This window comes from Allobosea sp. LjRoot9 (genome assembly GCF_964252745.1).
Lineage (GTDB): Bacteria > Pseudomonadota > Alphaproteobacteria > Rhizobiales > Beijerinckiaceae > Allobosea.
In genome coordinates this window covers 1-193,086 of sequence record NZ_CAXUPC020000013.1, presented here as the reverse complement: position 1 = coordinate 193,086, position 193,086 = coordinate 1, and the positions used below count along the sequence as shown (strand labels likewise).

Sequence of the window (193,086 nt, the reverse complement as noted above, 5' to 3'; positions counted from 1 at the left end):
TTCGATCTTGCCGGAAAGCCAGAATTTCCAAGGGTTTGCCAGAAACTAAAAGGCGATTCCAGCGTCAACAGCGGACGTTGCGCCGCTATTGATTTGCCGGCTCCAGAATATACGGTTCTCTGCTTGGAGAGAGCCCGCGATTCTATGAAAAAGATGAAGCGTGCATCGAGCAAGCCGCGTCCCCAGATCGCCGCCCTGCCGGTGCGCCGCTCGCCCTCCGGAGAGCCGGAGATTCTGCTCGTCACGACACGCACGACCCGCAGATGGACCGTTCCCAAAGGCTGGCGGATCAAAGGCAAGAAGGGGCATGAGGCGGCCGCCATCGAAGCGCGCGAGGAAGCCGGGATAATCGGCAAGGTCCGCAAGAAACCCTTGGATCGCTACATCTACTGGAAACGGATGGAGGATCATTTCATGCTGTGCAAAGTGACGCTCTACCTCCTCAAGGCCGAACGGCGCCTTGAAAACTGGGCAGAAAGCGACCAGCGCCAGTCGCATTGGTTCTCACAGAAAGACGCCGCCGACATTGTCGAAGAGCCGGGGTTGAAGGCGGCGATCCGCTCGCTCAAATTGGGCTGACCGTCAGGCGTAGCCGATCAGCGCCCCGTCAGGAACAGGCCCGATGCAGCATAGGCGATCGCCGAGACCAGTCCGGCCATCGGCATCGTCACGATCCAGGCGAACACGATGCCGCGCGCCACACCCCAACGCACCGCAGTCACCCGTCTTGCGGCGCCGACGCCAATGATGGCGCCGGTGATGGTGTGCGTCGTCGAGACCGGGATGCCGAGATAGGTCGCCATGAACAGCGTGATCGCTCCGCCGGTCTCGGCGCAGAAGCCCTGCTGCGGTGACAGTCGGGTGATCTTCGAGCCCATCGTATGGACGATGCGCCAGCCGCCGCAGAGCGTTCCCAGCGCCATCGCCGTCTGGCAGGAGATCACCACCCAGAACGGCACGGAAAAGGCCTCACCCATCATGCCATGCGAGAACAGCAGCACCGCGATGATGCCCATGGTCTTCTGCGCGTCATTGGCGCCGTGCCCGAGCGAATAGAGCGAGGCCGAAACGAACTGCAGGAGACGAAAGGTGCTGTCGACCTTCATCGGCGCGACGCGCAGAAAAGCCCAGGAGACGATCAGGACCAAAAGTAGCGCCAGCGCGAAGCCGATGGCCGGCGACATGAAGATTGCAACGAGGGTCTTGCCGAGGCCCCACCAGACTATCGATGAGAACCCGGCCTTGGCTAGCCCAGCGCCGACCAGTCCGCCGATCAGCGCATGCGACGAACTCGAGGGGATGCCGGCGATCCAGGTGACCACGTTCCAGACAATTGCGCCCGTCAGCGCGCCGAAGATGACGCGGTCGTCGACGATCGCCGCCTGGATGATGCCGGAGCCGACCGTCTGGGCCACGTGCAGGCCGAAGAACAGGAAGGCGATGAAGTTGAAGAAAGCCGCCCACAACACGGCCCAGCGCGGCGCCAGCACGCGGGTGGAGACGATCGTCGCGATGGAATTGGCGGCGTCGTGCAGACCGTTCAGGAAATCGAACAGCAGCGCGACGGCGATCAGGAAGATCAGGGCGGGGGTGACGCTGACGATGTCCACGAGCGCGCCGCTCAGAGATGCTCGAGGACGATGCGGCTGACGCGCTTGGCGACGTCCTCGAAGCGATCCACCACTTTCTCGAGATGATCGTAGATCTCCGCTCCGACGATGAAGGACATCGTGTCCGACGTCTGGTGCGCCTTGAAGAGCGCCTTCAGCCCCTCGTCGTAGAGTTCGTCGGACCGTTCCTCGATCGCCCCGATCTCCTTCGCGAGCGCGCCGATCGAGATTGCGTGCTTCTTGATGTCACGCAGCATCGGCAGCAGCACCGCGACGCGCTCGGACGCCTGGAGGATCACCATGCCGAGATCCTTCATGCAGGGCGCGAAGCTCCCGACCTCGAACAGCGTGATCGCCTTCACGGTCTTCTGCATCTGGTCGATGGCATCGTCCATCGTGCCGATCAGTTCCTCGATGTCGCCGCGATCGAACGGCGTGATGAAGGTTCGTCCGACCTCCAGCATCACCTGGCCGGCAATCTCGTCGGCGCGGTTCTCCTGGGCGATGACCTCGGCGCATCCTTCCGGGACAGACACCGCGCCGGCAAGCAGTCCGTTCAAGGCCTTGGCGCCGGCGACGAGCGCTACGGAGTGGCTCTCGAACAGGTCGAAGAATTTGTTCTCCCTGGGAAGGAGCTTCTGAAACCAGCCGAGCATCAGAGCCTCGTCTTCCATCGGTGAACTGTCACAAATGGCGATAGGCGCTTGCGATTTGGCTGTAAAGCGACCTTCGCGCCAATCGGGATCTCTCCGGCCGGACAGGTCGAGGCAAGTACAAACGATCAGGAATCGTCGGAAAGGATGGACGCGGCATCAAACGCTGACGATCCAGCCGCTTTTCATCACAAGGAGCGGGATGACATCGGGTCAGGTTTTGTGACAGCTTTATGACTTGCCGCCGCATGGACATGCGGTCCGGGCTATCTCGACCGACCTCGACGTCGGCGATGTTCAATAATTGGGAGGACGACATGATCACACGCAGGATCGCGCTCGCGACCGCGCTCGGCTTCAGTCTTGCGACCTCCGCCGCTTTCGCTCAGGCGCCGGCGGGCAAGGTCACGGTCGTGACATCCTTCTCGAAAGATGTCACCGACCCGATCAAGAAGGCCTTCGAGAAGGCGATGCCCGGCGTCACGCTGGAGGTCCAGAACCGCAACACCAATGCAGGCGTGAAATATCTGGAGGAGACCAGGGCCAACAACCAGGTCGACCTGTTCTGGGCCTCGGCGCCTGACGCTTTCGAGGTGCTGAAGGGCAAGCAGCTGCTCACCGCCTACAAGCCCAGGGCGACCGGCATCCCCGAGAAGATCGGCTCCTACCCGATCAATGATCCGCAGGGCTTCTATTCAGGCTTTGCGGCGTCGGGTTACGGCATCATGTGGAATGAGCGTTACGCCAAGGCCAACAAGCTGCCCGAACCCAAGGATTGGCAGGACCTCGCCAAGCCGGTTTTCTACGACCATGTCTCGATCGCATCGCCTGCTCGCTCGGGCACGACGCATCTGACGATCGAGACTATTCTGCAGGGCGAAGGTTGGGACAAGGGCTGGCGCACCATCAAGGAGATGTCGGGCAATTTCCGCACGATCACTGACCGTTCCTTCGGCGTGCCCGAGGCGGTGAATTCCGGTCAGGTCGGCGTCGGCATCGTCATCGACTTCTTCGCCTTCTCGGCGCAGGCCTCGGGCTTCCCGGTCAAATTCGTCTACCCGAGCGTGACCACGGTTGTGCCCGCCAATGTCGGCATCGTCACGAACGCGCCCAACAAGGCAGCCGCCGAGGCCTTCATCGAATTCCTGCTCTCGCCCAGCGGGCAGGAGGTGCTGCTGGAGCCCGGCATCCGCCGCCTGCCGGTCAACCCGGCTGTCTACGCCAAGGCCGGTGCGGACTATCCCAACCCCTTCACCGATCCGCGCTTCCAGAAGATGATTGGCTTCGATGTCGACAAGTCGGAGACGCGCACGGCGGTCGTCGACACGCTCTTCGACCAGTTGATTTCGTTCCAGCTCGACGCGCTCAAGGGAGTCACCAAGACCCTGCATGAGATCGATGCGGCGCTCGCCAGGAAGCCCAACCCGCAGGCCAAGGCGCTGGCCGACGAGGCCCGCAGCCTGATCGCGGCGCTTCCCGTCACCGAGGCGCAGGCCGCCAGTGCCGAATTGCGTGGCGCCTTCACCGGCGCCAAGGAGAAGGGCTCGCGCCAGGCCGAAGTCGAAAGTCAGTGGGCGAGTTTTGCCCGAGACAACTACGGCAAGGCGAAGGTGAAGGCGGAAGAGGCGCTAAAGGCGGCGCGGTGATGAGGCGTGTCATCCCGTGTGCGCAGCAGGGTGGAACGCTGCTGCGCAGAAACGGGACCGCGCGACGAGACGCTGCCTCTTTCAGATGACGGTCCCGCATCTGCGCCGCTGCACTGCGTGCGGGATGACACGTAACGACAGGCCCTCATGACCGCCATCCTCGCCACAGTCAGCGCTAAACGCTTCATGGCCACGCCCGGCCAGATCGCGCTGGCGCTCGCCATCGCGGCGTTCCTGGGGCTGTTCCTGGTGCTGCCGGTCGCCACGGTGCTCTATGTCGCCTTCACCGAGAAGGGCACGAGCACGTTCACGCTCGTCAATTTCTACGATTTCGTCCGGACCGAGCTGTTCATGCGCTCGCTGTGGAACTCGTTCTATGTTTCGGCGATGTCGGTGGTTTGGGCCTCGGTCTTCGCCTTGCCGCTGGCCTATCTGACGACGCGCTTCGCCTTTCGCGGCGCAGCCCTCGTGCAGACGCTCGGCTTCTTGCCGCTGATCATGCCGCCCTTCGTCGGCGCGGTCGCAATGCAGCTCTTCTTCGGCCGCAACGGCTCGGTCAATCTGCTGCTCGACGACTGGTTCGACTTCAAGATCGGCTTTATGGAGGGGCTGAACGGGGTCATCTTCGTTCAGTCGGTCCACTACTTCCCCTTCATCCTGATCAATCTCTCGGCCGCGCTGCGCAACATCGACCGGGCGATGGAGGAGGCGGCGCAGAATCTCGGCTCGTCCGGTTTTCGGCTGTTCCGCCGCATCGTCTTCCCTCTCGCCATGCCGGGCTATCTCGCCGGCGCCTCGCTCGTCTTCGTCAAGGTCTTCGACGATCTGGCGACGCCGCTGCTGCTCAACGTCAAGGACATGCTCGCGCCGCAGGCCTATCTGCGCGTCACCTCGATCGGAATCGCCGATCCGATGGGTTATGTCATCTCGGTCGTGCTGATCGTCGCCTCGGTCATGGCGATGTGGCTCTCGGCGCTGGCGCTGAAGGGCCGCGACTACTCTACGACGCAGCGCGGCGGCGGCGGCCTCGCCCGGCGGGTGATGACGCCCTTCGAGGCGGTGTTCGGCTACGGTGTCGTCATCCTGATCCTGGCGCTGGTGCTGGCGCCGCATCTGGGCCTGCTGCTTTTGTCCTTCGCGACGATCTGGTCGTTTTCGCCTCTGCCGGACGCATACACGGCGGCGCATTACGCCCGCGTCTTCGGTGAGAGCTCGCTCTACATCAAGAACACGCTGATCTATGCCTCGATCGCCGGCGGCATCGACGTCGTGCTCGGCGTCGCCATCGCCTATCTCGTGCTGCGTACGAAGCTCGTCGGGCGCGAATGGCTCGACTGGGCCGCGTCGGCGGCGCTCGCCATTCCCGGCGTCGTGCTCGGCATCGGCTATCTGCGGACGTTCTACGGCGTCACCTTGCCCGACGGCACGCCGCTCGCCTCGCTCTGGATCATGATCGTGCTGGCGCTCGCCATCCGGCGCCTGCCCTATGCCCTGCGGGCTTGTCATGCCGCGCTTCAGCAGATTTCCGTCTCGCTGGAGGAGGCGGCCGAGAACCTCGGCGCGACCAAGGCCCGCACGGTGCGCCGCGTCGTCGTGCCACTGATGGCGGGCGGCATCCTCGCCGGCTTCGTCACCTCGTTCTCGACGGCCGCCGTCGAGCTCTCGGCGACGCTGATGCTGGTCCAGTCGAACTCAGACGCGCCGCTCGCCTATGGCCTCTACGTCTTCATGCAATCGGCGGCAGGCCGGGGGCCGGGTGCGGCGCTCGGCGTCGTCGCGGTCCTGCTCGTGGCACTCTGCACTTTCCTCTCCCATCTCATCATCGAACGCAGCCAGAAGGCCAAGGGAATGGGCCACTGACCATGGACGCCATCGCATCGATTTCCACACCGGCGCTCGCCGTCGACATCGAAGGCATAAACCTCTCCTACGGCGCAAACCACGTCCTGAAGGACGTCAATCTCACCATTCAGCCCGGCGAATTCTTCGCCTTCCTCGGTCCCTCCGGTTGCGGGAAAACCACGCTTCTGAGGCTTATCGCCGGATTCAACCAGGCCGATACCGGCCGCATCATGATCGGCGGCAAGGACATCTCGAATCTGCCTCCCTGGAAACGCGATGTCGGCATGGTCTTCCAATCCTACGCGCTCTGGCCGCATATGACCGTTCGAAGGAACGTCGCTTTCGGTCTGGAGGAACGCGGCGTGGCGCGCGCCGAAATCGAGCGCCGCGTCGATATCGCGCTCGATCTTGTCGGCCTGGGCCATCTCGGCGAGCGGCGCCCGTCGCAGCTTTCCGGCGGCCAGCAGCAACGCGTTGCGGTGGCGCGCACGGTTGCGGTCGAGCCGAAAGTGCTCCTGCTGGACGAGCCGCTCTCGAACCTCGACGCCAAGATGCGCGTGCAGGTTCGCCGCGAATTGCGCGACCTGCAGCGAAGGCTCGGCCTGACCACGATCTTTGTCACGCATGACCAGGAGGAGGCGAACACGATCTGCGACCGCATCGCGGTCATGAATGACGGTGTCATCCAGCAGGTCGGAACGCCGATGGAACTCTACGAGCGACCGGCCAATCTCTTCGTCGCAAATTTCTTGGGCACGGCCAACATCCTCGCTGGCGGCATCGTCGACTCCGGCCCCGAACGCCATTTCGCGATCGACGGCGGGATCAGGGTGCCAATAGCGAGCGACGCGATAGTTCCCAAGGGCGCAAAGCTGGTGTTTCGGCCGCAGCATGCCGGGCTAACTGGTCCCGAGACACCCTCAGGCAATGCCTTGGCATTGCCCTGCGTGATCGCACATCGCGAATTCCTCGGAGCGAGCGTCCGCTATGGAGTCAGCATTGGCGCCACCGAGGTCTTCGTCGACGTGCCGTTCCAATCCGGTGAGGACCTTTTGGAGATCGGGGAAGCCGCAACGCTTACCTTGCCTCAACGCTTGCTGCTCTGGCTTGCTGCGTAGTTTTTTCACCGTTCCAGAACATTGCGACCCATCGGCCGCTTGGGCAGAGGTTTCAAGGCGCGCGCAGGGCTGAGGTGTCATCGCGGGCGGCGCGTCGATGCTTATCGATCCTGTTCGTCGACCGCTGCCCGCAGAGACGCTGCCGCTATCGGCATCTTCGCATGCTTGGCGGAGGGCGGCGCCAAGCCCAAAGCTCGACAATGCGCCCAAAAAGGGCTCTCTTATCCGCAGCGCTTCTAGCGGTTCACTTTTGGAGTGTTGAGGGCAGCCTATTTCGCGCTCATCCAGCCTTCGAAGCCAGTCAAATTCAAGCGCGTTGGCGCAGGGCATCCACCACGAGCGAGAATGCAGGCGAGGGTTGGCGGCGGCTCGGATAGTACAGGTGATAGCCCGGTCGTGGTGGGCACCAATCGGTGAGAACGCGCAGCAGCCGGCCCTCCTGAATGGCCGTGTCCACCAGGTCTTCCGGCAGATAGGCTAGGCCCAGCCCCTCAAGCGCGGCATGCCGGATCATCGCCACGGCGTTGAAGACGAGCCGCCCCTGGACGCGGACCCTGAGCTCTCGGTCGTCCTTCCTGAAATCCCAAAGGTAGAACCCGCCATGGGTCGGCAGGCGTAGATTGATGCAGGAATGCTCGGTCAGATCCTGGGGTGCAAGGGGCTGTGGCCGAGTCTCGAAGTAGGACGGCGCTGCCACGACCGCCACGCGGAAATCAGGCGCTATGCGCACCGCGATCATATTCTTGTCGACATCGCCGCCGAGCCGCACGCCGGCATCATAACGCTCGGCGGCGATGTCGATCAGGCTGTAGTCGTTGATGATCTCGACGTTGATGTCGGGATATTCCGGCAGGAGCCTCGCCATTGCGGGCCAGAGAATCGTCTCTGCCGCATGCTCTACGGTCGTGATGCGGACGGTTCCCGCCGGCTTGTCGCGCAATGCGTTGAGCGCTGAAATCTCGCTTTCGATCTCGTCGAAGTGCGGCCCGATGCTGTGGAGAAGGCGCTCTCCGGCCTCGGTCAAGGAGACGCTGCGGGTCGTTCGGGTCAACAGCCGAAGGCCAAGCCGCGCCTCCAGAATGCGGATGGTATAGCTCAGCGCGGACTGGGACACGCCAAGCTTGGCGGCTGCCTTGGTGAAGCTCCGCTCGCGCGCCACCGCGATGAAGCCGAGGAGGTCGTTCACGTTCTCCCGGCGCATTCAGAAAATCCACTTCTAAGCCTATGCGGATTATCCCATCTAATCCGGTGCGGCCGGAAGAGCTAGTTTCGTCCTCATCGAGGCAGGCGTCACGCAAACGCCAAGCCCGGCAGCTGCGGCGTGGAAACCGCCAATCAGGCGCCGGGGGCGAGCAGATCATCCGACCGCCCGCCGTTTCGACACGGCCCGCCATGCCTGGGCGATATCGCGGCACAACCTACGGAGAACCGGCCAGCCATGATTGCGCTCACCATCAACGGCCGTGAGCACGCGGTCGACGCCGACCCGGCCACGCCTATCCTTTGGGCCCTGCGCGATACGCTCGGCATGACCGGCACCAAATTCGGCTGCGGCGCGGCGCTATGCGGGGCCTGCACCGTGCATCTGGACGGCGAGGCCATCCGCTCCTGCAGCACGCCGATTTCTGAGGCCGCGGGCAAGGCGATCACCACGATCGAGGCCGTGACCGCTGGTGCCGACCGTGTCGGCGCGGCCGTGCACGCGGCCTGGGTCAAGCATGACGTCGCCCAGTGCGGCTACTGCCAGAGCGGCCAGATCATGAGCGCGACCGCGTTTCTCAAATCGCTGCCGCGCGGCAAGCAGCCGAGCCCCGCCGAGATCGATGAGGCCATGACGGGCAATATCTGCCGTTGCGGCACTTATGCCCGGATTCGCTCCGCTGTGGCGGATGCCTCCCGCGCCCTCGTCTGAAGGAGCCGTCATGTTGCACAACATCGACTACAGCGAATTGCCGCGCGTCCTGCAGCGCCTGATCGAGCGGGACCAGCCGGCGCCTGCGACGCTGCCGCGCCGCAGCTTCCTGAAATTGGCCGGAGCCGGCGGGTTTGCGCTCGGCGCTTTTCCCCATATCGCGATGGGCCAGGCGGCTGGTGGCGGAGCGGCCGCGAGCGCCCTCAAGCCGACGCAGCTGCCCTCGGCCTTCGTGCAGATTGCCGGGAATGGCGAGGTCACGGTCACCATCAACCGGCTGGAATTCGGTCAGGGCGTCAATACCGGCCTGCCGATGATCCTGGCCGAGGAGCTCGATGCCGACTGGAGCTTGGTGCGCAGCCGGCACGGCACCAACGACATGGCCTATGCCGACCCGCTCTTCGGCATCCACCTCACCGGCGGCTCGCACACGATCAAGAACAGCTTCACGCAGTATCGCGAGCTCGGCGCCCGGGCTCGCGCCATGCTGCTGAACGCGGCAGCAATGCGCTGGAAGGTCGACGTCGCAACCTTGCGCACCCAATCCGGCACGGTGCTCGGGCCGGGCGGCCGCAAGGCCGGCTATGGCGAACTGGCGGAGGCCGCCATGGCGCTGCCGGTGCCCGAAAAGGTCACGCTGAAGAACCCCAAGGATTTCCGCATCATTGGCCGACCGACGCAGCGCCTGGATGCGCAGGCCAAGACCAGCGGACGGCAGGATTTCGGCATCGACATGCGGCTGCCCGGTCAATTGACCGCCGTGGTGGCGCGCCCGCCGGTGTTCGGCGGCCGGCTGGCGTCGGTGGACGATAGCGCTGCGCGCGCCGTCAAGGGCGTCAAGGCCGTGCTGCGCGTAGCCTTGGACGGCGGCGCTGAGGGCGTGGCCGTGGTGGCCGACGGCTACTGGCAGGCAACCCAGGGCCGCGACGCCCTGAAGCTGGAATGGGACACCTCCAAAGTCGAGAAAGTCGACAGCGAAAGGCAGCTCGCCCAGTACCGCGAGCTCGCCGGCCAATCCGGCCCGCGCAAGATGGAGGCCGACATGGCCCCGCTGGCGACCGCGCCCCATCGGATCGAGGCCGAGTTCGTCTTTCCCTATCTCGCTCATGCCGCGATGGAGCCGCTCAACTGCACCGTCCGGCTTGCAGATGATCGCGCCGAGATCTGGATGGGCAGCCAATGCGCCGGGCTCGATGCCGGCGCGGCGGCCAAGGCGCTCGGCCTCAAGCCGGAGCAGGTCGTGGTCAATGTGCTGATGTCGGGCGGCGGCTTCGGCCGGCGCTTCTCCAGCACCAGCGATGTCGCGGTCGAGGCCTGCGTGATCGCCAGGGCGGCGCGCGCGGCGGGGCTGGATGCGCCGATACGCACGGTCTGGAGCCGCGAGGACGACATGAAGGGCGGCTACTACCGCCCCATGCATCTACATCGTGCCCGCATCGGCTTCGATGACAAGGGCAAGGTGCTGGCCTGGGACCATGTCATCGTCGGCCAGTCGATCACGACGGGGACCGTGTTCGGCGCCTTCCAGGTCAAGGACGGCATCGACGCCACGGCGACGGAAGGCATGCGCGATCCCTATCCGCTGCCGATGCGCCTGACCGTGCACCACCCCAAGCTCAATGTGCCGGTGCTGTGGTGGCGCAGCGTGGGCTCGACCCACACCGCCTTCGTGATGGAGACGCTGCTCGACGAGATCGCCCGCGCCACCAGGCAGGACCCGGTCGCCTATCGCATGCAGCTCTTTGGCGACACGCATCCGCGCCACCGCGCGGCTTTGCAACTCGCGGTCGATAGGAGCGGCTATGGCAAGACGAAGCTCGCGCCCGGGCGGGCCTGGGGCGTCGCCGTGCATGAATCCTTCGATTCTGTCGTCGCCTATGTGGTCGAGGCCTCGGTCAAGGACGGCCAGCCGGTGCTGCACAAAGTCACCTCCGGCGTGCACTGCAATCTCGCGGTGAATCCGCGCAGCGTCGAGGCGCAGGTCCAGGGCGCGGCCGTCATGGGGCTGTCGATGTGCTTGGCCGGCTCCGCCATCACGCTCAAGGACGGTGTCGTCGAGCAGAGCAATTTTGGCGACTATACGGTGGCGCGCATCACCGACGCGCCCGAATTTGCGGTCCACATCGTGCCCAGCGCCGACCCGCCGACCGGCATGGGCGAGCCCGGCCTGCCGCCCTTGGCTCCCGCCTTCGCCAATGCGATCGCACAGCTGACCGGCAAGCCGCTGCGCCAGCTGCCCTTCAACCTCGCCTGAGACGGCACAAAGACAAAGGCAGGTCGGGCGCCCCCGACCTGCGACAGGAGTTCGACATGAGCAAAACCTGGTTCATCACCGGGGCGGGCAGCGGCATCGGCGCCGCAACCGCAAGAGCGGCGGTCAAGGCCGGCGACCGCGTGGTCGCGACGGGGCGCAATCTCGACAAGGTGCGCAAGGCGCTCAGCGATATCGGGAGCGAGAGCATCGCCTTCGTCGCGCTGGACGTGACCAATGAGGCGCAGGCGCAGGCCGCAGTCGAAGACGCGATCAAGGCGTTCGGGCGCATCGACGTGCTCGTCAACAATGCCGGCTACAGCCTGCTCGGCAATTTCGAGGAGTTGAGCACGCCCGAGATCGAGAGCCTGATGGCGACGAATCTCTACGGCGTGATGTTTGTTCTGCGCGCGGTCCTGCCGGTCATGCGCAGGCAGCGCTCGGGCCGCATCATCAACATCAGCTCGCTCGCCGGTGTCATCGGCTTCAAGCATTGCAGCGCCTATAGCGCGACCAAATTCGCGGTCGAGGGCCTGTCGCTGGCGGTGGCGCAGGAGGTCGAGCCCTTCGGCATCAAGATCACGACGATCGCGCCGGGCTTCTTCCGCACGGATCTTCTCGATGCCGGCAATGCGAAATACGCGACGAGTTCGATCGCCGACTACGCCACTGAGGGCAGCGCCGAGGCGATGTGGTCAGGCTATGACGGCCAGCAGCAGGGCGACCCCGCCAAGCTCAGCGATGTCCTCGTGACGATCGCCGGGATGGAGAACCCGCCCAAGCAGTTCCTTGCCGGCAGCGATGCCCTTGCGGCGGCGATGCCTGCCCTCGAAGGGCGGATCGCGGAGGTGCACACCCATGAGGCGCTGTCCACATCCACGGATGGTTCTTTCTGAGCGCAGTGGCCAGGCCGCTGGCTCGCCGGAAGGGGCAGGACCGCGCAAACGAAGCCAATTCGACCCTGCCCAGCAGCCCCGGCTCATCGAGCCGAGGCTGCTTTGCTGCGGGAGATCAGCCCTTGATGAAGGCGAGCAGATCCGGATTGATGATGTCCGGATGGGTCGTGCACATGCCGTGCGGCAGGCCTTCATAGATCTTGAGCGTGCCGTTCTTCACCAGCTTGGCGGCGAGCAGGGCCGAATCCGCGATCGGGACGATCTGGTCGTCGTCGCCGTGCATGATCAGGACCGGCACGTCGATCGCCTTCAGATCCTCGGTGAAATCGGTCTCCGAGAAGGCCTTGATGCAATCGTAATGGGCCTTGGCGCCGCCCATCATGCCCTGCCGCCACCAATTGTCGATGGCGCCCTGGGAAACCGTCGCGCCTGCCCGGTTGAAGCCGTAGAACGGGCCGGCGGGGACATCGATGTAGAACTGTGCGCGGTTGGCCACGAGCGCGGCGCGGAAGCCGTCGAAGACCTCGATCGGCAGGCCGCCGGGGTTCGTCTCTGACTTCACCATCACGGGCGGCACGGCGCCAATCAGCACCGCCTTGGCGACGCGGCCGGGCTCGGCGCGGGCGACATAATGGGCGACCTCGCCGCCGCCGGTGGAGTGGCCGATATGGACGGCGTTCCTGAGGTCGAGCGCAGCGGCAAGCTCGGCGACGTCGGCGGCATAGGTGTCCATCTCGTTGCCGGTCGCGGTCTGGGTCGAGCGACCATGGCCGCGGCGATCATGCGCGATCACCCGGTAGCCCTGTTCGAGGAAGAACAGCATCTGGTTGTCCCAGTCATCGGCGCTGAGCGGCCAGCCATGGTGGAAGACGATAGGCTGCGCGGCCTTGGGACCCCAATCCTTGTAGTAGATCTCGGTGCCGTCACGGGTGGTGATCGTGCTCATCGTCTGGTCCTTTCAGTTGCCGGGCAGTGGGATCGCCGCCCGCGATGTAGACGGTATAGCCGCGCCGTTGCATGCTGCCGCTTGGCGGAACCGACATTATGCGAGGTGAAACTGACAGCATGACGACTGCTCAGAGGATCAAAGCCGAAATCGGGCTGCTGCTCTATCCCGATGTGCAATTGGCGGCCGTCCATGGCCTGACCGATCTGTTCCGCATCGCCAGCGACATGAGCGCGGCGCATGGCGATCCGCAGGCGCCCGCGATCCGCGTCAGCCATTGGCGGCAGATGGTGCAAGAGAACGCGGCTCAGGAGCATGCGACGCAGGGGGATACGGCAGTCGAATGCGTCTTCGACAGCCATCCGAGCCCGGCGCACAAGCTCGGCCATCTGATCGCCCCGCCGAGCCTGGTGATGCCGGCCAGGATGCAGCCCATGGCGGGCTTCGCGGCCTGGCTGACCGAGCGCCATGGCGAGGGGGCGACGCTGTGCTCGGTCTGCGCGGGCGCCTTCCTGCTCGGCGAGACCGGATTGCTCGCGGGCCGCGAGGCGACGACGCATTGGGCCTTCGCGGAGGCGCTGGCGGCGCGCTTCCCGGCGATCCGTGTCGATAGCGATCGCATGGTGATCGACGAGGGCGACATCATCACCGCCGGCGGCATCCTGGCCTGGACCGATCTCGGCCTGACCCTGGTCGCGCGCCTGCTGGGGCCAAGCGTGATGCTGGAGACCGCGCGCTTCCTGCTGATCGACCCGCCGGGACGGGCGCAGCAGCCCTATGGCCGCTTCGTGCCGCGCCTCGACCATGGCGATGCGGCGGTGCTGAAGGTGCAGCACTGGCTCCAGGCGACGGGCGCCAAGGACCATGCCGTGCCGACGCTGGCGGCGCGCGCCGGGCTCGAGGAGCGCACCTTCCTGCGCCGCTTCCGCAAGGCGACCGGCCTGCGCCCGACGGAATATGCCCAGCATGTCAGGATCGCCAGGGCGCGCGAGGCGCTCGAGCAGAGCCGCCGCCCCGTCGCGCAGATCGCCTGGGAGGTGGGCTATGGCGATGCCTCGGCCTTCCGCAAGCTGTTCCAGCGCGTCACCGGCCTCGCGCCGGCGGATTATCGCCGCCGCTTCGGCGTCGCGGCCTGAACCGGGGGGATCAGGGTCGCCCCCGGCCAGGCCTCGGTTCCGCAGAGACCTGCCAGCAGACCCTCGATTTCCGCGCCGAGCTGGCGAGCCAGCGGCTCGGCGAGCGTGCTCTGCCGCATGATCAGCGCCAGCGTCGCGAGGATCGGCGGGTTGTCGATGGCGCGGCGGCTGAGCTCGCCGCGCGCGACCTCGGCCTGGACGGAGGCATGGGTCAGGATCGTATAGCCTTGCCCGACGCGGACCATGGCCTTGGTCAACGCGACGCTGTCGACCTCTGAGCGGATGGCGAGCCGGACCTCATGGCGCGCCGCCGCCTGTTCGAGCACCCGGCGGTTGTTGTGCGGCAGGCTCGGCATGATCAAGGGCAGCCCGGCGATGTCCTTGATGCGGATCTCCGGCGTCTCCCCGATCTTGCGCGTGTCGCCGGGCGGGCCGACGAGCACCATGCGCTCGCGCAGCAGCGGCACGATTCGGAAGCCGTCGACCGGCATCGCATTGTAGACCAGGCCGACATCGATGCGCTTTTCCGCCAGCCATTCATGGATCAGGGAGCTGACGCCCTCGCGCAGATTGAGGACGATCTCGGGATAGGCCTGCGCCATATGCGCGGCCAAGGGCGGGCCGAGTAAAAGTCCCGCCGCCGGTGGCAGGCCGAGCGAGACCGTGCCGCGCAGGGCAGGGCGGTCCTGGCGGGCATCGGTCTTGATCTGGGCCAGCAGATGCTCGATCTCCTCGGCCCGTTGCAGCACGCTCGCGCCCAGTGCCGTCAGGCGGACGCCGCGGCCATGGCGGACGAGGAGCGGCTGGCCGAGTTCGTCCTCGAGTTCGCGGATGCGCCGGCTGAGCGCGGGCTGCGCGATCCGCAATTCCTCGGCGGCGCGGCTGAAGCTGCCGGCGCGCGCGACGCTGGCGAAATATCCGAGCTTGCGGGAATCCAAGCGCCCTCTCCGAATTGCCGTGGGAGCATAAGAGATCAAAACCATGCCGTCACGGCATGGCTGGCCATTCCAACATGGTTTTGGCGTCGCTGCGCCTCTCCTGCCAGAGTCGGCAGATCGATCGGACCGCCGGAAGAGCGGCAAAGACGATTCCCAGGGGAGGGATGATGATGCAGGCGAGATTTTGCGGCTGGCTCGTGATGGCCGCCATGCTGCTGGCCCAGGCGGCCAGCGCCCAGACCTTTCCGAGCAAGCCGATCCGGCTCGTGGTGCCCTTCGCCGCGGGCGGGCCGGCCGATACGATCGCGCGGGCCGTCGCCGAGAGGATGCAGGCGATCGTCAAGCAGTCGGTCGTCATCGACAATCGCGCCGGGGCAGGCGGGGCCGTTGGCACCAAGGCGGTCGCGCTGGCGGAGCCCGACGGCTACACGATCGGGATCAGCACGGCCGGCGCACTCGCGATCAGCGTCAGCATGCAGGAGGCGATCGGCTACGACCCGCGCAAGGACTTGCGGGCGCTGACCTTGGCGGCAAGCGTCCCGGAACTGCTGGTCGTCGGCTCCAAGGTGCCCGTCACGACCCTGCCCGAATTGCTGGCCCTGGCGAAGGCCAAGCCCGGCACGCTGAATTTCGCCTCGTCCGGCGCCGGCAGCATGCCGCATCTCGCCGGTGAACTGCTCAAGCAATATGGCCAGGTCGACATGGCGCATGTGCCTTATCGCGGTGCGGCGCCAGCGGTGACCGATCTGATCGCCGGGCAGGTCGAACTGATGTTCATGGATATCGCGGTGCTGCTGCCGCATGTCCAGGCCGGCACGATCAAGGCGATCGCGATCGGCAGCGCCACGCGCTCGCCGAGCCTGCCCGATTTGCCGACAACAGCCGAGCTGGGCCTGCCCAAGGTCGTCGCCGACAACTGGTACGGCATCGTGGCGCCGCGCGCGACGCCGCAGCCGATCGTCGACAAGCTCCATGCCGCTTTGGTCGGGGCGCTGCGCTCGCCCGAGGTCAAGGACAAGCTTGCCTTGCAGGGCGCGATCGTCGTCGCCAACAAGCCCGAGGAATTCGCCGCCTATATCGCCGGCGAGATCGACAAATGGGCAGCCGTCGTCAAGGCGGCGAACATCAAGACGAATTGAGGCGTGAGTTTCATGCCTGTCGCATCGCTTGGCTCCTGCGAGCTTCGCTACGAGATCAGCGGAGAGGGGCCGGATCTTGTGCTGATCCACGAGCTCGGCGGCGCTCTGGAGAGCTTCGATGCGCTGCTCCCTTTGCTGACGCCGCATTTCCGGGTGCTGCGCTACGACCAGCGCGGCGCCGGCGGATCGAGCCGCAGGCCTGCGGCACTCTCGATCGAGGATCATGCGGCCGACCTCGCGGGGCTTGTCACGGTGACCGGCTTCGGCCCGCGCTGCGTGCTTGCCGGCGCCGCAGCCGGGGCTGCGATCGCGGTGGCTTACGCGGCGCGCGACGAGGCCGTCGTCGCAGCGCTGGCCCTGTGTGCGCCGGCGCTTTCGGTTCCACCGGAGCGCAAGGCCTATCTCGACCGGCGCGCCAGGCGCGCGCGCCGCGATGGCATGGCTGCGATCGTCGAGGCGAGCCTGGCCCGCTCCTATCCGGAGGCATTGCGCAGCGACAGGACGACTTTCGAGGCCTATCGCGAGCGCTTCCTCGCCAATGATCCCGAGAGCTATGCGATGGCCAATGCCGCCTTGGCCGGGACGCGGGTGGCGGAACGTCTGCCATCCCTGACGATGCCCTGCCTCGTCCTTGCCGGCCGGCACGATCTCTTGCGCCCGCCCGCCGAGGTCGAGGCGACGGCGAACGCGATCCCGCATGCTCACTTCGCGACGATCGAGAGCGGGCATCTGATGCCGGTGCAGGCCGCGCAGGCGATGGCGGCGCAGCTCGTGCCGTTCCTGGCGAGGCATGCCGGCAGCCTCAAGCCGGTCGCGGAGAGCACGCATGTCTAAGGGCCTGCTGCTCGTCGCCATGGAGCCTCCCGCCGCGTTCGAGGAGGAGTTCAACGACTGGTATGACAGCGAGCATTTTCCGCAGCGGCGCGGCCTGCCCGGTTTCGAGAGCGCCTCGCGCTGGGTCTGCCTGTCGGGCTGGCCGCGCTGGCTCGCGATCTACGATCTGAATTCCGTCGGGGCGCTGGCGACGCCCGAATACGCCGCCGTCTCCGGAGGAAATTCCACGCCCTGGAGCAAGCGCCTGCTGCCGCGCATGATCGGGCGGCGACGGGTCGTCGCCGAGCAGCTTCACCCCGGAGGCGCTTTGGCTCTGCCCGTGGGCGAGATCGCGCGCCTCTGCGTGGCGCAATATCCCGGGGCGGATGATGCGGCCATCGAGGCGCTGCTCCAGGCCGGCACAGGGCTCGACGGCTTGAGCCAGCTACGCCTGTTCCGCGATACGACTGGGGCTTTGTGGCTGCTGGCCGCCTTCTCGCGTCCTGTTGGTCTCGAGCGGGTCGAGGCCGCATTCGCCATCGCAGGCGGGCACGGCGCAAAACTGCTCAACCTCTATGCTCCCTATCGGCGTGATTGAGGCAAACGCATGCGTATCAAGGATTTCACTCCCGGGGAGATGAATGAGGCGCAGCGTCGCGTCGCTGAGGAGGCGGCCTCGGGCAAGCGTGGGCGCGTTCCGGCGCCGCTGCGGGCCTGGCTGCACAGCCCGGAATTTGGCGCTCGGGCCCAGCGGCTCGGCGAATTCCTGCGCTACGATACGAGCCTCGGGCCGCTGCTTTCGGAGCTTGCCATCCTGGTGACAGCGCGGCGCTGGACCTCGCATTACGAATGGTTCGTCCATAAGCGCGAGGGCTTGAAGGCGGGTCTCGACCCGGCGGTCGTGGCGGCGATCGCCAGGCGGGAGACACCGGATTTCGCGGTGCCAGCTCAGCGGGCCGTCTATGATTACGCGATGGCGCTGCACGAGACGCACGTGGTTCCCGCTGCCGTGCATGCCGCGGCGGTGCGCGAGCTCGGCGAGGCCGGCGTGGTCGAGCTCGTCGGCGTGCTCGGCTACTACACGCTGGTCTCGATGACGCTGAACGCCTTCGAGATCGGCCTGCCCGCGGGTGAAGCGCCGGAGCTGGAACCATGACGGCGAGGGCGGGGCGTCTTGCCGGCAAGGTCGCGCTGATCACCGGCGCAGGCTGTGTCGGGCCGGGCTGGGGTAATGGCCGCGCGGCGGCGGTGCTGTTTGCGCGCGAAGGGGCGAAGGTTTTTGCGCTCGACCTCGCAGCCGAGACCATGGCCGAGACGGTCACGCGCGCCGAGGAGGCTGGCGGCACGATCGCGACCCATCTCTGCGACGCGACAGACAGCGCGCAGCTCGAAAAGGCGGTGCAGGCCTGCCGCGAGGCCTTCGGGACGGTCGACATCCTCGTCAACAATGTCGGGGGCTCGGCGCCGGGCGGGGCGGTGGCGCTGTCGGAGGAGGGCTGGCGTCGCCAGCTCGACTTCAACCTGTCGAGCGTCTTCCTCGCCTGCAAGCATGTCATCCCGGTGATGGAGGCGAATGGCGGCGGCGCGATCGTCAACACCGCCTCGACCTCGGGCCTGCGCTGGACCGGCGCGGCGCAGGTTGGCTACGCCGCGGCCAAGGCAGCGATCATCCAGTTCTCGCGGGTCACGGCGGTCGAATACGCGCCCAAGCGCATCCGCGTGAACACGGTCGTGCCGGGCCAGATGCACACGCCGATGGTCGAGGCGCGCCTGGCCGGGCAACGCGCCGACGGCGATGTCGCGGCGCTGCTTGCAGCCCGCGTCGCCCGCATTCCGCTCGGCTTCATGGGGGACGGGCGCGACACCGCCCATGCGGCGCTGTTCCTGGCCTCCGACGAGGCCCGTTTCATCACCGGCACCGAGATTATCGTCGATGGCGGCATGACCGCGCGCTGCGATTGAGGATTTTACAATGACCCCGAAGCCGGACGGCCCGCCGCCGAACCCCAACCCGCGCAAGCCGACCCTCGCCCTGCCGCCCGGCGCCTGCGACGCGCATTGCCATATCTACGGTCCCTTCGACCGCTTTCCGCTGCCGCCCGAGCGCAGCTTCACCCCCAATGCCGCGCCCGAGACGGCGCTGCGCCAATTGCACGACCATCTCGGCATCGCCCGGGCCGTGATCGTCCAGAGCCAGGGGCATGGCCTCGATCATCGCCCGCTGCTCGCCGCGCTGACCGAGGGCGCGGGGCGCTATCGAGGAGTCGCGCTGCTGAAGCCGGATTGCACGGAGAGCGAGATCGCGGCCTTCGACGCCGCCGGTATTTGCGGCGTCCGCTTCAACTTCCTGACGCATCTCGGGGGCCAGCCCGATCTTGCGGCGATGCGAGAGATCATCGCCAAGGTCGCGCCATTCGGCTGGCATGTCGCGATCCATGTCGCCGGCCATGACATCGTCACGCAGGAGGGTTTCATCGGCTCGATCGCGGCGCCTGTCGTGGTCGACCATATGGCGCGGCCGCCCCTGGCGGAGGGGCCGGACGGCCCGAGCATCGCAGCGCTGAAGCGTCTTATCGACACGGGCCGCGTCTGGCTCAAGCTCAGCGGCGCCGACCGGCTCTCAGTTGCGGGGCCGCCTTTTCGCGACGCCTTGCCGATCGCGACGAGCCTTGCCCGGCATGCGCCCGAGCGCATGCTCTGGGGCAGCGACTGGCCGCATGTGAACCTGCACGGGCCGATGCCGGATGATGGCGACCTCGTCGACCTCCTGACGGAGATCGCGCCCGGCTCGCGCGAGCGCCAGTTGATGCTGGTCGATAACCCCCAGGCGCTGTTCAACTTCGATTGAACTGCGCGCTAAAGCAGGATGCAAAAAACCGGTTCCCGCTTTTTCGTATCCTGCTCTAGACCTTTGTTTTAACGCGTTCTCTTCACGCGAACCGGTATCCACTTCGCTCGAAAACGCTCTCGGCGCGGCCGCGTTCAGGCCAGCCCCTTGGCGATCAGCCGGGTCAGGCGATCGGAGAAGGCCTTGGCGTCGCTCGGCCGCTCGCCATCGAGGATGCGCGCCTCGTCGAGCAGCAGATGGGCGATGTCGCTGCGCAGCGGCTCGTCCTGCGATCCGGCGAGGCGGATGATCAGCTCATGCTGCGGATTGACCTCGAGGACCGGCTTGGCGGCGCCGTCGAGGCGGCCGGCGGCGGAGAGCAGGCGCTCGAACTGGCGGTCTGGCCCCTTATCGGTCGCGACGAGGCAGACCGCGCTGTCGGTCAAACGGTCGGAGGCGCGCACATCCTCGACCTCGGCCGCCAGCGTCTGCTTCATCGCGTCGAGCAACGCCGCGACCTCGACGCTGGTTTCGAGCTGCGGCTTCGCCTCGCCGTCGAGCGGCGGGATCAGGCCGAGATCGGCCGCGCCCTGGGTCACGGATTTGAACGGCTTGCCGTCATGGTCGGGCGCGTTCGAGACCCAGAAGCTGTCGACCGGGTCGCTCAGCAGCAGAACCTCGATGCCGCGGGCGCGGAAGCCCTCGAGCTGGGGCGAGGCGGCGATGCGCGCGGGATCGTCGCCGGCGATGTAGTAGATCGCCGTCTGGTTCTCCTTCAGCGCGGCGACGTAGTCCTTGAGGCCGCGCCACGTGTCGCCGGAGGTCGTCGTCTTGAAGCGCGCGAGGCCGAGCAACTGTTCGCGCCGCTCGAAATCCTCATAGAGGCCTTCCTTGATGACAGGGCCGAAATTCTCCCAGATCTTGGTGAAGGCCTCGCCATCCTGCTCCGCGAGCTTGCCGAGATCGGTAAGGATGCGGTTGGTCACGCCCTTCTTGATCGCGCCCAGCAGCGGGCTGTCCTGGATCATCTCGCGGGAGACGTTGAGCGGCAGGTCGGCGGTGTCGACGAGGCCGCGCACGAAGCGCAGATAGCGCGGCAGGAGCTCGGCCTCATCAGTGATGAAGACACGCTTCACATAGAGTTTCATCCGGCCCTTGCGGTCGGCGTCGAAGAGATCGAACGGCTTGCCGCCCGGCACGAAGGCGAGCGCGGTATATTCGTGACGCCCCTCGGCGCGGAAATGGATCGTCGCGGCGGGCTCATCGTATTGGCCGGCCACGCTGCGGTAGAAGTCGGCATAGTCCTCGGGCTTGATCTCGCTTTTCGGCCGGGTCCACAGCGCGGCTCCGTCGGCGAGCGAGGTCGGTTCAGTGCCGGGCTTCTCGACGAGGGAGATCGGCACTGGGACATGGCCGGACTGCGCCTTGACGATGCGCTCCAGCGTCCAGCGCTCGGCATAGCTCTTGGCGTCGTCGAGCAGCGAGAGGGTGACGCGCGTGCCACGGGCGGGAGCCTCCTCCAGCGCGGCCGGCGCGACGGAGAACTCGCCCTTGCCATCGGAAGACCAGCGCCAGGCCTCCTCGCTGCCGGCACGGCGGCTGACGACCTCGACCTGGCCCGCCACCATGAAGGCGGAATAGAAGCCGACGCCGAACTGGCCGATGAGCTGCGCGCCCTCCTTGCCCTGGGCCGCCTCGACGCGGTCCATGAAGGCGCGGGTGCCGGAGCGGGCGATGGTGCCGAGCGCCTCGATCATCTCGTCGCGGGTCATGCCGATGCCGTTATCGGCGATGGCGAGCGTGCCGGCCTCGGTATCGGCGGCAATCGTGATCGCGAGCCTGGGATCGTCGCCGATTAAGTCGGGCCTGGCGATCGCCTCGTAGCGCAGCTTCTCGCAGGCGTCGGCGGCGTTGGAGATCAATTCGCGCAGGAAGACGTCCCGGTCCGAATAGACCGAATGCACCATCATATGGAGCAGGCGCGAGACGTCGGCTTCGAAACTGCGATTCTCGGTGGTCGTGGCGGTCATGCTGAAAAGCTCTTTGAACGGATCATCGTCGCGGCCAGCGATTTGGCCGCAAAGCGGCGCATTTTCAAGGTGCCTGAACTAGCCTTGGCCATATGCAGCAATCTGGGCTCGAAGCGCTGACAGTTGATTTGACCAAACAGCCCTCATCCTTCGAGACGCGGGCTATGCCCTCATCCTGAGAGCCTGGCCTGAAATGAACCCAATGATGTCAGCGGCTCAGCCTTGATCGCCTACACGCCGTCATTCCGGACGCAGCGAAGCGGAGATCCGGAATCCATCGTAAAGTTCCGGAGCCCTCCGATGGATTCCGGATCAGCGCCGCTGACGCGGCTTGTCCGGAATGACGGCGCGGATGATGGAAAGCGAACGGAAGCCGTTGATAACGCTCACCTTATGCCAAGTCAGGCTCTTCAGGATGAGGGCTTGTAGTGAGACGGGGAACAGATTGCCCCTAAGCACCCACCTTGGCGCGCCGGGCGGCGTCGAGCTGAGTGACCGGGGCGCCCTTGAACGCCGTATTGTCTGTGCTGATCGAGAAGATCGCGACGAGGCGGTCGAGTTCCTGGATCTGCTCGGCCAGCATCGCCGCCGAGGCGACGCTCCGGTCGGCGAGCGCGGCGTTTTGCTGGGTCATGCCGTCCATATGCGTCACGGCCTGGTTCATTTCCTCGATGCCATGCGCCTGCTCGCTCGACGCGGCCGATATCTCCGAGACATGGCCCGCGACCTGCCTGGAGGCGGCGACGATCTGCTCGAGCACCGTGCCGGCCGAACGCACGAGCGTGGCGCCCTGGACGACCTCCTGGGTCGAGGATGCGATCAGCGCCGTGATATCGCGCGAGGCTGCGCTCGACCGCTGCGCCAGGGTGCGGACCTCGCCCGCGACGACCGCAAAGCCCTTGCCGGCATCGCCGGCGCGCGCTGCCTCGACCGCCGCGTTCAGCGCCAGCAGATTGGTCTGGAAAGCGATATCGTCGATCACCCGGATGATGTCGGAGATCTTGCGGCTTGCGGCTTCGATCCGCTCCATGGCGAGCACGGCGTCGCGCACGACGCCGCCGCCTTGCTCGGCGACCTCCGCTGCGCTGCCGGCGGCAAGCGCCGCTGTCGCCGCGAATTGGGCGCTGATCTTCACCGAGGCCGCGAGCTCCTCGGTCGTCGCGGCGGTCTCCTCCAGCGAGGAGGCCTGTTCCTCGGCGCGTTGCGACAGGTCCTCGGCGCCGGATTTGATCTGGCGTGCCGCCATCGAGACCTGCGAGGTCGTCTGCTGGATGCCGGAGACGATGCCGGACAGGCGCAGGACCGTCTCGTTGATGGCGGCGTTGAGCTCGGCCAAACGCCCGCGATAGGGCGTCGAGACCGAGCGGGTCAGGTCGCCGCGCGCGATTGCGCCCAGCACCTGCGAGAACTCGGTCAATGCCATGTCGACCACGGTGTTGATCTCGTTGATGCCGCCGACCAGACGCTGCATCTCGGCGTCGTCATGGTCGATCTTGAGCCGGGCGCTGAAATCGCCGGCGGCGGCCGCCGCCACGACGGCTCCGACATCGTTGACGACGGCGATCATCGATTCCGTGCGGGCGGCGCGCTCGGCGGCAGCACGGCGCTCCTGCACCTCCAGGGTCCGGATCGTCTGGAGATTGTCGCGGAAGACCTCGAGCGCGGCGGCCATCCCACCGATCTCGTCGGAACGATCGCGGGCGGGAATCGGCGTTTCGAGCTCGCCTTCCGATATCTTGCCCATGGCCCGGGTGATCAGGCGTACCGGCACTGAGATCGAGCGGCCGACGACGAAGGAGACGAGGCAGCCGACCAGGACGACGAACACGACCAGGATCAGGGCAGAGCGCGACGAGGCGGCCATGATCTCCTCGATCTCCGGGCCCGTAGTGCTGCTCTTGGTTTCCAGCGCGGCGGTCGCCTGCTTCAATTGCGCGGCGTTGTCCTCGCCTGTCTTGATCAGGGCCTGCGAGGCGTCGGCCTGAAGGCCCGCGCCCTTTAACGCCGCCACAAGCTTGAGATAGGTCGCGACCTGTTCGTCGAGCGAGCCGAGGACCGAGCCGATCCCGCTCGTTCCTGCCGCCGCCTTGGCGGCGACGAGATTGTCGAGGCTCGCCTTGCCGGCGCTCTCCGCCTCGTCGAGCTTGCCGGGATCGAGCGAGAGCGTGAAGGCCTCGCCGGCGAGCCGGGCGTCGGCGAAGCTCGACTGCGCCTTGGCGATGCTGGCGGTGACCGCGGTCACGCTCCGGTATTGCTGGAAGAGCGCGAGCGAGGCGCGCGAGGACGAGATTGCGAGCCATCCCAGAAGCCCCGCCATGGCCAGGATGAACAGGAACCCAGTGGCGATCCTGGTCTGGATCGTCAGTGTCTTGAAGAACTCGCGCATCTCATCCTGCTCCGCGAGCGCGTCATGCTCGCTTGTGCGGTTTCGCCCGGTTGTTGAAGGTGCAGTCAGCCCTGCTTCGAGGCTTCGTAGCGCGCCTTGTTCTCGGCGTTGGGCGGATAAAGGCCCGGCAACGCGGCGCCGGCCTCGACCTCCTGCATGATCCAGGCTTCCAGACGCTCCTGTTCGGGGGCGGCTTCGAGCACGGCGTCGATCAGAGCGGCGGGGATCAGGACGGCGCCGTCGTCATCGACGACGATGATGTCGTCCGGGTAGACGGCGACGCCGCCGCAGGCGATCGGCTCCTGCCAGTTGACGAAGGTCAGGCCCGCGACGGAGGGGGGAGCCGCTGCGCCCTGGCACCAGACCGGCAGGCCGGTGCCGAGCACGCCGGCGACATCGCGCACGACGCCGTCGGTGATCAGTGCGGCGACGCCCCTCTTGGCCATGCGCGCGCAGAGGATGTCGCCGAAGATGCCGGCATCGGTGACGCCCATGGCGTCGACCACGGCGATGCAGCCATCCGGCATCGCCTCGATCGCGGCGCGGGTCGACTTCGGCGACGACCAGGATTCCGGCGTGGCGAGATCCTCGCGGGCCGGCACGAAGCGCAAGGTGAAGGCGCGTCCGACGAGGCGCGGCTGGCCGGGTCGCAGCGGCTTGGTGCCACGGATCCAGACGTTGCGGAGCCCTTTCTTGAGCAGGATCGTGGTGAGGGTGGCGGTCGTCACCTTCGACAGGATTTCGATGATCTGGGCATTGGTTGCCATGGCAAAAGTCGCTTTCATGAGTGGTGGTTGGAAAGAGTGGTCAGCCCGGCGCGCAAGCGTCGACGCAGCCGTCGATCAGATTGAGCCCGAGCAGGAATTCCGAGCTGAAGCGCGTGCGGATCAGCGGTTCGATGAGAGGGCGCGCCTCGAGGAAGGCCGCTTCCTGCGCGCGCGCCGCCACCGCCTCGGCATGGTCGACGGCGCGGAAGCGCAGCGCCGTTCCGGGGCGCGCCTGCGCGAGCCGGCCGAGATCGGGCCCGATGATCGTCGCGATCTTGGGATAGCCGCCCGTCGGTTGACGGTCGGCCATCAGCACGATCGGCTGGCCTTCGCCCGGCACCTGGATCGCGCCCATGGCGATGCCGTCGGAGACGATGTTGAAGCCTTGCGCATGAGTGAGCGTCGGGCCTTCGAGGAAGCAGGCCATGCGGTCGCCCCGCGCCGAAATCCGCCAGGGGCCGGCGAGGAAGGCGGCGATCTGGTCCTGCGCGAAATAATCGTCCTGCGGCCCCAGGATGACGCGGATCGTCTCCGCCGGCCGGTCGAGCATCGGCGCGACGATCAAGCCGGTCTCGACGCCGTCATCGGCGTTCGCCGCGATAGCGACCCTGTCGCCGGCTGTGAGCGCCCGACCGTCCAGGCCGCCGAGGCTGGAGCGCGTATGGGTCGAGGCGGAGCCGAGGGCCTTCGGCACGTCGAGGCCGCCCGTCACGGCGAGATAGCACCAGCTGCCGGCCTGCCCGGCGCGCAGCTTGAGCTTGGCCCCGGGCTCGACGAGTGCGACGGTCGCGGGCGGCAGCGCCTGCCCGTCCAGTGCGATCGCGAACTCTCCGCCCGCGACGGCGACCGCCACGGGAGCGCCCTCGGCGGTGACCTCGATGCCGCCGAGCGAGACCTCGATCGCGGCGGCATTGGCGGGGTTACCAAGCGCGCGGTTCGCGACCGCATGGGCGAAGGGGTCCATCGGCCCCGCGCCGGTGACGCCATAGCGCAGAAAGCCGTGGCGGCCGCCATCCTGGATGGTGGCGCCGGGGCCGGCCGAGAGCAGGCGCAGCGCCGCCGTCATGGCGTGGTCCTCCGGGCCACGACCTCGCCCACCTGGACCCGCGCCTCAAGTGCCGCGAAGGTCGCGGCATCGATCGGCTCGAAACGCAGGTTGTCGCCGGGCTCCATCAGGAAGGCCTCGGGCCGCTCCGGTGCATAAAGCCGCTCGGGCGTGCGCCCGACGACATACCAGCCGGTCGGCATGGCGAAGGTCGCGATGGCGCTGAGGCCGCCGCCGACGAGCACGGCGCCGGCCGCATGCGGCGGGCGCGGCTTGCTGCGCCGCGACACCGCAATGTCCTCGCTGAGGCCGCCGAGATAGGTGAAGCCAGGGGCGAAGCCGTACATGTAGACGCGGTAGGTCGCCGCCACATGGCTGCTCACGATTTGGGTCGGCGAAAGACCCATGACGCCGGCCATCTCCGCGAGATCCTCGCCATGGGGCGGCTCGTAGCAGCAGGGGATGGTCCAGAGGCTGGCGATGCGTGTCGTCGCGGCGGGGGCGGAGAGCCGCGCCGTCACCACCTCGACCAGTGCCTGGCGTGCGATCCGCAGCGGGTCGTAATGGATCATGAGCGAGCGATAGGTCGGCACGAGCTCGCGGATGCCGGCGGGCAGGTCGGCGCTCAAGACGGCGTCGAGCGCGAGCACGCGGTCGTTGATCGCGGGATCGACCGTCCGGCCGAACTCGACGACCAGCGCCGCCTCGCCAGCGTCGAGGAAGCGTGGCTGCGCCTGGCCGGGACCGTCTTCCTGGTCGGGACCGTCGTGGCTCATCGGAAGGCGGCCAGGCGCAGGTCGGCCTGCTCCAGGGCCTGGCGCACGCGCCTTGCCGTGGCGACCGCATGGTCGGAATCGCCATGGACGCAGATCGAGTGGATCTGCGTCGGCAGGCGCTTGCCGGAGGCGGTGATGATCACGCCCTCGGTGACCATCTCGACCATCCGGCCGGCGGCCTCGTCGGCATCCGTGATCAATGCGCCGGGCTTGTCGCGGGCGATGAGCTGGCCTTCGTCGGTGTAGCCGCGATCGGCGAAGATCTCCTGATGGACGGCAAGCCCGGCAGCCTCGCCGGCCGCGACCTGCTCGGTCAGGGCGATGGCGAGCATGGCGAGACCGGGATCCACCGCCTTGACCGCGCGGGCGATCGCATCCGCCACGCCGCGATCCTCGGCGGCGATGTTGCCGAGCGCGCCATGGGGTTTGACATAGCCGATGCGGTGACCGGCATAGGCGGCGAGCGCCGCTGCCGCGCCCACCTGATAGGCGACGAGGCGCTCGATCTCGCCCGTCGAGAACGGAATGCGGCGGCGGCCGAAGCCCCAGAGATCGGGGAAGCCGGGATGGGCGCCGACCGCGACGCCGCGCTCGCGGGCGACGGCGAAGGCGCGCGCCATGATTTCCGGGTCGCCGGCATGCAGGCCGCAGGCGACATTGGCGGAGGTGACGACAGCCAGCATCGCCTCGTCATCGCCGCAGCGATAAGCGCCAAAGCCTTCGCCGAGATCGGAATTCAGATCGATCGAGAGCATCACATCTCCTCGCTCTTTCCGGCAGTTTGGCCGCGCGCTGGTTCGGGGGAACACGAGCGCGCGGCCAAGCGCCTAAAGCAGTTTCCGATCCGATTGGATCGTTCAACCGCTCTAGCTCTTTGTTTTAACGCGTTTTCTCCGCGCAAACGCTTCGCGTTTGTCGCGGGGGAACCGGTGTCCATTTCGCTCAACAACGCTCTAGATGCCGAGATAGGCCTTGCGGATGTCGGGGTTGTCGCGCACCTCGGCCGCCGTGCCTGAGAGGATGACCCGCCCGGTCTGCAAGACATAGGCGCGATCGGCGATCTCCAGGCTCTCGGCCAGGCGCTGCTCGACGAGCAGGACGGTGACGCCGGCCTTGCGGATGGCCAGCACCGCCTCGAAGATCTCGTCGACGAGTTTGGGCATGATGCCCTGCGAGGGCTCGTCGAGCATCAGGATGCGCGGCCGCGTCATCAAGGCCCGCCCGATGGCGAGCATCTGCTGCTCGCCGCCCGAGAGGGTGGAGGCCCGCTGCGGCAGGCGCTCCTTCAGGCGCGGGAAGAGCGTGAAGACCTGTTCGAGCGGCTGTTCGCGATCGGCCTTGGCGCGATGCAGATAGCTGCCGAGCCGGAGATTATCGGACACCGACAGGCGCGGAAACAGGCGCCGATTCTCGGGCACATAGGCGACGCCGCGCGCGGTGATCTCGTGCCCGGGGAGACCGCTGATGCGCTCGCCGTCGAAGCTGACCTCGCCGGAGCGTGGCCGTTCCATGCCCGAGATGCTCTTGAGCAGCGTCGATTTGCCGGCCCCGTTGGCGCCAGCGACGACCACGATCTCGCCTTCGGCCACGGAGAGCGAGATATCCGAGATTGCGATCAGGCCGTCATAGGCCGTGGTCAGGGAGGAGACTTCAAGCAGCACGGTGTCTCTCCCCCAGATAGGCGGTGATGACGGCGTCGTTGCGGACGACGTCATGCGGTTTGCCCTCGGCGAGGACCGTGCCGAGATTGAGCACCACGGCCCTGTCGACCAGCGGCATGACGATCTCCATGACATGCTCGACCATGACCACGGTGACGCCCTGGTCGCGGACCTTGCGGACGAGCTCGACGCCGAGCCGCGCCTCGCTCGGCGTCAGGCCGGTCATGACCTCGTCGAGCAGCAGGAGTTTGGGCTTGGTCGCGAGCGCTCGCGCGACTTCGAGGCGGCGTTTTTCGGGTGGCGTCAGGTCGCCCGCCGAGGCCCCGGCGCGATGGGCGAGGGCGGCGAATTCCAGCGTCTCATAGGCGATGGCGCGGGCCGCGGCGGCACTCCGCGCCCGGACGAAGCCGCCGACCATGACATTGTCCAGCACGCTCATCGAGTCGAAGGAGCGCGGGACCTGGAAGGTGCGGGCGATGCCGCGCTGGCAGCGGAGCGGGGCGGAGAGGGTGGTGATGTCCTCGCCCTCGAACAGGATGCGCCCCTCATTCGGCGGGAAGGTCCCGGCAACGAGGTTGAACAGGGTCGACTTGCCGGCGCCGTTGGGGCCGATCAATCCGAGGATCTCGCCGCGCTGGACGGTGATCGAGACATTCGCATTGGCGACGAGGCCGCCGAAGCGCCGCGTGACGTTGTCGACGCTGAGCAGGGTGTCAGTGTTCATGACCGTGCCTCCCGCTTCGCCTTGCGCTGGAACAGACTGAGGATGCCCTCGGGCTTGGCCAGTGAGACGACCATGATCAAGCCGCCATAGATGATGAGGTCGATGCCGGAGCCGGAGCCGCCGAGATAGGAGCGCGTGATCTCGGTGAGTGGGATCAGGATCGCGGCGCCCACGAAGGGCCCCCACAGCGTGCCGATGCCGCCGAGCACGGCGGGCAAGGCGAAGAGCAGCGAGAAGCGGAAGCTCATCACGCTTTCCGGATCGATATAGGCCAGGAAGCTGGCATAGAAGCTGCCGCCGACTGCGGTGAAGAAGGCGGAGACGGCAGCCGCCGCCATCTTGGAGTGGAAGATCTCGACGCCGAGGCTCTCGGCGGCCTCGGGATTGTCCTTGACGGCGCGCCACCAATAGCCCCAGCGCGAGCCTTCGATCAGGAAGGTGACGAACCAGGTGACGGCCAGCAGGCCGAGCGCGAGATGGACGTAAGGCACCTTGTCGCGGGCGAATTGCAGCGTCCACCAGCTGTCGGAGCCGAACGGCCACTGGATGCCGAGCGCGCCGCCGACGAAGTCCCAGTTATGGATGAGCAGCAAACCGATCTCGGCGATGACGATGGTCGCGATCGAGAAATAATGGCCCTTGAGCCGGAAGCAGGGATAGCCGAGCAGGAGCGCGACCGCCGCCGAGAGCACGCCGCCGACCAGCATGCCGCCCCAGGGCACGACGCCATAGGTGACGAACAGGACCGAGGTGGCGTAGGCGCCGATGCCGAAATAGAGCGCGTGGCCGAGCGAGATCTGGCCGCAATAGCCGCCCAGGATGTTCCAGCTCTGCGACACGGCGGCGTAGAGCAGGGTCAGGATCAGGACGTTCTGGAGATAGACGTCGCGGACGAGGAAGGGCGAGGCCGCGACGGCCGCGAAGACGAGGGCAGCTGTGAGGAGCTGCTTGCGCCGCTGCGGCAGCATGCCGGCCGTGCGGGGAGGGGAAAGCGCGTCTGCTGTCATGGTCAGAGCTTTCCGAAAAGGCCGCTCGGCCGCACGAAGACGACGCCGAGATACAGCATGTAGATGCCCAGCGACTTCATCGCCGGCGGCAGGATGGCGGCGGTCAGCGCCTCGACGAAGCCGACGATGATGCCGGCGACCAGCGCGCCGAAGACGCTGCCGAAGCCACCGAGCGCCACCGTGACATAGGCGATCAGGCCGAAGGTCGCGCCGACCTGCGGGTGGATGTAGTAGAAGATCGCAAGCACCGCGCCGGCCAGGCCGACGAGCGCGGCCCCTAACCCCCAGCCCAGCGTGAAGACGCGGTTGCGGTCGATGCCGACCAGCGCGACCGCGCCCTGGTCCTCGCGGGTCGCCTCGAGCGCCTTGCCGAAATCGGTACGCGACATCAAGAGATAGAGGCCGCCGAAGGCCGCGATCGAGACCAGCCCGCCGAAGATCTGCGGCAAGGGCAGGAAGACGCCGCCGAGTTCGAGCGTCTTGCCGCCGAGCCAGGAGTTGCCGATGCTGCGGTAGTCGGGCGTCAGGAAATACTGGGCGGCGCCCTGCAGCAGGGTGGCGAGACCGAAGGTCGCGAAGATCTGCACCATGCCCTGATTGGCCTTGGCCCGCATCGCGAAGCGCACGACCCCGAGATAGACCACCGCGCCGACGCCGAAGAGCACGGCGACGACGATGGGCATGAGCAGGACGGGATCGAGGGAGGTCAGGAACACCAGCCCGAAGGCCACGTACATCGCCGTCATCAGGAACTCGCCATGGGCGAAGTTCACGACATCCATCAGGCCAAAAATGAGCGAGAGGCCCACTGCGATCAGGGCGTAGATGAGCCCCATCAGCAGGCCGCTCGCAAGCACTTGAGCCAGTGCTTGCGCCGTCATGTGAATTTCCTTCCGCCTGTGGAGCGTCAGCCGTTCATCGGCCAGATCGCACCGGCGATCGCGACATCGGTCGGGAAGATCGTGACGAACTTGCCATCGACATATTGCAGGAGGACGGGGCTCGCATCGGGGTTCTGGCCGTCGGCGCCGTAGCGCACGCGCGCCCAGGGCATGATCGTGCTGGTGCCGGGGATATCGGTCGCGGCCAGCGCGTCGCGCACCTTGGCGCCGTCGGTCGTGCCGGCGCGGTTGATCGCTTCCGCCAGCAGCAGCAGGCCCATGAACTGGCGCGAGCTGTTGTCGTTGAAGTCGCGGGTCGAGCGCGCCTTGAACATGTCGTTCACCGTGGCGATGAACGGGCGCTTGGCCGCCAGATCGAGCGAGAAGCTGGCGCGGGTGATCGCGCCGCGCAGCTTGTCGCCGACCGCGTCATAGGTGACCTGCTCCGAGAAGCCGCTCGCCTGGGCGACCAGGTTCTTGGGCTTGTAGCCGAGCTCGGCCGTCGTCTTGACGAGCAGCATCGCGTCCGTGGTGTAGGAGGACGGCATCAGCACGTCGGGATCGGCGGATTTGAGCTGCTGGACCTCGGCGGTCAGCGAGGGCGAATTGGTGCGGTATTTGACGTCGGCCGCGATCTTGTAGCCGCGCTCGGTGGCAAGCTTGCGCTGGACGTTGGAGGAATCGACGCCGAAGATCGTGTCCTCGAAGAAGAGCGCGACAGTGTCGATCTTCTTGCCCTTGGCCTTCTGCGCATCGAAGAAATCAAACATCGCGGCCGAGAACATCTCGTCCTGTGCGGCTGGACGGAAGAAGAACTTCATGCCGCGGCGCTGCAGGCTGGGCGAGGAGGAATCGGCGCACAGGAACGGCACGCCGTAACGCTCGGTGACGGCGCTCACCGTGGCGGAAACAGAAGACTGGTAGCAGCCGATGATGGCGGAGACCTTCTCCTGGGTGATCAGGCGCTCGGCCTCGGCGCGGCCCTTCTGCGGGTCGGCCTGGTGGTCGGCGAAGACCAGCCGCAGCTTGGCGCCGCCGAGCGCCGCGAGCCCTGCGCCCTTGGCGCCGATCAGGTCGAGCGCATGGTCGTTGTTGACGATGTCGAGCGCGGTCTCGAAGGCGTGCCGGGCGTCGATGCCGACCTGGGCGCTGGCGCCCGACATCGGATAGATCACACCGATGACGACCTCGCGGGTGGCCTGGGCCTGGACTGCCCCGGCGAAGCCGGCAGCAGCGGCGAAGGACATGGCGGAGGCTCCGCCGAGCAGCAGTTCTCTACGATTCATGATGTAACCCCTCTTCGTGATGGATGGGCTCTTCGGCCCCTTGTTTGGATCTCTCGCAGTCGGCTCTTCAGATGATCGCGAACTCCGTGTTGCGGCGGTCGGTCACCAGCATGCAGCCGGGCGCATGGGTGATGGCGAAGGACGGCTTGACCTCGGCGATGACCGATTGCGGTGTGACGCCGCAGGCCCAGAACACCGGGATCTCATCAGGCAGGACCTCGACCGGGTCGCCATAATCCGGCTTCGACAGGTCGCGGATGCCGATTTGCTCGGGATGCCCGATATGGACGGGCGCGCCGTGGACGGCAGGGAAACGGGAGGTGATCTGGATGGCGCGGATGGCCTGGGCTGGCTTCAGCGGGCGCATCGAGACGACCATCGGCCCGGAGAAGCGGCCCGCCGGCGCGCAGGGAATGCTGGTGCGAAACATCGGCACGCGGATGCTGCGCTCGACATGGCGCAGCGGAATGCCCTCGTCGAGCAGCGCCTCCTCGAAGGAGAGCGAGCAGCCGATGACGAAGGAGACGAGATCGTCGCGCCACCATTCGCTGACATCGCCGGTCTCGGTGACGAGTTCGCCATCCTTCCAGACGCGGTAGCCGGGCAGGTCGGTGCGGATATCGAGGTCACGGCCGAGCACCGGAACCTTGGGGCTGCCGACATCGGAGACGCCGATGATCGGGCAGGGGCGCGGATTGGCCTGGCAGAAGCGCAGGAAGTCGGCGGCGAGATCGGCGGGCAGGACGGCGAGGTTGCCCTGGACGAAGCCTGGGGCCAGGCCGGAGGTGGTGCCGGTCAGGGAGCCGTTGCGGCAGGCCAGCCGGATCGCCTGCGCGGCTGCGATGTCGCTGGAGCCCTGGGTTGTCGCGGCGGGAGTGATCTGATTCATCGTGCTCATGGTCCCTTCCTGCCGGTTGCGGTTCGATTGGCACATCGTTGCGTGAGCCCGTCCAATCTTGAATCGGGATCGACCGCGATAAGCTCCAATTATAGAAGCCCCGGCGAGCTGGGCGGCGCCCGCAAGGGTTTGAGAAACATCGCATAAAGGCCGATGCGCCCTGGCGGGCGCTGCGGTCTGAACGGCAGGTGAGGCAAGCCTAGTTTGACGGCCCCGCACCAAAATGAAAGACGTGTTTCTTCGCTTTCGGTTTTAAGAGAATCTGCAAATGGAGACGCGTTTCCTCCAGACTTTGCTGACGGTGGTGGAGACCGGCTCGCTGACGCGGACCGCGCGCCTGCTGAACGTGACGCCATCGGCTGTGGTGCAGCGGATCAAGGCGCTGGAGGACGAGATCGGCTCGCCGCTGATCCAGCGCTCCGGCAATGCGATGGGCCCGACGGCGGCCTGCGCTGCGATCCTCACTGATGCGCGCCTGATCGTGAGTGCGGCCGGCGACATCAAGGCGGCGGCGTCCGGCCCGCTGGATGTCGGCCTGCTCAGGATCGGGGTGATCCATACGGTGCTAAGCGGTCTGCTGCCCGACATCTTGCTGGCGCTGAAGCGCAACCGGCCCGGGATCGAACTCTACATCCTGCCCGGCACCTCGACGGATCTCTATCCGAAGCTGCTCGACGGTACGCTCGATGCCGTGATCGCCATCAAGCCGAACTTCACCCTTCCGAAAACGTTGGACTGGCTGCCATTGCGGCAGGAGCCGCTCCTGGTCATCGCGCCGAGATGGACCACGGAGAACGATCCGGTCGTCATCCTGAAGAACGAGCCCTTCATCCGCTACGACCGGAACCATTGGGGCGGGCGCACGGTCGATCAGTTCCTGCGGGCGCAGCGCATCCGCCCGCGCGAGCAGTACGAGCTGGATTCGATCGAGGCGATCACGGTGCTGGTCGACCGGGGGCTCGGGGTGTCCCTGATCCCCGACTGGCTGCCGCCCTGGCCCCAGGGTGTTTCGGTCCGCAAGATCGCGATCATGGACGCGCCCTTCCGCTCCATCGGATTGCTCTGGCCGAAGGTGTCGCGGCGCCTGCCATTGATCCGGGCCTTTGCCGAGGAGGCGGCGATCGCTGCAGCAGTGAAGAACGAAGCGATGCTCCATGCTCCCGCGGCAAAGGGCCGGGCAGCGCGGGCAGGCTGAGCCGGCGGGCGAGCCCGGTCAGGCGCCGGGCGCGACCTCGAACTGGCGCGCGACCTCCTGGGCGAGCTCGGCCATGGGCTGGGCAAGGCCTCCCATCAGCGCCAGAGGGAAGGCGGCGGTGAAGACGAGGTCGGGCACGGTGAGCGAGGTCTGGACGATGCGCAGGCGTCCTTCCGACAGCTCCTTCTGGACGACGATGGGCGGAATCACGCTGAGCCCGATCCGGTCGAGTGTCATCCGGACGATGGTGGTGAGCGAGGAGTTCCCGAAGATGCGCGGCGGCGGCAGGCTCGGATCGTTCAGCGCCTCGCGCAGACGGGGATAGGGCGAGGTCGCTTTGGGATAAGTGATGATCGGGAAACTCCGGATCCGCGCGAGGCTCAGCGGCTCCTCGCCGATGTCGAGATCCGGCGAGGCGATGAAGGCGAGCGAATAGGCGCACAACTCGCGATTGGCCATGGTGGGATCGCCAAGCGGCCCGAGCAGGAAAGCGAGGTCGAGCTCGCCGCGCCCGAGCAGGTCGCGCATGGTCGGGGAGACATCGACCGTCAGGTCGATGACGATGTTGGGATAGACGGCATGGGCCCGCTCCATGAAGCGGCTCAGCCAGGTCTGCGCGATCGTCTCCGAGACGCCCAGTCGCAGGATGCCTTTCATCGCGACGGTCGAGCCGACATCGGCGACCATTTCGGTGCGCAGCAGCAGGAAGCGCTCGGCATAGTCGACCAGCTTGCGGCCCTGATGCGTCAGGCTGATCGAGCGCGAATTGCGCTCGAACAGTTTGACGCCGAACTCAGCCTCGAGCGCGGCGATCCTCTGGGAGACGGCGGGCTGGGTCGTGTTCGCCCGCTCGGCGGCCTTGCTGAAGCTGTTCAGCTCCGCGACCCAGTAGAACAGCTCGAGGCTGCGAAAATCCGTCATGTTCGCTGCGCGTCTCCAGGCGTCGAGGCAAAGCGGCCGAAACAGAGGGAAGCCGGATTGTCGACCGTCGCGGCCTTTTGGCTAGCACAGGCCGGGGTGAGGGTCACGGAGACGGCCTGCGCGGCGCGTCTGCTAGTTCACCTGCCGCCAGTCGCCGCGATCGCCCTTCCAGTTGACGGAATGCCCGAGCGCCCTGAGCACCGAGGCCCGCAGCGTGCGCACCAGCCCCTCCCATTCCAGGGCGGAGATGCCGTCGACTGCCGGTTCGGGCGCCATGAACATGCCGTCTACGCCGCCGCCCGCAACGCATTGCTCGATGCAGCGCACCTCCAGCTCCGGCTCATGGAAGACGACCTCGTTCTGGAGCAGGGCCGAGAGCGCAGCGATGATGCCGGTCGCGCCCCAGTTCGAGACATTGGCGATGACGAGATGGCTGGCCGCGGTTGCTGCCGCAACGCCGCCGCGTCCCGGGATGCCGCAATCGGCAGCCTTCGGCGAAAACCGCGGCAGGTCCTGCGCGATCACGCCCATGCCGAGCTCGTTGCCGCCGTCTCCGATGCCGATGAAGGGCAGGCCGAGCTCCTTGCCGGTCCGAAAGAGATAGTCGAGATCGCCGACCATGCCGTCGAGCGGGCGGCCGCCCAGGCCGTGATAGAGCCCGTTGGCGTTGCAGCCGGGACGCTCGATCGCGATCAGCAGGCTCGGCCGGGTCCGCTCCAGCAGGTCGTCGCTGATGGTGCGGCTGCCCTCGGCATCCTTGGGGATGGTGCGGATATAGACCGGGCGCAGGAAGGCGATCGGCTCGATGACGCCCGAAGTGGGGAAGGGCATGGGGGAGAGGCCGGCGCCGAGGCAGGTCTGGCGCATCATCGCCTCCCAATCCTCGTCAACGACGATCACGCTCTCGACGCCGAGGCCGAGAAACAGCGCCCGCGCCAGCAATGCCGCGCCGACCGGCCCGTCGGTCTCCGGCACGCCGCCGCCCTCGGGAAAGCCCGTCGCGATCAAGACGGGCCCGCCCTTCTCCTTGACCGCGCGGACGATGATCTCGGCCGCGCCCATGCAGATCGGCCCGGGCTGGCGTTGGCCCAGCGCCGCATGGATGTTGCCGATCAGGCCGACGCCGGTGAGGTCGATCGTCATGAACTGGTCGATGGTCGCGGCGATGCGGCCATAGAGCGGTGAATCGCTGGAAAGCATGGGAAGTCCGGTTCTCTAGGAAGGGCGCCGATGTCGGGCGGGCTCAGTCGGCGATGCAGGCGCTGAATTTGTCGTGGTCGACATTGCCGCCGCTGAGCACGAGCGCGACGGTCTTGCCGGCGACATCGAGCTTGCCGGCAAGGATTGCGGCGAGCGGCGCGACGCCGCCGGGCTCGACCACGAGCTTCGTCAGGTCGTAAGCGACGCGCATCGCATGCCGAACCTCGGCATCGGTGACGGCGATGCCGCCGGCGAGCAGGGCCTGGTTGACGGGGAAGGTCAGTTCGCCCGGGATCTGCACCTGCAGCGCATCGCACAGGCTCTTGGCGCCGGGCGCATTGCCCTCGCGGCGGCCGGAGGCGAGCGAGCGGATGGTATCCTCGAAGCCGGCCGGCTCGACGCAATAGATCTTGGTTGCGGGCGAGACGGCGTTCATCGCGACGGCAGTTCCAGCCGCAAGGCCGCCGCCGCTGCAGGCGACCAGCATGAGGTCGATCGCGGCGCCGAGTTCGCGGGCCTGTTCGGCGCATTCGAGCGCGACCGTGCCCTGGCCGGCCATGATGTCTGGATCGTCATAGGGCGGGATGATCACGGCGCCGGTCGCCCGGGCGATCTCGCCGCCGATCTCCTCGCGCACCTCGGTCAGCCGGTCATAGAGGCGCACGGTGCCGCCAAAGCGCTCGGCGCCCTCGATCTTGGCGCGCGGTGCGTCGGACGGCATCAGGATCGTCGCCTTGATGCCGTGACGGGCCGCTACGGCCGAAATCGCCAAAGCGTGATTGCCCGAGGACCAGGCGACGATGCCGCCAAGCCTTTCCTCCGGTGTCATCCTGGAGACGCGGTTGAGAGCGCCGCGGAACTTGAAGGAGCCGGTGACCTGCAAGGTTTCCGCTTTCAGCAGCACGCGCGCCGACAGGCGTTTGTCGAGCTCGTCATTGCGGATCAGAGGCGTCCTGACAGCTTTCCCGTGGATGCGGCCGGCAGCGGCTTCAATATCGGCAAGGTCAACACCGAACGTTGCATTGCTATTCCGGGCAATCTTGTTCGTTGAGCCAAGCACGTCTTCATCTCCGATTTACGTGGAGACGCTAGTCGAGGCGGTGTATCAGTCAAATTCTATCTGTTTATTATCAAGGATAAGCTGGACTTATTCGAGAGTTGAACCTGCGTCCTGAGGAGCCGCGAAGCAGCGTCGCGAAGGATGTTCCAGGTGGTTCAGGAGCCTCTGCGAGCATCCTTCGAGGGGCCATTCCCTAGGGAATGGCCCCTCGAGAGGAGGGCTGTGGGTCATCTCAAACAGTCATACGAGCCGTTGCGGCTGGCAATCCTGCGCAGCATTGCGACGGTACCTCGCCGGAGAACTTCTTTGCGGCCGGGCCTGGATGATGCGCGTTTTGCGCCGTTTCGTGGTCAAATCACGAATTCGCGTGCGCGGTTCTCTTAGTTTGTAATTATTATAAGGAAAAAACATAGAAATTGACAGCTTCCGGCTCCGGGAATCTAAGCCTCGATACTTGGTCCGCCTCCCCCGCAGGACCGGAGTTGCAGAGGTTGTCATGACACTGATGCCGTCTTCCCTGATGCGCGCCGCCGGGCTCGCCTTGATCCTGTCCGGCGCGTCGCACGCCGTCCGCGCCGCCGATGAGGGCATCACCGTCTATAACGCGCAGCATGAAAGCCTGACCAAGGCCTGGGCCGACGGTTTCACCAAGGAAACCGGTATCAAGGTGACGATCCGCAAGGGCGGCGACACCGAACTCGCCAACCAGATCGTCCAGGAAGGCGCGGCTTCGCCCGCCGATGTCTTCGTCACCGAGAATTCGCCGGCGATGGTGCTGGTCGAGAAGGCCGGGCTGTTCGAGACCTTGCCCAAGGACGTGCTGGCGCAGGTGCCGGCGAATTTCCGGCCGTCGAGCGGGCGCTGGGTCGGCGTCGCGGCGCGCAGCACCGTCTTCGTCTATGACACGCGCAAGCTGAAGGAGGCCGACCTGCCGAAGTCGCTGCTCGATCTCGCCGACGCGAAGTGGAAGGGCCATTGGGCGGCCTCGCCCTCGGGCGCCGACTTCCAGGCGATCGTAGGCGCGCTGCTCGAGCTCAAGGGCGAGAAGGTCACGGCCGAATGGCTCAAGGCGATGAAGGCGAACTCCACCGCCTATCGCGGCAACAGCGTCGCCATGAAGGCAGTCAATGCCGGCGAAGTCGATGGCGCGGTGATCTACCATTACTATTATTTCGGCGATCAGGCGAAGACGGGCGAGAACAGCAGCAATGTTCGGCTGCACTATTTCCGCAACGGCGATCCCGGCGCCTTCCTCAGCACTTCGGGCGCCGGCGTGCTGGCTTCGAGCAAGCATAAGGAGCAGGCCGAAGCTTTCGTGAAGTGGATGGCGGGCAAGCATGGCCAGGCTGTGCTGCGGGATGGCGACAGCTTTGAATACGCCATCGCCACGGGCGCGGAATCGAACCCGAAGCTGGAGCCGGTCGCGCAATTGCACGCGCCGAAGGTTGAGCCTTCCAAGCTCGACAGCAAGAAGGTCTCCGAACTGATGACGGCTGCCGGGCTGCTCTGAGGTCTCGGTCATAAGGGGCGACAGCGTGACTCGTGTCCGCGCCGTCGCTCCGCATTGCCTTTTGGCTGGTTCGATAGCGTTCATGAGCGTGCAGGCGCAGCCTTTGCGAGCCTATCCCGTCATCACGACGCAGCCCTTGCCGCTGCGCCGTGTCCGGCAGCTCGCGGCCAAATCCCTGTTCGGGCTGGCGGCGCTGGTTTCGCTCGTCACGCTGCTGCCGCTCGGTTTCATCCTCTGGATCACGCTCCAGACCGGCTGGGAGACGGCGTCCGCCCTGATCTTCCGAGCGCGCGTCGGCGAATTGCTGGTCAATACCGCGCTGCTCGAAGCGCTGACCCTGCCGCCCTGCATCGTGCTGGCGGTGGCGCTCGCCTGGCTGACCGAGCGCAGCAACGTGCCGGGCGCGCGGCTCTGGTCCTGGCTCGCAGTCGCGCCGCTGGCGATCCCGGCCTTCGTGCAGTCCTATGCCTGGATCGGCGTCGCGCCGGGGATGCACGGGCTTTTCGCCGCCATTTTCGTCTCGGTCCTGGCCTATCTGCCGTTTCTCTATCTGCCGGTCGCGGCGCAGTTGCGCCGCCTCGACCCGGCGATGGAAGATGCCGCCGCTTCGCTGGGGCTCACGCCCTGGCGGGTGTTCCTGCGTGTCGTGCTGCCGCAATTGCGGATTGCGCTTTGCGGCGGCTCCTTGCTGATCGGCCTGCATCTGCTCGCCGAATACGGCCTCTACGCGATGATCCGCTTCGACACCTTCACCACCGCGATCGTCGACCAGTTCCAGTCGAGCTATAACGGGCCGGCCGCGAACATGCTGGCGGGCGTGCTCGTGCTCTCCTGCCTCGGCCTGCTCGGGCTCGAGCTGCTGATCCGGGGCGATGCGCGCTATGCCCGGGTCGGTTCGGGCGCGCCGCGCCCGGCCTCGCGCCGCCGTCTTGGCCGGGCGCGCTGGGTTGCCATGCTGCTGCCGCTCGCGCTGAGCGGGCTTGCGCTCGGCGTGCCGGCCTATGCGCTCGGCCGCTGGCTCGTCGCCGGCGGCAGCGGGATCTGGCAGGCACGGGAGCTGGCCTCAGCTTTCGGCGAGACGCTGCTCTATGCTGCCGGCGGGGCGCTGGCGACGACGCTCGTGGCGATTCCGATGGCCTGGCTTTCGGTGCGCGCGCCGGGCCGGCTGCAGCGGGTTCTCGAAGGCTGCCATTACTATGTCGGCGCCTTGCCCGGCGTCGTGGTCGCGCTTGCCTTGGTCACGATCACGGTCAGGGTCGCCTTGCCGCTCTACCAGACGGTCGCGACGGTGCTGCTTGCCTATGGTTTGATGTTCCTGCCGCGCGCGCTGGTGGGCCTGCGCGCCGGCATCGCGCAGGTGCCGGTCGAGCTCGAGCGCGCTGCGATCGCGCTCGGGCGCAGGCCGGTCGGTGCGATCTTTTCGGTGACGATGCGGCTCGCGGCGCCGGGCGTCGCCGCCTGCATGGCGCTCGTCGGCATGGGCGTCACCACTGAGCTGACGGCGACGCTGATGCTCGCGCCCAATGGCACGCGCACGCTCGCGACCGAGTTCTGGGCGCTGACGAATGAGCTCGACTATGCGGCAGCCGCGCCTTATGCGGCGCTGATGATCGCCTTGTCCTTGCCTTTGACGGCGCTCCTGCATGCGCAATCGCGACGGGTCGCCGGACGGTGAGCCTTCTCGACGTCACCGGCCTGAGCAAGCGCTACGGTCCGCAGATCGCGCTGGAGGGCGTCGATCTCACCGTGCCGGCGCGCAGCCGCACGGCGATCGTCGGTCCCTCCGGCTCCGGCAAGACCACGCTGCTGCGCATCATCGCCGGTTTCGATGCGCCCGATGCCGGCTGCGTGACGCTGAACGGCCAGATGCTGGCGGACGGGCCATTGATCGCGCCGGCGCATCTGCGCGGCATCGGCTATGTGCCGCAGGACGGGGCACTGTTCCCGCATCTGAGCGTGGCCGAGAATATCGGCTTCGGGATCGAGGCTGGCGACCCGGAGCGCGACCAGCGTGTCAACGAGCTGATGGAGATGGTCGAGCTCGACCGTGCCATGCTGCGCCGCCGCCCACATGAGCTCTCCGGCGGCCAGCAGCAGCGCGTGGCGCTGGCTCGGGCGCTGGCGCGCCGGCCGGCGCTGATGCTGCTCGACGAGCCGTTCTCGGCGCTGGATACGGGTTTGCGCGAGGCGGTGCGCAAATCGGTGATGCGGGTGCTGCGCCAGGCCGGCATCACCGCGATCATGGTGACGCATGACCAGGCCGAGGCCTTGTCCTTCGCCGATCAGGTCGCGGTGCTGCGGGGAGGGCGGTTGATGCAGGCCGGCGCGCCCGCCACGCTTTACTGGCAGCCGAAGGACCGCGAGACTGCGCTCTTCCTCGGCGATGCGACGGTGCTGGAGGCGCAGTTGGGCGAGGGCTTCGTCGATTGCGCGCTCGGGCGCATTCCAGCCGCGACCGGAGCGCGTCGTGGCTCCGGCGAAATCATGCTGCGCCCCGAGCAGATCAGTCTTTCACCCGCAGTTGCCGGCGGGCAGGAGGCTCGCGCTTGCCATGGCGAGGTCGAGGAGGTCGAGTTCGGTGGGGCGCTCTGCGCCATCACCGTGGGGGTCGTCTTCGGGGAGGCGCGGACCCGCATCCTCGTCCGCTCGCCGGGCCGCGATTTGCCTGTGACAGGCTCGCGCGTCCGGCTCGAGGTGCAGGGCGGGGCGCATATCCTCGAGCGGTAGAGTCTGCGACCGGCAACGCCGTCCAGCCGTGCCTTCGATGCAGGCGGTTCCACAAGCTGCTTATTAAATAGGCTATGATCGCCATCGTGCATACAAGATGCATGTAATCTGGCCAAGCGCCTGCCGTGGCGTTCATTGACGCGCTTCATTCGGCAAGCGCTGTCGATCGCGGGCTAGACGTCGCTTTCAGCGCGAACAGGCGGCAATCACGGGGAAAATTGGCTTCTGCCGCGCTGTGGTGCCGCGCGCGAGGTCGGATTCAGCCGCCGGCGCCGCGCTTTCGTTCGCGATTTGGGGCGGCACGCTCTGTGCATGAGAGGGGCATCTTTCCGCTGCCGGCGCCGTTCCAAGGCTGCTGGCGCATGTCAGCCTGTCCGCGCATCGAGGGATCGTTCCATGACAATCACACGCCGCACCGCCATCGCTGCCGGCCTCAGCCTGCCTTTCATCGCCCGCGGCGGCGCTGCGCAGGCCCAGGCGGTAAGCCGCAGCGAGACGCTGCTGCTGGTGCAGGAATACGGCCCCAACAGCCTGGACATGCAGGGCATCGGCTCGTCGCAGCCGGTCAATGGCGTGGCGCTGAATTGCTATGATCGGCTGCTGCGCTTCAAGCCGGTGCCGATTCCGGGCGGTGGCGGCAATACGATCGCGATGGGCGAGCTCGAGGGCGAGTTGGCGGAAAGCTGGCAGCTTGCCTCGGATGGCATGAGCTGCACCTTCAAGCTGCGCGACGCCACCTTCCATTCCGGGCGCAAGGTCACGGCCAAAGACGTCAAATGGTCGCTCGACCGCGCGGTCTCGATCGGCGGCTTCGCCACGACGCAGATGAATGCCGGCTCGCTGGAGAAGCCCGAGCAATTCGTCGTGGTCGACGACAAGACGCTGCGCATCGACTTCATCCGCAAGGACAAGATGACGCTGCCGAACCTGGCCGTCACCATCCCCTTCGTGTTCGACTCCGAGCTCGCCATCAAGAATGGCGGCGACGACCCCTGGGCCAAGGACTATCTCAAGAACAACATCGCAGGCTCCGGCGCCTACAAGGTCGAGAGCTGGAAGCCCGGCGTCGAGACCATCTATGTCCGCAACGATGCCTGGACCTGCGGCAAGCTGCCGAGCCTGCGCCGCATCATTGCGCGCGACATTGCCTCGCCCTCGACCCGCCGGGCGCTGATCGAGCGCGGCGACGCCGACATCTCCTACGGTCTGCCGCCGAAGGACTTCAAGGATCTGGCTGATGCCGGCAAGGTCAATGTCGTCGGGGTGCCGATCCCCAACGGCGTCTGGGGCTGCTATCTCAACACGCAGGTCGGGCCGTTCAAGGATGTCCGCCTGCGTCAGGCGGTCGCCTGGGTGATGCCCTATGAGAAGATGCTGCAGGCCTCGCTGTTCGGCCGTGGCGTCGACATGTCCGGCGGACCGGAGACGCCCAAGGTCGCCTGGCCGCAACCCTTTCCCTACAAGACGGACGTCGCCAAGGCGAAGGCTCTGGTCGATGCCGCCGGCGGCGGCTTCTCGACGACGCTGCTGTTCGACGCCGGCAATGCGACGGTGGCCGAGCCTATGTCGGTGCTGATCAAGGAGGCGCTCGCAACCATCGGCATCAATGTCGAGATCTCGAAGGTGCCGGGCGCCAATTTCCGCGGCGAGATCCAGAAGAAGACCAACCCGATGGTCTTGAATCGCTTTGCCGGCTGGCTCGACTATCCCGACTATTATCTGTTTTGGACGATGCACGGCAACAATTCGATCTTCAACATCGCCGCCTACCAGAACCCGGCGCTGGACAAGCTGGTCGACGAGGCCCGCTTCACCGCCGACAAGGCGGTTTACGACAAGAGCGTCGTCGAGTTCATCAAGCTGGTGAACGTCGAGGTGCCGATGGTGCCGATCGCCCAGCCGACCCATGACGTCGCCATGCAGAAGTCGATCGGCGGCTACCAGTTCCAGCCCTGCCGCGAGCCGGATTTCCGCTACCTGACGAAGGGGTGAGCGACCCGTTCGTCATGCTCGGGCCAGACCCGAGCATCTCCTGACAGAGATTCTCGGGTCTGCGCTTCGCTTCGCCCGAGAATGACGACACGGTTCCGAAACCTGTTGAAGGAGGCCAAGCCATGCTCAAGATGATCGGCCAGCGCCTTATGACGACCATCCCGTCGATCATCGGCGTGATCATCGTCACCTTCCTGCTCACACGGGTCCTGCCGGGCGACACCGCCGCCTATTTCGCCGGGCCCGCGGCATCACCGCAGGCCATCGCCGAGATCCGCGGCAAGCTTGGCCTCGACCAGCCGCTGCCGGTGCAGTTCGTCTCCTATGTCACGGCATTGCTGAAGGGCGATCTCGGCCAGTCGCTGACGACCGGCCAGCCGGTGACCAGGGACATCGCCGCGAGGCTTCCGGCCTCGGCCGAATTGACGCTTGTCGGCTTGCTCCTCGCCATGGCGGTGGCGCTGCCGCTTGGCGTGCTCGCCGCCGTCAAGCAGGGCTCCTGGGTCGACCATCTCTGCCGGATCGTCGCGACGGCGGGCGTCTCGTTGCCGGTGTTCTTCACCGGGCTCTTGCTGGTCTATGTCTTCTACTTCCTGCTCGGCTGGTCTCCGGCGCCGCTCGGGCGGCTCGACGTCTTTGCCTCCGAGCCGCCTGGTGTCACCGGCTTTCTGCTGATCGACATGCTGCTTGCGCGCGATCTCGAAGGATTTCGCGCCGCTTTCTCGCAGCTCATCCTGCCGGCCGTGACGCTCGCCATCTTCTCGCTCGCGCCGATCACCCGGATGACGCGGGCCTCGATGCTGGCGGTGCTCGGCGCCGATTTCGTCCGCACGGCGCGCGCCAGCGGCCTGACCAATAGCAAGGTCATCGGCACCTATGCCTTCCGCAACGCCATGCTGCCGGTGGTGACGACGCTCGGCATGGTGTTCTCCTTCCTGCTCGGCGCCAATGTGCTGGTCGAGAAGGTCTTTGCCTGGCCGGGCATCGGCTCCTATGCGGTCGAGGCGTTGATCGCTTCGGATTTCGCCCCGATCCAGGGTTTCGTGCTGACCATGGCGGTGATGTATGTCGCGCTGAACCTCATGATCGACGTGCTCTACGGCGTCATCGATCCCCGCGTCAGGCTGGAGGGGTGAAGCCGTGAACGACATGTCCCAAATCCTAAAAAAAGAACCCGAGCCCGTTCCTGCCGGATCCCTGCCTGTCGAACCCTTGCTGACCGATTCTGTGCAGGCATTGCGCTTCGAGGCGCCGCCTTCGACCAGCCTGTGGGCGCATGCGCGCCATATCGTGGCGGAGAACCCGGTGACGGGGCTCGCCTTCGGGCTGTTTGCGCTGATCCTGCTGGCGGCGCTGATCGGCCCCTCGATCGTGCCTTATGATCCTTTGGCCTCGAACACCAATGCAGCGCTGCAGGCGCCAAGCCGTGCGCACTGGTTTGGCACCGACCAACTCGGCCGCGACATCTTCAGCCGCGTCATCGCAGCGACAAGGCTCGATTTCTCGATCGCGGTGTTCTCGGTCGCGCTCGTCTTCGTGCTCGGCGGGCTTGCCGGCATCATGGCCGGCTTCTTTGGTGGCTGGGTCGATAAGCTGGTCGGGCGCATCGCCGACACGATCATGGCGTTCCCGCTCTTCGTGCTGGCGATGGGCATCGTCGCGGCGCTCGGCAACAGTGTCACCAATATCGTGCTGGCTACGGCGATCATCAATTTCCCGCTCTATGCCCGCGTCGCCCGCGCCGAGGCGAATGTCCGTCGCGAGGCCGGGTTCGTGCAGGCGGCGCGGCTCTCGGGCAATTCCGACTGGCGGCTGCTGCTGACGCAGATCCTGCCCAACATCATGCCGATCATGGCGGTGCAGATGTCGCTGACCATGGGCTATGCCATCCTGAATGCGGCGGGCCTCTCCTTCATCGGTTTGGGCGTGCGCCCGCCGACACCTGAATGGGGCATCATGGTCGCGGAAGGGGCTGGTTTCATCGTCTCCGGGGAATGGTGGATCGCCTTCTTTCCGGGCTTGGCCCTGATGATCGCGGTGTTCTGCTTCAACCTGCTCGGCGATGGCGTGCGCGATCTCGTCGATCCGCAGCGGAGGAATTGATGCGAACCCAAGCATTGACCTCTGTCATTCCGGGGCGCGGCGTAGCCGCGAACCCGGAACCCACGGCCAGGGGCACGGCCTTTCTGATCATCAGCTCTCACCCGGTCGTGGGTTCCGGGTTCTCGCTGCGCGAGCCCCGGAATGACAAGGGGCGTGCTCGATGACCTCTCCACCTCTTCTCGACATCAAGAACCTCACCGTCGAATTCGCCACGCGCCGCGGCGCGGTCCAGGCTGTCAAGTCGATCGACATCCAGGTCGCCAAGGGCGAGACGGTCGCGATCGTCGGCGAGTCCGGCTCGGGCAAGTCGGTGACCTCCTATGCCGTGGTGCGCATCCTCGACCGGGCGGGCCGTGTCGCCGAGGGCGCGATCTCGTTCTCCGGCATCGACCTCGTCACGGCTGACGAAGCGCAGATGCGCGATCTGCGCGGGCGCGAGATCTCGATGATCTTCCAGAACCCGCGCGCGGCGCTGAACCCGATCCGCAAGGTCGGTCGGCAGATCGAGGACGTGTTGCTGCAGCATGTCCAGGCGACGCGCGCGACCGCCAGGGAAAAGGCGATCGAGGCCCTGACCAAGGTCAAGATCGCCCGCCCCGAGGAGCGCTACGATGCCTATCCCTTCGAGCTCTCGGGCGGCATGTGCCAGCGCGTGGTGATCGCGCTCGCGCTCGCCTGCCAGCCGCAATTGCTGATTGCCGACGAGCCGACGACGGGCCTCGACGTGACCACCCAGAAGGCGGTGATGGACCTGATCGTCGAGCTTACGCGCGAGCGGGCCATGTCGACGATCCTGATCACCCATGATCTCGGACTGGCGGCGGCCTATTGCGACCGGGTCGTGGTGATGGAGAAGGGCAAGGTGGTGGAGACGGCTGCCGCCGCCGACATCTTCCGCAATCCGCAGCACCCCTATACCCGCAAGCTGATGCAGGCGACGCCGCGCATCGGCATGTCGCTTGCCGATCTGTTGCCGGATGCGCCAAAGGGGCCGCCTGCCGAGGCGAAGGCGCCTCAGGTGACGCCCGCGGGGACTGAGCCGCTGATGCGGGTCGAAAGCCTGGTCAAGGAGTATCCGCGACCTGCCACGGGTGCCTTCTTCGCCAAGCTCAGGGGCAAGGCGGAGCCGGAGAAAGCCGCTTTTCGCGCAGTCGACGGTATCAGCTTCACGCTCGCCAGGGGCGAGACGCTCGGGCTCGTCGGCGAATCCGGCTGCGGCAAATCGACGACCTCGATGATGATCACGCGACTGATCGACCCCAGCGGTGGGCGCATCGTCTTTGACGGCGCCGATATCGGAGCTATTCCCGCCAAATCTTTCGCGGCCTCGCCGTATCGCCGGCGCATCCAGATGGTCTTCCAGGACCCGACCGACAGCCTGAACCCGCGCTTCACGGCGGAGCGGGCGATTGCCGACCCGATCCTGCGCATGGGCGGGATTTCGGGCCGCGATGCGTTGCGCACCCGCTGCGAGGAGCTGGCGCGGCTCGTCGGCCTACCGGTCGAACTGATCGACCGCTTTCCGCACCAGCTTTCCGGTGGGCAGAAGGCCCGTGTCGGCATCGCACGCGCCATCGCGCTCGACCCCGATCTCGTTATCCTGGACGAGCCGACGGCGGCGCTCGATGTCTCGGTTCAAGCCGTGGTGCTGAACCTGCTGGAGGAGCTGAAGGGGCGGCTCGGCATGAGCTATCTCTTCGTCTCGCATGATCTCAACGTGGTGCGGCTGCTCTGCGACCGGGTCATCGTGATGAAGACCGGCGCGATCGTCGAGGAGGGCACGGCCGAGGAGGTGTTGGGCAATCCGCAGGCGGCGTACACTCAGGAATTGCTGACTGCGATTCCTCACCCGCCGGTGTGATACCAACCCATGTCATTCCGGGGCGCGGCAAAGCCGCGAACCCGGAACCCACGACCGGGCGATCCATCCTTGCCCCCAAAGCTCACCCGGTCGTGGGTTCCGGGTTCTTCGCGTTGCGAAGCCCCGGAATGACGATAATTTGGAGATTCGAATGAAGATCAACGACCCCGCCGTGCTTGCCGAAGTCGAGGCCGCTTTTGCTGCTTATGAGACGGCGCTGACGACCAATGATGTCGAGACGCTTGATGCGCTGTTCAAGGACAGCCCGCAGACCTTGCGCTACGGGGTCGGCGAAAATCTCTATGGCTACGCCGAGATCGCCGCCTTCCGCGCGGCGCGCTCGCCGGTGGGGGTGATGCGCACGATCGAGCGCACCGTCATCACCGCTTACGGCGATGCCATGGCCACGGCCAACACGCTGTTCCGGCGCGACAGCATGGCCGGCAAGATCGGGCGGCAAAGCCAGACCTGGGTCAAGTTCCCGGAAGGCTGGCGGGTCGTCAGCGCCCATGTCAGCGTGATCGCGGAATGACGCCCGGTTGCGTTGCGCCATGACCCACACGCTCTGGCCTGCTAAGCGGGTGGCCGCACTTCCGCTGAATTCCCGGTCCTGATCCATGCCGCCTCGCCGCGCCGCCGCCGTTGGAGTTAAGCCCGCAGCCCCGCCGCGCACGCGTACGGAAAGCTTGCGGCTCCAGATTGCCGATGAGATCGTCTCGGGCGCGCTCGAGCCCGGCACGCCGCTCGACGAGCAGGAGCTCGCCGCGCGCTTCGGCGTCTCGCGCACGCCGGTCCGCGAGGCGATCCGCCAGCTCTCGAGTTCCGGGCTGGTCAGCGTCAGGCCGCATCGCGGCGCGGTGGTAGCGCTGCCGACGCCGAGCCAGCTCCATGACATGTTCGAGGTTATGGCGGAGCTTGAAGGGCTCTGCGCCGGGCTCGCCGCCCGCAATATGACGGTGCCGGAGCGGCGCGGGCTCGAGGCGCTGCACCAGGCCTTGCGCACGCTCGTGCATGAGGGCGACCCGGCGCGCTATCACGAGACGAACGAGGCCTTCCACGCCGCGATCTATGCCGGCACGCATAATGGCTATCTCGCCGAGCTCACCTTGATGACGCGTGCCCGCGTCGCGCCGTTTCGCCGGGCGCAGTTCCGCGCCACGGGGCGGCTGGGTGGTTCCTATCAGGAGCACGATACGATCGTGCAGGCGATCCTGCGCGGCGATCAGGCCGGCGCAACCGAGGCAATGCGAGCCCATATCGGCATCGTGCGCGATGCCTTCAGCAGCTATGCCGAGGCGCGGTGAGGCTCACGCCGCTCCCACCTGCGCCGAGACATAAGCCCGCCACCCGCCATATTCCGTGACGTCGCGCGCGCCTTCGGTGGCGATGGCCTCGCAGAGGAAGCCCTTGACCCGCGTGCCATCCGCCAAGGCGAGCGTGCCGATGCCGAGCGGGGAGGGGATGCCGGCGACGAAACGGCCAAAACCTTCCGCTGGCAGCGCCCAGACTTCGAGCGCGACCGCTGCGCCTTGACCGGGCGCGACGCGCACCAGGCCGGGCCGAGCCGGCGGCCCGCCGGGGAGGGCGAAGAGGCGGTAGTCGGTCGTGGTCGTCGTCGCGCGCAGGAAGTTCGCGCCGAGCCCGGTCAATTCGCCGTTGAGCGGCATGCCGGAGAGATGCGCGCCGACGACGGCGATCTCGATCGTGCCGGGAGCGGAGGCGATGAGCCGCGCCGCCAGCACCGGCGCGTTTGTGCCCGTCGCGCCCAAGGTCAGGCCGGATGCGGCATGGAAGGCGCGGCCGAGGCCGGCCAGCGCCGCGTCATGGCCGCTTGGCGCGATGAAGGTGACGCCCGCTGCCGTGCCGCCTTCGGTCAGGCTCACCGGCACGGCGAGCGCGCACATATCGAGCAGGTTCACGAAATTGGTGTAGCGGCCGAGCATGGAGTTCTGGCCGATGGGGTCTGCCGCCATCTGCGCCAGCGTGACCGGGCGCGGTGCTGTCGGCACCATCATCGCGTCGATGCCGTTCAGGACCGCCTTCGCAGCCAGCGCGAGTTCGGCGAGCTTGTAGCGCGCGGCGAAGGCATCGGCTGCGTCCGGCAGGGGTTTGCCGGCGATGACCTGCCGGATCACCGGCAGGATCGCCTCGGGGTCGCGGGCCAGCAGGTCGCGGATGGCGAGAAAGCGTTCCGCCACCCAGGGGCCGTCATAGAGCAGGCGGGCGGTGTCGTAGAACGGCGTCATGTCGAGCGGCACGATGGTCGCGCCGAGCGACCGGGCGCGTTCGACTGCCAGCGCGAAGCTTTGCGCCGCCTCGGTATCGCCGTCGAAATCGAGATCGGCAGCCCCTGGAATGCCGAGCTTGAACTGCGGCGGGATCGCGCCGGGCCGGCCGAGAGGGACCGGGCGGGAAAAGGGGTCGGAGATATCAGGCCCTGCGATCACCTCCAGCACCGCGAAGGCGTCGTCGGTCGTCAAGGCGAAGACGGAGACGCAATCGAGCGTGCGGCAGGCGGGCACGACGCCGGCTGTGGGCACGAGGCCGAGGCTCGGCTTCAGGCCGACGAGGTTCTGCAGGCCGGCGGGCACGCGGCCCGAGCCTGCTGTGTCCGTGCCGAGCGCAACCGGGACGATGCCGGCCGCGACCGCGCTCGCCGAACCGGAACTGGAGCCGCCGGGCACGAGATCGGCGCGCAAGGCGTTGCGCGGCACGCCATAGGACGAGCGCGTGCCGTTCAGCCCAGTGGCGAACTGGTCGAGATTGGTCTTGCCGATGATGATCGCGCCTTGCGCGCGCAATCGCGCCACGGCGCTGGCGTCCGCGGTCGGCGTATAGGCGAAGGCCGGGCAGGCGGCCGTTGTGGCCAAGCCGGCGACGTCGATATTGTCCTTTACCGCAACCGGCACGCCCCAGAGCTTGCGGCCGCGCGGACCCTCGGCCTGGAGGCGTTGCGCCTCGCTCAGAACCTCGGCCTCGGGCCGCAAGCTAATGAAGATGGCCGCATCGCCATGGGCGCGGTGGCCCGCATAGCTGGCGGCGATCGTCTCTGCGATCGTGACGCGGCCGTCGAGATGGTCGGCAAGGAGGGCGCTCAGAGTGGGCACGGCAAGGTCTCTCGGTGAAGGCTACAAAACAGGCATTTATTGGCTTAATGCATACAAAGATTATGCATGACCGCGATAGGCAGTTCCGAGGCCTGTCTCGGCTTCGGGGGAGAATTTCGGTTCCGGCGAAATGGCTGTTCTGATTTCCATGTGATTCCATAATCTTATGGTTATCCCCCTCGATGGAGGGCAGGTCTGTCAGGCTCGCTCGCTTTCAGGCATAGCCCTTGCAAAGCCCGTTCCGTTCGCCAGACGGGAGCGCTTTCGGTGAGCCGGTCCGAGATTCCAGCCCAGCCTTTTCCGCTCAGCGTCGATTTCGCGCGCACCGCGCTCGTGATCATCGACATGCAGCGCGATTTCCTGGAGCCGGGTGGGTTCGGGGCCGCGCTCGGCAATGATGTCTCGCTGCTCGTCGCTGCGGTCGGCCCCTGCCAGGCTATCCTGGCCGGCGCGCGCGAAGCCGGCATGCTGGTGATCCATACCCGCGAGGGGCACAGGCCGGATCTGTCGGATGCGCCGCCGGCCAAGGTTTTGCGCGGCGATCCGACGAAGCGCATCGGCGCGGCAGGCCCGATGGGGCGCATCCTGATCCGGGGCGAGGCCGGCCATGACATCGTTCCGGCGCTCGCGCCTCTGGCCGAGGAGCCGGTGATCGACAAACCGGGCAAGGGCGCCTTCTACCAGACCGATCTCGACCTGATGTTGCGCAATCGCGGCATCGAGACGCTGCTCGTCACCGGCGTGACGACCGAGGTCTGCGTCCACACCACGGTGCGCGAGGCGAATGACCGGGGCTATCGCTGCCTCGTGCTCGGTGATGCCTGCGCCTCCTATTTCCCGGAATTCCATGAGGTGGGTCTGCGCATGATCGCGGCCCAGGGCGGGATTTTCGGTTGGGTTTCCACGACAGGTCAGGTGCTGGCAGCGCTCAATGCTGCCAGGCGCGCTGCCTGAGCACAACGCAGGAGGGGGCTATGGCGACGGCGACCGCGGCGACGACCTCACCGAAACTCTGGACGCCAGGCGACTGGAACGCCCTGTTCGGCTTCGGCACCAATATCCTGGTCAACCTGCTGGTATTGACCGGCCTGCTGCAATTCGTGCTGAAGATGCCGGGCGAGATCGTCTTCGGGCGCATCCTGCCGGCGCTTGGGCTGATGATGGCCCTCTCGACCGGCTACTATGCCTGGCTCGCTTACAAGCTGGCGAAGGAGACCGGCCGCGACGATGTCTGCGCGCTGCCCTCGGGCATCAGCGTGCCGCATATGTTCGTCGTCACCTTCGTGATCATGCTGCCGATCGCCTCGATGACCGGCGATCCGGTCAAGGGCTGGGAGGCGGGGCTCGTCTGGGTCTTCTTCCAGAGCTTCATCCTGATGATCGGCGGCTTCATCGCGCCCTATATCCGCAAGATCACGCCGCGCGCGGCGCTGCTCGGCACGCTGGCCGGCGTCTCGATCGCCTTCATCTCGATGCGTCCGGCGCTGGAGATCTTTCTGACGCCGGCGATCGGGCTCGTCTGCCTCGCCATCATCCTGGTGAGCTGGTTCGGTGGCGTGCGCTATCCCAGGGGCATTCCGGCGGGGCTTGTCGCCATCGCCTTCGGCATGGTCATTGCCTGGGGCTCGGCGCTGCTGGGGCTCGATGTCGGTGGTTTGAGCCTCGCCAAGCTCGGCGCGGCCTTCTCGACCTTCGGCTTCTCGCTGCCGCTGCCGGCTGTCGACCATGTCTTCTCGGGCTTCAGCTATCTCGGCGTCATCCTCGTCACCGCGATCCCCTTCGGCATCTACGATCTCGTCGAGGCGATGGACAATGTCGAGAGCGCGGAGGCTGCCGGCGACCATTACCCGACGACGCGGGTGCTGACGGCCGACGGCATCGTCAGCCTGATCGGCTGCCTGATGGGCAACCCCTTCATCAACGCGGTCTATATCGGCCATCCCGGCTGGAAGGCGATGGGCGGGCGCATCGGCTATTCCGCCGCGACCGGGCTGATCGTCGTCGTGCTGTGCTGGTTTGGCGTCATCGCGCTCTTGCTGGCGCTGATCCCGATCGTCGCGATCTCGCCGATCCTGCTCTATATCGGCATGCTGATCGGTGCGCAGGCCTTCCAGACCACGCCGGTGAGCCATGCGCCGGCGATCGTGCTGGCGCTGACGCCGCATCTCGCCGCCTGGGCCAAAGTGCTGATCGACGGGGCGCTTGGGGCCGCCGGCACCAATGCGGCGGCGGTCGGCATCGACAAGATGGCCAATATGGGCGTGCTCTATCACGGGCTAGAACTGATGGGCGGCGGCGCGATCCTGTCGGGCCTCGTGCTCGGCGCCATCGCCGTCTTCGTCATCGAGAAGCAATTCCTGCACGCGGCGGCGTTCGCGGCAGCAGGCGCCGTCCTCACCTATTTCGGATTGATGCATGGCGAGGCGATCGGCATCGGCAAGGGGCTCGGCGTCACACCCTCGATCAGCCTCGCCTATGCGATGGTGGCGGGCTTCCTCTATCTCTGCGCGCGCTCGCTGGTTGGGGCCGAGGCGCCCAAACCGATGATCTCCGAACCGCAGGGCGTATTGGAGCCGGCTGAATGAGCGGGGCGAAACCTGCCTTCGACGCCGCGCGCCATCTCGACGCGATGGCTCCGGCGCTGGGCCTGACGATCACGGGGGAGCAGCGCCCCGGCGTGCTGCAGTTCCTGCGCGTCGCGCATCGGATGTCGGAGATCCTGCGCGCCGCGCCGCTCGACGACGCCTCCTTCGAGCTCGCGCCCGTGTTTCGGCCGGGGCGGACCAGTGACGGAGAGCCTGCGTGAGTTTCGATGCCTTCACGCCGGCCCATCTGATCGCGGCGCAGATCAAGGATGGCGCGGTCTCGGCCGAGGCCGTCGTCACCGGCTTCCTCGACCGGATCGCCAGGGTCAATCCGCAGGTCAACGCATTTACCGACGTCACCGCTGAGCGGGCTTTGGCGCAGGCGCGGAGGATCGATGCGGCGCGCATTGCGGGCAAGATGCTCGGGCCTTTGGCGGGCGTGCCCTTCGCCGCCAAGAATCTCTTCGACATCGAGGGCCTGTCGACGCGGGCTGGTTCGAAGATCAATCGCGAGCGCGTGCCGGCGCCGCGCGACGCCGTGCTGATCGAGCGGCTGAGCGCGGCTGGCGCGGTGCTCATGGGCGGGCTCAACATGGGCGAATACGCCTATGACTTCACCGGCGAGAATGCCCATGACGGCGCTTGCCGTAATCCGCATGATCTTGCGCGCATGGCTGGCGGCTCGTCGTCAGGCTCCGGTTCCGCAACGGCTGCGGGGCTCGCTCCGCTGTCGTTGGGCTCGGACACCAATGGCTCGATCCGCGTGCCGAGTTCGCTCTGTGGTGTCTTCGGGCTCAAACCCACCTATGGCCGCCTGCCGCGCACGCGCAGCTTTCCGTTCTGCGACTCGCTCGACCATCTCGGCCCCTTCGCCCGCGACGTGACCGATCTCGCCCTGGCCTATGACGCGATGCAGGGAGGCGACGCGCATGATCGCGCCTGCGCGCAACGGGAGGTCGAGCCAGTGCTGCCGACATTGACGCATGGCATCTCGGGCTTACGCATCGCGGTGGCCGGCGGGTATTTCGCGACCGACGGCATGCCGGAGGCCGATGCGGCGGTGAAGGCGGTCGCCGCGGCTCTTGGTGCGACGCGGAATCTGCTGCTGGAAGGGGCGGGCATTGCCCGCGCTGCGGCCTTCCTGATCACCAATGCCGAAAGCGCCGTGTTCCATCTCGAGCGCTTGCGGGCGCGGGCGGATGATTTCGATCCCGAGACGCGTGACCGCTTCCTCGCCGGCGCGATGCAGCCGGCGGCCTGGTACATCCAGGCGCAAGCAGCGCGGCGCTGGTTCCACGACGCGATGATGCGTGTCTTTGCCGATGTCGACCTGATCATTGCCCCGGCGACGCCTTGCCCGGCGCCGGACATCGGCCAGAAGACGCTGAGCTTGCGTGGTGAGACCGTGCCGCTGCGGCCCAATCTCGGCCTGTTCACCCAGCCGATCTCCTGCATCGGCCTGCCCGTCGCGGCCGTGCCGGTATTCGGCGCGGGTTTGCCGATCGGCGTGCAGGTGATCGCCGCGCCCTGGCGCGAGGATCTGTGCCTGCGCGCGGCTTATGCGCTGGCGCAGGCGGGAGTTTGCGAGGCACGCGCGCCGGCTACGCTCGCTTAAGGCCGCCCAAGCTCAACGAAATCGCGGAGACGGCCCAGAGCCTGATCCCACTGCGCCGAGATCTGGGCGAGGTAGGCGCCCACATCCTCCAGACGCTCGGTCCGCAGTTCCCAGACCTTGTCGCGCCCACCGCGCTTGCCGTGCACCAGATCCGCATCTTCCAGAGCGCGAAGGTGCTTTGCGACGGCCTGTCGCGAAAGCTGTGTCGCGGAGGTGAGGCTCGTGGTCGAAAGCGGTCCGCGGGCGCCCAGCCCTGTGATAATGCCAAGTCGCGTCGGGTCTCCCAAAGCGGCAAAGACGAGGGCATTGCGGCCGGCATGGCCTGTTGCCTGATCGGCGATCGACATAATCGGTTTCCTGCGATGGCGGGCTACGATGCCGACGTGCCGACAAGGTATTTTTTGATCAGCTCAGCCTGCTTCGTCCAGCCGCCATCATTGGCGGTGAAGGCCTCGGCGCGGCGGCTCATCGGGATGGCGTCGAAGCCGAACTCGCTGATCGTCAGCAGAACGCCATCGGCGACTTCTGCCAGGTCGAAAGTGACAAGCGTCATCGGCTCGCCGTCATAGTCGACATTGGGATCGACTGCGTAGGGGTGCCAGCGGAACGCGATCGTCCGCATCGGCTCGACGCGATCCACGATGAAGGTGAAGGTCTTGCCTTCATGGGGCTTCTGCATCGCCGCGACCTCGGGATCGACCTGCGTCGGCGTGATCCGCCCGATCAGCCGGGCGCCGGCCACGAACGGCCCGTCGAAGACGACGCCGAACCAGATGCCGAACTGACTGGAATCGGCGATGGCCTGCCAAACGCGTTCGAGCGGTGCGCGGAGATGAACCTTCTTTTCGATGCGATCTGACATCACGAGCAACCTCCTGGTTGCTCGTTAACTAGCAATCGCCGCCCCAACCTGCAACCATTTGGTTGCTTGTCGGCCGGAGCCGTCTCTGCATGCGAGCCTTAAGCCCCGCCGATCAATATCCCCGCCGCCAGCACCAGCCCGCCGCCAAGCACGACCTGGAAAGCAGCGCGCAGGAAGGGCGTTTCCATGAAGCGGTTCTGGATCCAGACGATGGCCCAGAGTTCGATGAAGACGACGATGAGCGCGATCACGGTCGCGGTCCAGAAGGACGGGATCAGATAGGGCAAGGCGTGGCCGAGCCCGCCGAGCATCGTCATCACACCCGAGGCCAGTCCGCGCTTCCAGGGCGCGCCCCGGCCCGAGATCTTGCCGTCGTCATGGGCGGCCTCGGTGAAGCCCATCGAGATGCCGGCACCGACCGAGGCCGAGAGGCCGATCAGGAAGGTGGTCCAGGGGTTCTGGGTTGCGAAGGCGGTGGCGAAAATCGGGGCCAGTGTCGAGACCGAGCCGTCCATCAATCCGGCAAGACCGGGTTGGACCCAGGTCAGGATGAATTGGCGTTTGGCGGCCATGTCCTCGTCGGCGCGGGCCTCGCCGCCGAGATGCGTAGCGGTCAGGTCCTGCGCCTTGCTCTCATGCTTGGCTTCGGCCGCCGCCAATTCACCGAGCAGCTTGCGCGTGTCGATATCGCTCGAACGCCCGGCCGCCGCGACATAGAAGTCGCGAGCCTGGCGCTCCATGTCCTCAGCCTCTTGCCGCATGCGGTCGAGGCCAAGATTCTCGATCAGCCAGACCGGCTTGCGCGTGTAGAAATCAGAGACATGCTCGCGGCGGACCGGCAGGATGACGTCGCCGAAACGGCGCTGGTAGAGGTCGATCAGCCGCCTGCGGTGCTCGTCCTCCTCCTCCGCCATGCCGTCGAAGATCGCGGCCGAAGCGGCATAATCGGAGCGGAGCTTCTGTGCGTAGATCGCATAGATGCGGCCATCCTCCTCCTCGGAGGAAATCGCCAGCGCCAGGATTTCCTTCTCCGACAGATCGTCGAAGCGGCGTTTGCCGGTGAGGCCGGGCAGGGAGAAGCGTGAGAGCATGTGAGATCTCTAGTTTAGAATAATTCTAGATTAGAGACCTCCGGGCTGATGTGCAAGAGGCACAACGATGTTTGGCGGGGAGCCGCAACCAAGACAGAAAAACGCCCGGCTTTTCAGCCGGGCGTGGTGGTGTCGGAAATCGGTGCGCGCTCAGACGGTCAGCTTGCCGGCCTTGGCGGCGGCGTAGCGCTCATTGACCTTGGCCCAGTTGACCACGTTCCACCAGCTCTTGAGGTAGTCGGCGCGGCGGTTCTGGTACTTCAGGTAATAGGCGTGCTCCCAGACATCGTTGCCGAGCAGGACCATGTGCTTGTCCATCAGCGGGCTGTCCTGGTTCGGCTTGCCGAGCAAGGCAAGCTTGCCGTCGGCGCCGACGGTGACGAAGACCCAGCCGGAGCCGAAGACGCGCAGGCCCGCGGCCTCGAAATCGGCCTTGAACTTGTCGAAGCCGCCAAGATCCTTGGTGATCGCGGCCGCGACGTCGCCGCTCGGCGCGCCACCCGCATTCGGGCCCATGACCTCCCAGAACATGGTGTGGTTGGCGTGTCCGCCGCCGGCATTGCGGATCGCGGTGCGGGCCGCTTCCGGAACCGATCCGATGTCGCCGAGCAGTTTGTGGAGGGGTGTCGAGGCGACGACGCCGTGGTCCTTGGCAACGGCATTGAGGCCGGCGACATAGGCGGCGTGGTGGCGGTTGTAATGGATGTCCATCGTCGTCGCGTCGATATTGGGCTCGAGCGCGTTGGTCTCATAAGCGCGCTTGGGCAATGAGAAGGGCCCTGCCGGAGCCGCCGGCGCCGCGGCCTGGGCCCAGACCCTGGGGGCGGCCGAGACAGCGATGGCGGCCGCGCCGAATCCGAGCAGCGAGCGGCGGGAAAACGAAGTCGCGATGGTCATGACATCCTCCATGGGCCGATTGGCTTGCTGGCTCGGCCGTGCCTATACGTTATGCACGCAACAGTTCTGCGGATGCAGAGGGGGGCGTTCAAAAAATTGCGGTGCTGGCGGCTTTCCGGGACACCTCATCTGCTGCTTTTTTGCACATAGCGCCGACGACTTCGCATGACGGCCGGCACCGCGTCTCTGCCATAATCGTGGCATGAGTTCGACCAACGCGCGCACGCTCCTTCTCGTTCCCTTGCTCGGCCTGCTCTGGGGCTTCAACTGGCCGGCCGTGAGGATATCGCTCAGCGAGATCGCACCCTGGACGCTTCGTGCCGGCGGCATGACCTTCGCAGGGTTGACGCTGGTCGTCATTGCGCTTTTGCGTGGCCAATCGCTGCGCGTGCGGCGCCCGGAATGGCCGCGTTTGCTGCTGGCGGGGTTTCTTTCGATCGCTGCCTTCAACGTCCTGCTCGCGTTCGCGCAATTGATGGCGCCGACGTCGCGCGCCGCGATCCTGACCTTCACCATGCCGATCTGGGCAACGTTGCTGGCGCGGCTCTGGCTGGGCGAGGCGTTCGATCGGCGCAAGCTGCTCGGGCTCGCACTCGGCATCGCCGGGCTCGCATCGCTCGGGCTGCCGCTGATCCGTGGCGGCGGATTGACGCTCGGCCTGCTATTCGCGCTGATCGCCGCCCTGAGCTGGGCCCTGGGCACGATCGTGACCAAGCGCTGGCCGGTCTCGGCGCCGGCCCTGACGGTGGCCGCCTGGCAGCTCCTTATCGGCGGCGCGGTCGCCGCGCTCGGCATGCTCGCTTTCGAGGGGCTGCCGGTGCCCAAGATGCTGGCGCCGCGCACATTCGCGGCCCTGAGCTTCCACATCCTGGGCGCGCAGGCTTTGGCCTATTTCCTCTGGTTCACCGTGATCGCGCGATTGCCGGCGGGCATCGCCAGCATCGGCACCCTGATGGTTCCCGCTGTCGGCGTGCTCGGCTCGGTCGTGCTGCTCGGCGAGCGGCCGAGCCCGAGCGACTGGCTCGGCCTCGTACTGGTGGTGGCGGCCTCGGGCACGATCCTGCTGCCGGCAAGGCCGCTGGCCGGCCTCAAGGCGGCGCGGTGAGCGATGGCCCCCGAGCCGGTTTTTCGCATTAACGGCGGGTTTACGGCGTTTCGTTACGGTCTGGGCGGAAATTTCGCGACCGAGGGTCACCCCCGCCATGCATGCGCTCGCCCTGAAGGTCCCGGAGCCGGCCAATGAGGACGCGCAGCATGAGGCCGGAGCCGCGCATGCCGTGCGCGCGATCTCGGAGCGCTTCGGCAAGCTCGGCGTCGAAATCACCGATATTGCCGGCCGCATCGGCGATGTGACGGGCCAGCTCGAGGGGCAGGCCGAGGGGTTGCACCGTGTCGTCAGCGCCGTCGAGCAGGTCTCGCGCGCCAACCGCGCCATCCAGCAGGCGGCGGAGGGGGCGCAGGAAACGGCGTCTGTTGTCAGGAGCGGGCTGGAGCGCGTCACCGGCGCGGTCAGGGTCGGGCTCAACGCGGCGCAATCGGATATCGAGGCGCTGTCGCAAGGTGCGCAGTCGATGTCGCAGGCCCTGGCCGAGGCGGTCTCCGACGCTCATAAGGTCAGGGTGTCGAGCGAGGCCATCCAGTCGATCACCCGCGAGATCCAGCTTCTGTCGGTCAATGCTGGCGTCGAGGCGGCGCGCAGCGGCACGGCCGGGCGGGGCTTTGCCGTCATTGCGGCTGCCGTGAAGCAATTGGCCGAGCAGACCCGCGACGCCACCGCGCTCAGCGCCAAGCAGCTCGACATACTGGTCAAATCGGTCGACCAGCTCGCACGCCGCAGCCAGGAGAACGCCCAGACTGCGCGCCGCGCCAGCGAGGGCAGCCAGGGCATCGCGCTGCAGGTCGGCGAGCTCGACAGTTTCGGCCGCTCGGTTGTCGAGCTGATCGGCGACATCGACGCGATCTCGAACCCGACGCGCGCGAACGCCGCTGCCTGCGCCAAGGTCGGCGAGGATCTGACGGTGCTGGTCGCAGGCGTCGACCAGTCGAGCGAGAATCTCGATCGCGCGGCGCAGCGCACCGCCTCGCTCGTCTCGATCAGCGAGGCGATCCTGGGCGCCATCGCCGCGTCTGGCGTACGCACCGCGCAATCGGAGCTGATCTCGACCGCGATGGAGACGGCCGGGCAGATCGGGGTGTTGTTCGAGCAGGCGCTGGCGCGCGGCGAATTGACGATGTCGGATCTGTTCGACGAGGGCTACCGGCCGGTTGCCGGCTCGGACCCGCTGCAGCATATGACGCGCTTCGTCGGCCTGACCGACCGCATCCTGCCGCCGATCCAGGAGGCGCTGCTGGCTTCGAACCGCCGCATCGTGTTCTGCGCGGCGGTCGATCGCAACGGCTTCCTGCCGACGCATAACCAGAAATATTCGCAGCCCCAGGGGCGCGATCCGGTCTGGAACAATGCCAATTGCCGCAACCGGCGCATCTTCGCCGACCGCACCGGCTTGGCTGCGGCGCGCAACCAGAAGCCGTTCCTGCTGCAGACCTATCGGCGTGACATGGGTGGCGGCCAGTTCCTGGTGATGGAAGATCTCTCGGCTCCGATCCGGGTCAAGGGCCGGCACTGGGGCGGGTTCCGTTTCGGGCTCAGCGTTTGAGGTAGGTGAGTTCTGACTGCCGGCGCCGTTACGCCGCGGTCATCGTGTTGAGTGAGTGAATCGAGCAAGCGTCATGCATATCGCGCCGTCTTTCCCGAATCTCTCCGTCCTGCTGATCGATGCGAGCCCGCATTATCGGCGCATCATCCGCACGATGATGTACCAGGCGCAGCTCCACCGCATCTTCGAGGCGTCCGACCTGTCCTCGGCGGCGACGATGTTCATCCAGAAGCAGCCCAACATCGTGATCTTGGATTGGGACCTACCCGATTCCGGCAGCATGAAATGCCTTGCATCGATCCGCTCCTTCAAGACCTCGCCCTTCGCCAAGGCGCCGGTGCTGGTGATGATGGAGCGCCCGGACCGGCGCTCGGTGGTCCATGCCGCCAAGCTCGGCGCGCACGAGATCATCAACAAGCCGATCTCGCCCAATAACCTGTGGCTCCATCTGTCGGGGATCATCAACATCCCGCGGAAATACAAGGAGCAGAACGGCAGCATCTCGCTGGTGCCGCGCGCGATCAGCAACAACATGTTCTGACGGCGAGGGCCCAATGTTCCGACGGCGAGGCCCAGGGGCCACTGCCCGCCGGCGGGCGCCGAAAAAGCCTTAGAAACGCCCAAAAGATTGACGCATCGCGCGCTGGTTAGCGAAGTTTTTACCAATGAGACGCGATGCTCAGCGGCACATTCATGGGTCGCGCCGCCGTGGTCATCACTGTCTCCCTACCTCCCTTCCTGGGTCGCTCCGAAGCTGCTGCCTTTCGCAACCAGTTGCTGGTCGCGCTGGAGCAGAAGGAAAGCGTCTCCGTCGAATGCGCGGAGGCTGGTCCTTTCCCCAGCCTCTGGGTGCAGTTGCTGCATTCTGCCGCGCTCAGCGCCAAGGCGCGCGGTCTCTCGGTCTCCCTCAAGGCGGCTTCCGAGGAATGCCGCAAATCCCTGCAGGCGATCGGGTTCGACCCCGCTCGAAGCGCTCTCGTTCTGGAGTGATATGGATGAAGATCCTGGCTATCGACGACACCAAGACCCTGCTCAGCCTGCTCTGCCTGACGCTGCGCAATGCCGGCCATGAAGTGGCCGCCGCGGAGAATGGCGAGGAGGGACTGACCACTTTCGACAAGTTCAAGCCGGATCTCGTGATCACCGATCTCAACATGCCGTTGATGGACGGCATCGAATTCACCCGGGCCTGCCGGGCCAGGCCCGCCGGGCAGAACACGCCGATCATCGTCCTGACCACCGAGAACGGCGCCGAGATCAAGGCGGAAGGTCGCCGCGCCGGCGCCAGCGCCTGGATGGTCAAGCCGTTCGAGCCTACGACCCTGCTCGGCCTCGTCGCCCGCTATCAGAACTGAGGCTGGCTGATGGACCCGTTGGCGGAACTCAAGCAGACCTTCTTCCAGGAGTGCGAAGAACTCCTGGGCGCACTGGAGCAGAAGCTCCAGGCTCTCGATGAGGGATCGACCGATCCCGAAGACGTCAACGCCGCCTTCCGCGCCATCCATTCGATCAAGGGCGGGGCCGGCGCCTTCGGCTGCACCGAGCTCGTCGCCTTCGCGCATGTCTTCGAGGCCTCGCTCGATCATTTGCGTTCGGGCCGTGTCGCGATCGAGGATGCGCCGTTCTCCCTGTTCCTGCGCTGCTCAGACGCTGTCGCCGACCTCGTTTCCGCTGCCCGCAACGACGAGGTCGCCCATGCGCGGCCCGATCTGCTGGAAGCACTGGAGCGGGTCGGCCAGGCACCCAAGCCGGCCGCCGCAGCCCCTGCTGCCGCCGCGCCCGAACCCGCCAAGGCTGAGCCCGCCAAGGCGGAGGCTGCAAAGCCGTCGCCTGCCAAATCGGCGTCCACTGCCGCTGACGACGCTCCTCCTGGCATCGCCGCGCTCGGCAATCTGCTCGCCATGGTCGAGGCCAAGACCGGCGTCGCTCCCGCGCGCTCGGATGACGGCTGGGACGACGAGCCGGCCGCCGCCGCCGCGCCGTCGCCCGCCGACAAGCCCGGCCGCGATATCTGCCTGCGGATCAGCCCGGAATCAGACCTGTTTCGCCGCGTCATCGAGCCGCGTGTCGTGTTGGGTTCGCTGCCTGCCGAGGATATCGTTTCGGTGGTCTGCGATCTGAGCCAGGTGCCTCCGCTGGAGACGCTCGACGTCACCGATTGCCATATGCGCTTCGTCGTGACGCTGCGCACCGAGCTTTCGGTCGAGGATATCTACAGCCGCTTCGACTTCACGCTCGCCGCCGAAGAGTTCGAGATCGAGACGCTCTCGCCGCCTGCCGCGAATGACGACGCCGAGCCGGCCGAGGAGGCTCCCGCCGCGCCGGAGGCCGAAGTCTCGGCCAATGTCGCTGCTGATCTCTCTGCGATCCTCGCCAGGCTGGGGCCGGCTCCGACCAGCGTGCCGGAACCCGATATCCAGCCGACCGCCGCGCCAGTCGCAGCCCCGGTCCAGGCCATTGCGGAGGCTGCTCCGGCGCCGTCCAGGACACCGGCGGCGCGTGCCCCCGCCAATGATGCGGCCGCCGCGCGCCAGCGCCAGGCCGTCAGCGTGCGTGTCGATCTCGACCGCATCGACAAGCTGATGAACCTCGTCGGCGAGATCGTTATCACCCAGTCCATGCTGGTCGAATGCGTGCGTTCGCTACCCTATGATGTCCACGCCAAGACGGCCGAAGGCATCCTGACGCTGTCGCGTCAGACGCGCGAATTGCAGGACCATGTCATGGCGGTCCGCGCCCAGCCGGTGAAGGCCGTGTTCCAGCGAATGCCGCGCCTGGTGCGCGAATTGGCGCAGACGCTCGGCAAGGAAGTGAAGCTCGTTCTCGAAGGCGAGAACACCGAGGTCGACAAGACGATCATTGAGGAACTCGCGGATCCGCTGACCCATATGATCCGCAACTCGATGGATCACGGGCTGGAGACGCCGGAAGACCGCATCGCCGCCGGCAAGAACCCAGAGGGCACGATCAAGCTTGTCGCGGAGCATCGCGCCGGCCGCATCGTGATCTCGGTCACCGATGACGGGCGCGGCATCGGGCGCGACAAGCTGCTCGCCAAGGCGAAATCCCGCGGTCTCGTCGGACAGGACGAAAAGCTCGCGCCGGAGGAGATCGATCAACTGATCTTCGCCGCCGGGCTCTCGACCGCCGAAGTCATCAGCGACGTCTCCGGGCGCGGCGTCGGCATGGATGTGGTGCGCCGCAACGTCGAGTCACTCGGTGGGCGCATCTCGGTGGATTCCGAACCGGGCAGGGGCTGCAAGTTCACACTCGCCTTGCCGCTGACCTTGGCGGTGCTGGAAGGCATGGTCATCCGCTGCGGCGACGACCGCTACGTCATCCCGATCGCCAGCGTGATCGAGACGCAGCATCTCGCCTCGACGCCGATCGAGCACCTCACCTTCGGCCAGGAGGTTCTGCGCTGGCGCGGAGAGGTCACGCCGCTGCACCGGCTCGGCGCGGTCATGGGCTCGACCGGCACGCCCAACGAGAACATCATCATCATCGCCGAGACCGAGCGCGGCGACAATGTCGGCATCGCGGTCGACGAGATCGTCGGCCAGCAGCAGGTCGTGGTGAAGAGCCTCGAAGGCAATTACGGCACGGTCAACGGCGCGTCTGCCGCGACCATTCTCGGAGACGGCCTCGTCGCGCTCATTCTCGACGTCGACTCGATGCTACGCCTTGCCGCCTCCAGCGGCCGCCCATCTGTTCCCGCACTGAAAATGGCTGGATGATCATGACCCTTCAACTCGGCGAAAAGCATTTCTCGTCGGCGCAGCCGGAATCGGCGGTGCGCCGCATCGTCACCTTCAAGGTCGGCGATCGGACCTTCGGCATCGATGTCGGCATGGTACGCGAGATCAAGGGCTGGCAGGCGACGACGCCGCTGCCGCATGCGGCACCTCATGTGCGCGGCGTACTCAACCTGCGCGGCGTGATCCTGGCGGTCTACGACCTGCGCACCTCGATCGGACTCGGCCTCACCGACGCGACGGCGACCCATGTCATCGTCGTCGTCGACATCGAGGACAAGGTCGCGGGCCTGCTGGTCGACTCGGTCTCCGACATCGTCGACGTCCCGGTCAGCGCGGTTCGCCCGGCGCCCGATCTGGAGCGCGACGAGCATGGCCTGATCGAAGGCCTCGTCCTGCTCGACACCGATATCGTCGCCTTGCTCGATCTCGCGGCTGTGATCCGCGACGGCGGCACCGAGGGCGCGATGGCGAAGGCGGCCCGCGCCGCCTGAAATAGGTCCACTTCCAGAAGGGGTTGCGTTCAGCGTCAGGAAGAACCGCACACCACAGAACCGTACGCCAAGACAGAAACGATAAAAATGGGCAGTTCCCTCGGTTCCCTTTCCAGGCTGTCGGTCAGGCTACCGCTCATGGTCGTCGGCGCGGTCTTCATCGCAGGTGGAGCGGTCGGAGCCTGTGTCTGGCAGGTCGCCGGCGGCATGCTCGCTGCCGCGTCGCCGCAGATCCTGACATTGAGCGCGATCGCGCTCTGCGTCGTCGCACTGCTCGGCTGGCTGCTCGCCTATCGGGCCCAGCGCCCGATCGCGGCGATGCGCGATGCAGCGGTCGCGATCGCAGAAGGCGAGGATACGGTGATCCCCGGATTGCAGCGCCGCGACGAGATTGGCGAGATCGGGCGTGCGCTCAAGACCATCCATGACAAGGCGATCGAATCCGCCCGTATCCGGGCCGCGCTCGACGGTTGCCGCACCAATGTCATGGTCTGCGACTCCGAAGACCGTGTCGTCTACGTCAACAGTTCGCTGCTCAAATTCTTCACCGGGGCGCAGGAGGACTTCCGCGCCGCTTTCCCGGGCTGCTCGGCCAAGGACATGCTCGGCAAGGTCATGGAGAGCGTGCGCAGCCAGCCGGGTCTCGCGCATACCGGCCAGGATGCCATTCGCTTCGCGCTCGGCCGGCGCACCGTTTCGCTCTCGCTGACCGCCGTGATGCATGCCGACGGACGCCGCTTCGGCACCGCGGTCGAATGGCTCGAGCTCACCGACGAACTCGCGGCTTCGGCCGAGGTCGCCGACATGGTTTCGGCTGCCGCTGGCGGCGATTTCTCGCGCCGTGTTCCGCTGGCCGGCAAGCCCGAGGCGCTGATGCGGATCGCCGAGGGCATCAACAGCATCAATGCGCTCGTCGAGGACGCGGTCGGCGAATTCGCCGGCGTGCTCGGCGGATTGTCCGAGGGCGACCTGACGTCGCGCGTGCAGGGCGCCTATCGCGGCCGCTTCGGTGAGTTGAAGCAGAGCCTGAACGGCACGATGGAGCATCTCGCCCAGACCGTGGCGACGATCCAGGCGACAGCCGCCCATGTCTCGCGCGCTGCGCTCGAGATCAATGCCGGCGCCGGCGACCTTGCCCAGCGCACCGAGCAGACGGCGGTCAATCTCGAGGAAACGGCAGCGACGACGGAACAGCTCGCGGCTTCCGTCAAGCAGAGCGCGGCACGCTCGCGCGAGGCGACGGACCTCGCCAGCGAGGCGATGGGCGTCGCTGAGGACGGCAAGGCCGTCGTCTCCAAGACGGTGGGTGCGATCGAGCGGATAGAGGATTCGTCGGTCAAGATTTCCGAGATCGTCTCCGTCATCGAAGGCATCGCCTTCCAGACCAATCTGCTGGCGTTGAACGCAGCCGTCGAGGCGGCGCGCGCCGGCGACGCCGGCAAGGGCTTCGCGGTGGTGGCATCGGAAGTCCGCTCGCTCGCCCAGCGTTCCAGCCAGGCGGCCAAGGACATCAAGACCCTGATCGCGAGCTCGAACGAGCAGGTTGGGGAGGGCGTGCGGTTCGTGCGCTCGACCGGCGAGGCGCTGGACCGGATCGTCACGGCTGCCGGCAAGGTCTCCGCGACGATCGTCGAGATCTCGTCGGCCACTGCCGAGCAGGCGCATGGCATCGGGGAAATGAGCCAGACCGTTGCGCATATGGACGAGACGACGCAGGCGAACTCGGCGCTGGCCGAGCAGAGCGCGACCTCGGCCGGCGAACTCATGGAGCAGATCGCGACGCTAAAGAACCTCGTCGCGTTTTTCCAGACGGAGACGGCCCCGCAGTTCGGCGGAGTGCAGGTCAGGGCAGAGCCGGCGCACCTGCCGCGCCGTGTCGAGACGCGCCGGTCGGAGCCGGCTGCGCCGCAGAAGATGGCTCTTCGTCGTCGCGTGGCAGGCGGCGGTCGCGCCGAGGAATGGTCGGAATTCTAGTGTCGAGGTCCAACACCATGCTCGCCCCCCAAGCCTTCGCCGACGCGACATTGACGCGCGACGACATGGGCTTCATCGCCAAGCTCGTTTACGAGCATGCCGGCATCGTCATCCGCGAGCACAAGGAGGCGATGACGCGCGGGCGGCTGGCGCGTCGCGTCAAGGCGCTTGGGCTGGGCTCGGTCGCCGAATACTGCGCCTTCCTGAAAACGCCGGGCGCCGTCTCCGAGATCCCCGAACTGATCAATGCGGTGACCACCAACCACACCGCCTTCTTCCGCGAGCGGCATCATTTCGACCATCTGCGCAAGGATGTGCTGCCGAAATTGCTGCAGGAGCGCAGCGGGCGGCGCGGGCGTATCCGGATCTGGTCCTCGGCCTGTTCCTCGGGCGAGGAGCCTTACAGCATCGCGGCAACCTCGCGCGATGTGCTGGGCTCGCGCAGCGATGTCGACTTCCGCATCCTGGCGACCGACATCGATACCGATATCCTGGAGCGGGCGGAAGCGGGGCTCTATCCAAGCGAGTTGTTCGAGCGGCTGCCGTCCGACGTCAAGCCGCTGCTCAAGCTTGAGGCCGCGGCCAGGGGCGAGGCGCGCATCAGCGAGGATTTGCGCCGGCTGATCGCATTCAAGCGGCTCAACCTGATCGAGAAATGGCCGATGGGCGGGCCGTTCGACGTGATCTTCTGCCGCAATGTCTTCATCTATTTCGACACCCAGACCAAGGCTTCGATCCTCGACCGCTTCGTGGCGCTGCTGGCGCCGGGCGGTTTCCTCTATCTCGGCCATTCGGAATCGCTCCCGCAGCCGCATCCCCAGCTCCGGCTGATCGGTCGCACCATCTATGAGAGAACAGCATGAGTGTTGCCCGGGCCTCTCGTCGCTATTTCGACCCGCGCTTCGAGGCGACGATCATCACGGTCGCGCCAGGCGAGCATGAGATCACCGCCGCCAAGGACGAGATCGTGGCGACCGTGCTCGGCTCCTGCATCTCGGTGTGCATGCGCGATCCCCAAGTCGGGGTCGGCGGGCTGAACCATTTCCTGCTGCCGAAGAACAATGGCGGTTCGGACACCAATGCCGGTGAGCGCTATGGCGATACCGCCATGGAGGTCCTGATCAACGGCCTGCTCAAGCGTGGCGCCAGGCGCGGCAATCTCGAAGCCAAGGTCTTCGGCGGGGCGCGCGTGCTCTCGGGCGCGACGATGCTGGCGATCGGCGACGGCAACATCGCCTTCGTCAATGAGTTTCTGAGGGTGGAGGGGATTCCCGTGGTGTCCAAGGACGTCGGCGGCACGCGCTCGCGCCGCATCCATTACCAGCCTTCAACCGGTCGGGCCTGGGTGCAGCATGTGCAGCCGAGCACGCGCGACAGCGAGCACGAGCAGGAAGTCGCTTATCTCAATCGCCTCAAGACTCAACCCGTGGCTGGTGAAGTGGAGATCTGGTGATGAGCACGCTGACCACCCCCGGCGGCCCGGTGAAAGTCCTCGTCGTCGACGATTCCGTACTGATGCAGAAGCTGATGACGCAGATCATCGATTCCGCGCCCGGCTTCAAGGTGATCGGTGTCGCCGGCAGCGCCGAGGAAGGCTGGGACGCGATCCAGGAATTGCGGCCCGACATCCTGACGCTCGATCTTGAATTGCCAGGTCGCCACGGCCTCAAGTTGCTGGCGCGTGTGCTCAAGCAGGACCCGTTGCCGGTGCTGATCGTCTCGGCTTTCGGAGGGCCGGGCGCTGACAACACCATCCAGGCGCTGGAGCTCGGCGCGATCGATTTCATCGAGAAGCCCGACGGCACGACGCATACGCTCGAAGGCTTCATGAAGCATCTGGTCGCGGCGCTGTCGCGCGCATCAGTGAGCCGGCGCATGTTCGCCGCGCGGCGCGAGGCCGCGCCCGCGCGTCCAGTGCTGGCGCGCGAGCCGGCGCGCGGTGGGCGCACCTCGCTGATCGCGATCGGCGCCTCGACCGGCGGCGTGCCGGCCGTCCAGGTGGTGATGCGGGACCTCGCGCATCTGCGTATTCCTGTCGTCGTGGTGCAGCATATGCCGCCGGGCTACACCGCGAAATTCGCGGCGCGCCTGGCGACCGCGACAGGGCTCGATGTTCGCGAAGCCGCCGATGGCGACAAGCTGAAACCCGGCATGGCGGTGGTCGCGCCTGGCGGGCCGCGTCATCTCGAGATCGAGGAGCGCCGCGGCGAACTCGTCTGCGTGCTGCGGGAAGGGCCGCTGGTCAGCGGTCACAGCCCCTCCGTCGACGTCATGTTCCATTCGGTGGCGCGCAGCCTCGGACAGCACGCGGTCGGGATTCTGCTTACCGGGATGGGCCGCGACGGCGCTGACGGTTTGTTAGCCATGCGTAAAGCTGGTGCAGAGACGTTAATCCAAAGTGGGGAAACCTGTGTGGTAAACGGGATGCCGAAAGCGGCCTACGAATTGGGTGCCGCCGACAGGGTGGTGCCGCTGGATCAGATCGGGGCTGCCGTCGGCAACCTGATCGGTGAGCGACCGCATTTGCGCACCGCGTGAGGAGAGCGTGATGAAGGCGAGAAGCGACTACAGGATCCTCGTGGTCGACGATCAGAAGAGCATGCGCGGGCTCGCGACGTATTTTCTGAAGCAGATCGAATTCCAGGACATCGACGAGGCCGAGAACGCCCGCGAAGCCCTGATGAAGATGCAGAGCAAGCGCTATGATCTGCTGCTGCTCGACTGGAACATGGACGGCATGAGCGGCATCGACCTGCTGCGTGCGATTCGTTCGGTGCCGGAGCTGAACCAGATCAAGATCATCATGGCGACCTCCGAGCGCTCGGTCGACAAGATGGACGAGGCGACCACCAACGGCGCCGACCATTATGTGGTGAAGCCTTATGAGCTGCGTGACCTCGAGGTGCGCGTGAAGAAGGTTCTGTCGCTGAGCTCATAATCGCGCCGCCGTTCGATTGATCACTCGTTCCAAGCGCCCCGAGCCGCAAGGCTGCGGGGCGCATCCGTATCAGGCCGCTGACGCCAGACCAGGATGCGAAAAAGTGGGCGCCGGTTTTTCGCATTGATCCTGCTCTCACTCTTAGATGAGAGACGGATTCAGATGTCAGATGGCATCATCCGGCTCTAGGTCGGCGCCCGACATCCGCCGCGAGCCGAGGGCTTGGCATCGTTTTCGCTTGGCCCCCTTGCGTCGCGCCGTCTTGGCGCAAGCGCGTGTCGGCGCAAGGATGGCGTCGTTATCGCCATCCAGACGCAACCCCTCCGGCAAAGCCTGCCTAGATTTCCGATACCGAGGTTCCATGTCCCGTATCCTGACCGTCGCCGCCGCCCAGCTCGGGCCGATCCAGAAAGCCGAGGGCCGCGACATCGTCGTCGCCCGGATGATCGCCCTGATGGATGAAGCCAAGGCGAAAGGCGCCGAGCTGATCATCTATCCGGAGCTGGCGCTGACCACTTTCTTCCCGCGCTGGCATCACGAGGACCGGGCCGAGGCCGATCACTGGTTCGAGGCCGCGATGCCGAATCCGGCGGTGCAACCGCTGTTCGACCGGGCGCGCGAGCTCGGCATGGGGATGAGCTTCGGCTATGCCGAACTCACGCCGGAAGGCCGGCATTTCAACACCTCGATCCTGGTCGATCGTGAGGGCATGATCGTCGGAAAGTACCGCAAGATCCATCTGCCGGGCCATGTCGAGTTCGATCCCGAGCGCGCGCATCAGCATCTCGAGAAGCGCTATTTCGAGCCGGGCGATCTCGGCTTTCCGGTCTGGCGGATGATGGGCGGACTGCTGGGTATGATGATCTGCAACGACCGGCGCTGGCCCGAGAGCTATCGTGTCATGGGTCTTCAGGGCGTCGAGATGGTGGTGCTCGGTTTCAACACGCCGTCGGTCAATTCGCAGAAGGCCGGCGAGGGCATGGCGCAGCGGCTGTTCCATCACAGGCTCTCGGTCCAGGCCGGGGCCTATCAGAATGCGACCTGGGTCGTCGCTGTCGCCAAGGCGGGCGACGAGGACGGGCATCACTGCATGGGCGGTACGCTGATCGTGAATCCCGACGGTGAGATCGTCGCGGAGCTGGAGGGCGAGGCGGATGGCGTCATCGTCCATGCTTGCGACCTCGACGACACCCGCTTTGGCAAGGAGACGATCTTCGACTTCAAGCGCCATCGCCGTATCGAGCATTACGGGCCGATCACGGCGCAGGTCGGCGTGATCGAGCCGAAGTGAGGCTCGCCTGACTCCATCCTTGCTGGTCATCTCGGGGCTCCCTTCGGTCGCCCGGGATGACCGCGTTGTGTTTGATGCTGCAGCGAGACATTTGAGCGGACCGCATCCATGACCGACTTCACCGCCGCCTTTGCCGATCTCGAACCACGTGAGCGCTACAAATTGCTCTGCGCCAGCGTGACGCCGCGCCCGATCGCGCTCGTCACCTGCGTTTCGCCGGAAGGCATCGTCAACGCGGCGCCGTTCAGCTTCTTCAACGTCTTTTCGGAGGATCCGGCCCTGGTCGTGCTCGGCCTGCAGCACGGGCCCGGTAACCACCCAAAGGACACGACCCGCCATATCGCGGCGGCCGGCGAATTCGTCGTCAATCTGGTCGACGAGGGATTGGCGGAAGCGATGAACATCTGCGCCATCGATTTCCCGCCTGAGGTCAGCGAGATCGACGCGGCGGGGCTTTCGCTGCTGCCGGGCGTCAGCGTCGCCGTGCCGCGCATCGCGGAAGCGCCCTTCGCACTGGAATGCCGCAGGCAGGTTTCGCTCGCCTTCAGCCCGACGCGGGAATTGCTGATCGGCGAGGTCGTCCGTATCCATGCCCGCGCGGGGCTCGTCGACCCCAAGACGCTGCGGGTCAGCATGAGCGACTACAAGCCGGTCGGTCGCATGTTCGGCGACGGCTATTCGCGCCAGAACGACCGCTTCGACCTCAGGCGTGACAACTACGCCGGCTGGCTGGCGAAGCGGGGCTGAGTGGCGTTACGTCACGTCTTGGGTTTCTGCCCCGGTCGAAAAGCCACGATCACCGCCGGGTCGGTTTCCAGATAGGGCCCCTCGATCAGGTCGATGCAGTAGGGGATCGCCGGCATCACTGCGTCGAGGCATTCGGCGATGGCGCGCGGGCGGCCGGGCAGGTTGACGATCAGCGCCTTGCCGCGAATACCGGCGGTCTGGCGCGACAGGATCGCGGTCGGCACCTTGGCGAGGCTGACCTGGCGCATCAATTCGCCGAAACCGGGCATCGGCTTCTCGATCACATCCTCGGTCGCCTCGGGCGTGACGTCGCGCGGTGCGGGGCCGGTGCCGCCGGTGGTGACGATCAGGCAGCAGCCCTCTTCGTCGGCCAACGCCTTCAGCGTCTCGGCGATCAGCTTGCGGTCGTCGGGAATGACGCGGGCGACCGGCGTCCAAGGGCTCGTCAGCGCCCTGGCGAGATAGGCCTCGATGGCGGGGCCGCCCTCATCGGCATAGATGCCGGCCGAAGCACGGTCGGAAACCGTGACGATACCGATCCTGATATCCGTGCTCATGTCCTTAAACCCTGGCGTGGCGCTGCGAGGCAGATGTGACCGATCGGCGCCGCGCAGGCTACCGAAAAGACGGGCTCAGCCCTTGAGGCGCTTGCGCAGGCGGCGCAACCCCTGGCGCGCATGCGCTGCCAGCTCCGGCAGACCCGGCCCGTGGCTGCCGAGGGTGACGATCGCATGGCCCATCTCGCGTCGCTCGCCCCAGACATAGGTTCCGGCATCGACGCCGTCCCCCGCGCCGCTGTCGAAGACGACAGGCGGCGTGCCGGCGAAATCGGCCTGGAGCATGGCGATGGTGAGCGCGCGCCCGGGCGAGAGCCGGCTTTGGCTCTCGTCATAGGCGATCTTGAGGAAATGCCGCGTACCGGCGCTCTCGATCAGCAGACCCATGGCGATCGGCTCGCCGTCCAGTCGCAAGCTATCGACCTGCAGGGCGTCCTGCGCCGCAAAACCGGCGATGAGCTGGCGGAAATAGGCCGTATCCCGCGGCAGCTGCGCGATCGCGGTGCCGGCCTTGCCCTTCCAGCCGGCGGCCTCAAGGGCGAGGAAAGCGTCGAAGCTGTTTTGCGCGGCCTCGCCCCGCTCGCGCCGGAACGCGGCCTCGCCCGCCTTGGTGACGGCGCGGAACTGCTGCATGCGCTTCTTGTAGCTCTGCCCGAGCGCGCGCCTGAGATAGCGCTCGGCGTCGTCGCCGGCCTCCGGCAGCAGCATCGGCCGGCTCCAACGCTCATGGATGGCAAGCCGGCTGCCCGTGCTGCGAAAGGCTTCGGTGAGCACGGCGTGACTAGCCCCTTCCAGCGGCAGCAAGGGCAGCGCCAGCGTCTTGGGCAGGTCGCTCGAGGCCAGGATATGACGGAGCATGGCCTCCGCTGCGTCGTTGGCGAGGTCGCGATCGAGAACCGGAATCGAGGAGACCTCATAGAGCGGCAGCAGCGGCGCAACGAGCACGGGTGCAAAACCGCTGCGCCAGTCGCGCTTCCGATGCAAGGCCCAGAGGCCGGCTAGGCGCTCGGAGCCCAACGCCTCGCTCTGCCAGGCAGCGAGCACGATGATCCTGTCGTCGGGTATGAGCAGGCGCGCAGCGGCGATGGCGGCTGGCGCCATATGCGGGTTGGCGGCGAGCGCACGCAGGCTCAGCTCGGTGAAGGCCGCGCTGCGCTCGACATAATCCGCAGGGCGGATGCGCCTGACGACGATCGTGGCGTTCAAGGCGAGACGCCGTCGCGCCGCTCGCGCTTCATCTCGCCGCGCAGCGACAGCACGAAGGCAATGACCTGGGCGGCGGCGCGGTAGAGCTCTTCGGGGATCTGGTCGTCAAGCTCGACGGCCGAGAGCGCCTGCGCCAGCACGGCGTTCTCTTCGACGGCGACGCCGTGCTCCCGACCGGTTTCGATGATGCGCTGGGCCAGTTCGCCCCGGCCCTTGGCGGTGACGCGCGGTGCACCTTGCCCATCATATTCGAGCGCGACGGCGATCTGGCGCGGCGAGGGGGCGGTCATGACATCCGGTCCAGGAACTGGCCGGCGGTCGGCTGCATCACGCGCGGCTGGCCGGTATGGATATCGATGGCGCCATTCTCGAACTGCGCATCGACGAGCGCTGCCTCCAATCCGGGAGCGGCGCCGCGCAGCAACCGGCTGGTCTCCTCGCGCTCGGCCCAGAGCGTGACGCCGACGCTGCGGCCCTGCAGCGTGACCACGCCCTGCAGCGGGCCCATCGGCTCGACATCGAGCGCGAAGCGGATGCGCCAGAGCGGCGCCTCGACGCCGTTGGGGCCTCGGCGGGGCGGCTCCTTCTCGATATGAAGCGGCAGGACGGCTGCGCCGGAATGGAAGGCGAGGGGGATCTCGGTGAGCCAGCGCGGGGCATGGTTCTGGTCGGGCCGCACGCCGTCCAGCGGCAGCGAGGCGAATTGCGAAAGCGTGACGCGGTCGAGGGCGGCGTCGGTCTGTTCCAGCAGAGTTTGTGCGATCGTTAGCGGCTTTTCGCCTGCCGTGAGGCTCGGCTCCACGATCGGTTGGAGCGCGAGCGGGCCGTCGCGGCGCGGTGGCGTGGGTTTTGCTGTCGCGCTCGGCGCACCGGCCGTTTGAGGCGAAAGCAGGAGCGCGGCTTGCGGTTTGCCGGCCGGCGTCGGCGCGAAGCGCTCGATCACGGTAGCGAGGGCGTCGCGCAGCGTCACGAGGCTCGCCTTGAGGTCCGCTTGCGGCGGCGCGGGCTGGCTCGTGGCTTGGCTTGTCGTGGCTTGGCTCGTCGCGGCTTGGCGGCTCTCCATGAACAGACCAGAGCGCTGAACGGCGTCCTTCAGGACCTCTGCCCCAAGCGGCTTGCGCTCGACAGGAACGGCCTGGGCCAGGACGCGCTCGATCAGGGTCAGCAGCGGCTTGGGCAAGGTGAGCGCGACCGAGCCTTCGGAGAGGCTGCGCAGATTGGCGAAGAGCGGCGCGAGACCATCCTGATTGGCCAGCACCGGCCCGAGCAGAGGCCCGGCAATGGCGCGAGGCGAGGAGGCGGCGCTGGCCTGCGACTGAGCTGGTTGGGAAGCGGTGGCCGGGCGTGGTGCATCGGCTGTCGCCGCGGCCTGCAGGAGCGAACTCGGCTGGAGGGGGGCCGATGCGCGCGAGGGCTCGGCCGGGGAGGCCGTCGGCGTCGGATTGGGAGCAGCGCTCTGGCTGGTCTGCGGGGTGGATTGCGGCGTCGTGGGGGCAACGCTGGCCGGAGCGGGCGGGCGCGTCTCGACCAAGGTCGCGCGCAGGCTTCCGCCTTGCTCCTCGGCGGCGTCGATCCTGAGCAGTAGCGTCGCGCCGGGGAGCAGAGCCGCCTGCTTCGCTTCCGGGCCGGCGAGCACGAGCGATATCTTGGTGTCGCCGATGAGCGCTGTCGCGAGGCCGTTACCGTCAAGCGTCAGCAGCTTTGCCTCGACCGTCTGGCCCGGCGCGAGTTCGGCCGTAGGCGCGAGCGCCTGCAGCAGAGTGGCGAGGTTCTGGCTCTGGACGAGCTGGGCGAGATTCATCGAGGTGAGGCCATGGCAGCGAGGCCAAGATCCTGACATGAAAGGTTAAGTATTTTATTGCGCGCAGGATTTGGCGGGCAAGCCCTGCGCGGGGCGCGCTGGTGCGCGGCGCGAGGCTGGGGCAGGGTCTCAGCCTCGAACTCTAGGAGTCTGATCCATGGAATATCGCCAGCTTGGCCGCTCCGGCCTCAAGGTCTCGCCTTTGTGCCTGGGCACGATGATGTTCGGCGGCGCGACGAGCGAGCTGGATTCGCGCGCGATCATCGATCATGCGCGCGACGCCGGCATCAATTTCATCGACACGGCCGATGTCTACAATGAAGGCCGCTCCGAAGAGGTGACGGGCCGCGCCATCGCCGCGCAGCGCCATGACTGGGTGCTGGCGACCAAGGTCGCCAACCAGATGGGAACCGGACCCAACCGGGTCGGGCTCTCGCGCAAATGGCTGATGCAGGCCTGCGAGGACAGTCTGCGCCGGCTCGGCACCGATTTCATCGATGTCTACTATCTGCACAAGGAAGACCATGCGACGCCGCTGGCCGAGACCGTGCGCGGGCTTGGTGACCTGGTGCGTCAGGGCAAGATCCGGCATTTCGGCGTCTCGAATTACCGCTCCTGGCGGCTCGCCGAAATCTGCCGGCTTTGCGACGATCTCGGCATCGACCGGCCGGTCGTCAGCCAGCCCTATTACAACGCGATGAACCGCATGCCCGAGGTCGAGCATCTGCCGGCCTGCGGCTTCTACGGGCTTGGCGTTGCCTCCTATTCGCCGCTGGCGCGCGGTGTGCTGACCGGCAAATACGAGCCCGGCCAGGCGCCGCAGCAGGGCACGCGCGCAGCGCGCGGCGATACGCGCATCCTGCAGACGGAGTGGCGCGAGGAGAGCCTCGTCATCGCCCAGACCATCAAGGCCCATGCCGCCGAGCGCGGCATGACGCCGATCCAGTTCGCGGTACGCTGGGTCCTGAATAATGCCTTCCTCACCGCCGCGATCGCCGGGCCGCGGACGCTGGAGCAGTGGCAGGCCTATCTCGCGGCGCTGGATGTCAAGTTCACCGCCGAGGACGAGGCGCTGGTGGATGGGCTCGTGCCCGCCGGCCATCCCTCGACGCCGGGTTATAGCGACCCCGCTTATCCGCTCGAGGGCCGCAAGGCGCTGACGGGCTGATCAGGCCGCGACTAGAGCAGGAAGCGAAAAAGTGGGCACCGGTTTTTCGCATTTATCCTGCTCTAACTCCTTGATAAGAGACGGATTCAGATTTCAGACGGAGTCACATTGTGACTCCGTCTGAAATCATCCGGCTCTAGGACCAGCCCGCTCCAGGCTACCATGGCGGCCTGGGCGATGGCCTCCAATTCGGCGCGCGTGGCGCCGTCGCGCGCGCGCAACGATATGCCCTGCTGCACCGTGACATAGAAGCTTGCGATCATCTCGGTGTCGGTCGCGGCCGGCAATTCGCCGCTTTCGACCGCTTCGCGCAGCCGCTCCGCGAAGCTGGCGATCGCCCGCTCGCGCACGCCGCGCAAATCGGCCCGGAGCGCCTCGCTCGCGCCGGCGGCATGGACCACTGCCAGCACGATCATACATCCGGCCGGCTTGCCCGGCCGCGTGAACATCGCCGCTGAACGCATCAGGAAGGTCTCAATCGCGGCCCGGGCCGTCGGGGCTTCGGCGACCGCCTGCGCCAGTTCCTTGCCGTCGCAGGCCTCGTATAGCGCCATCGCCTCGCGATAGAGCGCCTCCTTGCTGCCGAAGGCGGCGTAGAGGCTGGGCGAGCCGATGCCCATCGCCTCGGTCAGGTCGCCCATCGAGGTGCCCTGGAAACCGTTGCGCCAGAACAGATCCATGGCGCGACGCAGCGCTTCATCGCGATCAAAGCTTCTCGGTCTGCCGCGCTCGGACATGATCACCCATTTTGTGCCAAGCGATACATAAATCGCTTGACCAGCGCCCGCAAGCGCCGCAAGTATTTATGTATCGAACGACACAAAAAGGAATTTCTCATGGAACGATTGATCGGGAAGAAGGCGCTGGTGACCGGCGGGAGCCGCGGGATCGGCGCGGCAATCGCGCTGCGGCTGGCGCAGGAAGGCGCCGATGTCGCGCTGACTTATGAGCGCTCGCAGGACAAGGCGCAGGCGGTGGTGGGCCAGATCGAGGCGCTGGGACGCAAGGGCTTCGCGCTCGCGGCCGACAGCGTCGATCCCGAGGCGGTGAAGGCTTGCGTCGGCAAGGCCGCCGCTCTGCTCGGTGGCCTCGACATTCTGGTCAACAATGCCGGTATCTTCCGTGGCGGACCGGTCGCGGAGTGGAGCCTTGCCGATATCGACGCGACGCTGGCGGTGAATATCCGCGCCGTCGTGCTGGCGTCGCAGGCGGCTGCCGCCCATCTCGGCGAAGGCGGGCGCATCATCTCGATCGGTTCATGCCTGGCCGAGCGCGTGATCGAGCCCGGCGTCTCGCTCTATGCGATGAGCAAGGCGGCGCTGATCGGCTTCACCAAGGGCCTGGCGCGCGATCTCGGACCGCGCGGCGTCACCGTCAACATCGTCCATCCCGGCTCGACCGACACGGATATGAACCCGGCTGCCGGGGAACGGGCCGATGCGCAGCGCGCCAAGATGGCGATCCCGCGCTATGGCAAGCCGGGTGATATCGCCGGGCTCGTGGCCTATCTCGCCAGCGAGGAGGCGCGTTTCGTGACCGGGGCGGGCTTTGCCATCGATGGCGGCGTCAACACCTAAGGTCCGTTGTATTCAGACGGAACCTCGGGTCATTCCGGGCTCTTCGCGGAGTTTATCCTTGGGCCGACCAAAGGTCGGACCCGAGGGCGAAGCCCCGGAATGACGGTGCGGTTTTGCGCCAAGACGTAGGCTCTTGGCGCTGTCCTTTCAGCGCGGCGGCTCAGTTCAGCAGGCAAAAGCCGCCGACATTGTGGTCGCTTTGGCAGGCTGGCTTGGGAGCGTCCCCCGGCTTCACGTTGCGCGAGGATTGCCATCCCTGCGGCACAGCCTGGATGCTGGGGCCTACGGGCGGGGAGGGGGGCTCGACAGCGACCCCGTCATGGCTCGATCCGCCGCTGCTCGCGCTGATGTTGTCCGGATTGGAGCTGGATTGCGCGACGGCAGAGGCCGCAGATAACTGAAGGGCTGCCACAGTGCAGACCAGGACGAGACGCAGCATGCCATTTCCCCAGGAACGGCGCGCACGCTGCCGCATCGCAGGCGCCGGTGAAAGCTGCATCTGCGATCAGCCTAAGCAGGGTGTTAATCGGCCGGCGCGGAAACGCGCCGGCTGGCTGCATCGCGTCAGTGCATGACGCAGAAGCCGCCGACCACGACCTCGCTCCGGCACCAGACCTTTGCGCCCTCGCTCGAGCTGATCCGCAGAGGGGCTGGCCGGTCCACGCTCGGCGACGGGAAGGGCACGCGCCGGGCTTCGAGAGATGCGGGCTCGGCCGGAGCTGACGCGTGCCCGGCACCCGGCACGGGAATGACGGTGGCGTTGCCGCTGGAATAGCGCTTGCCGAAGCGCAGCCTTGCCGCCTCGGCATCGACCGGCAGGCAGGCCGTGGCGATGATGGCGATCGCGAGAACCCTGAGCATGCCGCGTTCCTCTGCTTTAGCGGGCAATCTCAGCCTGCCGGCCGCAGCGGAATTTGCAAAGCGCGACGTCGGAACAACCTAAGCGCGAGGTTAAGCCGAATGGCGAGCGATGGGGGCAGAGCCTTGCGCGAAAAAGTGGGTACCGGTTTTTCGCGTGAGCAATGCTCTCAAACTTTTAGAGTAGATCACGTCGTATTCGGACGGGTCCGTCCGAATACGACGTGATCTAATTGCCCGGCAGCACGATGATGGTCGGTTGTGCGGGCAGGCCGGCCTTGGTGAGGGTAATTGTCGGCTCGGTCTTGCGCTCGGTGGCCCAGACGCCGTCCGTGCGGCGCAGGAAGCGCTCCAGGCTGGAGCCGCCGAAGAAATGCATCGGGATCATCACCTTGGCCTGCAGGGATTTCAGGACCTCGACCATGCCTTCCTGGTCGAGCGTGTAGCTGCCGTCGACCGGGAAGAGCACGATGTCGACGCGGCCGAGCGCGCGCAGATGGCCGGGTTCCAGCGGGTGGTGCAGATGGCCGAGATGGGCGATGCAGAGATCGCCGATCTCGAAGACGAACATCGAATTGCCGTCGAAATCGGTCGCGCCGGAGTAGCTGCGGATATTGGTCGGCACGTTGCGCACGCGCATGTCGCCGAGCGTCACGTCATGCTTCGCGGCGCCATGGCCGCTTGGCTCCCAGCCCGGCAGCACCTGTTTGATTGCGGGGTCCGGGTTGCGCGAATTATGCGTCGAATGCGCCTTGTTCATCGTGGCGATGTCGGGTGTCTCACGCGGGCGGACATAGTCGTTGTAGTCGGTCGCGGCCCTGATGCCGCCCGGCGTCTCGATCAGGAAGGTGGCGTGGCCGACGAAGGTGAGGCGGACCTCGCCCTTGGCGAGCGCGGCGCGCTGGATCGGCAGGCGATAGCCTGCCATCTCGGGCCGGCAGCCGGGCTCGTCGGACTGGGCGCGGGCAGGATGCGAGAGGATGCTTGCCAGCGCGGCCAGAGCTCCACAGACAAGGATTTTGGCTCCCCAGACGAGGATTTTCGACAGGCTCATCCGGCGCTCCCGCTTCAACCCAGCCTGTTCAGCTTAGGCAAAACTTGCGCCGAGACCAGCACTCGCCGCCGAACTGGCGGTTTCGTGACAGTCTCGCCCCCGCCTGCCGTTCAGGCGTCGTCGCCGCGCTGTTGAACGATGGCCATCGCGAAACGTCCGTTGCCCACCGACCAGTCGGAATAGTCGTTCTCGTGCACGAAGATGAAGACGTCCTTGGGGGAAACGCCGATCGTCTCGAGTCGAGTGGCGATCGAGGCGTAAAGCGCACGTTTCATGGCGTCGCTGCGCCCACGTCGCATCGTGATCTCGATCACCACCAGCTCGTCCGAGCGCGCGATGCCATTGAACTTGCGGTCGTAGAAGAACTGTTCAGGCTCATATTCGCTGACGAGGTTGAAGAGCTCGTCAGCAGGCATGCCGATCGCTTCGACCAATGCCTGATGGACACCGTCGACGATACCCGCCACGCGTTCGCTGCTTGTGTTCTTTCTGACGGATGTGCGGATGAAAGGCATATGATGAGCTCCAGCATCTTATTTGCGTTGGAGCATCTTTCGAGCGCTGCGATGCTTTTTCCAATCGATATCCAAGGCGGTTCTATGTGTATAAAACTCACAAAATGAAGCGCCGATCCCTTCCCCTCCAGGCCTTGCGGGCTTTCGAAGCCGCGGGCCGTCTCGGCCGTATGACGGCGGCGGCCGAGGAATTATGCGTCACGCATGGCGCCGTCAGCAGGCAGGTCCAGCATTTGGAAGACGTGCTCGGCTTGGCGCTCTTCTCAGGGCCGAGGACGCGCCCGCATCTGACCGAGGCGGGGCGGGCGCTGTTACCGGCCCTGACCTCGGCGCTGGATCAGATCGAGAGCGCTATCCAGGCCGTCACGCGTGCCGAAGACGATGTCCTCGATGTCTCATGTCTGAGCACATTGCTGATGCGTTGGCTGATTCCGCGGCTGCACCGTTTCCACGGGCTCTATCCCGGTGTCGATCTGAGGCTGCGCGCGCTCGACCAGCAAGAGGATACCCGCAATGGGCGGTTCGATGTCGCAATCATGGTCGATGAGACGAGCCGCCTGATCTCGACGCGTCAGAAGGCGGACATCCTGTTCCCGGAATGGCTCGGCCCCGTCGCAACGCCCGAATTGAGCTCGCGCCATCTCGTGGCACCTGGCGATCTCCCTGCAGACCGGCAACTCCAGACCAAGACGCGGCCCAACGCATGGGCGATGTGGAGCACTGCCGCCGGCTTTACGCTCGCGCCGCCGTCCGGTGCTGTCTTCGAACATTACTACTACACGCTCGAAGCTGCGACCGCCGGTCTGGGTTACTGCATCGCACCGTGGCATCTCGTCATGAGCGAGATCCAATCGGGCACGCTGATGGCCCCGTTCGGCTTCGCTGAAAGCGGCTATAGCTATCTGGTCAAGCGGCGTTCGCCGTCCAACGCAAAAATTGACCGGTTCTGTGCCTGGTTGGCGAGCGAGGTCGCGGCCATGCCGTTGCCCGAACCTTGTTTCGCACCCGTCGACGCGACGGAATCCTGAGCGCCGGTTGCGGCATCAGCCCGGCCTGGCTACATGTGCGCCAGATTTCCCGGCACGTCCGAGCACCAGTTCGCCAGCGGAGCCCGCACGCCCCATGCCCCGTCAGTTCATCTACCATATGAGCGGTCCGTCGAAGACCTATCCGGGCGGCAAGCAGCTCCTCAAGGACATCCATCTCTCCTTCTACCCCGATGCCAAGATCGGTGTGCTCGGCGTCAACGGCGCCGGCAAGTCGACCCTCTCAAGATCATGGCAGGCTTCGCCAAGGAATAGGCCGGCGAGGCCTGCGTCCCAGGATGGTCGGCGGATTCATCATTGGCTCCCCGCATCGTTCCAGCGTCCACGCGCTCAGGTAATTGCCGGGCCGGGGGAAGCGGGCAGGAGCAGGGCTGGCGCGTTTGTGGAGCGCGAGGCCGTCGGGAGATTTCGCGTGGCCGCGTCAGTGCAGCGGGTCGAGGAATGGTGTGTCGCGGCCGCTCACATAGAAGATCACCACCTTCGCCGACTCGACGGCGCTGCGGTTGTAGCCGACCATCTCGACATGCGGCGGTTCGACATAGGCCTCGCCGGCCTTTACCACCACGGCTGGTTGTCCCTTTAGTTCCAACGTGAAGGCGCCTTCGAGGACATAGACCGTCACGGGAAAGCGGTGGCTGTGCCGGACGGTTCTGTCGCCGGGCTTGAAGGTCGCGGTCAGGATGCGGACTTCCTGCGAGGCGTCACGCGGCATGGCCTCGACGAGTTGGCGCAGCACGAGGTTTGGCTTCGCGAGGCCGGCCTCCTGCGCTTGCGCGCGGGCACCCAGAAGAAGACCCGCGACTGCCGCTGCGGCCGAACATGACGACATGCGCATGGCGCTTTCCTCCGACTTGGGTCTGACGCCTCGTCAGAACTGCCGAAAGGGTAGGCTTGAGCTGCGGACTATGGCAGCCTCAATTCTGCGGACAGGGGCCGCAAGACTGCAAGGTCGAGCATGTTCGATTGGAACGATCTGAAGCCTTTCCTTGCGGTCGCGCAGCATCAGAGCATGATCGCGGCGGGGAAATCGCTGGGCCTTAGTCAGTCAACGGTGCAGCGACGGCTTTCGGAGCTCGAGCGGCGGATCGGCCGCGCCCTGATCGTCAGGCATCCTGCCGGATATCGGCTCACGGCAGATGGCTTGAGCCTGTTGCCGATGGCGCAGAAGGTTGCGCGCGCCGTGGCCGAGTTGGAGCGCTATCTCGACGACACTGCGCGGGAATTCGACGGCGTGATCCGCGTCACCTGTCCCGAGCCGCTGGTGCTGCGCATCGTCCAGTCGAAGCTGCTCGACGCCTTCCATGCGCGCCATCCGAAGCTGCGGGTCGAGTTCGTGACCAGCGACCGCTATCTCGATCTGTCTCAGGGCGAGGCGGATGTCGCCTTTCGCTCTGGCGACACCGATGACGAACTCGTCGGACGCAAGATCGCCGACTCGCTCTGGGCGATCTATGCTAGCCCCGACTATGTCGAGCGGCACGGTCGGCCGGCGACTGTGCAGGACATGACGCAGCACCCTCTGGTGGGCTTCGAGACGACGTTCAGCTCGCACCGCATGCTGACGTGGCTTACGGAGGTCGCACCGGCGGCCCGCTTCGCCGTGCGCAACAACAGCGTCCTTGGTCTGGTTTCGGCCGTTAAATCCGGCGCGGGGATCGGCCCATTGCCGACAGCGCTCGGAGACGCCGATGACGGTCTGGTGCGGATTCTCGGCCCGATCCCGGAGCTGACGCGAAGCTGGCGGATCCTGGCTCACCCCGATCTCCGGCGCACGCCCCGCATCGCGGCCTTCTTCGACTTCATTGTCGAACAGCGGGCTGCGCTGAAGCCGATCTTCACAGGGTAGAGGCGGCGAGGCGAGGACGCCACGCGCAACACGTGGGACCGGCGGCTTGCATCGCACCGGTTGCGGCAAGCGGCCCGCCTCGCTACATACGCGGCACATTCCCGAAAGCCCCGGCCCACCAGTCCGAGAGCGGAGCCTGCACGCTTATGTCCCGTCAGTTCATCTACCATATGCGCGGCCTGTCGAAGACCTATCCGGGCGGCAAGCAGATCCTCAAGGACATCCATCTCTCCTTCTACCCCGACGCCAAGATCGGTGTGCTCGGCGTCAATGGCGCGGGTAAGTCGACCCTGCTCAAGATCATGGCCGGCTTCGACAAGGAGTGGACCGGCGAGGCCTGGGTCGCCGAGGGCGCGCGCGTCGGCTACCTGCCGCAGGAGCCCAAGCTCGACGAGACGCTGAACGTCCGCGACAACGTCATGCTCGGCGTGGCGCCGCAAAAGGCGATCATGGATCGCTACAACGATCTCGCGATGAACTATTCCGACGAGACCGCCGACGAGATGACCAAGCTGCAGGACGAGATCGAGGCCAAGGGCCTGTGGGATCTCGATTCCAAGGTCGATCAGGCGATGGACGCCTTGCGCTGCCCGCCCGACGATTGGGAAGTCTCGAAGCTCTCGGGCGGCGAGCGTCGCCGCGTCGCGCTCTGCAAGCTGCTGCTGGAGCAGCCGGAGCTGCTGCTGCTCGACGAACCGACCAACCATCTCGACGCCGAGACCACCGCCTGGCTGGAAGGCCATTTGCGGAGCTATCCGGGCGCGATCCTGATCGTGACCCATGATCGCTACTTCCTCGACAACGTCACCAGCTGGATCCTCGAGCTCGATCGCGGCCAGGGCATCCCCTATGAGGGCAATTACTCGGCCTGGTCGGTGCAGAAGCAGAAGCGCCTCGCCCAGGAAGGCCGCGAGGACGTCGCCAGGCAGAAGACGCTGGAGCGCGAGCAGGAATGGGTTCTGGCCTCGCCCAAGGCGCGCCAGGCCAAGAGCAAGGCGCGCATCCAGCGCTATGACGAGCTCGTGCAGAAAGCCAACAACAAGGGGCCCGACACCGCGCAGATCATCATCCCGATCGCCGAGCGGCTCGGCAACAACGTCGTCGATTTCGACGATCTGTCGAAGGGTTTCCAGGACAAGCTCCTGATCGACGGCCTGTCCTTCAAGCTGCCGCCGGGCGGCATCGTCGGCGTGATCGGCCCTAACGGCGCCGGCAAGACCACGCTGTTCCGGATGATCACAGGCCAGGACAAGCCCGATTCCGGCACGATCACCATCGGCGAGAGCGTCACGCTCGGCTATGTCGACCAGAGCCGCGACTCGCTCGACGACAAGAAGAACGTCTGGGAGGAGATCTCGGGCGGCAATGACATCCTTTATCTCGGCAAGCGCGAGATCAATTCACGCGCCTATTGCTCGACCTTCAACTTCAAGGGCGGCGACCAGCAGAAGAAGGTCGGTTCGCTCTCGGGTGGTGAGCGCAACCGCGTCCACCTCGCCAAGATGCTGAAGGCGGGCTCCAATGTCCTGCTGCTCGACGAGCCGACCAACGATCTCGACGTCGATACGCTGCGGGCGCTGGAAGAGGCGCTGGAGGACTACGCCGGCTGCGCCGTGATCATCAGCCACGATCGCTGGTTCCTCGACCGCATCGCGACCCATATCCTCGCCTTCGAGGGCGACAGCCATGTCGAGTGGTTCGAGGGCAATTTTGCGGAATACGAGGAAGACAAAAAGCGTCGTTTGGGCATCGATTCCACGATCCCGAAGCGCATCCAGTACAAGAAGTTCTCGCGCTGACGAGACGGATTCGCCTTTCAGGGCCAGCGTTCCCGGACCGGAACGCTGGCCCTTTCTGTATGCGCCGGGACTTGTCTCATGCTTCGGGACTTGCCGCATGCTTCGGACTTGCCTTGTGCGGCGGGAGCTGCCTCCGACCCGAGGTTTGGCGCGTAGGCGATATGTCAAAAGACACGGACATGGGGTGATCAGGCCTCTATAGGCCGAAGTTTGACGTCTCCGCAGTGAATGGAACGAACGCCCCGTGCACGACCCCGCCGATGAAGGCCCAGCTCCGGAGCGGCACGAGGTCGATGCGAGGTTCATGCGCAGCCTGCTCGCCGCATCGGACGACTGCATCAAGGTTCTGACCCTGGATGGCACGCTCAGCTTCATGAGCGAGGGTGGCCAGCGCGTGATGGAGGTCAGCGACTTCAATGCGGTCAAGGGCTGCCCCTGGCCGGACTTCTGGCAGGGCGCCGGCAATGCCGATGCGAAGGCGGCGATCGAGGCGGCCAGAGCGGGACGGAACTCGCGTTTCCAGGGCGCTGCGAATACCGCGCTGGGAAATCCACGCTGGTGGGATGTGCAGGTCTCACCCATTCTGGGGCCGGACGGCCGTCCCGAAAGCATTCTGTCGGTCTCCCGCGACGTCACGGAACTCAAGCGTGCCGAGGAGCGCCAGCGATTGCTCGCGCTGGAGCTCAAGCACCGCATCAAGAATACCATCGCCATGATCCAGGCGATCGCAAACCAGACGCTAAGGAGCGGTGCGGAACTGGCCGATGCCAAGGCCGCGCTGATGGACCGGCTGAAAAACATGGGCGATGCCCAGGATCTGCTGACGCAGTCGGTCTGGTCGAGAGCTCGCATGCATGAGCTCGTCGCTAGAGTCGTGATGCCCCAGGGCGAGGCGGACCGGATTGGGTTTGACGGTCCCGATGTCGAATTGTCCTCGAAATGCGCGCTGGCGATGTCGCTGGCGCTGCACGAGCTGACGACCAATGCGATGAAATACGGCGCCCTGTCGGGAGAGGTTGGCCGGGTCGGCGTGGCCTGGGCGATCGACCGCGCGGCGAACCCGCCGCAGTTCCGGTTCGAGTGGCGGGAGACGGGCGGGCCGGTCGTCAGCCCGCCATCGCAGGTCGGGTTCGGCTCACGCATGATCGAGCGCGCGCTGGCGGGCTATTTTGCCGGTACGGCCGGGATGGAATACCCGCCGACCGGTGTCATCTTCACGCTGGTGGCGCCGCTCGAGGCCCTGACGGCCGAGTGAACGGGGGCTTCAACCCTTGCCGCCCACCAGAATCCGGCCATCGACATCACGCACATCGCGCAGGCCGCACAGCGCCATGGTGATGTCGAGCTCCTTGCGGATGATGTCGAGGCAGCGGGTGACGCCTTCCTCGCCCATCGCGCCGAGCCCATAGAGGAAGGCGCGGCCGATAAAGGTGCCGTGGGCGCCCAAGGCCAGGGCCTTGATCACGTCCTGGCCGGAGCGGATGCCGCCGTCGAACAGGATCTCCATGCGCCCGCCGACCTGTTCGACGATCGCCGGCAGCGCCGCGATCGAGGATAGCGCGCCGTCGAGCTGGCGGCCGCCATGGTTGGAGACGATCAGCGCATCGGCGCCGCTCTTGGCTGCCATCTCCGCATCCTCGGGGTCGAGGATGCCCTTGAGGATCAATTTGCCGCCCCAGAGGTCCTTGATCCATTTGACGTCGTCCCAGCTCAGGGCCGGGTCGAACTGCTCGGCGGTCCAGGAGGAGAGCGAGGAGAGATCGCCGACGCCCTTGGCATGGCCGACGATGTTGCCGAAGGAGCGGCGCGGCGTGTCGAGCATGCCCAGGCACCAGCGCGGCTTGGTGGCGAGATTGATCAGGTTGGCGATGGTGGGCTTGGGTGGTGCGCTGAGGCCGTTGCGGATGTCCTTGTGGCGCTGGCCGAGGATCTGCAGGTCGAGCGTCAGCACCAGCGCCGTGACGCCGGCATCCTTGGCGCGCTGGATCAGCCGGGCGATGAAGTCGCGGTCCTTCATCACATAGAGCTGGAACCAGAACGGCTTGCCGACATGGTTGGCGATGTCCTCGAGCGAGCAGATGCTCATGGTCGAGAGCGTGAAGGGGACGCCAGCCTTGCTGGCGGCGCGCGCGGCGAGGATTTCGCCATCGGCGTGCTGCATGCCGGTGAGGCCGGTGGGGGCGAGCGCGACCGGCATGGCGACGGGCTGGCCGACCATCGTCGAAGCCAGCGTGCGGTTGGTCATGTCGACGGCGACGCGCTGGCGCAGCTTGATGCCGGCGAAATCGGTCTCGTTGGCGCGGTAGGTGCCCTCGGTCCAGGCGCCGGAATCGGCGTAGTCGTAGAACATGCGCGGCACCCGGCGCTTGGCCAGGATGCGGAGATCCTCGATGGTCAGGGGCTGGGCCATGCTCGTCGCCTCCACGCGTGTGCTCGATGGCGAGGTCGCATGGAAATTTGCAGGTGGCAACCGCTCCTTACGACACCCCCATATACCGCCCGGGCTTGTGGTTGATCGCGAGGATGAGGTTGAGCACCGCCGCACCGGCAAGCGAGATCAGCACCTTGTCGAGCGGCAGCAGGAAGAGCGCGCCGGTAAGGATCACCACATCGACGCCGAGCTGGAACCAGCCGGCGCGGATGCCGTGATGCTCCTGCAGATAGAGCGCCAGGATGTTGATGCCGCCAAGTCCGGTGCGATGGCGGAAGAGCGCGAGCAGGCCGAGCCCCATGAAGCTGCCGCCTGCGATCGCGGCATAGAGTGGATCGACAGCCTCGATCCGGAGCCAGCCCGGCGTCGCCCAGGTGAAGACCGAGACAAGCCCGACCGCAATGAAGGTGCGCGCCGCGAAGCGCCAGCCCATGCGCCGGATCGCCAGCCAGTAGAAGGGCAGGTTGAGGGCGAAGAACAGGATGCCGAAATTGATGCCGGTGGCGAATTGCAGCAGGAGCGCCAGGCCCGCTGCCCCGCTCGTGAGCAAGGTCGCCTTGGTGTAGAGCACGATACCGATGCTCACCATCAGCGTGCCGAGCAGCATCGCCATCACGTCTTCATAGAAGCGATGGCGTTCGCCCGTCTCCAAGGCCATGGCAGCTTGCGTCATCGCGTCATCCCGGTTCGCGTGCCTTCGGCAGGGCTCGCCCTGCGGCGATGCAACGGTTGAGCCATGCGGAGCGATCCTGTAGGGGCGGACCATCCTTTCCGCCAGCGAGCGAGACCTGTTCCATGATCCTGCGGCTCCTCGCTGCGTTCCTGCTCTGCCTTGTTGCGCCCCGGGCCTTCATCGATAACGCCTTTGCCGATGATACCGTCGCCTGGAAGACCGGGCGCGAGGCTGCCGCGATCGAACGGCGCATCGACGTGCTCCTGGCGAAGATGACGCTGGAAGAGAAGGTCGGGCAGCTCCATCTCTCGGGGCGCGGCGACGGCTTCGACATCAACCAGATCAAGACCGGCCGCATGGGCGGGGTGATGAACTTCGTCGTGCCCAGCGAGGTGCTCGCCGTCCAGCACGCCGCGCGCGAATCGCGCCTGAAGATCCCGGTGATCATCGGGCTCGACGCGGTCCACGGCTTCTCCACCTATTTCCCGCTGCCGCTCGGCCAGGCCTCGACCTGGAATCCCAAGCTGATCGAGGAGGCCGCCTATTGGACCGGCCGCGAGGCGCGCGCGGCGGGCATCCAGTGGACCTTTGCCCCGATGGTCGACATCTCGCGTGATCCGCGCTGGGGCCGGGTGCTGGAAGGGGCGGGGGAGGACCCGTATCTCGCCTCGGTCGTGGCGGCAGCGCGCACCCATGGCTATCAGCGCGGCGGCGTTGCGACGACGGTGAAGCATTTCGTCGGTTATGGCGCGGCAGAAGCCGGCCGCGACTATAATTCGACCTGGATCCCGACGAGCCAGCTGCACGATCTCTACCTGCCCCCGTTCAAGGCCTCGTTCGAGGCCGGCTCGATGACGGCGATGGCGGCGTTCAACGCGCTGAACGGCATGCCGGCGACCGCTCATCGCGGCATGCTGACCGATCTGCTGCGCGGGAAATGGGGCTTCAAGGGCTTCGTCACTTCGGATTTCGGCTCGATCACCGAACTCAGGCTGCACGGTATCGCCAAGGATGATGCCGAGGCCGCGCGCAAAGCGCTGCTCGCCGGCATCGACATGGACATGATGGGCGATGTCTACCTCAAGCATCTCGGCAATGAGGTGACGGCCGGCCGCGTGCCGATGAAAGCGCTGAACGAGGCGGTGCGCCGGGTGCTGCGGGTGAAATTCCATCTCGGCCTGTTCGAGCGCGCCGATATCGACCCGGCCGCGGCGCCGGCGCTGATGCAGACCCAGGCCGCCCGCGACGTGGCGCTGAAGGCTGCCCAGGAAGGCGTGATCCTGCTGAAGAACGCCAATGAGACGCTGCCGATCGCGGCGGGCGTCAAATCGGTCGCGGTCATCGGCGCGATGGCGCGTCCCGAGGATGAGCGGGTCTGGACCGACCCGGCGGGCCTCGGCCGACGCATCATCCAGGCACTGCCCGAGGCGCTGAAGGAGCGGCTGCCGGCTGATGCGAGCGTGGCCTACGAGCCCGCCTTCACCAAGGCCTGCGGCACGGAATTCGCCGACAAGGCCGCGGCGGTGCGCATTGCGGCCGCAAGCGACGTGATCGTCGCGATGCTGGGCGAGGATTGCGAGTTCATGGGCGAGGGCGCCTCGCGCACCAATCTCGGCCTGCCCGGGGTGCAGCAGGAGCTGCTGGAAGCGCTGATCGCTACCGGCAAGCCGGTCGTGCTGGTGCTGGCAACTGCGCGGCCTTTGGTGCTGAGCTGGGCCGAGGCCCATGTCGCGGCGATCGTCCAGACCTTTCATGGCGGCACGGAAGGGCGCACGGCCATTGCCGATGTCCTGACCGGCAAGGTCAATCCGTCAGGGCGTGTGCCGATGAGCTTTCCGCGCTCGGTCGGGCAGATCCCGGTTTACTACGACCAGTTGCCGACCGGCCGGCCCGAGAAGGTCCGCCAGCGCTATGAATCGATCTTCATGGACGAGAAGAACGAGGCGCTCTACCCGTTCGGCTACGGCCTGTCCTATTCCCGCTTCACGTACGCCAATCCGCGTGTCGACAGGGCGAGCGTGCCGATGAACGGAACGGTCGAGGTGTCGGTCGATGTCGGCAATGCCGGCTCTCGCGACGGGCAGGAGGTGGTGCAGCTCTATATCCGCCAGCCGGTCGCCAGCCGCTCGCGGCCGCTGCGCGAATTGAAGGCATTCGAGAAGGTCGCGTTGCGTGCTGGGGAGACGCGGACGGTGCGCTTCAAGCTGGATGTGGCCCGGTTCGGCATCCATGACGACGAGGGGCGCTATGTCCTCGACCCCGGAAGCTTCGAAATCTACCTCGGCGGCTCGTCGCGGGCGTCGGAAACGGTCAGCTTCATTCTGACCAAGTCTTGATCGGATCGCCTTGCGCTCTGCATTCCGTTTGGCCTCGACAAGGATGAATTTTCGGTCAATTCTTCGAGGGCGCGGCCTTCGGACGCTTGCATCCGTAGGCTGGCAAGATGCGTGGCTCCAAAGGATGCGGCGATGGCGACCGGAACCGTAAAATGGTTCAATACTGAGAAGGGTTTTGGCTTCATTCAACCTGCTGACGGCGGCAAGGACGTGTTTGTCCATATAACTGCCGTAAAGGAAGCAGGCCTGATGACCCTGACGGAAGGGCAGAAAGTCTCGTTCGAGCTCAAGACCGAGCGCGGCAAGACGGCGGCGGGATCGCTCCAGCTGATCTGACCCTTTCGAGCTTGGACTATGTCTGGAGATCGCATCCTGGCTGCTGCGATAACGAATGCCTTTGCGCAGGAGATCGCGGGCGGTTCTCCGTCGCAGGGGAATCAGGGCAGTGCTCTCGCGGTATCGTGACGATCGCCGCAGGTGCTTGCGTGCGCGCGTAGGTCACCGCGCGAAACGCTTGGCTCCAGCGATACAGAGCGCTCCGGCTTTTATGTGGTGGGACATGCGCCGCCATGCTCGGTCACGCCGCTCGGGCTCGCGCCGCTGCGGCAGGTTCTGGCCCGCCGCATGGCGCTCCACGGTATCGAGGTTGGGCCGGACCGGTTCATACTGACGGAGTCCGGTACGCAGGCGCTTGACCTTGCCTGTCGCTTTCTGGTCGAGCCGGATGATACGGTTCTCGTCGACGATCCCAGCTATTTCAAATTTCACGCCCTCCTGCGGGCGCATCGTGGGCGTGCCCGATACCCGGAGCGGACCGGACACCGTGCAGTTCGAGCAATTGCTGCCGGAGGGCATCGTCCTGGCGCCGGGCAATGTCTACGGCCTGTCGCAATCGGCGGGCCGGTTTCTTCGTTTCAATGTCGCGCAGTCCGGCGATCCCGCGCCGGTTCAGCGCGCTCGGAGGGGCGATGGCGAGCGCCGTGCGGCGCGGGGCGCCGGCACAGATTGAGCTTGCGTGAACGTCATGATTGACATAAAGATATCTTTATATCTTTCTTGGCTTCACCTCGGAGTTCGAGCGCTTGCGCCAGCCGACCAGGGTTTCGTCCGATGTTCTGCTCGCCGGCCTGCGCGCTGCCGGTGAAGAGACGCGACTGCGTATTCTGGCGCTGCTCTCCGAGGGCGAATTGTCGGTGTCGGATCTGACCGACATTCTCGGCCAGTCGCAGCCGCGCATTTCGCGCCATCTCAAATTACTGACCGAGGCCGGGCTGGTGCGGCGTTCGCGCGAGGGGGCCTGGGCCTTCTTCCGGCTTGACGAGACCGGGGCGGGCGGGGCCTTCGCCGCTTCGCTCGCGGCCTGGCTCGATCCGCGCGATCCGGTGCTCGCCGCCGATCGCGAGCGGCTGTCGGCGGTGCGCATGTCGCGCGCCGAAGCGGCGCAGGGCTATTTCGCCAGCGTTGCGCGCGACTGGGACCGGCTGCGCTCGCTGCATGTGCCTGACGAAGCGGTCGAAGCCGCCGTGGAAGCCGCGGCCCGCGAGGGAGCACGCGGCGCGCTGCTCGATCTTGGCACCGGCACGGGGCGCATGCTGGAGCGGATCGCGCCGACCTTCGGCCGCGCCGTCGGCGTCGACGCCAATCACGCCATGCTCGCAGTCGCGCGCGCCAATCTCGAGAAGGCCGGGCTGTCGCGCGTGGAATTGCGCCAGGGCGACATCTACGCGCTGCCCTTCACGCGCGGCTCCTTCGATCTCGTCGTGATCCATCAGGTCCTGCATTTCCTCGACGACCCCGGCCGCGCCGTGCGCGAGGCGGCAGCGATGCTCAGCCCAGGCGGGCGCTTGATCGTGGTCGATTTCGCGCCCCATGAGATGGAGTTCCTGCGCGCCGAGCACGCGCATCGCCGGCTTGGCTTCTCAAAAGCCCAGATTTCCGGCTGGTTCTCGGAAGCCGGGCTCGCTTGCGATCTCGCCGAGGAGATCAAATCGGCGGGCGGCGTCTCCGCTGAGCTCACCGTCATGCTCTGGCGTGGGCAGGACCGGCGCAAGCCGGCTGAGCAGAGCTTGCGTCAAACCAGTCTCGAGGTTGCCTGATGAATGCGTTTCGTCCCAGCCGGCACGGCTCGCGCCGCCCAAAAGTCTCCTTCGAGTTCTTCCCGCCCAAGACGGCGGAGATGGAAACCGCGCTATGGGAATGCGTGCGCCGGCTGGAGCCGCTGGTGCCGAGCTTCGTCTCGGTGACCTATGGCGCCGGCGGTTCGACGCGCGAGCGCACCCACGCCACCGTCAAGCGCATGGTCGAGGAGACGGCGCTGAAACCGGCCGCGCATCTGACCTGCGTGTCGGCGACGTGCGACGAGGTCGATGACGTCATCCGCTCCTATTGGGAGGCGGGCGTGCGTCATATCGTGGCGCTGCGCGGCGATCCGGCTGGCGGTTTGGGGACGGCCTATGAGCCGCATCCGCAGGGCTATCACCAGACCTCGGATCTCGTTGCCGGCATTCGGCGCGTCGGCGATTTCGAGGTCACCGTCTCGGCCTATCCGGAAAAGCACCCGGAAGCCGCCTCGCTCGATGCCGATATCGACGCGCTGCAGAAGAAGGTCGATGCCGGGGCGACGCGCGCCATCACCCAGTTCTTCTTCGATAACGACGTCTATTTCCGCTATCTCGACAAGGTCCGGGCGCGGGGCATCGATATTCCGATCCTGCCCGGCATCGTACCGGTGCAGAATTTCAAGCAGACCGCTAACTTCGCCCGCAAGACCGGAGCGAGCGTGCCGCAATGGCTCGCCGACCGCTTCGAGGGGCTGGAGGAGGACGCTGCGACGCGTCGTCTGGTGGCGGCTGCCGTCTGCGCCGAGCAGGTGCTCGATCTGATCGATCGCGGCGTTTCGGACCTGCATTTCTACACGATGAACAAGGCTGATCTGGTCTATGCGATCTGCCATCTGGTTGGCCTTAAGCCCGAGAAAACGGCGGCGCAGGCTGTTGCGGCGGAGTAAGTGATGAGCGAGTTCAAGCCTACTCCTGTCGACGGCGCCGAGATCGAGCGTGCGCTGCGCCAGTCCGCTTCCGAGCGCATCCTCGTGCTCGATGGCGCGATGGGCACGCAGATCCAGAACCTGAAGCTCTCCGAGGCCGAGTTCCGGGCCGAGCGTTTCAAGGGCTGGAACCATGACCTCAAGGGCAATAACGACCTCCTGGTGCTGACCCAGCCCGAGGCGATCCGCGACATCCACCTGGCTTACTTCACGGCCGGCGCAGACATCGTCGAGACCAACACCTTCTCCTCGACCCAGATCGCCCAGGCTGATTACGGCATGGAGGCGCTGGCCTATGAATTGAACGTCGCCTCGGCGAAGCTCGCCCGTGAGGCTGCCGCGATCGCCCAAAAGGCCGATGGCCGCCGCCGCTATGTCGCCGGCGCGATCGGCCCGACCAACCGCACGCTCTCGATCTCGCCCGACGTCAACAATCCCGGCTTCCGCGCCGTGACCTTCGACCAGGTCCGCGATTCTTACGCCGAGCAGGTGCGCGGGCTGATCGATGGCGGCTCGGAGCTGATCCTGGTCGAGACCATCTTCGATACGCTCAACGCCAAGGCGGCGATCGTGGCGATCGAAGATGTCTATCGCGAGAAGGGCTTGCGCCTGCCGGTGATGATCTCCGGCACGATTACGGACCTGTCCGGCCGCACGCTGTCGGGGCAGACCACCGAGGCCTTCTGGAATGCGATCCGTCACTCCAACCCGATGACGGTCGGCCTCAATTGCGCGCTCGGCGCGCGCGAGATGCGGGCGCATATCAAGGATCTGTCGCGCGTCGCCGACACCCTGATCTGCGCCTACCCCAATGCCGGGCTACCGAACGAATTCGGGCTCTATGACGAGCGGCCGGAGGCGACGGCTGCGATGCTGGCGGAATTCGCCGATGCCGGGCTCGTCAATATCGTCGGCGGCTGCTGCGGCACGACACCGGACCATATCCGCGCCATCGCGGAAGCCGTCGCCGGCAAGGCGCCGCGCGTCGTGCCGGAGGTCAAGCGCTATTTGAGGCTGGCGGGGCTGGAGCCCTTCACGCTCGACGAGACCATTCCCTTCGTCAATGTCGGCGAGCGCACCAACGTCACCGGCTCGGCCCGCTTCCGCAAGCTGGTCAAGGAGGGTGATTTCGCCGCCGCGCTCGATGTGGCGCGCGACCAGGTCGCCAATGGCGCACAGGTCATCGACATCAACATGGATGAGGGCCTGCTCGATTCTCAGGCCGCGATGACGGAGTTCTGCAATCTGATCGCCTCGGAGCCGGATATTAGCCGTGTCCCGATCATGGTCGATTCCTCGAAGTTCCACGTCATCGAGGCGGGGCTGAAGACGATCCAGGGCAAGCCGATCGTCAATTCGATCTCGATGAAGGAGGGCGAGGAAGCCTTCCTCGAACATGCCCGCATCTGCCGCAATTACGGCGCGGCCGTCGTCGTCATGGCCTTCGACGAGAAGGGCCAGGCCGACACCTATGAGCGCAAGATCGAGATCTGCACCCGCGCCTACAAGCTGCTGACCGAGGAGGCCGGCTTCCAGCCCGAGGACATCATCTTCGACCCGAACATCTTCGCGATCGCGACCGGCATCGAGGAGCATGACAATTACGGCGTCGATTTCATCGAGGCCACCAAGACGATCCGCGAGACCCTGCCGCACGCCCATATCTCGGGCGGCGTCTCGAACCTCTCCTTCTCATTCCGCGGCAATGAGAAGGTCCGCGAGGCGATGCATTCGGTGTTTCTCTACCATTGCATCAAGGCCGGCATGGATATGGGCATCGTCAATGCGGGCCAGCTCGGCTCCTATGACGATCTCGATCCGGAACTGCGCGAGCTCTGCGAGGATGTCGTCCTCAACCGCCGCAAGGATTCGACTGAGCGGCTGCTCGATGCCGCTCCGCGCTTCAAGGGCGACGGTTCCGTCGCTGTTTCGGCCAAAGATCTTGTCTGGCGCGACAACCCGGTCGAGAAGCGCCTCGAATATGCGCTGGTCAACGGCATCACCGCCTTCATCGATACCGATGTCGAGGAGGCCCGGGCCAAGGCCGACAAGCCGCTGCACGTCATCGAAGGCCCGCTGATGGCCGGCATGAACGTGGTCGGAGACCTGTTCGGCGCCGGCAAGATGTTCCTGCCGCAGGTGGTGAAGTCCGCCCGCGTCATGAAGCAGGCCGTCGCCTATCTGATGCCCTATATGGAGGAGGAGAAGCGCCTGAACGGCGGCACCGAGCGCTCGGCCGCCGGCAAGGTGCTGATGGCGACGGTCAAGGGCGATGTCCACGACATCGGCAAGAACATCGTCGGCGTCGTGCTCCAGTGCAACAATTACGAGGTCATCGATCTCGGCGTGATGGTGCCGACGCAGAAGATTCTGGATACCGCCCGCCGGGAGAAGGTCGACATCATCGGATTGTCCGGCTTGATCACCCCCTCGCTCGACGAGATGGTGACGGTCGCCTCCGAGATGGAGCGCGAGGGTTTTGACATTCCCCTGCTGATCGGCGGGGCGACGACCAGCCGCGTCCATACGGCAGTGAAGATTCACCCAGCCTATAGCCAGGGCCAGACGGTCTATGTCACCGACGCCTCGCGCGCCGTCGGCGTCGTCTCCAGCCTGCTCTCGCAGGACCAGAAGCCGGCCTATGTCGAGGGCGTCCAGGCCGAATATGCCAAGGTCGCGGCAGCGCATCGCCGCTCCGAGGCCGACAAGCAGCGTCTGCCGCTGGTCAAGGCGCGTGCCAACGCCTTCAAGCCGGACTGGACGAGCTATATGCCGCCCAAGCCCAGCTTCCTTGGCACGCGCGTCTTCCGCACCTATGACGTCGCCGATCTCGTGCCGGTCATCGACTGGACGCCATTCTTCCAGACTTGGGAGATGAAGGGGCGCTTTCCGGCGATCCTCGAGGACGAGAAGCAGGGCGAGGCGGCGCGCGCGCTCTGGGAGGACGCGCAGGCGATGCTCAAGCGTATCGTCGAGGAGCGTTGGTTCAACCCCAAGGCCGTCATCGGCTTCTGGCCGGCCAATGCGGTGGGTGACGACATCCGCCTCTATACCGGTGAGAGCCGGCAGGAGACGCTTGCGAGCTTCCACGGCCTGCGCCAGCAGCTCTCCAAGCGCGACGGCAAGCCGAATATGTGCCTATCGGATTTCGTTGCGCCGGAGGGGATCGAGCGGCCCGACTATATCGGCGCCTTCGTCGTGACCACGGGTGCGGAGGAAGAGCGCATCTCCGAGAAATTCGCGCGCGACAATGACGATTACCGCTCGATCATGGTCAAGGCGCTGGCCGACCGCATCGCCGAGGCCATGGCCGAGCGCATGCACCAGAAGGTCCGCACCGAGTTCTGGGGCTATGCGCCCGACGAGAACCTGGCCAATGAGGACCTGATCCGCGAGGAGTATCGCGGCATCAGGCCGGCGCCGGGCTATCCGGCCCAGCCCGACCATACCGAGAAGGAAACCCTGTTCGAGCTGCTGCAGGCAGAGCGGCGCGTCGGGGTGAAGCTGACCGAGAGCTTTGCGATGTGGCCGGGCTCCTCGGTCTCGGGGCTCTATCTGTCGCATTCGGCCGCCTATTATTTCGGCGTCGCCAAGGTCGAGCGCGATCAGGTCGAGGATTACGCCGCCCGCAAGGGCATGCCGATCCACGAGGTCGAGCGCTGGCTTGCGCCGATCCTCAACTACGAGCCTTCGGCTTATCGACTGGAAGCGGCCGAGTGAGGCCGTCCGCGGTGATGGCTGGCCCGACATGGACCGTAGGCTCGATGAGCAGAGCGTGTTCGTGGTGATGCTGGGCTGAGGGCTATCGGCGGGCGATCATCATTGCCGCAGCGCCAGATCGCGCCTGCGCAGGCGCAATGGCGCGGGCATTGAAGAGCCTTCGCATCTGCAACATCTTGCGCCTCACCGAACGCTCCCGTTCCGACAGAGGTTGCCATGACCAGCATCGCCATCGTTTTCCATTCCGGCTACGGCCACACCAAGAAGGTCGCCGAGCATGTCGAGAAGGGCGCGGCCTCGACCGGCGCCAAGGTCGAGCTCATCGCCATCGACGCCGAAGGCAACCTGCCCGACAGCGCCTGGGAGGCCATCAAGGCCGCCGATGGCATCATCTTCGGAGCGCCGACCTATATGGGCGGCCCGTCCTGGCAGTTCAAAAAATTTGCCGACGCCTCCAGCAAGCCCTGGTTCAGCGGCGATTGGAAGGGCAAGGTCGCGGCCGGCTTCTCCAATTCGGCCTCGCTGAACGGCGACAAGTTCTCGACCATCCAGTACTTCATCACGCTCGCCATGCAGCACAAGCTGCTCTGGACCGGCACCGGCATGATGCCGGCCAGCGCCAAGGCGAACACCCGTGATGACCTCAACCGGCTCGGCGGCTTCTCGGGCCTGCTCACCGCCTCGCCCGCCGATGGCAGCGTCGAGGAGATGATCCCGGGCGACCTGAAGACGGCCGAGGCCTTCGGCAAGAACGTCGCCGAGGTGGTCAAGAGCGTGAAGGGTTGATTAGAGCGTTTTCGAGCGAAGCGGACACCGGTTCGCGCGAAGAAAACGCGTTAGAATAAAGAGCCAGAGCTGTTGAACGATCCAATTGGATCGGAAACCGCTCTGGCTCGGGCTTCTCCAGTCCGGCACAACAGCTTTGCCGAAAGGGCCGTGATCCCGACCGGGGCGCGGCCCTTGTCTCGTCTGGCCGATGGTTGTTGACTTGCTCCCCTAACCGGCGCGGCGCCAAGCCGCTGCAGCCGGGCGAAAGCGGCCTCCTGAGAGGGCCGGTCATCCAAGGGAGACGCGCCATGACTCTGACACGCCGTACCATGCTGGGCTCCGGTGGAGCCGCCGCCACTCTTGCTGCCAGTGCCGTGCAGGCACAGCCTGTCGCCAGCGTGAAGACGCCCTTCTCGGTTGCGCAGACGACGATCCCGATCGTCGGATCGCAGGATGTCTTCCCGGTCCGGCGGATCTACTGCATCGGGCGCAACTACGCCGCCCATGCCCGCGAGATGGGCTCCGACCCGACGCGCGAGCCGCCCTTCTTCTTCCAGAAGCCGACCGATGCGATCCAGCTCGTCAAGCCCGGCGAGGTCGCCGACCATCCCTATCCCTCGCTGACCAAGAACTATCATTACGAGGTCGAACTCGTCGCCGCGCTGAAATCGGGCGGGCGCAACATCCCGATCGACAAGGCGCTCGACCATGTCTTCGGCTATGCGCTCGGCCTCGACATGACGCGGCGCGATCTGCAGCGCGCTTCGGGCGACGAGAAGAAGCCCTGGGAGATCGGCAAGAGCTTTGACAACTCGGCCCCGATCGGCCCGATCCACCCTGTCGGCACTGTCGAGCACTTCACCAAGGGCGCGATCTCGCTTTCCGTGAACGGCACGGTGAAACAGAACTCGAACCTGACCCATATGATCTGGTCGGTGGCCGAGCAGATCTCGAAGCTGTCGGAAGCCTTCGAGCTCAAGGCCGGCGACATCATCTATTCCGGTACGCCCGAGAATGTCGGCCCCGTGGTCAAGGGTGACGTGATCCTGTGCAAGCTCGACGGCCTGCCGGATGTGTCGATCAAGATCGTCTGAGCGCGGCTTTCGAGCGCTTGCACCGGGCGTTACCCTCGGAACCAAGCCGTCATCCCGGGTCAAGCCCGGGATGACGGCGTGGTTCCGAGCCAGGACGGGATAGCGGGATAGCCGAAGCGCAACCTATTCCCGTCTGAGCGCCTCGATCGGGTCGAGCCACGCGGCTTGGAGCGCCGGGTAGAAGCCGAAGAAGACGCTGATCATTCCGGAGACGCCGACCGCGATCAGGATCGTCTCGATCGAGACGACGGATGGCCAGCCGGCGAAATTCGCGATCGTCACGACGATGCGGCGATGTCGAAATGAAAGACCTTGGCGATGATGCGCCACTGTCCGTCGAGCCTGACGAAGCTCAGCAGGTCGGTGAAGCGTTTCTCGCCGATCGCGCATTCGACCCGCGCCAGCGCCGTGACCGGGCCGGCGAATTCGATCGACAGGATGCGGTCGCGCCTCTCTTCGCCACGGCTTGCAGACGAGGGCCGGCCCGCGACCATGGGCAGATAGGCGTCCATGGTCAGATGAGTGAGCCTGCCCTCGCTGGCGCAGGCATAGATCGCCTGCTCGTGGAAGACGCGGCCGAGTTCGGCCGCGTCGCTGTGGTGAAGGCCGTCGAAATAGCGGCCCAGGGTTTCGGCGATCTCGGAGAAGGGCTGGTCCATTGCGCTTACTGGACCAGCCCTTCGGCGCGCATCGCCTGCTGAACGGAATCGCGGGCCGCCACGCGGCTCATGAAGGCCTGAAGCCTCGGCCAGGGCTCCAGCGCGATCCCGACATGGCCGCCCCAGTTCACCACGGTGAAGAGGTAGGCGTCGGCGACGCTGAAGTCTTTGCCAAGCAGATGGTCGCGCCCGTCCGAGAGGGTCTTCTCGACATGATCGAGGCGCCTGGCGACTATGGCACGGGCGTCGCGCTTGCCGTCCTCGCTGGTGGTGGGGCGAAACAGCGGGGCAAAGGCCTTGTGCAGCTCGGTGGCGACGAAATTGAGCTCCTCCTGCAACCGCGCCCGGGCGAAGGTGCCGGCTTTGGGGGCGAGATCGGCATCGGGAGCAAGGTCGGCGATGAACTGGACGATGGCCGCGCCTTCGGTCAGCACCGCGCCGTCGTCGAGCTGCAGGGCCGGCACGTAGCCCTTCGGGTTGACGGTTGCGAAGGCCTTGCCCGTTTCCGTGGTGCCGGCCCTGGTGTCGACCTTCTCGATGGTGAAGGGCAGCCTGGCCTCGCGCAGCGCGATATGGGGGGAAAGCGAGCAGGCGCCGGGCGAATAATAGAGCTTCATGTCCGTCGGTCTCCGTGTTGGCAGTGCGGCGGAGTTAGGCGGAGTTGATAACTTTTGTATACGTAATAACTTGTTGTAACCGAATTTTCAGGTATCATTCCGGTAACCGGAGCTTTGCTGTCATGGCCTTGAAAATTCGACGGAATCGCGCGCCAAAGCCGCCGCAGACCTGCGATATCGGGACCTGCATGCAGATCCTCGGCGGAGCCTGGACGCCAAATGTGGTTTGGCTTTTGAGCGGCGGCCCGCGCCGTTTCGGCGAGCTCAGGCGCGACATTCCGCTGATCTCCGCGAAGATGCTGAGCGCAAGGTTGCGGGCGCTGGAGGAGAAGGGCGTGGTGGCGCGCCGGGTCGTGCCGAGTTCGCCGCCTTCGGTCGAGTACAAGCTGACCGCGCTGGGCGAGGAACTGATGCCGGCGATCCAGGCGATCGCAGGCGTGGGCGTCAAACTGAAGGCGCAGGCGCTTGCAGCGGCGCAGGCGGCCTGAGCCTATTCGCGTCTGAGCGCCTCGATAGGGTCGAGCCGCGCCGCTTGGCGCGCCGGGTAGAAGCCGAAGAAGACGCCGATCATTCCGGAGACACCGACCGCGATCAGGATCGTCTCGATCGAGACGACGGATGGCCAGCCGGCGAAATTCGCGATGGTCAGCGCCGCTGCGATGCCGAGCGCGATCCCGACCGCGCCGCCGATCGTCGCCAATGTGGTCGCCTCGATCAGGAACTGCGCGAGCACATCACGCTGGCGCGCGCCGACGGCGAGCCTGAGCCCGATCTCGCGGGTACGCTCCGTGACCGAGACCAGCATGATGTTCATGATGCCGATGCCGCCGACCAGGAGCGAGACGGCGGCGACGGCCGCGAGCAGCCAGGATAGCGTGTTGGCGGCGGCGGTGGCGGTGTTGGCGATCTCGGTCAGGTTGCGGATGATGAAGTCGTCATCCTGCTCCTCGGCGAGGCGATGGCGCTGGCGCAGCAAGGCGCGCGTCTGCTCGATGCCGGGATCGATCGCCTGCTCGTTGGCGAATTTCACCATCACCGTCTGGACCGAGGCGTCGCGGGCGTAGTTGCGCCCGACGATGCGGCGGCGGCCGGTGTCGAGCGGCACGAAGATGACGTCGTCCTGGTCCTGGCCGAGCGCCGACTGGCCCTTGCCCGCCATCACGCCGATGACCTTGAAGGGCACGTTGCGGATGCGGAACTGCTGGTCGAGCGGGTTGACCTCGCCGAAAAGGTTCTTCGCCACCGTCTGGCCGATGACGGCGACGATCCCGCCGCGGCGCAATTCCTCCGGCTCGAACAGACGCCCCTCCGCGATATCCCATTCGCGTGCAGTGAAGAAATCAAGATCGGTCGCGGTGATCTGCGTCGACCAGTTCGTGCCGGCAAAGACCGCCTGGGCGCGGGTGACGAGAATGGGGGCGGCGGCTACGACGTCGTCGACCTCGCGAATGATGGCGCGAGCGTCCTCGTCCGTCAGCGTCGAGGAGGCGCCGGCTCCCAGCCTGACGCCGCCTTGCGTGACATTGCCGGACTGGATGATCGCGAGATTGGCGCCGAGCGACTTGATCTGCGCGGTGACGCGCTCGCGTGCGCCCGAGCCGATCGCGACCATGGCGATGACGGCGGCGACACCGATGATGATGCCGAGCATGGTCAGCGCCGAGCGCAAGGCATTGGCGCCGATGGCCGACAGCGCCGAACGGATCGCTTCGATCAGGCTCATGCCGCGACCTCGGTTGCCGATGGGGGGCTCTCCAGAGCGGCGAGGGCGGTGCGAGCGTCGGCCGCCTCCTGCCTTTCGTCGGACAGCAGATGGCCGTCGCGGAAGCGGATGACGCGGCGGGCGTGGCGCGCCACCTCCGCGTCATGGGTGACGATGACGACGGTGACGCCCTCGCGGTTGAGATCCTGGAACAGGCCCAGGATTTCGAGCGCGGTACGGCTGTCGAGCGCGCCGGTCGGCTCGTCGGCGAGCAGCAGGCGCGGCTGGTTGACCAGAGCGCGGGCGATGGCGACGCGCTGCTGCTGACCGCCTGACAGCTGCATCGGCCGGTGATGGGCGCGGTCTGCCAGGCCGACGCGGTCGAGCGCGGCGAGCGCGCGCGCCTTGCGCGTCCGGCCGTCGATCCCGGCATAGACCATCGGCAATTCGACATTGGCGCAGGCGTCGACACGCGGCAGCAGGTTGAACTGCTGGAAGACGAAGCCGAGCTTGCGGTTGCGCAGTTCGGCGAGGCCGTCGCTGGAGAGCGTCTCGACCGCGACGCCGTCGAGCCGGTAATGCCCGCCAGTCGGCCGGTCGAGGCAGCCGATCAGGTTCATGAAGGTCGATTTGCCCGATCCCGACGGGCCCATGACCGCGACGAGATCGCCGGTCTCGATTGCGAGCGAGACGCGGTCGAGCGCGGTGACGCGGCCGGAATCGAGGTCGTAGACCCGGGAGAGTTCCTGCGCTTCGATCAGGGGCATTGCGTGTCTCCCTCCGTCATTCCGGGGCGGCCCGAAGGGCCGAACCCGGAACCCACGACCGGGTGCACGTGATTGATCGGGCTTAAAATTGGCTTCGCCCAGTCGTGGGTTCCGGGTTCGCCGCTGCGCGACGCCCCGGAATGACAGAGGAGGGCAGGCAAGCCCGACATCGCCATCAGAACAACCGCGGGCCGCGCGCCGGCGGGCCGCCGGCGGGAGCTGCGGGGCCGGCCGGGCGGGGGCCGCCGCCGATGATGACCTGTGTCGCGTCCTTGATGTCGCCCGCGAGGATCTCGGTATAGGCGCCGTCGGTCGGCCCCAGCATGATGGTGACCGCCTTGGGCTGGCCCTCAGCATCGAGCGTGTAGACCCGGCCCGGAGTGCCTGTCTGTTGCGGGCTCGGGCGGCCCTCCCGCACCAGCGCCTCGAATTTCGCACGACGCTCGGGGTCGAGCACGGCGGTGATCTTCTTGATCATCTCGATGCGGGCGGTGCGGAAGGCGGCGCGACGCTCCTCCTCGGAGAGGCCGGCCAGCGCCTCGCGCCCGCCGCGCCGCTCCTGGAAGATCGCGGCGATGGCCTGCTTCTGCTCAGGCGTGGGTTGGATGTCGGTTTCGATGCGCTCGCGCAGGGCGGCTGCGCTGCGATTGCCGCCGCCCGCCTGCTGGCTCTGAGCGGCCACGGGCAGCACCACCGGCGCAGGGCCTTGGGCCACGCCGACAGGGCGGAAACGCAACGCCGCATTGGGCGCGCGCAGGACGTTGTCGCGGTCCTCGGTGACCACCTGGAGATTGGCGGTCATGCCGGGCAGCAGCGCCATGTCGCTGTTCGCGACGCGGACCACCCCGGTATAGGTGACGACGTTCTGGATCGTCTGCGCGCCGAGCCGGACCATTTCGACATGGCCCTCGAAGGTGCGGTTGGGATAGGCGTTGACGGTGAAGCTGACCGCCTGGCCAACCTTCAGGCGGCCGACATCGGCCTCGTCGATATTGGCGTAAATGTCGATGACGCGCAGATCCTGCGCGATCAGGAACAAAGTCGGCGTCGAGAGCGAGGCCGCGACCGTCTGGCCAAGATCGACCTGGCGCTGGACCACGACACCGTCGACCGGCGAGCGGATATCGGTGCGCTCCAGATCGATCAAGATGTCCTTGAGCTTGGCGTCGCGCTGCGAGATCGCCGCCTCGCCGGACTGGACCTGGCCTTCGGCCAGCAGGATGTCGGCGTCGAGCCCGTTGAGTTCCGCCTTGGCGGAGGTGATCTGCGCCTCGCAGGAGGCGAGCGTCGCCGTCTGGACCTCGACTTGTGTGCGCGCCGTGTCGAGGTTCTGCTGCGAGCCGGCCTTGCGCGAGAACAATTCGTTCTGGCGCTCGAAGGTGCGCTTGGCGTCTGCGAGCTGGGCTGCTGTACGGTCGCGCTGGGCCTCAAGATCCTTGATCGTCGAATTGGCCCTGACCCGGGTCGAGCGCGCCCGGTCGAGCTGGGCGCGCTTGACCATGAGGTCGGCCCTGGCTTGCGAAACATCGGCCTGGGCTGCGTCGCGGCGGGTCTTGATCTGGTCGCTGTTCAATCGCGCGACGACCTGGCCGGCCTTCACCTGCGAATTGTAATCGGCGAGAATCTCGACGATCTGGCCCGAAAGCTGCGAGCCGACGAGGACGGTGGTGACCGGGGTCAGCGTGCCGGTCGCGCGCACGGCGGCGGTGATCCGGCCGCGATCGAGCGCGGCCGTGCGGTAAGCGGCGTCGTTCGCCGAGCCACCGGTCGGACGCAAGGTCCAGTAGCCGGCTGCGATGGCGAGCACCGCCAGTCCCGATCCGATCAGCCACTTGCGCAAAGTCGTTCCCCGATCCGGCGCCGCTCCGAGAATGGGCGCGCACTTGATCACAGAATGCCAGAATCGCGCGGCTTTCGCGAGTTAACTTCCGGCAATGTTGCGCAACGTCATTGTCGCAATCAGGCGGTGCGCGCTTCCCTGGTCATGGCCAGCAGGTCGCGCAAGGTGGTGATCGTCGAGGCGTCGGCGACGCCGTCGACCTTCTCCGGCCGCCAATGGCGCTGGAAGGCCGCAACCACGGCCTCGAGTGCCTCATCGAAGACGCCGTCGACCGTCACGCCATAGCCCAGCATCGCGAACATCGCCTGCAGCGCCTCGACCGGCTGGCCGCTTTCGCCGCGCGCCAGGAAACGGCCGCTGCGGATCGGTGCGGGGCTCGCCCAGACGCCGACGCCGGCCTCGGCGAAATACCGCCAGGGGAATTTCTCGCCGGGGTCGATCTTGCGGCCAGGCGCGATGTCGGAATGAGCGAGCACGCGCTCGGGCGGGATGGCCCAGCGCTCGCAGATGTCGCGGCAAAGGTTGAGGGTTGCCGCGATCTGCTCGGGCGGGAAATCGGGCAAGCCGCCGGGATGGCCGGGATTGGCGATCTCGATGCCGATCGAGCAGGAGTTGATGTCGGTCTCGCCGGCCCAATGCGAGGCTCCGGCATGCCAGGCGCGGCGCTCCTCCGGTACGAGCTGCAGCGTGTGGCCGTTCTCGAAGACGAAATAATGCGACGAGACCTGCGAGACCGGGTTGCACAGCCACTGCAGCGCCTCGCCGGCGTCGCTCATGCCGGTGTAGTGCAGGATCAGCATGTCCGGGCGGCGGGCCGGGGTATCATCGCCCGCACCATTGCCGCTGGGCTTGCGTTCGCCATGGTTCGGAGACGGAAAGATCTTGGCCGCGAAGCGGCTGTCGGGATGGGTGGTTTGGTTCATGCTGGGGTCTCTCAGGCCGGCTCGCGCGGGCGCTTGGTCGCCAGATCCTTGGCCGCCAAGCCGCGTTCCGCCTCGATCGTATCCCAGGCGGCGTTGATCGCGGCGAGGCGGCGCGTGGCGATGGCCACCGCCTCCTCGGGCAGGCCGCGCGCAATCTCGCGGTCGGGATGGGTTTGCGCGACCAGCTTGCGATAATGCTGCTTCAAGGCGGCATCGTTCATCTCGCGCGTTGCGCCCAGCACCAGATAAGGGTCGTCGGGCCGGCGCATATGGCGCGCCTCGATGCGGGCGAAACCGGCCTCGGTGATGCCGAAGATCGTGGCGACCTCGCGCAGATAGGCGTGCTCGTCCTGATGGATCGCGCCATCGGCCGCCGCGATCAGGAACAGTCCGTCGAGGACATCCTCGAGCAAGGCAGGCTCGTCGCGGAAGGCCTCCGCGATCTGCGTCGCATAGGCCTCGAAGCCGGCGCTGGTCTGCTTGGCTAGGTCGAACAGGCTTTCGATGCGGGCCTGCTGGTCGGGCGGTACGATGACGATGCGCCGGAAGGCGGCGATCTCGTCGCGCGTCACGACGCCGTCCGAGCGCGCCATCTTGGCCGCGAGCGCGACCAGCCCTGTGGTGAAGACGAGCTCGCGCGGGGCCGGCCCGAACGGCGCGCCCTCCCTGTCGATCAGGACATGGCCGGCGACAGCGCCAATCAGCGCGCCGAGCGGGCCGCCGAGCGCAAGACCGAGGCCGCCACCGCTCAGCGCCCCCCAGAATGACGAAACCATGATACGGGCAACTCCCGGCCTGACCTGGTGGATGAGGATAGTGACGATGGGCCGCGTCGGACAGGCCGGCTTGGCGCGCGATGGTGCTGTCGGCGATATTTTTTTGCTGCGGCGTTGCCCGAGGGGCGATTTCACCACTCCGACCGTGAAATGCGTCCTCAATGGGGCAATGTCTTCGGTCGAGATTGTCGTTGCGTCAACGCAACCCTTGGTTGCTCGCTGTTGATTCGAATACATGCCGAATACTCCAGCGATAAATATCGAATAATTTCCTGTTGATAGCGGCAAAGCATAGTTTTGTTATGTGCCGTGTCAGATTATAGTCACATTTACTGATCATTTGCCTCAGCCCTTCAGCCATGTTCCAGCATGAAGGGTAGAATTGATCATGCGATATACCACAAGTGCCGCCGCCGTTTTCGCGATTTGCCTCATCGGATTTCAGCCTGCCAGGGCTGAATCGGTCAATAACGAAAAGGATGCGCTGGCGTTCATTGTGAGGGACGCCGAGATCGCTCGCGAGAAGGCAGCCGCGCAGGGTGGGCACGAGACCGCGAAGACAGAAAAGGCCTCGCAGGCACGGCTTGCCCGCTCCGGGAAGACGGCGGCGCGCGCAGTCCCTGCACTGGCCGCGCCGGCCGGTTCCGAGGGTCTCAAGGCGCTGGTCGCGCGCCATGCCGCGGCCAATGGCGTGCCGTTCGCGCTGGCCGATGCCGTCGTGCGGATCGAGAGCCGCTACAATCCCCGCGCCAGCCATGCCGGCAATTTCGGCTTGATGCAGATCCGCCACCAGACCGCGCGCGGCCTGGGCTATACCGGCGGGGCCGGTGGCCTGCTCGATGCCGAGACCAATGCACGCTTTGCGATGAAATATCTGGCTCAGGCCTATCGCCTTGCCGGTGGCGACACCTGCAAGACCGTGATGAAATATCAGAGCGGCCACATGACCGAGCGGATGAGCGGCGCTAACCGGACCTATTGCGCCAAGGTCCGCACCATCACCGCCCATAGCTGAGCCACGGCCCGGCCGGCTTGACGCGGCGCGCCCAAGCGCGCACTAGCGACCCGCCAGTCGGCCGGACGGCCGCTCCCGTTCGCGGGGGAGGGAAAGTCCGGGCTCCACGGAAACACGGTGCCGGATAACGTCCGGCGGGGGCAACCCCAGGGAAAGCGCCACAGAGATCGAACCGCCTTCTGCCAAGCGCTTTGGCGCCTCGGTGCGAAGGTAAGGGTGAAAAGGTGCGGTAAGAGCGCACCGCGGACCCGGCAACGGGGACGGCATGGCAAGCCCCACCGGGAGCAAAACCGAATAGGGACGATGCTTTCCGCGTAAGCGGGGAGGGGCCTGTTTCTGGGCCTTGTCGTCCGGGTTGGTTGCTCGAGGCGCGCAGCAATGTGCGTCCCAGAGGAATGGCCGTCACGTCGGGGGAGCGATCCTCCGGCCATCCAGAACCCGGCTTATAGGCCGACTGGCAATTCTACTCCGGTGGCCGGCTGAAGCGATGCCCTGCGCTTCCGGTGCTCACGGACAAAACGTCCGCTCCGCTCCGGTTCTCGGGCACCGCTCCATCCGGCTCACCGGAGCGAATTGTATCGCGCATTTGCCTCGACGATCACGCGACCTTCAGCTCGACGTCGATATTGCCCTTGGTCGCGTGCGAGTAGGGGCAGACGATATGGGCCTTCTGGACCAGATCTTCGGCCACAGCCTTGTCGATGCCGGGTACCGAGATGGTCAGCTTGACCGCGATGCCGAAGCCGGCGCCGTCATCGCGCGGGCCGATGCCGACATCGGCGCTGACGCGGGCGTCCTCGGGAATCTTCACCTTTTCCTTGCCGGCGACGAATTTCAGCGCGCCGAGGAAGCAGGCGGAATAGCCGAGCGAGAACAATTGCTCGGGATTGGTGCCGTTGCCGCCACCGCCGCCGAGTTCCTTGGGCGTGTTGAGCACGACATCGACATTGCCGCTGTCGGTGGCGGCCTTGCCTTCGCGGCCTCCGGTGGCGGAACCATGAGCGGTGTAGAGGATTTTCATCAGGGATCTCCTTGGAGCGTGTTCGATCTCTTGTGCTACCTATTTAAGTAGTGCACAATTTAATTGTCAACGATCTATATCAATCGATCGCGCGGAGTTGATTGCGTCGCCGGCCGCGTTCTGGTCTTCGGGGTGCAGGAGGCGACGGTTGGCGCTGGGGAGGGAAGCGATGACGACTAAGAAGGTTCCCGAGCAGCATTCGCCCCGACTGGAGGATCAGCTTTGCTTCGCGGTCTATCTCGCGGGCCATGCCTTCAACCGCGTGTATCGCTCGGTTCTGGCCGAGCTCGGCCTGACCTATCCGCAATATCTGGCCATGCTCGTGCTGTGGGAATGTGACGGGTTGACGGTGAAGGCGATGGGCGGGCGGCTCATGCTCGATTCCGGCACGTTGACGCCGCTGCTGAAGCGACTGGAGGCCGCCGGCCTGATCCGCCGCGAGCGCGACCGCGAGGATGAGCGGCAAGTGCGGCTATACCTGACGGCGCAGGGCGAGGGCCTGCGCGAGAAGGGGCGCTGTGTGCCCGACGGCATGGCGCGCGCGCTCGGCGGCGCAGTGGAATCCAGGGATCGGCTGCTGGAGCAGTTGAACGCCTTGCGCGATGCGCTGCTCGCGGCGGCTGAGCCCGCCTAAGGCAGAGCAAAATCTCCGAAAATTATTTTGCATGGGCTGCCGTCCGTACGGCTGCCGCATGGTCGCCGCGGAGGCCGTTTCGGCGTCAATCCGCGCGTGCTTACGGATACTTAACCTTAACGGGCTGTGATGGGGCGAAGCATCGGCAGGCACCTGTCGGCGCATGCGATTCCATTGACGCCCATAAGAACCCATGCTATCCCAAATCATCCCGTCGAAGCAGACAGGCGACAGTCAGGTCAAGGTCCGTGTGCCGCGCGGATTTCGGCTCGCCCTCACGCTTTGCCTGCTTCGACGGGGTGTCATGATCCCGGCCGTTGCCGAGCCGGGCATGCATGTGAAGAGCAGGCCGGGAGGCGGCGTTGACAGACCGCTTCGTCTCGAACTTCACCAATCGGCTCGACGCCAAAGGGCGCGTGTCCATTCCTGCGAGTTTCCGATCGGTCCTGGCGAAGGACGGCTACGAGGGGCTTTACGTCCACCGCACGCTGGATCTGCCGGCGCTGGATGCGGGCGGTCACGCCTTGCGGGCGACGATCGACGATATCCTGGCGCGCTTCTCGCCCTTCTCGGACGAATGGGAATTGCTGTCGACGGCGCTGAACGGCGCCTCGGAGGTGCTGAAAGTCGATCCGGAGGGACGCATCATGCTCAGCGAGGCGCTGAAGACGCATGCCGGCATCGGCGATGCGGTGACCTTCGTCGGCCACGGCCACAAGTTCCAGCTCTGGGAGCCCTCTCGCTTCGAGGCGCATCTGGAGGCGGCGCGGACGCGCCTGCGCGACGTCAAGCGCAGCTTGGGAGCATCATTGCCTGCTCCAGCTACTTCGGGGGCGGGGACATGAGGGGGCGTCGCAGGCCCGACGAGGTCGCGGTCGATACGGGCGCCCGCCATGTGCCGGTGCTGCTGACCGAGGTTCTGCAGGCGCTCGCACTGCAGCCGGGCGGCCGCTATCTCGACGGCACCTTCGGGGCCGGCGGCTATGCCCGCGCTCTGCTCGAAGCTGCGCCCGGCGCGACCCTTCTGGGGCTCGACCGCGACCCGACGGCAATTGCGGGCGGGGCGGATCTCGTCGCCGAGATGGCTGGCCGGCTGACCTTGTCGCAGGCGCGCTTCGGCGAGCTCGCCGAGGAGGCACGGCGCTTCCAGATGGCGCCGCTCGACGGCGTGGTGCTCGATATCGGCGTCTCCTCCATGCAGATCGATCAGGCGGAGCGCGGCTTCTCGTTTCGCTTCGACGGGCCGCTCGACATGCGCATGGGGCGCGAGGGCCAAAGCGCTGCCGACATCCTCAACGAGACCGAGGAAGGGCTGCTCGCCAACATCTTCTATCACTATGGCGAGGAGCGGCGTTCGCGCGCCGTGGCGCGCGCCGTTGTCGAGGCGCGGCGCAAGGAGCCGCTGACGACGACAAAGCAGCTTGCCGATCTCGTCGCCGGCATCGTCCGGACCGAGCCTGGCGGGGCGCATCCCGCGACGCGGGTGTTCCAGGCCTTGCGCATTGCGGTCAATGACGAGCTCGGGGAGCTGGTCAAGGCGCTGCACGCCGCCGAAGCCGTGCTCAAGCCCGGCGGGCGGCTGGTCGTGGTGACCTTCCACTCGCTGGAGGACCGCATCGTCAAGCAGTTCATGGCGGCGCGTTCGGGCCGTAGCCCTGCGGGCTCGCGCCACGCGCCCGTGGTCGCCATCGCCGAGCCGACCTTCAGTCTCGTCTCGAAGGGGGCGGTTGCGCCGACAGAGGCCGAGATGCGGCTCAACCCGCGGGCGCGCTCGGCCAAGCTGCGCGCGGCGGAGCGGCTGACCACTGCCGCGCGTGCCGCCGAACCCGATCTGGTGGCACTTGCCGAAGTGCCCGATCCACAGCCGCGCCGGAGGCCCTGAGCGTGATCAAGCTGCTCCATGTCGTCGCCATCGGCGCGCTCGTCTCCTCGGCGCTCTATGCCTACACGATCAAATACGGCACCACTCTGGAGGCCGAGCAATTGCAGAAGATCAAGAGCAAGGCGCAGCGCGAGCGCGACGCTATCGCCGTGCTCAAGGCTGAATGGCAGTTCCTCACCCGTCCCGACCGGTTGCAGACGCTGGCCGATCGCCATCTCGATCTGCAGCCTTTCTCGGTGACGCAGGTCGTGCGGGCCTCCGACATTCCCAATCGCGGCCCCAAGGTCGACGCCATCGGCCGCAAGCTTGAGGATCTCGGGCTCGGCCTGCCGACCGAGACTCCCAGGGATCGCAAGGCGAGTGCAACCACACCCGGAGGCCGGCCATGAGCGTTGAGACGACCTCTGAGCCTGGCGCCGAGGCGCCGCCGCCGGCGCGCCGGCTCTTCAGCTTCCTGCGCGACGTCTTCCGCATGAGCGGCGAGAAGAGCCAGCCGCGCGTCGGCCTGGTGATCCTCGCCTTCTCCGCGCTGTTCCTCGCCATCACCGGCCGGCTCGTCATGCTGGCGACGCTGCCGGGCGAGCAGGTCGGCCTGCGCCGGGCCACCGCGAATGCGATCTCCGCCGCGCGGCCCGATATCCTCGATCGTAACGGCGTGGTGCTGGCGACCGATATCAGGACGGTCTCGGTCTTCGCCGAGCCGCGAAATATCCTCGACAAGGACGAGGCGACGGAGCTCCTGACCGCCGTCCTGCCCGACCTCGACGCCAAGGAGCTGCGCGAGAAGCTCGGCACTAAGAAGGGCTTCGTCTGGGTCAAGCGTGAGATCACGCCGCGCCAGCAGGCGGAGGTCCACCGGCTCGGCATTCCAGGCGTCGGCTTCGTGCCCGAGAACAAGCGCGTCTATCCCAACGGGCCGGCCGCCGCCCATGTGCTAGGCTTCGCCAGCATCGACAATGTCGGCATCGCCGGCATCGAGAAATACATCGACACGCAGGGCCTGCAGGATCTGTACGGGGCGGGGCTCGCGACGCAGGCCTCCGACCTGAAGCCGGTGACGCTCTCGGTCGATCTGCGCGTCCAGCACCTGCTGCGCGACGAGCTGGTCAAGGGCATGGAGCGGTTCAAGGCGATCGCTGCCGCCGGCGCCATCCTGGACGTCAACACCGGCGAGGTGCTGGGGTTGGTCTCGCTGCCGGATTTCGACCCGGGCAATCCGGTCGATGCGCTCGAGAAGGACCGGATCAACCGGATGAATGTCGGCGTCTACGAGATGGGCTCGACCTTCAAGGCGCTGACCATCGCGATGGCGCTGGATTCAGGCAAGGCCAACATCAATTCGAGCTACTCGACCGCGGGCGGGATGATGCGCTTCGGCCGACAGGTCATCAAGGAATACCACGGCACGGGGCGCACGCTGACGGTGCCGGAGGTGTTCGTGCATTCGTCGAACATGGGTTCGATCAAGATGGCGCTCTCTGTCGGCGTCGAGGGCCACAAGGCCTTCCTGAAGAAGATGATGCAGCTCGACCGGATGACGACGGAACTGCCCGAGAGCGCCGCTCCGATCGTTCCGAGCCGCTGGGGCGAGATCAACACGGCGACGATCGCCTTCGGTCACGGGCTCGCGGTCGCGCCGATCCAGGCGATGGCTGCGGTGGGCGCGCTGGTCAATGGCGGCACCTTCATCACCCCGACCTTCCTCAAGCGTTCCGAGGAGGACGCAAGGAAGACCGGCGTGCGCGTGATCAAGCCGGAGACCTCGGAGGCGATGCGCTTCATCATGCGCCTCAACGGCGAGAAAGGCTCGGCCCGCAAGGCCGATATCGCGGGCTATTTCGTCGGCGGCAAGACCGGCACGGCCGAAAAGGTCATCAACGGGCGCTATGCGAAGAACCGCAACTTCACCACCTTCACGGCGATTGCGCCCTCCGACAAGCCGCGCTTCCTCTTCCTTGCGATCTATGACGAACCCAAGGGCTACGCCGAAAGCGGCGGCTATTCGACGGCGGCATGGAACGCCGGCGTCACCACCGGTAGGGTCATCGAGCGCGCTGCACCGATCCTCGGCCTGGCGCCGCGCTTCGAGCCTCCGATCGCGCCGTTCCCGCTGATGGCGAAGCTCGGGGCCTGGGGCAGTCGTTGATACGATGGGGTTGGTGTGGGCAGGCAGGGCTTTGACCGAGCGATGAATGCGCGAAACTGGAGCCTCGGCCAACTCTTTCCCGGAGCCTTCCCCTCCGACACGGACCGCAGCGTAACGGGTGTCGCCTTCGACAGCCGCAAGGCCGCGCCCGGCGCGGTCTTCGTGGCACTGGCCGGGGCCAAGGCAGACGGCGCGCGCTTCATCGCGGACGCGGTCGCGCGCGGTGCGACCGCCATCGTCTCGGGCCAGCCCAGACCGCAGGATCTCGATGGCGCGGTCGCCTTCGCGCAGGTCGAGGATCCGCGCCTCGCTCTGTCTCTGGCCGCTGCGGTTGTTCATCCGCGCCAGCCCGCAACCATCCTTGCGGTGACGGGCACGAGCGGCAAATCCTCGGTCGCCGACTTCACACGCCAGATCTTCCAGGTGCTCGGCCATGAGGCGGCGAGTCTCGGCACGGTTGGCATCGTCACCTCCAAGGGCTCGAAATACGGCTCGCTGACGACGCCCGATCCGCTGTCGCTGCACGCCTCGCTCGACAAGCTCGCCGGCGAGGGCATTACGCATCTGGCGATGGAAGCCTCCTCGCATGGGCTCGACCAGCGTCGGCTCGACGGGGTGCGGCTTGCTGCCGGCGCCTATCTCAATCTCGGCCGCGACCATCTCGATTACCACCCGACCGTCGAGGACTATCTCGACGCCAAGCTGCGGCTCTGGGACCTGCTGCCCGCTGGCGCGCCGGTCGTGATCAATCGCGACGGCGCGTTTGCCGACAAGGCCGCCGCCACCGCTGTAGCGAAGGGCCATCCCATCATCGGCGTCGGCCGTAGCGGTGAGACGCTGACATTGCTGGAGGTGCTGCGGGAGGGCTTTTCGCAGCGTCTGCGGGTTCGCGCGCATGGCCGGGAGATCGAGGTCGTGCTGCCGCTGGTCGGCGATTTCATGGCCGGCAACGCACTGGTCGCTGCCGGGCTCGCTGTCGCGGCGGGCGAGATGCCGGAGGCTGCGCTCAACACCTTGTCGGGCCTCGTCGGCGTGCCGGGACGGCTCGAACGCGTCGGCTCGCTGAAGGGCGGGCTCGCCGTCGTCGATTTCGCCCATAAGCCCGACGCCCTGGAGGCTGTGCTTGCGACCTTGCGACCCTATGCGGCGGGGCGTCTGATCTGCGTTTTCGGCTGCGGCGGCGATCGCGATCGCGGCAAGCGGCCGGTGATGGGCCAGATCGCGGCCGATCTCGCCGATCTGGCGATCGTGACCGACGACAATCCACGCACCGAGGATCCCGCAATGATCCGGGCCGAGATCCTGGCGGCCTCGCCCAAGCTGACCGAGATCGGCGACAGGGCGAAGGCCATTCGCCACGCTGTCGGCTTGCTGGGAAGAGGCGATGTCCTCGTCGTAGCCGGAAAAGGCCATGAAACCGGCCAGATCATCGGCGACCGGACATTGCCGTTCTCGGATCAGGACGTAGTGCGGGCGGCGATTGCGGAGATGGATCAATGAGCGCGCCCTTGTGGAGCGGAGACAGCCTGGTCGCGGCCATGGGCGCGCGGCTTGCCGGGGCGACGCCGGCCGCTGTGACCGGGGCTTCGATCGATACCCGCACGCTGGAGCCGGGCGACGCCTTCTTCGCCATCCAGGGGGAGGCGCGCGACGGCCATGAGTTCGTCGCCGGGGCGCTCGCGAAAGGTGCCGCGCTCGCGGTGATCGACGAGGCGCATGCCGCACGATTTAGCGGCGAGGGGCCTTACGCCGTGGTGCCCGACGTGCTGCGGGCGATGGAGCTGGCCGGCGCGGCGCGCCGGGCCGAACTCAAGGCTCAGGTCGTCGCAGTGACGGGCTCCGTCGGCAAGACCGGCACCAAGGAGGCGCTGCGGCTCGTCCTGTCGCGTCAGGGCAAGACGCATGCGCCGGTCGCCTCCTACAACAATCACTGGGGCGTGCCGCTGACTTTATGTCGTACTCCTCGCGACGTGGTATATGGGGTCTATGAAATCGGCATGAGCAACCCCGGCGAAATCCTGCCGTTGGCCCGGCTCGTGCGCCCGCATGTCGCGATCATCACGACGATCCAGCCGGTGCATCTGGCGGCCTTCGCCTCGCTCGAAGGCATCGCCGAGGAAAAAGCCTCGGTGTTCTGGGCTCTGGAGCCCGGCGGCACGGCCATCATCAACGCCGACATCCCGCAGACCGAGCTTTTGCGCAGTCTCGCCAAGGCCGGCCCTGCCGGGTGCATCATCAGCTTCGGCGAGAGCATGGATGCCGATGTCAGGCTGGTTTCCTGCGCGCTGAAGCCCGATGTCTCCACGGTCGACGCCGTCGTGATGGGCCAGCCGGTCACCTATCGGCTCGGCAGCCCGGGCAAGCATATCGTGCTGAATTCGCTCGCGGTTCTCGCTGCCGTTACGGCGCTTGGCGCCGACCTCGCTTTGGCGGCGCTGGCGCTGGGCGATCTCAAGCCGCCGGCCGGCCGGGGCGCAAGGCAGATCCTGCAAGGGCCGGGCGGGGCCTTCGCGCTGATCGACGAGAGCTATAACGGCAACCCTGCCTCGATGCGGGCGGCGATCGAGAATCTCGGCCGCATGCCGGTCTCCGGGCGCGGCCGGCGCGTTGCCGTGCTGGGCGACATGCTGGAGCTCGGGCCGAGCGGGCCCGACCTCCACAAGGGCCTGGCCGAGGTCGTCCTCGGCAACGGCGTCGACAAGGTTTTCGCCTGTGGCCCATTGATGCGCGGGCTCTACGACAGCTTGCCATCCACTCTCAGGGGTGCTTATGCCGCCCAGTCGAGCGGGCTTGAGCCGCTCGTACTGGATGCGATCAGGGCCGGCGACGTCGTCACGGTCAAGGGGTCGCTGGGTTCGCGCATGGGGCCGATCGTGAAGGCGATCGTGGCGCGTTTTCCGACCCTGCAGGCCGATGAATAGAACAAGAGACTGAAAACCGATGCTCGTCTGGCTCGCCGATTTCTCCGGCACGTTCCCGATCCTGAACGTGTTCCGCTACATCACCTTCCGCGTCGGTGGGGCGACCGCGACTGCGTTGCTCTTCGTCTTCTTCTTCGGTCCGGCCGCGATCTCCTGGCTGCGCATCAAGCAGGGCAAGGGCCAGCCGATCCGCACTGACGGGCCGGAATCCCATCTCGCCAAGCGCGGCACGCCGACCATGGGCGGCTTGATGATCCTGGCCGGGCTGTTCGCGGCGACGCTGCTCTGGGGCAATCTGCGCAACGCCTATGTCTGGGTCGTGCTCGGGGTGGCGGCGAGCTATGCCGCGATCGGTTTCTACGACGACTACCTGAAGGTGACGAAGCAGTCGCATAAGGGCTTTTCCGGTAAGGCGAGGCTCCTGCTGGAGGTCGCGATCGCGCTCGTCGCCTGCAGCGTCATCATGCAGCTCGGCCCTGCCGGCATCTCGTCGGGCTTCGCCATGCCCTTCCTCAAGGAACTGGTCATTCCGCTCGGCCTGTTCTTCCCGCTGGTCACGGCCTTCGTCGTGGTCGGCGCCGGCAACGCGGTCAATCTGACCGACGGGCTCGACGGGCTCGCCATCGTGCCGGTGATGATCGCGGCGGCGACCTTCGGTTTCATCGCCTATCTCACCGGCAACGCGATCTTCGCCAACTACCTGCAGATCCACCATGTGCCGGGCTCGGGCGAGCTCTCGGTGATCTGCGGTGCGATGATCGGGGCGGGGCTGGGCTTCCTCTGGTTCAACGCTCCGCCGGCGCAAATCTTCATGGGCGACACTGGTTCGCTCGGTCTTGGCGGCATGCTCGGCGTGATCGCCGTCGCGACCAAGCATGAGATCGTGCTCGCCATCGTCGGTGGCCTGTTCGTGATCGAGGCGCTCTCGGTCATCATCCAGGTCGCGGTGTTCAAGCGTACCGGCAAGCGCGTCTTCCTGATGGCGCCGATCCACCATCATTTCGAGAAGCTGGGCTGGACCGAGCCGCAAGTGGTGATCCGCTTCTGGATCATCTCGGTGGTGCTGGCGCTGGTCGGTCTCTCCACGCTCAAGCTGCGCTGATCATGACGCCCGTCACTGTTTTCAAAGGCAAGCGCCTGGCACTGTTCGGGCTCGGCGGCTCGGGGCTGGCGACGGCGCGCGCCCTGAAGGCGGGCGGAGCGGAGGTCGCGGCCTGGGACGACAATCAGGCGAGCCGTGACAAGGCCTCAGTCGAGGGTATTGCGATTGTCGATCTCGCCTCGACGGACTGGGCGGGCTTCGCCGCATTCATCCTGTCGCCGGGCGTGCCGCTGACCCATCCGCAGCCGCATTGGACGGTGGAGAAGGCCAGGGCCGCCGGGGTCGAGATCATCGGCGATGTCGAATTGTTCTTCCGCGAGCGGGGGGCGATCGCACCTGCCGCGCCGGTCGTCTGCATCACCGGCACCAATGGCAAGTCGACGACGACGGCGCTGATCGCGCATGTGCTGCGCCAGGCCGGCCGCGACGTGCAGATGGGCGGCAATATCGGCACGGCCGTGCTGGCGCTGGAGCCGCCGGCGCAAAACCGCATCCATGTCATCGAATGTTCGAGCTACCAGATCGACCTCGCGCCTTCGCTGGCGCCGACCGTCGGCATCCAGATGAACCTGACGCCGGACCATCTCGACCGGCACGGCACTTTCGAACACTACGGCGCGATCAAGGAGCGCCTCGTCGCCCAGTCCGACATCGCCGTGATCGGCGTCGATGACGAGCCGTCCAAGCAGATGGCACGGCGGCGGGCGGCCTCAGGCCGGCCGCTGGTCAAGATCAGCGGCGAGCAGCCGCTGGACGAGGGCGTCTTCGCCGGCATCACGGCCAACGCCGGCAAGCTCGATACCCGCATCGTCCAGGTCAGGGATGGCAAGCCCAAGGTCGTGGCGAATCTCGCCGGCATCGGCAGCTTGCGCGGCTCCCACAACGCCCAGAACGCGGCGGCGGCTTTCGCCGCCTGCTTCGCGCTGGGGCTGAGCGCTGAGGAAATCGCGGCGGGCTTCAAGAGCTATCCGGGCCTGGCCCACCGCATGGAAGAGATCGGCCGGGTCGGCCGTGTCGTCTTCATCAATGATTCCAAGGCGACCAACGCCGATTCCACCGAAAAGGCGCTGACCTCCTTCCGCGACATCTTCTGGATTTTGGGCGGCAAGGCAAAGGAGGGCGGCATCGAGAGCCTGACGCGCTATTTCCCCAACATCGCCAAGGCCTATCTCATCGGCGCGGCGAGCGATCTGTTTGCGGCGACCTTCGATCAGGACGGCCGCGTCAGCTATGAGCGCAGCGGCACGCTCGATGTCGCGGTCGCGGCCGCGACCCGCGACGCGCAGGCCCAGCCCGGCGAAGGCGAGATCGCGGTGCTGCTCTCGCCGGCTTGCGCCTCCTTCGACCAGTTCCCGAATTTCGAGGTGCGCGGCGATGCCTTCAGGGTGCTGGTCAAGGCGCTGCCGGGCTTGGTGCCGTTCGGGGCGGGCTAGCCCGGGACTGCCGGGCGTTCACGCATCACACTGCTACGGGCTCTGTCGCCGCTTGCGAGATGCTGTATCGTCCGCGTCCGGCTTCCTTGGCCGCGTAGAGTTCGCGATCGGCCTTTTGCAGGAGCGCATCGGGCTCGTCGCCCGGTGGCTTGCAAATCGTGACGCCGACGCTCACTCCGACCCTGACTTCGCGTCCGCCGATCATGACCGGCGCGACCACGGTCTCGACCAGGCGCTGGGCCAGGGCGCGGGCCTCGGCCTGCTCCGTGAGCGGCGTCTGAATCAGCGCGAACTCGTCTCCGCTCAATCGCGCGACGATATCCGACGACCGAGCCGCTGCCTTCAGTCGCAGGGCGACCTGGCGCAGGAGCTCGTCGCCGGCGGCATGCCCCAGCGTATCGTTGACCGCCTTGAAGTGATCGAGGTCGAGATAGAGCACGGCGAAGCTTTGGCCATAGCGCCGGATCCGGTCGCACTCCTCCTGGAGGCGCTGGTGGAAAAGGGCGCGGTTGGGCAGCATGGTCAGGTCGTCATGCAGGGCTTTGCGCGCCAATTCGCGATGGGCGACGATCCGGTCGAGGATGGTCATGTGCAGGTGCGCGATCATCTCGAAACCGATGATCAGATAAGCGATCAGCATGACCGCCATCAGGAGATGCTCGGGGTTGCCATTGACCAGGCATGCGACGATCGGCAGGGCCAGCGTCAGGACAAGCTGGATACGGGCGATCATCGGTCTAACCGCGACGCGAATGATCATCCCGCAGGGATAGGCGACCAGCACGGTCGCGATCAGCAATTGCGCTGAGGCATCGTCGCTCAGGAAGACATAAGCCGCGATACCGCCCAGCAGCGCGCAAAACGCGAAACCGCCGATGGCATAGCGGCGCTCCCAGCGTCGGGCCTGTTCGGCGCTTTGGATGCTGGGCCTGGCCCGCCGATAGGCTGCCGTGATCAGAACGCGCCCGGTCGTGACGATCACGGCCGCGATGCTGGCCGCCGCGACGATCTGATCCTCGTACAGGGCCGAACTCATCCACGTCGCCGCGGCCAGAGCGATGCCGACGGTGACGACGGAGGCCAAGGACGTGAACATGATGTCGACGAGCTCGGGCAGGACATTGTCCGGGGCTCGGGCGGGCGCTGTCGTCATGAACCTATCTCCGTGCGTGCAGATAGCATGGAGGGCTTAACTGAAGTTGTCTCGCGGAACTCGAATTCTGCCGGTGTCCGGCTCTACGAAACATCGAAGCCGGGGTGAAAGGTGACTTCGCCTTTCGGAGCTGGTCCCTGGAAGGTCAGGAACTGGAGATAGCCGGGTGGGACATTGCCGTAATGGAGGTCGGGATCGCTCGCGAAGCCGAAGCGTGAGTAGTAAGCGGGGCTGCCGAGCAGGATGCAGCCGGCCGCCTTTATTGTCTTGAGTCTGCCGAGACCATCGTGAATCAAAGCCTGGCCGATGCCCTGGCGTTGCCGGGCGGGCCGCACGGAGACAGGTCCCAGCCCATACCAGTTACCTGGTTCGCCGTTGATCCTGACAGGCGAAAAGGCGACATGGCCGACGATCTCGCCATTCTGACGCGCGACGATCGAAAGTGTCAGTGCCCCTGCCGCCCGCAAGGCGTCGACGATCCTGGCCTCGGTCTGCTGGCTGAAGGGCATGTTCTTGAAGGCTTCATCCGTCAGACGATGGATCGCCAACGCGTCTTCGGGGTGTTCTTGCTCAAGCTGCATAGGGGGCTCCTTGGTGGTTCCTGTGTGCGTCAGCGCTGCCCTCGGAATCAAACGCTTAACCATTCATTGACAGAGTGATTCGGAAACGAGGCGCATCTCTGCGCCGTGCTCGATCTTGGAGCCAAGCATGGTCTCTCGCGCGGAACCCAGTCTCAGTGGCCGCTGGTGGTGGTCGATCGACCGCCTCATCCTCAGCGCTCTCGTGGCGCTGATGGTGTCGGGCGTCGTCCTGCTGATGGCGGGTGGGCCGCCGGTCTCGGAGCGGCTCGGGCTCTCGACCTTCCATTTCGTCAACCGCCAGGCGGTCTATCTGCTGGTCGCGCTGACCGTCGTCGTCGCCGTCTCGTTCATGACGCCGCGCCAGGTCCGGCGTTCGGCCTTGCTGCTCTTCGTGGTCTCGCTCGCCATGGTGGTGGCGACGCTCTATCTCGGTGTCGAGGTCAAAGGCGCGCGGCGCTGGCTGACCATGGGGCCGTTGGGCTCGGTGCAGCCCTCCGAATTCCTCAAGCCAGCCTTCGTCGTGCTCGCGGCCTGGGCCTTCGCCGAAGGCACGCGCCGGCCCGACCTGCCGGGCACGATCATGGCCTTCCTGCTGCTGCCATTGACGATCGTGCCGCTCGTGCTGCAACCCGATTTCGGCCAGACCATGCTGATCACGCTGGTCTGGGCCGGGCTGTTCTTCGTCGCCGGCCTGCACTGGTTCTGGGTACTGGGGCTCGGCGGGGCCGGCGCCTTCGGCATCCTGGTCGCCTATCAGCTCGTGCCGCATGTCCGCGCCCGCATCGAGCGCTTCATGGACAAGGGTTCGGGCGACACCTTCCAGGTCGACACTGCGCTGGAGAGCTTCGCGCAGGGCGGCTGGCTCGGCAAAGGGCCGGGCGAGGGCACCGTGAAGCGCATCCTGCCCGACGCGCATACCGACTTCATCTTCGCCGTCACGGCGGAGGAGTTCGGTATCATCGTCTGCATCGCGCTGGTCATGCTGTTCGCCTTGATCGTGCTGCGCGCGCTGTTCGTGGCGCAGAAGGCCGAGGATCCCTTCGTGCGCCTGGCGACGACGGGCCTCTCGCTGCTCTTCGGCATCCAGGCCGCGATCAACATGATGGTCAATCTGCACATGATGCCGGCCAAGGGCATGACGCTGCCCTTCATCTCCTATGGCGGCTCGTCACTGATCTCGCTCGCGATCGGCACCGGCTTCCTGCTGGCCTTGACGCGCAAACGCCCGCGCGCCGTCGATCTCGGCGCATTCAGGCGCTGACCACGATGGCAAGGGACATGCTCGTCGTTCTGGCCGCCGGTGGCACCGGCGGCCATCTCTTTCCGGCCGAGGCGCTGAGCCATGCGCTGCATGCGCAGGGAGCGCGCGTCGTGCTGATGACCGATACGCGCGCCGCCGAATATGCCGGCAATTTTCCGGCCGAGGCGGTGCATGCCGTCCAGGCGGCGACGCCGTCGGGCCGCTCACCCCTGAAGATGGCAGGCGCGCTATTGACGCTGGCGAAGGGTGTGTTCGCGGCGCGGAGGATCGTCAAGGAGCTCAAGCCCGCGATCGTCGTCGGATTCGGCGGCTATCCGACAGTCCCTCCGGTGCTCGGCGCCTCGCTTGCGGGCGCGCGGACGCTGATCCACGAGCAGAACGCCGTGATCGGCCGTGCCAACCGCTTCCTGGCGGGTCGAGCCGACATCATCGCGACGGGCTTCGCCGAAGTCGGCGGGCTGTCGGCCTCGGCCAAGGCGAAATGCCGCCAGGTCGGCAACCCGGTTCGCCCCGCCGTGATCGAGGCGGCCTCGCCCTATGCTGCTCCCGGCGACGGCATGCTCAATCTGCTTGTCTTCGGCGGCAGCCAGGGTGCACGGATCATGGCCGATATCGTGCCGCCGGCGGTCCAACTGCTGACCGACGCCGAGCGCGCGCGCCTGACCGTGATGCAGCAGGCCCGGCCGGAGGATGACGAGCGGGTGCGCCGCATCTATGCCAGCGCCGGGGTCAAGGCCGAGATCGCGCCCTTCTTCACGGACCTGCCGGCGCGGATGGCCAAGGCGCATCTCGTCATCGGGCGCGCCGGTGCCTCGACCGTGGCCGAGCTGACCGTGATCGGCCGGCCGGGGATTCTCGTGCCGCTGCCGGGCGCGCTCGACCAGGACCAGGCAGCCAACGCCGCAGTGCTGGAACGCGCCGGCGGCGCGATCCGTATCCTGCAGTCCGAATTCACTCCGAGACGGCTGGCGAGCGAACTCTCCGGCCTGCTTGCCGACCCCAACCGCTTGACGGCGATGGCGGGCAACGCCAAGAGCGCCGGCATTCCCGATGCGGCCGAACGACTCGCCCGCCTCGTCATCGACGTCGCTGCGTCCTAGAGGCTGTACAGCCTCTAGTCTCCACAGGAGTTTCCCGATGAAGCTGCCGCCAAAGCTCGGCTCCATCCATTTCGTCGGCATCGGCGGCATCGGCATGTCCGGCATCGCCGAGGTGCTGCACAATCTCGGCTACAAGGTGCAGGGCTCGGACGCCGCCGACGGCGCCAACGTCAAGCGCCTCGCCGACAAGGGCATCAAGACCTTCGTTGGCCACAAGGCCGAGAATCTCGGCGAGGCCGAGGTCGTCGTGGTCTCGACCGCGATCAAGCGCGACAATCCCGAACTCATCGCCGCGCGCGAGCAGCGCCTGCCGGTGGTGCGCCGTGCCGAAATGCTGGCCGAGCTGATGCGTCTGAAGAGCTGCATCGCCATCGCCGGCACGCATGGCAAGACGACCACCACCTCGCTTGTCGCGACGTTGCTGGAAAAGGGTGGGCTCGACCCGACCGTGATCAATGGCGGCATCATCAACGCCTATGGCACCAATGCCCGCATGGGCGAGAGCGACTGGATGGTGGTCGAGGCCGACGAGTCGGACGGCACCTTCCTGAAGCTGCCGGCCGATGTCGCGATCATCACCAATATCGACCCCGAGCATCTCGACCATTTCGGCACGTTCGACGCGATCAAGGCGGCCTTCCGCAGCTTCGTCGAGAACCTGCCCTTCTATGGCTTTGCGGTGATGTGCATCGATCATCCGACCGTGCAGGGGTTGGTCGGGCAGATCGAGGATCGCCGCGTCGTCACCTATGGCGAGAATCCGCAGGCCGATTTCCGCCTGATCGACATCGACCTCTCCGGCGGCCAGGCCAAGTTCACGCTCCTGATCCGCGACCGCAAGCGCGGCCGCGACGAGGTCGTGCGTGACCTGATCATGCCGATGCCGGGCCACCACAACGCGCTCAACGCCACGGCTGCGATCGCGGTCGCCTATGATCTCGGCATCCCGGTCGAGAGCATCCGTGCGGCTCTCGCCGGCTTTGGCGGGGTCAAGCGGCGCTTCACCAAGACCGGCGAATGGAATGGCGCGCTGATCTTCGATGATTACGGCCACCACCCGGTCGAGATCGCCGCCGTGCTCAAGGCAGCGCGTGCCTCGACCAAGAGCAAGGTGATCGCCGTCGTGCAGCCGCATCGCTACACCCGGCTCTCCAGCCTGTTCGACGATTTCGCCGCCTGCTTCAACGACGCCGATACGGTGATCGTGGCCGAAACCTATGCGGCCGGCGAGACGCCGATCGCCGGGGCCGACCGCGATTCGCTGGTCTCAGGCATCAAGGCGCGCGGGCATCGTCATACGCTGGCGCTTGAAGGCCCCGACAAGCTGGCCGGCATGGTGGCCGAGTTCGCTGGGCCGGGCGACTATGTCGTGCTCCTGGGCGCCGGCAACATCACGCAATGGGCCTATGCGCTGCCGGGAGAGCTGGCGGCGCTGGGTTGATCCTTCCCCCTTCGGGGGAGAACCGCTAAAGCGACCCTTATGACCTTCCCCGACATCACGCCCGATCTCCGCAGCGCTGCGCCGCAATTGCGCGGCCGGCTTCTGCCCAATCACGACATGTCCGGCCTGACCTGGTTCCGCGTCGGCGGGCCGGCGCAGATGCTGTTCACGCCGGCGGATGAGGAGGATCTGGCTCATCTGCTGGCGAGCCTGCCGGCCGAGATCCCCGTCACCGTGGTTGGGCTCGGCTCGAATCTGATCGTGCGCGATGGCGGCATTCCCGGCGTCGTGATCCGGCTCGGCGGCAAGGCCTTCGGCGAGATTTCGCTGGAGGCGGGCGACCGCCTGCGCGCCGGCACCGCCGTGCCCGACGTCAAGGTCGCGCGTGCGGCGGCCGACGCCTCACTCGACGGGCTTGCCTTCTATCGCGGCATTCCCGGCTGCATCGGCGGGGCGCTGCGCATGAATGCCGGCGCCCATGGCGGCGAGACGACCGATGTGCTGGTCGAGGCGCGCGGCGTCACCCGTAAAGGCGAGATGGTCACGCTGAGCCATGCCGATATGGGCTTCACCTACCGCAACAGCGCGGCAGAGACCCATGAGATCATCTTCACTTCGGCGCTGTTCCAGGGCCGGCCGGGCGATCAGGCGGCCATCTTCGCCGAGATGGACCGGGTTACGGCGGCGCGCGAGGCAGCCCAGCCGATCAAGGAGCGTACCGGCGGCTCGACCTTCAAGAACCCGCAAGGCGGCAAGGCCTGGCAATTGATCGACGCGGCCGGCTGCCGTGGCCTGCGCATCGGCGGGGCGCAGGTGTCCGAGATGCACTGCAACTTCCTGATCAACACCGGCGGCGCCACGGCGGCCGACATCGAGGGGCTGGGTGAAGAGGTCCGGCGCCGGGTGAAGCAGAATTCCGGCTTCGAGCTGCAGTGGGAGATCAAGCGGCTCGGCGTGGCGGGCTAGAACTCGCTGTTGTCGCGGGGGAACCGCGCCATCTCTTAACGCTGCATTAACCATGATGGGTCGAGGTTCGCCGTAACAGGGAGCCATGACCCCGATGACCAAACACGTCGCAGTGCTGATGGGCGGATGGTCCGTCGAGCGGGAGGTCAGCCTCAGCAGCGGCACGGCCTGCGCCAAGGCGCTGGAGAGCGGCGGCTTCCGCGTCACGCGCATCGATGTAAAGCCGGACATCGCCCAGGTGCTCGCCGATCTGCGCCCCGATGTCGCCTTCAACGCGCTGCATGGCCGTTTCGGCGAGGATGGCCTGATTCAGGGCGTGCTCGAGATTCTGCGCATTCCCTACACACATTCGGGCGTGCTCGCCTCGGCGCTCGCGATTCGCAAGGATAAGGCGAAGCTCGTCGCCGCGGCGGCCGGCGTGCCGGTGGCGCATGGAATCGTGGTTTCCCGCTTCGATGCGGCGAAAAAACACGTTCTGCAGCCGCCTTACGTGCTCAAGCCGATCAATGAGGGCTCCTCCGTCGGCGTCGTGATCGTCAAGAAGGGCCGCGCGCACCCGCCGCAGGAAATCGCCCGCGAGGACTGGCCCTGCGGCGATACGCTGTTGGCTGAAAGCTTCATCACGGGGCGCGAGCTGACCTGCGCCGTCATGGGAGGCAAGTCGCTGGGCGTGACCGAGATCCGGGCCTCGACCGGGGAGTTCTACGACTACGATGCGAAATACACGAAAGGTGGTTCGATCCACATCTGCCCGGCTCAAATTTTACCAAAAATTTACCAGCAGATCGAAGAGTGTGCGTTAACGGCGCATCAAGCAATCGGGTGCCGGGGCGTTAGCAGGTCTGACTTCCGCTATGACGACGAGACCGACACTCTCGTCTGGCTGGAAGTCAACACGCAGCCCGGCATGACCGAAACGAGCTTGGTGCCCGAATTGGCCGCCCATGCGGGCATGAACTTCGGTGAACTCGTCAAATGGATGGTGGAGGACGCCTCCCTCGATCGGTGAATGCGGTGATGGCGACAGCCACCTCCCGCTTGCCGGTCCCTGCCGCCGGGCCGCAACTCCTCGTCGGAGAGCGGTCTGGGCGCTGGCTGCGCCGCTCGCGGCGCAGCGCGGTCGCGGTGCCTCTGGCGCAGCGCCTGCCGCGCCGCATCGGCACCTGGCTCGCGCTTGGTTTCCTGAGCCTGAGCATCGGTGCGGGCAGCGTTCTGGGCGGCCATGTCGAAGCATTGCGCCGGGCTTATGGCGAGCCGCACCACATGCTGGCCCGGCTGGTCGGGCTCGGCATCGACCGCGTCACGATCTCGGGCCTCACGGAGCTGTCCGAGGTCGAGGTCCTGGTCGCCGCCGGGATCGATCCGAAGATCTCGCTCGCCTTCTTCGATGCCGACCAGGCCCGCAAGCTCCTGGAGGCGACGCCGCTGATTCGCGAAGCGACGGTCCGCAAGCTCTATCCGGGCGAGATCTCGATCACGCTGGTCGAGCGCGAGCCCTACGCGCTCTGGCAGGTCAAAGGCGACCTGTTCGTGATCGCCGCCGACGGGACGGTGATCGACAAGATGGATGACGGACGCTTCGCGCATCTGCCGCTCGTCGTCGGGCCCGGCGCCAATCTGCGCGCGGCCGAATACATCGCGCTGCGTGGCGAGGCCGGGCCGCTGGCGGCGCATATCCGGGCGGCGACGCTCGTCTCCGGACGCCGCTGGACGCTCAAGCTCGACAACGGAATGGATGTGCGCCTGCCCGAGATTCAGCCTGGCGTCGCGGTGAAGCGGCTCGCCGGGCTCGAAAGCGATTTCCGCGTGCTCGACAAGGATCTGCTCGCGATCGACCTGCGCCAGCCCGACCGGGTGGTGATGCGATTGTCGGAAGAGGCGGCCAGCGCCCGCGCCGAACAGCTCAAGAGCAAGACCAAGAAGAAGGGAGGCGAAGCATGAATCTGACCTCCCAGGGCCTGACGCCGCGGATGCGGCCCTTGTCGTCGCGCAAGAGCGCGACCTTGTCGATTCTGGACATCGGCACCAGCAAGGTCGTTTGCCTGATCGCCGAACTGAACCCGGCCGAGGCCAATGAACGGCTGCGCGGTCGCACCCATGTCGCGCGCATCATCGGCATCGGCCATCAGCGTTCGCTCGGCCTCAAGGGCGGGGCGATCATCGATCTCGAAAGCGCCGAGCGGGCGATCCGCGCAGCGGTCGACGCGGCCGAGCGCATGGCCAAGGTCGAGGTCCAATCGGTCATCGTCAACCTGACCGGCGGCCGGCTCGGCTCCCAGCATTATGCCGCGGGCGTCGATCTGCGCGCCGGCGCCGTCGGCGACAGCGACGTCAAGCGCGTGCTGGCCGCGGCCGCGATGCATGCACTCAAGCCCGGCAAGGCCGTGCTGCATGCGCTCCCCACCGGCTATGCGCTCGACGGCTCGCCCGGCGTGCTCGATCCGCGCGGCCTGATCGGCGGCAAGCTCTCGGTCGACATGCATGTCGTCGCCAGCGAAGCCTCAGCCGCGCGCAATGTCATGCTCGCGGTCGAGCGTTGCCATCTCGAGGTCGAGGCGGTCGTCGCGACACCTTACGCATCTGGCCTCTCCGTGCTGGTCGATGACGAGGCCGAGATGGGCGTTGTCGTGGTCGATATGGGCGGCGGCACGACGAGCCTCGGGGTCTTCTCCGGCGGCCATCTGATGCATGCCGACGCGATCGCGGTCGGCGGCAACCACATCACCATGGACGTGGCGCGCGGGCTCTCCACCCGCGTCTCGGCAGCCGAGCGCCTGAAGACGCTGCACGGCTCGGCGATCTCAAGCGCCTCGGACGAACGCGACATGATCTCCGTGCCGCAGGTCGATGACGACGAGCGCGACATGCCCAACCACCTCGCGAAGTCGCATCTGGTGCGGATCATCAAGCCGCGCGTCGAGGAGATCCTCGAACTGGTGCGCGACAGGCTCAGCAATGCCGGCTTCTCCGCCCAGGCGGGACGTCGCGTCGTGCTGACCGGCGGCGCCTGCCAGCTCACCGGCCTGCCGGAGGCGGCGCGCCGCATCCTCGGTGGCCAGGTCCGCACCGGCCGGCCGCTCGGCATCAAGGGCTTGCCGGAAGCGGGCAAGGGGCCGGCCTTCGCGGCGGCTGTCGGGCTCCTGGTCTATCCGCAGGTGGCGCATGTCGAGCATTTCGAGCCGCGTGCCAGCTCGGCTTATTTCGCCACGGGAACGGACGGGTATTTCTCCCGCGTCGGCCGGTGGCTGAAGGAAAGTTTCTAAGGGGTAACGGTGCGTCGGGGCGTTCTTCCGGCGGCGCCAAGTGTCAATCGTAGCAATCGGGACGGCTCCCGCCAGGCGCCGGACAAGGATCAAAAGAGGCAACCATGGCGATGAATCTGCAAGCCCCGGACATCCGGGAACTCAAGCCCCGGATCACGGTGTTCGGTGTTGGTGGAGCCGGCGGCAACGCCGTGAACAACATGATCGAGGCCGGTCTCGACGGCGTCGACTTCGTGGTCGCCAACACGGACGCCCAGGCGCTGGCGCTCAGCCGCGCCTCGCGCATCATCCAGATGGGCCTGCAGGTCACCGAAGGTCTTGGCGCCGGCTCGCAGCCTGAAGTCGGGCGCGCGGCGGCCGAAGAGGTCATCGACGAGATCCGCGACCATCTGGCGGGCGCGCATATGGTCTTCATCACCGCCGGCATGGGCGGCGGCACCGGCACGGGTGCTGCTCCCGCGATCGCCCGCGTCGCCCGCGACATGGGCATCCTCACCGTCGGCGTCGTCACCAAGCCGTTCCAGTTCGAGGGCCATCGCCGCATGCGCATGGCGGAAGCCGGCATCGGCGAGCTGAACGAGGCGGTCGACACGCTGATCGTGATCCCGAACCAGAACCTGTTCCGCGTCGCCAACGAGACCACCGGCTTCGCCGACGCCTTCGGCATGGCCGACCAGGTGCTCTATTCCGGCGTCGCCTGCATCACCGACCTGATGGTGCGTCCAGGCCTGATCAACCTCGACTTTGCCGACGTGCGCGCCGTGATGCGCGGCATGGGCAAGGCGATGATGGGCACCGGCGAGGCGCAGGGCGAGAAGCGGGCTCTGTCGGCCGCTCAGGCCGCGATCAACAACCCGCTGCTCGACGACGTTTCGATGAAGGGCGCGCGCGGCCTGCTGATCTCGATCACCGGCGGGCGCGACATGAAGCTCTATGAGGTCGACGAAGCCGCCACCCGCATCCGCGAGGAGGTCGATTCCGAGGCCAACATCATCGTCGGCGCGACCTTCGACGAATCGCTCGAAGGCATCGTGCGCGTCTCGGTCGTGGCGACCGGCATCGACAAGCCCGTCACCACGCAGGCCGAGATGGACGAGACCGAGGCCCGCATCGCCCAGGTCGCCGAGCGCCTGAAGGCGGAAGCCCGCCTGCGCAGCACCAGCGCTCCGGTGCGCGGCTTCACGCCGCCGCCGGCGCCCGAGCCTGTCATGGACCTGCGCATGCCGCAGCAGGCCGAGCCGCTGCGCGCCCCGGCGCCCGCTCCGATCACCGAGGACATCCATATCGAGCCGGTCCAGCCGCGCGCGATGATGCCGGCGGCGCCGGCACCCGAGCCGATGCTGTCGGTCCCGCAGCAGGCCATGCCGGAGAGCAGCTTCATCCCGCCTTCGCCGGAGCGCGCCGTGATCCGCCCGACGCGGATGCCCCGCATCGAGGATCTGCCGGTGCCGGCGCAGAACCAGATCGCGGCCCAGCGTGGCGCGCAGTCGGCTCCCCAGCCGCCGAACTCCGCCGACCAGAAGCGGATGTCGCTGATGCAGCGCCTGGCCTCGGTCGGCTTCGGCCGCAAGGAGGATGAGGCTCAGGAGCCGCAGGCTCCGCTGCGCCAGGCTCCGCAGCCTCCCGCCGCGGCGCCCGCGCCGAGCGCGGCCCATGCCGAATATATGCGCCGTCCGGCGCCGCCGGCCGCGCGCCCGGCGCAGGGTCAGCTCGACCAGATGGGTCGCGCCGCCCCGAATCGCAGCAGCGAGGAAGACCAGCTGGAAATCCCCGCCTTCCTGCGCCGCCAGGCAAACTGACCTTAGGGCAGTTCTTCCGCCTCCGTTACAAAGCCCGGTGCGCTGCAGCGAACCGGGCTTTGTTCATGTCTGGAAAACCATATTTATCAACGGGATGATCAGTTTTTCCTGGCTTTGTGAGGGCTGTAACACAGCGAAAGAAAGCGTGATTTTGTCACCCTGTCCGAAGCGCTTATGTTGCATCTGCACTAACGGGGACATTGGCGCAGGGCTTCGGCCAGGGGTTTGATGTCCGAGGCATCGCAGCGACGGTCGGTTCGGGAGCCATGTCAGGCTCCGCCACGTTCCCGGCGATCAGGATTGGATACCAGATGAGCTTCGATCGGCAGACGACACTGCGCGCCCCTGTGACCTTGACCGGGATCGGCGTGCACTCCGGAGCACCCGCCACCATTTGCTTGAAGCCCTCCAGCGCCAATTCGGGCGTGGTCTTCCTGCGCAAGGGGCTCGACGCCGAGCCGGCGCAATTGATCCACGCCAAGCACACCAAGGTCAGCGCCACCGAGCTTTGCACCGTGATCGGTGACAAGGCTTCGGCTTCGGTCGCGACCATCGAGCATCTTATGTCGGCCTGCGCCGGCCTTGGCCTCGACAACGTGCTCGTCGAGATCGATGGCCCCGAGATGCCGATCATGGACGGCAGCGCCACCGAATTCGTGAACGCGATTGAGTCTGCCGGCGTCACGACGCTGCAGGCCGCCCGGCGCTACCTCAAGATCCTGCAGCCGGTGCGCATCGAGCATGGTCGCGCCTTCGCCGAATTGCTTCCGTCGGATCAGGAGGGCTTCCGCCTCGATGTCGAGATCGATTTCGACACCACGGTGATCGGCCGCCAGCGCAAGGTCTTCGACCTCGAGCCGGTGGCTTACGCCCGTGAGATCTCCCGTGCGCGGACCTTTGGCTTCATGCGCGATGTCGAGCAGCTCTGGAAGGCAGGCTTCGCGCTCGGCGCCTCGCTCGACAACACGGTCGCGATCGGTGACGACAAGGTCATCAATCCCGAAGGCCTGCGCTATGCCGACGAGTTCGTGCGCCACAAGGTGCTGGACGCGATCGGCGATCTTGCGCTTGCCGGCTATCCGATCCAGGGCGAGTTCCGCTCCTATTGCGGCGGCCATCGCATGAATGTCCGCATCCTGGAGGCGCTGTTCGCCGACCGCGCCAATTACGCGATCGTCGAGGCCGAGCCGGTTTACGCCGCTCCGCGTGCGGTCCAGATGGCGGCGGCCGCGCCGGCTGCCTTCGCGCCGGATTTGCACTGACGCGCGCTGCTAAGACGCGTCTGCGCCTTCCATTCGCCTGCTTTCTGTCGAATGTACGCTGCTGGAATCGACTCGCACCGGATGTTAGCGGGGGCGACAGGTTCCGCGCCGCTATCGCCACTCCTCCGGTTGTTCCGGATCATGCGTCTCGTTTTCGACGGTGGCGCGCGGGCGGCGTCTGAGGTAAGGCATGCTTCCCCATTAAGCGGGGACGATCGAAAGAGGACAGACGACGTGAGCGTCAAGCGGCTGACCATTCCGACAATCCATCGCGCCGGATCTATGCGCAGCAGCACGGGCCTTGCTCTCGGCGTCGCCCTGATGCTCGGCGGCTGCGATACGCTGTCGAACATGAATCCCTTCGACAAGCCCGAGGTCTACAAGCCCGAGGTCGTCGCTGACGTTCCCGCCGACAGGCTCTATAATGAGGGCTTGGCGCGGATGCAGAACGGCGACAGCGAGGGCGCGACCAAGAAATTCGGCGAGATCGACAAGAATGCGCCGTTCTCTCCCTTCGCCAAGAAGGGCTTGATCCTGTCCGCCTATACGAACTACCAGGCGAGCAAATGGGACGACGCGATCACCGCCTCGAAGCGCTTCATCGCGCAGAACCCGGCGAGCCCTGACGCTGCCTATGCGCAGTATCTGATGGCGATGTCCTACTATAACCAGATCCCGGACGCGACGCGCGACCAGGAGCGGACGGAGAAGGCGATCGCCGCCTTCGACGAGCTGCTGCAGAAATACCCGAAGTCGGAATATGTCGTCGACGCCAAGGAGAAGGTCCTCGTCGCGCGCGACCAGCTCGCGGGCAAGGAGATGAATGTCGGGCGCTTCTATCTGGAGAAGCGCAACTACACCGGTGCCGTGAACCGCTTCCGCGATGTCATCACCAAGTACCAGACCACGCGCCATGTCGAGGAGGCGCTGATGCGCCTGACCGAGGCCTATATGGCGCTCGGCATCACCAATGAGGCGCAGACGGCGGCGGCCGTGCTCGGGCATAACTTCCCCGACAGCCCCTGGTACAAGGACGCCTATGTGCTGCTCGAGAGCGGCGGCCTCCAGCCGCGCGAGGATCGCGGTTCCTATATCAGCCAAGCTTTCAATGGCTTTTCGCGCGTCGTGACCGGCATTGTTGGATTCGGCACCCGCTAGAGACAAGGCAGGCATGAAGGTCGCCAGCGCATGTTCCGTCGTTTAAGCCTGCGCTAAGCGCCATGCTGGCGCAGCTCTCGATCCGTGACATCGTTTTGATCGACCGGCTCGATCTGAGCTTCGGCGATGGCCTGAGCGTGCTGACCGGCGAGACCGGCGCCGGCAAGTCGATCGTGCTCGATGCCTTCGCGCTCGCCTTGGGCGGGCGCGGCGATGGCGGGCTCGTGCGCCATGGCGAGACGCAAGGACAGGTCGGAGCGGTTTTCGACCTGCCGATGCAGCATCCGGCGCGGCTCTTGGCGCAGGCGCAGGAAATCGACACGGATGGCGACCTGATCCTGCGGCGGGTGCAATATGCCGACGGGCGCACGCGCGCCTTTGTCAACGACCAGCCGGTCAGCGTCCAGATCCTGCGGATGATCGGCGCGGCCATCGTCGAGATCCACGGCCAGCATGACGACCGCGCCCTGACCGACCCGGCGCAGCACCGCCTCATCCTCGACGGTTTCGGCGGGTTGGAAAGCCAGTCCGCTGCGGTGGCTGAGGCTAGCGAGACGCTGAAGCGCGCACGCCAGGCCTTGCAGGCGCAACGTATCCGCGTTGAGGCCGCGCGCAAGGAGGCCGATTTCCTGCGCCATGCGGTTCAGGAGCTCGGCAAGCTTGCGCCACAGCCCGGCGAGGAAGACAGCCTCGCGGGGACCCGGCAAGGCATGATGCAGGCGGAGAAGGTCGCGCGCGACCTGATCGACGCACATGAGGCCGTGGGTGGGCAGGGCTCCCCGGTGCCGGCGCTCGCCGCCGTGCTGCGTCGGCTGGAGCGCCGTGCCGCTCAGGCGCCGGGCCTGATCGATCCGTCGCTCGCCGCACTCAACACCGCGCTCGTCGCGCTGGAGGAGGCGTCCGAGACGCTGGCTGCGGCGATGCGCGCTGCCGAATATGATCCGCGCGAGCAGGAGCGCGTCGAGGAGCGCCTGTTTGCCCTGCGCGCCGCTGCGCGCAAATACGACGTACCCGTCGACGGCCTGGCCGTGCTCGCCGAGAGCATGGTTGCCGATCTCGCGGCCCTCGACGAGAGCGAGACCTCGCTCGGCCGGCTCGAGGCGGAATTGCGCGAGGCGGAGGCTGCCTTCGTCAAGCTGGCGAAGGCCTTGTCGGCAGAGCGCAAGCAGGCTGCGGCCAGGCTCGACGGCGCGGTCAAGGCGGAATTGCCGCCATTGAAGCTGGAGCGGGCGCGCTTCATCACCCAGATCGACACAGACGAGGCGGCGCGCGGGCCTGAAGGCTTCGACCGCGCCGAGTTCTGGGTCGAGACCAATCCCGGCACGCGGCCTGGCCCGATGATGAAGGTCGCTTCCGGCGGCGAGCTGTCGCGCTTCATGCTGGCGCTGAAGGTGGTGCTGGCCGAGCGCGGCTCGGCCCCCACGCTGGTCTTCGACGAGATCGACACCGGTGTCGGCGGCGCGGTCGCGGATGCGATCGGGGAGCGCCTGGCGCGATTGGCGCAAAAGGTCCAGGTCATCTCGGTAACCCATGCGCCGCAAGTCGCGGCCAAGGCCGGGCAGCATTTCCTGATTGCCAAATCGGCGCTCGAGGGGGACAGCGCCTCGCGCACCGTCACCCGCGTTTCGGCGCTGGCCGATCAGGCGCGGCGCGAGGAGATCGCCCGCATGCTGGCGGGTGCGAGCATCACCGAGGAGGCGAGGGCGGCGGCTGGGCGCTTGCTGAACGCCGCGGTCGCGCAGGCCTGATTACAGCGCCGTACCTGAAGCTTGCTGCCTTAGCTCTGAAACATGCCGTCATTCCGGGGCGATCCGAAGGATCGAGCCCGGAACCCAGAATCGCAGGTGGTGACGGCACAAGCGCTGCTGATGACGGTGCGTGATTCCCAGCTCCATCGGTTCTGGGTTCCGGGCTCTTGGCTTCGCCAAGCCCCGGAATGACGGTGCGGCTTCGCGACAAAACAGTAGACTTTAACTGCGCAGGCCCGGTGCTTCCTGGCCCGTGCGCGCGACATACTCCGTATAGCCGCCGCCATAGGCGTGCACGCCCTCGGGCGTCAGCTCCAGCAAACGGTTCGACAGCGCCGCCAGGAAGTGGCGATCGTGGCTGACGAACAGCATGGTGCCCTCATATTGCGCGAGCGCCGTGATCAGCATCTCCTTGGTGGCGATGTCGAGATGGTTGGTCGGCTCGTCCAACACGAGGAAATTCGGCGGGTCATAGAGCATCTTCGCCATGACCAGCCGCGCCTTCTCGCCGCCCGAGAGCACCCGGCAGCGCTTCTCGACATCGTCGCCGGAGAAGCCGAAGCAGCCGGCGAGCGCCCTGAGCGAGCCCTGGCCGGCCTGGGGAAAGCTGTCCTCCAGCGATTCGAACACGGTCCGGTCGCCGTCCAGCACCTCCATGGCGTGCTGGGCGAAATAGCCCAGCTTGATGCTGCCGCCGAGTGCGACCGTGCCATTGTCCGGTTCGGTGGCGCCCGTAACCAGCTTCAACAGCGTCGATTTGCCGGCGCCGTTGATGCCCATCACGCACCAGCGTTCCTTACGGCGCACCTGGAAGTCGAGCCCCTCATAGATGCTGCGGCTGCCGTAAGCTTTGTGCACGTTCTTGAGCGTGACGACGTCCTCGCCGGAGCGCGGTGCCGGCTGGAACTCGAAGGACACGGTCTGGCGGCGCTTGGGCGGCTCGACCCGGTCGATCTTCTCGAGCTTCTTCACCCGGCTCTGGACCTGGGCCGCGTGCGAGGCGCGCGCCTTGAAGCGCTCGATGAAGTTGATCTCCTTGGCGAGCATCGCCTGCTGGCGCTCGAACTGGGCCTGCTGCTGCTTCTCGGCGAGCGCGCGCTGCTCCTGGTAGAACTCGTAATTGCCGGAGTAGGCGGTCAGCGAACCGCCGTCGATCTCGACGACCTTGTTGACGATCCGGTTCATGAATTCGCGATCATGCGAGGTCATCAGAAGCGCGCCGTCATAGCCCTTCAGGAACTCCTCCAGCCAGATCAGGCTCTCCAGGTCGAGATGGTTGCTCGGCTCGTCGAGCAGCATCGCGTCGGGCCGCATCAGCAGGATGCGGGCGAGCGCGACACGCATCTTCCAGCCGCCCGAGAGCGCGCCGACATCGCCGTCCATCATCTCCTGGCTGAAGCCCAGACCGCTGAGCACCTCGCGCGCCCGGCCGTCGAGCGCATAGCCGTCGAGTTCCTCGAAGCGGCCCTGGACCTCGCCATAGCGCATGATGATCTCGTCCATCTCGTCGGTGCGGTCGGGATCGGCCATGGCGGTTTCCAGCTCGCGCAATTCGGCGGCGACGCTGCTCACCGGGCCCGCTCCGTCCATGACGGCGGAGACGGCGCTGACGCCCTTCATGTCGCCGACATCCTGGCTGAAATAGCCGATGGTCACACCGCGATCGACGCCGACCTGCCCCTCATCGGGCTGTTCCTGCCCGGTGATCATCCGGAACAAGGTGGTCTTGCCCGCACCATTGGGGCCGACGAGGCCGACCTTCTCCCCCTTCTGGAGCGCCGCCGAGGCCTCGATGAAGACGATCTGCTGACCGTTCTGCTTGCTGATGTTTTCGAGGCGGATCATGCGTTCACGGAACCTGGGAGTAGGGGGATTTCCCGCGCCCTTACGCCATGGGGGCCGTCTGCGGAAGAGCGGGCGGGCAAATCAGGTGGTGGTGGCCGCGTCATCGGCCCCCTCCATTCCCTTTTGCCGCGATCTGCTTTATGAGCCCATTTCAATCGATGGCTGCGGACTGGCTGCATTTGCGCGCCGCGCCGCTCATCGCCCGAATTCCTGCGCCGTTTCCTGATCTGCGCCGTAACCCTAGGCACGACACCTCATGTCCTTTCTTCCTACGAGCCCGCCGCTCGCGCGTGCGCTCGCCGAACGCAACTATTCCGATCCGACGCCGGTGCAGAATGCCGTGCTGGAGGACACTGCTGCCGGGCGCGACCTGCTCGTCTCGTCGCAGACCGGCTCCGGCAAGACGGTCGCCTATGGCCTCGCCATCGCCACGACCCTGCTCGGCGAGGCGGAAGCCTTCGGCCGCGCCGGCAAGCCGCTAGCGTTGATCATCGCGCCGACGCGCGAACTGGCGCTGCAGGTCCAGCGCGAACTCGCCTGGCTCTACAAATACGCCAATGCCCGCGTCATCGCCTGCGTCGGCGGCATGGACCCGCGCCGCGAGGCCGCGCTGCTCGATGAAGGCGCCCATATCGTCGTCGGCACGCCCGGCCGCCTGCGCGACCATATCGAGCGGCACCGCCTCGACGTTTCCGCGCTCAAGGCCGTCGTGCTCGACGAGGCCGACGAGATGCTCGATCTCGGCTTCCGCGACGATCTCGAATTCATCCTGAAGACGACGCCGGCCGAGCGCCAGAGCCTGCTGTTCTCGGCGACGCTGCCCAAGGCGATCATCCAGCTCGCGACCAACTACCAGCGCAACGCGCTGCGCATCGAGGTCACCGGCGGCTCGCGCGGCCATGCCGATATCGAATATCGCGCCATCCGGGTCTATCCGAAGGAGGCCGAGCTCGCTGTCGTCAACCTGCTGCGCTTCCATGATTCGCCGTGCTCGCTGGTGTTCTGCAACACCCGCAACGCCGTGCGCCATCTCGAGGCGATCCTGCTGGAGCGCGGCTTCTCGGCAGTGGCGCTCTCGGGCGAGCTCAGCCAGAGCGAGCGCAATTCGGCGCTGCAGGCGCTGCGCGACGGCCGGGCGCGAGTCTGCGTCGCGACCGACGTCGCGGCACGCGGCATCGATCTGCCCGGCCTGACGCTGGTCATCCACGCCGAACTGCCCAACGACCCCGAGGTCATGCAGCATCGCTCGGGCCGTACCGGCCGCGCCGGCAACAAGGGCACGAGCGTCCTGCTGGTGCCGGTGTCGCGCCGTCGCAAGGCCGAGATGCTGATCTCCGAGGCCAAGGTCGAGGCAGTCTGGGCCGGGCCGCCGACGGCCGAGGAAATCCGCGCGCTCGACCAGCAGCGGCTGCTGAGCGATCCGCTGTTGACCGGAGAGGCCGACGAGGACGACGCCGCCATGGTCGAGGCGCTGCTGGCGGGACGTTCGCCGCAGGAGATCGCTGCCGCGCTGGTACGGGTCTATCGTTCGCGTCTGCCGGGCGCTGAAGAGGTCGGCGATCCGAACTTTCAACGCGATTCGCGGCCGATCCGTTCGCGCGAGGAATATGCGCCACGCGAGGGTGGCCGGTTCGGCGAAGGCCGCGAGGACAGTCCGCGCGGCGAGGGGCCGCGCAAGGCCGGCCCGCGCGGCAATACGGTCTGGTTCGTTCTGAATATCGGTCGCAAGGACGGCGCCGATCCGCGCCAATTGCTGCCGATGCTGTGCCGCCGCGGCAAGATCACGCGCGACGAGGTCGGTGCGATCCGGATCTTCGACAAGGAGACCAAGGTCGAGATCGACGCCGATGTCGCCGAGCGCTTCTACGAGCTGGCAAAGGCCGTCGACCGCGACAAGATCGTGATCCAGCCTGTCACCGGCGAGGAGGAACGGCGCCCCGCGAAGCCTTTCGCGGAGAAGGCCTCGCATGCGCCGGCCGCCTATGCGCGCCCCGAACGTGACCAGGAGCGCGCTCCGGCCAGGGCCTATGAGAAGAAGCCCTACGAAAAGAAGCCTTACGAGAACAAGCCGTTCGAGAAGAAGCCCTATGAAGGCAAGAAGAAGGCCTATGAGGGCAAGGGCAAGCCGTTCGGCGCAGCCAAGCCCTATGACCCGGTCCGCAGCGACCGGGACGCGCTGTCCGACCCCAATGTCTCGTTCAGGTCGGGGCCGAAGCCCTATGCCGGCAAGCCGGGCGGCGCGAAGCCCTATGCCGGGAACAAGCCCGGCTTCGGCGGCAAGCCTGCCGGCAGGCCCTTCAAGGGCAAGAAGCCGGGTCGCGACGACCGCGGCTGATCGCTGCCCGGCCTGGTCTCTCCTGTCCTTCCTCGGCCCTCAGCGCAGACCGAGGAAGGACAGGATCGCCAGGACGACCACGATCAGGCCGACGATATAGATGATGTTGTTCATGATAGCCCCGGTTCTGGGCGGGCTAGGACGGCCCGCGTGAATAGCACGTCACGATTTGCGTGACGTAAAGTGAACCGGCTTCGCTGGCAAAGGTTCCTGAATCGCGGCGCAGTTGCGAGCATGAGCCGCGGGCGCCAGCCTCAACCGCCGAGGGAGCCGGATTGCTCCGACTCCCTGCATGGCGCGGCATGATCGCGATCAGCGGCAGCGTGTCACGGGACGCTCGACATAGCCGAGGCCGGGGATGAAGCGGGTCCGCAGCACGGTGTAGCAGCCGCCGCGATAGAAGCCGGCATAGGCAGAGCGGTAGCCCCAGCCGCCATGGCCCCAGCGGCGGCCATGGCCGTGGCCTCCGCCGAAATGGCCGTGATGGCCGTGGCCGCCATGCCAGCCGGGGGCAGCCTGGGCGGAGGAGGAGGTGGCGAGCGAGCCGCCGATCAGCGCGCCTGCGCCGAGAACGAAGGCGGTGGCGAGGCCGGCGACGGTGGTGCGAATGGTCATGATCGTCTCCCTTGGGCTTTCGGACGGAACTGCACCATGCAGCTCCATGTCCGTTGGTCGCGGGAGCGGTCGAGAAGGTTCAAAGCGATCGCGGATTTCTTTTTCGAGCGGGCGAGGGCGGTCGTGATCAGATCTGACGCACTCCCAAGCGGGCTCCGCGAGGGCTAATATACAAGCGGTTCGTTTGTATATAGAGCTTGCGCGAAGCGAGAGGCGCATCCCGTGCGAAGAACCAAAGAGCAGGCTGCTGAGACACGACAGACAATCCTGCAGGCGGCTGAAGCGCTGTTCCTTCGGCGCGGCTATGAGACTTGTTCGCTGGACGAGATCGCTGCCGCCGCCGGCGTCTCGCGCGGAGCCGTGCATTTCCATTTCCACAACAAGCTTGGACTGCTCTTCGCGATCCGAGACGAGATGATCTTGCCGATGCAGCAGCTCGCACGGAGCCTGACGGCGGATGCGGCGCTTGCTCCGCTCGAGGCTTTCGGCGATCTGGCCGCGGCGACCTTCGCCGAGCTTCAAGGCGATACCGCAAAAAGGCGCCTCCTCGCGCTGCTCAGGGTGATCGATGTCAACGGGTCGCCGGACGATGTCGGCAACATGCGCTATTTCCGCCAGCAGATTCGCTCGTCCCTGATGGACATATGCGAGGCTGCACAGCGCAGCGACGCCCTGGCGCGGCCCTGGACGGCGCGCTCCGCCGCGCTCGCGCTCTACGCGATGTTGGATGGCCTGATCACAGAGTGGTTGATCGAGGAGGTCGAGCTCGCGCTCGCCCCGGAAGGCGCGGAGGTCATCCGCGCTTTCCTGACATCCTTGACGACGCCGGGACGGGACATGCCGGTCGCAGAGCGGGCAGCATGATATTGGGCTCTTCCAACCGCCTGGCGCTCGCGCTCTGCCTGCTTCTGGGCGCCTGCGCGACGCAGCCGTCGAAAATCCTCGATCCGGTCGCAGCCGCCGCGCCTGGCGCGAGCCGGGTCGACATGCTCGTCGCCACGACGCGCAAGCCGGCGAGCGACCCGGGCGAGCTCTTCACCGGGGAGAGGGCGACGGCGATCTCATTGACGAATATCGTGGTCTCCATCCCGCCCGACAGCAATCGCAAGGTCGGGGAAATCCAGTGGCCCAGCAGGTCGCCGGGCAATCCGCAGACCGATTTCGTCACGCTCCAGGTCAAGCCGGTCCTGTCGACCAACGCGGCCATGGACTGGTACCGGCGCAATCGCGGCCCCAAGCGCCGGTTGCTCGTCTTCGTGCATGGCTTCAACAATACCTATTCCGACGCCGTCTATCGCTTCGCCCAGATCTCCCATGACGCGGGCATCGATGCCACTCCGGTCATGTTCACCTGGCCGTCGCGCGCCAGCGTGTTCGACTATGTCTACGACAAGGAGAGCACGAACTATTCGCGCTTCGCGCTGGAGGAGATGCTGCGGGAGGCTGCCAAGAGCCCCGATGTCGGCGAGGTGACGATCCTGGCGCATTCGATGGGCAGCTGGCTCGCCACCGAAGCGCTGCGCGGCATCGCGCTGCGCGACAAGGGCATCTCGGCGAAGATCCGAAACGTCGTGCTCGCCTCGCCTGATATCGATGTCGACGTGTTCCGCCGCCAGATCATCGAAATGGGCCCGAAGCGACCGCATTTCACGATCTTCTCCTCCCGCAACGATCGCGCGCTGGCCCTGTCGCGCTGGCTCTCGGGAGATGTCGAGCGTGTCGGCGCCGCCGATATGCGGCCCTATATGGCCGAGCTCGCCACGCTCGGCATCTCGATCATCGATACCTCGGACGTGAAGGCCGGCGATCCGCTGGCGCACAACACCTTCGCCGACAGCCCCGAGATGGTGCGGGTGCTGGGGCAGCGCCTGTCCGGCCAGTCGCTGGCGGGCGGCGAGGCCAGCCTGGCCGACCAGGTCGGCATGGCGGCGCTGGGAGGCGCGCGCGTCGCCGGGGCGGCGGTCACCGCCCCTGTCGCCGTCCTGAGCCGGGCCAACCGCAGCGAGTTCCTGCAGCGCATCGAAGCGGCCAGCGCGCCAGGCCGAAAGACGCTGGACTATTGAAGCGCGCTCCCGAGGCCGCTTGCGCTGGCAGGCATCGCTGTCTGCGCGCGGCCGGGACGGAGAGCTAGCTGCTCAAGCCTCAACGACCTTGCGGTAGAGGTGCCAGGTCGCGTGGCCGAGCACCGGCATGACCACGACCAGGCCGACGAGCACGGGCAGGCAGCCAAGCACCAGAAGCCCGGTGACCATCAGCCCCCAATACATCATCACGCGCGGATTGGCCTCGACGGCGGCGATCGAGGTCTTGATCGCGGTAGCGGCCTCGACATGACGGTCGATGATCAGCGGAAAGGACACCACCGAGATCGAGAAGGCGAAGATGGCGAAGAGCAGGCCGAGCGAATTGCCGACGATGATCATCACCCAGCCGTTGAAGGTGGTGAAGACCGCGCGCAGGAAGTCCGGCGTCGAGACGTCGGCCGGCAGGTCGAGCAGGCCGCGATAGATGAACCAGGCGGCAAACAGCCAGGCGATGAAGAGACCGGTCAACATAGCGCCGAGCAGGGCGATCTGGCCGATCGAGGGCGATCTCAGGATGCCGAAGGCATGGTTCCAGGAGGAATCCATGCCGAGCTCGCGCCTGCGGCTGATCTCGTAGAGGCCGATCGCGGCGAAGGGGCCGAGCAAGGCGAAGCCGCCGAGCAGCGGGAAGAGCAGCGGGAAGATGTTGTAGGTCACGGTGAGCTGCGCGAGCATCACGCCGGCGACCGGATAGATCAGCGCGATGAAGACGACGTGGCTCGGCTGCGCCTTGAAATCCTCCCAGCCGCGCAGGAGCGCGTCGCGAAGGTCGCGGGTGGTGATGATGTTGATCTTCGGTTCGGCGTGTTGCGCCGCGAGGCGCGTAGCGGCATCGGGCATCGTGCCGTCGAGGTTTGCCATGGCGTATCTCCCGGTTCTGGCCCGGTTCGCTTGCGGCAATCGACGCCATCCTTGGGTCAACGGCCTGCAGGCGTCGAGCTTCCAATTCCCAGCCTTGGCATTATACGCGCGAATGGGCGTTTTGTCGCATGCATGCCGAACACGAAAGCGGGACGCAGTAGGGTTTTGATGTTGCATCGGCTTGTCCCGAAAACCGGTTCCCACTTTTCGGGCCGATGCTCCAGGTCGCGCAGGCTCCTGCCCTTTCTCGTCACAGGCATCTCGCCTAATGAAGGGCCATGAGCGAGTCCCAAGCCATTCCCGTCGCGGATTTGACCCAGCGCCAGGCCAGGGCGGAGCACAAGCTGCTCGCCACCGAGATCGCGGCTGCCGACAGCGCCTATTTCCAGGACGACCAGCCGATCCTCGACGATGCGAGCTATGACGCCAAGCGTCGTCGGCTCGTTGCGCTGGAGGAGGCGTTCCCGGTCCTGAAGGACGCCGGCTCCGTCAGCGACAAGGTCGGCGCCAAGCCTTCGGGGAAATTCGCCAAGATCCGGCACCGCGTGCCGATGCTCTCGCTCGGCAATGCCTTCACGGATGAGGATGTCGCCGATTTCGTGCAGCGCGTGCGCAGCTTCCTCGGCCGCAAGGAGGAGGGTGGCATCGCCTTCACGGCGGAGCCCAAGATCGACGGGCTCTCGCTCTCGCTGCGCTACGAGAAGGGCACGCTGGTCTCCGCCGCGACGCGCGGCGATGGCGAGGAGGGCGAGGACGTCACGCTGAATGCCCGCACGATCTCCGAGATCCCGCATGTGCTGTCGGGCGACGATGTGCCGGAGATCGCCGAGGTGCGCGGCGAGGTCTATCTCGGCCATGCCGATTTCGCCGGCATCAACGAACGCCAGCGCGAGAAGGGATTTCCCGAATTCGCCAATCCGCGCAATGCGGCGGCGGGCTCGTTGCGCCAGCTCGATGTTTCGATCACTGCGGCGCGGCCCTTGCGCTTCTTCGCCTATGCCTGGGGCGAGATGCCGATCTTGCCGGCGCAGACGCAATTCGGCGTGGTCGAGGCCTTCAAGCGCTGGGGTTTTCGCACCAATCCGCTGATGAAGCGCTGCGAGAGCGTCGAGGAGTTGCTGGAACGCTACCGGTTTATCGAGAGCCAGCGGGCCACGCTCGGCTACGATATCGACGGCGTCGTCTACAAGGTCGACGAGCTTGCCCTGCAGACGCGGCTCGGCTTCGTCGCGCGCGCGCCGCGTTGGGCGATCGCGCATAAATTTCCGGCCGAGCTCGCGACCACGGTGCTGGAGGCGATCGAGATCCAGGTCGGGCGCACCGGCGCGCTCAGCCCCGTCGCCAAGCTCAGGCCGGTCACGGTCGGTGGCGTCGTTGTCTCCAACGCGACGCTGCACAATGAGGACTATATCCGCGGCTTCGATTCCAAGGGCCTGCCGATTCGCGACGGCTCCGATATTCGCGTCGGCGATACGGTGACGGTGAAGCGTGCGGGCGACGTGATCCCGCGCGTCCAGTCGGTCGATCTCGCCAAGCGGCCAGCGGATTCGCAGCCCTATGCCTTCCCGACGCTATGTCCGGCCTGCGGCAGCCATGCGACCCGGGAGATGAATCCGCGCAGCGGCAAGGAGGATGCGGTGCGCCGCTGCACCGGCGGGCTGATCTGCCCGGCCCAGGCGATGGAGCGCCTGAAGCACTTCGTCTCGCGCGATGCGCTCGACATTGACGGGCTCGGCGACAAGCAGATCGAGTTTTTCCATGCCGATCCCGACCTGCCGGTGAAGGAGCCGGCCGACATCTTCACGCTGGCGCAGCGCGACGCCGCGAATTTCAAGAAGCTTAGGGACAAGGAAGGTTTTGGCAGCCAGAGCGTCGCCAAGCTGTTCGCTGCGATCGAGGACAGGCGCCAGCCACCGCTCAACCGCTTCATCTTCGGGCTCGGCATCCGCCATATCGGCGAGACCAATGCCCGGCTTTTGGCGCGGCATTACGGTTCGTTCGAGGCCCTGCGCGCGGCCGGCATTGCCGCTGCCGATCCAGTCTCGCCTGAGCGCCAGGAACTCGACGCGATCGACGGCGTCGGGCCGACGGTGGTCGAGGCGCTGATGCAGTTCTTCGCCGAGGCTCACAATGAGGAGCTGCTCGACCGGCTTTTGGCGCAGGTCGTGCCGCAGCCGCTGGAGGCGGTCGCCTCGGTCAGCCCGGTCGCCGGCAAGATCGTCGTCTTCACTGGCGCGCTGGAGCAGATGACGCGCGACGAGGCCAAGGCGATGGCCGAACGGCTTGGCGCCAAGGTCGCGGGCTCGGTCTCCTCGAAGACGGATCTCCTGGTCGCAGGGCCGGGCGCCGGCTCGAAGCTCAAGGACGCCACCAAGCATGGCGTGCAGGTGATCGACGAGGCCGGCTGGTTCGAGCTCGTAGGGCGGTAAGGCTTGCTCGCAGGGCGCGGGTCGCCCCGCGCGATCAGTTGCCTGCGCTCGGCCGCGCCGCGCCGTTCTGTCCGTTGGCATCGTCTGCCCGGGCATGGCTCGGCGCCGTGCCGATGACGCGCTTGAAGGCGCGGCTGAAGGAGGCTTCCGATTCATAGCCGAGACGCCGGGCCACGACCGAGATCTTGAGCTTGTCGCTGGCGAGCCATTGCCGGGCCTGGTGCATGCGCATCTGCGCGACATAGCGGGCCGGCGTCTCGCCGACGACGCTGGCGAAGCGCTCGGCGAAGGCGGAGCGCGAGGCGCCCATCAGCCTGGCCAGCGAAGCCACCGTCCAGTCGCGCTCCGGATCGAGATGGATCGCCGCCAGCACCTTGCCGACATCGGGGCAGCGCGCCGCCGCGATCCAGCCCGTGGCGTCGCCGCAGCCGCTCTCGACCCAGGAGCGGATGATGCTGGCCGCCAGCACATCGGCGAGCCGGGCCAGGATGCCGCCGGCACCGACTCGGTCCATCGCCACTTCGCGGGCCATCGCCTCCAGGAGATGCGGGATGCCTGATTCGCTCGTCGCCAGATCGCACATGCGCATCAGCTCGGGCATCATCCGCAGCAGGGGATGGGCGCTGTCGACATTGAAGGTCATGCTGCCGCTGAAGAGCAGGGTGGCCTCGCCGTCTCCGCCGCCCTTGAGATCGAAGATGTTGCCGCAGACCTTCTCGACCTGGCAGCTTCCCAGCGGAAAGGCCTCGACATCCGGCGCGCTGGCGAGCACATGCTCGGCGCCGCGCGGGAACAGCAGCGCATCACCGTCGCGCAATTCGATCCATTCCTTCGCTGGCGTCAGCAGCCAGCAGCCGCGCTTGCCGATGTAATAGAAGCGCGCGGCTTTCTGGGCGGGAACGGCGATGGCCCAGGGCGCCGCCATCTGGCAGCGGCCATATTCGACGCCATCGAGCCGCAGACCCCGCAGCATCTCGGTCAGCGGGTCGTTCGCAGGCGCAGCAATCTTGGACGAATAGTCAAGCATTATGGAGAAACTAGCATGGAAGCTCCAGGCGGTCACGCCCATCTTGCGGCAACCCTTTGGAGACAGCCATGTCCGAATCCGCCACTGCCGTCGCAACCCTGCCATTCGATTCCCCGGCCGATGCCGATGAGCAAAGCCCGGCCTGGGCTGCGATCTTCTCGCTCACCCTCGGCGTTTTCGGCCTGGTCACGGCCGAATTCCTGCCCGCCAGCCTGCTGACGCCGATGGCGGCGGATATCGGCGTTTCGGACGGCGCTGCCGGGCAGACCGTGACCGCGACCGCCGTGGTCGCGATCTTCGCCGCGCTCTTCACCTCGATCCTGACGCGTGGGCTCGACCGCCGCCTCGTGATCTGGGGCTTCACCGTCCTGCTGGTGCTTTCCAACATCCTCGCCGCACTCTCCGACGGCCTCGCCACGCTGCTGGCGGCGCGGGTGCTGCTCGGCATCGGGCTCGGCGGCTTCTGGTCGATGATGGCGGCAACCGCGATGCGGCTGGTGCCGGAGCGCGCATTGCCGCGCGCCATGTCGATCATCTTCACCGGCGTCTCCTTCGCGACGGTCAGTGCCGCGCCGGTCGGCGCCTATCTCGGCGACCTGCTCGGCTGGCGCTCGGTCTTCGCGATCGGGGCCGTGGTCGGAATCCTGGCCCTGATCGCCCAGCTTGCCACCATGCCGCGCCTGCCGCCGCTGGCGGCGGCGCAGCTCGGGACGCTGTTTGCACTGCTGCGGCGCGGCAATGTCCGGCTCGTCCTGGCGACGGTGCTCATCGTGATCTCGGGCCATTTCGCCGGCTTCACCTATGTCCGCCCCTTCCTGGAGCAGGTGCCGCGGCTTTCGGTCGAGACGATCTCGCTTGTGCTCCTGGCCTATGGAATCGGCGGCTTCTTCGGCAATTTCGCCGGCGCCGCGATCGTCGAGCGCAGTGCACCGGCGGCCGTGATCTTCGGCGCCCTGCTCGCCGCAGCGACGGCGGCGGCGCTCGTCGCCTTCGGCAGCAGTCTCTGGGTCGCGGCCGGCGCCGTCGCGCTCTGGGGCTTTGCCTTCGGTGCGCTGCCGGTCGGCCTCCAGACCTGGATGGTGCGTGTCGCGCCGGACCAGGCGGAAGCCGTGGGCGGCTTGCTGGTCGCCGCCTTCCAGGTCGCGATCGCCAGCGGTGCCGTTCTCGGCGGGGTGCTGGTCGACCATTTCGGCGCCACGGGCGCGACCGGCTATTGCGCCCTGGCGACCCTGGCGGGGGCGCTTCTCGTCGCCTTCTCCGGGCGCGGCGTGATGAAGCCGGCCTGATCGACATCATCACTTTTCTTCAAGACAGGGCGGCGCGGTTCCGGTCTAAACTCGCCTCATGGAACTGATCAGCCAGGGACAGGCCTTGTCGGCATCGCCGTTGCGGGCGGAGGAGAGGGCGCACCTCTTCACCGCCGCACGCTTTGGCGCGCTCGAGTTCCTCGCCGCGACCTTCCGCACCCATGCCTATGCACCGCACGCGCACGACACCTATGCGATCGGGACGATCGAGACCGGTTGCGAGGTCTGGCATGCGCGCGGCCGCAAGCTCTATGCCGGGGCGGGCGACATCGTGATGAACCACCCGCTCGACGTCCATGACGGCGCGCCGAGCGAGGGCGGCTATCGCTACCGGATGAGCTATCCGACGATCGGGCTGATGCAGGAACTGGCTGCCTCGCTGACGGGGCATGACGGCATCGGTACGCCGTTCTTCCGCGAGCCCGTGGTGCATGACCCCGTCGGGGCGGCGCTGTTCAGCGCGGCGCACCAATTGCTGGAGGAGGGCACGGATGCGCTTGCCGGCGAGGAGGGGCTGGTGCGCGCCTATGCCCATTTCCTCGGCCATCACGCCAATCTCGCGGTGTGCTCCGTCGGGCAGGAGACCGGGCCGGTCGCGATCGTCAAGGCGCTGATCGAGGCGCGCCATGGCGAGGATCTCTCGCTCGCGGAGCTCGCCCATGCCGCGCGGCTGCCGCGCCACCACCTGATCCGCGCCTTCCGGCGTGAAACCGGGCTGACGCCCCATGCCTGGCTGATCGATGTCCGCGTCCGGCGCGCCCGCGACCGGCTGCGCCGCGGCGAGACGCCGGGCGATGTCGCAGCGGCGACCGGCTTCTGCGACCAGGCCCATCTGACCCGAGCCTTCAAAGCTCGCTATGGCGTGACGCCCGGCGTGCTGCGCTCCGCCCATCTCTCCTGACCTTCAGCGCCCCATCCTCAGCACCTCATGTCATCAGCTCTCGACGACGCCCGCACGGGCTTTTCCGACATCTGGCCAGCCATGCTGGCGGCTGCGCCCTTCGCCCTGTTGTTCGGCGCGCTCGCGGCAGGCAAGGGTCTGTCGCCGCTCGAGGTCTTCCTGATGAGCGCGCTCGTCTTCGCCGGCGGAGCTCAGTTCGCCGCTGTCGAACTATGGGCGACGCCGGCTCCGGTCGCGGCGCTGATCTTCTCGACGCTTCTGATCAATGCCCGCCATGTGCTGATGGGCACCTCGCTGGTGCCCAAGCTCGATGGCTTCGCGCCATGGCAGAAATGGCTCGGTCTCGCCTATATGGCCGATGAGAACTGGGCGCTGGCCGAGAAGCGGGCGCGCACGCATAGCCTGACGCCGGGCTACTGGTTCGGTATGATCGTGCCCTTCGTCGGCTGCTGGCTGATGATGACGACGCTCGGTGCCATTGTTGGCCCGGCGCTGGGCGATCCGCGACGCTTCGGCGCGGATTTCGCCTTCACCGCCATCTTCATCGCGCTGACCGCCGCCTTCTGGAAAGGGCGCGTCACAGCCTGGACCGTGGCGGCCTCCGGCATCGCCTCGGCCTTGACCTATCGCCTGGCCGGGCCGCCCTGGCATGTGCTGGCTGGCGCGCTTTGCGGGCTTGCCGCTGCGTGGCTCTCGGCCGGCAGCGACGCGGTCGTCGCGACCGAGGAGGCGGTATGATGGCGCTCGACACGCTCAACCTGCTCGCCATCCTCGGAATGGCTGTGGTGACCTATGCGACACGGGTGGCGGGGCTGGCGCTGGCTGGCCGGTTCGACCTGTCGCCGCGCGCCCAGGCCGCTTTCGACGCGATTCCACCAGCCGTCCTGATCGCCGTGATCGCGCCGAGCGCGCTCGCGACCGGCTGGCCCGAGACGGCTGCGGCTGCCGTGACGGCGCTGGCTGCGACGCGGCTGCCTTTCCTGGCCGTGGTGGTGGTCGGGGTGATTGCGGTGGTGGGGCTCAGGGCGCTGGTTTGAAGCCTTCCCGTCTCGCATGAGATTCGCCGTCATTGCGAGCGCAGCGAAGCAATCCAGGGGCGGTAGCGCTCTACGTTCCCCTGGATTGCTTCGTCGCTTTGCTCCTCGCAATGACGGGGCCTATAGCGGCAAACACGCCTTTTCCAGCCAGGCCTTCGCCTCGCCCTCGACCAGCGGGGCGATCTTGCTCCAGACTTTTGCGTGATAGGCGTCGATCCAGGCGATCTCGCCGGCGTCGAGCAGCTTCACATCGATCAGGGCGCGCTCATAGGGCGCCCAGGTGATGGTCTCGAAGCCGTAGATGGTGCGGTCGCCGCCAGGAATGACGCGCTCCTCGACCACGATCAGGTTCTCGATGCGGATGCCGTATTCGCCCTGCTTGTAATAGCCCGGCTCGTTGGAGAGGATCATGCCCGGCTCCAATGGCGTGGTGCCGAGCTTGGAGAGGCGCTGCGGCCCCTCATGCACCGAGAGATAGCTGCCGACGCCATGGCCGGTGCCATGGTCGAAATCGAGCCCGGCCTGCCAGAGCGGCAAGCGGGCCAGCGCATCGAGCTGCGCGCCCGAGGTGCCCTTGACGAAGACGACGCGCGAAATCGCGAGATGGCCCTTGAGCACGCGGGTGTAGCGGTCGCGCATCTCGTCGGTGGGCTCGCCCACGGCCATGGTACGGGTGATGTCGGTGGTACCGTCCTCATATTGCCCGCCTGAATCGACCAGGAGGATGCCGGGCTCGATCTTGCGGTTGCTGGCGTCGCTGACGCGGTAATGCGGCAAGGCGGCATTGGGGCCGGCGCCGGCGATGGTGGTGAAGGAAACGTCCTTCAGCAGCCCGGTCTTCATGCGCTCGGCTTCGAGTGCGGCGACGGCGTCGATCTCGGTCAAACCGCCCTTGGGCGCTTCGCGCGCCAGCCATGCGAGGTAGCGGACGATCGCCGCGCCGTCGCGCAGATGGGCGTCGCGCGCGCCTTTCAGCTCCACCTCGTTCTTGCGTGCTTTCATCAGCGCGATCGGGTCCGCTCCGGCATCGGGCGTGCCGCCGGCCTCGGCGATCAGCGTCGCGAGCGCGGAGGCTGCGGTTGCCGAGTCGAGCCGGACCTTGGCCTTGGCCGCGCCCAGCGCTTCGAGCTGCGTCTGCAACTTTGCCGGAGCGGCGATCTCGCCGACCGCGCCGATGGCGTCGCCGGCTTCGTTGGTGATCTTCTCCGGCGCCAGGAAGACGGTCGGCCGGCCCTCGCGCGGCACGATGGCATAGCCCAGCGGCAGCGGGGTGTGCTCGACATCGCCACCGCGGATGTTGAAGGTCCAGGCCAGCGCATGCGGGTCCGAGACCACGAGCGCATCGACCCTGGCCTTGGTGAGTGCCTCCTGGATGCGGGCGAGCTTGCTTGCCGTGCTCTCCCCGGCGAAATCGGCGCGATGCGCCTTGACCGGAGCAGCGGGCGGGGCAGGGCGGTCGCTCCAGAGCGCGTCGATCGGGTTCACCTTGAGCGCGACCAGCGTGCCGCCTGCCGCCGCGACCGCCTTCTCCAGCTTGGCGACGCCGTCGACGGTGTGGAGCCAGGGATCGTAGCCGAGCTTGCCGCCCGCCGACAGATTGGCCTCGATCCAGCGCTCCAGCGGCATCTCCTCCAGCTTCGTCGGCGTGATGATGGCGGTGTCGGTCTGCTCGGCCGACTGGATTGTGTAGCGACCATCAACGATCAGCGCGGCCTTGTCGACCAGCACGATGGCGTTGCCGGCCGAGCCGGTGAAGCCCGTCAGCCAGGCGAGGCGGGCCATATGCGCCGGGACGTACTCGCCCTGATGCTCGTCGGCGCGCGGGATGATGAAGCCGTCCAGCCCTTGCGCCGCCAGCGCGCCGCGCAGCGCGGCGACCCTGGGGGCGACCTGAGAGGGGTCGCTCGGTTCCGAGAAGGATTGGAAGCGGCAGGCGGCGGGCGATTCGGTCATGACGGGTCCGGAAGCGGTGGTTTTGGCCATGGTCGCGGCTCGGGCCTACGAAAGCCAGCGCAAAAGCGGCGTTCGGCTGTGCTTTCTGCGCAGGCCGCGGGGGCCTCGCGATTGAGCTTGTTGCCTCTTTGTTATGCGAAAAACGCGATCGTTAACGAAACAAGGCCAAGTGCATGCATTCTGTGCATATCTCGCATCTGCGAAATCCCCTTTTCGCAAGTGCGAAGAGGCCCCATTTTGGCAGCATAAGAGAACGAGGAAGCGACCGGGACTGTCCTTCGTTTGAATGAGGAGATGGACCTGTGACCTATGTGATGAACAATACCGCCGTTCTGCCCGCTTCCGAGGTTGCCGCTCCGAGCAGCCCGAGCTTCTGGCAGCGGCTCTTTGCGGCGCTGATCGAGAGCCGCCGTCGTTCCGCCGCCCGTGAGCTGCGTGCGCGTTCCTACCTGATCAACGAGGCCGAGATCGTTCTGGGCGGTTTCCCGCAGACCGCGCTCAGCAACGACGCCAAGCTGCCTTTCAATCGCTGATCCCAGCAATCCCTGATCTCACGCGCCGGCTTCGCGCTGTGCTGCGCAACATTGGACAAGGATCATGATCGCCATCGTCAAGCACGTCTATGAATGGGCCATCGACACGGCCAAGTTCACCGCCGCCGTCTGGCACGATGCCCGCTCGATGCAGGCCGAGGCCGAAGCCAAGTACGGCCATATGGGCTTCTGAGCCCGCGCTCCTTCGCGATGCTGGCCGCCTGACGCGGCGTTCTGCGCTTCCGGTGCTCACGGACAAAAGTCCGCTCCGCTCCGGTTCTCGAACGCCACGCCATGCGACTCAGCCTGGCGAAGGATCGCTCCCCGGACGTTTCGGGTCTTTGATGTGGTTTACCTGATTTATCGATGGCGGCGTGGTCTGGGGGCTGCGCCGCCTTTTTTCATGACCAGCGTCGCCCAGCCCTCGCGCAGCGACTGGCGGGCGAGATAGAGCCCTTGATGCCGGTAGGTCGAGACGACGCCGGCGACATCCATCGCCAGCAGACCCGACAGGATCACCGTGCCGTCAGTCGAGAGGGCCCGGGCGATCGAAGGTGCCAGGCGCTTCAGCGGCCCGGCCAGGATATTGGCGAAGACGAGGTCGAAATGGCCCGGCCGATTCGCTTTGGCATGGCGCAGGCCTGGAGCAACGTAGAGGTCGAGCCCGTGCGGGGCATGGTTGACGCGGGCATTATGCGCGGCGACCTCGACCGCGACGAGGTCGATATCGCCGGCGACGACCTTGCGCTTGATCTGCTTGGCCAGCGCCAGCGCCAGGATCCCGGTGCCGGTGCCGACATCGATGGCATGGCGTGGCCGGCGCTGCTTCAGCTCGGCGTCGAGCGCCAAGAGGCAGCCCGCCGTGGTGCCGTGATGGCCGGTGCCGAAGGCGAGCGCCGCTGGAATCTCGATGCCGACATCGTTGATGCGCACCGCGTCGCGATCGTGCTCGCCATGGACGAGGACGCGGCCCGCACGCACGGGCTTGAGGCCGTCGAGACTGGCTGCGACCCAGTCCTGCTGGTTCACAGTCGTGAAGGGCGTGCTGTCGATGACGTCGCCGACGATCGGCCGCAGCATGTCGCGCACGGCGTCTTCGTCCGGGTGGGTGGCGAAATAGATCTCGACCTTCCAGGGCGCGTTCAGCGAGAGCGTGGTGACGCCGCTTTCGATCTCGAAGGCGGAGATCGCGGTCTCAGTGGGGTCGAAGACCTCGCCCAGGAGTTCCGTCAGCGCGCGCGCCTTCTCGCCGCTGGTGGAGAGTTCGAGGACGGTCGCGACCGTCGATGGCAGGAGACCTTCACGCATGGCAGCGCGATAGCAGCCCGCGCGCCGCTTGTCATGCGGCGCGGCGCGCGGAGCTTCTCATCTCAATGCAGGCCGTTCAGCATGGCGAAGACACCGGAGAGATTGCCGTTCTCGGCGGCGAAGCGCAGCGGCTTGCAGCGCTCGACGATAACTTCGTGGGCGTCGGCTTGCGTTTCCAGGATCGTCATGACCTCGGCGATGAAATCGGCCAGCGGCATCGCCATAGGATCGACCGCCTGGTCGGGTCCGCGCAGCTCGGTCTGGACGTAAGGCGGGGCAAGCTCGATGACTTGGGTCGAGGTGCCCGCAAGCTGCTCCCGCAGCGCCATCGAATAGGAATGTATCGCGGCCTTGGTGGCGCTGTAGGTCGGTGTCACCACCATGGGTACGAATGCCAATCCGGAGCTCACGGTCATCAGGGTCGATTGCGGCTGCCTCAGCAGATGCGGCAGCAGGGCTGCGGTCAGCCGGATCGGCCCGAGCAGGTTGGTGACGATGGTCTCCTCAGCGACGGCGAGGTGGTCTTCCGTCGCGGTGACGTCCTCGTCCTTCATGATGCCGGCATTGTTGATGACGACGTTCAGTGCGGGGAAGCGTTCGACGGCGTCACGAGCGAACGCCGCTATGTCCGCCTTGTCCTGGATGTCGAGCACGATCGACTCCATGCCCGGATTGGCTGCGGTGACCTCGTCGAGCAATTGCTCGCGGCGGCCGGAGATGATGACCTGGTTACCTCTGGCGTGGAGAGCTTCGGCGAGTGCGCGGCCGATGCCCGAGCCGCCGCCGGTGATGAGGATGGTGTTGCCTGTGATGTTCATCGCCAAGTCCTTTCGCGATTGCGCCTTTCGTAGTTGCGCCGGACACAGCTAGGCGCGATGCTCTCCAAACGAAAGAAGGCACCTAGAAGTTCTATAGGCACCAAAAGGAGAGCGTCGGATGCGGACGATACGCGACGCGGTCGCGGCCATGCAGGAGCAGGGCGGCTTCTTCCATCCCGAGGTCAGTCCGGGGGTCGAGGCGCTGGTGCGCGACGTGATCGCCCAGGTCGCGGACAAATGGACGATGCTGATCCTGGAGGCGTTGGAGGAGCACGGCACACTGCGTTTCACCCAGATCGGTCGGATCGTCGGCGGCATCAGCCAGAAGATGCTGACCAAGACGGTGCGCCAGATGGAATGCGACGGGCTGATCACGCGCAAGGTCCATCCGGTGATTCCGCCACATGTCGACTACACGCAGACCGAACTCGGCCGCGAGCTGACGGCGGCGTTCTGCGGGGTCTGGGTCTGGGCCGAGACCTATTACGCGCAGGTGGAGGCAGCACGGGCGGCGTTCAAGGCGCGGGAGGGGCGGTGAAGTGACGTGTGACTGGTTCCGAGGATGAACGGCATACGTTAGGCTGGAATTCGGAGCCGGATGCAGGAGCGAGGTGGGCCGTGCTGTCGCATATCGTCTTGAGCACGAATGATTTCGAGCGGGGCTTTCACTTCCATGCGGCGCTGTTCGAGGCGCTCGGCCACAAGCTCTGGTTCTGCGATCGCGCCAAGCCCTTGGCGGCCTGGCAGCCGCGCGATGCGCCGCGCCCGTACGTCTTCCTCGCAACGCCCTTCAACGGCGCGGCGGCCGATCCGGGCAACGGCCAGATGATCGCCCTGCTGGCGCCAAGCCGCGCGATCGTCGATCGCTGCCACGCTGTGGCCCTAGCGCATGGCGGGGCCTGCGAAGGGCAGCCCGGCCTGAGGCCGCATTATCACGCCAATTATTACGGGGCGTATTTTCGCGACCCGGACGGCAACAAGCTTTGCGTCTGCTGCCATGAGGCGGAGGCGTAACCCCGAACAGGCCGGCCGAGCGCTTGCTCACCCCGCCTTCTGCACGAAACTACCCAGCAGCATCTTCCGCCAGACCTTGTCGGAATCGACCGTCAGCCTGTTGCCATCAACGCTGGCAACCGAGTCGCCGAAACGCCTGAACCGAAGCCGCGTCCGCCCGCCGCTGCTGGGCGCTGCCCGATCATGCGGAGCTCAGACGGCGGCTTTGCCGTCTTTGCGCAGATAGATGATCTGCGCGGTCAATCCGATGACGAGTGCAGCAAGAATGCTCGCCTGGACTCCGAGAAGCAGCGGCGAATGTAGGTCAGTGACGAGAGGGTGCCCGTCGGGGACGCGGCGGAGGATTTCGGTTGCAGTGGGCACCATGAGCAGGAATGCAGTGAGGCTCAGTGCAATGGTCTCGACATAGATCGTCGCGCGCCCCGGAGCCGTCAATCGGCCGATAGCGTAGCCGGTGACGAGCAGCAGCAGCGTCGCTGCCCCGATGCCGTAGCCGACCGGCGCATGTGCGACGAGGAAGACCGTTGCGCCACCGATCAGCATTGAGACGAAATAGACGGCTCCCGCCTTCGAGCGAGGTACGATCCGGCCATGAATCGCGAACATGTATGCCGCAGCCGGAATGGCTGGCAGGCTGCCCAGCGTATGCACCCAGCCGAGCGCAGAAATGCCAAACATGAGAAGTGTCCTTTCATCGGGGTGAGGTTGCCCGTGCGCTGCAACGAAACAGCGTCGGATCGTCAAGGATTGACTATCTACTAGTTGGTAGGCATCGCGGCCCGGCTTGCCACCTTCCGGGGAGACCGCTTCAGTGTTGGGTGGCGAGGCGCTCCAGCAGCGGATGGGTGATGGCCTGGAAGATCTTGGGATCCCCGTAGGCGCGAGCTGAGAGCATCGCACCGTGGACGCTGGCCATGAAAGCTTCCGCTTCGGCCTTGGCCGTGCCGGTAAAACGCAAGTCGCCTTGCCGCGTGCCGCGTTCGAGAACCGAGGTCAGCCAGGCGGAGAGCGTCCTGAAATGGGTACGCACCTCCAAGATGACCTCGTCGGGAAGGACCGGGATCTGGCTTGCCAGCAGAGCGCAGACGCAGAACGGGGCGCTGGCGTCGGCGATACAGGCTTGCCAATAGCTCACATAGGCGCGCAGCTGATCGGCAGACTTGCTGAACTGGCGTTCCAGATGGGCAATTCCAGCCTCGGCCTCCTCCCGATATCGGGCAATGAGCGTGCGCACGAGGTCGGACTTGCTGGGAAAATGGTGGTGAATGCTCGCCTTTCTAATGCCGACGACCTTTGCGATGTCGGCGTAGCTGAAGCCGTTGTAGCCCCCTTCGATCAAGAGCGAGCGAGCGCAGCGCAGGATTTCGTCAGAGGTTGTCGAGGGGCCGGCCATGCCCGTTCATATACCTACTAGTAGGTAGGTCGTCAAGGTGGCGGCGCCCGTTGCACAGGGCTTCACCCCGCCTTCTGCACGAAACTATCCAGCACCATCTTTCGCCCGGCCTTGTCGAAATCGACGGTCAGCTTGTTGCCGTCGACGCTGGCAACGGAGCCGGGGCCGAATTTGACGTGGAAGACGCGGGCACCAGGGTCATAGGCCGATGAGCCGGTCGATTTGGCGGTGAGTTCGCCCTCGATCAGCATCGGGCCGCGCTGCCGGCCGCCGCCGAAGCCGCCTGAGCCGAAACCGCGTCCGCCGCTGTCGGAGAAGCCCGAGCCGCCGCCCGAGCCGGTCTTGGCCTTGTTCTCCTGGGCACGCTGCCAGCCCGGCGTGTTGTAGCTGGAGCCGAAGCTCTCCATGCGGTCGAAGCGCGAGGCGCCGTAGCCGCCCTGGCTGTAATTGGAGGCGGCCTGGACGACCTCGACGTGCTCTTCCGGCAATTCGTCGATGAAGCGGCTGGGCAGGCTGGATTGCCAGAGGCCGTGGATGCGGCGGTTCGAGGCGAAATAGAGTTTGAGCCGCTTGCGCGCGCGCGTCAGGCCGACATGGGCGAGGCGGCGTTCTTCTTCCAGCCCGGCGCGGCCGCTCTCGTCAAGCGCGCGCTGATTGGGAAAGAGGCCTTCCTCCCAGCCGGGCAGGAAGACAGTGTCGAATTCCAGCCCCTTGGCGCCGTGCAGGGTCATGATCGAGACGCGCTCGGCGGTTTCGCCGGAATCGGCGTCCATCACCAGCGAGACGTGTTCGAGGAACGCGGGCAGGTCGGGGAATTCGTCGAGCGAGCGGACGAGTTCCTTGAGGTTTTCGAGCCGGCCGGCGGCATCGGCCGAGCGGTCCTTCTGCCACATCTCGGTATAGCCCGACTCCTCCAGCACGAGCTCGGCGAGCTCGCCCTGGGGCATGTGCTCGGCCCTGGCCGACCAGCGGCCGAAGGCCTCGACCAGCTCGCGCAAGGCGGTTCTGGCCTTGGGCTTCAATTCGTCGCTCTCGACCACCATGCGAGCCGATTGCAGCAGCGAGACCTGGGATGCGCGGGCGTGGTTGTGCAGGATCTGGATGGTGGCGTCGCCGAGCCCGCGCTTGGGCACATTGACGATGCGCTCGAAGGCAAGGTCGTCGGTCGGCGAGACGACGCAGCGCAGATAGGCCATGGCGTCGCGGATTTCGGCACGCTCATAGAAGCGCGGGCCGCCGATGACGCGATAGGGCAGGCCGAGATGGACGAAACGATCCTCGATCTCGCGCATCTGCGCCGAGATGCGCACCAGGATCGCGATCTCGGAGAGGTTATGGCCGTTGCGCTGCAGGCTCTCGATCTCGTCGCCGATCAGCCTGGCTTCTTCCTGGCTGTCCCAGGCGCCGGTGATGGTGACCTTCTCGCCCTCGACATCCTCGGTGCGCAGCGTCTTGCCGAGCCGGCCCTCATTGCGGGCGATCAGCTTGGAGGCGGTGGCGAGGATATGCCCGGTCGAGCGGTAATTGCGCTCCAGCCGGACGACGGTGGCGCCGGGAAAATCGTGCTCGAAGCGCAGGATGTTGTCGACCTCGGCGCCGCGCCAGCCATAGATCGACTGGTCGTCGTCGCCGACGCAGGCGATGTTGCGCCGGCCCTGGGCGAGCAGCCGCAGCCAGAGATATTGGGCGGTGTTGGTGTCCTGATACTCGTCGACCAGGATGTAGCGGAAGCGCTCGTGATAGGTTGCGAGAACATCGGGATTGTCGCGGAACAGCGTCAGGCAGTGCAGCAGCAGGTCGCCGAAATCGACGGCGTTCAGCGTCTTCAAGCGCTCCTGATAGGCGTGGTAGAGCGCGCCGCCCTTGCCATTGGCGAAGACCGCGGCCTCGCCGGGTGGGACATCCTTGGGCGCCAGGCCGCGGTTCTTCCAGCTATCGATGAAGCCCGCCAGCATGCGGCCCGGCCAGCGCTTCTCGTCGATATCGGCCGCCGCGATCACCTGCTTCATCAGGCGGATCTGGTCGTCGGTGTCGAGGATGGTGAAGTCCGAGCGCAGGCCGAGCAGTTCGGCATGGCGGCGCAGCAGCTTGGCCGAGATCGAGTGGAAGGTGCCGAGCCACGGCATGCCCTCGGCGACTGGGCCGACGAGATGGGCGATGCGCTCCTTCATCTCGCGCGCCGCCTTGTTGGTGAAGGTCACCGACAGGATCTGCGAGGGATAGGCACGGTTGGTCGCGATGAGATGGGCGATGCGGGTCGTCAGCACGCGCGTCTTGCCGGTGCCGGCACCGGCCAGCACGAGCACGGGGCCGTCCGTGGCCTCGACGGCGAGGCGCTGCTCCGGGTTCAGGCCCGCGAGATAGCCGGCGGCGGGAGCCGCCGCAGCGCGCGCAGCGAGGCCGCCGGGGCGAGGCAAGGGGGCGGAGGTGGCGTTGTGGTCGGACAAGGTGCGCAGCGCTCGATCGTGATTCGTTCTGGCGTCAATATAGGGTGTTGTGCGGCGGATTGCTGGACAAGACGGATGGGCGTTGAATGCACCGTCGAATCCTTAGTCAGGATGCGTGCCGATGACCATGGACACCGCTCCCCGCTATTCCACCTATGAGGTCACGAACCAGGCCCCACCCTTGGCCGATTATGACGCCTTCGCGGCCGATCCGGTGCTGCAGGCGGCGATATCGGCTTTTGCTGCGGATTGGGCCAGGGACCGCCTGCACGAGACCGGGCGCTGCGTCGGCTCCGCCCAGGTGCAGGAGCTGGCGCGGCTCGCCAACCGCTTCACGCCGGAGGCGCGCACGCATGACCGCTTCGGCAATCGCATCGACCAGATCGCCTTCCATCCGGCCTGGCACGAGTTGATGAGCCTGACCATCGGCCAGGAGACGCATGCCTTGTGCTGGAACCGGCCGGGGCCGGGCGCGCAGGTCGCGCGCGCGGCGCTGCAATATCTCTGGTACGGCGCGGAAAGCGGAGTCTGCTGCCCGATCAGCATGACCTATTCGGCAATCCCGATCCTGAAGCAGGATGCGGCGCGCTGGGCGGAATGGGGCGCGCTCATCACCTCCAACGCCTATGACAGCCGGCAAGGGCCGGCCGCGACCAAGACCGGGGCGACCGTCGGCATGGCGATGACGGAGACGCAAGGCGGCTCGGATCTGCGCCAGACGCAGACGGTCGCCAGGGACAATGGCGACGGCACGCATTCGCTCTTCGGGCAGAAATGGTTCTTCTCCGTGCCGCATTCCGACGTCTTCCTGACGTTGGCGCGCACGGAGGAGGGCGTCTCCTGCTTCGTCGTGGCCGGTTGGCTGCCATCGGGCGAGCGCAACGGCATCGCGATCCAGCGGCTCAAGGAGAAATGCGGCAACCGCTCCAATGCCTCGTCGGAAATCGAGTTTCGCGGCGCGATCGGGCATATGCTCGGCGAGCCGGGACGGGGCCTGCGGACCGGGCTTGCGATGAACCACAACACCCGGCTCGACATCGCCGCCGCCTCCGCCGGGCTGATGCGGCAGGCGGTGGCGCAGGCCGCGCATCACTGCGCGCACCGGCACGCTTTCCAGCGGGCGCTGATCGACCAGCCGATCATGCAGAACGTCCTCGCCGATCTTGCCATCGAGGCAGAGGCCGCTGCCTGGCTCGCCTTTCGGCTGTTTGCGGCGGTGGACCGGCAGGAGACTTCGCAGAGCGAGCGATTGCTCGCGCGGATCGGCGCGCCGATCGCGAAATACTGGGTTGCGAAGCGCACGCCGGCCGTTCTCGTCGAGGCGCTGGAATGCCATGGCGGCAACGGTTTCATCGAGGAGCACGCGATGGCGCGGCATTATCGCGAGGCGCCGCTGAACTCGATCTGGGAGGGTTCGGGCAACGTCATCTGCCTGGATGTGCTGCGCTCATTGGAGCGGGAGCCAGGCGCGCTGCCGGCACTGCAGGACGAATTGCGCGCCGCCAAGGGCGCCGACCGGCGCTACGACGCGGCGCTCGCCGCGCTGGACAGCGCGCTGCCCGAACTCGTCCGGCAGGAAGGCCAGGCGCGGCGGCTGGTCGAGCGATTGGCGCTGTTGCTGCAAGCCTCGCTGCTGCTGCGCCATGCCGCGCCCGCTGTCGCCGACGCCTTTGTCGCCAGCCGGCTGGATGGCGGCTGGTCGGGGCATTTCGGTGATCTGCCGACCGGTGTGGACGCGGGGAGCCTAGCGCGGCGAGCGGTGCCGGCGCTGGGGTGAACGGCGAACCGGAGGGGCGCGGGGAACCCCTCTCCTGTAAGGAGAGGGTTCCCCGCGCTACCTCGATCACCCTTCCGCCGGCACGAAATCCATCGCGACGCCGTTCATGCAGTAGCGCAAGCCCATCGGGGGCGGGCCGTCGGGGAAGACATGGCCGAGATGGCCGCCGCAGCGGGCGCAATGCACCTCGGTGCGCGTCATCATGAAGCTGCCGTCCTGACTCGTGCCGACTGCGCCTTCGAGCGGTTGGTCGAAGCTCGGCCAGCCGGTGCCGCTCTCGAATTTGGTGCCGGCCTTGAACAGCGGGTTGCCGCAACCGGCGCAGATGAAGGTCCCAGTGCGCTTCTCGTAGTTCAGGGCGCAGGAGCCGGCGCGCTCGGTGCCATGGCCGCGCAGCACGCGGTACTGTTCGGGGCTGAGCTTCGCGCGCCATTCGGCGTCGGTCAGCGTGACCTCGAAGGTCTCGGTTTGCGTCGTCTCGCTGCCGAACATGCTCATCAGGCCCATATCCGTCTTCCTTTCGTCGCGAGGGTCGATCCATCGCCCCATACTCGTTCGACGACCAATATGGCGATTGTGGCGCGGATTTCAGCCGGGCGCGACCTCAAACATGGTCACGATGTTGTCGTTCCCGGCCGTCTCTTCCTGGCAGCTACCCTTGACCTCAGGCGTTGTCGCCGGCGATCGCGGCAATGACCGCGTCGGTGACCTGCCGCGTCGTCGCTTTGCCCCCGAGATCTGGCGTGTGGAAGCTCTTATCGGCGGTGACGCGCTCGATCGCGCGCATCAGCCTCGCCGACGCGGCCGGCTCGCCGAGATGGTCGAGCATCATCGTTGCGGTCCAGAATGTGCCGATCGGGTTGGCGATACCTTGGCCTGCAATGTCGAAAGCCGAACCATGGATCGGCTCGAACATCGAGGGGAAGGCCCGCTCGGGGTTGAGGTTGGCGGTCGGTGCGATGCCGAGCGAGCCGGCGAGCGCTGCGGCCAGATCCGACAGAATGTCGGCATGGAGGTTGGTCGCGACGATGGTGTCGATGCTCTGCGGCTTGATCACCATGCGCATGGTCATGGCGTCGACCAGCATCTTGTCCCAGGTTACATCGGGAAACTCGGCCGCGACCTCGGCCGCGATCTCATCCCACATCACCATGGCATGGCGCTGGGCGTTCGACTTGGTGACGACGGTCAGCAACTTGCGCGGCCGGGACCGGGCGAGGCGAAAGGCATAGCGGATGATGCGGGCGACGCCCGAGCGCGTCATCATCGAGACATCGGTCGCGACCTCCTCCGGGAAGCCCTTGTGCACGCGCCCGCCGACGCCGGCATATTCGCCCTCCGAATTTTCGCGCACGATCACCCAGTCGAGTTCCGGGCCCGATACCGAGCGCAGCGGCGACGTGATGCCGGGCAGCACGCGGGTCGGCCGGACATTGGCGTATTGGTCGAAGGGTTGGCAGATTGCGAGCCTCAGCCCCCAGAGCGTGACATGGTCTGGCACATCGGGCGCGCCGACCGCGCCGAAGAAGATCGCGTCATGGCCCTTGATCTGCTCGCGGCCATCTTCCGGCATCATCAGCCCGGTGCGCTTGTAGTAGTCCGAGCCCCAGTCGAAATGGTCGAATGCGAAACCGAAGGAGCCGTCGCGTCCGGCCAGGGCCTGCAGCACCTCGACGCCGGCCGCGATGACCTCGACGCCGATGCCGTCTCCGGGGATCGCCGCGATCCTGTAGGTCTTCATGATGCTGCCTCCGATCCGATGTGAGCCCCATGTCTTTGCGGCGCAAGCAGCCCGGGAGTCAACATTGCATTGCAGCTTCCATGGAAGATGTTACGCTACCGGGATCGGAGGACGGAATGCAGGCTGGCTTGAAGACGATCGATCAGGCGAATGACCGGGCGCCGAGCCTGGTCGACAGCGCTTACGCGGCACTGAAACACGCCATTCGCGAGAGCGTTTTCGCGCCAGGCTACCAGGCTTCGGCCGGCGAACTGGCCTTGCGCCTCGGCGTCAGCCGCACGCCGGTGCATGAGGCGGCGCTCAGACTCCAGGAGGAGGGGCTTGTCCGCATCGTCCCGAAGCGCGGCATCCTGATCTGTGCGCTGGCACCCGACGATATCCGCGAGATCTACGAGGTGCTGATCGCGATCGAGGCGAGCGCGGCTGAGCTCGCGGCGGGGCTTCCGGAGGCCGAGCGGCTGCTGATGGCGCAGGATCTGGCGCGCGAGACCGACGCCATGGCGCGAGCGCTGGACGCAGGCAACCTCGCCGATTGGGGGCGAGCCGATGAGGCCTTCCACCGCATCCTGGTCGAGCGCTGCGGCAACAGCCGCTTCGTCCGCATCATCCAGACGGTGAACGACCAGTCGCATCGCGCCCGCATGCTGACTTTGCGCTTGCGTCCGCGCCTGCCGATTTCGACTGAGGAGCATCGCGCCACCATCGACGCCATTCGCGACGGCGCGTCTGAGGCCGCCCGCGAGGCGGCCCGCCAGCACCGTGTCAGGGCGCGCGACGAATTGCTGCCGCTGATCGAGAGCATCGGCCTGCGTCATCTCTAAAGCGGTTTTCGATCCAGTCGGATCGTTCAACAGCTCCAGCTCTTTGTTTTAACGCGTTTTCTTCACGCGAACCGGTGACCACTTCGCTCAAAAACACTCTGGACCACCGCATCAGACCTGAAGACCGCGACGAACGCGGCTGATCAACCTGGGAGGACATCCATGCGACGCCTGCTCCTGGCCGCTTTGGCCGCATTCTCGCTTGCCGCTGCGCCTGCGCTCGGCCAAGCCTATCCCTCGCGTTCGATCACGATGATCGTGCCCTTCGCGGCAGGTGGCCCGACCGACATCATCGCCCGTATCGTCGGCGATCATATGGGCCGCACGCTGGGGCAATCGGTCATCATCGAGAATGTCGCGGGTGCCGGTGGCACGACAGGCTCGCTGCGCGTCGCCAGAGCCACGCCCGATGGCTACACCATCATGATGGGCAATCTCGGCACGCATTCGGCCTCGGTCGGGCTCTATCCCAATCTTGCTTATGATCCGCGCACCGATTTCGCTCCGGTGATCAACACGGCCGGCACGCCGATGCTGATCGCGGCGCATAAGGACTTTCCGGCCAATACACTGCAGGAGTTCGTCGCGCTGCTGAAGGCCAATCCGGACAAATACAATTACGGGCATGGCGGCATCGGCTCGACCTCGCATCTGACCTGCGTCTATTTCCATCATCTGATCAAGGCGCCGGTGCAGCAGGTGCCGTTCCGCGGCTCCGGCCCGGCGATGAATGCACTGATCGCAAAACAGCTCGACTATGTCTGCGACCAGACCGTCGGGATCGTGCCGCAGCTCACCAATCTCAAGGCCTATGTGGTGGCGACGCCGAAGCGGCTGGAAGTCGCCAAGGACGTACCGACGAGCGCGGAGGCCGGCCTGCCCGAATTCCAGGCGGTTGGCTGGAATGCGATCTTCGCACCGAAGGAAACGCCGCGCGAGATCGTCGACAAGCTCAATGCTGCCGGCCGCGCGGCGCTGGCGGATGCGGGCGTGCGCGCCCGGCTGCTCGAGCTCGGCTGCGAGATTCCAGACGAGGCGGGGCGGAGCTCGGCTGCGCTCGGCGCCCATGTCCGCGCCGAGGTCGACAAATGGACGCCGGTGATCAAGGCGGCCGGCGTCACCGCGCAGTAGACGCTCGTCACCCAACCGTCACGCGACTCCTCTAGTCGGCTCGCCATCACCACGGGCCGACCAAGGGGCTTCAGACGATGCAGACGGCGCGCGCGGTTCGGCGGGAGACGGCATCGGGGCTGACCTCGGCGGTCCATCGCAACAAGCCGCTCTCAAAGGCGGGAGTGCTCGAACGCATGTTCACGCTCGCCTTTTCCGGCCTGGTCTATCCGCAGATCTGGGAAGACCCGGTTGTCGACATGGCGGCGCTGCAGCTCAAGCCCAGCGACCATGTCGTCGCCATCGCCTCGGGCTCCTGCAACATCCTGTCCTATCTCGCCGACGATCCCGGCCGGATCAGCGCGATCGATCTCAACGGCGCCCATATCGCGCTCGGCAAGCTCAAGCTTGCCGCCTTCGCGCGGATGCAGGGCCATGACGAGGTGCTGCGCTTCTTCGGGCAGGCGCAGTCGCGCAGCAATGTCGCGTTCTATGACAGCGAGATCGCGCCGCATCTCGACCCGGTCTCGCGCGCCTATTGGGAGGGGCGCGGCCTGAGCGGACGGCGCCGCATCAATCTCTTCGCACGCAATTTCTATCGCTACGGCCTGCTCGGCCGCTTCATCGGGGCGGGCCATCTGCTGGGGCGCACGCTCGGCTGCGATCCGCGCGTAATGCTCAAGGCGCGCAGCATGGACGAACAGCGCGTGCTGTTCGACAGGCATCTCGCGCCGGTCTTCGACAAGCGCCTGGTGCGCTGGCTGGTGCGCCAGCCGGCTTCGCTCTACGGGCTCGGCATTCCGCCGGCGCAATACAAGGCGCTGGCCGGCGATGGCGATGACGGCATTCGCGGCGTGCTGCGCCACCGGCTGGAGCGGCTCGCCTGCGGCTTCGATCTCAAGACCAACTACTTCGCCCGCCAGGCTTTCGGGCGCGGCTATGAGCCTGGGCCGAATGCGGCCCTGCCGCCTTATCTGCAGCGCGGGAATTTCGCCGCCGTGAAGGCGCGGGCGGACCGCGTCGCCTATCATCAGAGCGCGATCACCGCTTTCCTGGAGCGGCAGCCGGCCGAGAGCTGCGACGCCTATGTGCTGCTCGACGCGCAGGACTGGATGAACGATGCCGATCTCACCGCGCTCTGGTCCCAGATCACGCGTACGGCCAGGCCCGGCGCGCGGGTGATCTTCCGCACGGCGGCCGATGAGCGCCTGCTGCCCGGCCGCGTGCCGGAGGCGACCCTGGGGCAATGGCATTACCAGGAGGCGCGCAGCCGCGAGCTCGGCGCGCAGGACCGCTCCTCGATCTATGGCGCGTTCCACCTCTATGTTCTGCCGGAGCGCGGCGCGTGAGCCTCGAGCTGCCGCGCGGCGAGGCGGCCGGGCTGATGGACGCGATGTATCGGCATCAGCGCCATATCTACGACGCCAGCCGGAAATTCTATCTGCTCGGTCGCGACGAACTCATTGCCGGGCTGGCGCCGCCGGCAGGCGGCAGCATCCTGGAAGTCGGCTGCGGCACCGGGCGCAACCTGATCAAGATTGCGCAGGCCTATCCCGGCCGGCCCTGTTACGGGCTCGATGTCTCCTCCGAGATGCTGGCGACTGCGCGACAGGCCGTCATGCGGGCCGGGCTCTCCGAGCGCATCCACCTGGCGCAGGCGGATGCGACGGCGTTCGACGCGCAGGCCTTGTTCGAGCAGGCGGGTTTCGAGCGGATCGTGATCTCCTATGCGCTCTCGATGATCCCGCCCTGGCAGGGCGTGGTGCGGCAGGCATTGCGCTCGCTGACGCCGCATGGCGAATTGCACATCGTCGATTTCGGCGATCAAGCGGGCCTGCCCACGCCGTTCAGGGCGGTGCTCAATCGCTGGCTCGCGTTGTTCCATGTCACGCCGCGCGCCGATCTCGCCATGGTGCTGGATGAGATCGTGCAGACTGAAGGCGCGGTGGCGAAGACCACGCCGCTCTATCGCGGCTATGCCGTGCAGGCGGTGGTGCGGCAGGGCTCAAGCTAGTTCGGGTTGGATTGGCGGTGTGGTTCCGTTCAGTGCCGGGTTTCGGTCTCGCGTTCGCCGGTCATGCCCTCGACCGTGATCGCGGTGCGCTTGGGCATGCCGATGATCCGGCCGATCGTGGCGGGCAGCGGCATCATGCTGTGGGACGCCTTCATCAGCGCGAGATTGGCCAGGATGTCGGGCGGGAAGGGCGTGACCTTGCGGCTCGTCATGTCGACATGGAGCGAGAGGTTCTCGCTGGTAGCGGCGAGCCAGCCTTCATGGGCGTGGCGCATTTCGAGATAGTAGTGCAGCCGCTTATCGTCGAAGGCGATGAGTTGCGCCGTGACACGGACCTGGTCGCCCTCGGTCAGTTCGCGCTTGTAGAGGACATGGCATTCGGCCGTGAAGCAGGAGGCGTGGCGTGTCTCGAGATAGTCCTGGTTCAGCCCGACGAGCGAGAACACCTCGTCGACGGCCCTGTCGAACAGCACATGATAATAGGCCATGTTGAGATGGCCATTATAGTCGATCCATTGCGGCTCGACCCGCATGGCCGACGAGACGAAGGGTGCGAAGAACAGCGCGGGAGCGCGGATATCGTCTTTCACGGTCGCCCTCCCTACTCAACGCCACACCGACGGGGGCAGCCCGTCCGCGACACGTAGATGATGATCAATCCGCAACCGCGTCATTGCGGCTGCCCATTCCGTGTCGGCATGGTCTACTATGCATCAATCCTGTTTGCCGTCAGCCCGGCGGTGGGGCAAGAGAGCATTCTTCGCCATGCTGGTGTCGAGATCGTGACCATCTGCGAAACCGAATAGTTCCAAGTCTAAGCGCTAGAACCGGATGTTGACAATGAGCTTGCCCGCCGCTGCCCTTCATGACACCCCCGCTTCCGCCGCAACGCTGCCGCCTTCGCCCGAGGCCGTCGCGGCCGTGACGCGCGCTCTGGCGGCCGCTTTCGGCAACCGGCTCGTCACCAGCCTGGCGGTGCGCCAGCAGCATGGCCATACTCTGACCTGGATCCCGAACCAGCCGCCCGATGCCGTCGTGTTCCCCCAGAGCACGGAAGAGGTGGCCGAGGTCGTCAAGCTCTGCGGCGCCCATGGCGTGCCGGTCATCGCGTTTGGCACCGGCACCTCGCTGGAAGGCCATGTCAACGCGCCGTTTGGCGGCGTCTGCGTCGATATGAGCCAGATGAAGGAGATCATCGCCGTCCATGGCGAGGATCTCGACTGCGTGGTCGAGGCCGGCGTGACCCGCAAGGAATTGAACGAGAACCTGCGCGATCAGGGCCTGTTCTTCCCGATCGACCCCGGCGCCGACGCCTCGATCGGCGGCATGGCGGCGACGCGGGCCTCGGGCACCAACGCCGTGCGCTACGGCACGATGAAGGATAATGTCCTGGCTTTGACCGCCGTGATGGCCGACGGCTCGATCGTGAAAACCTCGACGCGGGCGCGGAAAACCTCAGCCGGCTACGACCTCACCCGCCTGCTCGTCGGCTCGGAAGGCACGCTCGGCATCATCACCGAGGTCACGCTGAAGCTGCACGGCATTCCCGAGGCGATCTCGGCCGGCGTCTGCCCGTTTCCCTCGGTCAAGGCGGCTTGCGATGCGACCATCGTCACGATCCAGTCCGGCCTGCCGGTGGCGCGCATCGAGCTGCTCGACGATGTGATGATCCGCGGCGTCAACCTGCACTCCAAGCTCGGCCTGCCCGAAACCACCATGCTCTTCGTCGAGTTCCACGGCTCGGAAGCCGGTGTGAAGGAGCAGGCGGAGCGTTTCGGCGAGATCGCGGCCGAATATGGCGGCGGCCCGTTCGACTGGGCGACCAAGGCCGAGGACCGCTCAAAACTCTGGCAGGCGCGGCACGATGCCTATTGGGCTGCCAAGGCCTTGCGGCCGGGCTTCGATTCCGTTGCCACCGATGTCTGCGTGCCGATCTCGCGATTGGCTGAATGTGTCGAGGAAACCAAGCGCGACATCGACGCCATGGGCCTGATCGCGCCGATCGCCGGCCATGTCGGGGACGGCAATTTCCACACCCAGCCGATCGTTGATCTGAACGATCCCGAGGAGGTCGCCCGCAGCCAAGGCTTCATCGACCGCCTGGTCAAGCGCGCGCTCGCCATGGGCGGCACCTGCACCGGCGAGCATGGCGTCGGCCAGAAGAAGATCAAATACCTTGAGGCCGAGCATGGTGCGCCGGCGCTCGCGGTGATGCGGACGCTGAAGCGCTCGCTCGACCCGCAGAACATCCTCAACCCGGGCAAGATCATCGCGCTGTGAGACGTCGTGGCCGCGCAGGGCTGCTTCCCGGGAGCGAAATGTCGTGATCTTGCCGCGACTTGGCGGCATGATCACGAGGCCTGACATGCCGAAGCTTGACATGCCTGGACCCGAAACGACGAGGACACAGCCCGCCGTTGCGTGAGACTCTGACAGTCCTGGCCGGCCTGCTCGTGCTGGCGCTGCTTGCCGCCTTGATCGGACCGGGCTTCGTCGACTGGCGCGGCTACCGGCCGCAGATCGAGGCGCGGCTCAGCTCTGTGCTCGGCGTCGAGACGCGCGTCGCCGGTGGCATCGGCTTGCGCCTGTTGCCGTCGCCGCGCCTGACCCTGAGCGATGTCCGGGTCGGCGGCGCGCCCGAGGCGGCGAGCTCGGTCGCCGTCGAGCAGTTGACCGTTGAACTGGCGCTGTCGGCCCTGGCGCGCGGCGAATTCCGCTTCGCCGACGCGCAGGCCGAGGGCGCGACGCTCTCCATCGTCGTCGACGATGCAGGGGCTGTCCGTCTCCCGGCAAGCGTTGGCGGTGGCCTGCCGGCGCATACCAGCCTCGACAAGCTCAGTATCCGGCGTTCGGCGCTGATCTGGCGCGATGCCGGCAAGGCGCCGGTGACGCTGATGCCCGTGGCGGCCGAAGTCTCCGCTGTCAGCCTCGCCGGGCCCTGGCGGATCGAGGGCGAAGTCGCGGGCTCGTCGCTGCGCATCACCACTGGCGCGATCGAGCCCGATGGCCGGTTGCGCGCCAAGGCCTCGATCACGGGCGACGCCATCCAGATCGGCTTCGACGGCAATTTCCTGCTCCCGGCCGTTCAGGACGGCGTAAACGCCGGGCTGGAGGGAGCCTTCACGCTGTCGCCTGGCGGCGCGCTCAGCCTGGCCGGACGCGTCAGCGGCGGCAGCAAGCAGCTCGACCTCGCCGGCCTGGTGCTCGACATTGGCGGCGGCGCGGCGCGGCTCGAAGGCGAGGGCCAGTTTTTTCCAGCGGGCGGGACAGGCTCGCTGGCGCTCAGGGCGCGCCGGCTCGACCTCGATGCGCTGATGAAGGCGCTCTCCGAACGTGCCGGTTTCGAGCACTCGCTCCACGCACTGCCCGGCCCGTTCGATATCAGCCTCGACCTCGACCAGTTGATCTGGCGCGGTGAGGATTTCTCGGCTTTCGGGCTGCGCGGGCGGCTCGACGAAGGCGGCTTGAGCAGCGCCGCCGCTTCCGTCCGGGTCGCGGGCACGCTGGTCGGGGCGACCGGTGCCGCGGATGCCAAGGGTATCGCCGGACGTCTCAACCTCAAGGCCGAGGATTCCCGCCGAGTTGCGCTCGTGCTCGCACGAGCCGGGCTCGACCCGGCTTTGGCCGATCTCGTCGCGGGGCTGGGCCAGATCGACGCCGAGGCGGTGGGCGCCTGGGATGGCGGGCGGGTCGCCTTCGAACGCCTGCTGGTGACGGGCTCGTCTGGGCTGAGGCTGGAGGGCTCCGGCGATATCGTGGCCGATCGCCTGGCGGCGAAGCTCGCGCTCAATGGTCTCGACCTCAACATGCTGCCTCCGGCCGAGAGTTTTGCGGGGCTCGTCGGCGGGCGCGATCTCGCGCTCGATCTCGCCTTGACCAATGCCCGCTTCCGCAATGCGCCTGCGGGCTCGGCCAGCCTCGATCTGCGCCGCGAGGGCGCGGTCTGGCGGCTCAGCCGGCTTGCGATCGAAGGCTTCGGCGGCGTCGCGGTCACGGGCTCGGGCGCGTTGCTGGCCGAGGGCGGCGAGATCTCCGGCCGTATGCGTGCGCCGCGCTTCGAGACATTAGCCGCGCTGGCTGGTCCGCTGCTGCCGGAACTGGCCCGGCAAGCGCTGGCGCGCGCAGGCGACGGGCTCTCCCGGCTGGATGCGAGCTTTCGCCTGACACGCTCAGTCGGAGGCGAGACCGGGATCGCAGCTGAAGGCACGGCGCAGGCCGGTGCGCTTGCGCTCAATGGCCGGCTCGCCCCTTCCGGCGCATGGCGCAATGCCGGTTTGCGCTTCGACGTGACCGACCGGCGTCAGGTCTTCGCGGCGCTGGGTTTGCCCGCGCCGCTGCTCGGCGGCCCCGGCCGTTTCACCCTGGAGCAGCAGCCCGGCCGCTTGATGGGTTCGCTCGCAGGGCCCGGCCTTTCCCTGGTGCTGGAAGGCGAGGGGGGCAATGCCGCGCGGTTGAGCCTGCAGGCGGACCGTCCCGGCCAGATCCTGCCCGAAGGGCCGGCGCGATTGATGCCGGACGGGCTGTTCGATGCGAGTGGTCGCGTCGGCTTCAACCCCGACGGTGTCGTGCTCGATGATCTCGTCGCCAATCTCGGCGGCGTCAGCGCGAAGGGGGCTGTCCTCCTGGCGCGCGATGGCGGGTTGTCGGGCCGGCTGTCGCTGCCGGGCCTGGATCTGCGTGCCCTGCTAGGCGGCGCGCTGGGTGCAAGCCCGGCGGCGCCGGGCTCGACTTGGTCAACCGCCCGTTTTGGACCTGTCGTCGGGCTCGGCGATCTCAAACTCGCAATCGAGGCCGCCTCGCTCATTGCAAGCGATGGCGTCACGCTGCGCGATGCCCGCTTCACGTTTCAGGCCGACCGTGACGGGGCGAGCATCGAGGATCTGACGGGAGCCTATGGCGGCGGCACCCTATCGGGCCGCGTCGCGTTGCGCCGCGAGGGCGGGCTGGCGCAGCTTTCGGGCCGTATCGGGCTGACGCAGCTCGATCTCGCGGCGCTGACGAATGGTGCGCTCGGCGGCAAGCTGTCCGGCCAGGTCGAGGCCGGCGGCTCCGGCGAAAGCCCGGCGCGGTTGATCGCTGGGCTCGGAGGAGCCGGCTCCGTGACGCTGACCGGCGCCAGCCTGTCGCGCTTCGACCCGGCGGCCTATTCGCGCGTCATTGCCGGAACGGGCGAGGACGCCTCCGAGAGCGAGGCGGCGCGGCTGCAGGGCCGTCTCGGCGAGGCGCTCGACGGTGGCGTCTGGGCGCTGGGGGACGTGACCTTGCCCTTCACGCTGGCCGGCGGGCTCGCGCGGCTGCAGCCATTCAGCTTCGAGCGCAGTGGCCTGCGCGCGGAGACGACCGGGCTCATCGACCTGCGCGCCCTGACCGCTGATCTGCGGTTGGGCCTGCGGCCGCTTGGAGGCTTGCCGAAGGGCTGGCCGACCGATGCGCCGCAGATCGGCGTCACCTGGCGCGGACCGCTCTCGGCGCCGCAGCGCGAGACCGATGTCGGGGCGCTGTCCAATGCGGTTGCCGCCCGTGCCCTGGCGCGCGAGATCGAGCGCGTCGAAGCTTTTGAGGCCGATGCGCGTGAGAGGGCGGCGAACTCGCGGCGGCTCCGAGCGGAGCGCGAGATGCGCGAGAACGAGCGCAAGCTCGCCGAGTTCGTCAAGGCCGAGGAAGAGCGCAGGCTCGCCGAGGAGAAGCGGGCGGAGGAGGCAAAGCGCCTCGAGGAACTGCGTCGCGCAGCCGAAGAGAAGAAGGCCGAGGACAGCAAGCGAGCCGAACAGGCCCGGCAGGAGCAGGAGGGGCGTGGCCGGTCCGAGGCCGAGGAGCGTGCCCGGGCGGCTGCAGCTCGCGGGGCGCTGCAACCGCCACAGCCCGGCCCGCTGGTGCTGCCCAGTGCGCCGCGCGCGAATTTTCCGGAACCCGAGCTTCAGCCGGCGAGGCCGGGCAACGCAGTGCCGCCCCTGCCACCTCCGATGGTGATCGAATCCGTGCCGCGGCCGCTTTCGCGCAGCGTCCAGCCGAACTGATTCAAGTTCTTCCCAGCCAGTTCTTGGCAGCAAGTTCTTGGCAAAGTGATTCAAGTCGCTGACGGCTTGATTCAATATGGCGCTGCAAGACGCTGGGATCGCACTGCTTTTGGTTGTCGTGGCGCTCACGATCCGGCGGCGAGCCGGCGGTAATGTGCGAGCACATGCAGGCGCAGCGCCGAAGAGAGGTTGTTGCCCTCACGCCGGGAATCGATCTCGACGATCAGGGCTGTCATCGTGCGCCCCTCGGCTGCCGCGATCTCCTTCAGGGCGGTCCAGAACGGATCCTCGAGCGAGACGCTCGTACGGTGGCCGGCGATGGAGAGCGAGTGCTTGCGCTCGCGGCTCATCGCTTTGGGGCGTCGCCGTCGAGCCGGTGGCCGTCGAGTTCCCGGGTGGCCTTGCCGCGCTCGGCCTCGCTCAGGCTGCGTTCGGCCTTGCTGCGGCCGAAGGTGATGCGGTTCTGCTGCGCCTGATCCTCGGCGTCCTGCCGGGCGCGCTGCTTGCGGGCGCGGCGGAGATTGATGATCTCGGCCATGGCGCGCTCCGCGCTCAGGCGGGCCCGAGCATCAGCTCGGGCCTGACCGTCGCGTCGAATAATTCGCCCGACACACCGGCGCGCAGGGCCTCCTCGCGCAGGGTCGTGCCGTTGTGATGGGCGGCCTTGGCGATGCCGGCGGCCTGGTCGTAGCCGATGGCGGGCGCCAGCGCGGTGACCAGCATCAGCGAGCGCGAGAGCAGCTCCGTCAGGCGGTCCTCATTGGCGACGATGCCTTCAACGCAATGGGCCTGGAAGCTCGCGGCCGCGTCCGCCAGCAGCCGGACCGATTGCAGGAAGGCGCTGGCGATCACCGGCTTGAACACGTTCAGCTCGAAATGGCCCTGGCTCGCAGCGAAGCCGATCGTCGCCTGATTGCCATGGACTTGCGTCGCCACCATGGTCAGCGCCTCAGCCTGGGTCGGGTTGACCTTGCCGGGCATGATCGAGGAGCCGGGCTCGTTCTCCGGCAGGCTGATCTCGCCAAGCCCCGAACGTGGGCCGGAGCCCATCAGGCGGATGTCGTTGCCGATCTTGAACAGGTCCGACGCCAGCGCTGCGAGCGCGCCATGCGCCGCGGTCAGCGCGCCATGGCTCGCCAGGGCCTCGAACTTGTTGTCGGCGGTGCGGAAGGGCAGGCCGGTCAAGGCGGTGACTTCCTTGGCGAAGAGCACGGCGAAATCGTGATGGGTGTTGAGGCCGGTGCCGACCGCCGTGCCGCCCTGCGCCAGCGCGTAGAGGCCACCAAGCGAGGCCTCGATGCGGCCGATGCCGAGATGGATCTGCGCGGCGTAGCCTGAGAATTCCTGGCCGAGCGTGACCGGCGTCGCGTCCTGGAGATGGGTGCGGCCGATCTTGATCAGGTCCTTGAAGGCCTCGGCCTTGGCCTGCAGCGCCTTTTCGAGGTTGCGCAGCGCCGGCAGCAGCAGCCGGGAGAGTTCGAGCGCGGCAGCGATATGCATCGCGGTCGGGAAGCAGTCATTCGAGGATTGGCCGCGATTGACGTGGTCATTGGGGTGGACCGGGCTCTTCGCGCCGAGGTCGACGCCGAGAAGCTCGTTGGCGCGGTTCGCCAGCACCTCGTTGACGTTCATATTGGTCTGCGTGCCCGAGCCGGTCTGCCAGACAACCAGCGGGAAATGCCCGTCGAACTTGCCACTGAGCGCCTCGTCGGCCGCCTGGCCGATCGCGCCCGCGACACGCTGCTCGACCAGGCCGAGGCGCGCATTGACATGGGCGGCGGCCTTCTTGACCAGCACGAGTGCGTGGATGAGCGGCAGGGGCATGCGCTCGCGCTCGCCGCCGATGCGGAAATTCTCGAGCGAGCGCTGTGTCTGAGCGCCCCAGTAGCGATCGGCAGGCACGGCGATCGGCCCGAAGGAATCGGTTTCGGTGCGGGTCTCGGACATGGGGAGCGCCGTCAGGTTTTCGGGTGGGTCAGGTCTTCTTGTGCGTCAGGTCTTCTTGCGGAAGGCGTCGAGGCTGACGACCTGCGCGCTGCCGGCCTCTTCACCCTCGTCCGTCTCGGCCTTCTTGGCGCTCGCCTTGCCGGATGTCTTGGCTGCCGGTTCGGCATCCCGCTCCGCGGGCTTGAGCTTGAGGGCGGGGACGCCGGCGGGCGTCACCTTGGCGGGCAGGGCGATGGGGGCGGGCGGGGAGACGCTTGGCTCGGAGCCGGCACCGCGCGGCGCCTTGCCCGTGCCTGGCGCGTCGTCCTCGACCGCTGCGCCTTCGACGGTGTCCTGTGCCTCGAATTTCAGGCCGAACTGCACGGACGGGTCGAAGAATGTCGTGATCGCGTCGAAGGGAACCAGCAGGCGCTCGGGCACGCCAGAGAAGGACAGCCCGACCTCGAAGGAATGTTCGCTGACGTTCAGATCCCAGAACTGGTGCTGGAGGACGATCGTCATCTCCTCCGGATGCTTGTCGCGCAGGCGCTGCGACAGCCGCACGCCGGGCGCGGTGGAACGGAAGGTGACATAGAAATGATGGTCGCCGGGCAGGCCGTCGCGGCCGGCCTCGGTCAGAATCTTGCGCACGACGCCCTTGAGTGCCTCCTGCACCATGAGATCGTAGCGAAGAATATCCTTTGCCATCGTGTCGAGAATCCGTTTCCGCTTCGCGCTTCCGGCGGGAACAGCCGGCAGGCCCACATAAAAAAGTGGAGGCTTCTGTTGCCAGGCGCCTCCGAGCCCCGCCTTACGTCGCTAAACGGAAGGACTTAGGTTTGGGAACCAGCACCGCTTACGCGGCGACAGCAACCCGAGCATTGTTGTCGTTGGCAACTATGCGTTAGCCCTATAACGGCGGAACCATACCGGGCAAAAGAACGGCCTTTACACTCTCGTCGATCCTATTTCGCCCCCGCCGCAACCCTGCCACCTGAGTGACCTGGCGAGCCCGCGGTCCAAGATCCCGCAGGCCGCCCCAAAGCTTGCGCCGCAGGGCTGTGGTGGAGGCGCCGGGTACCGCCCCCGGGTCCGAAAAGCTTATTACGACGTCCGTTTATCGCCATAGCCGGTCTTGCGATCGGCACAGCGAATATAGGGACTGTGGAGGCGCGGGGAAAGAGAGGAACGCGAACCATGCCGGCTTAATTTCCCAGGCCCTCTTTTCAGTCGAGAATCCGGCCGTCATAAGCGCTGATATCAAGCACCGTTTCGTTCCCGTCGCGGTCGCGCCCGGCGATTTCCCAGCGACTGCCCGAACGCGCGATCTCCTCGACATGGGTGATGCCGAACCGCCAGGCGATCTGGCGCGCGCCATGCTCGGAGAGCAGCGCCGGCTTGCCAGGAGGGGGCTGATTCGACGTCATGGACAGCGCCGGCCCCGCCATCGTCATGACGGCGCTCAGCAGCGCCAATCCGGTCATCCGGTCGCGAAAATTCATCATTTGCCTCCAACACCGGCCTCCAGCGACGCCCCCTCGATCGAGGCGGATAAATCCCTGGAATTGTGGCCGGCCTGAAGGCGGCTGGGGCGTTCATGGTTCACGTCGTTTCCCGATCTCGTGAGCGGGAACGTCGCGCGGAGGTCTTTCCGCTCGAGGAGATCTTGCCGCTCGAGGAGACCTTGCCGCTCGAGGAGACCTTGCCGCTCAATGCGGTGCGGCGGCGGAGAGCGGGTCGTCGCGCTCGATCTTGACGACCTTGCCGTCGCTGGCGCGCAGGTCGATCTCGATGTCGGCGCCGATATTGTCGCTGCCGTTGAGCTGCCAGAGACAGTCCTCGAGCTCGATCTCCTCGATCCGCACCATGCCGTTGTCGATGGCGATGCGACGAGCTTCATTCATCGAGATACCCGGCTCGCCGGGTTGATTCGGGGTAGCCGGCTGGGCGGCGGCGATGCCCGCTTGCAACATCAGCGTGCCTGCGAGCGCCCAGGTGGACGCCGCGCGATAAAGCGGCATTGCTTTCTCCCTAGTGCTATTTTGTCGGAGCGAAACACGGCTTCATGGCTTTGTTCCGGCATAGCGATGGCGAAGCCGGTTCGGGAGGGCGCCGGATGGGGCAAGCCGGGCAGAAGGCCATGCCGAGAAAGCTTGGGACAGTCGCTGATGACGGTGCGGCGCGCTTGGCGCAAAGCGGCTAAACTGTCTGGCCTCACGAGATTCGCCATGCGCCAATATCACGACCTCCTCAATCGCGTCCTGACCGAAGGCGTCCGCAAGGACGACCGCACCGGCACCGGCACCTTCGCGGTGTTCGGGCATCAGATGCGCTTCGACCTCGCGGAGGGCTTTCCGCTCGTCACGACCAAGAAGCTGCATCTGAAATCGATCATCCACGAATTGATCTGGTTCCTGCGCGGCGACACCAATGTGCGCTACCTGCAGGAAAACGGCGTCACGATCTGGGATGAATGGGCCGATGAGAACGGCGATCTCGGGCCCGTCTATGGCCTTACTGTAACCCCTCCATTTCGTATGTCGACGACTCAGGCATCCTCGACCACGAGGTACTTCGCGGCCGGGGAGCCGGCGCGCCCTCAATAGCGCCGTAGCCGGCTTCCCGGGCGGGAAGTGCCGGGTCCAGTCCGGCCTCCCTGAACGATTGGCGCTTCAGTTTTGGCTGCCTTTTGGCGGCCTGCTCTCCCCGGTCGTACGACGTGATTTCGGATGGCGAGCTAGGCTCAGGACTACAGCCTCAGCGAGGAAATGGCTGAGGCCGTCCTGCTCATCTCCAGAACCGGGACGCGGATGATCCGCTGGGCCGAACCCTTTTGTCGGGAACTAGCCGCACTGGGTTATCGCGTCATCCGGTTCGATAATCGAGATGCAGGGTATTCCCCCTCCTTTGCTCAGCACGGAGCCGTGGACGTCGAACCGTTGGTGTCCCTTCTGATGCCGGGGAGCGGCCAGCTGTGCCCTACATGCTTGCCGACATGTCCGGGGATGCAATCGGCCCACTGGATGCCTCGCTATCTCGCGGGCGTAAGTTGTTGGACGGTCGCAGGGACGAATGATTGCCCAAGAGATGGCGAGAGAGCACCAGTCCCATCTTCTGTCGTTCACCTCGATCATGTCAGCAGCGGTCATGAGCCTGGCGCCGCTCTGGTCATTCGTCTGGCCCTCTGTGAGCCGCGTGACGAGCGGGCGGCCGGCGCCGTCATCACCGGGTGTTCCGACAGTTGTCCCTAATTTTAATGAAATTCGACGCAGTATTTCCAAATCCGTCCAATCCGTGAGCTGGAATCCGCGGAATAACTGCTGCTGAATGGGTATATAATTGTCGCGGACCTGCTCGCGCACTCTCGCAAGAAAAATAGGCTGAAGCCAAGTGCTTGAGCCTTTGTCGAGAGTGGTGACAAAAACAGGTTTGTTATCGGTTCTGCACGCTCTTCATTTTCTATAAGTTGACTCAATATTGTCGCTGTGGCGAATGGATCATTCGCTGGTGCGAAAATTCGACGCTTAATATCGCCAAGAGAATCCGCGGCGGCGTGGGCGCGTAGAGCATTCTGCTGATACATGTCTGCTTGCAGGGACGGAAGCCCTAGAATGAGCGCCCTCGTAGCTTTCTCCTTTTCCTCCGCAACTTCAGATATCAGACGATTTTCGTATCCCGCGCCAACCACCAAGAAATCATTTTTCGTATCGTTATTAGAAAATCCCTCATAACCTGCGATTTGGCGAACCTCATGAACTTGCTCACTCGAGAACAGAGTCTGATCGAGGCTAGAATAATGTCCGGGTTCTGTATAAATGATATCAAATTTTTTTACTCCCTTTAATTTAAGGTAATTGACTACATACATCATATGCGGCCGCATAAATCCGGTCACGTCTATACAAATTCTCGAAGAGAAATCAAAACTTCCAAGCCGTTCAAAATACTCCAACATGTACTCGTCTTCGCGAGTGTTTTTAGATTGAAATGCGCCCGAAGGAATGATCTCTTGCGCGAACCCGTACTCATTGTGAACAAGCCAATCTTTTCTCGCTGCCACGACCCTATCAAAAACGCCCGCTACCCGTTCCGCGGTGCTAAAGCCCGAGATAAATAGATCCCAGTTCTCGTTCGGGAGGTCACCAATCTGTAAGGCGACCTTGTATTGGTAGGTGTAGTCAAACATCGAATAGCCCAATCTGCTGGTGCTTGACGCCGATTGCGCTATCGTTCCGAATTCCTGCCGAAACTCTCTGGCGCCATTCGGATTCGAGGGTCGTATATTCGCGATTCATAGCCGGGTCGAAGATCGCGTTGAAAGCGTCCGGCGAGAGAGGAGCCACGCCACGGCGGATCATGGGTAGGTCCCAGCGTGGCGCGAGCATGGGGCTGATCTGAAATTTTGACGTGATATCTTCGGAATTGCGCTCCTTCTGCGTGCCGGGCAAGCGGTGGATGAAGGCGCGCGCTTCGGCCAACTGCAAGATATGCCTAGCACCAGGCGTGATACCCCTTTCTGGGATACTGAAACTGGAAAGAGAACTCTCGATCGGCTTGTCACCAAAACGGTGGATGCGAAACAGGTTAGCGAGCCGCTCGATCGCTTGTTGCAGCAGCAGGCCTTCTTCTCCAGCTTTACGCATATTGCTGTAGTACCAGTCAGAAGCGTCAATAACGCCCTTGTGCTGGGAGCGTATAGAAATCTCTCCGCCCTCGAACGGTTTCTCATCGGAGAATACGGACCACTCGTAGATAGACCGTAGAATAGTTAGGAGGGCGCGCGGAATGCCCGCTGACATCCTAATGAAGGTTCTAAGACCGCCATATGTCTGAGGGGTTCGATTTTCCCTTAGCAACTGGGCAACGAGGTCGCGCGAATAGTGATTGTAGGCCTGCTTGTATCTTGTCGAATTGCCCAGAGTAAAATCGGCGCAAAGCCGTTCGATTTCAATGAGAGCGTCTTTAAGTGGTCGACCGTTTGCAAGATCCTGGTAGAAGAGGAGTATGTTCAGCTTCTCTAAGAGGGGGGAAGAGGGAACTTGAAGGGCGATCTGCGCATCGTCGTAGGTCACAACCGGTGGGAGCTTGCTGATCACGTCGCGCAGTTTTCGAAAATGATCGCGATCAGGGGATGGCGTTTGCGCTATTGTGGCCCAACTGGCGCTGTTCCACGCCGGGTCGAAATCTTCAAAATGCTTACCTAGGCTGCCGACATCGAATGTACCCTTCCCGTAGCGGTCCTCCAGGCGCTTATAGATCAAGGTTCGACAAAAGGACGCATATTGCTCGGTCAATTCGCGGAAGGTTGCATCAAGGCGAATCACGGAATACTCGGAATCCTGGATGTTCTCCTCGCCGGCGCTATTCGTCTCGAACGTATGGACGCCATAGCTCCTCGAGCCAATTCTGAAAGTGCTAGGCGGCTCACGTTCACGATATAGCGTATTTACGTGGATTTGTTGATCCTTTGTAAGGTTCTCAAACTCGTCAATCGAGTAGACAAAGAGTACGTCTCTAAGGAACTCAAAATTACTTGCTAAGACCTTCGGAATACCAAATATGAGATTCCCCGGTGAAGTTATGATGTCAATGTCCAAACGGCCCGTAATTAGGCAATTATTAATCTCGTAATCAAGTGTGCGCTGAGCTTTGGACAAGTGCTCGCGCAGTTCTTGAAACGAGTCGATTGGGCCGCTGGGCTGCTTGTCGAGGAGGGCTACGATACCATCGCAGACACCCTTCTCATCTGCTTCAGGCGCGTCATGCTGAATCGCCATGGCAAGGCTGATGACGTGTTGAGCGAGCCACAACTCAAAGTAAAAGGCAAAAAGCTGCTGCCACAATTCCTCGGATTGGCGCTTCCCAGTAAATCGGTTTGAGTGTAGACCGCTGCATCGTACGTAGAGTCCAATGTAGCCATCGGCCATGACGCCTTCGCCTACCGAAAGCCCAGCTTCTTTGTAGCGCAGGCGTTGAAGGTCGAACGCCTGATGTCTCATCAAATGTGTTTTGCCGCTGCCCTTCGCCCCGAGGATATAGGTGGGCATCGGCGAAGCTGGATGGTCGAGCTCTGTGACGGTGCTGTCATCCGCGGCAGATATTTTTACCCAGAGGTTCTCGATCTGCTCATCATTAAGATCGACGGCCTTCGTGATTCCGAACGGATTGCCTTTTCGAGTGCCCTGCATCAGCTGGCATCCTTATGATAGCGCTTGAATATTGGACGCCAAGTAGATGTTTCCCGCCAAAATATCGGTAACGAATTGTCGGGCGTGTTGTGGTTAAACCCAAGTAGGAGTTGGCCATTCTTGTAGCCAAGCGGGTGTGTTGCCCAGAGGCTAGATCCATGTTTTAAGCACGTGTTCTTGATTTTGTCGCGGTCGAACGGCGTATTTGGATGGCTGAATATCCGCGACTCGGGTTCCAATGAGCAAAAGCTCTGGTCTAATTCATATACAGCCGATACGTTATCGTACTGTCCCAAATCCCGAATGGCCTGCAGGCCTCCCGTTGTCGCAAATAGAACGACGTAATGTATCCTCACATCCGGTTTGAGCTTGCGGAGCGGTACAACTATATCCTTCGAATAATCGCTCGCCTGAGTTCCTGATCCACATAGATCATCGATGAAGACATAGGTGTTAATATCTTCATCTCTTAAACGCAGTGTCGGAATATCAGTCGACGTGTCGCGCGAAAAAACCTGATGCGAATGAATAAACAGCGTTCTTGGAAGATTGTTCTCCTGCCTGAAGTAATAAAGGAGGTGTACACCGCTTTCTGAGGGGTTACCAACACCTAGGAAGCGAGTTGCATTTTGATGTTTATGAAACTCTTTTTCTAAGACGTTCCAGTCCGCGGTGTCTCCATTGGATTTCCTGATCGTATGGATCGCTGGTGTCCGATAGAGATCGCGGTAAAGTGACTTCAAAAGCTCGCGAATTTCATTCTGGCCAAAGTAGATGAAGTTTCCTAGGAGATACAGCGCGTGGAGCTGCTCGTCGTCTGCCACGTCGGCAGATTTGGTAAACTGGGCGACCCACCGATTTATGTCCGGCTCAAGGATCCGGCCGTGCCAAGTCGTTTCGGTCAGCTTTTTCAGCTTGTTCATCAGGTAGTTTTCGAGTCCCTCCCGATCCAATTCAAATTTCTCCGCGTTGCTTGGCGAGAATATAGACATGTTCTCTTTCGATTGTGCCTGCCGTCCTGTTGCGCTTAGTCATCAGTCCGCGCGACTTGATCGTATCAACTAATTCCAGTTTGGTGTGAAGGCCTCGGATTTCAAAGATCCGCTGAAGGAATTTGGTAGTTGTGAAGCTCTTACCGCAAACTTGGTTGTCGCCCACTATCAGAACAAGCTTCGCCCCTGGCTTCATTCGGGCCACGATGGCATCGGCTGCATGTTCCATCTCTTCGAGGTACTTCCCCGCGATGTGTGCGCGGAGGGGGTTGGCGGAGCGTATTTCCTCGAGGATGTCGTCTGCGCCTATCCGGGCGTCAATACCTATGTCTCGCAACTCGGTTTGTGCAAAGTGCTCGCGTCCAATATTTAAGCGTTCGAGGTTTCGGAGTTTTGCGTCAGGCGCGAGCCCAAGCCAGCCTAAGCTCAGAGAAGATGCTCTGATGTACTTCTGAGCTCCTGCGTAAGGCGGTGAGGTTAAGACAAGATCGACATCTGGGCCTGCTCCTTGGTTGAGTGGTTCCCTTACGTCATTGAAGATTGAGCCAGGAGTGCAGCCTTGAGGAAGTTTCTCAATCCGACTGACATTTTGGGTGGCAATCCTCAGAAATAGTTCGCGAGCATTGGGGAGGCCTTCGAGATGGCGCGCTAATGCCTCGCCTTTCAGCCGGACGGGCACGGAGAGGCGAGGGTCAGCTGCGCTAAGCCTCTTCACGCAGGCTGAAAAACACACTTCCATGAACGCGCGGATTGCACCGGCGCATACTGTCCTAATTGCGCTGAGAAGCCGCCCCAATTGGAGTTGGTGATCATCAGAGTACCATCTTGTCGGATCCATTACCGGCGTAAAGAGTGCAGCCGTACCTTCGAATTTTAGGACATGCTCAATGGCTTGCAAAAGCTCCTTCGGATCGACCCAAGTAGTTTTGGCATGGGCAATCTGCCGTGCCAACGGATTGGAGTCGCTTCCGATGCAAGGACGGCCCGATAAGATTGCTTCCAACAACACCGTCCCAGATCCGCAGAAGGGGTCGTAAACCATACCCTCTGGCGGGCACATTTGGGAGGAATTCAGGAAAAACAATGGTATGTTAAGAAGTAATTTTGCAGGATAGGGATGAATAAGATGGGTGTAGCGGTCGATTCCGGCACCAAGATGGACAAGACTCCTGAAATCAACTTCGATTGCGCGTCCTTTGGATCTGTATTCTGCAATTAGTAATTCGAGTTTTTCTGTAAAATCCCAGAATCTACGCTGAATGTGCGCGCGATACGCAAGTTTTAGTTGGGAAGATTTCCCTACAACTTCACCAGTTTTTACAATTGTATTGTTGGTTTCACTAAACAAAATTACACGCGCGAACCAGGTCGCTCCGCTCACAGTTAGATAAGTTGCTGATTTCAAGCCTTATCTGGGCGAAATACTTTCGCTCGACCTGAATGTTTTTCTCCGGCGACATAAGGCGCAATGTCGTCTCCGCTTCAGATGATTGCGCGCCCGGGTCGGACAACTGGTCGATTCCTTCTGTTTCTAAGTCCCAACTAAGCCGTCCTTAGCAAGGTATCACTCTCTGCGAAAGCGGGGTCGCCGAGGGGGCCTGGTGCCCGGCAACGGCGAAACTGACCGCGTGGGTGCACGGGCGTGCCGTCGCCGATAGGGATGCTCGCGCCCCGGTAATCGTGCCGCGGCCGGTTCATTTCTGTCTGGCGTATTGGGCAAATAGGTCGCTACGGCCATTCCGAACTCGGCCGCTTCCTGCCGATCTTGTCGTCGCGGCGGCCGCGCGATCACCTTCCACAGCGACCTCGGAATTTGAGAGGGGCATTTACCCATCAACTGAGTGCCCAACAATCGCTCGGGGCGCCACGACTACACATCTAGTATTGCAGCAGTGCCCATTCGTTGGTTTTAATGGAGCAATGGGCGTGGTTCACATTCCCGATGCGGTGCGGATACGCCTGGCTGGCTACCCAGGCGTCGTTGGCGTGCCTGTTATCTTCCTCGGCGGTTATCGTTATCCACGTGAACTTAACCTCTACATCCGGCTTCGAGCAAACGGCGATTGGCATCCAGCGAAGCTTCCACGTGTCGTACGGGAGGCGTTTGGGCAAGAGGTCAGGCTGTACACAAAAAAGTCGATGGTAACGCTAGCTCGGCACTTGCTGAATTTCATGGAATGGGCCGAATGGGCAGGGGTCGATTGGAGACGGATAGAGTACAAACGTCATCTCGTGCAAGGTTATCAGCGCGACATGCAAATGGGTCGATGGTCAGCGCGTGGGGAGGGCCTTGCTCCGAATACAATTAACCAGCGCATCTCGACTGCATGTCACTTCCTAGAGTGGGCTGGGTTCTCAAGATTCAGGGAACGCTTTGATCAAGCACGCATCCGCATCTCATCAAGCCGCTCGCGAGGAAAAGCCAAAGGCGAAACAGTTAGGCTTGGAGCCGTGCGTCAAGACCCTCTGGATTTGCGCTTACCCACGGCCGAAGAGGTCGCCCGGTGGCTTAAGCAGGTAAGGGCGCGCTACGGTCGCACGAAGGCGCTATTATGTCAGACGGTTCTCGAAACAGCTGTCCGGCGAGATGAAGCCGTGGAGTGGCGTACTTCCTATCTGCCGGATGATACGGCGGAGTGGAGAATTCTCGGCGATTACGCAGTCGTTCAATTAGTTCACGGAACGAAGTACGGTGTAGCGCGAAACATTAGGCTTCGAATGGCATTCGCGGAGGAACTCCACAGATATCAGCGCAGGGGGCGTCTCCGGGCGCGGGCAGAGTGGATCGAGCGCAACCCGAACAAGAAGCCGCCATCTCGTCTTTTCCTGAGCGAGTATATTGGTGAGCCAATTTCTTATCAGGTTTTCTACGAGGCCTGGGTGGGCGTTCCTGCTCTCCCCTTTAAAGGCTGGTCTCCCCACGCGGGCCGTCACTACTGGGCCTGCACGACACTTCTCGAGCATCTCGAGCTGCAGGCGCAAAGGGCTCGGCTTGTATTGAACCAGATGCCGGATGCCTGGGTTCACGAAGTAGGTCTGTCCGCGATCCAAACAATTATTCAGCCGCAACTGGGACACGCTAGTGACGAGACGACCGAGCGTTACCTCAAGTGGATCCACGAAAGCATCGCGGTGTCCGATGCGTATTTGGGTTATCACTGCTTTCTCGATGAAGATGAAGTTCGTGATCTTGGCTGATGTTCTCACGGAGGCGGCCACTGAGTAACCCAACGCGCCAAAGACACAAGGGCCATGGGGCATCCGAACTCGGTCCGAGCGACGATAGCAATGTCGTCGCAGTTCGGGTCTATCCAATCAGGTTCAATTCGACGCCCAATAATGGATCGCCATCGTTTCCCGTGGACCTCTCCGAGTTTGCTAAAGGCCGGACGATCTCAAGCACCGGCAAATGGAGGGGACCAATCGGCCCAAAACCCGAGCTCCTTGATGATCTTCTTCCCTACCTTTACGAGAATTGTCGCCATCGCCCGCTGAGGTCTTGGGTTCGGATTAAAACGAGCCTTCGTGCCGCTTGGCGCGTTCTGGATGAACTCCCGATTGGGTTCAAGGTCGCGCGGATTGCCGACCTGACCGACGCGCATGGCGGATTTCTGCGTCGCAGCCTCGGCGGTCTTTACGTGGACGTCGCACGCATCCTCTTGTCGAGCCGCCAGCATCACGGTCTGCCACCTCTCAACTGGCCTCCAAGCTATAATGCTCCACTGGCTATGATCGAAACTATCGACGACGCTACCACGCGACGCGTCTACCGGGCGATCAAGTCTGAAGTCCGTGCCATAAAACTGATGTGGCAAACTGGCGACGATCTCATTCAGCGCGACCATGTTTCGGACGCCACCGTTGATTCTAAGGCCCGATCGTTCCTTCAAACATTTTTCGAGAAACATGTTCAGCCTCTGCCAGCCTCGGCGTGGGACGTTCCGGATCAAGTCCGTAAAGGCGTTCTCATTCCCACATATCGTGTCCCGGGAATGGATGGGCCGACGGACCCAGCCGAGAAAGCGGATGCTGGCGTCGGGGGACTGAGCGAAGCCCTGCGATGGAAATATCCGTCGGCGTGGGAGGCGACCTGCTTCTTGCTGTTGCTTCTGGTTTTGACCGGTTGGAATCAAGACACCGCCCTCAATCTGGATCTTGATGGCGATTGGTGCCGGTTGCACCCGCTCAACAATGATCTCGCTGTTATTCAGGCGAAAAAGGGCAAGACTGAAACGATCCAAACGGCGATATGTCTCAGGAAACCGGAACTTTATCCCGAGCGGCTTCTGCAAGCTCTCATCGCTAGAACCGAACCTCTTCGGCAAGAGCTGCGGCGCCAACTTGCCGAGGTAGAGACACAAATCAATGAGGCCGCTGCGCCTACTGCTGAGCTGCAGCGCGAGTTTGATCGACTTTATATCATGATCCGAAGCCCCTGGATCTATGTAAACCGTAGCGATTTTTCCGTTGGCTGTTTGTTGCCCTGGCAAACCTTCAAGTATCCAGGCGTCGTACTTCGCGCAATTGTTGCAAAGTACGACATCCGGGGTTCGAAGGGTGGTGTGGTCGAAATTAAGCCTGGCGATTTCCGCGATGCTTGGATCGGCTTCTCGTACGTCCACAGTGGCTACAGCTGGCTCATCGCAAAGATCGCAGCTGGCCACAGAAGCATGGATGCACTGAGGAATTACTTCCGCCAGCGTCGTTGGCGTGGATACAGCGAGGAGCGCGTCTCTGCCCTGCTTAGCGTAATCTGGACCGAAATTCGTGGGCGCCGGCTCATCGATGGAGCGGTCCTGCGGCAGATGGTTGAACGCGGAGAAATCACAGATCAGGAGCGCGAGCGACTCGAACAGGGGCGAAATCGCACTCGGATGGGAATGGGCTGTCGCGACTTTAATCACCCACCGCCTGAAATCGCCCCGGGGCATCCATCGGGAGTTGGATGCATGGTTCAACGTTGCGTGCTCTGTCGCCATGCACTTCTTTTCGCGGACAGCATTGAGGGTCTGTGCCGCAGAAAGGCAGAGCTTGAACACGTGTGCGCTAACTTGGGGATGATCACTTGGCTTGAGTCTAGCTTTCCGGACGAGGAGGAGGTGCTCGATGAGGCGCTGAACTTGTTCGACCGTGCTCTCGTCGAAGTTCGAATCGAATTCTGGCGCTCTAAAATCGCGGCTGGAACGCACTTTGTCTTCGAATTCCAAGGTTACTACGGAGCAAGAGGATGATTGCGCCGGCGCCCAACCCTGAGCGCTCTTCGAAGAAAACCTTCGACGAGTGGCGCGAGAGCCTCGCCGTCAACCTGTCGGGGCGCGCATTTCCCGCACTGTCCCGGAGTGAACTTTATGGCCTCGAATTGTTTCCAGGATGCCCATTAGGGGGAACCGTTTACGTGGTCCCAAAATCCATGGTTCCGGCCGGTCCGGCGAGCATCCTGAGCATGCGCTCCGTTGACCTTATGAGTGGTGTACCGCCAGCTACCAGTCGTGATCCGGAAAAGCTCGGGAAGGTGCTTGATGTGCTCCGGATCATCGTCGTTGCCGCCCTCCTGATCCCTCGCGAATCGCGCCGGCGGAGAGGTCATCTACCAAAACCAGGCACGTGGGTTCAGTTCTGTCGACGCTTGCTACGCTTCTCGGCGTGGGCCCTCACCCACAGACCCAACAAATCTACCGTGTTCGCGCACTTAACTTTTGGAGATTTTGCCGAAGCGGTAAAGTGCACATCTTCTTCTGTCGGTTGGGCGCTCAGCGAGGTATCGAAGCTGAGAACGCTCGAGGCTGTAGTTGATTGGCCGGATTTTCCGATTGCATTGGCCAATGTCTACAAACTCGTCGGGATGCCAGAGCCAATCGAGAAGCAGAAAAGTGTGGCATCTGCGGGAGACGGGCACGCCGGAAAGCCCGATGAGCAAGGGGACACTGCCGATGAGGCGCAGGTTCTGCGTTCACGCGAACGGTTCAAGCCTCTGCCTGATCGGTTCGTGACGGAGGCTGGCTGGAGGGTTATCTGGTTCGTCGAGAATCTGGGCCCAAATATTATTAGACTCCACGGTAGGTTGCGCGACAAGCCGTCCGGCTTGGACTCAAGAAGTATGATAAAATGGCGCGCCAAAATTTTGGAGGATCATCGTTGGCGCGACCCGCACGGGAGGCCTATTGACGAGATTCCGTTCAAAATCATTCTGTCGCAGAAGCGCAAGAGTAAACCGATTGCAATCGATAGAATTGGCGGCGTCACGACAGAAGAGTATGTCTTTTCTCTGGCCTACCTCCTCCAGCTCTGCCACATCTACATCGTCTCCTTTTGTATGGGCTCCCGTGTTAGCGAACTATTCTCATTGCATGATGAAAGTCTCGACGAGCGCAAGATCCTTGGCGGCGATGGCCGGCGTGTGACAGGGCACACCTACAAGCTGGTCGAGATCATTGGCGGTAAGGATAGGGATTGGCCGATCCATCCTTTCGCTGCTGCAGCCATAAGACAGCAGAATTGCCTTGTTTCAGGAATGCGGCGGCCAGGAGTCCATGCACTCTGGATCCAATTCAAGGCGTCTGCAACGGGAGCGGAGAAATCGCAGCAGGGCGACCCCCTCAAGAGCCTTAATTTGAACAGACTCGTGGAGATGCTCGACTTGCGCGATTACGTCGACGAGCGTGGTCTGCACCACCATCGTTTCCGAAAAACGCTTGCCCGTCTTGGGGCGCTTGCCCTTGTCGGATCTCCTAAAATCCTAATGGATCTGTTTGGCCACTCATCGATCAAGATGACGCTGTTCGATTATATATTAGCTGACACCGCAATCGCGGCCGAGATGGACCAAGTTGCCCATGACATGATTCTGCTTAATGCCAAGGAGGTTCTAGTCACTTCCCACGAACACGGTGGACGCGCGGGGGCCCGCCTAAAGGGCTTTCCCTGGGGTAAGCCAGCACGCGGCGAGGCAGAACTGCGAGTCACCGACATCGACGAGGCGGCCAAGATCGTAACCCTCAACGGTAGCTCCTGGATCATGGTTCGGTCGAACGTCCTTTGCACGAAAGGGCCGCAACAGGTCGGGCCATGCACGCGTGCTGTCGGCCATCCCGACACGTCGCGATGCCAGCCCGACTGCGACCGTAGGCTGGAGCTTAACGCAGCTCGCAGTGATGTTTCAGAGAGCATTTCGATGTCTGTTAGCAAGCTCGCCGCCATCAAGGATTGGGGGGATAACTACGAGGCGCTTTTCTGGATTGGGCAGCTTCGACATCATCTGCTGCGCTTTGAGGATGTCACTGCACTTTGGGATGAGCACCCGATCATCATACGCCTTCGAAAGTGGGAAGCTGCTCATCTGCCTGGATGAAGGGATCTCGGGGCCGTGATGAAGACGAGCAAGTCGGCAGCTAGAGACAACTCTGCTGGATTGGCAGCCGAGGCGCTGCGAAAAAAGCGCGCAACGATACAGAAACTCGAGAAAGGCAAAGCGGAAGCACTGCGCCTGATCCTTGAACACGATGGTCTGTATCCTGGCAATGGCGGGCGATTGAGCCAGGCAGAACTCTGCCGCTTAGCCGGCGTCGATCCCTCGCTTTTGGGGCAGCCGGCCCACAGGAGCACAACGCGTGTGGATCTGAACGATTGGTTGCGGAAGATTCGACGCGACATGGTAACCGGCAAGCACAGGGTACGCCGCGAGGTAACGGGGAGGGTCGAGCAGTGGAAAACGGCCTACAACGAGTTGCTCACGTCTTTCAGTATCGTCGAGTTGGAATTGGAGAACGCCAACCGGGTGATACAGGCGCTGCAAAGCCAGGTGCGCGACCTCGGGGGGACTCCTGCTGAGTAGTCTTCTGAACAGTCGTGTCGGATCTCCACACTCCCTACCTACTCGGTGCGTTGGTGTGCGGGGGGCTGCTTGGCTATGGAACGCTAAAGCTACGGCTCGATCAATGAGGCCCGCGGAGGTTCGCTCCCCACCGAGGCCGTGTGGCGGCGCGATTGCGCATCGAGTTCGGCTGATGCACATGACCTTGGGAACGGGCGGAAACGGATCAGGTCATCTGACAGCTACTCCATCGTACGTGGACTGCCGAAAGGATGGCATTCGTCGACGAGATCGCGGACTGTCACTTCTAACGCCTGAGCGATTTGCCAAAGGCTGGTAGCGGTCGGGTTTCGCTGGCCCATTTCGAGGGCGCTTACATGCGCTCTGTCGACGCCGAGACGTTGCGCAACCTGAGCTTGGGTGAGTCCTTTCGCGAGCCTCGCGGCTCGCGCGTTCTCGGCAATCACCTGTTTGATATCCATCACCGCATTTATCTGCGGTGAGCCATCTATCGCGACGCGGTATAGCGCGTTGCGCTTTAACGCACATCGGGGTTATGACCACATAGCTAGATCACTCGAGGAGCTAAAGTGGCAGGCGAGTATCCATGAAACGCTTTGTTGCAGCGGCGCTTGGCTTTCCCGAACTCAGGTTTGAGATTGAGTGGGTGCAGATCGATAGGGACCGGATCAAATATCTTCTGGTCGTGGGCGTGTCTGGCGATCTGGCAAGCCGAGACAGCTGGCAGGAAATTTTCGACGGCTGGTGTGCAGCCCAAGGCGAGTCTCCGAAGTTTAAGCGCGGCAACAGCCGAACCAATCGCACGGAAGCTAAGGTCGTTCTGCACGGCTTTCATCCGATCGTAGACTTCCTTGTAAGGTGGATCGGGCTGGATACTCTGCCGATCGGACAGCCGGAGGGCTTAAAGACCGGTCAGTTGGAGGCCGAGCTTTCGCAGCTTCGGAAGCAGAACGCAGAATTGCTTCAGCTCGTCACCCAAGCTCGGGAAGTCCGGCGCCCGGAGCTTCGGAAGTGACAGCAGGGTGGGCCGCCTAATGGCCCCCGTTGGCGAGAAGCCCATGTTTCCCCTCGCACAGTTCGTCGATGGCCGGCCGGTCGATGGAATCGCGGAGGTGACGAAGGTCGTCCGCAATCCACGGGTTGCCTGGCACTGGCTTATATTGCCTCAGGAGAGCATCGGAGGCACGCCTCTCGACCGTCTCAAGCAAGGGAGCGTCGAAGAAGTATTGCCGGCCGCCACGAGAGACTTTGCGTGATGAAGACAGTCTCCAGCAAGAGCGTGGTCATCACCGAAGCTGCCATTCGGGCTGCGGATCAGCTCAAGATTCCTGCGGCAGCCTTTGCCGCGATCATCGGTCTCGACGAGGCCACAGCGGCGAGCATCAGGCGCGGCGGACTTAGACTTGAGCCCGGCACGAAGCCCTTCGAGCTTGCTGTCCTTTTCGTGCGCTTGTTTTGCTCGCTCGATGCAATTGTGGGCGGCGACGACGAGGTCGCGGCAAGCTGGCTCGCCAGTCCGAACACCTTCCTCGATGCCCGGCCCATCGAGAAGCTGCAGACTGTGACCGGGCTTGTCGACGTTATCGCCCATCTGGACGCACGTCGCGCTCTCGTCTGATCTCTCCGCGCTCGATCTTGCTGATCGCGGCGCGTGAGACACCGGTTGAGTGCGGGGCGATGCTGTGGGGTCATCGTGACAAACCAGGAATGTCACACTCCCCCTCGGCCTTGGGCGCGGGAGTCTGGCATGATCGAAGCCACCAAGCCCGAGTTGTGGATCCATGGGCATGATCATGGTTCACATGACTACTTGGTTGGCCGAACCCGAGTGTTCGCGAACCAGACGGGCTATCCTCGAAACGGTGTTCGAGAGAACCAGGGTTTTCGGCCCAACCGCGCGATCGAGGTGGGCGCGGCCGACGAAGCAAAGAAGCTGTGACGGATGTCACCCGGCGTGGTTGGTGACGATGCTTCTAACGGAGGCGCCCGTGCAAAAGCCCGTTGAGATCAGCTATGGCGAGGGCTTGGGAGAACCGCTAACCCCCGAAGAGGGGTGACGGTGCTTAACGCTCACGCAGTTGCCATTCCTCTTGAGGACTGGGCAGGGGCCGTCGTGGAAGCGATTGAACTTCAAGCAAGGATCGGCGTGGAGCGCTCCAAACTGGATGACTGGCAGGAGCGGGGGCGCCGTCATCGGCCTTCTGAATGACGCCAGAGAGCTGTTGCGGCGCAGCGTCAGCACGCTCTCCGTCATAACGCGCGGATCTGCTCCTCGAACTCCTCCGGGATGGCGCCGTGCCGCGCCAGCACCTCGAGTGCGCTGACCTCACCGGTCTCGTCGTCGGCCGTGACGTGGATCACCGCTATCCCCTCGGCCGTTCGCGCCATCCGCTCGCCGTCGTTCAGCGCGTGATGCTTCGTCTTCGCCGGCACGCGCTGCGCGGGGACCAGGCGCTTGCGATGGGTTTTGAAAGGCTGGAGGAAGAAGGTCTCGACGCTGGCCATGGCTTGACTCTCGATCTGGTTTGTTCTGATTTTGTTCTCATATCAGAGGACGTAAATCATGTCACCGGAGCCGCGTACGGATACCGACCCCGCAACCGAAATCGAGTGTGAGATCGACGATCTCATCGCCGAGCATGGCAGCGAACGCGCGGCGATCCGGGCGCTCCTGCATGACCTGGCTGAGCTGGCGCGGGACCGCGACAGATCCGTATCGAGGGGCTTCCTCCGCGGCTTGTTTTCGCATGGCGCACGGCGGGTGCCGGAGGAGGAAGCGTGATGGTGCAGCGCTCAAAGCGGAGCATGTCGCCGCAGAAGGCTCGCGAAATGCAGGCCGTGACCCGCGACTTCCATTACACCGTGCGGCGATGGTGTGGAGAAATACCCATCAGCAGCGAGATCTACATTGTGGCGGCCGGCAGCAACGAACCCGACACGTTCCACGGGCTGTATCGAATGGACATTGACGCGGGCGAGGAATGAGGCGGCCGCGGATTCCACGAGCCGGCGTGCCTCGGCATCGGTTGATGTCGCGGGACGTGTCGGACATGCTGCCGGCAGAGCCTCTGTCGCCTGAGCGTCGGCGGCGCATCGGCGGTGAGGACGAGTGAAGTCGGTTGTGCCGCAGATCCCGCTACGCCGCGTCAACGATCTGGTAGCGCGTATCGAAGAGCTGACGAAGGATGCCGAGCGCCGCGGCTTCGGCTCGATCGCCGATTTGCTTGAGGCAGCCCTGATCGAAGCACGGATCGAGCAGCGGCGGCTTCAGGATGAGAAGGCGGACCGCAACGCGGACCCGCGCGACCTATGGACTCCGGAGACCAGATCCGATGTGTAACCTCTACAGCCACACCCGGAATGTTGACGCGATACGGAAGCTGTTCGCAGGCTTCGCCGATGCTGGCGTGAACGTGCCGGTTCAGCCGACGATCTATCCGGATTACAGCGCGCCGATCATCCGAAATGATGAAGGCGGCCCACGCCTCGCCATGACGCGTTGGGGCATGCCGTCCAGCAGTGACGCCCTGTTCAAGAACGCGACCGCCCGAGCGGATAAACTCAGAGCCAAGAACAAGCCGGTCGGCGACTTCAAAGAGATGCTGCGCATGGAGCCAGATGGTGGAACGACCAACGTCCGTAAGACCAGCTCCAAGCACTGGACGCGGTGGCTCGGGCCGGAGAACCGCTGTCTCGTGCCGTGGAACGCCTTCGCTGAGCCGGACCCCGATGGCGGTAATGCGTGGTTTGCGATCGACGAGAGCCGTCCGACCGCGTGCTTCGCCGGCATTTGGATTTCGCAGTGGGAGAGCGTGCGGAAGATCAAGACCGGCATCGAGAAGATGGACCTGTATGCGTTTCTCACCACCGACCCGAATGCGGAAGTGAAACCGATTCATTGGAAGGCCATGCCGGTGATCTTGCGAACGCCCGAGGAGCGCGCGGCTTGGATGACTGCGCCGTGGCCTGAGGTCTCACACCTTCAGCGCCCACTGCCCGATGGTTCGCTCACCGTTCTGGCGCGGCAGGTGAAGCGCGGTGAGGAGCAGGCACCGGGCGGCCCGCTGGCGGATGAGCCACCTGCCTAGCGAACGCGCGAGATCGGACTGATCGATGGCACGTTGGCATCTGCATCGCGCATGGCGCGCCGCGAACGCCGGCAGCGGGCTCCGGAGCGGCTGTCGGATTGGGAGGCGCTTCCGTCGACGCCTCTGGGCACGGCCATAAGTGCGCACGAGCGTATTGGGTGGTGTCGACCAGGCGACGATCTTGCCAGTCCAAGCTGCAATTTAGCAGGCCCGCAGAGGTAGCTCGGCCGAAAGCAGAC

At 65.5% G+C, this 193,086-nt stretch carries 183 protein-coding genes, 2 other RNA genes and 3 pseudogenes; 112 read left to right on the top strand and 76 right to left on the bottom strand.

All coding sequences use genetic code 11. From position 1 onward, the window contains the following. Nucleotides 1–579, top strand: a 579-nt coding sequence (locus ACSQ3P_RS30375) for an NUDIX hydrolase (RefSeq protein ID WP_436169144.1), incomplete at its 5' end; no start/stop codon positions are given. A gap of 17 nt (nucleotides 580–596) precedes the next feature. Here the strand turns inward: ACSQ3P_RS30375 and ACSQ3P_RS30370 are convergent. Then, nucleotides 597–1,610 (bottom strand): anion permease, encoded by a 1,014-nt coding sequence (locus tag ACSQ3P_RS30370; protein WP_436169143.1) that lies wholly within the window; start codon nucleotides 1,608–1,610, stop codon nucleotides 597–599. 11 nt (nucleotides 1,611–1,621) lie between these two features. After that, complete coding sequence (locus ACSQ3P_RS30365) at nucleotides 1,622–2,266, bottom strand: DUF47 domain-containing protein (RefSeq protein ID WP_436169142.1); 645 nt, start codon at nucleotides 2,264–2,266, stop codon at nucleotides 1,622–1,624. A gap of 314 nt (nucleotides 2,267–2,580) precedes the next feature. Between ACSQ3P_RS30365 and ACSQ3P_RS30360 the strand changes: the two genes are divergently transcribed. From ACSQ3P_RS30360 to ACSQ3P_RS30350, 3 genes are all read left to right on the top strand, one after another. Beyond that, nucleotides 2,581–3,909, top strand: a complete 1,329-nt coding sequence (locus ACSQ3P_RS30360; RefSeq protein WP_436169141.1) for an ABC transporter substrate-binding protein — start codon at nucleotides 2,581–2,583, stop codon at nucleotides 3,907–3,909. Between the two features lie 147 nt (nucleotides 3,910–4,056). Further along, nucleotides 4,057–5,769, top strand: coding sequence for an ABC transporter permease (locus tag ACSQ3P_RS30355; protein ID WP_436169140.1), 1,713 nt, complete (start codon nucleotides 4,057–4,059; stop codon nucleotides 5,767–5,769). Nucleotides 5,770–5,771: 2 nt separating this feature from the next. Then, on the top strand, nucleotides 5,772–6,869 hold the full coding sequence (locus ACSQ3P_RS30350) for an ABC transporter ATP-binding protein (RefSeq protein WP_436169139.1): 1,098 nt from the start codon (nucleotides 5,772–5,774) through the stop codon (nucleotides 6,867–6,869). A gap of 307 nt (nucleotides 6,870–7,176) precedes the next feature. Here ACSQ3P_RS30350 and ACSQ3P_RS30345 read toward each other — a convergent pair whose 3' ends face one another. After that, nucleotides 7,177–8,070 (bottom strand): LysR family transcriptional regulator, encoded by an 894-nt coding sequence (locus tag ACSQ3P_RS30345; protein WP_436169138.1) that lies wholly within the window; start codon nucleotides 8,068–8,070, stop codon nucleotides 7,177–7,179. Nucleotides 8,071–8,307: 237 nt separating this feature from the next. Here ACSQ3P_RS30345 and ACSQ3P_RS30340 point away from each other — a divergent pair, with 237 nt between their 5' ends. The 3 genes from ACSQ3P_RS30340 to ACSQ3P_RS30330 are packed head-to-tail and all read left to right on the top strand — an operon-like array spanning nucleotide 8,308 to nucleotide 11,928. Next, a complete protein-coding gene (locus tag ACSQ3P_RS30340) occupies nucleotides 8,308–8,781 on the top strand; it encodes a (2Fe-2S)-binding protein (RefSeq protein ID WP_436169137.1) in 474 nt (157 codons plus the stop codon). A 10-nt stretch (nucleotides 8,782–8,791) separates the two neighbouring features. Then, the gene (locus tag ACSQ3P_RS30335; protein WP_436169136.1) at nucleotides 8,792–11,035 is read left to right on the top strand and encodes a molybdopterin cofactor-binding domain-containing protein; all 2,244 of its coding nucleotides are present in this window, start codon (nucleotides 8,792–8,794) and stop codon (nucleotides 11,033–11,035) included. 56 nt (nucleotides 11,036–11,091) lie between these two features. Continuing rightward, nucleotides 11,092–11,928: an SDR family oxidoreductase gene (locus tag ACSQ3P_RS30330; RefSeq protein WP_436169135.1), complete on the top strand. Its 837-nt coding sequence runs from the start codon at nucleotides 11,092–11,094 to the stop codon at nucleotides 11,926–11,928. 115 nt (nucleotides 11,929–12,043) lie between these two features. On the opposite strand, the gene ACSQ3P_RS30325 is transcribed toward ACSQ3P_RS30330, so the two are convergent. Then, nucleotides 12,044–12,874, bottom strand: coding sequence for an alpha/beta fold hydrolase (locus ACSQ3P_RS30325; protein ID WP_436169134.1), 831 nt, complete (start codon nucleotides 12,872–12,874; stop codon nucleotides 12,044–12,046). Nucleotides 12,875–12,993: 119 nt separating this feature from the next. On the opposite strand from ACSQ3P_RS30325, the gene ACSQ3P_RS30320 reads away from it, so the two are divergent. After that, a complete protein-coding gene (locus ACSQ3P_RS30320; RefSeq protein ID WP_436169133.1) occupies nucleotides 12,994–14,010 on the top strand; it encodes a GlxA family transcriptional regulator in 1,017 nt (338 codons plus the stop codon). On the opposite strand, the gene ACSQ3P_RS30315 is transcribed toward ACSQ3P_RS30320, so the two are convergent. After that, nucleotides 13,980–14,948: a LysR family transcriptional regulator gene (locus ACSQ3P_RS30315; protein ID WP_436169132.1), complete on the bottom strand. Its 969-nt coding sequence runs from the start codon at nucleotides 14,946–14,948 to the stop codon at nucleotides 13,980–13,982. The genes ACSQ3P_RS30320 and ACSQ3P_RS30315 overlap by 31 nt on opposite strands. Before the next feature lie 167 nt (nucleotides 14,949–15,115). Here ACSQ3P_RS30315 and ACSQ3P_RS30310 point away from each other — a divergent pair, with 167 nt between their 5' ends. Genes ACSQ3P_RS30310 through ACSQ3P_RS30285 form a run of 6 tightly spaced genes read left to right on the top strand, consistent with a single transcriptional unit; the run spans nucleotide 15,116 to nucleotide 19,748 of the window. Continuing rightward, complete coding sequence (locus tag ACSQ3P_RS30310) at nucleotides 15,116–16,087, top strand: Bug family tripartite tricarboxylate transporter substrate binding protein (protein WP_436169131.1); 972 nt, start codon at nucleotides 15,116–15,118, stop codon at nucleotides 16,085–16,087. Nucleotides 16,088–16,099: 12 nt separating this feature from the next. Then, entirely contained in the window at nucleotides 16,100–16,921 is an 822-nt protein-coding gene (locus tag ACSQ3P_RS30305) for an alpha/beta fold hydrolase (RefSeq protein ID WP_436169130.1), read from the top strand. Next, nucleotides 16,914–17,498 (top strand): hypothetical protein, encoded by a 585-nt coding sequence (locus tag ACSQ3P_RS30300; RefSeq protein ID WP_436169129.1) that lies wholly within the window; start codon nucleotides 16,914–16,916, stop codon nucleotides 17,496–17,498. The genes ACSQ3P_RS30305 and ACSQ3P_RS30300 overlap by 8 nt, the downstream gene beginning before the upstream one ends. 9 nt (nucleotides 17,499–17,507) lie before the next feature. Then, entirely contained in the window at nucleotides 17,508–18,056 is a 549-nt protein-coding gene (locus ACSQ3P_RS30295) for a carboxymuconolactone decarboxylase family protein (RefSeq protein WP_436169128.1), read from the top strand. Next, a complete protein-coding gene (locus tag ACSQ3P_RS30290) occupies nucleotides 18,053–18,862 on the top strand; it encodes an SDR family NAD(P)-dependent oxidoreductase (protein WP_436169127.1) in 810 nt (269 codons plus the stop codon). The genes ACSQ3P_RS30295 and ACSQ3P_RS30290 overlap by 4 nt, the downstream gene beginning before the upstream one ends. Nucleotides 18,863–18,872: 10 nt before the next feature. Continuing rightward, nucleotides 18,873–19,748, top strand: a complete 876-nt coding sequence (locus tag ACSQ3P_RS30285; RefSeq protein ID WP_436169126.1) for an amidohydrolase family protein — start codon at nucleotides 18,873–18,875, stop codon at nucleotides 19,746–19,748. A gap of 134 nt (nucleotides 19,749–19,882) precedes the next feature. Here ACSQ3P_RS30285 and htpG read toward each other — a convergent pair whose 3' ends face one another. The 12 genes from htpG to ACSQ3P_RS30225 form a co-directional block, all read right to left on the bottom strand. Next, nucleotides 19,883–21,757, bottom strand: a complete 1,875-nt coding sequence (gene htpG / locus ACSQ3P_RS30280; RefSeq protein ID WP_436169125.1) for a molecular chaperone HtpG — start codon at nucleotides 21,755–21,757, stop codon at nucleotides 19,883–19,885. Between the two features lie 451 nt (nucleotides 21,758–22,208). Next, nucleotides 22,209–24,143, bottom strand: a complete 1,935-nt coding sequence (locus tag ACSQ3P_RS30275) for a methyl-accepting chemotaxis protein (RefSeq protein ID WP_436169124.1) — start codon at nucleotides 24,141–24,143, stop codon at nucleotides 22,209–22,211. Between the two features lie 65 nt (nucleotides 24,144–24,208). Then, the gene (locus ACSQ3P_RS30270; RefSeq protein WP_436169123.1) at nucleotides 24,209–24,910 is read right to left on the bottom strand and encodes a ribonuclease activity regulator RraA; all 702 of its coding nucleotides are present in this window, start codon (nucleotides 24,908–24,910) and stop codon (nucleotides 24,209–24,211) included. Nucleotides 24,911–24,950: 40 nt separating this feature from the next. Further along, nucleotides 24,951–25,976 carry a biotin-dependent carboxyltransferase family protein gene (locus ACSQ3P_RS30265; protein ID WP_436169122.1) on the bottom strand — a complete coding sequence of 342 codons (1,026 nt, stop codon included), beginning with the start codon at nucleotides 25,974–25,976 and terminating at the stop codon, nucleotides 24,951–24,953. Next, complete coding sequence (locus ACSQ3P_RS30260) at nucleotides 25,973–26,731, bottom strand: 5-oxoprolinase subunit B family protein (RefSeq protein WP_436169121.1); 759 nt, start codon at nucleotides 26,729–26,731, stop codon at nucleotides 25,973–25,975. Before ACSQ3P_RS30260 ends, ACSQ3P_RS30265 begins: the two co-directional genes overlap by 4 nt. After that, nucleotides 26,728–27,486 carry a LamB/YcsF family protein gene (locus tag ACSQ3P_RS30255; protein ID WP_436169120.1) on the bottom strand — a complete coding sequence of 253 codons (759 nt, stop codon included), beginning with the start codon at nucleotides 27,484–27,486 and terminating at the stop codon, nucleotides 26,728–26,730. Before ACSQ3P_RS30255 ends, ACSQ3P_RS30260 begins: the two co-directional genes overlap by 4 nt. 198 nt (nucleotides 27,487–27,684) lie before the next feature. Further along, nucleotides 27,685–28,392 carry an ABC transporter ATP-binding protein gene (locus ACSQ3P_RS30250; protein WP_436169119.1) on the bottom strand — a complete coding sequence of 236 codons (708 nt, stop codon included), beginning with the start codon at nucleotides 28,390–28,392 and terminating at the stop codon, nucleotides 27,685–27,687. Next, entirely contained in the window at nucleotides 28,382–29,116 is a 735-nt protein-coding gene (locus ACSQ3P_RS30245) for an ABC transporter ATP-binding protein (protein WP_436169118.1), read from the bottom strand. The genes ACSQ3P_RS30250 and ACSQ3P_RS30245 overlap by 11 nt, the downstream gene beginning before the upstream one ends. Next, nucleotides 29,113–30,123 carry a branched-chain amino acid ABC transporter permease gene (locus ACSQ3P_RS30240; protein WP_436169117.1) on the bottom strand — a complete coding sequence of 337 codons (1,011 nt, stop codon included), beginning with the start codon at nucleotides 30,121–30,123 and terminating at the stop codon, nucleotides 29,113–29,115. The genes ACSQ3P_RS30245 and ACSQ3P_RS30240 overlap by 4 nt, the downstream gene beginning before the upstream one ends. Nucleotides 30,124–30,125: 2 nt before the next feature. Beyond that, nucleotides 30,126–31,004: a branched-chain amino acid ABC transporter permease gene (locus ACSQ3P_RS30235; protein WP_311914119.1), complete on the bottom strand. Its 879-nt coding sequence runs from the start codon at nucleotides 31,002–31,004 to the stop codon at nucleotides 30,126–30,128. Between the two features lie 26 nt (nucleotides 31,005–31,030). Then, nucleotides 31,031–32,290, bottom strand: coding sequence for an ABC transporter substrate-binding protein (locus tag ACSQ3P_RS30230; protein WP_436169116.1), 1,260 nt, complete (start codon nucleotides 32,288–32,290; stop codon nucleotides 31,031–31,033). A 67-nt stretch (nucleotides 32,291–32,357) separates the two neighbouring features. Next, entirely contained in the window at nucleotides 32,358–33,179 is an 822-nt protein-coding gene (locus tag ACSQ3P_RS30225; RefSeq protein ID WP_436169149.1) for a putative hydro-lyase, read from the bottom strand. Between the two features lie 277 nt (nucleotides 33,180–33,456). Between ACSQ3P_RS30225 and ACSQ3P_RS30220 the strand changes: the two genes are divergently transcribed. After that, the gene (locus tag ACSQ3P_RS30220) at nucleotides 33,457–34,383 is read left to right on the top strand and encodes a LysR substrate-binding domain-containing protein (RefSeq protein WP_436169115.1); all 927 of its coding nucleotides are present in this window, start codon (nucleotides 33,457–33,459) and stop codon (nucleotides 34,381–34,383) included. 18 nt (nucleotides 34,384–34,401) lie between these two features. Here the strand turns inward: ACSQ3P_RS30220 and ACSQ3P_RS30215 are convergent, their stop codons facing one another. The 3 genes from ACSQ3P_RS30215 to ACSQ3P_RS30205 form a co-directional block, all read right to left on the bottom strand. Beyond that, nucleotides 34,402–35,304, bottom strand: coding sequence for a LysR family transcriptional regulator (locus ACSQ3P_RS30215; protein WP_436169114.1), 903 nt, complete (start codon nucleotides 35,302–35,304; stop codon nucleotides 34,402–34,404). Nucleotides 35,305–35,436: 132 nt separating this feature from the next. After that, on the bottom strand, nucleotides 35,437–36,504 hold the full coding sequence (locus ACSQ3P_RS30210) for a glutamate cyclase domain-containing protein (RefSeq protein WP_436169113.1): 1,068 nt from the start codon (nucleotides 36,502–36,504) through the stop codon (nucleotides 35,437–35,439). A gap of 43 nt (nucleotides 36,505–36,547) precedes the next feature. Beyond that, nucleotides 36,548–37,564: a threonine ammonia-lyase gene (locus ACSQ3P_RS30205; RefSeq protein ID WP_436169112.1), complete on the bottom strand. Its 1,017-nt coding sequence runs from the start codon at nucleotides 37,562–37,564 to the stop codon at nucleotides 36,548–36,550. A gap of 505 nt (nucleotides 37,565–38,069) precedes the next feature. Between ACSQ3P_RS30205 and ACSQ3P_RS30200 the strand changes: the two genes are divergently transcribed. The 9 genes from ACSQ3P_RS30200 to ACSQ3P_RS30160 all read left to right on the top strand — a co-directional run bounded on the left by ACSQ3P_RS30200 (nucleotide 38,070) and on the right by ACSQ3P_RS30160 (nucleotide 49,061). Next, nucleotides 38,070–39,074: an iron ABC transporter substrate-binding protein gene (locus tag ACSQ3P_RS30200; protein WP_436169148.1), complete on the top strand. Its 1,005-nt coding sequence runs from the start codon at nucleotides 38,070–38,072 to the stop codon at nucleotides 39,072–39,074. An 82-nt stretch (nucleotides 39,075–39,156) separates the two neighbouring features. Then, complete coding sequence (locus ACSQ3P_RS30195; RefSeq protein WP_436169111.1) at nucleotides 39,157–40,749, top strand: ABC transporter permease; 1,593 nt, start codon at nucleotides 39,157–39,159, stop codon at nucleotides 40,747–40,749. After that, entirely contained in the window at nucleotides 40,746–41,801 is a 1,056-nt protein-coding gene (locus ACSQ3P_RS30190; protein ID WP_436169110.1) for an ABC transporter ATP-binding protein, read from the top strand. Before ACSQ3P_RS30195 ends, ACSQ3P_RS30190 begins: the two co-directional genes overlap by 4 nt. Nucleotides 41,802–42,197: 396 nt before the next feature. Then, nucleotides 42,198–43,793: an ABC transporter substrate-binding protein gene (locus ACSQ3P_RS30185; RefSeq protein WP_436169109.1), complete on the top strand. Its 1,596-nt coding sequence runs from the start codon at nucleotides 42,198–42,200 to the stop codon at nucleotides 43,791–43,793. A 122-nt stretch (nucleotides 43,794–43,915) separates the two neighbouring features. Next, complete coding sequence (locus ACSQ3P_RS30180; protein WP_436169108.1) at nucleotides 43,916–44,929, top strand: ABC transporter permease; 1,014 nt, start codon at nucleotides 43,916–43,918, stop codon at nucleotides 44,927–44,929. 76 nt (nucleotides 44,930–45,005) lie between these two features. Beyond that, nucleotides 45,006–45,896 carry an ABC transporter permease gene (locus tag ACSQ3P_RS30175; RefSeq protein WP_436169107.1) on the top strand — a complete coding sequence of 297 codons (891 nt, stop codon included), beginning with the start codon at nucleotides 45,006–45,008 and terminating at the stop codon, nucleotides 45,894–45,896. Between the two features lie 160 nt (nucleotides 45,897–46,056). Continuing rightward, nucleotides 46,057–47,757 (top strand): dipeptide ABC transporter ATP-binding protein, encoded by a 1,701-nt coding sequence (locus ACSQ3P_RS30170; RefSeq protein WP_436169106.1) that lies wholly within the window; start codon nucleotides 46,057–46,059, stop codon nucleotides 47,755–47,757. Nucleotides 47,758–47,908: 151 nt separating this feature from the next. After that, complete coding sequence (hpxZ, locus tag ACSQ3P_RS30165) at nucleotides 47,909–48,289, top strand: oxalurate catabolism protein HpxZ (RefSeq protein WP_436169105.1); 381 nt, start codon at nucleotides 47,909–47,911, stop codon at nucleotides 48,287–48,289. A gap of 85 nt (nucleotides 48,290–48,374) precedes the next feature. Next, complete coding sequence (locus ACSQ3P_RS30160) at nucleotides 48,375–49,061, top strand: GntR family transcriptional regulator (RefSeq protein WP_436169104.1); 687 nt, start codon at nucleotides 48,375–48,377, stop codon at nucleotides 49,059–49,061. 3 nt (nucleotides 49,062–49,064) lie between these two features. Here the strand turns inward: ACSQ3P_RS30160 and atzF are convergent, their stop codons facing one another. Beyond that, nucleotides 49,065–50,864, bottom strand: coding sequence for an allophanate hydrolase (gene atzF / locus ACSQ3P_RS30155; protein ID WP_436169103.1), 1,800 nt, complete (start codon nucleotides 50,862–50,864; stop codon nucleotides 49,065–49,067). A 267-nt stretch (nucleotides 50,865–51,131) separates the two neighbouring features. On the opposite strand from atzF, the gene ACSQ3P_RS30150 reads away from it, so the two are divergent. Genes ACSQ3P_RS30150 through ACSQ3P_RS30135 form a run of 4 tightly spaced genes read left to right on the top strand, consistent with a single transcriptional unit; the run spans nucleotide 51,132 to nucleotide 55,064 of the window. After that, the gene (locus ACSQ3P_RS30150; RefSeq protein WP_436169102.1) at nucleotides 51,132–51,818 is read left to right on the top strand and encodes a cysteine hydrolase family protein; all 687 of its coding nucleotides are present in this window, start codon (nucleotides 51,132–51,134) and stop codon (nucleotides 51,816–51,818) included. Nucleotides 51,819–51,838: 20 nt separating this feature from the next. Then, the gene (locus ACSQ3P_RS30145) at nucleotides 51,839–53,449 is read left to right on the top strand and encodes a regulator (RefSeq protein WP_436169101.1); all 1,611 of its coding nucleotides are present in this window, start codon (nucleotides 51,839–51,841) and stop codon (nucleotides 53,447–53,449) included. Further along, nucleotides 53,446–53,670, top strand: coding sequence for a DUF4089 domain-containing protein (locus tag ACSQ3P_RS30140; protein WP_436169100.1), 225 nt, complete (start codon nucleotides 53,446–53,448; stop codon nucleotides 53,668–53,670). The genes ACSQ3P_RS30145 and ACSQ3P_RS30140 overlap by 4 nt, the downstream gene beginning before the upstream one ends. Next, nucleotides 53,667–55,064, top strand: a complete 1,398-nt coding sequence (locus ACSQ3P_RS30135) for an AtzE family amidohydrolase (protein ID WP_436169099.1) — start codon at nucleotides 53,667–53,669, stop codon at nucleotides 55,062–55,064. Before ACSQ3P_RS30140 ends, ACSQ3P_RS30135 begins: the two co-directional genes overlap by 4 nt. Here the strand turns inward: ACSQ3P_RS30135 and ACSQ3P_RS30130 are convergent. The 4 genes from ACSQ3P_RS30130 to ACSQ3P_RS30115 form a co-directional block, all read right to left on the bottom strand. Continuing rightward, nucleotides 55,061–55,411 (bottom strand): ArsR/SmtB family transcription factor, encoded by a 351-nt coding sequence (locus tag ACSQ3P_RS30130; protein WP_436169098.1) that lies wholly within the window; start codon nucleotides 55,409–55,411, stop codon nucleotides 55,061–55,063. The two genes, ACSQ3P_RS30135 and ACSQ3P_RS30130, sit on opposite strands and share 4 nt — an antisense overlap. Nucleotides 55,412–55,434: 23 nt before the next feature. Next, on the bottom strand, nucleotides 55,435–55,926 hold the full coding sequence (locus ACSQ3P_RS30125; RefSeq protein ID WP_436169097.1) for an SRPBCC family protein: 492 nt from the start codon (nucleotides 55,924–55,926) through the stop codon (nucleotides 55,435–55,437). A 98-nt stretch (nucleotides 55,927–56,024) separates the two neighbouring features. After that, on the bottom strand, nucleotides 56,025–57,017 hold the full coding sequence (gene mbfA, locus ACSQ3P_RS30120; protein WP_436169096.1) for an iron exporter MbfA: 993 nt from the start codon (nucleotides 57,015–57,017) through the stop codon (nucleotides 56,025–56,027). A gap of 150 nt (nucleotides 57,018–57,167) precedes the next feature. Then, nucleotides 57,168–57,914: a superoxide dismutase gene (locus ACSQ3P_RS30115; RefSeq protein WP_436169095.1), complete on the bottom strand. Its 747-nt coding sequence runs from the start codon at nucleotides 57,912–57,914 to the stop codon at nucleotides 57,168–57,170. Between the two features lie 202 nt (nucleotides 57,915–58,116). Here ACSQ3P_RS30115 and ACSQ3P_RS30110 point away from each other — a divergent pair, with 202 nt between their 5' ends. From ACSQ3P_RS30110 to ACSQ3P_RS30045, 14 genes are all read left to right on the top strand, one after another. Then, nucleotides 58,117–59,019 (top strand): DMT family transporter, encoded by a 903-nt coding sequence (locus ACSQ3P_RS30110; protein WP_436169094.1) that lies wholly within the window; start codon nucleotides 58,117–58,119, stop codon nucleotides 59,017–59,019. Nucleotides 59,020–59,116: 97 nt separating this feature from the next. Next, complete coding sequence (locus ACSQ3P_RS30105) at nucleotides 59,117–60,571, top strand: methyl-accepting chemotaxis protein (RefSeq protein WP_436169093.1); 1,455 nt, start codon at nucleotides 59,117–59,119, stop codon at nucleotides 60,569–60,571. 73 nt (nucleotides 60,572–60,644) lie between these two features. Beyond that, nucleotides 60,645–61,112, top strand: coding sequence for a response regulator (locus ACSQ3P_RS30100; RefSeq protein WP_069692561.1), 468 nt, complete (start codon nucleotides 60,645–60,647; stop codon nucleotides 61,110–61,112). Nucleotides 61,113–61,246: 134 nt separating this feature from the next. After that, complete coding sequence (locus ACSQ3P_RS30095; RefSeq protein WP_311914149.1) at nucleotides 61,247–61,561, top strand: STAS domain-containing protein; 315 nt, start codon at nucleotides 61,247–61,249, stop codon at nucleotides 61,559–61,561. 5 nt (nucleotides 61,562–61,566) lie between these two features. Then, nucleotides 61,567–61,926: a response regulator gene (locus ACSQ3P_RS30090; protein WP_069692559.1), complete on the top strand. Its 360-nt coding sequence runs from the start codon at nucleotides 61,567–61,569 to the stop codon at nucleotides 61,924–61,926. 9 nt (nucleotides 61,927–61,935) lie between these two features. Next, entirely contained in the window at nucleotides 61,936–64,308 is a 2,373-nt protein-coding gene (locus ACSQ3P_RS30085) for a chemotaxis protein CheA (protein ID WP_436169092.1), read from the top strand. Nucleotides 64,309–64,310: 2 nt separating this feature from the next. Further along, entirely contained in the window at nucleotides 64,311–64,820 is a 510-nt protein-coding gene (locus tag ACSQ3P_RS30080) for a chemotaxis protein CheW (RefSeq protein WP_069693956.1), read from the top strand. 138 nt (nucleotides 64,821–64,958) lie between these two features. Then, nucleotides 64,959–66,794, top strand: coding sequence for a methyl-accepting chemotaxis protein (locus ACSQ3P_RS30075; protein WP_436169091.1), 1,836 nt, complete (start codon nucleotides 64,959–64,961; stop codon nucleotides 66,792–66,794). A 17-nt stretch (nucleotides 66,795–66,811) separates the two neighbouring features. Beyond that, nucleotides 66,812–67,657, top strand: a complete 846-nt coding sequence (locus ACSQ3P_RS30070) for a CheR family methyltransferase (RefSeq protein WP_310157698.1) — start codon at nucleotides 66,812–66,814, stop codon at nucleotides 67,655–67,657. Then, a complete protein-coding gene (locus ACSQ3P_RS30065; protein WP_069692555.1) occupies nucleotides 67,654–68,247 on the top strand; it encodes a hypothetical protein in 594 nt (197 codons plus the stop codon). The genes ACSQ3P_RS30070 and ACSQ3P_RS30065 overlap by 4 nt, the downstream gene beginning before the upstream one ends. Next, the gene (gene cheB, locus ACSQ3P_RS30060) at nucleotides 68,247–69,332 is read left to right on the top strand and encodes a chemotaxis-specific protein-glutamate methyltransferase CheB (RefSeq protein ID WP_436169090.1); all 1,086 of its coding nucleotides are present in this window, start codon (nucleotides 68,247–68,249) and stop codon (nucleotides 69,330–69,332) included. Before ACSQ3P_RS30065 ends, cheB begins: the two co-directional genes overlap by 1 nt. Before the next feature lie 10 nt (nucleotides 69,333–69,342). Then, nucleotides 69,343–69,732, top strand: a complete 390-nt coding sequence (locus ACSQ3P_RS30055) for a response regulator (protein ID WP_069692553.1) — start codon at nucleotides 69,343–69,345, stop codon at nucleotides 69,730–69,732. 361 nt (nucleotides 69,733–70,093) lie between these two features. Then, on the top strand, nucleotides 70,094–71,023 hold the full coding sequence (locus ACSQ3P_RS30050) for an N-carbamoyl-D-amino-acid hydrolase (RefSeq protein WP_436169089.1): 930 nt from the start codon (nucleotides 70,094–70,096) through the stop codon (nucleotides 71,021–71,023). 108 nt (nucleotides 71,024–71,131) lie between these two features. Continuing rightward, entirely contained in the window at nucleotides 71,132–71,770 is a 639-nt protein-coding gene (locus ACSQ3P_RS30045) for a flavin reductase family protein (protein WP_436169088.1), read from the top strand. Nucleotides 71,771–71,781: 11 nt separating this feature from the next. Here the strand turns inward: ACSQ3P_RS30045 and mog are convergent, their stop codons facing one another. The 4 genes from mog to ACSQ3P_RS30025 form a co-directional block, all read right to left on the bottom strand. After that, nucleotides 71,782–72,327: a molybdopterin adenylyltransferase gene (mog, locus tag ACSQ3P_RS30040; protein WP_436169087.1), complete on the bottom strand. Its 546-nt coding sequence runs from the start codon at nucleotides 72,325–72,327 to the stop codon at nucleotides 71,782–71,784. Between the two features lie 75 nt (nucleotides 72,328–72,402). Next, nucleotides 72,403–73,533: a GNAT family N-acetyltransferase gene (locus ACSQ3P_RS30035; RefSeq protein WP_436169086.1), complete on the bottom strand. Its 1,131-nt coding sequence runs from the start codon at nucleotides 73,531–73,533 to the stop codon at nucleotides 72,403–72,405. Beyond that, nucleotides 73,530–73,823: an EscU/YscU/HrcU family type III secretion system export apparatus switch protein gene (locus ACSQ3P_RS30030; RefSeq protein WP_436169085.1), complete on the bottom strand. Its 294-nt coding sequence runs from the start codon at nucleotides 73,821–73,823 to the stop codon at nucleotides 73,530–73,532. The genes ACSQ3P_RS30035 and ACSQ3P_RS30030 overlap by 4 nt, the downstream gene beginning before the upstream one ends. Beyond that, nucleotides 73,820–75,334 (bottom strand): flagellar hook-length control protein FliK, encoded by a 1,515-nt coding sequence (locus tag ACSQ3P_RS30025; protein WP_436169084.1) that lies wholly within the window; start codon nucleotides 75,332–75,334, stop codon nucleotides 73,820–73,822. Before ACSQ3P_RS30025 ends, ACSQ3P_RS30030 begins: the two co-directional genes overlap by 4 nt. Nucleotides 75,335–75,491: 157 nt before the next feature. Here ACSQ3P_RS30025 and ACSQ3P_RS30020 point away from each other — a divergent pair, with 157 nt between their 5' ends. Next, entirely contained in the window at nucleotides 75,492–76,502 is a 1,011-nt protein-coding gene (locus ACSQ3P_RS30020) for an aldo/keto reductase (RefSeq protein WP_436169083.1), read from the top strand. An 86-nt stretch (nucleotides 76,503–76,588) separates the two neighbouring features. Here ACSQ3P_RS30020 and ACSQ3P_RS30015 read toward each other — a convergent pair whose 3' ends face one another. Beyond that, nucleotides 76,589–77,182 carry a TetR/AcrR family transcriptional regulator gene (locus ACSQ3P_RS30015; protein ID WP_436169082.1) on the bottom strand — a complete coding sequence of 198 codons (594 nt, stop codon included), beginning with the start codon at nucleotides 77,180–77,182 and terminating at the stop codon, nucleotides 76,589–76,591. Nucleotides 77,183–77,338: 156 nt separating this feature from the next. Between ACSQ3P_RS30015 and ACSQ3P_RS30010 the strand changes: the two genes are divergently transcribed. Then, entirely contained in the window at nucleotides 77,339–78,079 is a 741-nt protein-coding gene (locus ACSQ3P_RS30010) for a 3-oxoacyl-ACP reductase family protein (RefSeq protein ID WP_436169081.1), read from the top strand. Nucleotides 78,080–78,239: 160 nt separating this feature from the next. On the opposite strand, the gene ACSQ3P_RS30005 is transcribed toward ACSQ3P_RS30010, so the two are convergent. The 4 genes from ACSQ3P_RS30005 to ACSQ3P_RS29990 all read right to left on the bottom strand — a co-directional run bounded on the left by ACSQ3P_RS30005 (nucleotide 78,240) and on the right by ACSQ3P_RS29990 (nucleotide 80,506). Next, nucleotides 78,240–78,518 (bottom strand): hypothetical protein, encoded by a 279-nt coding sequence (locus ACSQ3P_RS30005; RefSeq protein WP_436169080.1) that lies wholly within the window; start codon nucleotides 78,516–78,518, stop codon nucleotides 78,240–78,242. Nucleotides 78,519–78,643: 125 nt separating this feature from the next. Further along, on the bottom strand, nucleotides 78,644–78,940 hold the full coding sequence (locus ACSQ3P_RS30000; protein WP_436169079.1) for a hypothetical protein: 297 nt from the start codon (nucleotides 78,938–78,940) through the stop codon (nucleotides 78,644–78,646). Between the two features lie 226 nt (nucleotides 78,941–79,166). Then, nucleotides 79,167–79,991: an MBL fold metallo-hydrolase gene (locus tag ACSQ3P_RS29995; protein ID WP_436169078.1), complete on the bottom strand. Its 825-nt coding sequence runs from the start codon at nucleotides 79,989–79,991 to the stop codon at nucleotides 79,167–79,169. 110 nt (nucleotides 79,992–80,101) lie between these two features. Further along, entirely contained in the window at nucleotides 80,102–80,506 is a 405-nt protein-coding gene (locus ACSQ3P_RS29990; protein WP_436169077.1) for a tautomerase family protein, read from the bottom strand. 104 nt (nucleotides 80,507–80,610) lie between these two features. Here ACSQ3P_RS29990 and ACSQ3P_RS29985 point away from each other — a divergent pair, with 104 nt between their 5' ends. Both ACSQ3P_RS29985 and ACSQ3P_RS29980 read left to right on the top strand, forming a co-directional pair. Continuing rightward, the gene (locus tag ACSQ3P_RS29985; protein WP_436169076.1) at nucleotides 80,611–81,534 is read left to right on the top strand and encodes a LysR substrate-binding domain-containing protein; all 924 of its coding nucleotides are present in this window, start codon (nucleotides 80,611–80,613) and stop codon (nucleotides 81,532–81,534) included. A gap of 94 nt (nucleotides 81,535–81,628) precedes the next feature. After that, nucleotides 81,629–81,781 (top strand): annotated as a pseudogene (locus tag ACSQ3P_RS29980) (ATP-binding cassette domain-containing protein); the annotation flags it as partial. A gap of 192 nt (nucleotides 81,782–81,973) precedes the next feature. Here the strand turns inward: ACSQ3P_RS29980 and ACSQ3P_RS29975 are convergent. Further along, nucleotides 81,974–82,387, bottom strand: coding sequence for a cupin domain-containing protein (locus ACSQ3P_RS29975; protein ID WP_436169075.1), 414 nt, complete (start codon nucleotides 82,385–82,387; stop codon nucleotides 81,974–81,976). A gap of 120 nt (nucleotides 82,388–82,507) precedes the next feature. Between ACSQ3P_RS29975 and ACSQ3P_RS29970 the strand changes: the two genes are divergently transcribed. The 3 genes from ACSQ3P_RS29970 to ACSQ3P_RS29960 all read left to right on the top strand — a co-directional run bounded on the left by ACSQ3P_RS29970 (nucleotide 82,508) and on the right by ACSQ3P_RS29960 (nucleotide 86,452). Then, a complete protein-coding gene (locus ACSQ3P_RS29970; protein ID WP_436169074.1) occupies nucleotides 82,508–83,398 on the top strand; it encodes a LysR family transcriptional regulator in 891 nt (296 codons plus the stop codon). Between the two features lie 146 nt (nucleotides 83,399–83,544). Then, complete coding sequence (ettA, locus tag ACSQ3P_RS29965; RefSeq protein WP_436169073.1) at nucleotides 83,545–85,197, top strand: energy-dependent translational throttle protein EttA; 1,653 nt, start codon at nucleotides 83,545–83,547, stop codon at nucleotides 85,195–85,197. 244 nt (nucleotides 85,198–85,441) lie between these two features. Next, nucleotides 85,442–86,452: a sensor histidine kinase gene (locus ACSQ3P_RS29960; RefSeq protein ID WP_436169072.1), complete on the top strand. Its 1,011-nt coding sequence runs from the start codon at nucleotides 85,442–85,444 to the stop codon at nucleotides 86,450–86,452. A 9-nt stretch (nucleotides 86,453–86,461) separates the two neighbouring features. Here ACSQ3P_RS29960 and ACSQ3P_RS29955 read toward each other — a convergent pair whose 3' ends face one another. Both ACSQ3P_RS29955 and ACSQ3P_RS29950 read right to left on the bottom strand, forming a co-directional pair. Beyond that, complete coding sequence (locus ACSQ3P_RS29955) at nucleotides 86,462–87,607, bottom strand: alpha-hydroxy acid oxidase (protein WP_436169071.1); 1,146 nt, start codon at nucleotides 87,605–87,607, stop codon at nucleotides 86,462–86,464. A gap of 67 nt (nucleotides 87,608–87,674) precedes the next feature. Next, nucleotides 87,675–88,301: a YitT family protein gene (locus ACSQ3P_RS29950; protein ID WP_436169070.1), complete on the bottom strand. Its 627-nt coding sequence runs from the start codon at nucleotides 88,299–88,301 to the stop codon at nucleotides 87,675–87,677. A gap of 122 nt (nucleotides 88,302–88,423) precedes the next feature. Here ACSQ3P_RS29950 and ACSQ3P_RS29945 point away from each other — a divergent pair, with 122 nt between their 5' ends. The 8 genes and pseudogenes from ACSQ3P_RS29945 to ACSQ3P_RS29910 all read left to right on the top strand — a co-directional run bounded on the left by ACSQ3P_RS29945 (nucleotide 88,424) and on the right by ACSQ3P_RS29910 (nucleotide 99,265). Next, nucleotides 88,424–90,637: a glycoside hydrolase family 3 N-terminal domain-containing protein gene (locus ACSQ3P_RS29945; protein WP_436169069.1), complete on the top strand. Its 2,214-nt coding sequence runs from the start codon at nucleotides 88,424–88,426 to the stop codon at nucleotides 90,635–90,637. A gap of 132 nt (nucleotides 90,638–90,769) precedes the next feature. After that, entirely contained in the window at nucleotides 90,770–90,973 is a 204-nt protein-coding gene (locus tag ACSQ3P_RS29940) for a cold-shock protein (RefSeq protein WP_069692535.1), read from the top strand. A 243-nt stretch (nucleotides 90,974–91,216) separates the two neighbouring features. Next, a pseudogene (locus tag ACSQ3P_RS29935) lies at nucleotides 91,217–91,487 on the top strand (aminotransferase class I/II-fold pyridoxal phosphate-dependent enzyme); the annotation flags it as partial. 232 nt (nucleotides 91,488–91,719) lie between these two features. Beyond that, a complete protein-coding gene (locus tag ACSQ3P_RS29930) occupies nucleotides 91,720–92,733 on the top strand; it encodes an ArsR/SmtB family transcription factor (RefSeq protein ID WP_436169068.1) in 1,014 nt (337 codons plus the stop codon). Further along, nucleotides 92,733–93,644 (top strand): methylenetetrahydrofolate reductase [NAD(P)H], encoded by a 912-nt coding sequence (gene metF / locus ACSQ3P_RS29925; protein ID WP_436169067.1) that lies wholly within the window; start codon nucleotides 92,733–92,735, stop codon nucleotides 93,642–93,644. The genes ACSQ3P_RS29930 and metF overlap by 1 nt, the downstream gene beginning before the upstream one ends. Nucleotides 93,645–93,647: 3 nt before the next feature. Continuing rightward, nucleotides 93,648–97,403 (top strand): methionine synthase, encoded by a 3,756-nt coding sequence (gene metH / locus ACSQ3P_RS29920; RefSeq protein WP_436169066.1) that lies wholly within the window; start codon nucleotides 93,648–93,650, stop codon nucleotides 97,401–97,403. 216 nt (nucleotides 97,404–97,619) lie between these two features. After that, a complete protein-coding gene (locus ACSQ3P_RS29915; RefSeq protein ID WP_436169065.1) occupies nucleotides 97,620–98,189 on the top strand; it encodes a flavodoxin family protein in 570 nt (189 codons plus the stop codon). Nucleotides 98,190–98,479: 290 nt separating this feature from the next. Further along, entirely contained in the window at nucleotides 98,480–99,265 is a 786-nt protein-coding gene (locus ACSQ3P_RS29910) for a fumarylacetoacetate hydrolase family protein (RefSeq protein ID WP_436169064.1), read from the top strand. Nucleotides 99,266–99,388: 123 nt separating this feature from the next. Here the strand turns inward: ACSQ3P_RS29910 and ACSQ3P_RS29905 are convergent, their stop codons facing one another. The 3 genes from ACSQ3P_RS29905 to gstA are packed head-to-tail and all read right to left on the bottom strand — an operon-like array spanning nucleotide 99,389 to nucleotide 100,541. Further along, nucleotides 99,389–99,547 (bottom strand): ABC transporter permease, encoded by a 159-nt coding sequence (locus ACSQ3P_RS29905; protein ID WP_436169063.1) that lies wholly within the window; start codon nucleotides 99,545–99,547, stop codon nucleotides 99,389–99,391. Then, nucleotides 99,544–99,924: a nuclear transport factor 2 family protein gene (locus ACSQ3P_RS29900; RefSeq protein WP_436169062.1), complete on the bottom strand. Its 381-nt coding sequence runs from the start codon at nucleotides 99,922–99,924 to the stop codon at nucleotides 99,544–99,546. Before ACSQ3P_RS29900 ends, ACSQ3P_RS29905 begins: the two co-directional genes overlap by 4 nt. A 5-nt stretch (nucleotides 99,925–99,929) precedes the next feature. Then, the gene (gene gstA, locus ACSQ3P_RS29895; RefSeq protein ID WP_436169061.1) at nucleotides 99,930–100,541 is read right to left on the bottom strand and encodes a glutathione transferase GstA; all 612 of its coding nucleotides are present in this window, start codon (nucleotides 100,539–100,541) and stop codon (nucleotides 99,930–99,932) included. Between the two features lie 188 nt (nucleotides 100,542–100,729). Between gstA and ACSQ3P_RS29890 the strand changes: the two genes are divergently transcribed. Next, complete coding sequence (locus tag ACSQ3P_RS29890; protein WP_244546283.1) at nucleotides 100,730–101,029, top strand: winged helix-turn-helix transcriptional regulator; 300 nt, start codon at nucleotides 100,730–100,732, stop codon at nucleotides 101,027–101,029. 2 nt (nucleotides 101,030–101,031) lie between these two features. On the opposite strand, the gene ACSQ3P_RS29885 is transcribed toward ACSQ3P_RS29890, so the two are convergent. The 5 genes from ACSQ3P_RS29885 to ACSQ3P_RS29865 all read right to left on the bottom strand — a co-directional run bounded on the left by ACSQ3P_RS29885 (nucleotide 101,032) and on the right by ACSQ3P_RS29865 (nucleotide 106,549). Continuing rightward, a complete protein-coding gene (locus ACSQ3P_RS29885) occupies nucleotides 101,032–102,264 on the bottom strand; it encodes an ABC transporter permease (protein ID WP_436169060.1) in 1,233 nt (410 codons plus the stop codon). Continuing rightward, entirely contained in the window at nucleotides 102,261–103,010 is a 750-nt protein-coding gene (locus ACSQ3P_RS29880; RefSeq protein ID WP_436169059.1) for an ABC transporter ATP-binding protein, read from the bottom strand. The genes ACSQ3P_RS29885 and ACSQ3P_RS29880 overlap by 4 nt, the downstream gene beginning before the upstream one ends. 175 nt (nucleotides 103,011–103,185) lie before the next feature. Next, nucleotides 103,186–104,850 carry an efflux RND transporter periplasmic adaptor subunit gene (locus ACSQ3P_RS29875; protein ID WP_436169058.1) on the bottom strand — a complete coding sequence of 555 codons (1,665 nt, stop codon included), beginning with the start codon at nucleotides 104,848–104,850 and terminating at the stop codon, nucleotides 103,186–103,188. A 119-nt stretch (nucleotides 104,851–104,969) separates the two neighbouring features. Next, nucleotides 104,970–105,773 carry an N-acetylmuramoyl-L-alanine amidase gene (locus ACSQ3P_RS29870; protein ID WP_436169057.1) on the bottom strand — a complete coding sequence of 268 codons (804 nt, stop codon included), beginning with the start codon at nucleotides 105,771–105,773 and terminating at the stop codon, nucleotides 104,970–104,972. An 11-nt stretch (nucleotides 105,774–105,784) separates the two neighbouring features. Beyond that, entirely contained in the window at nucleotides 105,785–106,549 is a 765-nt protein-coding gene (locus ACSQ3P_RS29865; RefSeq protein WP_436169056.1) for a TerB family tellurite resistance protein, read from the bottom strand. Nucleotides 106,550–106,937: 388 nt separating this feature from the next. Between ACSQ3P_RS29865 and ACSQ3P_RS29860 the strand changes: the two genes are divergently transcribed. Both ACSQ3P_RS29860 and rnpB read left to right on the top strand, forming a co-directional pair. Next, the gene (locus ACSQ3P_RS29860) at nucleotides 106,938–107,564 is read left to right on the top strand and encodes a transglycosylase SLT domain-containing protein (protein ID WP_436169055.1); all 627 of its coding nucleotides are present in this window, start codon (nucleotides 106,938–106,940) and stop codon (nucleotides 107,562–107,564) included. Nucleotides 107,565–107,617: 53 nt separating this feature from the next. Beyond that, an RNA gene (gene rnpB, locus ACSQ3P_RS29855) (RNase P RNA component class A) lies at nucleotides 107,618–108,026 on the top strand. Between the two features lie 136 nt (nucleotides 108,027–108,162). Here the strand turns inward: rnpB and ACSQ3P_RS29850 are convergent. Continuing rightward, complete coding sequence (locus tag ACSQ3P_RS29850; RefSeq protein WP_103716502.1) at nucleotides 108,163–108,585, bottom strand: organic hydroperoxide resistance protein; 423 nt, start codon at nucleotides 108,583–108,585, stop codon at nucleotides 108,163–108,165. A gap of 169 nt (nucleotides 108,586–108,754) precedes the next feature. On the opposite strand from ACSQ3P_RS29850, the gene ACSQ3P_RS29845 reads away from it, so the two are divergent. The 9 genes from ACSQ3P_RS29845 (at nucleotide 108,755) to murD (ending at nucleotide 118,703) form a co-directional block, all read left to right on the top strand. After that, nucleotides 108,755–109,219, top strand: a complete 465-nt coding sequence (locus tag ACSQ3P_RS29845) for a MarR family winged helix-turn-helix transcriptional regulator (RefSeq protein WP_436169054.1) — start codon at nucleotides 108,755–108,757, stop codon at nucleotides 109,217–109,219. Nucleotides 109,220–109,581: 362 nt separating this feature from the next. Beyond that, nucleotides 109,582–110,064: a division/cell wall cluster transcriptional repressor MraZ gene (locus ACSQ3P_RS29840; protein ID WP_436169053.1), complete on the top strand. Its 483-nt coding sequence runs from the start codon at nucleotides 109,582–109,584 to the stop codon at nucleotides 110,062–110,064. Continuing rightward, nucleotides 110,061–111,101 (top strand): 16S rRNA (cytosine(1402)-N(4))-methyltransferase RsmH, encoded by a 1,041-nt coding sequence (gene rsmH / locus ACSQ3P_RS29835; protein WP_436169052.1) that lies wholly within the window; start codon nucleotides 110,061–110,063, stop codon nucleotides 111,099–111,101. Before ACSQ3P_RS29840 ends, rsmH begins: the two co-directional genes overlap by 4 nt. Nucleotides 111,102–111,103: 2 nt before the next feature. Next, nucleotides 111,104–111,490 (top strand): cell division protein FtsL, encoded by a 387-nt coding sequence (ftsL, locus tag ACSQ3P_RS29830; protein ID WP_069692514.1) that lies wholly within the window; start codon nucleotides 111,104–111,106, stop codon nucleotides 111,488–111,490. Beyond that, on the top strand, nucleotides 111,487–113,247 hold the full coding sequence (locus ACSQ3P_RS29825; protein ID WP_436169051.1) for a peptidoglycan D,D-transpeptidase FtsI family protein: 1,761 nt from the start codon (nucleotides 111,487–111,489) through the stop codon (nucleotides 113,245–113,247). Before ftsL ends, ACSQ3P_RS29825 begins: the two co-directional genes overlap by 4 nt. Nucleotides 113,248–113,289: 42 nt before the next feature. Continuing rightward, complete coding sequence (locus tag ACSQ3P_RS29820) at nucleotides 113,290–114,747, top strand: UDP-N-acetylmuramoyl-L-alanyl-D-glutamate--2,6-diaminopimelate ligase (RefSeq protein WP_436169050.1); 1,458 nt, start codon at nucleotides 113,290–113,292, stop codon at nucleotides 114,745–114,747. Then, nucleotides 114,744–116,168 (top strand): UDP-N-acetylmuramoylalanyl-D-glutamyl-2,6-diaminopimelate--D-alanyl-D-alanine ligase, encoded by a 1,425-nt coding sequence (locus ACSQ3P_RS29815; protein ID WP_436169049.1) that lies wholly within the window; start codon nucleotides 114,744–114,746, stop codon nucleotides 116,166–116,168. Before ACSQ3P_RS29820 ends, ACSQ3P_RS29815 begins: the two co-directional genes overlap by 4 nt. A gap of 19 nt (nucleotides 116,169–116,187) precedes the next feature. Beyond that, nucleotides 116,188–117,270: a phospho-N-acetylmuramoyl-pentapeptide-transferase gene (mraY, locus tag ACSQ3P_RS29810; RefSeq protein WP_436169048.1), complete on the top strand. Its 1,083-nt coding sequence runs from the start codon at nucleotides 116,188–116,190 to the stop codon at nucleotides 117,268–117,270. 2 nt (nucleotides 117,271–117,272) lie between these two features. Continuing rightward, a complete protein-coding gene (gene murD, locus ACSQ3P_RS29805; protein ID WP_436169047.1) occupies nucleotides 117,273–118,703 on the top strand; it encodes a UDP-N-acetylmuramoyl-L-alanine--D-glutamate ligase in 1,431 nt (476 codons plus the stop codon). Nucleotides 118,704–118,728: 25 nt separating this feature from the next. Here the strand turns inward: murD and ACSQ3P_RS29800 are convergent, their stop codons facing one another. After that, complete coding sequence (locus tag ACSQ3P_RS29800; RefSeq protein ID WP_436169046.1) at nucleotides 118,729–119,856, bottom strand: diguanylate cyclase domain-containing protein; 1,128 nt, start codon at nucleotides 119,854–119,856, stop codon at nucleotides 118,729–118,731. An 83-nt stretch (nucleotides 119,857–119,939) separates the two neighbouring features. Next, the gene (locus tag ACSQ3P_RS29795; RefSeq protein WP_436169045.1) at nucleotides 119,940–120,437 is read right to left on the bottom strand and encodes a GNAT family N-acetyltransferase; all 498 of its coding nucleotides are present in this window, start codon (nucleotides 120,435–120,437) and stop codon (nucleotides 119,940–119,942) included. 127 nt (nucleotides 120,438–120,564) lie between these two features. Between ACSQ3P_RS29795 and ACSQ3P_RS29790 the strand changes: the two genes are divergently transcribed. The 11 genes from ACSQ3P_RS29790 (at nucleotide 120,565) to recN (ending at nucleotide 134,435) form a co-directional block, all read left to right on the top strand. Further along, nucleotides 120,565–121,698, top strand: a complete 1,134-nt coding sequence (locus ACSQ3P_RS29790; protein ID WP_436169044.1) for an FtsW/RodA/SpoVE family cell cycle protein — start codon at nucleotides 120,565–120,567, stop codon at nucleotides 121,696–121,698. A gap of 17 nt (nucleotides 121,699–121,715) precedes the next feature. Beyond that, the gene (gene murG / locus ACSQ3P_RS29785) at nucleotides 121,716–122,798 is read left to right on the top strand and encodes an undecaprenyldiphospho-muramoylpentapeptide beta-N-acetylglucosaminyltransferase (protein WP_436169043.1); all 1,083 of its coding nucleotides are present in this window, start codon (nucleotides 121,716–121,718) and stop codon (nucleotides 122,796–122,798) included. A 37-nt stretch (nucleotides 122,799–122,835) separates the two neighbouring features. Next, a complete protein-coding gene (gene murC / locus ACSQ3P_RS29780; protein WP_436169042.1) occupies nucleotides 122,836–124,239 on the top strand; it encodes a UDP-N-acetylmuramate--L-alanine ligase in 1,404 nt (467 codons plus the stop codon). A gap of 39 nt (nucleotides 124,240–124,278) precedes the next feature. Further along, on the top strand, nucleotides 124,279–125,205 hold the full coding sequence (gene murB / locus ACSQ3P_RS29775) for a UDP-N-acetylmuramate dehydrogenase (RefSeq protein ID WP_436169041.1): 927 nt from the start codon (nucleotides 124,279–124,281) through the stop codon (nucleotides 125,203–125,205). Between the two features lie 94 nt (nucleotides 125,206–125,299). Continuing rightward, on the top strand, nucleotides 125,300–126,214 hold the full coding sequence (locus ACSQ3P_RS29770; RefSeq protein WP_436169040.1) for a D-alanine--D-alanine ligase: 915 nt from the start codon (nucleotides 125,300–125,302) through the stop codon (nucleotides 126,212–126,214). A gap of 8 nt (nucleotides 126,215–126,222) precedes the next feature. Further along, nucleotides 126,223–127,146 (top strand): cell division protein FtsQ/DivIB, encoded by a 924-nt coding sequence (locus tag ACSQ3P_RS29765; protein ID WP_436169039.1) that lies wholly within the window; start codon nucleotides 126,223–126,225, stop codon nucleotides 127,144–127,146. Continuing rightward, entirely contained in the window at nucleotides 127,143–128,468 is a 1,326-nt protein-coding gene (gene ftsA / locus ACSQ3P_RS29760) for a cell division protein FtsA (protein ID WP_069692498.1), read from the top strand. Before ACSQ3P_RS29765 ends, ftsA begins: the two co-directional genes overlap by 4 nt. Before the next feature lie 104 nt (nucleotides 128,469–128,572). Continuing rightward, nucleotides 128,573–130,267, top strand: coding sequence for a cell division protein FtsZ (gene ftsZ, locus ACSQ3P_RS29755; RefSeq protein ID WP_436169038.1), 1,695 nt, complete (start codon nucleotides 128,573–128,575; stop codon nucleotides 130,265–130,267). Between the two features lie 311 nt (nucleotides 130,268–130,578). Beyond that, entirely contained in the window at nucleotides 130,579–131,529 is a 951-nt protein-coding gene (gene lpxC, locus ACSQ3P_RS29750) for a UDP-3-O-acyl-N-acetylglucosamine deacetylase (protein ID WP_436169037.1), read from the top strand. A gap of 282 nt (nucleotides 131,530–131,811) precedes the next feature. Then, nucleotides 131,812–132,687 carry an outer membrane protein assembly factor BamD gene (locus tag ACSQ3P_RS29745; protein ID WP_436169147.1) on the top strand — a complete coding sequence of 292 codons (876 nt, stop codon included), beginning with the start codon at nucleotides 131,812–131,814 and terminating at the stop codon, nucleotides 132,685–132,687. 62 nt (nucleotides 132,688–132,749) lie between these two features. Beyond that, nucleotides 132,750–134,435 (top strand): DNA repair protein RecN, encoded by a 1,686-nt coding sequence (gene recN, locus ACSQ3P_RS29740; protein ID WP_436169036.1) that lies wholly within the window; start codon nucleotides 132,750–132,752, stop codon nucleotides 134,433–134,435. A gap of 222 nt (nucleotides 134,436–134,657) precedes the next feature. Here the strand turns inward: recN and ACSQ3P_RS29735 are convergent, their stop codons facing one another. Beyond that, on the bottom strand, nucleotides 134,658–136,280 hold the full coding sequence (locus ACSQ3P_RS29735; RefSeq protein ID WP_436169035.1) for an ABC-F family ATP-binding cassette domain-containing protein: 1,623 nt from the start codon (nucleotides 136,278–136,280) through the stop codon (nucleotides 134,658–134,660). A 256-nt stretch (nucleotides 136,281–136,536) separates the two neighbouring features. Between ACSQ3P_RS29735 and ACSQ3P_RS29730 the strand changes: the two genes are divergently transcribed. Continuing rightward, complete coding sequence (locus ACSQ3P_RS29730) at nucleotides 136,537–138,615, top strand: DEAD/DEAH box helicase (RefSeq protein ID WP_436169034.1); 2,079 nt, start codon at nucleotides 136,537–136,539, stop codon at nucleotides 138,613–138,615. 39 nt (nucleotides 138,616–138,654) lie between these two features. Here ACSQ3P_RS29730 and ACSQ3P_RS29725 read toward each other — a convergent pair whose 3' ends face one another. Continuing rightward, on the bottom strand, nucleotides 138,655–138,771 hold the full coding sequence (locus ACSQ3P_RS29725; RefSeq protein ID WP_436169146.1) for an LPXTG cell wall anchor domain-containing protein: 117 nt from the start codon (nucleotides 138,769–138,771) through the stop codon (nucleotides 138,655–138,657). Nucleotides 138,772–138,927: 156 nt separating this feature from the next. Continuing rightward, on the bottom strand, nucleotides 138,928–139,230 hold the full coding sequence (locus ACSQ3P_RS29720) for a hypothetical protein (protein WP_436169033.1): 303 nt from the start codon (nucleotides 139,228–139,230) through the stop codon (nucleotides 138,928–138,930). 222 nt (nucleotides 139,231–139,452) lie between these two features. Between ACSQ3P_RS29720 and ACSQ3P_RS29715 the strand changes: the two genes are divergently transcribed. Together ACSQ3P_RS29715 and ACSQ3P_RS29710 are read left to right on the top strand one after the other, a co-directional pair. Continuing rightward, nucleotides 139,453–140,094, top strand: coding sequence for a TetR family transcriptional regulator (locus tag ACSQ3P_RS29715; protein WP_436169032.1), 642 nt, complete (start codon nucleotides 139,453–139,455; stop codon nucleotides 140,092–140,094). After that, nucleotides 140,091–141,293: an alpha/beta hydrolase gene (locus tag ACSQ3P_RS29710; protein WP_436169031.1), complete on the top strand. Its 1,203-nt coding sequence runs from the start codon at nucleotides 140,091–140,093 to the stop codon at nucleotides 141,291–141,293. Before ACSQ3P_RS29715 ends, ACSQ3P_RS29710 begins: the two co-directional genes overlap by 4 nt. Nucleotides 141,294–141,365: 72 nt before the next feature. Here ACSQ3P_RS29710 and ACSQ3P_RS29705 read toward each other — a convergent pair whose 3' ends face one another. Then, nucleotides 141,366–142,175, bottom strand: coding sequence for a DUF2189 domain-containing protein (locus tag ACSQ3P_RS29705; protein WP_436169030.1), 810 nt, complete (start codon nucleotides 142,173–142,175; stop codon nucleotides 141,366–141,368). 278 nt (nucleotides 142,176–142,453) lie between these two features. Here ACSQ3P_RS29705 and ligA point away from each other — a divergent pair, with 278 nt between their 5' ends. Beyond that, the gene (gene ligA, locus ACSQ3P_RS29700; RefSeq protein WP_436169029.1) at nucleotides 142,454–144,604 is read left to right on the top strand and encodes an NAD-dependent DNA ligase LigA; all 2,151 of its coding nucleotides are present in this window, start codon (nucleotides 142,454–142,456) and stop codon (nucleotides 144,602–144,604) included. Between the two features lie 34 nt (nucleotides 144,605–144,638). Here ligA and ACSQ3P_RS29695 read toward each other — a convergent pair whose 3' ends face one another. Then, complete coding sequence (locus ACSQ3P_RS29695) at nucleotides 144,639–145,631, bottom strand: AraC family transcriptional regulator (protein ID WP_436169028.1); 993 nt, start codon at nucleotides 145,629–145,631, stop codon at nucleotides 144,639–144,641. A gap of 68 nt (nucleotides 145,632–145,699) precedes the next feature. Here ACSQ3P_RS29695 and ACSQ3P_RS29690 point away from each other — a divergent pair, with 68 nt between their 5' ends. The 4 genes from ACSQ3P_RS29690 to ACSQ3P_RS29675 are packed head-to-tail and all read left to right on the top strand — an operon-like array spanning nucleotide 145,700 to nucleotide 148,876. Further along, entirely contained in the window at nucleotides 145,700–146,917 is a 1,218-nt protein-coding gene (locus tag ACSQ3P_RS29690; RefSeq protein WP_436169027.1) for an MFS transporter, read from the top strand. Between the two features lie 58 nt (nucleotides 146,918–146,975). Continuing rightward, on the top strand, nucleotides 146,976–147,839 hold the full coding sequence (locus ACSQ3P_RS29685; RefSeq protein WP_436169026.1) for an AraC family transcriptional regulator: 864 nt from the start codon (nucleotides 146,976–146,978) through the stop codon (nucleotides 147,837–147,839). 27 nt (nucleotides 147,840–147,866) lie between these two features. Beyond that, a complete protein-coding gene (locus tag ACSQ3P_RS29680) occupies nucleotides 147,867–148,577 on the top strand; it encodes an AzlC family ABC transporter permease (RefSeq protein ID WP_436169025.1) in 711 nt (236 codons plus the stop codon). Continuing rightward, nucleotides 148,577–148,876: an AzlD family protein gene (locus ACSQ3P_RS29675; protein ID WP_436169024.1), complete on the top strand. Its 300-nt coding sequence runs from the start codon at nucleotides 148,577–148,579 to the stop codon at nucleotides 148,874–148,876. The genes ACSQ3P_RS29680 and ACSQ3P_RS29675 overlap by 1 nt, the downstream gene beginning before the upstream one ends. Nucleotides 148,877–148,996: 120 nt before the next feature. Here the strand turns inward: ACSQ3P_RS29675 and ACSQ3P_RS29670 are convergent, their stop codons facing one another. Continuing rightward, nucleotides 148,997–150,829: an aminopeptidase P family protein gene (locus ACSQ3P_RS29670; RefSeq protein WP_436169023.1), complete on the bottom strand. Its 1,833-nt coding sequence runs from the start codon at nucleotides 150,827–150,829 to the stop codon at nucleotides 148,997–148,999. 302 nt (nucleotides 150,830–151,131) lie between these two features. On the opposite strand from ACSQ3P_RS29670, the gene ACSQ3P_RS29665 reads away from it, so the two are divergent. Both ACSQ3P_RS29665 and ACSQ3P_RS29660 read left to right on the top strand, forming a co-directional pair. Continuing rightward, nucleotides 151,132–151,362, top strand: a complete 231-nt coding sequence (locus ACSQ3P_RS29665; protein WP_436169022.1) for a hypothetical protein — start codon at nucleotides 151,132–151,134, stop codon at nucleotides 151,360–151,362. Nucleotides 151,363–151,426: 64 nt separating this feature from the next. Then, nucleotides 151,427–151,555: a hypothetical protein gene (locus ACSQ3P_RS29660; protein WP_280141727.1), complete on the top strand. Its 129-nt coding sequence runs from the start codon at nucleotides 151,427–151,429 to the stop codon at nucleotides 151,553–151,555. 167 nt (nucleotides 151,556–151,722) lie between these two features. Here the strand turns inward: ACSQ3P_RS29660 and ACSQ3P_RS29655 are convergent, their stop codons facing one another. Beyond that, the gene (locus ACSQ3P_RS29655) at nucleotides 151,723–152,670 is read right to left on the bottom strand and encodes a 50S ribosomal protein L11 methyltransferase (protein ID WP_436169021.1); all 948 of its coding nucleotides are present in this window, start codon (nucleotides 152,668–152,670) and stop codon (nucleotides 151,723–151,725) included. 62 nt (nucleotides 152,671–152,732) lie between these two features. Then, nucleotides 152,733–153,488, bottom strand: coding sequence for an SDR family oxidoreductase (locus ACSQ3P_RS29650; protein ID WP_436169020.1), 756 nt, complete (start codon nucleotides 153,486–153,488; stop codon nucleotides 152,733–152,735). Nucleotides 153,489–153,636: 148 nt separating this feature from the next. On the opposite strand from ACSQ3P_RS29650, the gene ACSQ3P_RS29645 reads away from it, so the two are divergent. Together ACSQ3P_RS29645 and ACSQ3P_RS29640 are read left to right on the top strand one after the other, a co-directional pair. Beyond that, nucleotides 153,637–154,026: a winged helix-turn-helix transcriptional regulator gene (locus tag ACSQ3P_RS29645; RefSeq protein ID WP_069693943.1), complete on the top strand. Its 390-nt coding sequence runs from the start codon at nucleotides 153,637–153,639 to the stop codon at nucleotides 154,024–154,026. 80 nt (nucleotides 154,027–154,106) lie between these two features. Continuing rightward, nucleotides 154,107–154,502, top strand: a complete 396-nt coding sequence (locus ACSQ3P_RS29640; protein ID WP_436169019.1) for a VOC family protein — start codon at nucleotides 154,107–154,109, stop codon at nucleotides 154,500–154,502. A gap of 192 nt (nucleotides 154,503–154,694) precedes the next feature. On the opposite strand, the gene ACSQ3P_RS29635 is transcribed toward ACSQ3P_RS29640, so the two are convergent. The 3 genes from ACSQ3P_RS29635 to ACSQ3P_RS29625 all read right to left on the bottom strand — a co-directional run bounded on the left by ACSQ3P_RS29635 (nucleotide 154,695) and on the right by ACSQ3P_RS29625 (nucleotide 158,342). Continuing rightward, complete coding sequence (locus tag ACSQ3P_RS29635; protein WP_436169018.1) at nucleotides 154,695–155,180, bottom strand: hypothetical protein; 486 nt, start codon at nucleotides 155,178–155,180, stop codon at nucleotides 154,695–154,697. 130 nt (nucleotides 155,181–155,310) lie between these two features. Next, nucleotides 155,311–155,895: a TetR/AcrR family transcriptional regulator gene (locus ACSQ3P_RS29630; protein ID WP_436169017.1), complete on the bottom strand. Its 585-nt coding sequence runs from the start codon at nucleotides 155,893–155,895 to the stop codon at nucleotides 155,311–155,313. 62 nt (nucleotides 155,896–155,957) lie between these two features. Continuing rightward, the gene (locus tag ACSQ3P_RS29625) at nucleotides 155,958–158,342 is read right to left on the bottom strand and encodes a UvrD-helicase domain-containing protein (RefSeq protein WP_436169016.1); all 2,385 of its coding nucleotides are present in this window, start codon (nucleotides 158,340–158,342) and stop codon (nucleotides 155,958–155,960) included. Nucleotides 158,343–158,463: 121 nt separating this feature from the next. Here ACSQ3P_RS29625 and ACSQ3P_RS29620 point away from each other — a divergent pair, with 121 nt between their 5' ends. Beyond that, nucleotides 158,464–160,119 carry an acyl-CoA dehydrogenase family protein gene (locus ACSQ3P_RS29620; protein ID WP_436169015.1) on the top strand — a complete coding sequence of 552 codons (1,656 nt, stop codon included), beginning with the start codon at nucleotides 158,464–158,466 and terminating at the stop codon, nucleotides 160,117–160,119. 66 nt (nucleotides 160,120–160,185) lie between these two features. On the opposite strand, the gene msrB is transcribed toward ACSQ3P_RS29620, so the two are convergent. After that, on the bottom strand, nucleotides 160,186–160,617 hold the full coding sequence (gene msrB / locus ACSQ3P_RS29615) for a peptide-methionine (R)-S-oxide reductase MsrB (RefSeq protein WP_436169014.1): 432 nt from the start codon (nucleotides 160,615–160,617) through the stop codon (nucleotides 160,186–160,188). A gap of 166 nt (nucleotides 160,618–160,783) precedes the next feature. After that, nucleotides 160,784–161,860, bottom strand: coding sequence for a tartrate dehydrogenase (locus ACSQ3P_RS29610; protein WP_436169013.1), 1,077 nt, complete (start codon nucleotides 161,858–161,860; stop codon nucleotides 160,784–160,786). A 116-nt stretch (nucleotides 161,861–161,976) separates the two neighbouring features. Between ACSQ3P_RS29610 and ACSQ3P_RS29605 the strand changes: the two genes are divergently transcribed. The 4 genes from ACSQ3P_RS29605 to ACSQ3P_RS29590 all read left to right on the top strand — a co-directional run bounded on the left by ACSQ3P_RS29605 (nucleotide 161,977) and on the right by ACSQ3P_RS29590 (nucleotide 165,805). Then, entirely contained in the window at nucleotides 161,977–162,681 is a 705-nt protein-coding gene (locus tag ACSQ3P_RS29605; protein WP_436169012.1) for a GntR family transcriptional regulator, read from the top strand. Nucleotides 162,682–162,843: 162 nt separating this feature from the next. After that, nucleotides 162,844–163,812: a tripartite tricarboxylate transporter substrate-binding protein gene (locus ACSQ3P_RS29600; protein WP_436169011.1), complete on the top strand. Its 969-nt coding sequence runs from the start codon at nucleotides 162,844–162,846 to the stop codon at nucleotides 163,810–163,812. 77 nt (nucleotides 163,813–163,889) lie between these two features. After that, nucleotides 163,890–165,140, top strand: coding sequence for a DUF3419 family protein (locus tag ACSQ3P_RS29595; protein WP_436169010.1), 1,251 nt, complete (start codon nucleotides 163,890–163,892; stop codon nucleotides 165,138–165,140). A 44-nt stretch (nucleotides 165,141–165,184) separates the two neighbouring features. Continuing rightward, entirely contained in the window at nucleotides 165,185–165,805 is a 621-nt protein-coding gene (locus ACSQ3P_RS29590; RefSeq protein WP_436169145.1) for a class I SAM-dependent methyltransferase, read from the top strand. A gap of 29 nt (nucleotides 165,806–165,834) precedes the next feature. On the opposite strand, the gene ACSQ3P_RS29585 is transcribed toward ACSQ3P_RS29590, so the two are convergent. Continuing rightward, entirely contained in the window at nucleotides 165,835–166,395 is a 561-nt protein-coding gene (locus ACSQ3P_RS29585) for a thioesterase family protein (RefSeq protein ID WP_436169009.1), read from the bottom strand. Nucleotides 166,396–166,452: 57 nt separating this feature from the next. On the opposite strand from ACSQ3P_RS29585, the gene ACSQ3P_RS29580 reads away from it, so the two are divergent. The 3 genes from ACSQ3P_RS29580 to ACSQ3P_RS29570 all read left to right on the top strand — a co-directional run bounded on the left by ACSQ3P_RS29580 (nucleotide 166,453) and on the right by ACSQ3P_RS29570 (nucleotide 171,822). After that, the gene (locus tag ACSQ3P_RS29580) at nucleotides 166,453–166,611 is read left to right on the top strand and encodes a hypothetical protein (protein WP_436169008.1); all 159 of its coding nucleotides are present in this window, start codon (nucleotides 166,453–166,455) and stop codon (nucleotides 166,609–166,611) included. A gap of 34 nt (nucleotides 166,612–166,645) precedes the next feature. Beyond that, entirely contained in the window at nucleotides 166,646–168,085 is a 1,440-nt protein-coding gene (locus ACSQ3P_RS29575; protein ID WP_436169007.1) for an FAD-binding oxidoreductase, read from the top strand. A 137-nt stretch (nucleotides 168,086–168,222) separates the two neighbouring features. After that, entirely contained in the window at nucleotides 168,223–171,822 is a 3,600-nt protein-coding gene (locus ACSQ3P_RS29570; protein ID WP_436169006.1) for an AsmA family protein, read from the top strand. Between the two features lie 125 nt (nucleotides 171,823–171,947). On the opposite strand, the gene ACSQ3P_RS29565 is transcribed toward ACSQ3P_RS29570, so the two are convergent. The 7 genes from ACSQ3P_RS29565 to ACSQ3P_RS29535 form a co-directional block, all read right to left on the bottom strand. Then, on the bottom strand, nucleotides 171,948–172,172 hold the full coding sequence (locus ACSQ3P_RS29565; protein WP_436169005.1) for a ribbon-helix-helix domain-containing protein: 225 nt from the start codon (nucleotides 172,170–172,172) through the stop codon (nucleotides 171,948–171,950). After that, nucleotides 172,169–172,360: a DUF4169 family protein gene (locus tag ACSQ3P_RS29560; protein WP_436169004.1), complete on the bottom strand. Its 192-nt coding sequence runs from the start codon at nucleotides 172,358–172,360 to the stop codon at nucleotides 172,169–172,171. The genes ACSQ3P_RS29565 and ACSQ3P_RS29560 overlap by 4 nt, the downstream gene beginning before the upstream one ends. Nucleotides 172,361–172,374: 14 nt before the next feature. Further along, nucleotides 172,375–173,769, bottom strand: coding sequence for a class II fumarate hydratase (fumC, locus tag ACSQ3P_RS29555; RefSeq protein WP_436169003.1), 1,395 nt, complete (start codon nucleotides 173,767–173,769; stop codon nucleotides 172,375–172,377). 45 nt (nucleotides 173,770–173,814) lie between these two features. Continuing rightward, nucleotides 173,815–174,456, bottom strand: a complete 642-nt coding sequence (locus ACSQ3P_RS29550) for an SspB family protein (RefSeq protein WP_436169002.1) — start codon at nucleotides 174,454–174,456, stop codon at nucleotides 173,815–173,817. A 64-nt stretch (nucleotides 174,457–174,520) separates the two neighbouring features. Further along, nucleotides 174,521–174,933: a transfer-messenger RNA gene (gene ssrA, locus ACSQ3P_RS29545) on the bottom strand. Nucleotides 174,934–174,974: 41 nt separating this feature from the next. Continuing rightward, nucleotides 174,975–175,223: a hypothetical protein gene (locus tag ACSQ3P_RS29540; protein WP_436169001.1), complete on the bottom strand. Its 249-nt coding sequence runs from the start codon at nucleotides 175,221–175,223 to the stop codon at nucleotides 174,975–174,977. Between the two features lie 234 nt (nucleotides 175,224–175,457). Further along, the gene (locus tag ACSQ3P_RS29535) at nucleotides 175,458–175,769 is read right to left on the bottom strand and encodes a PepSY domain-containing protein (protein WP_436169000.1); all 312 of its coding nucleotides are present in this window, start codon (nucleotides 175,767–175,769) and stop codon (nucleotides 175,458–175,460) included. 207 nt (nucleotides 175,770–175,976) lie between these two features. Here ACSQ3P_RS29535 and thyA point away from each other — a divergent pair. Beyond that, nucleotides 175,977–176,261, top strand: a pseudogene (thyA, locus tag ACSQ3P_RS29530) (thymidylate synthase); the annotation flags it as partial. 740 nt (nucleotides 176,262–177,001) lie between these two features. Here thyA and ACSQ3P_RS29525 read toward each other — a convergent pair. From ACSQ3P_RS29525 to ACSQ3P_RS29510, 4 genes are read right to left on the bottom strand one after another with little or no spacing between them, the layout of a single operon-like run. Further along, nucleotides 177,002–177,934, bottom strand: coding sequence for a hypothetical protein (locus tag ACSQ3P_RS29525; protein ID WP_436168999.1), 933 nt, complete (start codon nucleotides 177,932–177,934; stop codon nucleotides 177,002–177,004). Continuing rightward, nucleotides 177,927–179,936 (bottom strand): ORC-CDC6 family AAA ATPase, encoded by a 2,010-nt coding sequence (locus ACSQ3P_RS29520; RefSeq protein ID WP_436168998.1) that lies wholly within the window; start codon nucleotides 179,934–179,936, stop codon nucleotides 177,927–177,929. The genes ACSQ3P_RS29525 and ACSQ3P_RS29520 overlap by 8 nt, the downstream gene beginning before the upstream one ends. Next, on the bottom strand, nucleotides 179,936–180,859 hold the full coding sequence (locus ACSQ3P_RS29515; protein ID WP_436168997.1) for a phosphoribosyltransferase-like protein: 924 nt from the start codon (nucleotides 180,857–180,859) through the stop codon (nucleotides 179,936–179,938). The genes ACSQ3P_RS29520 and ACSQ3P_RS29515 overlap by 1 nt, the downstream gene beginning before the upstream one ends. A 31-nt stretch (nucleotides 180,860–180,890) precedes the next feature. Beyond that, a complete protein-coding gene (locus tag ACSQ3P_RS29510; RefSeq protein ID WP_436168996.1) occupies nucleotides 180,891–182,333 on the bottom strand; it encodes a DNA methyltransferase in 1,443 nt (480 codons plus the stop codon). Between the two features lie 521 nt (nucleotides 182,334–182,854). On the opposite strand from ACSQ3P_RS29510, the gene ACSQ3P_RS29505 reads away from it, so the two are divergent. After that, nucleotides 182,855–184,126: a hypothetical protein gene (locus ACSQ3P_RS29505; RefSeq protein ID WP_436168995.1), complete on the top strand. Its 1,272-nt coding sequence runs from the start codon at nucleotides 182,855–182,857 to the stop codon at nucleotides 184,124–184,126. A gap of 197 nt (nucleotides 184,127–184,323) precedes the next feature. Here the strand turns inward: ACSQ3P_RS29505 and ACSQ3P_RS29500 are convergent, their stop codons facing one another. Then, nucleotides 184,324–184,608: a hypothetical protein gene (locus ACSQ3P_RS29500; protein ID WP_436168994.1), complete on the bottom strand. Its 285-nt coding sequence runs from the start codon at nucleotides 184,606–184,608 to the stop codon at nucleotides 184,324–184,326. Nucleotides 184,609–184,656: 48 nt separating this feature from the next. Here ACSQ3P_RS29500 and ACSQ3P_RS29495 point away from each other — a divergent pair, with 48 nt between their 5' ends. From ACSQ3P_RS29495 to ACSQ3P_RS29485, 3 genes are read left to right on the top strand one after another with little or no spacing between them, the layout of a single operon-like run. Next, complete coding sequence (locus tag ACSQ3P_RS29495) at nucleotides 184,657–186,159, top strand: hypothetical protein (protein ID WP_436168993.1); 1,503 nt, start codon at nucleotides 184,657–184,659, stop codon at nucleotides 186,157–186,159. Further along, nucleotides 186,156–188,276 carry a hypothetical protein gene (locus ACSQ3P_RS29490; protein ID WP_436168992.1) on the top strand — a complete coding sequence of 707 codons (2,121 nt, stop codon included), beginning with the start codon at nucleotides 186,156–186,158 and terminating at the stop codon, nucleotides 188,274–188,276. The genes ACSQ3P_RS29495 and ACSQ3P_RS29490 overlap by 4 nt, the downstream gene beginning before the upstream one ends. A gap of 18 nt (nucleotides 188,277–188,294) precedes the next feature. Then, nucleotides 188,295–188,759 (top strand): hypothetical protein, encoded by a 465-nt coding sequence (locus tag ACSQ3P_RS29485; protein WP_436168991.1) that lies wholly within the window; start codon nucleotides 188,295–188,297, stop codon nucleotides 188,757–188,759. Between the two features lie 221 nt (nucleotides 188,760–188,980). Here ACSQ3P_RS29485 and ACSQ3P_RS29480 read toward each other — a convergent pair whose 3' ends face one another. Beyond that, entirely contained in the window at nucleotides 188,981–189,220 is a 240-nt protein-coding gene (locus ACSQ3P_RS29480; protein ID WP_436168990.1) for a helix-turn-helix domain-containing protein, read from the bottom strand. Nucleotides 189,221–189,345: 125 nt separating this feature from the next. On the opposite strand from ACSQ3P_RS29480, the gene ACSQ3P_RS29475 reads away from it, so the two are divergent. The 3 genes from ACSQ3P_RS29475 (at nucleotide 189,346) to ACSQ3P_RS29465 (ending at nucleotide 190,698) form a co-directional block, all read left to right on the top strand. Next, complete coding sequence (locus ACSQ3P_RS29475) at nucleotides 189,346–189,774, top strand: hypothetical protein (protein ID WP_436168989.1); 429 nt, start codon at nucleotides 189,346–189,348, stop codon at nucleotides 189,772–189,774. A gap of 240 nt (nucleotides 189,775–190,014) precedes the next feature. Further along, on the top strand, nucleotides 190,015–190,377 hold the full coding sequence (locus tag ACSQ3P_RS29470; RefSeq protein ID WP_436168988.1) for an MbcA/ParS/Xre antitoxin family protein: 363 nt from the start codon (nucleotides 190,015–190,017) through the stop codon (nucleotides 190,375–190,377). A gap of 129 nt (nucleotides 190,378–190,506) precedes the next feature. After that, nucleotides 190,507–190,698: a hypothetical protein gene (locus ACSQ3P_RS29465; RefSeq protein ID WP_436168987.1), complete on the top strand. Its 192-nt coding sequence runs from the start codon at nucleotides 190,507–190,509 to the stop codon at nucleotides 190,696–190,698. 311 nt (nucleotides 190,699–191,009) lie between these two features. Here the strand turns inward: ACSQ3P_RS29465 and ACSQ3P_RS29460 are convergent, their stop codons facing one another. Continuing rightward, a complete protein-coding gene (locus ACSQ3P_RS29460; protein ID WP_436168986.1) occupies nucleotides 191,010–191,264 on the bottom strand; it encodes a hypothetical protein in 255 nt (84 codons plus the stop codon). Nucleotides 191,265–191,322: 58 nt separating this feature from the next. Between ACSQ3P_RS29460 and ACSQ3P_RS29455 the strand changes: the two genes are divergently transcribed. From ACSQ3P_RS29455 to ACSQ3P_RS29440, 4 genes are all read left to right on the top strand, one after another. After that, nucleotides 191,323–191,541, top strand: a complete 219-nt coding sequence (locus tag ACSQ3P_RS29455; RefSeq protein WP_436168985.1) for a hypothetical protein — start codon at nucleotides 191,323–191,325, stop codon at nucleotides 191,539–191,541. Continuing rightward, nucleotides 191,541–191,744 carry a hypothetical protein gene (locus ACSQ3P_RS29450; RefSeq protein ID WP_436168984.1) on the top strand — a complete coding sequence of 68 codons (204 nt, stop codon included), beginning with the start codon at nucleotides 191,541–191,543 and terminating at the stop codon, nucleotides 191,742–191,744. Before ACSQ3P_RS29455 ends, ACSQ3P_RS29450 begins: the two co-directional genes overlap by 1 nt. A 124-nt stretch (nucleotides 191,745–191,868) precedes the next feature. Next, complete coding sequence (locus tag ACSQ3P_RS29445) at nucleotides 191,869–192,099, top strand: hypothetical protein (protein WP_436168983.1); 231 nt, start codon at nucleotides 191,869–191,871, stop codon at nucleotides 192,097–192,099. Continuing rightward, nucleotides 192,092–192,847, top strand: a complete 756-nt coding sequence (locus ACSQ3P_RS29440; RefSeq protein WP_436168982.1) for an SOS response-associated peptidase family protein — start codon at nucleotides 192,092–192,094, stop codon at nucleotides 192,845–192,847. The genes ACSQ3P_RS29445 and ACSQ3P_RS29440 overlap by 8 nt, the downstream gene beginning before the upstream one ends. The last annotated feature ends 239 nt before the right edge of the window (nucleotides 192,848–193,086 follow it).

Bases quoted from the DNA above. Each gene is read 5' to 3' on its own strand.
- ACSQ3P_RS30365 (WP_436169142.1), bottom strand. From the start codon at position 2,266: ATGCTCGGCTGGTTTCAGAAGCTCCTTCCCAGGGAGAACAAATTCTTC.
- ACSQ3P_RS30360 (WP_436169141.1), top strand. From the start codon at position 2,581: ATGATCACACGCAGGATCGCGCTCGCGACCGCGCTCGGCTTCAGTCTT.
- ACSQ3P_RS30355 (WP_436169140.1), top strand. From the start codon at position 4,057: ATGACCGCCATCCTCGCCACAGTCAGCGCTAAACGCTTCATGGCCACG.
- ACSQ3P_RS30350 (WP_436169139.1), top strand. From the start codon at position 5,772: ATGGACGCCATCGCATCGATTTCCACACCGGCGCTCGCCGTCGACATC.
- ACSQ3P_RS30345 (WP_436169138.1), bottom strand. From the start codon at position 8,070: ATGCGCCGGGAGAACGTGAACGACCTCCTCGGCTTCATCGCGGTGGCG.
- ACSQ3P_RS30340 (WP_436169137.1), top strand. From the start codon at position 8,308: ATGATTGCGCTCACCATCAACGGCCGTGAGCACGCGGTCGACGCCGAC.
- ACSQ3P_RS30335 (WP_436169136.1), top strand. From the start codon at position 8,792: ATGTTGCACAACATCGACTACAGCGAATTGCCGCGCGTCCTGCAGCGC.
- ACSQ3P_RS30330 (WP_436169135.1), top strand. From the start codon at position 11,092: ATGAGCAAAACCTGGTTCATCACCGGGGCGGGCAGCGGCATCGGCGCC.
- ACSQ3P_RS30325 (WP_436169134.1), bottom strand. From the start codon at position 12,874: ATGAGCACGATCACCACCCGTGACGGCACCGAGATCTACTACAAGGAT.
- ACSQ3P_RS30320 (WP_436169133.1), top strand. From the start codon at position 12,994: ATGACGACTGCTCAGAGGATCAAAGCCGAAATCGGGCTGCTGCTCTAT.
- ACSQ3P_RS30310 (WP_436169131.1), top strand. From the start codon at position 15,116: ATGATGCAGGCGAGATTTTGCGGCTGGCTCGTGATGGCCGCCATGCTG.
- ACSQ3P_RS30305 (WP_436169130.1), top strand. From the start codon at position 16,100: ATGCCTGTCGCATCGCTTGGCTCCTGCGAGCTTCGCTACGAGATCAGC.
- ACSQ3P_RS30300 (WP_436169129.1), top strand. From the start codon at position 16,914: ATGTCTAAGGGCCTGCTGCTCGTCGCCATGGAGCCTCCCGCCGCGTTC.
- ACSQ3P_RS30295 (WP_436169128.1), top strand. From the start codon at position 17,508: ATGCGTATCAAGGATTTCACTCCCGGGGAGATGAATGAGGCGCAGCGT.
- ACSQ3P_RS30290 (WP_436169127.1), top strand. From the start codon at position 18,053: ATGACGGCGAGGGCGGGGCGTCTTGCCGGCAAGGTCGCGCTGATCACC.
- ACSQ3P_RS30285 (WP_436169126.1), top strand. From the start codon at position 18,873: ATGACCCCGAAGCCGGACGGCCCGCCGCCGAACCCCAACCCGCGCAAG.
- htpG (WP_436169125.1), bottom strand. From the start codon at position 21,757: ATGACCGCCACGACCACCGAGAATCGCAGTTTCGAAGCCGACGTCTCG.
- ACSQ3P_RS30275 (WP_436169124.1), bottom strand. From the start codon at position 24,143: ATGCGCGAGTTCTTCAAGACACTGACGATCCAGACCAGGATCGCCACT.
- ACSQ3P_RS30270 (WP_436169123.1), bottom strand. From the start codon at position 24,910: ATGGCAACCAATGCCCAGATCATCGAAATCCTGTCGAAGGTGACGACC.
- ACSQ3P_RS30265 (WP_436169122.1), bottom strand. From the start codon at position 25,976: ATGACGGCGGCGCTGCGCCTGCTCTCGGCCGGCCCCGGCGCCACCATC.
- ACSQ3P_RS30260 (WP_436169121.1), bottom strand. From the start codon at position 26,731: ATGAGCCACGACGGTCCCGACCAGGAAGACGGTCCCGGCCAGGCGCAG.
- ACSQ3P_RS30255 (WP_436169120.1), bottom strand. From the start codon at position 27,486: ATGCTCTCGATCGATCTGAATTCCGATCTCGGCGAAGGCTTTGGCGCT.
- ACSQ3P_RS30245 (WP_436169118.1), bottom strand. From the start codon at position 29,116: ATGAACACTGACACCCTGCTCAGCGTCGACAACGTCACGCGGCGCTTC.
- ACSQ3P_RS30240 (WP_436169117.1), bottom strand. From the start codon at position 30,123: ATGACAGCAGACGCGCTTTCCCCTCCCCGCACGGCCGGCATGCTGCCG.
- ACSQ3P_RS30235 (WP_311914119.1), bottom strand. From the start codon at position 31,004: ATGACGGCGCAAGCACTGGCTCAAGTGCTTGCGAGCGGCCTGCTGATG.
- ACSQ3P_RS30230 (WP_436169116.1), bottom strand. From the start codon at position 32,290: ATGAATCGTAGAGAACTGCTGCTCGGCGGAGCCTCCGCCATGTCCTTC.
- ACSQ3P_RS30225 (WP_436169149.1), bottom strand. From the start codon at position 33,179: ATGAATCAGATCACTCCCGCCGCGACAACCCAGGGCTCCAGCGACATC.
- ACSQ3P_RS30220 (WP_436169115.1), top strand. From the start codon at position 33,457: ATGGAGACGCGTTTCCTCCAGACTTTGCTGACGGTGGTGGAGACCGGC.
- ACSQ3P_RS30215 (WP_436169114.1), bottom strand. From the start codon at position 35,304: ATGACGGATTTTCGCAGCCTCGAGCTGTTCTACTGGGTCGCGGAGCTG.
- ACSQ3P_RS30210 (WP_436169113.1), bottom strand. From the start codon at position 36,504: ATGCTTTCCAGCGATTCACCGCTCTATGGCCGCATCGCCGCGACCATC.
- ACSQ3P_RS30200 (WP_436169148.1), top strand. From the start codon at position 38,070: ATGCCGTCTTCCCTGATGCGCGCCGCCGGGCTCGCCTTGATCCTGTCC.
- ACSQ3P_RS30195 (WP_436169111.1), top strand. From the start codon at position 39,157: ATGAGCGTGCAGGCGCAGCCTTTGCGAGCCTATCCCGTCATCACGACG.
- ACSQ3P_RS30185 (WP_436169109.1), top strand. From the start codon at position 42,198: ATGACAATCACACGCCGCACCGCCATCGCTGCCGGCCTCAGCCTGCCT.
- ACSQ3P_RS30180 (WP_436169108.1), top strand. From the start codon at position 43,916: ATGCTCAAGATGATCGGCCAGCGCCTTATGACGACCATCCCGTCGATC.
- ACSQ3P_RS30170 (WP_436169106.1), top strand. From the start codon at position 46,057: ATGACCTCTCCACCTCTTCTCGACATCAAGAACCTCACCGTCGAATTC.
- hpxZ (WP_436169105.1), top strand. From the start codon at position 47,909: ATGAAGATCAACGACCCCGCCGTGCTTGCCGAAGTCGAGGCCGCTTTT.
- ACSQ3P_RS30160 (WP_436169104.1), top strand. From the start codon at position 48,375: ATGCCGCCTCGCCGCGCCGCCGCCGTTGGAGTTAAGCCCGCAGCCCCG.
- ACSQ3P_RS30145 (WP_436169101.1), top strand. From the start codon at position 51,839: ATGGCGACGGCGACCGCGGCGACGACCTCACCGAAACTCTGGACGCCA.
- ACSQ3P_RS30140 (WP_436169100.1), top strand. From the start codon at position 53,446: ATGAGCGGGGCGAAACCTGCCTTCGACGCCGCGCGCCATCTCGACGCG.
- ACSQ3P_RS30130 (WP_436169098.1), bottom strand. From the start codon at position 55,411: ATGTCGATCGCCGATCAGGCAACAGGCCATGCCGGCCGCAATGCCCTC.
- ACSQ3P_RS30125 (WP_436169097.1), bottom strand. From the start codon at position 55,926: ATGTCAGATCGCATCGAAAAGAAGGTTCATCTCCGCGCACCGCTCGAA.
- mbfA (WP_436169096.1), bottom strand. From the start codon at position 57,017: ATGCTCTCACGCTTCTCCCTGCCCGGCCTCACCGGCAAACGCCGCTTC.
- ACSQ3P_RS30115 (WP_436169095.1), bottom strand. From the start codon at position 57,914: ATGACCATCGCGACTTCGTTTTCCCGCCGCTCGCTGCTCGGATTCGGC.
- ACSQ3P_RS30110 (WP_436169094.1), top strand. From the start codon at position 58,117: ATGAGTTCGACCAACGCGCGCACGCTCCTTCTCGTTCCCTTGCTCGGC.
- ACSQ3P_RS30105 (WP_436169093.1), top strand. From the start codon at position 59,117: ATGCATGCGCTCGCCCTGAAGGTCCCGGAGCCGGCCAATGAGGACGCG.
- ACSQ3P_RS30100 (WP_069692561.1), top strand. From the start codon at position 60,645: ATGCATATCGCGCCGTCTTTCCCGAATCTCTCCGTCCTGCTGATCGAT.
- ACSQ3P_RS30095 (WP_311914149.1), top strand. From the start codon at position 61,247: ATGCTCAGCGGCACATTCATGGGTCGCGCCGCCGTGGTCATCACTGTC.
- ACSQ3P_RS30090 (WP_069692559.1), top strand. From the start codon at position 61,567: ATGAAGATCCTGGCTATCGACGACACCAAGACCCTGCTCAGCCTGCTC.
- ACSQ3P_RS30085 (WP_436169092.1), top strand. From the start codon at position 61,936: ATGGACCCGTTGGCGGAACTCAAGCAGACCTTCTTCCAGGAGTGCGAA.
- ACSQ3P_RS30080 (WP_069693956.1), top strand. From the start codon at position 64,311: ATGACCCTTCAACTCGGCGAAAAGCATTTCTCGTCGGCGCAGCCGGAA.
- ACSQ3P_RS30075 (WP_436169091.1), top strand. From the start codon at position 64,959: ATGGTCGTCGGCGCGGTCTTCATCGCAGGTGGAGCGGTCGGAGCCTGT.
- ACSQ3P_RS30070 (WP_310157698.1), top strand. From the start codon at position 66,812: ATGCTCGCCCCCCAAGCCTTCGCCGACGCGACATTGACGCGCGACGAC.
- ACSQ3P_RS30065 (WP_069692555.1), top strand. From the start codon at position 67,654: ATGAGTGTTGCCCGGGCCTCTCGTCGCTATTTCGACCCGCGCTTCGAG.
- cheB (WP_436169090.1), top strand. From the start codon at position 68,247: ATGAGCACGCTGACCACCCCCGGCGGCCCGGTGAAAGTCCTCGTCGTC.
- ACSQ3P_RS30055 (WP_069692553.1), top strand. From the start codon at position 69,343: ATGAAGGCGAGAAGCGACTACAGGATCCTCGTGGTCGACGATCAGAAG.
- ACSQ3P_RS30050 (WP_436169089.1), top strand. From the start codon at position 70,094: ATGTCCCGTATCCTGACCGTCGCCGCCGCCCAGCTCGGGCCGATCCAG.
- ACSQ3P_RS30045 (WP_436169088.1), top strand. From the start codon at position 71,132: ATGACCGACTTCACCGCCGCCTTTGCCGATCTCGAACCACGTGAGCGC.
- mog (WP_436169087.1), bottom strand. From the start codon at position 72,327: ATGAGCACGGATATCAGGATCGGTATCGTCACGGTTTCCGACCGTGCT.
- ACSQ3P_RS30030 (WP_436169085.1), bottom strand. From the start codon at position 73,823: ATGACCGCCCCCTCGCCGCGCCAGATCGCCGTCGCGCTCGAATATGAT.
- ACSQ3P_RS30025 (WP_436169084.1), bottom strand. From the start codon at position 75,334: ATGAATCTCGCCCAGCTCGTCCAGAGCCAGAACCTCGCCACTCTGCTG.
- ACSQ3P_RS30020 (WP_436169083.1), top strand. From the start codon at position 75,492: ATGGAATATCGCCAGCTTGGCCGCTCCGGCCTCAAGGTCTCGCCTTTG.
- ACSQ3P_RS30015 (WP_436169082.1), bottom strand. From the start codon at position 77,182: ATGGATCTGTTCTGGCGCAACGGTTTCCAGGGCACCTCGATGGGCGAC.
- ACSQ3P_RS30010 (WP_436169081.1), top strand. From the start codon at position 77,339: ATGGAACGATTGATCGGGAAGAAGGCGCTGGTGACCGGCGGGAGCCGC.
- ACSQ3P_RS30005 (WP_436169080.1), bottom strand. From the start codon at position 78,518: ATGCTGCGTCTCGTCCTGGTCTGCACTGTGGCAGCCCTTCAGTTATCT.
- ACSQ3P_RS30000 (WP_436169079.1), bottom strand. From the start codon at position 78,940: ATGCTCAGGGTTCTCGCGATCGCCATCATCGCCACGGCCTGCCTGCCG.
- ACSQ3P_RS29995 (WP_436169078.1), bottom strand. From the start codon at position 79,991: ATGAGCCTGTCGAAAATCCTCGTCTGGGGAGCCAAAATCCTTGTCTGT.
- ACSQ3P_RS29990 (WP_436169077.1), bottom strand. From the start codon at position 80,506: ATGCCTTTCATCCGCACATCCGTCAGAAAGAACACAAGCAGCGAACGC.
- ACSQ3P_RS29985 (WP_436169076.1), top strand. From the start codon at position 80,611: ATGAAGCGCCGATCCCTTCCCCTCCAGGCCTTGCGGGCTTTCGAAGCC.
- ACSQ3P_RS29975 (WP_436169075.1), bottom strand. From the start codon at position 82,387: ATGCGCATGTCGTCATGTTCGGCCGCAGCGGCAGTCGCGGGTCTTCTT.
- ACSQ3P_RS29970 (WP_436169074.1), top strand. From the start codon at position 82,508: ATGTTCGATTGGAACGATCTGAAGCCTTTCCTTGCGGTCGCGCAGCAT.
- ettA (WP_436169073.1), top strand. From the start codon at position 83,545: ATGTCCCGTCAGTTCATCTACCATATGCGCGGCCTGTCGAAGACCTAT.
- ACSQ3P_RS29955 (WP_436169071.1), bottom strand. From the start codon at position 87,607: ATGGCCCAGCCCCTGACCATCGAGGATCTCCGCATCCTGGCCAAGCGC.
- ACSQ3P_RS29950 (WP_436169070.1), bottom strand. From the start codon at position 88,301: ATGACGCAAGCTGCCATGGCCTTGGAGACGGGCGAACGCCATCGCTTC.
- ACSQ3P_RS29945 (WP_436169069.1), top strand. From the start codon at position 88,424: ATGATCCTGCGGCTCCTCGCTGCGTTCCTGCTCTGCCTTGTTGCGCCC.
- ACSQ3P_RS29940 (WP_069692535.1), top strand. From the start codon at position 90,770: ATGGCGACCGGAACCGTAAAATGGTTCAATACTGAGAAGGGTTTTGGC.
- metF (WP_436169067.1), top strand. From the start codon at position 92,733: ATGAATGCGTTTCGTCCCAGCCGGCACGGCTCGCGCCGCCCAAAAGTC.
- metH (WP_436169066.1), top strand. From the start codon at position 93,648: ATGAGCGAGTTCAAGCCTACTCCTGTCGACGGCGCCGAGATCGAGCGT.
- ACSQ3P_RS29915 (WP_436169065.1), top strand. From the start codon at position 97,620: ATGACCAGCATCGCCATCGTTTTCCATTCCGGCTACGGCCACACCAAG.
- ACSQ3P_RS29910 (WP_436169064.1), top strand. From the start codon at position 98,480: ATGACTCTGACACGCCGTACCATGCTGGGCTCCGGTGGAGCCGCCGCC.
- ACSQ3P_RS29900 (WP_436169062.1), bottom strand. From the start codon at position 99,924: ATGGACCAGCCCTTCTCCGAGATCGCCGAAACCCTGGGCCGCTATTTC.
- gstA (WP_436169061.1), bottom strand. From the start codon at position 100,541: ATGAAGCTCTATTATTCGCCCGGCGCCTGCTCGCTTTCCCCCCATATC.
- ACSQ3P_RS29890 (WP_244546283.1), top strand. From the start codon at position 100,730: ATGCAGATCCTCGGCGGAGCCTGGACGCCAAATGTGGTTTGGCTTTTG.
- ACSQ3P_RS29885 (WP_436169060.1), bottom strand. From the start codon at position 102,264: ATGAGCCTGATCGAAGCGATCCGTTCGGCGCTGTCGGCCATCGGCGCC.
- ACSQ3P_RS29880 (WP_436169059.1), bottom strand. From the start codon at position 103,010: ATGCCCCTGATCGAAGCGCAGGAACTCTCCCGGGTCTACGACCTCGAT.
- ACSQ3P_RS29870 (WP_436169057.1), bottom strand. From the start codon at position 105,773: ATGAACCAAACCACCCATCCCGACAGCCGCTTCGCGGCCAAGATCTTT.
- ACSQ3P_RS29865 (WP_436169056.1), bottom strand. From the start codon at position 106,549: ATGGTTTCGTCATTCTGGGGGGCGCTGAGCGGTGGCGGCCTCGGTCTT.
- ACSQ3P_RS29860 (WP_436169055.1), top strand. From the start codon at position 106,938: ATGCGATATACCACAAGTGCCGCCGCCGTTTTCGCGATTTGCCTCATC.
- ACSQ3P_RS29850 (WP_103716502.1), bottom strand. From the start codon at position 108,585: ATGAAAATCCTCTACACCGCTCATGGTTCCGCCACCGGAGGCCGCGAA.
- ACSQ3P_RS29845 (WP_436169054.1), top strand. From the start codon at position 108,755: ATGACGACTAAGAAGGTTCCCGAGCAGCATTCGCCCCGACTGGAGGAT.
- rsmH (WP_436169052.1), top strand. From the start codon at position 110,061: ATGAGGGGGCGTCGCAGGCCCGACGAGGTCGCGGTCGATACGGGCGCC.
- ACSQ3P_RS29825 (WP_436169051.1), top strand. From the start codon at position 111,487: ATGAGCGTTGAGACGACCTCTGAGCCTGGCGCCGAGGCGCCGCCGCCG.
- ACSQ3P_RS29820 (WP_436169050.1), top strand. From the start codon at position 113,290: ATGAATGCGCGAAACTGGAGCCTCGGCCAACTCTTTCCCGGAGCCTTC.
- ACSQ3P_RS29815 (WP_436169049.1), top strand. From the start codon at position 114,744: ATGAGCGCGCCCTTGTGGAGCGGAGACAGCCTGGTCGCGGCCATGGGC.
- mraY (WP_436169048.1), top strand. From the start codon at position 116,188: ATGCTCGTCTGGCTCGCCGATTTCTCCGGCACGTTCCCGATCCTGAAC.
- murD (WP_436169047.1), top strand. From the start codon at position 117,273: ATGACGCCCGTCACTGTTTTCAAAGGCAAGCGCCTGGCACTGTTCGGG.
- ACSQ3P_RS29800 (WP_436169046.1), bottom strand. From the start codon at position 119,856: ATGACGACAGCGCCCGCCCGAGCCCCGGACAATGTCCTGCCCGAGCTC.
- ACSQ3P_RS29795 (WP_436169045.1), bottom strand. From the start codon at position 120,437: ATGCAGCTTGAGCAAGAACACCCCGAAGACGCGTTGGCGATCCATCGT.
- ACSQ3P_RS29790 (WP_436169044.1), top strand. From the start codon at position 120,565: ATGGTCTCTCGCGCGGAACCCAGTCTCAGTGGCCGCTGGTGGTGGTCG.
- murG (WP_436169043.1), top strand. From the start codon at position 121,716: ATGCTCGTCGTTCTGGCCGCCGGTGGCACCGGCGGCCATCTCTTTCCG.
- murC (WP_436169042.1), top strand. From the start codon at position 122,836: ATGAAGCTGCCGCCAAAGCTCGGCTCCATCCATTTCGTCGGCATCGGC.
- murB (WP_436169041.1), top strand. From the start codon at position 124,279: ATGACCTTCCCCGACATCACGCCCGATCTCCGCAGCGCTGCGCCGCAA.
- ACSQ3P_RS29770 (WP_436169040.1), top strand. From the start codon at position 125,300: ATGACCAAACACGTCGCAGTGCTGATGGGCGGATGGTCCGTCGAGCGG.
- ACSQ3P_RS29765 (WP_436169039.1), top strand. From the start codon at position 126,223: ATGGCGACAGCCACCTCCCGCTTGCCGGTCCCTGCCGCCGGGCCGCAA.
- ftsA (WP_069692498.1), top strand. From the start codon at position 127,143: ATGAATCTGACCTCCCAGGGCCTGACGCCGCGGATGCGGCCCTTGTCG.
- ftsZ (WP_436169038.1), top strand. From the start codon at position 128,573: ATGGCGATGAATCTGCAAGCCCCGGACATCCGGGAACTCAAGCCCCGG.
- lpxC (WP_436169037.1), top strand. From the start codon at position 130,579: ATGAGCTTCGATCGGCAGACGACACTGCGCGCCCCTGTGACCTTGACC.
- ACSQ3P_RS29745 (WP_436169147.1), top strand. From the start codon at position 131,812: ATGCGCAGCAGCACGGGCCTTGCTCTCGGCGTCGCCCTGATGCTCGGC.
- recN (WP_436169036.1), top strand. From the start codon at position 132,750: ATGCTGGCGCAGCTCTCGATCCGTGACATCGTTTTGATCGACCGGCTC.
- ACSQ3P_RS29735 (WP_436169035.1), bottom strand. From the start codon at position 136,280: ATGATCCGCCTCGAAAACATCAGCAAGCAGAACGGTCAGCAGATCGTC.
- ACSQ3P_RS29730 (WP_436169034.1), top strand. From the start codon at position 136,537: ATGTCCTTTCTTCCTACGAGCCCGCCGCTCGCGCGTGCGCTCGCCGAA.
- ACSQ3P_RS29720 (WP_436169033.1), bottom strand. From the start codon at position 139,230: ATGACCATTCGCACCACCGTCGCCGGCCTCGCCACCGCCTTCGTTCTC.
- ACSQ3P_RS29710 (WP_436169031.1), top strand. From the start codon at position 140,091: ATGATATTGGGCTCTTCCAACCGCCTGGCGCTCGCGCTCTGCCTGCTT.
- ACSQ3P_RS29705 (WP_436169030.1), bottom strand. From the start codon at position 142,175: ATGGCAAACCTCGACGGCACGATGCCCGATGCCGCTACGCGCCTCGCG.
- ligA (WP_436169029.1), top strand. From the start codon at position 142,454: ATGAGCGAGTCCCAAGCCATTCCCGTCGCGGATTTGACCCAGCGCCAG.
- ACSQ3P_RS29695 (WP_436169028.1), bottom strand. From the start codon at position 145,631: ATGCTTGACTATTCGTCCAAGATTGCTGCGCCTGCGAACGACCCGCTG.
- ACSQ3P_RS29690 (WP_436169027.1), top strand. From the start codon at position 145,700: ATGTCCGAATCCGCCACTGCCGTCGCAACCCTGCCATTCGATTCCCCG.
- ACSQ3P_RS29685 (WP_436169026.1), top strand. From the start codon at position 146,976: ATGGAACTGATCAGCCAGGGACAGGCCTTGTCGGCATCGCCGTTGCGG.
- ACSQ3P_RS29680 (WP_436169025.1), top strand. From the start codon at position 147,867: ATGTCATCAGCTCTCGACGACGCCCGCACGGGCTTTTCCGACATCTGG.
- ACSQ3P_RS29675 (WP_436169024.1), top strand. From the start codon at position 148,577: ATGGCGCTCGACACGCTCAACCTGCTCGCCATCCTCGGAATGGCTGTG.
- ACSQ3P_RS29670 (WP_436169023.1), bottom strand. From the start codon at position 150,829: ATGACCGAATCGCCCGCCGCCTGCCGCTTCCAATCCTTCTCGGAACCG.
- ACSQ3P_RS29660 (WP_280141727.1), top strand. From the start codon at position 151,427: ATGATCGCCATCGTCAAGCACGTCTATGAATGGGCCATCGACACGGCC.
- ACSQ3P_RS29655 (WP_436169021.1), bottom strand. From the start codon at position 152,670: ATGCGTGAAGGTCTCCTGCCATCGACGGTCGCGACCGTCCTCGAACTC.
- ACSQ3P_RS29650 (WP_436169020.1), bottom strand. From the start codon at position 153,488: ATGAACATCACAGGCAACACCATCCTCATCACCGGCGGCGGCTCGGGC.
- ACSQ3P_RS29645 (WP_069693943.1), top strand. From the start codon at position 153,637: ATGCAGGAGCAGGGCGGCTTCTTCCATCCCGAGGTCAGTCCGGGGGTC.
- ACSQ3P_RS29635 (WP_436169018.1), bottom strand. From the start codon at position 155,180: ATGTTTGGCATTTCTGCGCTCGGCTGGGTGCATACGCTGGGCAGCCTG.
- ACSQ3P_RS29630 (WP_436169017.1), bottom strand. From the start codon at position 155,895: ATGGCCGGCCCCTCGACAACCTCTGACGAAATCCTGCGCTGCGCTCGC.
- ACSQ3P_RS29620 (WP_436169015.1), top strand. From the start codon at position 158,464: ATGACCATGGACACCGCTCCCCGCTATTCCACCTATGAGGTCACGAAC.
- msrB (WP_436169014.1), bottom strand. From the start codon at position 160,617: ATGAGCATGTTCGGCAGCGAGACGACGCAAACCGAGACCTTCGAGGTC.
- ACSQ3P_RS29610 (WP_436169013.1), bottom strand. From the start codon at position 161,860: ATGAAGACCTACAGGATCGCGGCGATCCCCGGAGACGGCATCGGCGTC.
- ACSQ3P_RS29605 (WP_436169012.1), top strand. From the start codon at position 161,977: ATGCAGGCTGGCTTGAAGACGATCGATCAGGCGAATGACCGGGCGCCG.
- ACSQ3P_RS29600 (WP_436169011.1), top strand. From the start codon at position 162,844: ATGCGACGCCTGCTCCTGGCCGCTTTGGCCGCATTCTCGCTTGCCGCT.
- ACSQ3P_RS29595 (WP_436169010.1), top strand. From the start codon at position 163,890: ATGCAGACGGCGCGCGCGGTTCGGCGGGAGACGGCATCGGGGCTGACC.
- ACSQ3P_RS29590 (WP_436169145.1), top strand. From the start codon at position 165,185: ATGTATCGGCATCAGCGCCATATCTACGACGCCAGCCGGAAATTCTAT.
- ACSQ3P_RS29580 (WP_436169008.1), top strand. From the start codon at position 166,453: ATGATGATCAATCCGCAACCGCGTCATTGCGGCTGCCCATTCCGTGTC.
- ACSQ3P_RS29575 (WP_436169007.1), top strand. From the start codon at position 166,646: ATGAGCTTGCCCGCCGCTGCCCTTCATGACACCCCCGCTTCCGCCGCA.
- ACSQ3P_RS29565 (WP_436169005.1), bottom strand. From the start codon at position 172,172: ATGAGCCGCGAGCGCAAGCACTCGCTCTCCATCGCCGGCCACCGTACG.
- ACSQ3P_RS29560 (WP_436169004.1), bottom strand. From the start codon at position 172,360: ATGGCCGAGATCATCAATCTCCGCCGCGCCCGCAAGCAGCGCGCCCGG.
- fumC (WP_436169003.1), bottom strand. From the start codon at position 173,769: ATGTCCGAGACCCGCACCGAAACCGATTCCTTCGGGCCGATCGCCGTG.
- ACSQ3P_RS29550 (WP_436169002.1), bottom strand. From the start codon at position 174,456: ATGGCAAAGGATATTCTTCGCTACGATCTCATGGTGCAGGAGGCACTC.
- ACSQ3P_RS29535 (WP_436169000.1), bottom strand. From the start codon at position 175,769: ATGCCGCTTTATCGCGCGGCGTCCACCTGGGCGCTCGCAGGCACGCTG.
- ACSQ3P_RS29525 (WP_436168999.1), bottom strand. From the start codon at position 177,934: ATGTTTGACTACACCTACCAATACAAGGTCGCCTTACAGATTGGTGAC.
- ACSQ3P_RS29520 (WP_436168998.1), bottom strand. From the start codon at position 179,936: ATGCAGGGCACTCGAAAAGGCAATCCGTTCGGAATCACGAAGGCCGTC.
- ACSQ3P_RS29515 (WP_436168997.1), bottom strand. From the start codon at position 180,859: ATGAACAAGCTGAAAAAGCTGACCGAAACGACTTGGCACGGCCGGATC.
- ACSQ3P_RS29495 (WP_436168993.1), top strand. From the start codon at position 184,657: ATGATCGAAACTATCGACGACGCTACCACGCGACGCGTCTACCGGGCG.
- ACSQ3P_RS29490 (WP_436168992.1), top strand. From the start codon at position 186,156: ATGATTGCGCCGGCGCCCAACCCTGAGCGCTCTTCGAAGAAAACCTTC.
- ACSQ3P_RS29485 (WP_436168991.1), top strand. From the start codon at position 188,295: ATGAAGACGAGCAAGTCGGCAGCTAGAGACAACTCTGCTGGATTGGCA.
- ACSQ3P_RS29480 (WP_436168990.1), bottom strand. From the start codon at position 189,220: ATGGATATCAAACAGGTGATTGCCGAGAACGCGCGAGCCGCGAGGCTC.
- ACSQ3P_RS29475 (WP_436168989.1), top strand. From the start codon at position 189,346: ATGAAACGCTTTGTTGCAGCGGCGCTTGGCTTTCCCGAACTCAGGTTT.
- ACSQ3P_RS29470 (WP_436168988.1), top strand. From the start codon at position 190,015: ATGAAGACAGTCTCCAGCAAGAGCGTGGTCATCACCGAAGCTGCCATT.
- ACSQ3P_RS29465 (WP_436168987.1), top strand. From the start codon at position 190,507: ATGATCGAAGCCACCAAGCCCGAGTTGTGGATCCATGGGCATGATCAT.
- ACSQ3P_RS29460 (WP_436168986.1), bottom strand. From the start codon at position 191,264: ATGGCCAGCGTCGAGACCTTCTTCCTCCAGCCTTTCAAAACCCATCGC.
- ACSQ3P_RS29455 (WP_436168985.1), top strand. From the start codon at position 191,323: ATGTCACCGGAGCCGCGTACGGATACCGACCCCGCAACCGAAATCGAG.
- ACSQ3P_RS29450 (WP_436168984.1), top strand. From the start codon at position 191,541: ATGGTGCAGCGCTCAAAGCGGAGCATGTCGCCGCAGAAGGCTCGCGAA.
- ACSQ3P_RS29440 (WP_436168982.1), top strand. From the start codon at position 192,092: ATGTGTAACCTCTACAGCCACACCCGGAATGTTGACGCGATACGGAAG.